This window comes from Streptomyces griseus, assembly GCF_001715295.1.
Classification (GTDB): Bacteria; Actinomycetota; Actinomycetes; order Streptomycetales; family Streptomycetaceae; genus Streptomyces; species Streptomyces griseus_G.
Window position 1 is genome coordinate 462,745 of sequence record NZ_MDKB01000005.1, and the last position, 211,156, is coordinate 673,900.

At 71.6% G+C, this 211,156-nt stretch carries 182 protein-coding genes, 2 pseudogenes and 2 riboswitches (1 of these 186 cut by a window edge); of the genes and pseudogenes, 96 read left to right on the forward strand and 88 right to left on the reverse strand.

The genetic code is table 11. The features are described 5' to 3' along the window. The 6 genes from BA175_RS26805 to BA175_RS26830 form a co-directional block, all read left to right on the forward strand. On the forward strand, positions 1 to 11,041 hold the 3' portion of the coding sequence (locus tag BA175_RS26805; protein ID WP_069174094.1) for a glycosyltransferase. 7,004 nt of this gene lie to the left of the window's left edge; only the last 11,041 of its 18,045 coding nucleotides appear in the window; its start codon lies off the left edge, out of view; the stop codon is at positions 11,039 to 11,041. Positions 11,042 to 11,314: 273 nt separating this feature from the next. Then, positions 11,315 to 11,539 (forward strand): hypothetical protein, encoded by a 225-nt coding sequence (locus BA175_RS26810; RefSeq protein ID WP_139131416.1) that lies wholly within the window; start codon positions 11,315 to 11,317, stop codon positions 11,537 to 11,539. A gap of 97 nt (positions 11,540 to 11,636) precedes the next feature. Continuing rightward, positions 11,637 to 13,325, forward strand: a complete 1,689-nt coding sequence (locus BA175_RS26815) for a hypothetical protein (RefSeq protein WP_069174096.1) — start codon at positions 11,637 to 11,639, stop codon at positions 13,323 to 13,325. A 350-nt stretch (positions 13,326 to 13,675) separates the two neighbouring features. Next, positions 13,676 to 14,296, forward strand: coding sequence for a DUF2975 domain-containing protein (locus tag BA175_RS26820; RefSeq protein WP_069174097.1), 621 nt, complete (start codon positions 13,676 to 13,678; stop codon positions 14,294 to 14,296). Beyond that, positions 14,296 to 14,520, forward strand: coding sequence for a helix-turn-helix domain-containing protein (locus BA175_RS26825; protein ID WP_069174098.1), 225 nt, complete (start codon positions 14,296 to 14,298; stop codon positions 14,518 to 14,520). Before BA175_RS26820 ends, BA175_RS26825 begins: the two co-directional genes overlap by 1 nt. Positions 14,521 to 15,283: 763 nt before the next feature. Then, positions 15,284 to 15,688 carry an FKBP-type peptidyl-prolyl cis-trans isomerase gene (locus tag BA175_RS26830; RefSeq protein ID WP_069174099.1) on the forward strand — a complete coding sequence of 135 codons (405 nt, stop codon included), beginning with the start codon at positions 15,284 to 15,286 and terminating at the stop codon, positions 15,686 to 15,688. 444 nt (positions 15,689 to 16,132) lie between these two features. On the opposite strand, the gene BA175_RS26835 is transcribed toward BA175_RS26830, so the two are convergent. Next, a complete protein-coding gene (locus tag BA175_RS26835) occupies positions 16,133 to 16,324 on the reverse strand; it encodes a DUF397 domain-containing protein (protein ID WP_069174100.1) in 192 nt (63 codons plus the stop codon). After that, positions 16,321 to 17,196, reverse strand: a complete 876-nt coding sequence (locus BA175_RS26840) for a helix-turn-helix domain-containing protein (RefSeq protein WP_069174101.1) — start codon at positions 17,194 to 17,196, stop codon at positions 16,321 to 16,323. Before BA175_RS26840 ends, BA175_RS26835 begins: the two co-directional genes overlap by 4 nt. Before the next feature lie 608 nt (positions 17,197 to 17,804). On the opposite strand from BA175_RS26840, the gene BA175_RS26845 reads away from it, so the two are divergent. Next, positions 17,805 to 18,428 (forward strand): hypothetical protein, encoded by a 624-nt coding sequence (locus BA175_RS26845; RefSeq protein ID WP_069174102.1) that lies wholly within the window; start codon positions 17,805 to 17,807, stop codon positions 18,426 to 18,428. A 109-nt stretch (positions 18,429 to 18,537) separates the two neighbouring features. Here the strand turns inward: BA175_RS26845 and BA175_RS26850 are convergent, their stop codons facing one another. Further along, the gene (locus BA175_RS26850) at positions 18,538 to 19,425 is read right to left on the reverse strand and encodes a LysR family transcriptional regulator (RefSeq protein WP_069174103.1); all 888 of its coding nucleotides are present in this window, start codon (positions 19,423 to 19,425) and stop codon (positions 18,538 to 18,540) included. Positions 19,426 to 19,568: 143 nt separating this feature from the next. On the opposite strand from BA175_RS26850, the gene BA175_RS26855 reads away from it, so the two are divergent. Both BA175_RS26855 and BA175_RS26860 read left to right on the forward strand, forming a co-directional pair. Continuing rightward, positions 19,569 to 19,940 carry a DUF4267 domain-containing protein gene (locus BA175_RS26855; protein ID WP_069174104.1) on the forward strand — a complete coding sequence of 124 codons (372 nt, stop codon included), beginning with the start codon at positions 19,569 to 19,571 and terminating at the stop codon, positions 19,938 to 19,940. A 297-nt stretch (positions 19,941 to 20,237) separates the two neighbouring features. Beyond that, entirely contained in the window at positions 20,238 to 20,756 is a 519-nt protein-coding gene (locus tag BA175_RS26860) for a proline dehydrogenase (RefSeq protein WP_069174105.1), read from the forward strand. A 36-nt stretch (positions 20,757 to 20,792) separates the two neighbouring features. Here BA175_RS26860 and BA175_RS26865 read toward each other — a convergent pair whose 3' ends face one another. The 3 genes from BA175_RS26865 to BA175_RS26875 all read right to left on the reverse strand — a co-directional run bounded on the left by BA175_RS26865 (position 20,793) and on the right by BA175_RS26875 (position 25,467). Then, a complete protein-coding gene (locus tag BA175_RS26865) occupies positions 20,793 to 22,037 on the reverse strand; it encodes an NAD(P)/FAD-dependent oxidoreductase (protein WP_069174106.1) in 1,245 nt (414 codons plus the stop codon). Between the two features lie 661 nt (positions 22,038 to 22,698). Further along, positions 22,699 to 24,162, reverse strand: coding sequence for a glycoside hydrolase family 76 protein (locus BA175_RS26870; RefSeq protein ID WP_069174107.1), 1,464 nt, complete (start codon positions 24,160 to 24,162; stop codon positions 22,699 to 22,701). Between the two features lie 399 nt (positions 24,163 to 24,561). Next, positions 24,562 to 25,467 (reverse strand): hypothetical protein, encoded by a 906-nt coding sequence (locus BA175_RS26875; protein ID WP_069174108.1) that lies wholly within the window; start codon positions 25,465 to 25,467, stop codon positions 24,562 to 24,564. Positions 25,468 to 25,563: 96 nt separating this feature from the next. On the opposite strand from BA175_RS26875, the gene BA175_RS26880 reads away from it, so the two are divergent. Together BA175_RS26880 and BA175_RS26885 are read left to right on the forward strand one after the other, a co-directional pair. Beyond that, positions 25,564 to 28,704, forward strand: coding sequence for a tetratricopeptide repeat protein (locus BA175_RS26880; RefSeq protein ID WP_139131417.1), 3,141 nt, complete (start codon positions 25,564 to 25,566; stop codon positions 28,702 to 28,704). 181 nt (positions 28,705 to 28,885) lie between these two features. Beyond that, positions 28,886 to 30,148 (forward strand): DUF6357 family protein, encoded by a 1,263-nt coding sequence (locus BA175_RS26885; RefSeq protein ID WP_069174110.1) that lies wholly within the window; start codon positions 28,886 to 28,888, stop codon positions 30,146 to 30,148. Positions 30,149 to 30,894: 746 nt separating this feature from the next. Here the strand turns inward: BA175_RS26885 and BA175_RS26890 are convergent. Both BA175_RS26890 and BA175_RS26895 read right to left on the reverse strand, forming a co-directional pair. After that, entirely contained in the window at positions 30,895 to 34,161 is a 3,267-nt protein-coding gene (locus tag BA175_RS26890) for a GH92 family glycosyl hydrolase (protein ID WP_079159821.1), read from the reverse strand. A gap of 418 nt (positions 34,162 to 34,579) precedes the next feature. Further along, positions 34,580 to 34,984: an SMI1/KNR4 family protein gene (locus tag BA175_RS26895; protein ID WP_254667997.1), complete on the reverse strand. Its 405-nt coding sequence runs from the start codon at positions 34,982 to 34,984 to the stop codon at positions 34,580 to 34,582. A gap of 428 nt (positions 34,985 to 35,412) precedes the next feature. On the opposite strand from BA175_RS26895, the gene BA175_RS26900 reads away from it, so the two are divergent. Next, entirely contained in the window at positions 35,413 to 35,931 is a 519-nt protein-coding gene (locus BA175_RS26900) for a hypothetical protein (protein WP_079159822.1), read from the forward strand. A gap of 55 nt (positions 35,932 to 35,986) precedes the next feature. Here the strand turns inward: BA175_RS26900 and BA175_RS26905 are convergent, their stop codons facing one another. Then, a complete protein-coding gene (locus BA175_RS26905; protein WP_069174113.1) occupies positions 35,987 to 36,172 on the reverse strand; it encodes a DUF397 domain-containing protein in 186 nt (61 codons plus the stop codon). Next, positions 36,163 to 37,050 (reverse strand): helix-turn-helix domain-containing protein, encoded by an 888-nt coding sequence (locus BA175_RS26910; protein WP_069174289.1) that lies wholly within the window; start codon positions 37,048 to 37,050, stop codon positions 36,163 to 36,165. Before BA175_RS26910 ends, BA175_RS26905 begins: the two co-directional genes overlap by 10 nt. Before the next feature lie 229 nt (positions 37,051 to 37,279). Between BA175_RS26910 and BA175_RS26915 the strand changes: the two genes are divergently transcribed. Beyond that, entirely contained in the window at positions 37,280 to 37,678 is a 399-nt protein-coding gene (locus BA175_RS26915; protein WP_069174114.1) for an ATP-binding protein, read from the forward strand. A gap of 321 nt (positions 37,679 to 37,999) precedes the next feature. On the opposite strand, the gene BA175_RS26920 is transcribed toward BA175_RS26915, so the two are convergent. Continuing rightward, entirely contained in the window at positions 38,000 to 39,040 is a 1,041-nt protein-coding gene (locus tag BA175_RS26920; RefSeq protein ID WP_069174115.1) for a M4 family metallopeptidase, read from the reverse strand. Positions 39,041 to 39,427: 387 nt separating this feature from the next. On the opposite strand from BA175_RS26920, the gene BA175_RS26925 reads away from it, so the two are divergent. Further along, complete coding sequence (locus BA175_RS26925; RefSeq protein WP_254668009.1) at positions 39,428 to 39,895, forward strand: DinB family protein; 468 nt, start codon at positions 39,428 to 39,430, stop codon at positions 39,893 to 39,895. A 441-nt stretch (positions 39,896 to 40,336) separates the two neighbouring features. On the opposite strand, the gene BA175_RS26930 is transcribed toward BA175_RS26925, so the two are convergent. Then, a complete protein-coding gene (locus BA175_RS26930; RefSeq protein ID WP_069174117.1) occupies positions 40,337 to 40,627 on the reverse strand; it encodes a hypothetical protein in 291 nt (96 codons plus the stop codon). A gap of 489 nt (positions 40,628 to 41,116) precedes the next feature. Between BA175_RS26930 and BA175_RS26935 the strand changes: the two genes are divergently transcribed. Next, a complete protein-coding gene (locus BA175_RS26935; RefSeq protein ID WP_069174118.1) occupies positions 41,117 to 41,650 on the forward strand; it encodes an EF-hand domain-containing protein in 534 nt (177 codons plus the stop codon). 147 nt (positions 41,651 to 41,797) lie between these two features. Here the strand turns inward: BA175_RS26935 and BA175_RS26940 are convergent, their stop codons facing one another. The 5 genes from BA175_RS26940 to BA175_RS26960 all read right to left on the reverse strand — a co-directional run bounded on the left by BA175_RS26940 (position 41,798) and on the right by BA175_RS26960 (position 46,939). Beyond that, on the reverse strand, positions 41,798 to 42,673 hold the full coding sequence (locus BA175_RS26940; protein WP_069174290.1) for a class I SAM-dependent methyltransferase: 876 nt from the start codon (positions 42,671 to 42,673) through the stop codon (positions 41,798 to 41,800). A gap of 116 nt (positions 42,674 to 42,789) precedes the next feature. Continuing rightward, on the reverse strand, positions 42,790 to 43,896 hold the full coding sequence (locus tag BA175_RS26945) for an NAD(P)-dependent alcohol dehydrogenase (RefSeq protein ID WP_069174119.1): 1,107 nt from the start codon (positions 43,894 to 43,896) through the stop codon (positions 42,790 to 42,792). Continuing rightward, positions 43,893 to 45,308 carry an aldehyde dehydrogenase family protein gene (locus BA175_RS26950; RefSeq protein WP_069174120.1) on the reverse strand — a complete coding sequence of 472 codons (1,416 nt, stop codon included), beginning with the start codon at positions 45,306 to 45,308 and terminating at the stop codon, positions 43,893 to 43,895. The genes BA175_RS26945 and BA175_RS26950 overlap by 4 nt, the downstream gene beginning before the upstream one ends. 8 nt (positions 45,309 to 45,316) lie before the next feature. After that, a complete protein-coding gene (locus BA175_RS26955) occupies positions 45,317 to 46,072 on the reverse strand; it encodes a (5-formylfuran-3-yl)methyl phosphate synthase (RefSeq protein WP_069174291.1) in 756 nt (251 codons plus the stop codon). A gap of 444 nt (positions 46,073 to 46,516) precedes the next feature. After that, complete coding sequence (locus BA175_RS26960) at positions 46,517 to 46,939, reverse strand: secondary thiamine-phosphate synthase enzyme YjbQ (protein ID WP_069174121.1); 423 nt, start codon at positions 46,937 to 46,939, stop codon at positions 46,517 to 46,519. A gap of 102 nt (positions 46,940 to 47,041) precedes the next feature. Here BA175_RS26960 and BA175_RS26965 point away from each other — a divergent pair, with 102 nt between their 5' ends. Beyond that, positions 47,042 to 48,103: an NAD(P)-binding domain-containing protein gene (locus BA175_RS26965; RefSeq protein ID WP_107407652.1), complete on the forward strand. Its 1,062-nt coding sequence runs from the start codon at positions 47,042 to 47,044 to the stop codon at positions 48,101 to 48,103. A 315-nt stretch (positions 48,104 to 48,418) separates the two neighbouring features. Here the strand turns inward: BA175_RS26965 and BA175_RS26970 are convergent, their stop codons facing one another. Beyond that, on the reverse strand, positions 48,419 to 50,224 hold the full coding sequence (locus BA175_RS26970; protein WP_069174123.1) for an ABC transporter ATP-binding protein: 1,806 nt from the start codon (positions 50,222 to 50,224) through the stop codon (positions 48,419 to 48,421). Positions 50,225 to 50,348: 124 nt separating this feature from the next. Between BA175_RS26970 and BA175_RS26975 the strand changes: the two genes are divergently transcribed. The 5 genes from BA175_RS26975 to BA175_RS26995 all read left to right on the forward strand — a co-directional run bounded on the left by BA175_RS26975 (position 50,349) and on the right by BA175_RS26995 (position 58,879). Next, positions 50,349 to 50,795, forward strand: a complete 447-nt coding sequence (locus BA175_RS26975) for a MarR family winged helix-turn-helix transcriptional regulator (RefSeq protein WP_069174124.1) — start codon at positions 50,349 to 50,351, stop codon at positions 50,793 to 50,795. Positions 50,796 to 51,289: 494 nt separating this feature from the next. Further along, entirely contained in the window at positions 51,290 to 52,780 is a 1,491-nt protein-coding gene (locus tag BA175_RS26980; protein WP_069174125.1) for a Gfo/Idh/MocA family protein, read from the forward strand. Positions 52,781 to 53,627: 847 nt separating this feature from the next. Then, positions 53,628 to 55,559: an ABC transporter transmembrane domain-containing protein gene (locus BA175_RS26985; protein WP_069174126.1), complete on the forward strand. Its 1,932-nt coding sequence runs from the start codon at positions 53,628 to 53,630 to the stop codon at positions 55,557 to 55,559. A 5-nt stretch (positions 55,560 to 55,564) separates the two neighbouring features. After that, positions 55,565 to 57,346, forward strand: a complete 1,782-nt coding sequence (locus tag BA175_RS26990) for an ABC transporter ATP-binding protein (protein ID WP_069174292.1) — start codon at positions 55,565 to 55,567, stop codon at positions 57,344 to 57,346. Between the two features lie 171 nt (positions 57,347 to 57,517). Beyond that, positions 57,518 to 58,879: an NAD(P)/FAD-dependent oxidoreductase gene (locus tag BA175_RS26995; protein WP_069174127.1), complete on the forward strand. Its 1,362-nt coding sequence runs from the start codon at positions 57,518 to 57,520 to the stop codon at positions 58,877 to 58,879. A 63-nt stretch (positions 58,880 to 58,942) separates the two neighbouring features. Here the strand turns inward: BA175_RS26995 and BA175_RS27000 are convergent, their stop codons facing one another. Both BA175_RS27000 and BA175_RS27005 read right to left on the reverse strand, forming a co-directional pair. Continuing rightward, positions 58,943 to 60,478: an ATP-dependent DNA ligase gene (locus tag BA175_RS27000; protein ID WP_069174128.1), complete on the reverse strand. Its 1,536-nt coding sequence runs from the start codon at positions 60,476 to 60,478 to the stop codon at positions 58,943 to 58,945. 71 nt (positions 60,479 to 60,549) lie between these two features. Continuing rightward, positions 60,550 to 61,341 (reverse strand): metal-dependent hydrolase, encoded by a 792-nt coding sequence (locus BA175_RS27005; protein ID WP_069174129.1) that lies wholly within the window; start codon positions 61,339 to 61,341, stop codon positions 60,550 to 60,552. A 155-nt stretch (positions 61,342 to 61,496) separates the two neighbouring features. On the opposite strand from BA175_RS27005, the gene BA175_RS27010 reads away from it, so the two are divergent. After that, positions 61,497 to 64,010 carry a DEAD/DEAH box helicase gene (locus tag BA175_RS27010; protein ID WP_069174130.1) on the forward strand — a complete coding sequence of 838 codons (2,514 nt, stop codon included), beginning with the start codon at positions 61,497 to 61,499 and terminating at the stop codon, positions 64,008 to 64,010. Between the two features lie 41 nt (positions 64,011 to 64,051). Continuing rightward, a complete protein-coding gene (locus BA175_RS27015) occupies positions 64,052 to 64,927 on the forward strand; it encodes an acyl-CoA thioesterase (protein ID WP_069174293.1) in 876 nt (291 codons plus the stop codon). 42 nt (positions 64,928 to 64,969) lie between these two features. Here BA175_RS27015 and BA175_RS27020 read toward each other — a convergent pair whose 3' ends face one another. After that, complete coding sequence (locus BA175_RS27020) at positions 64,970 to 65,200, reverse strand: DUF6011 domain-containing protein (RefSeq protein WP_069174131.1); 231 nt, start codon at positions 65,198 to 65,200, stop codon at positions 64,970 to 64,972. Positions 65,201 to 65,359: 159 nt separating this feature from the next. Here BA175_RS27020 and BA175_RS27025 point away from each other — a divergent pair, with 159 nt between their 5' ends. After that, positions 65,360 to 66,694, forward strand: a complete 1,335-nt coding sequence (locus BA175_RS27025; RefSeq protein WP_069174132.1) for a chloride channel protein — start codon at positions 65,360 to 65,362, stop codon at positions 66,692 to 66,694. On the opposite strand, the gene BA175_RS27030 is transcribed toward BA175_RS27025, so the two are convergent. Continuing rightward, entirely contained in the window at positions 66,651 to 67,085 is a 435-nt protein-coding gene (locus tag BA175_RS27030; protein WP_069174133.1) for a DUF7144 family membrane protein, read from the reverse strand. The genes BA175_RS27025 and BA175_RS27030 overlap by 44 nt on opposite strands. A 706-nt stretch (positions 67,086 to 67,791) precedes the next feature. Here BA175_RS27030 and BA175_RS27035 point away from each other — a divergent pair. After that, positions 67,792 to 68,334, forward strand: coding sequence for a GNAT family N-acetyltransferase (locus BA175_RS27035; protein ID WP_069174134.1), 543 nt, complete (start codon positions 67,792 to 67,794; stop codon positions 68,332 to 68,334). A gap of 32 nt (positions 68,335 to 68,366) precedes the next feature. Continuing rightward, positions 68,367 to 68,858, forward strand: coding sequence for a glutathione peroxidase (locus tag BA175_RS27040; protein WP_069174135.1), 492 nt, complete (start codon positions 68,367 to 68,369; stop codon positions 68,856 to 68,858). 55 nt (positions 68,859 to 68,913) lie between these two features. Here the strand turns inward: BA175_RS27040 and BA175_RS27045 are convergent, their stop codons facing one another. Then, positions 68,914 to 70,140 (reverse strand): acyl-CoA dehydrogenase family protein, encoded by a 1,227-nt coding sequence (locus BA175_RS27045; protein ID WP_069174136.1) that lies wholly within the window; start codon positions 70,138 to 70,140, stop codon positions 68,914 to 68,916. 175 nt (positions 70,141 to 70,315) lie between these two features. Here BA175_RS27045 and BA175_RS27050 point away from each other — a divergent pair, with 175 nt between their 5' ends. Continuing rightward, positions 70,316 to 70,966: a TetR family transcriptional regulator gene (locus BA175_RS27050; RefSeq protein WP_069174137.1), complete on the forward strand. Its 651-nt coding sequence runs from the start codon at positions 70,316 to 70,318 to the stop codon at positions 70,964 to 70,966. Positions 70,967 to 70,979: 13 nt separating this feature from the next. Here BA175_RS27050 and def read toward each other — a convergent pair whose 3' ends face one another. Beyond that, the gene (gene def / locus BA175_RS27055; RefSeq protein ID WP_069174294.1) at positions 70,980 to 71,525 is read right to left on the reverse strand and encodes a peptide deformylase; all 546 of its coding nucleotides are present in this window, start codon (positions 71,523 to 71,525) and stop codon (positions 70,980 to 70,982) included. Between the two features lie 114 nt (positions 71,526 to 71,639). Here def and BA175_RS27060 point away from each other — a divergent pair, with 114 nt between their 5' ends. From BA175_RS27060 to BA175_RS31325, 5 genes are all read left to right on the forward strand, one after another. Then, positions 71,640 to 72,878 (forward strand): MurT ligase domain-containing protein, encoded by a 1,239-nt coding sequence (locus BA175_RS27060; protein WP_069174138.1) that lies wholly within the window; start codon positions 71,640 to 71,642, stop codon positions 72,876 to 72,878. A gap of 34 nt (positions 72,879 to 72,912) precedes the next feature. Next, entirely contained in the window at positions 72,913 to 73,641 is a 729-nt protein-coding gene (locus tag BA175_RS27065; protein ID WP_069174139.1) for a type 1 glutamine amidotransferase, read from the forward strand. Between the two features lie 207 nt (positions 73,642 to 73,848). Continuing rightward, positions 73,849 to 74,874: a 6-phosphofructokinase gene (locus BA175_RS27070; RefSeq protein WP_069174140.1), complete on the forward strand. Its 1,026-nt coding sequence runs from the start codon at positions 73,849 to 73,851 to the stop codon at positions 74,872 to 74,874. Positions 74,875 to 74,985: 111 nt separating this feature from the next. Continuing rightward, the gene (locus BA175_RS27075; protein WP_069174141.1) at positions 74,986 to 75,933 is read left to right on the forward strand and encodes a cytochrome c oxidase assembly protein; all 948 of its coding nucleotides are present in this window, start codon (positions 74,986 to 74,988) and stop codon (positions 75,931 to 75,933) included. A gap of 66 nt (positions 75,934 to 75,999) precedes the next feature. Beyond that, a complete protein-coding gene (locus tag BA175_RS31325) occupies positions 76,000 to 76,158 on the forward strand; it encodes a hypothetical protein (protein ID WP_175420926.1) in 159 nt (52 codons plus the stop codon). A 306-nt stretch (positions 76,159 to 76,464) separates the two neighbouring features. Here BA175_RS31325 and BA175_RS27080 read toward each other — a convergent pair whose 3' ends face one another. Beyond that, entirely contained in the window at positions 76,465 to 76,755 is a 291-nt protein-coding gene (locus BA175_RS27080) for a DUF6343 family protein (RefSeq protein WP_107407653.1), read from the reverse strand. A gap of 803 nt (positions 76,756 to 77,558) precedes the next feature. Here BA175_RS27080 and BA175_RS27085 point away from each other — a divergent pair. Both BA175_RS27085 and BA175_RS27090 read left to right on the forward strand, forming a co-directional pair. Continuing rightward, a complete protein-coding gene (locus tag BA175_RS27085; protein WP_069174142.1) occupies positions 77,559 to 78,272 on the forward strand; it encodes a lysophospholipid acyltransferase family protein in 714 nt (237 codons plus the stop codon). Between the two features lie 66 nt (positions 78,273 to 78,338). Then, positions 78,339 to 79,403, forward strand: a complete 1,065-nt coding sequence (locus BA175_RS27090; protein WP_254667999.1) for an NAD-dependent epimerase/dehydratase family protein — start codon at positions 78,339 to 78,341, stop codon at positions 79,401 to 79,403. Positions 79,404 to 79,649: 246 nt separating this feature from the next. Here the strand turns inward: BA175_RS27090 and BA175_RS27095 are convergent, their stop codons facing one another. The 7 genes from BA175_RS27095 to BA175_RS27125 all read right to left on the reverse strand — a co-directional run bounded on the left by BA175_RS27095 (position 79,650) and on the right by BA175_RS27125 (position 86,351). Then, positions 79,650 to 81,227: an alpha/beta hydrolase gene (locus BA175_RS27095; RefSeq protein ID WP_175420927.1), complete on the reverse strand. Its 1,578-nt coding sequence runs from the start codon at positions 81,225 to 81,227 to the stop codon at positions 79,650 to 79,652. A gap of 611 nt (positions 81,228 to 81,838) precedes the next feature. Continuing rightward, positions 81,839 to 82,606 (reverse strand): urease accessory protein UreD, encoded by a 768-nt coding sequence (locus BA175_RS27100; protein ID WP_069174145.1) that lies wholly within the window; start codon positions 82,604 to 82,606, stop codon positions 81,839 to 81,841. Beyond that, positions 82,603 to 83,280: an urease accessory protein UreG gene (ureG, locus tag BA175_RS27105; RefSeq protein ID WP_069174146.1), complete on the reverse strand. Its 678-nt coding sequence runs from the start codon at positions 83,278 to 83,280 to the stop codon at positions 82,603 to 82,605. Before ureG ends, BA175_RS27100 begins: the two co-directional genes overlap by 4 nt. 49 nt (positions 83,281 to 83,329) lie before the next feature. Beyond that, positions 83,330 to 83,995 carry an urease accessory protein UreF gene (locus BA175_RS27110; RefSeq protein WP_069174147.1) on the reverse strand — a complete coding sequence of 222 codons (666 nt, stop codon included), beginning with the start codon at positions 83,993 to 83,995 and terminating at the stop codon, positions 83,330 to 83,332. Positions 83,996 to 84,009: 14 nt separating this feature from the next. Continuing rightward, the gene (locus BA175_RS27115; protein ID WP_069174148.1) at positions 84,010 to 85,731 is read right to left on the reverse strand and encodes an urease subunit alpha; all 1,722 of its coding nucleotides are present in this window, start codon (positions 85,729 to 85,731) and stop codon (positions 84,010 to 84,012) included. Then, positions 85,724 to 86,035, reverse strand: coding sequence for an urease subunit beta (locus BA175_RS27120; RefSeq protein WP_069174149.1), 312 nt, complete (start codon positions 86,033 to 86,035; stop codon positions 85,724 to 85,726). The genes BA175_RS27115 and BA175_RS27120 overlap by 8 nt, the downstream gene beginning before the upstream one ends. A 13-nt stretch (positions 86,036 to 86,048) precedes the next feature. Next, the gene (locus BA175_RS27125; protein WP_069174150.1) at positions 86,049 to 86,351 is read right to left on the reverse strand and encodes an urease subunit gamma; all 303 of its coding nucleotides are present in this window, start codon (positions 86,349 to 86,351) and stop codon (positions 86,049 to 86,051) included. Between the two features lie 1,004 nt (positions 86,352 to 87,355). Beyond that, positions 87,356 to 87,532, forward strand: a riboswitch (cyclic di-AMP (ydaO/yuaA leader). Positions 87,533 to 87,535: 3 nt separating this feature from the next. Here BA175_RS27125 and BA175_RS27130 point away from each other — a divergent pair. Beyond that, a complete protein-coding gene (locus tag BA175_RS27130; RefSeq protein ID WP_069174151.1) occupies positions 87,536 to 88,006 on the forward strand; it encodes a C40 family peptidase in 471 nt (156 codons plus the stop codon). Positions 88,007 to 88,204: 198 nt separating this feature from the next. Here BA175_RS27130 and BA175_RS31330 read toward each other — a convergent pair. The 3 genes and pseudogenes from BA175_RS31330 to BA175_RS27145 form a co-directional block, all read right to left on the reverse strand. Then, positions 88,205 to 88,483 (reverse strand): annotated as a pseudogene (locus tag BA175_RS31330) (LysE family translocator); the annotation flags it as partial. A gap of 377 nt (positions 88,484 to 88,860) precedes the next feature. Continuing rightward, positions 88,861 to 89,298 carry an ATP-binding protein gene (locus tag BA175_RS27140; protein ID WP_069174152.1) on the reverse strand — a complete coding sequence of 146 codons (438 nt, stop codon included), beginning with the start codon at positions 89,296 to 89,298 and terminating at the stop codon, positions 88,861 to 88,863. Between the two features lie 504 nt (positions 89,299 to 89,802). Beyond that, positions 89,803 to 90,990: an 8-amino-7-oxononanoate synthase gene (locus tag BA175_RS27145; protein ID WP_069174153.1), complete on the reverse strand. Its 1,188-nt coding sequence runs from the start codon at positions 90,988 to 90,990 to the stop codon at positions 89,803 to 89,805. 144 nt (positions 90,991 to 91,134) lie between these two features. Between BA175_RS27145 and bioB the strand changes: the two genes are divergently transcribed. The 17 genes from bioB (at position 91,135) to BA175_RS27230 (ending at position 105,236) form a co-directional block, all read left to right on the forward strand. Continuing rightward, on the forward strand, positions 91,135 to 92,322 hold the full coding sequence (gene bioB, locus BA175_RS27150; RefSeq protein ID WP_069174154.1) for a biotin synthase BioB: 1,188 nt from the start codon (positions 91,135 to 91,137) through the stop codon (positions 92,320 to 92,322). Next, complete coding sequence (locus BA175_RS27155; RefSeq protein WP_069174155.1) at positions 92,315 to 93,619, forward strand: adenosylmethionine--8-amino-7-oxononanoate transaminase; 1,305 nt, start codon at positions 92,315 to 92,317, stop codon at positions 93,617 to 93,619. Before bioB ends, BA175_RS27155 begins: the two co-directional genes overlap by 8 nt. 1 nt (position 93,620) lies before the next feature. Then, positions 93,621 to 94,328, forward strand: a complete 708-nt coding sequence (gene bioD / locus BA175_RS27160) for a dethiobiotin synthase (protein WP_069174156.1) — start codon at positions 93,621 to 93,623, stop codon at positions 94,326 to 94,328. Between the two features lie 60 nt (positions 94,329 to 94,388). Then, positions 94,389 to 95,063, forward strand: a complete 675-nt coding sequence (locus BA175_RS27165; RefSeq protein WP_069174157.1) for a class I SAM-dependent methyltransferase — start codon at positions 94,389 to 94,391, stop codon at positions 95,061 to 95,063. Between the two features lie 614 nt (positions 95,064 to 95,677). Beyond that, positions 95,678 to 97,015, forward strand: a complete 1,338-nt coding sequence (locus BA175_RS27170) for a hemolysin family protein (RefSeq protein WP_069174158.1) — start codon at positions 95,678 to 95,680, stop codon at positions 97,013 to 97,015. After that, positions 97,012 to 98,031 carry a hemolysin family protein gene (locus BA175_RS27175; RefSeq protein WP_069174159.1) on the forward strand — a complete coding sequence of 340 codons (1,020 nt, stop codon included), beginning with the start codon at positions 97,012 to 97,014 and terminating at the stop codon, positions 98,029 to 98,031. Before BA175_RS27170 ends, BA175_RS27175 begins: the two co-directional genes overlap by 4 nt. 239 nt (positions 98,032 to 98,270) lie before the next feature. Continuing rightward, positions 98,271 to 99,107, forward strand: coding sequence for an SGNH/GDSL hydrolase family protein (locus tag BA175_RS27180; protein ID WP_069174160.1), 837 nt, complete (start codon positions 98,271 to 98,273; stop codon positions 99,105 to 99,107). A 130-nt stretch (positions 99,108 to 99,237) separates the two neighbouring features. Further along, the gene (gene purB / locus BA175_RS27185) at positions 99,238 to 100,680 is read left to right on the forward strand and encodes an adenylosuccinate lyase (protein WP_069174161.1); all 1,443 of its coding nucleotides are present in this window, start codon (positions 99,238 to 99,240) and stop codon (positions 100,678 to 100,680) included. A 23-nt stretch (positions 100,681 to 100,703) separates the two neighbouring features. Continuing rightward, the gene (mug, locus tag BA175_RS27190) at positions 100,704 to 101,285 is read left to right on the forward strand and encodes a G/U mismatch-specific DNA glycosylase (protein ID WP_069174162.1); all 582 of its coding nucleotides are present in this window, start codon (positions 100,704 to 100,706) and stop codon (positions 101,283 to 101,285) included. 154 nt (positions 101,286 to 101,439) lie between these two features. Next, on the forward strand, positions 101,440 to 101,820 hold the full coding sequence (locus tag BA175_RS27195) for a gas vesicle protein (RefSeq protein WP_069174163.1): 381 nt from the start codon (positions 101,440 to 101,442) through the stop codon (positions 101,818 to 101,820). A 45-nt stretch (positions 101,821 to 101,865) separates the two neighbouring features. After that, on the forward strand, positions 101,866 to 102,300 hold the full coding sequence (gene gvpJ, locus BA175_RS27200) for a gas vesicle protein GvpJ (RefSeq protein WP_069174164.1): 435 nt from the start codon (positions 101,866 to 101,868) through the stop codon (positions 102,298 to 102,300). Between the two features lie 3 nt (positions 102,301 to 102,303). Further along, positions 102,304 to 103,017 carry a GvpL/GvpF family gas vesicle protein gene (locus BA175_RS27205; RefSeq protein WP_069174165.1) on the forward strand — a complete coding sequence of 238 codons (714 nt, stop codon included), beginning with the start codon at positions 102,304 to 102,306 and terminating at the stop codon, positions 103,015 to 103,017. A gap of 8 nt (positions 103,018 to 103,025) precedes the next feature. Beyond that, complete coding sequence (locus BA175_RS27210; protein WP_069174166.1) at positions 103,026 to 103,277, forward strand: gas vesicle protein GvpG; 252 nt, start codon at positions 103,026 to 103,028, stop codon at positions 103,275 to 103,277. 109 nt (positions 103,278 to 103,386) lie between these two features. Beyond that, entirely contained in the window at positions 103,387 to 103,803 is a 417-nt protein-coding gene (locus BA175_RS27215) for a gas vesicle protein (protein WP_069174296.1), read from the forward strand. Continuing rightward, on the forward strand, positions 103,800 to 104,609 hold the full coding sequence (locus BA175_RS27220; RefSeq protein WP_069174167.1) for a GvpL/GvpF family gas vesicle protein: 810 nt from the start codon (positions 103,800 to 103,802) through the stop codon (positions 104,607 to 104,609). Before BA175_RS27215 ends, BA175_RS27220 begins: the two co-directional genes overlap by 4 nt. Then, positions 104,606 to 104,854, forward strand: a complete 249-nt coding sequence (locus BA175_RS27225) for a gas vesicle protein (protein WP_069174168.1) — start codon at positions 104,606 to 104,608, stop codon at positions 104,852 to 104,854. The genes BA175_RS27220 and BA175_RS27225 overlap by 4 nt, the downstream gene beginning before the upstream one ends. Further along, entirely contained in the window at positions 104,844 to 105,236 is a 393-nt protein-coding gene (locus BA175_RS27230; RefSeq protein ID WP_069174169.1) for a gas vesicle protein K, read from the forward strand. The genes BA175_RS27225 and BA175_RS27230 overlap by 11 nt, the downstream gene beginning before the upstream one ends. Positions 105,237 to 105,345: 109 nt before the next feature. Here BA175_RS27230 and BA175_RS27235 read toward each other — a convergent pair whose 3' ends face one another. Further along, on the reverse strand, positions 105,346 to 105,813 hold the full coding sequence (locus BA175_RS27235; protein WP_069174170.1) for a hypothetical protein: 468 nt from the start codon (positions 105,811 to 105,813) through the stop codon (positions 105,346 to 105,348). A gap of 216 nt (positions 105,814 to 106,029) precedes the next feature. Between BA175_RS27235 and BA175_RS27240 the strand changes: the two genes are divergently transcribed. Further along, a complete protein-coding gene (locus BA175_RS27240) occupies positions 106,030 to 107,187 on the forward strand; it encodes an ROK family transcriptional regulator (RefSeq protein ID WP_069174171.1) in 1,158 nt (385 codons plus the stop codon). Between the two features lie 219 nt (positions 107,188 to 107,406). On the opposite strand, the gene BA175_RS27245 is transcribed toward BA175_RS27240, so the two are convergent. Both BA175_RS27245 and BA175_RS27250 read right to left on the reverse strand, forming a co-directional pair. Then, the gene (locus BA175_RS27245) at positions 107,407 to 108,174 is read right to left on the reverse strand and encodes a GntR family transcriptional regulator (protein ID WP_069174172.1); all 768 of its coding nucleotides are present in this window, start codon (positions 108,172 to 108,174) and stop codon (positions 107,407 to 107,409) included. Positions 108,175 to 108,529: 355 nt separating this feature from the next. Further along, the gene (locus BA175_RS27250) at positions 108,530 to 109,417 is read right to left on the reverse strand and encodes an RNA polymerase sigma-70 factor (protein ID WP_069174173.1); all 888 of its coding nucleotides are present in this window, start codon (positions 109,415 to 109,417) and stop codon (positions 108,530 to 108,532) included. A gap of 326 nt (positions 109,418 to 109,743) precedes the next feature. Between BA175_RS27250 and BA175_RS27255 the strand changes: the two genes are divergently transcribed. Further along, complete coding sequence (locus BA175_RS27255) at positions 109,744 to 111,147, forward strand: GNAT family N-acetyltransferase (protein ID WP_069174174.1); 1,404 nt, start codon at positions 109,744 to 109,746, stop codon at positions 111,145 to 111,147. On the opposite strand, the gene BA175_RS27260 is transcribed toward BA175_RS27255, so the two are convergent. Further along, positions 111,056 to 112,297, reverse strand: a complete 1,242-nt coding sequence (locus BA175_RS27260; protein WP_069174175.1) for a trans-sulfuration enzyme family protein — start codon at positions 112,295 to 112,297, stop codon at positions 111,056 to 111,058. The two genes, BA175_RS27255 and BA175_RS27260, sit on opposite strands and share 92 nt — an antisense overlap. A gap of 59 nt (positions 112,298 to 112,356) precedes the next feature. Here BA175_RS27260 and BA175_RS27265 point away from each other — a divergent pair, with 59 nt between their 5' ends. The 3 genes from BA175_RS27265 (at position 112,357) to BA175_RS27275 (ending at position 115,747) form a co-directional block, all read left to right on the forward strand. Next, positions 112,357 to 112,884, forward strand: coding sequence for an Lrp/AsnC family transcriptional regulator (locus BA175_RS27265; protein WP_069174176.1), 528 nt, complete (start codon positions 112,357 to 112,359; stop codon positions 112,882 to 112,884). Between the two features lie 168 nt (positions 112,885 to 113,052). Next, a complete protein-coding gene (locus BA175_RS27270) occupies positions 113,053 to 114,738 on the forward strand; it encodes a DUF885 domain-containing protein (protein WP_069174177.1) in 1,686 nt (561 codons plus the stop codon). A 136-nt stretch (positions 114,739 to 114,874) separates the two neighbouring features. Next, positions 114,875 to 115,747 (forward strand): ATP-grasp domain-containing protein, encoded by an 873-nt coding sequence (locus BA175_RS27275; protein ID WP_069174178.1) that lies wholly within the window; start codon positions 114,875 to 114,877, stop codon positions 115,745 to 115,747. Between the two features lie 167 nt (positions 115,748 to 115,914). On the opposite strand, the gene BA175_RS27280 is transcribed toward BA175_RS27275, so the two are convergent. The 3 genes from BA175_RS27280 to BA175_RS27290 all read right to left on the reverse strand — a co-directional run bounded on the left by BA175_RS27280 (position 115,915) and on the right by BA175_RS27290 (position 120,929). Further along, on the reverse strand, positions 115,915 to 118,995 hold the full coding sequence (locus BA175_RS27280) for an AAA family ATPase (RefSeq protein ID WP_069174179.1): 3,081 nt from the start codon (positions 118,993 to 118,995) through the stop codon (positions 115,915 to 115,917). After that, positions 118,992 to 120,158 carry an exonuclease SbcCD subunit D gene (locus tag BA175_RS27285; protein WP_069174180.1) on the reverse strand — a complete coding sequence of 389 codons (1,167 nt, stop codon included), beginning with the start codon at positions 120,156 to 120,158 and terminating at the stop codon, positions 118,992 to 118,994. Before BA175_RS27285 ends, BA175_RS27280 begins: the two co-directional genes overlap by 4 nt. Before the next feature lie 135 nt (positions 120,159 to 120,293). Then, positions 120,294 to 120,929 (reverse strand): YigZ family protein, encoded by a 636-nt coding sequence (locus BA175_RS27290; RefSeq protein WP_069174181.1) that lies wholly within the window; start codon positions 120,927 to 120,929, stop codon positions 120,294 to 120,296. A 117-nt stretch (positions 120,930 to 121,046) separates the two neighbouring features. Between BA175_RS27290 and BA175_RS27295 the strand changes: the two genes are divergently transcribed. Together BA175_RS27295 and BA175_RS27300 are read left to right on the forward strand one after the other, a co-directional pair. Beyond that, positions 121,047 to 121,463 carry a CoA-binding protein gene (locus BA175_RS27295; protein WP_069174182.1) on the forward strand — a complete coding sequence of 139 codons (417 nt, stop codon included), beginning with the start codon at positions 121,047 to 121,049 and terminating at the stop codon, positions 121,461 to 121,463. 36 nt (positions 121,464 to 121,499) lie between these two features. Next, positions 121,500 to 122,318: an aminoglycoside N(3)-acetyltransferase gene (locus BA175_RS27300; protein WP_069174183.1), complete on the forward strand. Its 819-nt coding sequence runs from the start codon at positions 121,500 to 121,502 to the stop codon at positions 122,316 to 122,318. A 102-nt stretch (positions 122,319 to 122,420) separates the two neighbouring features. Here BA175_RS27300 and BA175_RS27305 read toward each other — a convergent pair whose 3' ends face one another. After that, a complete protein-coding gene (locus BA175_RS27305; RefSeq protein ID WP_254668010.1) occupies positions 122,421 to 123,257 on the reverse strand; it encodes an acyltransferase in 837 nt (278 codons plus the stop codon). A gap of 207 nt (positions 123,258 to 123,464) precedes the next feature. Between BA175_RS27305 and BA175_RS27310 the strand changes: the two genes are divergently transcribed. Then, a complete protein-coding gene (locus BA175_RS27310) occupies positions 123,465 to 123,995 on the forward strand; it encodes a gamma carbonic anhydrase family protein (RefSeq protein WP_069174184.1) in 531 nt (176 codons plus the stop codon). A gap of 125 nt (positions 123,996 to 124,120) precedes the next feature. Here BA175_RS27310 and BA175_RS27315 read toward each other — a convergent pair whose 3' ends face one another. Beyond that, complete coding sequence (locus BA175_RS27315; RefSeq protein ID WP_069174185.1) at positions 124,121 to 124,786, reverse strand: DedA family protein; 666 nt, start codon at positions 124,784 to 124,786, stop codon at positions 124,121 to 124,123. Positions 124,787 to 124,864: 78 nt separating this feature from the next. Continuing rightward, complete coding sequence (locus BA175_RS27320) at positions 124,865 to 125,302, reverse strand: DUF4442 domain-containing protein (protein WP_069174186.1); 438 nt, start codon at positions 125,300 to 125,302, stop codon at positions 124,865 to 124,867. A 109-nt stretch (positions 125,303 to 125,411) separates the two neighbouring features. On the opposite strand from BA175_RS27320, the gene BA175_RS27325 reads away from it, so the two are divergent. Together BA175_RS27325 and BA175_RS27330 are read left to right on the forward strand one after the other, a co-directional pair. Further along, entirely contained in the window at positions 125,412 to 126,461 is a 1,050-nt protein-coding gene (locus tag BA175_RS27325; RefSeq protein WP_069174187.1) for a hypothetical protein, read from the forward strand. A 66-nt stretch (positions 126,462 to 126,527) separates the two neighbouring features. Then, positions 126,528 to 127,850: an MFS transporter gene (locus BA175_RS27330; RefSeq protein ID WP_069174188.1), complete on the forward strand. Its 1,323-nt coding sequence runs from the start codon at positions 126,528 to 126,530 to the stop codon at positions 127,848 to 127,850. Here BA175_RS27330 and BA175_RS27335 read toward each other — a convergent pair. From BA175_RS27335 to BA175_RS30245, 3 genes and pseudogenes are all read right to left on the reverse strand, one after another. Further along, the gene (locus BA175_RS27335; RefSeq protein WP_069174189.1) at positions 127,812 to 128,657 is read right to left on the reverse strand and encodes a spermidine synthase; all 846 of its coding nucleotides are present in this window, start codon (positions 128,655 to 128,657) and stop codon (positions 127,812 to 127,814) included. The two genes, BA175_RS27330 and BA175_RS27335, sit on opposite strands and share 39 nt — an antisense overlap. An 89-nt stretch (positions 128,658 to 128,746) precedes the next feature. Further along, a complete protein-coding gene (gene tuf, locus BA175_RS27340; protein ID WP_069174190.1) occupies positions 128,747 to 129,928 on the reverse strand; it encodes an elongation factor Tu in 1,182 nt (393 codons plus the stop codon). A 292-nt stretch (positions 129,929 to 130,220) separates the two neighbouring features. Continuing rightward, positions 130,221 to 130,933 (reverse strand): annotated as a pseudogene (locus BA175_RS30245) (DNA alkylation repair protein). Between the two features lie 49 nt (positions 130,934 to 130,982). On the opposite strand from BA175_RS30245, the gene BA175_RS27350 reads away from it, so the two are divergent. Continuing rightward, positions 130,983 to 131,705 carry a TVP38/TMEM64 family protein gene (locus BA175_RS27350; RefSeq protein ID WP_069174297.1) on the forward strand — a complete coding sequence of 241 codons (723 nt, stop codon included), beginning with the start codon at positions 130,983 to 130,985 and terminating at the stop codon, positions 131,703 to 131,705. Between the two features lie 39 nt (positions 131,706 to 131,744). On the opposite strand, the gene BA175_RS27355 is transcribed toward BA175_RS27350, so the two are convergent. Further along, entirely contained in the window at positions 131,745 to 132,710 is a 966-nt protein-coding gene (locus BA175_RS27355; protein WP_254668000.1) for a rubrerythrin family protein, read from the reverse strand. A 389-nt stretch (positions 132,711 to 133,099) separates the two neighbouring features. Between BA175_RS27355 and BA175_RS27360 the strand changes: the two genes are divergently transcribed. The 3 genes from BA175_RS27360 to lnt all read left to right on the forward strand — a co-directional run bounded on the left by BA175_RS27360 (position 133,100) and on the right by lnt (position 136,975). After that, complete coding sequence (locus tag BA175_RS27360; RefSeq protein ID WP_069174192.1) at positions 133,100 to 133,972, forward strand: undecaprenyl-diphosphate phosphatase; 873 nt, start codon at positions 133,100 to 133,102, stop codon at positions 133,970 to 133,972. A 229-nt stretch (positions 133,973 to 134,201) separates the two neighbouring features. Continuing rightward, entirely contained in the window at positions 134,202 to 135,065 is an 864-nt protein-coding gene (locus BA175_RS27365) for a universal stress protein (RefSeq protein ID WP_069174193.1), read from the forward strand. 263 nt (positions 135,066 to 135,328) lie between these two features. Beyond that, positions 135,329 to 136,975 carry an apolipoprotein N-acyltransferase gene (gene lnt / locus BA175_RS27370; RefSeq protein WP_069174194.1) on the forward strand — a complete coding sequence of 549 codons (1,647 nt, stop codon included), beginning with the start codon at positions 135,329 to 135,331 and terminating at the stop codon, positions 136,973 to 136,975. On the opposite strand, the gene BA175_RS27375 is transcribed toward lnt, so the two are convergent. From BA175_RS27375 to BA175_RS27410, 8 genes are all read right to left on the reverse strand, one after another. Further along, on the reverse strand, positions 136,899 to 137,804 hold the full coding sequence (locus tag BA175_RS27375; protein WP_069174195.1) for a Gfo/Idh/MocA family protein: 906 nt from the start codon (positions 137,802 to 137,804) through the stop codon (positions 136,899 to 136,901). The two genes, lnt and BA175_RS27375, sit on opposite strands and share 77 nt — an antisense overlap. A gap of 181 nt (positions 137,805 to 137,985) precedes the next feature. Then, positions 137,986 to 138,435 (reverse strand): hypothetical protein, encoded by a 450-nt coding sequence (locus BA175_RS27380; protein ID WP_175420941.1) that lies wholly within the window; start codon positions 138,433 to 138,435, stop codon positions 137,986 to 137,988. Between the two features lie 280 nt (positions 138,436 to 138,715). Beyond that, positions 138,716 to 139,399: a uracil-DNA glycosylase gene (locus tag BA175_RS27385; RefSeq protein ID WP_069174299.1), complete on the reverse strand. Its 684-nt coding sequence runs from the start codon at positions 139,397 to 139,399 to the stop codon at positions 138,716 to 138,718. A gap of 80 nt (positions 139,400 to 139,479) precedes the next feature. Beyond that, entirely contained in the window at positions 139,480 to 141,060 is a 1,581-nt protein-coding gene (locus BA175_RS27390) for an ABC transporter substrate-binding protein (RefSeq protein WP_069174197.1), read from the reverse strand. Positions 141,061 to 141,181: 121 nt separating this feature from the next. Beyond that, positions 141,182 to 141,937 (reverse strand): SDR family oxidoreductase, encoded by a 756-nt coding sequence (locus BA175_RS27395; RefSeq protein WP_069174198.1) that lies wholly within the window; start codon positions 141,935 to 141,937, stop codon positions 141,182 to 141,184. 22 nt (positions 141,938 to 141,959) lie between these two features. Beyond that, positions 141,960 to 142,721 (reverse strand): 3-oxoacyl-ACP reductase FabG, encoded by a 762-nt coding sequence (gene fabG, locus BA175_RS27400; protein ID WP_069174199.1) that lies wholly within the window; start codon positions 142,719 to 142,721, stop codon positions 141,960 to 141,962. Between the two features lie 200 nt (positions 142,722 to 142,921). Then, positions 142,922 to 143,305 (reverse strand): DUF3037 domain-containing protein, encoded by a 384-nt coding sequence (locus tag BA175_RS27405; protein ID WP_069174200.1) that lies wholly within the window; start codon positions 143,303 to 143,305, stop codon positions 142,922 to 142,924. Beyond that, complete coding sequence (locus BA175_RS27410; protein ID WP_107407654.1) at positions 143,302 to 144,186, reverse strand: HipA family kinase; 885 nt, start codon at positions 144,184 to 144,186, stop codon at positions 143,302 to 143,304. The genes BA175_RS27405 and BA175_RS27410 overlap by 4 nt, the downstream gene beginning before the upstream one ends. 369 nt (positions 144,187 to 144,555) lie before the next feature. Between BA175_RS27410 and BA175_RS27415 the strand changes: the two genes are divergently transcribed. Continuing rightward, positions 144,556 to 144,798: a hypothetical protein gene (locus BA175_RS27415; RefSeq protein WP_069174201.1), complete on the forward strand. Its 243-nt coding sequence runs from the start codon at positions 144,556 to 144,558 to the stop codon at positions 144,796 to 144,798. A 107-nt stretch (positions 144,799 to 144,905) separates the two neighbouring features. Here BA175_RS27415 and BA175_RS27420 read toward each other — a convergent pair whose 3' ends face one another. The 4 genes from BA175_RS27420 to BA175_RS27430 all read right to left on the reverse strand — a co-directional run bounded on the left by BA175_RS27420 (position 144,906) and on the right by BA175_RS27430 (position 147,107). Then, a complete protein-coding gene (locus BA175_RS27420) occupies positions 144,906 to 145,490 on the reverse strand; it encodes a TerD family protein (RefSeq protein ID WP_069174202.1) in 585 nt (194 codons plus the stop codon). A gap of 101 nt (positions 145,491 to 145,591) precedes the next feature. Then, on the reverse strand, positions 145,592 to 145,858 hold the full coding sequence (locus BA175_RS27425; RefSeq protein WP_069174203.1) for a GlsB/YeaQ/YmgE family stress response membrane protein: 267 nt from the start codon (positions 145,856 to 145,858) through the stop codon (positions 145,592 to 145,594). Next, on the reverse strand, positions 145,771 to 146,211 hold the full coding sequence (locus BA175_RS32265; RefSeq protein WP_079159825.1) for a TerD family protein: 441 nt from the start codon (positions 146,209 to 146,211) through the stop codon (positions 145,771 to 145,773). The genes BA175_RS27425 and BA175_RS32265 overlap by 88 nt, the downstream gene beginning before the upstream one ends. A gap of 320 nt (positions 146,212 to 146,531) precedes the next feature. Then, positions 146,532 to 147,107: a TerD family protein gene (locus BA175_RS27430; protein WP_069174204.1), complete on the reverse strand. Its 576-nt coding sequence runs from the start codon at positions 147,105 to 147,107 to the stop codon at positions 146,532 to 146,534. A gap of 226 nt (positions 147,108 to 147,333) precedes the next feature. Here BA175_RS27430 and BA175_RS27435 point away from each other — a divergent pair, with 226 nt between their 5' ends. Both BA175_RS27435 and BA175_RS27440 read left to right on the forward strand, forming a co-directional pair. After that, entirely contained in the window at positions 147,334 to 147,729 is a 396-nt protein-coding gene (locus BA175_RS27435; protein ID WP_175420929.1) for a preprotein translocase, read from the forward strand. Between the two features lie 164 nt (positions 147,730 to 147,893). Then, positions 147,894 to 148,055 (forward strand): hypothetical protein, encoded by a 162-nt coding sequence (locus BA175_RS27440; protein ID WP_254668001.1) that lies wholly within the window; start codon positions 147,894 to 147,896, stop codon positions 148,053 to 148,055. A 16-nt stretch (positions 148,056 to 148,071) separates the two neighbouring features. Here the strand turns inward: BA175_RS27440 and tatA are convergent, their stop codons facing one another. Continuing rightward, positions 148,072 to 148,290: a Sec-independent protein translocase subunit TatA gene (tatA, locus tag BA175_RS27445; RefSeq protein WP_069174206.1), complete on the reverse strand. Its 219-nt coding sequence runs from the start codon at positions 148,288 to 148,290 to the stop codon at positions 148,072 to 148,074. 146 nt (positions 148,291 to 148,436) lie between these two features. Between tatA and BA175_RS27450 the strand changes: the two genes are divergently transcribed. After that, positions 148,437 to 149,912 carry an LCP family protein gene (locus BA175_RS27450; protein WP_069174207.1) on the forward strand — a complete coding sequence of 492 codons (1,476 nt, stop codon included), beginning with the start codon at positions 148,437 to 148,439 and terminating at the stop codon, positions 149,910 to 149,912. Between the two features lie 46 nt (positions 149,913 to 149,958). Beyond that, positions 149,959 to 150,324, forward strand: a complete 366-nt coding sequence (locus BA175_RS27455) for a hypothetical protein (protein WP_069174208.1) — start codon at positions 149,959 to 149,961, stop codon at positions 150,322 to 150,324. 276 nt (positions 150,325 to 150,600) lie between these two features. On the opposite strand, the gene mgtA is transcribed toward BA175_RS27455, so the two are convergent. Together mgtA and BA175_RS27465 are read right to left on the reverse strand one after the other, a co-directional pair. Further along, positions 150,601 to 153,303, reverse strand: a complete 2,703-nt coding sequence (gene mgtA / locus BA175_RS27460) for a magnesium-translocating P-type ATPase (protein ID WP_079159826.1) — start codon at positions 153,301 to 153,303, stop codon at positions 150,601 to 150,603. Further along, positions 153,209 to 153,568 (reverse strand): ArsR/SmtB family transcription factor, encoded by a 360-nt coding sequence (locus BA175_RS27465; protein ID WP_069174210.1) that lies wholly within the window; start codon positions 153,566 to 153,568, stop codon positions 153,209 to 153,211. Before BA175_RS27465 ends, mgtA begins: the two co-directional genes overlap by 95 nt. Before the next feature lie 189 nt (positions 153,569 to 153,757). Here BA175_RS27465 and BA175_RS27470 point away from each other — a divergent pair, with 189 nt between their 5' ends. Next, positions 153,758 to 154,024 (forward strand): hypothetical protein, encoded by a 267-nt coding sequence (locus BA175_RS27470; RefSeq protein WP_079159827.1) that lies wholly within the window; start codon positions 153,758 to 153,760, stop codon positions 154,022 to 154,024. Here the strand turns inward: BA175_RS27470 and BA175_RS27475 are convergent. Further along, positions 153,963 to 155,876, reverse strand: a complete 1,914-nt coding sequence (locus BA175_RS27475) for a CASTOR/POLLUX-related putative ion channel (protein WP_079159828.1) — start codon at positions 155,874 to 155,876, stop codon at positions 153,963 to 153,965. The genes BA175_RS27470 and BA175_RS27475 overlap by 62 nt on opposite strands. A 512-nt stretch (positions 155,877 to 156,388) precedes the next feature. Here BA175_RS27475 and BA175_RS27480 point away from each other — a divergent pair. Beyond that, positions 156,389 to 156,679 (forward strand): hypothetical protein, encoded by a 291-nt coding sequence (locus BA175_RS27480; protein WP_069174211.1) that lies wholly within the window; start codon positions 156,389 to 156,391, stop codon positions 156,677 to 156,679. 98 nt (positions 156,680 to 156,777) lie between these two features. Here the strand turns inward: BA175_RS27480 and BA175_RS27485 are convergent, their stop codons facing one another. The 5 genes from BA175_RS27485 to BA175_RS27505 all read right to left on the reverse strand — a co-directional run bounded on the left by BA175_RS27485 (position 156,778) and on the right by BA175_RS27505 (position 166,497). Continuing rightward, entirely contained in the window at positions 156,778 to 158,175 is a 1,398-nt protein-coding gene (locus BA175_RS27485) for a N,N-dimethylformamidase beta subunit family domain-containing protein (protein ID WP_368073327.1), read from the reverse strand. 1,092 nt (positions 158,176 to 159,267) lie between these two features. Further along, positions 159,268 to 160,128 (reverse strand): DUF3592 domain-containing protein, encoded by an 861-nt coding sequence (locus BA175_RS27490; RefSeq protein ID WP_069174212.1) that lies wholly within the window; start codon positions 160,126 to 160,128, stop codon positions 159,268 to 159,270. 70 nt (positions 160,129 to 160,198) lie between these two features. Further along, positions 160,199 to 161,308: a hypothetical protein gene (locus BA175_RS27495; protein WP_069174213.1), complete on the reverse strand. Its 1,110-nt coding sequence runs from the start codon at positions 161,306 to 161,308 to the stop codon at positions 160,199 to 160,201. Positions 161,309 to 161,776: 468 nt separating this feature from the next. Next, positions 161,777 to 166,042 carry an nSTAND1 domain-containing NTPase gene (locus BA175_RS27500; protein WP_069174214.1) on the reverse strand — a complete coding sequence of 1,422 codons (4,266 nt, stop codon included), beginning with the start codon at positions 166,040 to 166,042 and terminating at the stop codon, positions 161,777 to 161,779. Between the two features lie 119 nt (positions 166,043 to 166,161). Further along, positions 166,162 to 166,497 carry a CU044_2847 family protein gene (locus tag BA175_RS27505; RefSeq protein WP_069174303.1) on the reverse strand — a complete coding sequence of 112 codons (336 nt, stop codon included), beginning with the start codon at positions 166,495 to 166,497 and terminating at the stop codon, positions 166,162 to 166,164. Positions 166,498 to 166,748: 251 nt separating this feature from the next. Here BA175_RS27505 and BA175_RS27510 point away from each other — a divergent pair, with 251 nt between their 5' ends. Further along, entirely contained in the window at positions 166,749 to 167,492 is a 744-nt protein-coding gene (locus tag BA175_RS27510; protein WP_069174215.1) for a GntR family transcriptional regulator, read from the forward strand. A 166-nt stretch (positions 167,493 to 167,658) separates the two neighbouring features. On the opposite strand, the gene BA175_RS27515 is transcribed toward BA175_RS27510, so the two are convergent. Next, positions 167,659 to 167,862, reverse strand: a complete 204-nt coding sequence (locus tag BA175_RS27515) for a cold-shock protein (protein WP_069174216.1) — start codon at positions 167,860 to 167,862, stop codon at positions 167,659 to 167,661. A 428-nt stretch (positions 167,863 to 168,290) separates the two neighbouring features. Here BA175_RS27515 and BA175_RS27520 point away from each other — a divergent pair, with 428 nt between their 5' ends. From BA175_RS27520 to BA175_RS27530, 3 genes are all read left to right on the forward strand, one after another. After that, positions 168,291 to 168,722 carry a DUF2267 domain-containing protein gene (locus tag BA175_RS27520; protein ID WP_069174217.1) on the forward strand — a complete coding sequence of 144 codons (432 nt, stop codon included), beginning with the start codon at positions 168,291 to 168,293 and terminating at the stop codon, positions 168,720 to 168,722. A 67-nt stretch (positions 168,723 to 168,789) separates the two neighbouring features. Further along, positions 168,790 to 170,550 carry a DNA polymerase/3'-5' exonuclease PolX gene (gene polX, locus BA175_RS27525; RefSeq protein WP_069174218.1) on the forward strand — a complete coding sequence of 587 codons (1,761 nt, stop codon included), beginning with the start codon at positions 168,790 to 168,792 and terminating at the stop codon, positions 170,548 to 170,550. Between the two features lie 726 nt (positions 170,551 to 171,276). Beyond that, the gene (locus BA175_RS27530) at positions 171,277 to 172,257 is read left to right on the forward strand and encodes a polysaccharide deacetylase family protein (RefSeq protein WP_069174219.1); all 981 of its coding nucleotides are present in this window, start codon (positions 171,277 to 171,279) and stop codon (positions 172,255 to 172,257) included. A gap of 384 nt (positions 172,258 to 172,641) precedes the next feature. On the opposite strand, the gene BA175_RS27535 is transcribed toward BA175_RS27530, so the two are convergent. Next, the gene (locus BA175_RS27535; RefSeq protein WP_069174220.1) at positions 172,642 to 173,565 is read right to left on the reverse strand and encodes a LysR family transcriptional regulator; all 924 of its coding nucleotides are present in this window, start codon (positions 173,563 to 173,565) and stop codon (positions 172,642 to 172,644) included. A 73-nt stretch (positions 173,566 to 173,638) separates the two neighbouring features. On the opposite strand from BA175_RS27535, the gene BA175_RS27540 reads away from it, so the two are divergent. Next, complete coding sequence (locus BA175_RS27540) at positions 173,639 to 174,643, forward strand: DMT family transporter (protein WP_107407655.1); 1,005 nt, start codon at positions 173,639 to 173,641, stop codon at positions 174,641 to 174,643. Here BA175_RS27540 and BA175_RS27545 read toward each other — a convergent pair. Then, entirely contained in the window at positions 174,630 to 175,961 is a 1,332-nt protein-coding gene (locus tag BA175_RS27545) for an aminotransferase class I/II-fold pyridoxal phosphate-dependent enzyme (RefSeq protein ID WP_217493245.1), read from the reverse strand. The two genes, BA175_RS27540 and BA175_RS27545, sit on opposite strands and share 14 nt — an antisense overlap. Positions 175,962 to 175,996: 35 nt before the next feature. On the opposite strand from BA175_RS27545, the gene BA175_RS27550 reads away from it, so the two are divergent. The 14 genes from BA175_RS27550 to BA175_RS27620 all read left to right on the forward strand — a co-directional run bounded on the left by BA175_RS27550 (position 175,997) and on the right by BA175_RS27620 (position 190,089). Then, the gene (locus tag BA175_RS27550) at positions 175,997 to 176,692 is read left to right on the forward strand and encodes a pyridoxamine 5'-phosphate oxidase family protein (protein WP_069174222.1); all 696 of its coding nucleotides are present in this window, start codon (positions 175,997 to 175,999) and stop codon (positions 176,690 to 176,692) included. A 149-nt stretch (positions 176,693 to 176,841) separates the two neighbouring features. Then, positions 176,842 to 177,210 carry a VOC family protein gene (locus BA175_RS27555; RefSeq protein WP_069174223.1) on the forward strand — a complete coding sequence of 123 codons (369 nt, stop codon included), beginning with the start codon at positions 176,842 to 176,844 and terminating at the stop codon, positions 177,208 to 177,210. A gap of 368 nt (positions 177,211 to 177,578) precedes the next feature. Beyond that, positions 177,579 to 178,334 (forward strand): hypothetical protein, encoded by a 756-nt coding sequence (locus BA175_RS27565; protein ID WP_175420930.1) that lies wholly within the window; start codon positions 177,579 to 177,581, stop codon positions 178,332 to 178,334. Positions 178,335 to 178,526: 192 nt separating this feature from the next. Then, positions 178,527 to 179,525 (forward strand): substrate-binding domain-containing protein, encoded by a 999-nt coding sequence (locus tag BA175_RS27570; RefSeq protein ID WP_069174226.1) that lies wholly within the window; start codon positions 178,527 to 178,529, stop codon positions 179,523 to 179,525. Between the two features lie 79 nt (positions 179,526 to 179,604). After that, positions 179,605 to 181,140: a sugar ABC transporter ATP-binding protein gene (locus BA175_RS27575; protein ID WP_079159830.1), complete on the forward strand. Its 1,536-nt coding sequence runs from the start codon at positions 179,605 to 179,607 to the stop codon at positions 181,138 to 181,140. Positions 181,141 to 181,151: 11 nt separating this feature from the next. Continuing rightward, the gene (locus tag BA175_RS27580) at positions 181,152 to 182,171 is read left to right on the forward strand and encodes an ABC transporter permease (protein ID WP_069174227.1); all 1,020 of its coding nucleotides are present in this window, start codon (positions 181,152 to 181,154) and stop codon (positions 182,169 to 182,171) included. 42 nt (positions 182,172 to 182,213) lie between these two features. Beyond that, complete coding sequence (locus BA175_RS27585) at positions 182,214 to 183,299, forward strand: zinc-dependent alcohol dehydrogenase family protein (protein ID WP_069174228.1); 1,086 nt, start codon at positions 182,214 to 182,216, stop codon at positions 183,297 to 183,299. 3 nt (positions 183,300 to 183,302) lie between these two features. Continuing rightward, a complete protein-coding gene (locus BA175_RS27590) occupies positions 183,303 to 184,586 on the forward strand; it encodes a DUF4380 domain-containing protein (protein ID WP_069174306.1) in 1,284 nt (427 codons plus the stop codon). Positions 184,587 to 184,644: 58 nt separating this feature from the next. Beyond that, positions 184,645 to 185,430: a FadR/GntR family transcriptional regulator gene (locus BA175_RS27595; RefSeq protein ID WP_069174229.1), complete on the forward strand. Its 786-nt coding sequence runs from the start codon at positions 184,645 to 184,647 to the stop codon at positions 185,428 to 185,430. Then, positions 185,427 to 186,575, forward strand: a complete 1,149-nt coding sequence (gene dgoD / locus BA175_RS27600) for a galactonate dehydratase (protein ID WP_069174230.1) — start codon at positions 185,427 to 185,429, stop codon at positions 186,573 to 186,575. The genes BA175_RS27595 and dgoD overlap by 4 nt, the downstream gene beginning before the upstream one ends. 71 nt (positions 186,576 to 186,646) lie before the next feature. Then, a complete protein-coding gene (locus BA175_RS27605; RefSeq protein WP_069174231.1) occupies positions 186,647 to 187,279 on the forward strand; it encodes a bifunctional 4-hydroxy-2-oxoglutarate aldolase/2-dehydro-3-deoxy-phosphogluconate aldolase in 633 nt (210 codons plus the stop codon). Then, positions 187,276 to 188,241 (forward strand): sugar kinase, encoded by a 966-nt coding sequence (locus BA175_RS27610; protein WP_079159831.1) that lies wholly within the window; start codon positions 187,276 to 187,278, stop codon positions 188,239 to 188,241. Before BA175_RS27605 ends, BA175_RS27610 begins: the two co-directional genes overlap by 4 nt. Positions 188,242 to 188,311: 70 nt before the next feature. After that, complete coding sequence (locus tag BA175_RS27615; RefSeq protein WP_079159847.1) at positions 188,312 to 189,313, forward strand: SMP-30/gluconolactonase/LRE family protein; 1,002 nt, start codon at positions 188,312 to 188,314, stop codon at positions 189,311 to 189,313. Continuing rightward, positions 189,310 to 190,089, forward strand: coding sequence for an SDR family NAD(P)-dependent oxidoreductase (locus BA175_RS27620; protein WP_069174233.1), 780 nt, complete (start codon positions 189,310 to 189,312; stop codon positions 190,087 to 190,089). Before BA175_RS27615 ends, BA175_RS27620 begins: the two co-directional genes overlap by 4 nt. A 171-nt stretch (positions 190,090 to 190,260) precedes the next feature. On the opposite strand, the gene BA175_RS27625 is transcribed toward BA175_RS27620, so the two are convergent. Further along, positions 190,261 to 191,415 carry an EamA family transporter gene (locus tag BA175_RS27625; protein WP_069174234.1) on the reverse strand — a complete coding sequence of 385 codons (1,155 nt, stop codon included), beginning with the start codon at positions 191,413 to 191,415 and terminating at the stop codon, positions 190,261 to 190,263. A gap of 76 nt (positions 191,416 to 191,491) precedes the next feature. After that, a complete protein-coding gene (locus tag BA175_RS27630; protein ID WP_069174235.1) occupies positions 191,492 to 192,034 on the reverse strand; it encodes a Clp protease N-terminal domain-containing protein in 543 nt (180 codons plus the stop codon). Positions 192,035 to 192,371: 337 nt separating this feature from the next. Here BA175_RS27630 and BA175_RS27635 point away from each other — a divergent pair, with 337 nt between their 5' ends. Then, the gene (locus BA175_RS27635) at positions 192,372 to 193,193 is read left to right on the forward strand and encodes a PhzF family phenazine biosynthesis protein (protein ID WP_069174308.1); all 822 of its coding nucleotides are present in this window, start codon (positions 192,372 to 192,374) and stop codon (positions 193,191 to 193,193) included. A gap of 23 nt (positions 193,194 to 193,216) precedes the next feature. Here the strand turns inward: BA175_RS27635 and BA175_RS27640 are convergent, their stop codons facing one another. Then, positions 193,217 to 193,996 (reverse strand): CPBP family intramembrane glutamic endopeptidase, encoded by a 780-nt coding sequence (locus tag BA175_RS27640; RefSeq protein ID WP_069174309.1) that lies wholly within the window; start codon positions 193,994 to 193,996, stop codon positions 193,217 to 193,219. Between the two features lie 157 nt (positions 193,997 to 194,153). Continuing rightward, positions 194,154 to 195,659 (reverse strand): glutamate-cysteine ligase family protein, encoded by a 1,506-nt coding sequence (locus BA175_RS27645; RefSeq protein WP_069174236.1) that lies wholly within the window; start codon positions 195,657 to 195,659, stop codon positions 194,154 to 194,156. Between the two features lie 489 nt (positions 195,660 to 196,148). On the opposite strand from BA175_RS27645, the gene BA175_RS27650 reads away from it, so the two are divergent. Further along, the gene (locus tag BA175_RS27650; protein WP_069174237.1) at positions 196,149 to 196,763 is read left to right on the forward strand and encodes a hypothetical protein; all 615 of its coding nucleotides are present in this window, start codon (positions 196,149 to 196,151) and stop codon (positions 196,761 to 196,763) included. A 289-nt stretch (positions 196,764 to 197,052) separates the two neighbouring features. Next, positions 197,053 to 197,259, forward strand: a complete 207-nt coding sequence (locus tag BA175_RS27655) for a DUF5999 family protein (protein WP_069174238.1) — start codon at positions 197,053 to 197,055, stop codon at positions 197,257 to 197,259. Between the two features lie 81 nt (positions 197,260 to 197,340). Here the strand turns inward: BA175_RS27655 and gcvP are convergent, their stop codons facing one another. Continuing rightward, a complete protein-coding gene (gene gcvP, locus BA175_RS27660; protein WP_069174239.1) occupies positions 197,341 to 200,226 on the reverse strand; it encodes an aminomethyl-transferring glycine dehydrogenase in 2,886 nt (961 codons plus the stop codon). Between the two features lie 191 nt (positions 200,227 to 200,417). Then, a riboswitch (glycine riboswitch) is annotated at positions 200,418 to 200,512 on the reverse strand. Positions 200,513 to 200,643: 131 nt separating this feature from the next. On the opposite strand from gcvP, the gene BA175_RS27665 reads away from it, so the two are divergent. Then, positions 200,644 to 201,015 carry a PRC-barrel domain-containing protein gene (locus tag BA175_RS27665; protein WP_069174310.1) on the forward strand — a complete coding sequence of 124 codons (372 nt, stop codon included), beginning with the start codon at positions 200,644 to 200,646 and terminating at the stop codon, positions 201,013 to 201,015. Here BA175_RS27665 and BA175_RS27670 read toward each other — a convergent pair. From BA175_RS27670 to BA175_RS27715, 10 genes are all read right to left on the reverse strand, one after another. Further along, complete coding sequence (locus BA175_RS27670; protein WP_079159833.1) at positions 200,937 to 202,415, reverse strand: DNA polymerase IV; 1,479 nt, start codon at positions 202,413 to 202,415, stop codon at positions 200,937 to 200,939. The genes BA175_RS27665 and BA175_RS27670 overlap by 79 nt on opposite strands. A gap of 66 nt (positions 202,416 to 202,481) precedes the next feature. After that, on the reverse strand, positions 202,482 to 203,102 hold the full coding sequence (locus BA175_RS27675) for a MerR family transcriptional regulator (RefSeq protein WP_069174240.1): 621 nt from the start codon (positions 203,100 to 203,102) through the stop codon (positions 202,482 to 202,484). Positions 203,103 to 203,270: 168 nt separating this feature from the next. Then, positions 203,271 to 203,744 carry a bifunctional nuclease family protein gene (locus BA175_RS27680; RefSeq protein ID WP_003970463.1) on the reverse strand — a complete coding sequence of 158 codons (474 nt, stop codon included), beginning with the start codon at positions 203,742 to 203,744 and terminating at the stop codon, positions 203,271 to 203,273. A 53-nt stretch (positions 203,745 to 203,797) separates the two neighbouring features. Next, a complete protein-coding gene (gene ftsR / locus BA175_RS27685; protein ID WP_069174241.1) occupies positions 203,798 to 204,541 on the reverse strand; it encodes a transcriptional regulator FtsR in 744 nt (247 codons plus the stop codon). Between the two features lie 42 nt (positions 204,542 to 204,583). After that, positions 204,584 to 205,375 (reverse strand): FHA domain-containing protein, encoded by a 792-nt coding sequence (locus tag BA175_RS27690; RefSeq protein WP_079159834.1) that lies wholly within the window; start codon positions 205,373 to 205,375, stop codon positions 204,584 to 204,586. Between the two features lie 190 nt (positions 205,376 to 205,565). Next, complete coding sequence (locus BA175_RS27695) at positions 205,566 to 206,381, reverse strand: DUF881 domain-containing protein (protein ID WP_069174243.1); 816 nt, start codon at positions 206,379 to 206,381, stop codon at positions 205,566 to 205,568. A 5-nt stretch (positions 206,382 to 206,386) separates the two neighbouring features. Beyond that, positions 206,387 to 206,719 (reverse strand): small basic family protein, encoded by a 333-nt coding sequence (locus BA175_RS27700; protein WP_003970459.1) that lies wholly within the window; start codon positions 206,717 to 206,719, stop codon positions 206,387 to 206,389. Next, positions 206,716 to 207,636, reverse strand: a complete 921-nt coding sequence (locus BA175_RS27705; protein WP_069174312.1) for a DUF881 domain-containing protein — start codon at positions 207,634 to 207,636, stop codon at positions 206,716 to 206,718. The genes BA175_RS27700 and BA175_RS27705 overlap by 4 nt, the downstream gene beginning before the upstream one ends. Before the next feature lie 96 nt (positions 207,637 to 207,732). Then, entirely contained in the window at positions 207,733 to 210,228 is a 2,496-nt protein-coding gene (locus tag BA175_RS27710) for a mannose-1-phosphate guanyltransferase (RefSeq protein WP_069174244.1), read from the reverse strand. A 110-nt stretch (positions 210,229 to 210,338) separates the two neighbouring features. Further along, on the reverse strand, positions 210,339 to 210,947 hold the full coding sequence (locus BA175_RS27715; RefSeq protein ID WP_069174245.1) for a CDP-alcohol phosphatidyltransferase family protein: 609 nt from the start codon (positions 210,945 to 210,947) through the stop codon (positions 210,339 to 210,341). Between the last annotated feature and the right edge of the window lie 209 nt (positions 210,948 to 211,156).

The window sequence follows — 211,156 nt, forward strand, 5'->3', positions numbered from 1 at the left end:
CCTCCAGGTCGCGGCATCGGCCGGTCTGACGACCCAGCGTGCGGAGAGCAGTTACAGCGGCAACACGGCCGAGTCCGTGCGGACCCTCAACAGCCGCGGCCACTCCGGGCTGTACGACATCCGCTTCCGTCTGGAGCTGCGCCGGCAGGGTGGCACCTGGGAGTCACCCGTACCGGTGGGACCGACCGGCCGGACGGGCGGGAACGACCCGGCCGGGGACGGCGCCTTCCTGACGGCCACCGTGCAGCTGCCGCGGGCCGACGCCCGCAGGCTGGCCGGGTGGGACGACGGCACCGCGCCCGTCCCGGACGCCGAAGCTCCCCCCGCTCCCGCGTACCTGTCACCGTCGAACCCGGCGACGTTCGGCCTGCACGCGGTCCTGGACCTGGCGGCGACCCGCGACCCCCTGTCGGGCCCGCCCCCGTCATCGCTGGCGGACGAACTGGCCGAGCGCATCCAGGCAGGCCTGCACCACGCCTACCGCGACCTGGTGCTGCCGCCCCGGCCGGAGACCGCGGTCACCGGTGAGCGTCCCCGTGGCAGCGACCGGATGTACGACAGAGCGGTGCGCAACACCCATCTGCTGCGCCAGGCGCTCTCGCGCACGGTGCTGGAGGGCTCGCTCGACCGCCTCACGAGCACCGGACTGCGCATCCAGCTGGAGCAGTTGGGCTCCGTCGACAAGCGGTACGTCGTGCTCACCGTGCGCGCGCAGGCGACGGACCGCCGGTTCGTGGGGACCCACCACGACCTGGGTCTGGCCAACAACGTCCTGTCGACCCGCCGCGCGGACAGCGCGACCACACGGACGCACGGCTGGTCGGTCGGCGTCGACGCGGGACTGACCGGCATCGAACGCTTCGGCGGCACCGGCAGCATCGGCTACCGGTACGGCAGGCAGACCGCCTACGGCATGACGTACGGTCCTACGCTGACCCCGGACGGCGGCATCACCAGTTCCGGGTCGCAGCACCTGTGGTCGTACGACCTCACCTTCACCGCGGAGGCCACCAGTTTCACCCGGCCGCGCCAGACCGCGAGGACCCTGACGGGCGAACTGCTCAGCACTCGCTGGTTCGTGAAGCAGGCAGCCGGGAGCGTCGACCTCCTGCGTGCCGGGCAGGCCGACGGAGCGGCCGGGCAGATCGGCGGAGCGGCCGCGCAGGCCCCCGTCACCGGTCGTGTCACCCTCGCCGTCCCCGCGTCGCTGTCCGTCCCGTCCGCCCTGCCCGTCAGCCGGCCCGGGACGGTCCCGGACTTCGTGCCGATGGACCGGGCCAGGGCGGAACTGCTCTCCTCCGGGAAGCCCGTCCCCCCGGACGGCTGGACGCCCCACGCCCTCTTCGGCGGCCTGCACTCCGTGCAGAGCGTCCACTCGCCCGAGATCGTGCAGCACCACCTCAAGGACCTGCTCGCCTCCGTCTCCGGCAACTCCTGGGTCTACGGAACCGACGGGACGCCCGCGTCCGGCGCTCTGGCGGAGGCGTTCGCCGTCGGCCGCAACGAGGCGGACTTCAGCGACGCGGCGCAGACGGGCAAGCACGTCAGCGACCTGTTCGGACGGACGGCCGTCACCGACATCACCGCCTCGGTCAGCGCCTGGCCGCAGGTGCTCCGGCCCCGCGTGGTCGCCGTCGTCGACTCCGGCGACCTGGCCCTCTCCCACATCGGCTCGGGAACCAGCGGGGCGGGGCACTCGGTCGCCCGTACCAGCAGCCATGCCGTCTCCCTCCTGGGCGCGTTCCGGGCCAAGCACACCGACGCGTTCCGGACCGCCGGCACCTACGGCCTCACCTGGTCGCCGTACCAGCGCACCAGCACCGCGACCGAGGCCGCGACCTTCTCCGCGAACCCGGCCCACACGGTTCAGTACACCGGACCGATGGCCCTGGTCAGCGCCGATGTGGCCTGGCACCTCGCGGCCCGCTCCCAGCCGTCGGGTCTGCTCCGGGCTCCCGCGGAGCTGGTCGCCGGGCGACCGCCGCAGGGCAGGGTCGTGGAGATCCCCGACGGCGTGCTCGTATGGATGCCCCTCGCGGAGGCGAGGCGGGCCGGGATCTTCGACGACGGCCTCACCCCTCCGCCGCCCTCCCCGCTCTTCACCGCCGCCGATGCGGCCGTCCACGGCACGCTCACGGTCGGCCGCATCGACATGGCCCCGGCGATCCGCGATTTCACGGATCTCCTGCTGGCAACTCTCCCCAAGCACAAGAGCTGGCTCGGGCCCAAGAGCCTGCTCGCCGACCAACTAGGCGGTCTGCAGCGGCAGATGACCGCACTGTCTCCGTCCGGTGTGCGCGCCCTCCAGACAGGTATGGAGAACGGCGGCCTCTCGCTGCGACTGGCCCGGAACAAGATCGGGCCGGCCAAGGACGCCAGTCTCACCGTGACGCTGAGGCGGTCCGGCTTCACCTCCGGCGCGCTGCGCCACGACGTCAAGCCCACGATCACCCGGCCCACGTCCACGGCGGAGACCGTCACGGAGAAGCTGGCGCGCGGGTACGAGGCCGGCTACCGGCTCGGCGAGATGCCCACCGTCCTGGACGCACCGGCCCTGCGCAACGGCGGCTTCACGCTCGACGACCGGGTCGGGTCCAGCCGTTCGTCCTCCCTCGCCCACGCGGTCACCGACGCTGTCAGCGCTCAAGTGGCCTTCGAGGGACCGGTGGTGACCGGCCGGACGGCGTTCCACGTCACCTTCACGCTGGAGCTGCCCGGCGGGAAGACGGTGACGGGCACCTATCCGGTCGGTGACGCCGAGGTGGTGCTGCCCCTGAGCCTCGCCCGCCCGGGCGGGACCGAAGAGCCGGGCACGGCACCGGTGACGGACACGGATCCGGTCGGTGACGCCGGAGCCGTACCGCCCCCGAGCCCCGTCCGCCCGGGCAGGACCGAACAGCCGGGCACGGCGGTGCGGACCGCCGGACCGACGGGGACGCCCGCTCCTCCGATGCTGCTTCCGCCGGACCGGCAGGCCATGGCGTTGCGGGAGCGCGGCACCGCGGGCAGGAGGTTGTTCGCCACCGGTCCGGAGAGCGTCGTCGTCATCACGGTCGGCGGCATCGCCACCCTCCGGGAGGCCGCTGCGTACGCCGTCGACGTCGCCGTCAGGGGACGCGGTGCGAGGAGCGACACGGCGACGGCCATGCCCACCGTCGAGGGCCGTTACGTGCGTACGACGGCGCTGACGCGGCCCGGCACCCCGGCCGGTGAAGTCCTCAAGGGTGCCCTCAGTACCGACGTACTGAGCGCCTACCTGCCGCAGTTGGTCCGCGACAACCTGAGCGTCACGCTGCACGACACCAGCTCGACGGTCGGCGGGACGGACGCGACCCTGCGGATCTCCGCGGACGTGGACCTGTCCCGGGCCCGCCTGCTGGCCGTGGACCCGCAGGCGGGACTCGGCGGCAGCCGGCGGACCATGGACAACGACACGTACACGGGTGACACCACCGATGCCCACATGCCCGCGATGACCGCGGGTCCGGGCTTCGAGTCGCAGCCCGTCGTCCAGACCACGGCCGCCGTGCCGGGCTGGGCGGACTCGGACGCGGCGGGCGGTGCCGCCGACCGCCGGACCTCCGCGCTGACCACGCTCAAGCCCTTCGCCGGCGGGGCCGTGCTGATCCAGGCGCCCGTGCACGTGGTCCAGACGGCGAAGGCCTCCCACCGCGTCGCGGACCTTCCGGGGGTCGCCTCGGTGCTCGGTCGCGGCACCCGGCCGCCTGTCACCGTGGAGCACACGGTCCAGGACGGGGTGACGATGTGGGTGTCGTTCGACGTCGCCCGGGAACACGGACTGCTGCCCCCCGAGGTCGAGGCCGCCGCGGACACCGTCAAGGCGCAGACCAAGAAGTACACCGAGGCGGCGAAGACGGTGGAGACGTCCGAACGGCGTCTGCGCACCCTCGGCAGCGAGGTCGCCTCCCTCCGGACGGAACTGCGGCACCTCCTGGAGGCACCGGCTCCCACCGGCGCGGACGTGGCCGCCGCGCGCGAACGGCTGGCCACGGCCCTCACCCGGTACGCCGCGTCCCAGCAGGACCTGGTCAACCACCGCCGGGACGTCACGACGGCCGAGCAGCACCTCGCCGGCGCGTCCGAGGCCGCCTGGCAGGCGGTCGAGCACTACGCGATCACCGGCACCCGCCCCTCCGGCACGCCGCCCGTCGCCTGGAAGGAGCCGACCGCGGCAGCGACCGCCGAAGAGGCTCCCGCGACGGTCACCGGCTATCCCCCGCTCGCCGACCTCCTCGAAGGCACGGGGCCTTACGCGGGCCCGGCCGCGGACCTGACCGGAGTGCCGCACCTCGTCACCCGGGAGGACGTTCTCGCCCGTACGGAGTTCTGGCTCGGCGACGCCGGGCCGCGGTCGGACACGGACGCCGTACGCCGCGAGGAGACCAAGGCGGCGGGCTGGGCGCAGCGCCTGCGGACGGCGGACGCCGCCTTCCGGTCGTCGCTGGAGGCAGTCCTGGACGCCCGGCACGCCATGGAGGCCGCCCGGCTGCGGGAGGCCCGGGCCGGCAAGACGCCGGATCGGCCGGACACCGCGGGCAGGCTGGAGGCGGCCGAGGCCGGTGTACGGACCACCCGGTCGGCGTACGACACGGCGGTCGCGCACCTGAGGGCCCACTACCGGGAACTCGGCCTCACGCAGACGAACTGGACGACGGTGGACGCGGCCACGCGCCGCCTCCTGGCGCCGCGGCCCGAAGGAAGCGACCCCCTCGTCGTCACACCCTGGCACCCCGTGCCGGAACCCGAGGGCTATGTCCGTCCCGCCGACGCGGCGTCCGTCCCCGAGCCGTACACCGCGCAGGGCAAGGACGCCGAGGGCCGGCCTGTCACCCTGAAGGCGCCGGACGGCCGTGTCCTCGAGCTCGTGGACCCCCCTTCCACGGGGCCCGCGCAGCTCGGAATCGGGACGAGTTTCCACCGGTCCCTCCTCGACGCGGTCGAGCGCGCCCATCCGGGGCTCCTCTCCGAACTGGGGCTCCGTGCGCGGGGCAGAGACCTCTCCGCCGACGATGTCCAGCACCTGAGGCAGCGCCTGGCCGACCGCCTGACGGCGGACCGCGACGAACTCACCGAGTTCCTCGCGATCGACCCGCAGGAGCGGTTCACCGCTCGGGAACTGGCCGACGCGGGCATCGTGCTCAGCCCGGCGGAAGCCGCCGAGCACACCGCCTCGCGCCACCGCCTCCCGGACGGCGTGGCCGCCCGGCTGTCCCCCGGCCAGCGCCTGGAACTGGCGCGTACGACTCTGCTGCGGTCGGGCGACGGGCAGATCGGCGACCGCAAGGACGCCGGCTGGAACCACTCCGCGGGTGACCTGGCCGCGCTGCTGGCGGCCCGGGTGCTCGGGGTCCCGGTGACCGTGGTCCTGTCGGACCTGAACCATCTGACGTTCGGCGCTCCCGGAACGGACCCGGGAGGCGACACCCGGTCCGGCGTGGTCCTGCACGTGGCGGACGACCTGTACCGGCCCGCCGTGCCTCTCGCGGCCGACGACCTGCTGCTCAACGCCGACTCGGAGATCACTCAGCAACCGGCCGGCCCGGCTTCGTCCCGGAGCACCGCGACCGCGCCGGCCGGCGATGCTCCTGCCGGTCCGGTCCACTACGTGGGCGCCGGTCTCGGTCCGTCGGCCGTGGTCCCCAGGGAACTCCATTTCGTCTGGCTGGGCGGCGAACTGACCGACGGCGCCCGCGCCAACCTCCGGACGTGGGCGGCCAAGGCGGAAGAAGCACAGTGGAAGCTGACGATCTGGGCGGATGAAGGCGGCCGGCGCACCAACAAGGAGTTCCTCAAGGGCCTGGCCGATTCCGGCACCGTTCATCAAGGCCGGGTCGAGGACCTGTTCAAGAAGGACAAGACCCCCGGCGGGGAGAAGCTGCCCTCCAAGGTGTCCAAGCTGTACGAGGCCGCGCGCAAGCAGAACAGCTTCGCGATGGCCTCCGACATCGCCAGGTACGCCCTCCTCCACAAGCACGGCGGGGTGTATCTCGATGTGGACCTGGGCCCCGGAGAGGTCGTACTGCGCCCCGAGGGCGTCACGATGCCCAGGGGCGACGACACCCTGCCGATGTTCGGTCCCATGCTCCGCGACCCCCACAGCGTCCGGAGGCTGCTCGGACTCGCGGAGAACGCACCCGTGACCGCGGACCACATCCACCAGGCCGCCGAAGTCGCCTACCGGGAAGGCCGCTTCGGGAACCAGTTCATCGTCACCCACGCCCGGAGCCGCTTCATGAAACAGGTTCTGGACCATCTGCCGGACATCAACAACAAGGACGCCTACGCCAGGGGTGTTCTTGAGCTGGCCATGAAGTCGAAGAACGTGGGCGCCAGTACCGGACCGATCTTCCTCCTGCGGCAGTTCAACGAGCACATCAAGTCCCTTGACACCACACAGTCCCCCAGCGCCAGATTCGGGCCGCCGGCCGAGTTCCGTGTCCGGGCAGCCGAGTGGACGGACTGGACCCGTCTGGACTGGCTGACCGACGAGAGCGAGAACCAGGAGGCCCCCCGGAGCACGTCCGCGCCCACCCGGAACAAGACGCTGGCCAAGCGCCTCGGCGACACCGTCAGGTCGATCAAGGGCTCCGTACGATGGGGCAGCGGCAGGTCCGGGTCGGGCACCGCACCGCTGCCGAACGACGGAACCCTGCTGAGCGGCCTCGACCCCGCACCGGAGCGGCTCGAGCGGGGCAGCGGGACGTCGAGGGACGAACTCGTCGGCAAGGACGGCCGGAAGGCCTCCTTCGAGCAGGCGCGCCAGAGCCTCCGGACGATCCGGGACGCCGCGGGCGAGGTCATCGGATACGCCTCGCACAGTGACCGGGACTGGGCTCCGCGCAAGGACTTCTACGCGCACTACCGCGCCGACGAGACGTCCTTCAAGGCCTACCGGACGACGGACGCCGGCACGTTCGTCCCCGTGGCCGAGGACCAGGCCTCGCCTCGCACGGTTCCGTGGCACACCGGCACGGACACCCCGGCCGGGCAGCGGGCACCCCGCCCGGTCTTCTTCGACGCGCACGGCTCGCAGGACGGCGTCAAGCTCCACATCGGCGAGGGTCTTCCGCTCGAGGTCGACGGCGCCCAGTTCGCGCGCTTCATGGAAACCCTGGCGGACCCCGACCGGCCTCCGGCTCCGGTGGTGCTGGTGGCCTGTGACACCGCGAACGTCCGCTCCACCGACGGTGGAAGCGTCCTGCGGGACGCGGCACGGGCGGTACCCGGACGCCGCTGGTACGCCCCCGATGTCGCGGTCGGCCACGTGGGACCGCGGGCCGGAGCCGCCGCGGGCGGGGCAACCGGGGTGCTGGCCCTTCTCCAGGACCGCACGACCGGGCGCCAGGGCCGGTGGGTGACCGCCGGCGGGCCCACCGAACCGGAGACCCCGCTCACACGGCAGGGAGGACGGACCGGCGAGATCGCCGACGGCAGGGCGGGACTCCTGGACGGTCCGCGCCTGCGCCACGACGCGGACGAGCTGTTGCCGAACTTCCCGCCCGCGGACACGTCGTCCGCCGCATCCGTCGGCCTGAGCCTGGGCGGCGGCACGGGCGAGCCGCGGGCGATCCCCAAGGAACTGAACTTCGTCTGGCTGGGCGGAGAGATGACGTCCGCCGCCCGTGCGAATCTTCGGAGCTGGGCGGCCAAAGCCGAAGAGGCCGGCTGGAACATGCGGATCTGGACGGACGAGGGCGGCGGCACCGCCAACCGGCAGTTCCTGGACGACCTCGCGGCGAGCGGCCCGGTGACGAATCGGCCGGTCACGTCCCTGTTCGAGAAGACGTGGACGAACCCGTTGTCCAACGACGTGCTGTCGAGGGCCCGGCGCCTGTACACGTCGGGCCAGGAGCGCCGGAGCTTCGCGATGGCCTCGGACGCCGCCCGGTACGCCCTCCTCTACAAGCAGGGTGGGGTGTACCTCGATGTGGACCTGGCACCTGGGGAGTTCGTCCTGCCGGCCGAAGGCGTTCAGATGCCGACGGGCGACAACCTCCCCATGTTCGGGCCCGGTCTGCGCGACGAGACCAGTGTGTTCGGACGGTCGGCCCGCGGTGAGGCACCGGATCCGGAGCAGGTACTCACCCCCGAGGTCATCCGCGCTGCGGCCGTGGACCGTTACCGGCGGGGCGAGTACGGCAATCAGCTGATCGCGGCCCATCAGCACAACCCGTTCCTGAAGCATCTGTTGCGGAACCTGGTCGACATGAAGTCCCTGACGCCCCTGGAGCGGGGGGCGAAGGAAGGGGAGATCAAGGCTCGGAACGTGGCAGGCATCTCGGGGCCCGGCTTCATCGACGCACAGATGAACGAGTACAACCGGCTGTGGGAGAGGGAGCATCCTGCCGAGAAGAAGGAGCAGCTGAGGGGAGCGGACCGGTTCAGGCCCTCGGACGCGGCCAGGGACGTCTGGATCGACCTGGCCTGGGTGACGCCGGAGAGCGCCAACCAGGAGACCGCGTCACTGACCGATGCGCGTGAACCGGCAACGGAGCCGGTCCCGCGTTCCGCCACCGTGCGGGAGAGGCTGAGGAAGTTCACCGGCACGTTCAGGAGCGGTCACCGGGACGGCGACGGCACCGGTTCGTTCTCCGGCTCCCAGGGGTTCCTCTCCAACAGCCGGACCGTGTCCTCGGCCGGCGACGGAATCGAACTGCCGCCCTCGGCCGGCCCCCTGTTCCCGCCCGCGCCCGGCAACCTGACACCGGACGCCGTGCTCACGGGCACGGACGGACGTCAGGTCTCCTTCGGCCAGGTCTACGAAGGCCTCGAGGTGATTCGTGACGTCGACGGCAGGTCGCTGGGCTACGCGTCGCACACCGTGCGGGACTGGGCCCCCCGGAAGGACTTCTACGCCACCTACCGCTCGGACGAGGTCCTGTTCGCCCACTACCGGCCCACGGAGGAAGGGGGGTTCGTACTCGGCACCGGCAGCGGCACGGAGTCACCGGCCGGCAAGGTGCCGTGGCAGGCCGACGCATCCGCGCGGGATGCGAAGGAGCCGGTCAGGCCGCTGTTCTTCGACGCGCACGGCACCGAGAACGGCATCGAACTCCATGTGGTGGGCAAGGAGCCGCTGGTCGTCGACGGTGCCCGGTTCGCGCGTTTCATGGAGACGCTCAGGGACCCGGCGCAGCCCCCGGCTCCGGTCGTACTGGTCGCGTGCGAGACGGCGAAGATCCGGAGTGGCGACGGCGGGAGCGTGGCGACGGACGCGGCCCGTACCCTACCCGGACGTCTCTGGTACGCGCCCGACACCGAGGTCGGCCACGCCGGACCGACGCACGACTCCGACCGCGTCACGGGGGTGCTGGGTCTGCTCGCGGATCCAGTCGCACAGCGCCGCGGTGCGTGGGTCGTGGCGGGAGAGTCACTCGAGACCGGTCCGGCTTTCGTCCCCGCCCCGCGGGAGGATCCGGTGCCGCCCACCCCCACGTTCTCGGACCTGATCTTCCACACCCTCAACGCCGCCCCGCGGGAGACCGTCGACCTCAGCACCGTCCTCCACGACCACCCCCTCACCGCCCCAGGCGAGAACCCCGCAGTCCAGCGCGACCACCGCTCCACCACCGGCCCGACTCCTGACCGCTCGCCCACGTCACGTGCACCCGGTAACTCCGCTGACGCTCCGACGACGACAACGCCGGGCGCGCGCACGGCCGATGGCCGCGGGGACAGCGAGATCATCGACAGTTGGCGGGCTCTGTCGACGGTGCCGCGGGCGCGGCGCTCCAACGCTCTGCAGCACATCGATACGGCTGTCCACGAGTGGGCGAACGGAGGCCGGCAGCTGCCTGGCGCCCATGACACCAACCAGCGTCAGCTGGAGGCCATCCTCGATGCCGTGGAAGCGTGGAGGGCAGGCAAGAAGGGCCCCAGCGACCGCGCCGGGGCGGTCGACCGCCTGACCGCACACGTCCGGTCCGAGTTGGACGATCTGCACCAGCGCATCGCCGAGCGGGCGCACCAGGCACAACTTGTCGACCGGTACGCCCGTATCCATCCTGAGGTGAGCGACTTCGCGGGCCGACGGTTGCCGGATCGGGTCGATCCGGCGAACAACCCCGCGCACAACATCTTCACCGGCGACCGCACCCACCACGGCGCATTGTCGGACGATGCGCTCGATGCTGCCGATGAGCTCTCGCGTCAGCAGTTGGCGGCCAAGCGGGATCAGGCAGCGGCTGGTGGCGTGACCGTCGACGCGGGTGTGTCCGCCGATCGCGTACGGGAGTTGATGGACAGCACCCGCAACGACCTGACCCACTCCACGCTCTACCCGGAACTCACCTCCTATCTCGACCGGGCCGACCAGGCCGAGGCTCTCGACACCGGTTCCCACCTCGGGAAGCTGACGCCCGTGCTCGAGGATGTCCACGGCACGCGGGTCACCGTCCACGGGGACCCCACGGACAGCCTCCGCGACGCTCGGATCGACAACTTCCGCAAGGCCGTGAGCGCGGTGCAGGAGGCCGGCTTCCACGTTCCCGATGTCGAACTGCACCTGCCCAAGTACGGCCGGTTCCTGGAAGTCCACAACGACCTTGTCGCCGAGCGGAGCGGGGGCCGGCTACAGCGCGCCGAGTACCTCGCACCCAACGCGGTGATCGCCTCGCCCGATGTCGTCGGCAATCCGTTGACCAACAAGCTCGCCGGCGATCGGTACCGCTACCTCTCGACCGAGCTCGACCCCTCCGGCGTCGGCACGATGGTGCATGAACTGGGACACTTCCTGCACTACGTCAACGCCCGCGCCCAGTACCACGATCTGGCCTTCACACAGTTCACCGGCCGCAGCGGGCAGGGCGGCGACGCCGTACCCCATCAGGCTCTCGCCCTTGGGGTGAGCGCCTACGCCGCCGGCAACCCCCGCGAGTTCGTGGCGGAGGTCTTCACCGGGCTGGTGTACGGGAAGCCGTTCCCGCCCGAGGTCATGCGGATGTACCACGGGCTCGGGGGCCCAGTACCAACTCCACGGACGGATGCCAGGTCGCCTTCGGCCGGCTCTGCGGAGGCCTGAAGGTGATGCGTGACACCGACGGCCGGACGCCGGGCCACGCGTCACAGGCGCAGATCCGCAATGACGACGGCCGGAACGTGGCGATGGACGCGCACATGCCCTACCCGGACGTCTCCGTTGCGCACCCGACACCGAGGTCGGCCACGCCGCACCCGTCGAACGGCTACGACGGTGCCACGGGTGTGCCGGGTCTGCTCGCGGTCCCCGTCGCACGGCACCGCGGTGCGTGGATCGTGGCTCGGGAGCCAACCGGAGATCATCGACACCATCGAAATGCTCGATACCCTGCGGGCCAGGAAGTTGTCGGGCCCGGCGTCCTCGGGGCCGAACCCCCTGCTCCGGGTGCTCACTGTCCCCCTGCGTGATGCGTTCGTGCTGATGAAGCACGTACGCGGCGGGTTCCCGCGGTTACGGCGCCAGGGAAGGCGCGTGCACGACGCCATGGACTGGCTGGCAGCCGAGGCCGAGGCCGAGAACCAGGGTTACAGGAGGATGTGACAGTCTGTCACATTGCCTGGCAGGGGCGGGTACCGAGTGCTCTCATCAGCAAGCAAGAGAATGAAGGGAATCAATGATGGGGAAAGAGGGGCGACCTGTGAAGCGAGAGCGGTCCAGCGAGGAGAGTGAGTCCGGCAACGGCCGGAGCGGGGCCTCGGGCGGAACGACTCCGGACAGTTCGCAGGGCGCGGTTCCGGGGAGCATCGGCGCCCCGTCGGCGCCTGGTCCCCGTACGGAGACCGAGGACGGGGACGCTGCGGTCCCCGGTGGCACGGTCGGCGGCCTCGCGCGGACGTCGACCTCGTCGGCGTCCGGTCCGGAGGAGACCGGGGAGTCGGAGGCCCAGGCACCGGCGGTGGCGCACACGGCCGGGATCTCCATCGGCAGGACCAGGTCAGGGCCGGAGGGGCATCCGGGCGGTGAGGAAGCGGCGGTCTCCCCCGAGGCGGCGGCGCCGGTGGCAGGTACGGCCTCGGCTGCCACCACCACAGTTGCCGGTGCGGCGGGCGTCGGTCCCACGGCCTCGGTGGGCGGCGGCGCGGAGGGCACCGCCGGGACGAGTACGTCCCCGTCGGCCGTGTCCGAGGAGACGGCTTCCGCGGAGGCGGGTTGCACAGCTACGGCTTCCGCGGGTACGGCTCCTGCGACTCCGGCTTCCGCAGAGGCCGTCGCGGAGGGGGCAGCCGACACCTCGACGTCCGGTGCCACCTCGGCCGCCACGGCCACCGTGGCCACCGCGTCGTCCACCCCTCCCGGCAGTGCCTCAGCCACGGAAGGCGGCGCTCCGGAACGCCCCGGCCGGGTGTCGCGCCCGATGGTGGTGGCGGCTGCCTTCGCCGGTGCGCTGCTTCTCGGCGCGCCGTTCGTCGTGGCGGGCGCCCAGAAGGACGAGGCCGAGCCCCAGCGCAGGGAAGCGGCGGCGGCGTGGAAAGAGGCCGATCAGGACGGCGGCTATGTGCCGGGCACCGACCCCGACTCTCCCCAGGGCGTACCGGCCGCCGGCGGCGACAAGCCGGGCGGCACGCCGGCCCGGGGTGACAAGGGCTCCGTCAACCACGTGCGCGCGGACGTCGGCGACGGGCCGGCGCCCGCGGACGTGAAGGTCGGACGGAAGCCCGCGAACGGGTCGGCCGAGGCGGGTGCCAAGGACGGCAAGGGCGCAGCCGAGGGAACCGGGGGCACCACGGAGAAGGGCGATGCCGTCGCCAGGACCCCGGTGGGCACGGGCCCGACCGCCCCCGCCGCGACCCCGTCGTCCGGCACGGTACCCAAGTCGACGACCACCGTCGTGTACAGCGGGGTGTCCGGACCTGACTGCCCCACGCAGCGTTTCCAGAGGTCGGCCTACTACAGCGACGGTGACGAGGGCTGGGGCACGCACAGCGGCGGCTTCGGCGGCTACGGCTGTGCGGGGAAGTACCTGTCCATGCCCATGTCCGGCTCTTCCTCCAAGGACTCAGACGGATCGGCGACCTGGCTGTTCGACCTACCCGACAGCGCCCGCAAGTGCAGCATCTCCGTACACGTGCCGGGTAGTTCCAACGTCGTGCGGGTCGGTGGCCACCCCAGCTACTACACCGTGTACGACCGCTTCCTGCCCAGGACCAGCAACCTGGTCGGCTCCTACTACGTCGACCAGCAGAAGCGGCGCGGCACGTGGTACAACGTGCCGGGCACCTTCCCCGTCGACGCCAAGAAGCTCTCCGTGCGACTGCACGACCGGGGTCAGGACGGCGACAACGAGCACCACGCGATCTCCGCGGTGAAGGTGACCTGCACGGGCTGAGTATCCGGTACGGACCCGACGGTGAGGTGGGCATCCCCTCCCCCACCGGTCTCTCCGCCGCGCCCACGGTGGGCGGGGAGACCGGCGGGGGACGGCGGAAGGACCGCCCCGGAACCGGCGAACCGGCCCGTGGCAGACGATCACCTGCTAATGATCACGTCCGAGACCAGCACGAGCGGGTCAACCTCCACGCCCGGCACGGCGACCATGCCCCTGCGGCCTGCTCGTCCTCACGGACGAGATCGCCAGGGTGGACAGGCTCCTGTGCAGTACATTCCCTTGACAAAGCGTATCGTTTACCGATGGTATTGCTAAACGATATGCACATTGCCGGTGGACAGGGGGAAAACATGGGTGGCAAGTCCTGGTGGAGCCGGACCGACAGCCGGTTGCTGGAGGCAGCTCTGGGCCTGGCTGTTCTGCTGGTCGGCGTCTTCGGAGCGCTACTTCCGGCCCTCGGGGTGGCCGGTCTGATGGATCCGATGGACACCCGCGAGGTTGAGGCCGAGACGGCGACCCGGGTACCGGGAACCGTGACCGACGCCGTGACGGGCCACGGCACGACCCTCACCGGCACACACCGGGCGGATCTCGTCTTCGCCGACCCCGACCTGGGTCAGCGCCTGCTGCTCGCCCTGCCGGAGATCGTCGGCAGCCTGCTCCTGCTCCTCATCCTGGCCCTCCTTTTCAGGATGGCCCGGACCCTGCGCAGCGGCGACGTCTTCGTGCCGGTGAACGCCCGACGCCTGAGCGTCGTAGGACTCGCGGTTCTGGTCCAGGCCCTCCTCGCCCCGGTACTGCCGGCACTCGCCACAGAAATACTGGTGAGCGATACCCCCATGGCCGAACAGGTCCCGTTCTCGGTCACCTTCACCGGCGAGTACGTACTGCTCGCCTTCCTCATCCTGGCGCTGGGAGAAGTCTTCCGGCGCGGAACGAAGCTGCGCGCCGATACCGAGGGGTTGGTCTGATGCCACCGGAAGAGGAGCACCGGGTCCAGGTCCACCTGGACCGACTGCTGGCCGAGCGCGGCATGACCCTGTCCGAACTGGCGACCAGGGTCGGGGTGACAGTGGTCAACCTCTCCATTCTCAAGAATGACCGGGCAAAGGCGATCCGCTTCTCCACCCTCACCGCGATCTGCCGCGAACTGGACTGCCAGCCCGGCGACCTGCTCAGCATCCGCAAAGCCTGACCCGCGACGGAAGACCTGAACGGCCGGGTCTCGATCCTTCGCGCACGCCGCCGGCCGGACCACGGAAGCCTCCCGGCCTCGTTGTCGGAGGATCACGATGCTCGGAAACCGCTCACGCCCCGCAGGAGAACCGGCCACCGCACTCACACCCTCCCCGCGATCAGCAACTTCAGGATGCATCGGGCTCATCGGTGCCGACCTGGCCGCCGGTTTCGCGGTCGTTGTATGGGGGACCGGCGTCTTCGCAGGAGGGCTGGACGGTCGGGAAACCTGCCGGCTCACCCATCACACCACCTACGACCAGGCGTGGCGTGACCGCACGGGTGCGGACGCCACATCGTTCTTCCTGTTGGCCAACGCATGCAACGAGCAGATCGGTCCGGTGCCCGCATGGGTGAGTCCCACCATCGTCGTTCTCGCTGCCTTCACCGTCAGCGCCCTTGCCAGCGTTCCGTTCCGGATCGCTTCTTGCCCCGTGGGACAACATCTCAGGGCTGTCCCGTAGTCCCTGGGGGATCAGCGCGCTGCGTCAGATGCAGTGCATCGCGAGGCGGAGGCGCGTCCGCATGCAGGATGCATGCGGACGTTCCGACCACGCAGCGAGGTGCCGTAGCTGTCGTCGTGCGCCCGCCAGGGAATACAGGACGCCCCTTGACCACGTTTGGTGGCCCAGCGGGTAGCGTGATCGCCTGCCGCATGGAACGTCCATGTGTCCGCCCCGGGCCTGCGCGGGGGGAGTCCGGCGGCGAACGAGGGAACAGTGATGAGCGAACTAACGAAGCCCACCATCGAGGTTCCGGAGGGTGACGCACCCACCGAGCTGACGATCCGGGACCTCGTGGTCGGGGACGGACCCGAGGCGCAACCGGGCAGGGTCGTCCAGGTCCACTACGTAGGGGTCACGTTCGCGTCCGGAAGGGAGTTCGACTCCTCCTGGGAGCGGGACCGGCCGTTCAAGTTCGCCGTGGGCGGCGGCAAGGTCATCAAGGGCTGGGACCGGGGAGTGAGGGGAATGAAGGTCGGCGGCCGGCGCGAGATCATCGTCCCCCCGCGTCTCGGTTACGGCAAGCAGTCACCCTCGCCGTTGATCCCGGCGGGCTCGACGCTGGTTTTCGTCGTGGACCTGATCACGGTCGCGGGCGGGCCCGCCGGAGCCGGCCCGGCTTGACCGGTTCGGCCTGGACCCGGCGCTCCTGAGGAGGCGGGGCACGCTGTCCCCCCACGTGAGGGCAGCTGATTCTTTGCTCAGGCAGGGGCGGACTGCTTCGTCCTGCTGTGGAACCGGAGCAGGCCGACTCCGCCGTGCCGCTGCCTCGTTACCGGTTGCCGGAACAGGCCGTTCCCACCGGTGAGGTCCACAGACCGGCAAGCCCACCACGGAGTCCGACGCCCGCAGTCGTTCGGTGTCGCAGGGCTGGAACAGGCAGTGGTTCCTCGGCCGACGGGACATCCGCCGAGCGAGCGATGAACGGAATGATCGCGGCAACAGATCCGGGCCATGACTCGGCCACTTACCCCCTGGTCCTCCCCGCCCCACCGGACCGCGCTGGAGTTCCTGGGTGCGGCGACCACGTGCCGCCCACCGCTCGGCCGACGGCACGCCCTATGTCGCTCAGCGCTCCGACGCGAACCGTACGAACTGTCCCCAGCCTTCCCGCCCCACCGCGAAGGCCGGACGGGTCACGTCCTTGGAGTCCCGTACGTGCACGGCCTGTTCGGCGACCGCGACCTCCACACAGCTGTCGCCCTCGCTCCCGCTGTAGCTGGACTTGGACCAGGCGAGTTCCGTCGTACCACTGTTCATAGCTCTCCTCGAAGTCGCTCCAGCAAGGCCCGGGTGTCGTTGGGGCTCAGGGCCTGCGAGCGCAGTGTGTCATAGCGCTGGTAGAGCACACTCACCTCTTTGCGGTCGGAGATCAGCCGCCCGTTCTTCTGCCCCTCCGAGTAACCCAACCGCCGCCCCTCCGGGGTCTCCAACACCTGCACCGGCCCGTCCAGACACGTATGCAACCCAGCCTCCACCGGCACCACCTGCAACGTCACATTGCGCGGCGCGCTGCGCTCCAGGACATGGTCGAAGGGCCCCCGCATCGCCTCCGCGTCACCGAACCGCCGCCGGAACACGTGCTCCTCGACGATGAAACTGAACGGCACGGTGGGCCGCTCCCGCATCATGGCCTGCCGTTCCATCCGTGCCGCGAGCTGCTCCTCCAGCTCGCCGTCCGTACGCAGCGGGATCGTGCCCTCGAACACTGCGCGCGCATACCTCTCCGACTGCAACAACCCCGGCACCAGCCGACATTCGTACGTGGACAGGCTCACCGCTTCCCGCTCCAGCCTCGCCCACCGCCGGAACCACGCCGCGAGTCCCGCCTCGCCCCGGGTGAGATGCCGGGCGGCCTTACGCAACGCCCCGGTGTTGCCGGTCGCCTCCTCCGCGTGCTCCACGAACACCTCGTCCGCCATCCGGCGACCCAACTCCACCGACTCCACCGTGTGTTTGGAGTACCGGACCCGCTCGCCGAACTCGGTCCGGCTGAGCCCCGCGTGTTCGCGTAGCGCCTGGACCACCGCGCCGAACGTACGCATACTGTCCGACGGATGGGGTTCCCGCTCCCCCACCGGAACCCCCTGAGCGCCTCCGCACCCGGCCGCCTCCCCCGCACCGCTGTCCATCCGCCCCGCCTCTCGCCGCACCGCACCGCGACGGCTCCTGACACCGCCCCGCGCTCACCACTCAGCGTGACGGGCCGGGCATCGTACTGTCCACTCTTCGTGACCGTACACCTACTCCGCGTACGGGGTGCGGTGCTCGACCTCAGGCGCTTCCGGCCGTCACTCTGACGCCGTGAACCACGCCCTGACCCACGTCGGCCGCCCGACCCGCACCTTCACCCAGCTCCTGTCCTCCACACGGCGCGGCGCCCGCCTGGCCAGGCTGCTCGCCGTGACCGAGCCGCGCACCTGGGGCGCCCCGCACGACCTCACGGAGCGTGCCGAACTCGTGGCCGCGGGGCTCGCCGCCAACGCCGTCCTGCACGGCGTCGTCTTACCGGTCGCTGCTTACGGCTCACGCTCGCCTTCGCCCCTGCGGCCGGACATCTCCGCATCGAGGTCACCGACGCCTGCGGGGAGGTGTACCCGCAGCCGCCTCCGGCGGACGCCGACCCCGAGGCGCTGCACCCCGGCGGACGCGCGGCCTGCTGCTCGTCGCCGCCCTCGCCGACCACTGTGAGACCCGGCCGCACGGAACCGGGCGCTCGGGGCCGCACGTCCCCCCTTACATGCTGACCGTTCTGGGGATACTCTTCGCCGTCGCGCCCACCGTCGTCTGGACGACGATCGCCCGCACCCGCCCTGTCGGCTTCGCGATCGGCGGCATGCTGCTCGCCGGAGCCGGTCTGCTGATCAGTGTCCAGCAGGGCTGGATCGACGCCCCCCGACCCGACGCCCATCTCGTGTTCACGGCCCTGGCGCCTCTGCTCATCGCCTGCGGTGCGGGACTGGAAAGCCGGCACGGGAACTCCCCTCCCCCGGAATGGATTCCCCGCCGCAACGGAGCGATCGGCTTCCTGGGGACGCAGTTCGCCCTCACCCTGGTGGTCGGCCTCCTGTACGCGCTGCTGATCAGCGAAGGCTCGGACGCCCCGCCGTCCAAGGCCCTCCCCTCGTTGCCGCCAGGCATCAGCATGGCTGACGAAGGCATCAGCTGCGGTTCCGGCGGCTGCTGGCGCGCTGCGACGGTCACCAGCGGGGACGGCCTGTCCCGCCCGGAGATCATCCGCAAGCTCGGCCTCCAGCAGGAGAGCTGCCGCCCAAGCGGCTGGCTGCTCGACTGGCGTGACGTGTGCGTCGGAGCAGAGGACAACGGCGAGAAAGTCACCGTCTACGCCAGCTGGGGATACTGAGCAGGCCTTCGACCCAGGCAGAGTGCCGAGGCTTCGTCCCCTTCCACCGGACAGGCCCCGGTCGCCGACCGTAAGCCAGGCCCGTCTCCTGCGTCGTTGGGGCGGCCCCTCATCCGAGTGGTCCCGTGTCCCGCGCTGCCCTTGCGAGTGCACGGACCAGTTCCGTCTCTCCGGCCGTCGGCCAGATCAGGGCCCAGCTCGCCATCGGAGCGTCGTGCGGATGGAGATAAAGCAGGCCGGGCCACTGGTAGTAGCGTGCGGCATCACCGTGGACGAGGCTGATCGCCTCGCCTGCCGCGACCACGGCGGCGAGCTCTTGGAACGAGGAGACCTTCGGGCCGCGCCGGATAGGCCGGCCGCCGGGGGTGTGGGTGGGGACGAGCGTCTGCAACCAGTAGTCGGGGACAGGTGTGGCGGAGTGAGGCAGGGGCCAGGCGGCCAGGTCCTCCATGCTGACGGTTTCCCGGCGGGTGAGGGGGTGGTCGGTGGCGACCATGAGAAGCAGGGGTTCGGTGATGACGATCGGGCCTACGGTGAGATCTGGTTCCCGGACGGGCAGCCAGGCGGTCGCCACGTCGACGGAGCCGTTCCTCAGGGGACCGAAGGGGTCCGTGAAGGTGATCTCCTGAATGCGGAGGTCGACCTCGGGGTGCCGACTCCGGAACAGGTCGAGTACGCGTACGTGGTCGTGTGCCTGGGGGCCGTGCAGCCCGAGGGTCAGTGTGCTGGTGGTGCCACGGGCGGCAGCGGTGGCCGTGCGGGTGCCTTCGAGTATCTGCTGGTAGCCCGCGCTGAGGTCTTGCCGCAGTTGTGTTCCGATGGCAGTGAGCTCGACCTGGCGGCTGTTGCGGGCGAAGAGGCGCGCGCCGATCTGCCGTTCCTGTTTGGCGATCGACTGGCTCACTCGCGCCTGTGACACGTGCAGCCGGTCCGCGGTCCGGCCGAAGTGCAGTTCCTCGGCCAGCGTCAGGAAGATCTCGATGTCCCGTAGTTCCATTGGCCCCCGCCTTCAGTGATAACTCCTGGGTTATCAGACCATGTGCAGCCAGGCATTGTTCGCGCGTTTTCCGCGCTGCATCCTGGGTCACGTCCTCTCCGAGGGCATCCCCTCGGTACTCGGCGCAGACGCAGGGAGATGACGTGCTCACACCGCTCGCGTACGGCTTGGCCGTGGTGCTCGACCTCCTGGTCGTCTTCATCGGGCTCCGGTTCTTCTTGCAGCCGCGGGCCGCTGCCGCCGGCTACGGTGTGCCGGCCAAGGAGAACGGCGATTCCGCGTACCTGACCGTCAAAGGTCTGCGTGACCTCGTCTCGGGCCTTCTCGGGCTCGCCCTGCTGGCCTTTTCGGACGCCGACGCGGCTGCCTGGTTCATGCTGGTGATCGCGCTGACTCCGCTGGGAGACACGGTGATCGTCCTGCGTAACGGCGGAACGAGGGCGGTGGCCTTCGGAATCCACCTGGCCACGGCAGTCGCAGTCCTTGTCTCGGCCGCACTTCTCTTCGCGGCCTGATCCCCACGTGACGCCGCCATTGCGCGCTCGAGGGAGTGGGCCCATGTCGCTGACCCACCCGCATGTCGGCCGGCCTCCCGTCATACGCGAGGCTGATGCCGAGGTCATCGGACGCGCCCCGACCACGATTCGCCTGCCGGCCGACAACCTTGTGCGGCAGCGACCGCCGTGGACACCGGCTCTTGGAAAGCCATCACCCAGGAGTGGGACGGCTGTAGCATGCCGACCCGCTCACCACGAAAAGCGGAACGAACCCCGATGGACTGAATGAACAGCGGGAGCGGCAGAGTGAGGCCCATGGACTCAGGGCTTGCCGCACTGCTGGGCGCCGCTGTCGGTTCCGCCACCACACTCGGGGCCGCGATCGTCAACGGCCGCGCTCAGGCACGGTCCCAGCACGCCCAATGGAACCGTCAGCGCCGCCGCGACGCCTACGCCGACTACCTCGGTGCGCTCCATGACCGCGACATCGCCATGGACGCCGTCCTGGACGCGCTGCGTTCGGACCATCCCGATCTCCCCGACATCGACGAGAAGATAGGCCGCTTCATCACCCTGGCTCGCGAGGTCCATCGCGCCTGCGAGGTCGTCATTCTCGAAGGGCCGGCACCGCTCACGGAAGTCGTGGAACGCGTCACCGACGCCTCGAAAGATCTCTCGCACGTCATGCGACGTCTGGCCCGGAACGCCCACGTGGGAGATACCACCCACAAGGCAGAAGACACTGCCCTCGCCGCCGAACGAGAGCGCATCCTCTACCGAGCAGTCAAGGACTTCCGCCTCGCCGCCCGCAGCGTGATCGACAAAACCGACTGACCGCACAGGGACTCCACTCGCGCCCAGAAGGCACCCCTACGGCCCCAGGTCGGCCAGCACCTCTCGCGCGGCGCGCGCGCCCGACGCCAGAGCGCCCTGCACGGAGCCGGTAGCCCGGTGGTCCCCGCACACGTACTTGCCCGGGTGGAGGCGGGTCGTACGGCTCAGCGGCCACGGAGGGAGCATCGCCGGCAGCGCACCCTCGACCGTGCGGGCGGCGACCTGCTGCCAGCCGGTCGTGTCGGTGCCGTACAGCTCGGCCAGACGCCGGAGCACCGCCTGTGCCCTGCCGGGGAGGTCGGCCCCCAGTACGGAGGTGGAGATCAGCGCGGTGCCGGGGGGCGCGTAGGTGGGAGCGACCTCGCTGAGTACGCAGGTGTTCAGGATCGCTCCGGTGCTGTCCACCATCAGGATCGGTTCCGCCCTCGGCGTGCCGTCCGTGGCGTGGTAGTAGGTGGTGACGGTGCGTGTGTCCGGCACGGTCAGGTCCGGCAGCAGGCGGGCGGCGGTCGCCGGGTCCGTCGCCACCACGACGGTCCGGGCCGGCACCTCGCTCCCGTCCTCCAGCAGCACCCCGGCGTCGGTGACCTCTGCGACGGGCGCGCCGAGCCGCAGGACGCCCTCGGGCAGGCCGTCGGCGAGCTGGGCCGGTACGGCGCCGATGCCCCGGGCCGGCAGACACAGGGACCCTCGGGCCATGCTCCGCCAGACCAGGTGGAAGAAGCGTGCGGAGGTCTCCAGCCGGTCCTCCAGGAAGACGCCCGACAGGAACGGTCGCAGGATGTCGTCGATCGCGGCGTCCGACACTCCCGCCCGCCTCAGGGCTGCTGAGGTGGAGCCGTCCCTGTGCCGTCTGGCGGCGGATGCCGGCAGAGCGGCGTCCCGTACGGTGAGTGCCGCCAGCGCGGCCAGGTCGCGCGCCGAGAAGACACGCCCCGGCAGCAGGGCTTTTGCCGCACCGGGCTCCCTCGTCGGGTCGGCGAGGCGGACCGGTCCGTTCGGCGTGTGGGCGACGACGCCCGCGATGAACGGTCGCAGTCGCAGGCTCCTCAGGTCCAGGCGCCGCTTCACCTGCGGATAGGAGGTGTTGAACACCTGGAACCCACGGTCCAGCAGGAATCCGTCGCGCCGGTCCGTACGCATGCGCCCGCCCACGCCGTCGGACGCCTCCAGCAGGACCACCCGCCGTCCGGCACGGCACAGGTCCAGCGCGCAGGCCAGGCCGGACAGGCCCCCTCCGACGACCACCACGTCGTGTGTCCGGCGATGTTCCATGCTCATGTCCACCCTCGATCAACGCCGTACCCCGTGTGGCACCCGGAAGCTCAGGCTCTCCGCTCGGCCTCTCCGCCTCGCCCGTACCCCGAATCAGCCGGCACAGACCCGTGCCGGAACGTGGCGCGAAAGTCGAGACCGCCCACCGGCGAACGACACGGTCGCGACCACGGGTCCAGCGGACCACGTCCCCCGGCCGATCCCCGGGCGCCACGACCGAGCGCCGTCGCACGACAACACGTCAGGAGGACGCCGGCGACTCCGGCGCGGCGACCGCCCCGGCGAAGCCCGACGAACGGCTGGGCGCCGCCTGTCCCGCACAGCCGGGCCCCGGGGGGGGGTGAAATCAGGGAGCGGCCCGGACCCATGACCCGCTGGCAGACGTAGGCCATCTCGGAAGCTGGCGGGGCGCCGACGTCGGCTTCGTTGCCCGGACGCCGGAAGCCGGCCGGTCCGACGTCGGCGAACTCGTAGGGATACACGGTTCCGGCGGTGGCGGACATCCCGTAGCCGGAGAAGGCGGGGCAGGAAAGCGTTACGTCTCCCAGGGCGGTGCCGAGCGCCCACAGCGGTGGAGGGCAGGCAGCGAGTGCTGTGTGGTGAGGCGATCCCTCCGGCCGGCGATCGGACGCACCCGTTTCGGTTTCCCGCTTGTTCCTCCGGCAACTCAGCTGCCGGCAGCCGCGTTGAGCAGATCGAGGGCGCTGTGCTGGCAGCCGTTGCCGCTCACGGTGAAGCGTCCGGCCCAATGGGGCCCGTACTGGTCGAGGGAGTTGCGGTCCTGGGTGTAGGCGGTGCCGGCCTGGCGGTCGAGATAGGCGCTGTAGGGGTGGTCGCCGAGTGCCTTGTTCAGGATGCCGAGGCCCCTGGCGTAGGCGCCCTTGAAGGAGTCGCCGTCGGAAGTGCAGCCGGTGCCGTCGGGTTCGTACGGCTCGCGCAGGGTGCCGCCGGGGTTGAGGTAGGTGGAGGAGGTGGATGCCTCGGCGAGGGTGCGTGCGCTGTCCAGAAGGCGGCTGTCGCCCGTGGCACGGTGCAGTTCGGCAAGTCCGGCGAGGATCACTCCCTGGTTGTAGGTCCAGGTGACGTCGCCGTTGTTGACACAGGCGCCGGTCAGTCCGTCGTTGATCAGGTTGCCCGAGTTGATCATCCCGCTGTTCCTGAACCAGGCCCACTCGTCGTTGGCCCGACGCAGATAGGTGGTGTCACCAGCGATCCTGTTGTGCAAGGCCGCGTTCAGGTGCAGGTAGAGCTCGTTCGTGATCGCGTTCTTGTACGGCTTGTCGGTCGCCCACTGGACGCCGCCGCCGCACGCCGAGGACCAGTAGGCGTGCATGTGGTCGGCGTCGACGCGGGCAGTGTCCAAGTACCGTTGCTCGCGTGTGAGATCGTAGGCGGCCACCCACGCCAGGCCCCACCAGCCGGTGTCGTCCAGGTAGTTGTTGGTGAAGTTGCCGCCCTCGGCGCCGCGGAGTCTGTCGTAGGTGTTGGAGATGGCGTACGTGTAGCTCGGCATGCCGCTGACCCGGATGTTGTCGATCAGCGAGGTCAGGGCGGTGGCCGAGGTCCACCAACCGTCGGCGAACCGGCCGGTCGCCTTGGTGTAGCCCATCATCAGCGCGGTCGCCGCTGCGGTGCTCCTGCTCCAGGCGTTCCAGTTCACGCGCGCCCAGCCGGTGCAGGCGATCTCCGCCCGGTCGCCCGCCTTGCCGCAGGCCCGCAGGGCACCGATGCCGGCGTTCGCCCAGTCGTCGACGTTGTACATCTGAGTGCGCCAGCCGCCGGCTCCCTGCGGAATCGTGGTGCGGCCGAGTTTGCTGCCCGAGGACCACGTCCTGCCGCCGTCGAAGGAGCGGTCGAGCCACACCTCGTCGCCGGAGCTTCCGTTGCCGATCGACGCCCAGCCCATCACATCGTTGTCGGAGAGGTGCAGAACGATCGCGCGGGAGTGGATCGACGCGGTCACGGGGCTGCGATCTCCCGTGGCGTACTGCGGGTCCCGGACGTCGCAGTACGTGTTGCACACCGGATCACCGGCTGCTTCCGCGGGGGTGGGGGCGAGCGGAGCCGCCAGGCAGGCGAGCAGGAGGGGCGCGATCACTGCCCGGCGCGAGCGGGGTAGGCGGAGGCGCATGGGGGGCTTCCTTCCATGGAGGACGCGACAGTGCGCATTCCAAGCAATGAACGCGTGCATGTCAAGCGTCGGGAAGGTGGGCACCGAACCACTTCGTCGGGGAGGGATACGAGGGCGCGGCTTCGTTCGGCGTCCTCTACCGCTCCGGGACGACGGCACACGGCCGGCGCATCGGCTCCCTGTTCACCGTCACCGGCACGGGCAGTGGTGTCGCGGCACCGGTCAAGCACTCGACCGGCAGCGTCGTCCGACCACCAGTGCCGGAATCCCCCGCCCCCGGCCCTGACACGGGCTCTGGCCCGGGCGGAGCCTTCCGGCGTCAGGTCCGGTGCGGGGCCACCACCGTTCTCCTGGATCAGGCCCTGAGGCTCCGGCCCTGTCGGACCGGCGCGCGACGGCTCAGAGCAGCTCGGCGAGTGGCTCCACCGTCTCCCAGCGGCTGAGGTACTCCGTCGCCGCGTGCGGGTCGAAGTCGCGGTTGCTGACCCGCCGGGTGCGTTCGAGCACGGCGTCGTCCTCGGGAAGGAGCTTCCGCAGCTTCAGCGTGGCGACGATGAAGTCGTCCCGGTCGGCGACGTTCACCCAGCGCTTGAGGTGGGCCGGCGAGCGCAGCGGCTGCGGGCGCAGCCGCCCGCGGATGATCGAGCGCAGCCCGAGCGGCGATCCGAAGGTGACGAGCAGCGGCAGCGGCCGGTCGAGCCGGTGCAGCGCCTCGTAGGCGACGACGGTGCCGAGCGAGTGGGCCAGGACCGCCTTGGTGTCGGGGGTCACTCGGGACAGCACGGCATCGATCGCGCCTTCCCGGACCCACTCGTCGTCCAGGTAGGCGGCCACCTGTCCGAGGTGGAACGCGCCGGTGCTGCTCAGCGCGGCGAATCCGGAGCGGGCGATGGGGCCGAGCCGTCCCATCATCGAGACGAACATGCGCAGCGGCTCCAACGGCCCCTGCTCCGGGCCGACCTCGTAGGTCAGTTCCTCCAGGGCCTCGGCGGCCTCTTCCCTGTCGTCGGGGTCGGAGGCGTGTCGGCGGATGTTGTCGATGATGTCCCGGGCGACCTCCCCGCCGGTGGCCGCGACAGGGGCGGGCAGCCGTACGTCGGAGTCACCGTGGGGCGCATAGCCCTGGTAGAGGTGGCGATAGTAGGCCATGTCGGCTGTCACCACCTCGCTCTCGATGCGGTCGGCCGCCTCGGCGTGGCCGTTGTCCCGCAGCGTGCGCGCGAGGGTCCTCGTCCAGGCCTCCCGCAGCAGCTGCTCGGTCTCGTACTCGGGTCCGATGCCGTGCACCATGACCAGCTCTGCCATGCCTCCCCCTGCCGCCCGCGCTGTCGTCGTTCGCCACCCCAACGCATGGGCCCTGAACGATGGTTCCCCGTGCACGCGCACATACATAATGCGCGCATGGCAGCTGAGCGCAGAACGCTGGTGATCGCCTCCCACTGGGACGTCCGCGAGAGGAAGGAGGAGGACCGGCTGGCCCGACTGGACTCCTACGCAAGCGAGTTGACGGCGTTATTACTGGACCCGAAGCGTGGTTCGTACGCGCCCGCGCACGGCGAAGGGCTGCTGATGAACCCACGAACGGTGTCCGAGGTGACCGACGCCGTGGAGGAGGCGTTCCGGGAGGCGCAGGCAGCGCGTGCCTCCCTGCTGCTCGGGTTCCTCGGCCACGGGTTTCACCCCGAGGGGGGCGAGTTCCTCTTTCCGATCAGCTCCACCCCGGCCGCGCCCGGCCCCGAGACGGCCTTCGACCTGCCCGGCGAGGTCGGCCGGATGACCCGGCGGTACGGGGGCGTGCCCGACCTGACCCTCCTGGTCGACGGGTGCTTCTCCGGCCACGCCCTCCTCGCCGCGGCCGAGGGCTGGCTCAGGTCCGCCATGCAGGCCGGCCGCACGGTGGAGGTGCTGACCTCCTCCGACGACCGGGTCTCCTACGACCTGCAGTTCTCGCGCCACCTCAACCGGCTCGTCCGCCACGGCGACATCCGCCTCGACTCGTTCCTGGAGACGAAGGCGGTACGCCTGCGGGTCCAGACACTGCTCCGGCGTCAGATTCCGCAAGCGGTCTCGTTCGACGGGGGCACGGGTCCGCGCAGAGCCCCGTCGCAGGCCTGGATCACCCGCAACGTGGCGCACGACCACAAGCTGAGCGTGCTGGCCGGTTCTCCCGACCGGCAGATCCTGGTGCCCGCCCTGCGTCACTTCCAGCCGCCCGCCGAACTGGCCCGGATCGCCCGGCACGTCCGCCTGCACCGGCTCGTGGCGGTGGTCGGCGCCATGGGCACGGGCAAGACGACGATCACGACCGCGCTCGCCCGTCCCGAGTTGCTGCCCGAGGACGAGGCGGACACCGCCGCGACGGTCTGCGCCGTCGTGCGGCTCAGCGACGCGGCGTGGGCGTCCGGGACGGCCGTCGAGCAGATGGCCCGTCAGTTGCGCACGTATCTGCCGGGTTTCGGCACCGCGCGTACGGCGTACCAGGCACGGGTTCCCGAGGCGAAGCGCACGCTGCTGCCGAGCATGGTCGCGGAGGTGGCAGGACCGCTCGGACTGATGGATGCGCGCGAGGCGGTGCGCGTCGTCGTGGACGGCCTCGACCAGGTGAAGGACCCCACGAGCCGCTCCGCGCTGCTCACGGAGCTCACGGCGCTGCGGGACGCGGCACCAAAATGGTTCGGCGTGGTGACCACCGTCCAGGAGTGGGTGGCACTGCCCCAGGACTGGCATCAGTTGCCGGTCCCGGCGCCCGACGAGCAAACCCTGCGCACCTATCTCGGGGCTCGGCGGGTACCGGAGGACGCCCGGCGGGTGATCCTCGCCCGGCGGGACGGGAACTGGCAGGTCACCAAGGTCCTTGCCGATTTCGAACCGTCCGAGGCAGCCGAGGTCGGTGAGGGACTGGCGGACGCCTACTTCCAGGCGCTGATCCCGCTGCGGAACGAGGCGTCCTCGTTCGGCGCCTCCGCCTGGCTCAACCCGGTCCTTCTCGTCGTCGCCGCATCCGGCCCCGGCATGACCCTGCCCCGGCCTCTGCTCGCCCGGGCGGCGGGGGAACTGGGCGGCCCGGCCGACGAGGAGGCGGTCGGACTGGTGCTCCGTCTCCTCGGTGGCCTCCTGGTCCGTTCGCCCGATCCGTCGGGCACCGAACTGCTCGGCGTGTACCACCCGTCCCTCCTCGAGTACGTGGCGGTGGAGCAGGACCTGGTGGAGGGGCATCGCGCGCTCTGCGACGCGCTGGAGATCATGGCTCCCATGGAACAGCACACACCTGACGAGTCTCTGCACCGCTATGCCGAACAGGCCGAGCCCGAGCACCTGTGGCAGGTGGCTCTCGCCACACCCGACGAGAACACCGCCGCGAAGCTGTACGAGCGGCTCCTGGCAAGCCTCGAACTGCGCGCCGCACCGGAGGCGACGGTGAACCGGACCCGCTGGGCGAGCTGGGCCGAGCGCCTCGGTGAACGCCTCGGCGCCGACGCGCCCGCGACCCTGCGCGCCCGGGCCCGCACGGCGTACTGGACGAGCAAGTCGGGGGCGTACGGGCGGGCCCGCGAGCTCTACCGGGAGCTGCTGCCGGACCAGCTCCGGGTGCTCGACGCGGACGATCCCGAGCTGCTCGAGACCCGCTCCCGCATCGCGTACGCGACCGGCGAGACGGGCGACTTCGCCGAGGCCGTGGCCCTGCACCGGGAGGTGCTCGCCGACCAGGAGCGCCTCCTCGGCCCCGACGACCCGCGCACCCTCGACACCCGGCACCACATCGCGTACTGGACGGGGCGCAGCGGCGCCCGGGAGGAGGCGCTGCGACTGCACGAGGAGCTGCTGCCCGACCTGGAACGCGTGCTGAGCCCGACGGACGCGGCCGTCCTGGAGGAACGTCACTACATCGCGTACTGGCACGGCATCCTGGGCCGCTACGAGCAGGCCCTGGAACTGCACGCCGAGCTCCTGCGGGACCGGATCGAGGCGTTCGGCGAGGAGCACGCGCAGGTGGTGTTCAGCCGGATGAACATCTGCAAGTTCCTGGGTGAGTCGGGGCGCCTCCAGGAGGCGCTGGACGGCTACAGGGAGCTGCTGCCGCTCGTCATCCGGGTCCGCGGTGCGTACCACCCGAACACCTTCCTGGTCCGGCTGAACACCGCGCGGTTCACGTGGGAGCTGGGTGACGCCGCGGGCGCGCTGCCGCTGCACGAGGAGGTGCTCCGCGACCAGCGGGAGGTGCTCGGCGACACCCACCCGGCCGTCATGATCACCCGCTACAACATCGCCATGCTCAGGGCCGAGCTCGGCGACCCGGTCACCGCGCTCGCCGAACTGGACGTCCTGCTGGAGCAGCGGCTGGCGCGCTACGCCGAGCCCGAGCACCCGGAGGTCATCACGACGAGGTTCGGTCGCGCCCTGACCCTGGCGCGCCTGGGGGAGGTCGACTCTGCGGTGGACCTGCTCCGCGAGGTCGTCGCCGACCGTGCGCGGGTCCTGGGCGAGGAACACCGGGACACGCGCAGGGCACGGAAAGAGATGGACGGGCTGCTGGGCGGCTGACCGGCCGGGCGCGCCCCGGGACAGCGGGCTGCGATCACCGTGCGCCGCATGAGGCCCTGGCCGCAGGGGCCGGGTGGAGGTGGCCCGGCTTCCCGGGCCGCGTGGGGTGTACCCGAAAGCAGCCGGTCAGCTCGGTGCGGGCAGGACTCGCTGGTCTCTTCCGATGGGGAAGACTGAACCCATGGCAGACATGATCTTCACGCGCGCGAGCGGCTGGATCCCGAACGTGATCGACGAGGCCGGTGAGCTGAAGCTGATGCTCGGCGCCGGGGCGGACGCCAACCATGAGCCCCGCACGTTCACGTTCCCGATCAAGGCCGCCCATCTTGCGGTGATCCGGGAGGACCTGGCCAGACACCTGTTGCTGTGGAGCGCGGTCCTTCCACTGTGCGCCGCGGCGGGGACGCGAGGACCGCTCGACGAGAACGCCGCCGCCGCGCTTCTGGACCCGATTCTCCTCTCAGCCCCCGCCGACGTCGACGCGCTCTTCCGGCGCATCCAGTGGGACAGGGGGCGGCTCATCGCCCATGGAGCTGACATCGATCTGCTCGAACACGGTCAGGTCTACGCGGCGATGCGCACGGCGACAGAGACGTCGAACGGAAAACGAGCTCAGGAATACCACGCGGACCGCCGTCGCGCCGAGCGCGGAACAGTACTCGGCCCCCTTGACACCGCGATACTGAGGTACACGGGCCAGTACCTGCACGGCGCGACGGTTCCGAGGCGGATTCCCGATGCCGTGGACCCAGAGCTGCTGCCCGAGGTGATGCGTGTGATCGCCACCGCGGAGCGGGCAAGCGCCGGGATGCGGATCGGTCGCGATCCGCGACGGGGAAAGCGCGCCACGGACAAACGTGACTGGGACCGGATGGCGATGACGGTCGACGGGGCCGTGCGCCGTGCACACCCTCAGCTCGTCGACGACGCGGTGCGGACCGTGAGCTTCCTCATGTGCTCGGAGGCCACGGACCGCACCAGGAGCGCACCCATGGAGGATGACGAGGAGCCTGCCGGCGACGGCGCCGGCTTCAGCGAGAACGCACCGAAGACGGCCCTGCTGTTCACCGACGACAAGGGCGTCGAGAAGAAGTGGTCGCAGGACGGTCCCCGCACCGCCTCTGCGGAGTTCTGGGAGTTCGTCGGCGACCGCTCCGCTGCGGACAACGACGTGTTCACCATCGAGGACGAGGAGAGGGGCGAAGGGATCCAGCTCCACTTCTACGCGGACTCCATCGCCCGGATCACGACGGCGCGCCGGGCCGAAGGCGGGTCGGATCCGGAGTACCGGGTCGAGTACAGCCTGGTCGACGGGATCGGCGGGTACCGGCACCTGGTGAGCGCCTTCGTCCGCGGCGGCTGCGCCGCACTCGAACCGTACGGCTCCTGGATGTCGGACAACGCCGAGTTCGAGCGTGCGCGCCGTCAGCGTGACACCGAGTAGCGTGCCGATGCTCGCTCGCACCCGCCGGTGCTGTCCGCCACCGGGAGCCGGGACGGAGCCGACGCCGGATGTCCGCCACCGCCGCCCGGCAGCCCCGGGCGCCGCAGGTGGCTCCGCCTGCCGGTCCGCTGGTCCGCTGGTCCGGTGTTCCGCTGGTCCGGTGTTCCGGTGTTCCGGCAGTCGGCGACGTTGCGGCCCCGCCGGTCCACGCGGCCGCGACGAGACCGTCGCATGGACCCCGCTCGTCGCGCAGCCAGGGGGCGTCGCTCCCGGCTGTCGGGCACACGCGACACTGGATCCTGAGCATCTGAGAGGCGACGGAGACCTGTTCACCGCGATCCGGCCACTGCTCTCCGACAAGATCGCCGCGACCACCCTCCGCGCCCGCGCCGGCGCCGAGCGGGTCTTCGGCCGTGAGGGGCGGCCCACCGCGCTCGACCGGCCGTGCCCGTACTGCCGGGGGCCGCTCACCGCGTTCACCCGGGCGGCTCCTGTCATGGTGAGGAGGACCGGAAGGTCGTCACGGTGTCCGTGGCCGCCGTCGTACCCGGACATGCCGACGGCACGGCAGCCGTGGCCGTCCCGTCCGGGTACGACGGCGGCCACGGTTGGACGGTGGGCCGGATGTCGGGGTGGGCGAGCACGCGAAGGGCCCCGGCGCTTTCGCGCCGGGGCCCTGACGAGAGGGGTGCGCCGATCCGGAACGGCACACCGCAGGCTGGGTTTCGGCGGTCCGCCGTCCCTCTCTAGACGAGCGTCATCGCGTAGATCTCGACGCGGGAGTCGTCCGGCAGCGAGACCGAACGGACCGTCCTGCCCCCGTCGAGCTCGGCGGCCGTACCGAAGAGCCGCACGGACGGCCCGTCGACACCGCTGCCCCGCTTGATGCGGTGCGGCATGTCGAGGACGACCGTGCCGCCGTCCGGCGCGGAGCCCGCCCAGTCGCCGAACGTCACCGACGTCTCCGTGCTGCTGCCGTCCGTGTAGTGCACGGTCAGTGGGGTGGTCACAGGACCGTTGTGCGCCGATCCGACCAGCCGCAGCGCACTGTGCTGTCCGGCGGGCAGCAGGAGGGCCTGCCCGCTCGCTTCCATGAAGTTGTTCGCCGTGCCGGTGGGGTCCGGCGCGTGGTACGTCACCCCGCCCCACGTGACCGGCCCCGCCTTGGGCAGCAGGTCGCCGTCATAGCTCCAGCCGTGCCCGTCGAAGTCGCCCTCGTCGGATTTCGCCACCGTAGCCGTGCCGTCGTGGTCGAGGTCCGCGCGCAGGTCCACTGCGCACTGCCCGTTCACCTCACTCGCGCAGGTCGTGGCGGCTCCCACCGCGACGGTGGCCTTGCGGGTGACCGAGTTCGCCCCTCGGCCCGCGACCTTCACCTCCACGGGGTAGGACCCGGCCGCGACGCCCGGCGGCACGGTGATGTCGAGCGACACCTTCTTCTGCACCGGAAGATGACCGGAATCGATCACCAGGGGCGAACGCTGTGCCGTCGTGGCCTTCCAGCCACTGGGCACCTTCGCCGTGACCGACACGTTCAGCTTGCCGGGTGCCTGCCCGAGGACGTCCAGCGTGAACGTCGCGATCTGTGCGGCGTCACCCGTGGGGACGACCGCCGAGGTGGGACGCAGCGACGCGTCGACGTGCTTGCGGCTGTCGGGGGACGCCTGGTTGACGGAGGGCGGCTGGGCGCCCTTGCCCGTGCCCCAGGAGGAGGGGGAGGTCCCGAGCCGGTGGGCAAGGGTTCCGCCGTGCGCGAGCTTGTTCCAGCTCAGCCAGGTCTGGGGTACGTCCCGGCCGTTCAGGGCCACGCTCTGCACGTACCGCTTCGTGTCGCTCGCTCCGGGGGCCTGGATCGTGAGCGTGCCGCCTTGGCCCTTGGTGCCGGACGCCTTGGGGTAGCCGCCGATCCGGACGGTCGCCGAGTCGAACTGCGGGCTGGACACGGCCAGGAAGTCGCCGCCGCTCATCGTCGGGTAGAGGCCGAGGGAGGAGAAGACGTACCAGGCCGACATGGTGCCCAGGTCGTCGTTGCCCGTCATCCCGTCCGGCCCGTCGGTGAACAGCGTCATCGCCGCACGCACCACGGTCGCGGTCTTCGCCGGTGCGCCGACCCAGTTGTACATGTACGGGGCGTGCAGGTCCGGCTCGTTGTTCGGGTTGTACGTCGGCTTGCCGTAGTAGTCGTACGGCTGCGAGATCCAGTCGTTCCGAGCGGTGCCCGCCGGGTCGGTGAGCAGCTTGTCGTGGACGAAGAAGGAGTCGAGCCGCTTCTCGGTGGCGCTCCGGCCGCCCATCAGGCTGACGAGACCAGCCGGGTCCTGCGGTACCAGCCACTGGTACTGGTACGCGCCGCCCTCGTGGAACTGGTGCGCCGCCTCGACCGGGTCGTACGGCGTGAGCCAGGTGCCGTCGGCCGTCCGCGGCCGGAACTGCTGGATCGAGGAGTCCCACAGGTTCCGGTACCACTGCCCGCGCGCGGCGAACATCCGGGCGTCCGACGTGTGTCCCAGCCGGTCGGCCATCAGCGCGAGCGACGCATCGGCGGCGGAGTACTCCATCGTCGCCGACGCCGGGTGCTTGCAGTCGTTGTCGCCGCCCTTGTCCGCGCAGTCCTTGCCGAGCTCGAGTCCTGACGGGATGTAGCCGCGCTCGGTGTAGTGGTCCGATCCCGAGCGTCCGTTGTACGGCGAGTCGGCGGGCGGGGTGCTGGTCGCGTTCTTCTTCAGCAACGCGTAGGTCTCCGCCTCGTGTCCGGCGAGCAGACCCTTCGACCAGGCCTCCACGAGGAAGGGGGTGACCGGGTCACCGGTCATGATGTTGGTCTCGCTGTTGGCGAGTGCCCAGCGGGGCAGCCAGCCGCCGTCCCGGCCGGCCGCGACGACCGACAGCGCGACGTCCCGGGCGACCTTCGGCTCCAGCATCTGCAGAAGCTGGTTCTGCGGCCGGTAGGTGTCCCAGAGCGAGAAGTTCTGGTACGGCGTGTAGTCCTTCGCCGTGTGCGTCTTGTTGTCGAACCCCTGGTACCTGCCGTCGACGTCACCGGCGAGGTTCGGGTGCAACTGGCTGTGGTAGAGCGCGGTGTAGAAGGCCTTCTGCCGGTCCGCCGCGCCTCCGCCGACCCGGACGGAATCCAGCTGCTTCTTCCAGGTGTCCTGCAGCGCCTTGCGCGTGCCGTCGAAGTCGAAGGACTCCTCGGTCTCCGCGGCGAGGTTCTTACGGGCGCCCTCCACACCGGTGTAGGACAGCCCCACCTTGAGGACGGCGTCCCGGTCGGTGGTCGCGTCGAAGGTCACCCAGGCGCCCTTACGGCCGCCTCCCTGCGCGTCGCGGGTGCCGGGCTCGGGGTCTGCGCCGTCCCACGTGCCGTAGGCCTTGAAGGGCCGGTCGAAGGTGGCGCTGAAGTACACCGTGTGCTCGTCGTGCCCGGCGCAGAAGCCCCCGGCGTGCACCCGGCCCTCCACGGTGCGGTCACCGACGACGTGCACCTCGGAGTCCAGCACGGACTGGTTGGCCTTGCCGGTGTTGAACAGGACGTTGGCCGAACCGGTGGAGGGGAAGGTGTAGCGCTGCCACCCGGTGCGCTCGGTGGCGGTGAGTTCCGCGTCGACGTCGTACTTCTTCAGCCCCACCCGGTAATAACCGGGACCGGCCTGCTCGTCGTCGTGGCTGTACGGGGAGCGGTAGGCGTTCGGGTCCACGGAGTCGACCGCGCCCGTGGTCGGCATGATGGGCAGCTCGCCCATGACGCCGCAGCCGACGCCGGACAGGTGCGTCTGGCTGAATCCGTAGATCGAGTCCTGCTTGTAGTCGTAGCCGCCCTGGCCGCCGGTGTCCGGACTGACCTGGACCATGCCGAACGGCGCGCTCGCCCCGGGGAAGGTGTTGCCGAAGTTCTGGGTTCCGACGAACGGATTGACCAGATCGATCGGTTCCGCGTCCGAGGCGGCGGCGGGCTGGGCGATACCGACCACTCCCCCACTCACGAGCACGGCGGCCATCAGACCGGCTGTCATACCGGAAGCACGGGGACGGAACGGTCTGAAAGCAAACCGCATGGGGTATTTCCCTTCGAGTCCTGACACACTGACAACGTTGTCACTCTGTTCGATGGCACCGTAACCCCCGATCGGCCCGGATGTCACCGGTTGAGCGGGGGCAACTTGCGCACATAGTTTGCGTCGGATCGTGGACCCGGTCTCACCCGCTGACCACACCGCTCAGGAGGGCTGGAGTACGACCATCGGCCCGAAGTCGTCAGTACATGCGCCGAGCGATGTGAACTGGCACCCCGTCATGCAGGTGTCCGACTACGCCGGGCCCGGCAGGCCCTGGTCGTCCGGCGACAGGTTTCCTAGCCGGACCGTTCGTGACGAGTGGAAGACTGCCGGACCCGAACCGCCTGGATCAGGACCGCCTTGTGGTCACGTGGACCTACTCCAGGATGTCGTCGTTGGATGCGAAGGAGTGCTCGTCAGCGGGAAGCTGCGGGAAGTATTCGGTTTCCGTCTGCCCGGTGAGGACTGCCGACAAGAAGGTCGAGCACTGGGTGTCGTGGTGTTCCCGAAGCGGCCCGCGGCCTTCGTTGAACATCACTGTCCACTCGTCGGGCTTCTGTTCGGGTTCGGCAAGCCAGTACAGGTAGGCACCGCTGCCCTCGATGGAGGCCCAGGGGATCACCCGGACACCACTGGTTCGAATCTGGTCGGGGACGGGCCCGGTCTCCCAGAGGGCGGCGAGGACCTCGGCGCGTTCCGCGGCCGCGGCGAGGAGGTTGTAGTCCTCGTCGGGACATGCGGGGTCGAGGAGCCGGACGGACTCGTCGAAGAGACCCTCCATACGTTTCGACGAGTTGTCGGTAATCGGTGGGCACGGGTGTCCCGAGCTCCTGCTCGACTGCCTGCCAGTCACGTGGGTGGCGAGGCTGGGACGAGGGGATCAGTTCGACGAGGCGCTCCACCGCTGGGTGCATGTCCGGGCTTCTTCCGCTGTTGGCCTGGATCCGTTTGGGGACGTGCAGGATAGTGACGAGGTTGGTGGTGCCACCGCCTTCGTAAGGGGTGAAGCTGAAACCCTTGTTGCCTCTGGCTACGATGGTGAGACGTCCCGGACCCTGGAAACCCCTCTCACCGAGGGCGAGTCCGGCACCTAACGGTCCACCCTCACCCCGCCTCCGGCCAGGGCCCCGCCACGGGTGACCTGCTCCTGGGTGGCCGCACCTGCGGTCACCCAGGCGTGCCCCTCGCTCATCCAAGGAACCAACGCACGTGGTACGCCTCAACCAGTCCAGCAACCCTCGTTCGGTCGTCGTCCAGACCTCGGGCACGGACTGGGGCGCCCGTGCCGCAGTGCAGCGGCGGAACAGCGGCGCCGAGTCCCCCATACCCAAGCGGCAGCCCGCGAAGATCAAGGCGTTGCAGCAGACCATCGGGGTGGCCGGCTCGGCCATCAAAAGGAAGCGCTGGCACGAGGCGCGCTACGCGCTCAGCCGGGCTCGGGCGCTCACCAACGCCCTCCCCACCAACGTGGCCGTCCAGGAACGCGAGAAGCTCTCGGCGCCCCGCAAGAAGTACGCGGCGCGCAACACACCGGCCGCGAAGAACGCCAGGCAGGCGAAGGCGGCGCCGACCAAGCGTGCGGGCGGGAAGAACCCCGCCCCGAAGAAGTCCACGGCGAAGAAGGCAGCGCAGAATCATAAGCCCGGGCCCGTCCGCGATCTCGGTGACCGTTTCATCGACCGTGCGGCCCTCGGTTACGCCCCCACGGGCAAGACAAAAGGACCCTGAGCACGGCGAAGGCGTGCCGCCTGCCGCTCCCGCAGTCGGCACGCCCTCAAGTTGCTCAGCACTCCGACGCGAACCGCACGAACCGTCCCCAGCCTTCGCGGTCCATCGCGAGGGCTGGACGGGTCACGTCCTTGGAGTCCCGTACGTGGATGGCCTGCTCGGTGACGGCGACCTCTACGCAGTCGTCGCCCGAGCTACCGCTGTAGCTCGACTTGAACCAGGCGAGTTCCGTCATGCCCATGTCTCTCCTCGCAGTCGCTCCAGCAAGGCCCGGGAGTCTTTGGGGTGCAGGGCCTGCGACCGCAGTGTGTCATAGCGCTGCTGGAGGACTCTCACCTCTTTCGAGTCACCAATCAGCCGCCCGCTTTCCTGGCCCTCGGAGTACGCGAGTCGACGCCCTTCCAGGGTCTCCAGCAGACGCAAGGGCCCATCCATGCACGAGTGGTACTCGGCTTCCAAGGGCATGATCTGCAACGCCACATTGCGAGGCAACGTGCGCTCCAGAACGTAGCTCAGCTGCTCCCGCCAAACCTCGGCCCCGCCCAGCCTGCGTCGCAGGACCGCTTCCTCAATGATGAAGTGGAACGGAACTGTCGGACGCTCGGACAGCATTCGCTGCCGCTCCATCCTCGCCGCGACCTGAGCCTCCAACTGCTCATCCGTCAGCAGCGGAATCCGGTTCTCGAAGAGTGCCCGCGCATAGCCCTCCGACTGCAACAACCCCGGCACCAGCCGGCACTCGTACGTGGACAGGCTCACCGCTTCCCGCTCCAGCCGTGCCCACCGCCGGAACCACGCCGCGAGTCCGGCCTCGCCCCGGGTGAGATGCCGGGCGGCCTTCCGCAGCGCCCCCGTGTTCCCGGTCGCCTCCTCCGCATGCTCCACGAACACCTCGTCCGCCATCCGGCGCCCCAACTCCACCGACTCCACCGTGTGTTTGGAGTACCGGACCCGCTCGCCGAACTCGGTCCGGCTGAGGCCGGCGTGTTCACGTAGCGCCTGGACCACCGCGCCGAACGTCCGCATGCTGTCCGACGGATGAGGCTCCCGCTCCCAGTCCCCCACCGAAACCCCCTGAGCGCCACCGCACCCGGCCGCCTCCCCCACACCGCTGTCCATCCGCGCCTGCCTCTCGCAGCACCGCACCGCGACGGCTCCTGACACCGCCCCGGGCTCACCACTCAGCGTGACGGGCCGGGCATCGTACCGTCCACTCTTCGTGCCCGTACGCTGACTCCGCGTACGGGGTGCGGCTCTCGCCCCCCAGGCGCTTCCGGCCGTCACTCTTGCGCGTGAACCACGCGCTGTCCCACCTCGGCCGACCCCCACCCGCACCTTCTCCCAGCTCCTGTCGTCCACGCGGCGCGGCGCACGGCTGGCCAGACTGCTCGCCGTGACCGAGCTGCGCACCTGGGGCGCCCCGCACGACCTCACGGAGCGCGCCGAACTCGTGGTCGCGGAGCTCGCCGCCAAGGCCGTCCTCCACGGCCTCGTACCGGGTCACTGCTTCCGGCTCACGCTCGCCTTCGACCCGGCGGCCGGACGTCTCCGCATCGAGGTCACCGACGCCCGCGGGGATGTGTACCCGCAGCCCTGCACGGCGGACACCGCACCCGAGGGGCTGCGCACCGGCGGACGAGGCCTGCTGCTCGTCGCCACCCTCGCCGACCACTGGACTACCGCCCCCCGCCCACCCGGCGGCAAGACCGTCCGCGCCGAGCTCCTCGACACCCGGACGGGCGTGTGAGCACGCTGCCGGGAAAGGGGTACAGACCCGTCAGGCGTTCCCGTCGTAATGGCGTGCCCCTGACAAGCACCCACTTGGGAGTGTCGGGCGCGGCGGCTCCGGACACAAGAGGCGGTGACCGGTCCGCCAACGGCCCTCCACGACTCCGGATACGGTCTTGAGGCGTCAAGTCGTTGCGATGCGCGTCGATTCCGGTCACCTCGAGGACGCTTCCCCGCAGGTTCGTGCGCAGCACCTCGAAGAGAGCGGATGGCGACAGCCGTCACGGAGCAGCCGCCGCCCCGCCGGGTCCAGGCCCCGGACCTGGCGGGGCGGAGAGCGTCAAACGCCGGGTATGCCCCGGGCAGCGAATGCCTGGCGGACCGCGTCGGCCTCATGGGCCCCGTACATGTCCTGGGCGGTAGCGATCGTCTTCAGCGCCGCGTCCTCGAAGCTGGTGTCCGGCGCGAAGCCGAACTGGGCGTTGACGATGATCCGGTCCGCGGTGCGCGCCCCCAGTGCCGTGCGGATGTCGAAGAGGGCGCGGGACCAGATCTCCCCGTCCGCGTGTACCTCACCCACCTTGTCCGCGTAGGTCTTGTCACCATCCACCCTGCGCAGACAGTGCGGCAGACTCGACGTGTAGCTGACGGAGTCCCAGTCGCCGACGCAGGCGAGATCGGTGTCGCGAGGCCAGCCGTACTTCGCGTCGGCGTGGTCGCCCACGGAGACTGCCAGGTAGTCACCGAACGCCTCCCCGATGGAGCCGGCCTCCTCGGACGTGCCGAAGCCGGGGACTTGGGCGTTGTGCACGGCGTGACCGTACTCGTGGACGATGACCTCGGCGTCCTCGGCGTCGTCCACACCGCCCTTGCCGAAGCGGATCTCGGCCTTCTTGTCGGTGAAGAAGGAGTTGTCCGCGCCCCACTGGTTGATGCGTACCGGCTGCTGCCGCGCGTTGGCGGCGGGCAGTTCGCTGCCGAAACCGAGGCTCTGCAGGTACTCCTGCGACTCGTTGACCCAGAAGTAGGCCATGACCTGCTCGAACTGGTCGCTGTGGCGGTCGTAGACGTACGCACCGTCGATCGGGCGCGCCGCTGAGCCGGTCTCCGACCGGACCGTCACCCAGGCGCCGCTGAGGGAGCCGCTGCCGTCGAGGTTGCGCAGCGCCGCAGTGGCGTAGGCCGACGCCGGCACGGCGGTGGCCGCGTCCTTGTCGTCGGTCAGGCCCTGGTCACCGGTAGCCTGAACCGGGTTGACCATGAAGACCCGGGCCGAGGGGTCCTGTGCGGCCGAGGCGGGAATCTGCGGTCCGAGAACGGCGGCCGCCGCCAGGACGCCGATCGAGGCCCTGAACAGCCGGCGGTTGATGGGATGGGGCATCGTTCCTCCAGAACCCGGGGGGAGTGGCGTCGCGCCGCGGCAGTCTCCCCCATCACATCCTGTTTGACCAGTGCGTGCCGGTGGGCCTTCGCCCGACGCTCGCGGGGCCGGTCCGCAGGGGGAAGCAGTCACCACGTCGGCGCGCCGCCTCAGTTCACCGTCCTCTCCGGCGCTTGGTCGATGCCCCTGACGGGGACCGCCTCAGTCGGACTTATCCGAAACCGGACAGTTGTCATCGAAGGTTGGTGACCGCTAGGTTTTCTCACCGAAGGGTTTAGTGATCGTTTACGGTTGTCTGCCCGCGAAGATGGTGGGGGAACCGGTACGCGCGTACGGCGATCCCCTGCTCAGCGCCCGTGATGGGAGACTCTGATGGGCTCGTTCGATGTGCCGTTGGATGACGAACGCACCCAGCTCGATGCGTTCGTCACGGAGTATCGGAGCGCCCTCGAGGTAACCCTCGACGGTCTCACCGAGGAGCAGGCCCGCCGCCGGCTCGTCCCGTCGGCGACAACATTGCTCGGACTGCTCAAGCACGTCACGTGGATGCAGCGGGTGTGGTTCGAGGAGTGCGTCGGCGGCACGTCCCGTCGAGAGCTCGGCTTGGTTCAGAGCCCGGACGAGTCCTTCCGGCTCGCCGACGACGACACCGTCGCCTCCGTCACGGCGGCCCACCGGGAGGCCTGCGCGACGGCCCGGGCGGTGGTCGCCGACCTGCCACTGGACACCGTCGTGACCGGCCACCGTGCCGGCCCACGCACGCTGCGCTGGGTGTACTTGCAGGTCCTCCGCGAGCTGGCCCACCACTGCGGGCACGCCGACATCCTGCGCGAGCAGCTACTGGCCGGCGACTGACTCCGCTGACAGCCCAGCGGGCCCCGGCAGGACGAGGTCCGGCCTTGTTCACGCGTTCCAGGAACGTCTGTTGCTCAGCGCGGGGATCGCCCGGTTCCCCGCGAGAGTGATGTCTTTGAGTTTCGGTTCTGGCCCGATTTCTGTAAAGCATCCACGCTCCGTGACCATTGGCCGCGACCGGCTGGGCCCGGTCCTCCGGCGGCAGACTCCACGGCCGGCCCTTGCGGACCGGCGTCCGCACCCTGGCCCGATTGACCCTCATCGGGTACGAAGCCATCATGACCCCACCCGCAGCCCTGGCTGCATAACCCCGATGACCTGCCCCACGTCCTGGCAGTCCCTTCTTTGCACGTCCACCTGGGCAGGGTGGCTCCTCGCCCTTGTGGCTGCCCGCACTCCCTGGCCGGTCCTGACGTGGGTCCCCGAGCGCGTCCAACTCGGTCAGAAGACGCCGCCGTACTGGGACTCCGCGAGAGCGGCGGCGCGCTGGTCGCGGAAGTTCGTCACATAGGCGTCGTGCATCTCGGGACCGGCGTACTTCAAGAGTGTCTCGTCGTTGGCGGTGAGCGCCAGGCCGGTGTAGGTGTGACTGCCCGTGAAGACCAGCTTCTGATCCCTCACGCCCTTGTACGAACCCTCGATCAGCAGGTACTTGGTGTGGGTGGTCGTACCGGTGAACCGAGCCCAGTGGCCCACGTCGCCTGCGAGCGACTCGAGGCGGTGGTTCGTCATCCGGGCGGGCCCTGCACGCCATGATCAACAGGCCGCACCAAGACCGCACATCGGCGCCAGAGCCGGGGGAGCGTGAGTACACGATGGGGCCGCGCACGACGGCCCCTGGCACTTGGTGCGGCCGGACAAGACCCGTACGGTCAGGCCTTGCCGACGCCACCCGAGAACGACAACCTGACCTGACGGTTGGTGTTGCTCCTGTCCGTGTCCACCGAACTCCGCTGAGGCGACCCAGGCTGTTCCGCCGCTGCGCACACCGGGCCCGTCTTCCAGGGCCCTCCTTCTCGGGATGGCAGGGTGTCACGCAGGATTACGCCTCGCCCGGATCCCGCAGGCCGGGCCTGACCGTACGAACTGGTGTCGGCGAACTCACTCCTTCTGGTAGCGGTCGTCTCCTCACCGTCGCGCCTCTCCCGCTACGTGGTTACGTAGGAGCACTCATTGAGCCGAGTCCGGGGATCGACGGACCGCACGAGACAGGTGACGGACATGCGAACCGAGGCCACCAAGAGGGTCGAGCTGATCTTCTCCCTCTTCGACGCCAACGGCAACGGGGTCCTCGACTCCGGCGACTTCGACCTCATGACGGGACGTGTTCTGGAAGCGGCGGTCGCATCGGACGACGGCGCCAAGGAGGCCATCCGGGCCGCGTTCCGCCGTTACTGGACCACGCTGGCCACGGAGCTGGACGCCAACGGCGACGGTGTGATCTCCGTCGACGAGTTCCGTCCGTTCGTGCTCGATCCCGAGCGATTCGGTCCCACGATCACCGAGTTCGCCGAGGCACTCGCCGTACTCGGCGACCCTGACGGGGACGGCCTGATCGAGCGCCCTCTCTTCGTATCGCTGATGACGGCGATCGGCTTCGCGGAGGCGAACATCCACGCGCTGTTCGACGCCTTCGGCCCGGACGCCGAGGACCGCATCACCGTGACCACGTGGGCCAGGGGCATCGTGGACTACTACGCCCCGGATCTGGGCGGGATTCCGGCTGACCAGCTGGTGACTGTCCGGGCCGTCTGACACGGCCCGGACCTGAGCGTTCCGGGGCGGCGAGAGCCGTCCCGGGACGCCGCCGGTCAGCACGCCCCGGGCCCCACGTGCGCGGGCGTCGGCCCCCGTGCGGTCACGGCGGTGCACGGCCCGTGCGGACGTCGTCGTGAGCGGACGTCAGGGCTGGGGCTTGTGCGCGAAGACCCACCGGTTCCCCTGCAGCGCGTCGTTCGGCTCGGGAAGGGGACCACGTCCCAGCAGGCGGGTGAATTCGAAGGGCGTGTGCATCGAGGTGGACCAACCCTTGGCCGCCAGATCGCCCGCGGAGTCGGGGCGCGGCCCCCTGTCGAAGAGGTCGAGCAGATCGATGCCGATGTGTTCCCGCGTCGCCGTGTAGATCGGGCTGTCGCGGTACGCCAGCAGGTCCTTCTCCAGCTTGGCCTCGAATGCGAGGGCGCTGCCCCCGGTGGTGAGCCGGTCCACCGTGTCGATGAGGTACGTCTCGGCGGGGCCGGGCAGGTAGAAGAGCAGGCCCTCTGCCAGCCAGACGCTCGGGGCGGCCGGGTCGAAGCCGACAGAGGTCAGCGCGGTGACCCAGTCGGCGCGCAGGTCGACCGGTACCGGGACCCGCTTCGTCTTCGGGGCGGCCGACAGGCCCGTGAGCACCTGTTGCTTGAAGGCCAGCACACCCTCCCTGTCGATCTCGAAGACGACGCAGTCGGCCGGCAGGTCCAGCCGGAAGGCGCGCGTGTCCAATCCCGCCCCGAGCAGGACCACTTGGCGGACTCCCGTACCGACCGACCGGTGGAGGAACTCGTCGAGGACTCTGGTCCGCAGACCGAAGTAGCGGGCGAACCTCCCCCACAACGGGTTGTCGTCCCCGTCCGGGACCTGTTGGATGCTCAGCGGCCAGTCCGTGCACGCGGGGGCAGCGCGCACGAAGTGCTCCGCGTAGACGTCCCGGGCCAGGCTGTCGTGGCGGTGGGTCTCGATCGCGCGCGCGGCGGCGACCAGGAGGGCGGTCAGTCCCACGCCCGCGTCCACGCCTTCCACGCCCTCCGCGCCGGTCCGCCGCGTCGCCGTCGTGATCGTCTCCCCTTCTGTGGGAGCGAAGAACATGGAAGGGTCGCCGGTGGGATGGCGGGGGTCTCCGGTGGTGGACGTTTCACTCATCGGTCTCTTCCTTCCGGCAGCAGGACGGGCTTGATCACGCGTCCGGCGTCACAGTCGCGTTCGGCCTTGTTGATGTCGGCCAAGGGGTAGGTGCGGATCAGTTGGTCGAAGGGGAAGCGTCCGGCCTGCCACAGACCGATCAGCCGGGGTATCAGTAGTCCGGGTACGGCGTCCCCCTCGCAGATGTGCCGGATGCTGCGGCCCCCGTCGAGCGTGCCGGGTTCGAGCGGCAGTGCGGTGTGAAGGCGTGCCACGAGGCCCAGGGTGCCGGTGGGGCGCAGCGCGCGGAGCGCGTCGTTGATGAGCGGGGCGGAGGCCGTGGTGTCCAACGCGTACTGCGCGCCGCCGCCGGTGTGCCGTCGGATGCGCTCGGCCAGTCCGGCCGTCACGGCGGGCAGCGGGAGCGCGCCGAACCGCTCGGCCAGGTCCAGACGCCCCGGATGCCGGTCGACGGCCACGGTCCGTACGCCGGCGGCGGTGGCCGCCATCACCGCGGCCAGCCCCACCGCTCCCGCGCCGAGTACGACGAGGGTGTCACCGGGACCGGCCCGGAAGGTGTTCAGCACGGCTCCGGCGCCGGTGAGGGCGCCGCAGCCGAGCGGACCGAGCAGTTCGAGCGGCAGGGCAGGGTCGACCCGAACGGCGTTGCGCGCCGGGACGAGGGCGTATTCGGCGAAGGAGGACTGGCCGAACCACCGGAAAGCCAGCGCTCCTCCGGCGGCGTCGGTGAGCCGGGAGGCGTCCTCCTCGCGTCCCCCGAAGAGGTTGAGTGAGGCGAAGGAGTCGCAGTAGGCGGGGGCGGCGCCGCGGCAGTTCCGGCAGTCTCCGCAGGAATCGAAGCTCAGCACGACGTGGTCACCGACGCCGACCGCGCTGTCCGGGCCATCGCCCGACGCCACCACGATCCCGGCCCCCTCGTGGCCGAGGACCGCCGGCAGCGGGGTGCGGCCGGCTGATCGCCGGACCGCGAGATCGGTCCGGCACATTCCGCATCCCGCGATCTCGACAAGGATCTCACCGGTGGCCGGACCGGTGCTCAGGGCGACTTCCTCTATCGCGAACGGGGTCTCGTACGAGCGCAGCACCGCGGCTCGGAACCTCATCGCTCTTCCTCCTGCGGCCGGTGCACGACGAACGGACGGAGGTTGGCGTAGAGACCCCACGGTCCACCCGCGACACCGACCCCGCTGTCCTTGACGCCTGCGAAGGGCTGGGCGAGGGAGAGTTCGGCGTGGTGGTTGATCCAGGCCGTGCCGCATTCGAGCCGGTCGGCTGTCGCCGCCGCCCGGTCGAGGTCGGTGCCCCATACGGAGCCGCCCAGCCCGAAGCCGGTGCCGTTGGCCGCTTCGACGGCTTCGTCGAGATTTCGGTACGGCAGCACCGGCAGGACCGGTCCGAACTGTTCCTCGGTCACCACCGGATCGTCGGGAGGGACGTCCGTGAGGATCGTGGGAGCGAAGAAGTAGCCCGGTCCGTTGAGCCGGTGACCGCCGGTCGCCGCCCGGGCTCCGGCCGCCAGGGCCCGTTGCGTGACCCGCTCGACCCGGGCCAGCTGGGGGGCGTTGTTGACCGGCCCGAGCCGGGTGTCCGGGTGCAGGCCGGGTCCGACGACGACGGACTTCGCGCGGTGTGCGAGGGCCTCGACCACCTCGGCGTGGAGCCGGGCCGGTGCGTAGACGCGTTTGACCGCCATGCAGACCTGCCCGCAGTTGCGGAAGGCGGCCCAGAACAGCCGGTCCGCGATCCGGTCCACATCGACGTCGTCCAGGAGGACGGCCGCGTCGTTGCCGCCCAGTTCCAGGGTGACCCGGGCGAGGGAGGCCGCCGCCGCTGCGGCGACGGCCCGCCCGGTCGGCACCGAGCCGGTGAAGGTGACGTGGCGGATACCCGGGTGGGAGACGAGGTGGGCGCCGAGGGGTTCCCGGCCGGTGATGACGGTCAAGACATCCTCGGGCAGGGCTGTGGCGAGGACGGCACCGAGCAGCCGGGTGGCGAGGGGGGTGTACGGGGAAGGTTTGAGGACCACGGTGTTGCCGGCCGCGAGTGCGGGCGCGAACTTCGCCGACGCCAGCTGGAGGGGGAAGTTCCACGGCACGACCGCGGCAACCGGTCCGAGAGGACGCCAGCGGATCTCGCTGTGTACGGGTCGCCCGTCGTCGATCCGGCGGGTGCGGGGAGCCAGATCGGCGAAGTACCGCAGCCGGGCCGCAGTACGGGCGACCTCGGCGTACGACTCGGCCAGGGGCTTGCCCTGTTCCCGGGTGAGCAACGGCGCGAGGTCGTCTCCGGCAGCCTCCACGGCGTCGGCGGCGGCGTTCAGCCCAGTAGTGCGGGCGGCCGGGTCGGCGCACCATCCGGTCCAGGCGCGCCGGGCCCGGTCGATCGCGTCGTCCAGTTCGTCCGGCTGCTGGTCGGGGGTCTCGTCGAAGGTCTCCCCGGTGGCCGGGTCGATGACAGTGAGGCATGGGGCGCGGTGTCGGTGTCCGGGGGCACGGCCGGCATCCGGTGTCGGCATCCCGGTCGTCAGTTCAGGGCCGGGACGTCGGCGGCGTACTCCCGGGCCTGCCGGTCCATCTCCGCCCGGAAGGCGGCCACCAGGTGCGGCTGGATCCGTCCGGCATTGCGGTCACCGCCCGAGCAGACCGCTCCCCGCACGCCCACGATGTCCGTGCCGATACGGGTCAGCGGACCGACGTCGGCCTGCTTGACGCTGCCCGCAAGGGCGGCGAGCAGACCGGAGGCGTGGGCGCGGCGGACGAAATCAGCGCAGACTTCCGGCGGAACGTGGTCGAACAGCCGCGTCCCGTCTTTGATCGCGGTGTCCAGCATCGCCGCGTCGGCACCTGCGCGGGCTGCGATGTCGGGCAGGGCGAGCGGATTGACGCAGCCGACGCGGTGGGCGTCGGCGTAGCCCGAGGCGACGACGAGCGCGTCCGGGCGGTGGTCCTTCACCGCCCGGACAACCGCCTGCATGACCTCGACGCCCTGCTCGGGAGTCGTGCATCCGTACAGGCCCACCTTGATGTACGTGGCACCGGAGACGGCCGCGCCGAGCGCGGCCTGCGCCACGCTGCCCGGCTTGTACGGCACGTCGCCCACGGTGGCGGACACCGGTTTGTCGGCCGGTACCGCGTCGCGTATCTCCCGGATGACCCAGGGGAAGTTGGCGCCGAGAGAGCCCTCATCGGGCTTCTTGACGTCGACGATGTCGAGGTGCTCCGCCGCCTTCGCGCAGGCGAGCGCTTCCTCGACGCCGTCCGGGGAGATGAGAAGCAACACCGTGAACTCCTTCCGCCGCGAGTCCGCCCGGCCGGGGCACGGGGAACCGCGGATCATCTGGTTCATGCGCGGTGTGCTCATCATTTCCATTGCTCGCGCGCACCGGTAGGGCGTGCGGAGTCCCCGGGCGGCGCGTGTGCGCACGCGTATGACTCCGTGCGCACCGGCGCGAAACAGAGCCTGGTGAGCCGTGCTGGAACCGACCGCACTCATGGGTGCGCCCCTGCGCGCTCAAGCGCTCCGTAGGACGTTCTTCCGCTGACGTTCAGGGGACGACGTCGCCAGCTTCACGGGCGACAGTCGCCTCACTCCGAGCAGGCATGTGCCGCATCCGTCATAGGGACGCCCGGTCGCACGTAGGTCCGAACCGCGCAAGTCTCTCCATTCGCCCACACATGGTAGGGAGAATCGACACCTCGCCCCTGGGAGCGGGAGCGATCGTGGTCAGCCCAGGAAGCTCAGACGGACGTGACGGTTCGCATTGTCGCGATTTGTGTCCACCAGGCACACCGACTGCCACGTCCCGAGTTCGAGTCGCCCCCCGATCACCGGCAACGTGGCATGCGGGGGTACGAGGGCGGGCAGCACGTGGTCGCGGCCGTGGCCCGGGGTGCCGTGGCGGTGGCGCCAGCGGTCGTCGGCGGGGAGCAGGGTCTGCAGGGTGGCGAGGAGGTCGTCGTCGCTGCCGGCTCCGGTCTCCAGCACGGCGATGCCGGCCGTGGCGTGGGGCACGAAGACGTTGAGCAGGCCGTCCCGGCCGTGGGCCGCGTCCGTGAGGAAGCGTTCGCAGTCGGCCGTCAGGTCGGTGACCGTCTCGGTCCGTCCCGTGGTGATGTCCAGGATGTGGGTGGCGAAGGAATCGGGCATGGCACCATTCTGACGCCGGTGGGACGGTCGACGCCGACGGGACGCGGCGCCGGGAAGATCCAGGACCCACCCAGAGTTGGTAGAAGCGTGAACGATTCTGGGGTGCGCGATCTGGATGTGGCCGTGATCGGTGCGGGCCAGGCGGGCCTGTCCGCCGCCTACCACCTACGGCGCGCCGGTCTCGCGCCGGACCGGGACTTCGTCGTGTTCGACCACGCCCCCGGGCCGGGGGGAGCCTGGCAGTTCCGCTGGCCCTCGCTGACGTACGGCAAGGTGCACGGCATGCACTCCCTGCCCGGCATGGAGCTCACGGGTGCCGACGACGACCGCCCGTCCTCCGAGGTGATCGGCGCCTACTTCGACGCGTACGAGAGCCGCTTCGGCCTGCGGGTGCACCGGCCGGTCGAGGTGAGCGCCGTACGCGGGGGTGAGGACGGCCGGCTGCTCGTCGAGACGTCCGAAGGCGGGTACGCGACGCGAACGCTGATCAACGCGACGGGCACCTGGGACCGGCCGTTCTGGCCACGTTACCCGGGCCAGGAGACGTTCCGCGGGCGGCAGTTGCACACCGCCGACTACCCGGGCCCGGCGGAGTTCGCCGGGCTGCGGGTGATCGTCGTCGGCGGTGGCGCCTCCGGTACCCAGCACCTGATGGAGATCGCCGAGGTGGCAGCGGCCACGCACTGGGTGACGCGGCGGCCCCCCGTGTTCCGCGAAGGGCCCTTCGGCGAGATGGAAGGGCGGGCGGCCGTGGCCATGGTGGAGGAACGCGTGCGGCGCGGTCTCCCCCCGCAGAGCGTGGTGAGTGTGACCGGGCTGCCGCTGAACGACGCCATCCGGCGCGCACGCGCGGAGGGCGTACTCGAGCGGCTCGCCATGTTCGACCGGATCACGCCCAGCGGCGTGGCCTGGGCCGACGGCCGTACCGTCGAGGCCGATGTGATCCTGTGGGCCACCGGCTTCCGGGCCGCCGTCGATCATCTGGCTCCGTTGCGGCTGCGGGAGCCGGGCGGGGGCATACGGGTCGAGGACACCCAGGCCGTGCGGGACCCCCGCGTCCATCTGGTCGGCTACGGCCCCTCCGCCAGCACGATCGGCGCCAACCGGGCCGGGCGGGCGGCGGTCCGCTCGATCACGCGGCTACTGGACCGTGTCCCGGCCTGACGTCGACGTACATCCGAACGGCCTGAGGCTCGGGGTCGAGGTTGGAACAGACGCACACGGGATCATGGGTTCACGCGAACGGTGATCGTTCTGCATTTCGTCGCCTCACCGCAGCACGAAGGCTGATGCCTGCATGTCTGATGCGTCTTCTCATGGGCGCAGTGCTCTCATGGGCGACGGTCACGCGGGCCGGAGGGGCCGACCGCCCCTGGTGCCTGCCGTCCCCGTGCACCTTGGGGCTCGGATGGTCGGCCGGGGGCGGAGGGTCCGCCCGGACGGGGCCAGGTCACCGTCGGGGTCAGGTCGCCGTCGGGGTCAGGTCGCCGTCGGGGTCAGACGGCTGTCTCGGCGGATCAGGGCGGCGTATCGGCCGTCCTGCCGGAGCAGTTCCTCGTGCGTACCGCGCTCGGCCGCGCGGCCGCCGTCCAGGACGACGATCTGGTCCGCGTCCCGGACGGTCGAGAGGCGGTGGGCGATGGTGAGAGTGGTGCGGCCCTTCGACAGGGCGTCGATCGCCTGCTGCACGGCGTGTTCCGTACGGGTGTCGAGGGCGCTGGTCGCCTCGTCGAGGATGAGCACGGGCGGGTCCCGGAGAATCGTGCGGGCGATCGCGAGGCGCTGCTTCTCACCGCCGGAGAAGCGGTAGCCCCGCTCACCGACGAGGGTGTCGTAGCCGTCGGGCAGGGAGGCGATGTGGTCGTGGATCTGGGCCGTGCGGGCCGCTGCCACGATCTCCTCCTCGGTGGCGTCGGGCTTGGCGAAGCGGAGGTTCTCGGCGACCGAGGCGTGGAAGAGGTACGTCTCCTGGGAGACGACGCCGACAGCCCGGGCGAGGGTGTCGAAGTCGAGGTCCCGCACGTCGACGCCGTCGATCGTGACCCTGCCGCCCGTCACGTCGTACAGTCGCGGCACCAGATAGCTGAGTGTCGATTTGCCTGAACCGGTCGGGCCGACGACGGCCAGACTCGTGCCGGCGGGCACCGTCACGTCGATGCCGCTCAGGGTCGGGCCGCTCTTCTCGTCGTAGCTGAAGGTGACGTCCTCGAAGGCGACCTCACCGCGGATCTTCTCCAGCCGGACGGGCTGCGCGGGCTCCGTGATGTCCACCTCGAGGTCGAGATACTCGAAGATCCGCTGGAAGAGCGCCAGGGACGTCTGCATCTGTACGCCGGTGGAGAGCAGGCTCACCGCGGGCCGGAACAGGCCCTGCTGGAGCGAGACGAAGGCGACGAGGGTGCCGAGGGAGACGGCGGTGGCACCCGCCTGGAGCGTGAGCCCGGCGGCCCAGTAGATCACCGCGGGCATGGCGGCCATCACGATGCCGATCGTGGACATCCGCCAGCGTCCGGCCATGTTGGAGCGCACTTCCAGGTCGACCAGGCGCTCCGACTCCTCGGCGAATCCCTGGGTGAGCGAGTCCGAGCGGCCCATGGTGCGGCCGAGCAGGATTCCGCTGACGGACAGCGACTCGGTGACCGTGGCCGCCATGGCGGCCATCTGCTTCTGGCGCTGCGTGGTGATCTTCTTGCGCTCCCGCCCGACCCTGCGGCTGATCCATACGAAGACCGGGAGCAGCAGCAACGAGACCACGGTGAGACGCCAGTCGAGCGCCAGCATGGCGACGACGGTGGCGATGACCGCGGTGAGGTTGGAGACCAGGGAGGTCGCGGTGGAGGTGACCGTCGCCTGCATACCGCCGATGTCGTTGGCGATGCGTGACTGGACCTCGCCCGTACGGGTGCGGGTGAAGAACGCGAGCGGCATCCGCTGCAGCTGTGTGTAGACGGCGGTGCGCAGGTCGTGCATGACGCGCTGGCCGACCGTCGTCGAGATCAGGGTCTGCAGGACGCCGAAGACGCTGTTCATCACGGCGGTCAGGATCATGCCCAGGGCGAGCAGGGTGAGCAGTCCCGTACGCCCCTGGGGGATCGCGGTGTCCAGGATCTCGCGGAGCAGGAACGGGGAGGCGACCGACACCAGCGACGAGGCACCGACCAGCAGCCCGACCACCGCGAGTCTGCCCCGATAGGGACGGAAGAGGCGGAAGATGCGGCCGAGCTCGGCGGGCTGCTGCCGTACGCCGCTGTCGGGAGGTGTCCACAGAGGTTCGTCGGGTTTCATGGGCTCCTTCGACGGCGTGAGGCCGGCAGGCGCGGGACTGCGGCGGCGATTGATGCGGGGCTTTGAGAGCTTAGCTAATTGTTACCTCTATTCACAATGAGCCGGGTCCTGATATTGTTCCCGCATGGACTCCCCCGACTCCGACGGCCTCCTGGCCGAACAGCTGCTTCGGCTCACGCGCCAGCTCCAGCGCATTCAGAGCCGCCAGCTGGAGCCGATAGGCATCACGCCCGCGCAGTTCCGCCTGCTGCGCACGGTCGCGCACTACGACGGCCCGCCACGGATGGCCGACCTGGCAGCGCGGCTGGACGTGGTGCCGAGGGCGGTGACCAGCCTGGTGGACGGCCTGGAGGCGAGCGGGCGGGTGCGCCGCGTGCCCGATCCGACCAATCGACGGGTGGTCCGTATCGAGATGACCGAGGAGGGGCGGGCCGTGCTCCGCTCGCTGCGCGACGCGCGCAAGGCGGCAGCGGAGGAGATCCTGGCTCCGCTGACGGCCGATCAGCGAGAAGTACTGAGCGGCCTGATGACCGCTCTCGTCAACGGGATGCCCGAGCGCCGCCGCTGTTGAGGTGGCCCATCGGGCCGACGCACCGTCCACCCTTCGGGCCGGGTCGCCCACCGACCGGCTGGATGGATGGCTGACTGGCTGACTGGCTGACTGGCGACCCTGCCGCCCCCCTCGATGCCCACAGCCCCTTCGCGGCCGCGCCGCACGGGTGCGCTCTCCGGGGCCGCTCCGACACGTCTCGGACGCCTCGGGGCTTCTTACCTCTCGGCTCGTTACCAGGTGCACACGCTGACGCGCTGACCGTTGCACGTGTGGACATCGGCCGTTGGCCAGTTGCCCGTCACCCGTGGTCCGTCGTCCTTGGAGCACTGCCCGCAGCCCGGCCTCCGCCTCCGCCTCCGGAAAGTCCATGGTTTGGGCACGAGAGTCCAATCGCATCCCTTGCACACCAGCAGTCCCCACGTCCAAGGTCCTTACCGAGGTTCGGGAACCGCCACGCCCTCGCGCATCCCGGACCGTACGCGCACCGTCGGATCCCCCTTCCAGGAGGCTCGATGAATGACGACGCTTCACAGGCCCAGGACCGCACCCATGCCCCGGACCAGGACCACCACACCCCGGACGACGGCTCGCTGAGCCGCCGTTCGGTGCTTCGCACCACGGCCGGAGCGGCCGGTGCGGCCGGGATCGCCGGAACCGGTCTCGGTCTCGGCGGACTCGGAAGCGGTACGGCGTCGGCGGCTGACCGCCGTCCGGCCGACGCCGTAGAGCCCGCCCCCGAATCAGCCCCCGCCCGCCAGGGCGCGACGATGGCCGGGGTGCCCTTCGACCGGCGCTCCACCGTTCGGGTCGGCATCGTCGGGCTCGGCAATCGCGGCGGCAGCATGATCGATCTGTTCCTCGCCGTTCCCGGCGTCCGGGTCGTGGCCGTCTGCGACCCCGTGAAGACCAAGGCCGAGCGGGCGGCCGCGAAGGTGACGGCGGCAGGGCAACCGGCGCCCGCCGTGTACACCAAGGGGGAGGACGACTACGAGAACCTGTGCAAGCGCGGGGACATCGACTTCGTCTACGTGGCGACGCCCTGGGACTTCCACTTCGAGATGGCGAAGACCGCCATGCTCAACGGCAAGCACGTCGGCGTCGAGTGCCCGATCGCCCTGCGGCTCGACCAGCTCTGGGAGCTGGTCGATCTTTCGGAGCGGACGCGGCGGCACTGCATGCAGTTGGAGAACTGCTGCTACGGCCGCAACGAGATGCGGGTGCTGCGCATGGCACACGCGGGTCTCTTCGGCGACCTGCTGCACGGCGCGGGCGCGTACAACCACGATCTACGCGGCCTGATGTTCGATCCCGACTATTACGAAGGCCCCTGGCGGCGGTTGTGGCACACCCGGCTGCGCGGGGATCTGTACCCCAACCACGGGTTCGGGCCGGTGGCCAACTACATGGACGTCAACCGGGGGGACCGAGCGGTGAGCATCACGAGCGTCGGCTCCCCCGCCCTCGGCCTGGCCGAGTACCGCCGGAAGCACATGCCGGCCGGGGACCCGAGCTGGAAGGAGACGTACATCGAGAGCGACCGGACGATCAGTCTCGTCCAGACGGCCAAGGGCCGGGTGATCCGCCTCGAACACGACGTGTCGACGCCTCACCCGTACTCACGCATCAACAGTCTCGGCGGTACGAAGGGCGTGTTCGAGGACTACCCGGCGCGGATCTACCTCGAGCCCGATCACACGAACGACCAGTGGGCGGACTTCTCCGCGTACGCGGACTGGGACCACTGGCTGTGGAAGGAGCACGCCAACCCGCCCGGTGGCCACGGCGGAATGGACTACATGCTGGTCTTCCGGCTCATGCAGTGCATACGCCTCGGGCTCGCGCCGGACTTCGACGTGTACGACGCGGCCACCTGGACCGCTCCGGTGCCGTTGAGCCACCTCTCCATCAAGGCCAAGGGCGCGCCGCAGCCGATCCCGGACTTCACCCGCGGCGAGTGGAGGAAGGCGCGCTCGGGCATGGACTCCGTCAAGCCCGCGGAGTAGGGCCGTGAGGTATCCGCAACCGGCGGCGCCCCCTAGGGCGTGTATCGAAAGTCCCGCCTGCCCGGCGGCGCCCGGCACGCACACTCGCCGCGTTGTCGGGATCGCCCCGATACATCCAGTATCGGGGCGACCCTCCGCCTTGCGATCGCACGCACCGGACACCGCCGAGCCTGCCCTGCGGGCAGACGGCGCTACTTTCGACACACGCCCTAGCGCCACCCGACGGCACCGCCGGTCGCCGTAGAAGCATCCGCGTCACCGACCCCGTGGAGCCCTCCCCACCATGACGGGCTCCACGGGGTCGATGGATGCCCGGTGACGGCAGCCCGAAGGATCGGCGGGGATGACGGGACCGTCGAATCGTCCAGAACGACCACGGGGACGGCGGAGACCGACCAAGACCACAAGGACGTCGGATAGGCCAGGGGACCACGGGGACGGCGGAGATCGGCCAGGACGACCAGGCGACGTCGGATCGGCCAAGGCCACGGGGCGACGGCCCCCGAAGGATCGGCGGGGATCACGGAGGCTTCCCCGAAGGACCACGGAGCCACGGAGATCGGCCAAGACGACGGGACCGTCGAATCGTCCAGAACGACCACGGGGACGGCGGAGATCGGCCCGGGCCACGGGCACGTCGGCCGCGCGAGGGCGACGGCTTCACGGATCGGCGCAAGGCTTCACGGAACGGCGCCGTTCGGCCTGCCCGCCGTCGGGGACCTCCGCCGCCCCGGCGCCGATTAATCACTTGCCCCGGACGGGTGCGGGACGCCAACCTTGCACGGTTTGCACCCCCTGTTCCACGAGGCCTGCCACAGACCTCCGCCCTTCCGATCCTTGGGACGTCATGCAGATTCGCGATCTTCCGTACTCGGATCCCGGCGACCCCGATGTCCGTTCAGGCCCGCGCTTCCTCCTCTGGCTCGGGCGTGGTCAGCTCACCGGCCAGCTCAAGTCCCTCTCCTGGGGACTGCTGCACCAGTGCTCGATCGCCGGCCTGCCGCTCGCCGTCGGCCTCGCGGTCCAGGCCGTCGTCGAACGCTCCGGCCGGGGCCTGGCCCTCGCCGGAGCGCTCATCGTGCTCCTGGGCATCCTCATCGCGGTGGGTGACACGATGCTCCACCGCACGGCGGTCACCAACTGGATCACCGCCGCGGCGCGTGTCCAGCAGTTGCTGGCCCGCAAGACCGCCGAGCTCGGCTCGGTACTGACCCGGCGCGTCGCGGCGGGCGAGGTCGTCGCCGTCTCCACGGGTGATGTCGAGAAGATCGGGTGGTTCGTCGAGGCGCTGTCGCGTTTCGTGGCCGCCGCCGCCGCGCTCGTCCTGATCTGCGTCGGGCTCGTCCTCTACCTGCCCTCGCTCGGGGTACTGGTGGCCATCGCCGTGCCCCTCCTCGCCCTGGCCGTCCTGCCGCTGCTCCCCCGGGCCACCCACCGTGCCGACCTGCAGCGCGAGAAGGCGGGCCGGGCCACCGAACTCGCGTCCGACACCGTCGCCGGGCTTCGGGTGCTGCGCGGCATCGGCGGGGAGGAACTGTTCCTGGGCCGCTACCGGCGTGCCTCCCAGGAGGTACGCGAGGCAGCCGTGCGCAGCGCGCGGATGTGGGCGCTCATCTCGGCGGTCCAGGTCTTCCTTCCCGGCGTCCTGCTGATCTCCCTGGTCTGGTACGGGGCGACGCTGGCCCGCGACGGCCGGATCGAGGTGGGCCAGCTGGTCACCGTGTACAGCGCGGCCACCCTGATGCTCTTCCCCTTGCGGCACTTCGAGGAGATCGCCATGGCGTACTCCTTCTCCCGGCCCTCCGCGCAGCGCGCGGTCCGGGTGCTGTCGCTGCGGCGCAGCGCCCGGCCCCCGACGATGGACGCGGCGCCCGAGGGTGATCTGTACGACCCGGTGACCGGGCTGATGGCTCCTCGGGGCCTGTTCACCGCCGTGGTCTGCGGTGACCCGGACGAGGCGGGACGGCTGGCCGAACGTCTCGGCGGGCACGCCGACACAGAGGACGGGCCCTCCACCGAGGCCGAGGCCCCGTCCCCCACCGAGGCCGAGAAAGCGGCACACGCCGGCCCGGAGCAGACCTCCGACGCCGGGGCGGGTGACGCGCCGCAGCCGGTCCCGTCGGTGCTGCTCGGCGGCGTACCGCTGGACGAGTTGCCGCTCGCGTCCGCGCGGGCCGCGGTGCTGGTCCAGGACAAGGACCCCGTGCTGCTCTCCGGCACGCTGCGGGAGCTGCTCGACGTACCGTCCTCCGGGGCGGTCACCGCCGAGGACGCGCTGGCCGCCGCCCGATGCGGGGACGTGCTGAGTGCGCTGGCCCAGGCGTCCGTCGACACGGACGGCGACCCCATGCGTACCCGGATCACCGAACGCGGCCGGTCCCTGTCCGGCGGGCAGCGCCAGCGGCTGGCGCTGGCCCGTTCCCTGGTCACCGACCCGGAGGCGCTGGTCCTGGACGAGCCGACGTCGGCCGTCGACTCGCACACGGAGGCCCAGGTCGCCGTCGGCATCAAGCAGCTGCGCACGGGGCGCACGACGGTGGCGTTCGCCTCGTCCCCGTTGCTGCTGGACTGCGCCGACCGTGTGGTGCTGGTCCACGGGGGAACGGTCGTGGCGGTCGGAACCCATCGCGAACTGCTGCGGCGGGAGCCGCGCTACCGGGCGGTGGTGACCCGGGAGACGGATGACGAGGCGGCGGCTCGCGCCGCGTCCGGGGATCTCGCCGGGATCGACGCGCTGCGGTCGGCCGAGGCGATCGAGGAAATCGAGGAGAGGGCATGATCGGCATGATCGGCGTCGCACGCCCCGAGTACGACCCGGCCGCGCCGCAGTCGGCGACGACCCTGCCGGTGGGCACACCGGCGACCGTGCGGACGTACGTCCGCTCCCTGCTGCGGCGTCACCGGAAGCCGTTCACGGTCCTCGTCTCCGTCAACGCGATCGCGGTGATCGCCTCGATCACCGGTCCGTATCTGCTGGGCGGGCTGGTGGAGGACCTGTCGAACGGGGTCACCGACCTCCATCTGGAGCGCACCGCGGCCGTGTTCGCGGTGGCGCTGGTCGTGCAGACCGTGTTCACGCGGACGATGCGGCTGCGTGGCGCGATGCTCGGCGAGGAGATGCTGGCCGATCTGCGCGAGGACTTCCTCGTGCGGTCGGTGGGGCTGCCGCCGGGTGTGCTGGAACGGGCGGGTACGGGGGACCTGCTGTCCAGGATCACGACGGACATCGACCGGCTGGCCAACGCGATGCGTGAGGCGGTGCCGCAGCTGGCGATCGGCGTGGTGTGGGTCGGGCTGCTGCTCGGCGCGCTCACGGTCACGGCCCCGCCCCTGGCCCTGGCGGTGCTGATCGCGCTGCCGGTGCTGATCATCGGCTGCCGCTGGTACTTCCGGCGGGCACCGTCCGCGTACCGCTCGGAGGCCGCCGGGTACGCGGCGGTGGCGGCGGTGCTGGCCGAGACCGTGGACGCCGGGCGGACGGTGGAGGCGCACCGGCTGGGTGCCCGCAGGATCGCGCTCTCGGACCGCAGGGTCAGGGAGTGGACGGCCTGGGAGCGGTACACCCTGTTCCTGCGCTCGGTGCTCTTCCCCGTCATCAACGCCACGTACGTGACGATCCTGGGCGCCGTGCTGCTCATCGGCGGCTGGTTCGTGCTGGAGGGCTGGCTGACGGTCGGGCAGCTGACGACGGGCGCGCTGCTGGCGCAGATGATGGTCGACCCGATCGGCCTGATCCTGCGCTGGTACGACGAGCTGCAGGTGGCCCAGGTGTCGCTGGCCAGGCTCGTCGGCGTGCGGGAGATCGAGCCGGACGCGGGTGACGACCTGGTGGGCCCCGAGGGCCGGCAGGTGCGGGCGGACGACGTGCGCTTCGGCTACCGCGCCGGTGTGGACGTCCTGCACGAGGTGTCGCTGGACGTCGCCCCGGGTACGCGCCTGGCGCTGGTCGGCCCGTCGGGCGCGGGCAAGTCCACCCTGGGACGGCTGCTGGCCGGGATCTACGCCCCCCGTACGGGTGAGGTCACGCTCGGCGGGGCCGAGCTGTCCCGGATGACGGCGGAGCGGGTGCGGACGCACGTGGCCCTGGTCAACCAGGAGCACCACGTGTTCGTCGGTTCGCTCCGGGACAATCTACTGCTGGCCCGTACGGGCGCCGGAGACGCGGAGCTGTGGGCGTCCCTCGCGGCGGTCGACGCCGACGGCTGGGCCAGGGCCTTCGCGGACGGTCTGGACACGGAGGTCGGATCGGGCGGGCAGACGCTCACCCCGGCGCAGGCACAGCAGATCGCTCTGGCCAGGCTGGTCCTGGCGGATCCTCACACGCTGGTCCTCGACGAGGCCACCTCGCTGCTCGACCCCCGGGCGGCCCGGCACCTGGAGCGCTCGCTGGCCCGGGTGCTCGACGGCCGTACGGTGATCGCGATCGCGCACCGGCTGCACACGGCGCACGACGCGGACGTGATCGCGGTCGTCGAGGACGGCAGGATCAGCGAGCTGGGCAGCCACGACGAGTTGGTCTCCGCGGACGGCGCGTACGCGGCCCTCTGGCGGTCCTGGCACGGATGAGCGCCCCCCGCACCGGCCCGGAGGATACCGCCGGGCCGGTGCGGGGACCGGGCACCGCCGCCGCCGTACAAGAGGCGAAGTCCACGCCCTCCGGTGAGGATGAGGAGTGACTGGCCCCGGATCCGGGGCAGGCGAGCGATGACCGCGTAAGCCCGAGAAGGGACGCACACCGTGGCACGACCCAGGATTCTCGTTGTCGGCGCCGGCTTTGCCGGGATCGAGTGCGTACGCCGGCTGGAACGCAGTCTCGCCCCCGGAGAGGCGGACATCACGCTCGTCACGCCGTTCTCGTACCAGCTCTACCTGCCGCTGCTCCCGCAGGTCGCCTCCGGCGTCCTGACCCCGCAGTCGGTCGCCGTCTCCCTGCGCCGGAGCCGTCGTCACCGCACCCGGATCGTGCCGGGCGGGGCCATCGGGGTGGACACCAAGGCGAAGGTCTGCGTCATCCGCAAGATCACCGACGAGATCGTGAACGAGCCGTACGACTACCTCGTGCTGGCCGCGGGCAGCGTCACACGGACGTTCGACATCCCCGGTCTCGTGGAGAACGCCCGTGGCATGAAGACGCTGGCCGAGGCGGCGTACATCCGCGACCACGTCATCTCCCAGCTCGACCTGGCGGATGCCAGTCACGACGAGGCCGAGCGGACCTCGCGGCTCCAGTTCGTCGTGGTCGGCGGCGGTTACGCGGGCACCGAGACGGCCGCGTGTCTGCAGCGGCTCACCACCAGCGCCGTCCGGCACTACCCGCGGCTGGATCCGAAGCTGATCAAGTGGCATCTGATCGACATCGCGCCCAAGCTCATGCCCGAGCTGGGCGACAAGCTCGGGCTCAGCGCACTGGAGATCCTGCGCAAGCGGGGCATCGAGGTGTCGCTGGGGGTCTCGGTCGCCGAGGCGGGGCCCGACAAGGTGACCTTCACGGACGGCCGGGTGCTGCCCTGCCGCACGCTGATCTGGACCGCGGGGGTGGCGGCCAGTCCGCTCGTCGCCACGCTCGACGCCGAGACGGTGCGCGGCCGGCTGGCGGTCACCCCCGAGATGTCGCTGCCCGGCGCGGACGGCGTGTTCGCGCTCGGCGACGCGGCGGCGGTCCCGGACCTGGCCAAGGGCGACGGAGCGATCTGCCCGCCCACCGCGCAGCACGCGATGCGCCAGGGGCGGGCGCTGGCCGGCAACATCATCGCCTCCCTGCGCGGCACGACGCTGCAGCCCTACGTCCACAAGGATCTGGGCCTCGTGGTGGACCTCGGTGGCAAGGACGCCGTCTCCAAGCCGCTGGGCATCGAGCTGAAGGGGCTGCCCGCGCAGGCCGTGGCGCGGGGCTACCACTGGTCGGCGCTCCGGACCAACGTGGCCAAGACCCGGGTGCTGACCAACTGGATGCTGAACGCGATCGCCGGGGACGACTTCGTGCGGACGGGCTTCCAGGCCCGGCAGCCCGCGACCCTGCGGGACTTCGAGTACACGGACGCCTACCTCACCGCGGAACAGATCCACGCGCGCACCGCGTCTGCGGGCGGGCACGGCTGAACCGGCCGGTCGTCCTCGGTCCGTGCCGCGGCTCCGGCCCCCGCCCCCGGGCGGGGGCCGCCGTCATGTCTGCCGTGACAGCACCGTCTCGACGGTGTCCGCCTCCTGCGACGGCTTGTCCTCGCGGTAGCTCAGCACCCGGGCGAAGCGCAGGGTGACCCCCGCCGGGTAGCGGGTGGAGCGCTGCAGCCCGTCGTAGGCGATCTCCACGACGAGTTCCGGACGCACGGTCACCACGTGCCCGTCGTCGCCGGTGGACAGCTCCTGGAGCCGTTCGGTCTGCCAGGCGAGCATGGTGTCCGTCAGCCCCTTGAAGGTCTTGCCGAGCATCACGAACGAGCCGTCCTCCCGCCGCGCCCCCAGGTGCAGGTTGGACAGTTTCCCGGTGCGCCTGCCGTGGCCCCACTCGGCGGCGAGTACCACGAGATCCAGGGTGTGCACGGGTTTCACCTTCAGCCAGGACGCACCGCGCCGGCCCGCGCTGTAGGGCGCGGACTCCCCCTTGACCACCACGCCCTCGTGTCCCCGGGCCAGGGTCTCCTGGAAGAACGCCACGGCGGCCTCGCGCGCCGCACCGTCCGAGGGGTCCGTCACGGTGACGCGCCGCACCCGCATCGGTGCGGGCACCAGCGCGGCCAGTTCGGCGTGCCGCTCGGCGGAGGGGAGGTCCAGGAGTTCGCGTCCGTCCACGGCGAGGACGTCGAAGAAGACGGGGCTGACGGGGATCGCCGCGGCGGCGGCCGCCACGTCGCGGCGCGACCCCACCCGCGAGGCGGTCTCCTGGAACGGGCGAGGTCTGCCGTCCTCGTCGAGAGCGAGGACCTCGCCGTCCAGGACGAAGCTGGCGGCGCGGAAACCGGCGGCCGTGGTGACCAGTTCGGGCAGCCGGTCGGTGATGTCGTCGAGCGTCCGGGTGTAGACCCGCACCCTGGGGCCGTCCCGGTGCACCTGCACCCGGACGCCGTCCAGCTTCTCCTCGACGGCGCAGGGACCCAGCTTGTCGAGGGCCTCGGTCACGGAGCGTGCGGTGTGCGCCAGCATCGGCAGGACCGGCCGGCCGACGGTGAGCCGGAAGGCGGCGAGCGCTCCCGGGCCGTCCGCGAGCAGCGCCCGGGCGACGGCCTGCAACGAGCCGCCCAGCATCACGGCGCGCCGCACGTCGGCGGGGAGCGCCCCGGTGGCGGCGGCCAGGGCGTCGACCGCCACGGCGTCCAGCGCTCCCTGGCGTACCTCGCCGGTGAGCAGGCTCCGGAGGAAGTGCTGTTCCTCCGCGGTGGCGGCCGCCAGGAGCCGCTGGAGGCGTTCCCTGCGGGCGGCCTGGGAGCCCGGTCCGGTGAGTGCCCCGATCGCCGAGAGTTCCGCGTCGGTCCCGGCCACGGTCAGCGAGGGCGTGTCCGCGGGTGCCACCGGATCGCCCAGGGCGCTCCACCCGATGCCGAGCCGCCCCTGGGGGAGGCGTCCGGCGAGGTAGGGGATGACGATCGGGACGTCGTCGGGCCCGGTCTCCCGGAAGAGCCCGGCCAGCAGACCGGTCTTCCGGGTCCGCGCCGACGCCGCGGCGACCTCCAGGGACACGTGGGCGAGCCGGGCGAGCAGCATGGGTCCATGGTGCTACACCGCGGCCGCTCGTGGCTGCGGGCGCACCGTGCGCCGGAGAGCCGAGCGGGCGGTCAGATGAGGTTGAGGGCCGCGGCCCCGCCCAATCCCCCGAGCACCATGAAAGCGGGCGTCAGCACCTTGATCTCCACCCAGCTCCCGGCCCGGAACCGCATGGCTTTCGGGGGGCCGACCGGGTACCAGCGCTTGCGGCCCAGCGGGATGGGCCACAGGATCGGGCAGCCGGAGACGGTCAGTGCGTCGCCGATGTCGTGGACGAGGGCGCCGAGGACGATCGGGAGCCCCAGCCAGAGGTACTCCTGGCCGGGCGCCTCGAACAGCCAGCCCGCACCGTTGCCCGGCTGGTCGAGCACGCCCGCGAGGATCCACGCGCTGGTCGCGCCCAGCAGCCACACGAGGACGTCGCTGGAGACCCTGGCCGCCCGCCACAGCAGTCCCTCGACGGCGAGCACGAGGTGGACGAAGAGGATGCCCAGGACCGCCCACCGGCCGCCGAAGACGGCGGCGGCGGAGGCTCCGGCGCCTATCAGCACCGCCCACAGCCAGGTGTGGGTGAGGGTGCGGTGGCCGCCGTTCCTGCGGGGGTCACCGGGGCCCCGCGTCGCCTTGTAGACGGCGTACGAGAGCTTGTCGACCACCTCGCACATGGTCTTGGAGACCGGTCCGAAGGCCCGCGAGATGGTGGCCGACTTGTGGTCCAGGTCCGGGGCGAGCGCGGCGCCGGCGCATATCAGCGCCCCCACGGCGAGGACGGGCCAGGGCATCGTGTGGCCCGCGGCGGCCGCCGCGGCGCCCACGCCCAGCCAGGCTGCCGCCCCTGACAGTGAGTGTGCCGGTCCCATCATGGCTGTTCCCGCCCCCATCGTGATCCGGCCCCGTGCGCGGCCGGGCCGCCACTGCCGGGGCAGGGCGGCCGAGTTGAGTGGGCAGCGTATCGTCCGTGATCATCGCGTCGTCCTCCGGTTCCCTCATCCGGACACCGGGCAGGCAAGATGGGGGTGTGACCCTTATCGATCAGCTGCCCCCGACCGCCGACCCGGACGCCCTCTTCGAGGCCTTCTCGTCATGGACCGAATCGCAGGGCATCACCCTCTATCCGGCTCAGGAGGAGGCGCTGATCGAGGTGGTCTCCGGCGCGAACCTGATCCTCTCCACCCCCACCGGCTCCGGGAAGAGCCTGGTGGCGGCGGGTGCCCACTTCACGGCGCTGGCCCAGGACAAGGTGACGTTCTACACCGCTCCGATCAAGGCGCTGGTCTCGGAGAAGTTCTTCGACCTCTGCAAGCTCTTCGGCACGGAGAACGTCGGCATGCTGACCGGTGACGCCTCGGTCAACGCCGACGCCCCGGTCATCTGCTGTACGGCGGAGGTGCTCGCCTCCATCGCGCTGCGTGACGGCAGGTACGCCGACATCGGCCAGGTGGTGATGGACGAGTTCCACTTCTACGCGGAGCCGGACCGGGGCTGGGCCTGGCAGATCCCGCTGCTGGAACTTCCGCAGGCGCAGTTCGTCCTCATGTCGGCGACGCTCGGCGACGTCTCGATGTTCGAGGAGGACCTGACCCGCCGTACCGGGCGGCCGACCTCCGTGGTGCGTTCGGCGACGCGGCCGGTGCCGCTGAGCTACGAGTACCGGCTGACCCCGATCACGGAGACGCTGACGGAGCTGCTGGACACCCGCCAGGCGCCCGTCTACATCGTGCACTTCACCCAGGCCGCGGCCGTGGAGCGGGCGCAGTCGCTGATGAGCATCAACATGTGCACGAAGGAGGAGAAGGAGAAGATCGCCGACCTGATCGGCAGTTTCCGCTTCACCACCAAGTTCGGCCAGAACCTCTCCCGCTACGTGCGCCACGGGATCGGCGTGCACCACGCGGGGATGCTCCCCAAGTACCGCCGACTCGTCGAGAAGCTGGCGCAGGCCGGCCTGCTGAAGGTGATCTGCGGTACGGACACCCTGGGCGTCGGTGTCAACGTGCCGATCCGCACGGTGCTGTTCACCGCCCTCACCAAGTACGACGGCACCCGGGTGCGCACGCTGCGGGCGCGGGAGTTCCACCAGATCGCCGGCCGTGCGGGCCGCGCGGGGTTCGACACGGCGGGTTTCGTCGTCGCGCAGGCGCCGGAGCACGTCATCGAGAACGAGAAGGCCGTCAAGAAGGCGGGGGACGATCCCAAGAAGAAGCGCAAGGTGGTCCGCAAGAAGGCCCCCGAGGGATTCGTCGCCTGGTCGGAGACCACCTTCGACAAGCTGATCCAGTCCGAGCCCGAGCCGCTGACCTCCCGTTTCCGGGTCACCCACACGATGCTGCTCTCGGTGATCGCCCGCCCGGGGAACGCCTTCGACGCGATGCGGCATCTGCTGGAGGACAACCACGAACCGCGCAGGGCGCAGCTGCGGCACATCCGGCGGGCCATCGCCATCTACCGGTCGCTGCTGGACGGCGGTGTGGTGGAGCAGCTCGCCACGCCGGACGCCGAGGGCCGGATCGTGCGGCTCACCGTCGATCTGCAGCAGGACTTCGCGCTCAACCAGCCGCTGTCCACGTTCGCGCTGGCCGCGTTCGACCTGCTGGACGCAGAATCCCCCTCGTACGCGCTGGACATGGTCTCCGTGGTCGAGTCGACCCTCGACGATCCGCGGCAGATCCTCGCCGCCCAGCAGAACAAGGCGCGGGGCGAGGCCGTCGGCCAGATGAAGGCCGACGGCGTCGAGTACGAGGAGCGGATGGAACGGCTCCAGGAGGTCACCTACCCCAAGCCGCTGAGCGAGCTGCTGTGGCACGCGTACGACGTGTACCGCACCAGCCACCCGTGGGTGAACGACCATCCGGTGTCGCCGAAGTCGGTCATCCGGGACATGTACGAACGTGCGATGACGTTCACGGAGTTCACCTCGAACTACGAGCTGGCCCGGACCGAGGGGATCGTGCTGCGCTATCTGGCGAGCGCGTACAAGGCCCTCGAGCACACCATTCCGGACGACCTCAAGTCGGAGGACCTGGAGGACCTGATCGCCTGGCTGGGCGAGATGGTGCGCCAGGTGGACTCCAGCCTGCTCGACGAGTGGGAGCAGCTGGCCAACCCGGAGGTGGAGACCGCCGAGCAGGCACAGGAGAGGGCGGACGAGGTCAAGCCCGTCACGGCCAACGCCCGCGCCTTCCGGGTCCTGGTGCGCAACGCGATGTTCCGCCGGGTGGAGCTGGCCGCGCTGGACCGGGTCCGCGACCTGGGCGAGCTGGACGCCGATTCGGGCTGGGACGAGGACGCCTGGGGCGAGGCGATGGACGGCTACTGGGACGCGCACGACGACCTCGGCACCGGCCCGGACGCCCGTGGACCGAAGCTGCTGAAGATCGACGAGGACCCGGAGCACGGTCTGTGGCGGGTGTGGCAGGCCTTCGCCGATCCGGCCGGTGACCACGACTGGGGCATCCGTGCGGAGGTCGATCTGGCGGCTTCCGACGAGGAGGGGCGGGCGGTCGTCCGGGTCACGGCCGTGGGTCAGCTGTGACCGCGCACCGGCCCGAAGGAGGAGAAATGGAGACACACCGCATGACGAACCCGGCCGAGCGCCTGGTCGATCTCCTCGACCTCGAACAGATCGAGGTCAACATCTTCCGCGGCCGCAGCCCCGAGGAGTCCCTGCAGCGGGTCTTCGGCGGGCAGGTCGCGGGACAGGCGCTGGTCGCGGCCGGCCGTACGACCGACGGGGACCGCCCCGTGCACTCGCTGCACGCCTACTTCCTTCGGCCCGGCCGTCCGGGCGTGCCGATCGTGTACGACGTCGAGCGGGTGCGGGACGGCCGGTCGTTCACCACGCGCCGGGTGACGGCCGTGCAGCAGGGACGGACGATCTTCGACCTCACGGCATCGTTCCACCGGCCGGAGGAGGCGGGCTTCGAGCACCAGTTGCCACCCGCCCGTACGGTCCCCGGTCCCGAGGAGCTGCCCACGGTCGCCGACGAGGTGCGCGAGCACCTGGGCACGCTGCCGGAGGCGCTGGAGCGCATGGCACGGCGGCAGCCCTTCGACATCCGCTACGTCGACCGGCTGCGCTGGACGCGGGAGGAGACCAGGGACGCCGATCCACGCAGCGCGGTGTGGATGCGCGCGGTCGGCCCGCTCGGGGACGACCCGCTGGTGCACACCTGTGCGCTGACGTACGCGAGCGACATGACGCTGCTGGACGCGGTCCGGATCCCGGTGGAGCCGCTGTGGGGACCGCGCGGCTTCGACATGGCCTCGCTGGACCACGCGATGTGGTTCCACCGGCCGTTCCGTGCCGACGAGTGGTTCCTGTACGACCAGGAGTCGCCGATCGCCACGGGCGGCCGGGGGCTGGCCCGGGGCCGCATCTACGACCGCGAGGGGCGGCTGCTGGTGTCCGTGGTGCAGGAGGGCCTGTTCCGGCGGCTCGACGGCGTGTAGGGCCCGGCCCGGGGTCAGGTGCCCGGGGTCAGGTGCCCGGGGTCAGGTGCCCGGGAGCGGGTCCTGCTCCACCTTGTGCCGGCGGGTGCGGATGTCCGGCCCGGCGGGGTGCAGTTTGGCGTCGCAGGCGGGTCCGAGGCCGGTGCGCCGTGATTGCGTGCCGGTGAGGGGGCGCCCGCACAGGGCGCAGCGCACCGGTCGGCGGGGGGCGGCCGGGCGCAGTTCGGGCGGTGGCTCGGGGAAGAGCCCGGGCAGTGGCGGGGACGACTCCATCCGCGGATCCTCTCAGCCTCCGTGGGTGCCCGCCGCACGCGGACTCGCCGCGCCTCCCCAGCGGGTACATCACGGACAGATCACCACATCGTGGTATCACCGTGGGGAGCCTGCGGGGCGCCGTGTTCCGGCGGGGCCGGACACTGAGGAGGCAGGGGCATGTCGGCTGAACCGGTCGGAACGCCGGCCACGGAACCCCCGGACCCCCTCGCGGTGGTCGGCACCCGGAACTACACGGTGCTGCTGGTCGTCGTGGCGGTGCTGGGAGTCCCCGTCTCGGCGGTGGCGTTCGGCTTTCTGGCGCTGGTCCACGAGCTCCAGTCCCTGACGTACAAGGACCTTCCCCGCGCACTCGGTTTCGACGGCACTCCGCCGTGGTGGCCGGTGCCGCTGGTCGCCGTGGCGGGTCTGCTGACCGGGCTGGCCATCCGTCACCTTCCCGGTACGGGCGGCCACAAGCCGGCCGAACGCACGGGAGTGCGCACGGGGCCGCCGACGGGTGCGGAGCTCCCCGGGATCGCGCTCGCCGCGCTCGCCTCCCTCGGCCTCGGTGCGGTCGTCGGGCCCGAGGCCCCCCTCATCGCCCTCGGCGGCGGGCTGGCCGCGTACGCGGTGCGCCGGCTCAGGCCGGGCATCGAGCCGAACGCGAGTGCCATGGTGGCGGCGTCGGGGAGCTTCGCCGCCGTCAGCGCCCTGCTCGGGTCGCCGCTGCTCGGCGCCTTCCTGCTGATGGAGGCCTCCGGTGTCGCGGGAGTGATGCTCCGTCTCGTGCTCGTGCCGGGGCTGCTCGCGTCAGGCATCGGGGCGCTCCTGTTCACCGGTCTCGGTTCATGGACCGGCCTGGGGACGTACTCCCTGACCCTCCCCCACGTGCCGCACGCCTCCCAGCCCACCGTCGCCGAGTTCGGCTGGGCCGTCGCCATCGGCGTCGCGGCGGCCCTCGCGGGCACCGGCATCAGGAAGCTCGCGCGGATCCTCCAGGAGCGGGTCGAACAGCGGCTGGTCCCCGCGACGGCGGCGATGGGCCTCACGGTCGGCGCACTCGCGCTCCTCTACGCGCAGAGCACGGGCAGGGACGCGTCCGAGGTGCTCTACTCGGGCCAGGAGGCTCTCGGCGGCCTGCTCAGCGAGGACGCCACCTATACGGCCGGAACGCTCCTCGTGCTGCTCGCCTGCAAAGCGCTCGCCTACTCCGCCTCGCTCAGCGCCTTCAGGGGCGGCCCCGTCTTCCCGTCGATGTCCCTGGGAGCGGCGGGTGGGCTGGTGCTGTCCCATCTGCCCGGCCTCGACACGACCTCGGGGTTCGCGATGGGCATCGGAGCGATGTGCGTGGCGGTGCTCGAACTTCCGATGACGTCGGTGCTGCTGGCCACGCTGCTCCTGGGTTCCGAGGGCATCACCGTCATGCCGCTCGTGATCGTCTCCGTGGCGGTGTCCTTCGTCCTCGCGCTCAGGCTCGACCGTACTGCCGCGGCGAGCACAGCGCCCAGATGACGAAGATGTTGATCGCGATGAGGACGAGGGACCAGAACGGGTAGTACGGGAGCCACAGGAAGTTGGCGACGACCAGGAGCCCGGCCAGGAGAACACCGACGGCGCGCGCCCAGAGGGCACCGGTGAAGAGCGCGCAGCCGGCCAGAAGAACGACGATCCCCAGGATGAGGTGGACCCAGCCCCAGCCCGTCAGGCTGAACTGGAACGCGTAGTTCTGCGTCTTGACGAACACGTCGTCCTTGGCGATGGCGGCGATCCCCTGGAGTATCGCCATGGCCCCGCCGAAGATCATCATCACGCCCGCGAAGACGGTCCAGCCGGAGGCGGCGAACGACGCCCGGCCTCCCTCGGCGTCACTGCCCCTTCGCGCCCCGGTCACACTTCCAGACATAACGGCCTCCTCGGTGCCGCAGCGCCCGTCTCGGACGCCGCAATATCCGATATGCGCATCTTGTACGCCTTACCAGACTGGCACGCCCTCACCTCATCGGCACACGGACCGCCACGCGCCCGGTCTCCCCGCAGGGATACGCTCCCGATCATGAGGGACGAGGGATTGCCGGAGGCCGGCGACGCGGCCGGGCCCGCTCCGCTCCGCACGCGGCTCGCCGCTCGACGGGCCGCCCGCCCGGGCCGGCCTGGGCCGGTCGGCCCTGCCCCCGGCCGGAGCACGGCGAGCCGCGTCCCAGGGCCGTCCCGCCCGGACGGCTGTGCACCGCGTACGGGCGGACGAGGTCGCGCTCGCCGACGCAGGTGGAGGCGGAGCCGCCCGGTCCGGTACGGGCCGGGCGGCAGCCGGTGCCGCGCGACGAGCGGTCCGGCTGCGTGCGCCGCCGAGATCCACCCGGCCCGCGTGCCCATCTCGTCTGCGGGAACGCCTCCGTGCCCGGCGCGGGCAGCACATCCGGGTACCGGAGGCCTCCGTGGATGCCACCGTGCACACCCCGCGCCCCGGCGGTTGCCCGCGCTACCGGCTCCGCGGCCCTCGCCCTTCCACTGCCCCGGCCCCGACCCGGCCCGCCACGCCCCGCTGATCGCCCTGCCATGACCCCGCCCTGCCGCGACCTCACCGGCCGTGCACACGAAAGGCCCGCTCCATGACCGAGATCGTCCCCGTTTCCGGCCCCGAACTGGTCACCTACTCGGACGAGTTGGCCGCCCTGCTGATCGAGACCGTCGAGGGGGGCTCCTCGGTGGGATTCCTCGCACCGCTCGACCGTGCCACCGCCGCCGCGTGGTGGCGGGAGCGTGCCGCCTCCGTGGAGGCGGGACGGCACCAGGTGTGGATCGCCCGGGACGGCGGACAGGTCGTCGGCACGATCGGACTGGTCAAACCCGCTCTGCCGAACGCCCGCCACCGGGCCGAGGTCGCCAAGCTGATGGTGCGGCCCGCGGCCCGCGGTCACGGCATCGGCCGGAGTCTGCTCTCGGCGGCCGAACGGTCGGCGGCCGAGGAGGGGCTGACCCTGCTGATCCTGGACACCGAGACGGGGAGCCCGGCCGAGAAGCTGTACCGCGCCGCAGGCTGGACGGAATGCGGGTCCGTCCCGGAGTACGCGGGCGACCCGGCGGGTGTCCTCAGGTCGACCACGTTCTACTACAAGGCCGTCGGTCCCGTGGCGCCCGAGCCGTCACAATGAACAGCGACGCCACGCCTACGAGGAGGACCTCCATGTCCCTGCACGACATCCCGCTCCGCACCCTCACCGGTGAGCCGACCACCCTGGGCGCCTACGAGGGTTCCGCGGTGCTGGTGGTCAACGTGGCCTCCCGGTGCGGTCTCACCCCTCAGTACGCGGGCCTGGAGCGGCTGCAGAAGGAATACGGGGACCGCGGCTTCACCGTGCTCGGGGTGCCCTGCAACCAGTTCGCGGGCCAGGAGCCCGGCACCGCCGAGGACATCCGGACCTTCTGCTCGACCACCTACGGGGTCAGCTTCCCGCTCCTGGAGAAGACCGACGTCAACGGCGAGGACCGGCACCCGCTGTACGCGGAGCTGACGAAGCTCGCGGACGCGGAGGGCACGGCCGGCGACGTCCAGTGGAACTTCGAGAAGTTCCTGATCTCCCCGGCCGGCGAGCCGGTCGCCCGGATCCGCCCGCGGACCGAGCCGGAGGCCCCCGAGGTCGTCGCGGCCGTCGAGGCGCATCTGCCGCAGCGGTGACGGGCGGGGAAGGACCGGACCGGCACGGCCCTTCCCCGTACCCGTGGCACGGCCCTCAGCGGATCGGCATCCCCGAAAGGGTGCGGGCGATCACCAGGCGCTGGATCTCGCTCGTGCCCTCGAAGATGGTGTAGATCGCCGCGTCCCGGTGCATGCGCTCCACGGGGTACTCCCGGGTGTAGCCGTTGCCGCCGAGGATCTGCACGGCCTGGGCGGTGACGGTCTTCGCCGTCTCGCTGGCGTAGAGCTTGGACATCGATCCCTCCGCCGCCGTGAAGGGCTTGCCGGCGCTCGCCATCCAGGACGCGCGCCACACCAGCAGCCGGGCCGCGTCGATCCGCGTACGCATGTCGGCCAGCTGGAAGGCGATCCCCTGGTTGTCGATGATGGGGCGGCCGAACTGGGTCCTGGTACTCGCGTAGTCGAGGGCGACCTCGTAGGCGGCGCGGGCGGTCCCGACGGCCATCGCGCCGACGGCCGGGCGGGAGGCCTCGAACGTCGCCATGGCCGCGTTCTTGACACGCTCGCCGCCGGCCCCGGCGCGCTCGCGGGCGCGGGCCAGGCGCTCGTCCAGCTTCTCCTTGCCGCCCAGCAGGCAGTGGCCGGGGACCCGGACGTCCTCGAGGACGACCTCGGCGGTGTGGGACGCGCGGATGCCGTGCTTCTTGAACTTCTGCCCCTGGGAGAGGCCCGGCGTGGCCGGCGGGACGATGAAGGAGGCGTGTCCCTTGGTCCCCAGCTCCGGATCGACGACCGCGACGACGACGTGCACGTTGGCGATACCGCCGTTGGTCGCCCATGTCTTGGTGCCGTTCAAAACCCACTCGTCCGTGGCGGCGTCGTACACCGCGCGGGTGCGCATCGAGCCGACGTCGGAGCCCGCGTCCGGCTCGGAGGAGCAGAAGGCTGCGACCTTCACGTCCTCGGCGTCTCCGTACATCTGCGGGATCCAGGTGCCGATCTGCTCCTCGGTGCCGTTGGCGAGGACGCCGACGGCGGCCAGACCCGTACCGACGATGGACAGGGCGATGCCGGCGTCACCCCAGAAGAGCTCTTCCATGGCCAGGGGGATGCCGAGCCCCGTAGGGTCGAAGAACTGCTGGGCGTAGAAGTCGAGGGAGTAGATGCCCACCTTGGCCGCCTCCTGGATGACGGGCCAGGGCGTTTCCTCACGCTCGTCCCACTCCGCGGCGGCCGGGCGGATCACGTCGGCGGCGAAGCCGTGGAGCCAGTCGCGGACCTGCTTCTGGTCATCGTTGAGTTCGAGCGTGAACTCGGCCATGTTCCCTCCATGCACTTCCGGATCAACCGTGCGTTACTGACGGTAACACCAGTCTGTTACCAGCAAGTAGACACTGTCAACCGGTCGCCCGCCGATCCGCGCACCGCCGGGCGGGGTGTTACGTTTCCCGGGCGTCAGGAGCGATCGCGGGACAGCCGGGGCGGGAGAACACACCATGGAGACCACACGAGGGGCGGAACGGCAGCGTACGGCGGCCGAGCGCCGGCGCCGGGAACTGCTCGAGGCCGCTGACCGGGTGGTACTGAGGGACGGCCCGCAGGCGTCCATGAACGCGATCGCCGCCGAGGCGGGGATCACCAAACCCATCCTCTACCGCCACTTCGGCGACAAGGGCGGCCTGTACCGCGCGCTCGCCGAGCGGCACACCGACGCCCTGCTCAGCGCCCTGCGTGCCGCGCTCGACGCCCCCGCGGAGCGACGCGAACGCGTGGAGGCGACCCTGGACACCTACCTCGCCGCGATCGAGACCCGTCCGCAGGTCTACCGCTTCCTGATGCACCCCTCGGACGACGCGGCCCCCGCCACCGAGCAGGGCTTCGACGTCGGCCGGCACTCCGCGCCCCTGCTGCGCCGCCTCGGAGAAGAACTCGGCAAGGTGATCGCCGAACGGGTCGACCTCGGCCCGGACAGCGAGCGGATGGCCCGCATCTGGGGCCACGGCATCGTCGGCATGATGCACGCGGCAGGCGACTGGTGGCTGGGCGACCGCCCGTGCACGCGCGCGGAGTTGGTGCGCAGTCTCGCCGACCTCCTCTGGGGCAGGCTGGCCGGGGCGGGCGACCTGCCGGGCGGTCCGGGTTTCTGAGGCGGGGCGGGTCTCAGCCGGTACGCGCCCACGGCGCCCGCCGGGCCGCGCGCAGCGCCCGGGAGCGGCGCAGCCCGGTGAGCCTGTCCGTGTAGACCCGGCCGTCGAGGTGGTCGCACTCGTGCTGGAGACAGCGGGCGAACCACCCCGTACCCGTGATCCGCACGGGCTCCCCCGTCACGGTCCTGCCCTCGACCACGGCACGGTCGAAGCGCGGGGTACCCGCTTCGAGGCCCGGAAGCGAGAGACACCCCTCCGGGCCGCGCACGGTGATCCCGTCCGCCTCCACGAGGACCGGGTTGACCACATGTCCCAGGTGTCTCACCTCGTCGTCGTCCGGACAGTCGTAGACGAACACCCTGAGCGGCACGCCGATCTGGTTGGCGGCGAGCCCGACACCCTGGGCGGCGTACATGGTGGCGTACATGTCCTCCACCAGCCGGACGAGCGGTGGACCGAAGTCGGTGACGTCCTCGCACGGGCTGTGGAGCACCGGGTCGCCGAACACGCTGACGGCGTGCACGAGTCCGGAACTGCCGGGGATCGGGCGGTTTCGCATGGGCAGAAGCGTACGTTCCACGTGACCTCCACGTTCCGCGCGGTGCCGCGGTGCGGCCGTCGTCCCGGACATCGATAGGCTGGGCGCGGACCGATGCAAGGAGGATCTAGGACGATGGCAGGCAACACGGAGCCGTTGTCGCCGCGGGCCAAGCTCGCCGTGACGGCGGGCAAGGCCGCGGCGGCGGTGTCGCGCGCTGCGGGGCGCGGCAGCGGATCGGTGATCGGCGGCCGGGTGGCGCTCAAGCTCGACCCCGACCTGCTGGGGCGGCTGGCGCAGCACTTGGACGTGATCCTCGTGTCCGCGACGAACGGGAAGACGACCACCACACGGTTGATCGCCGAGGCGCTCCGCGCCGCCGGCCCCGTCGTGTCGAACGCCCTCGGCGCCAACATGCCGGCGGGGATCACCTCCGCGCTGGCGGGCGGTTCGGACGCGAAGTACGGCGTGATAGAGGTGGACGAGAAGTACCTCGCCGGGGTGGCCCGGGACACCACGCCCAAGGTGATCGCGCTGCTCAACCTCTCCCGCGACCAGCTGGACCGCGCGGCCGAGACCCGGATGCTGGCCGAGCAGTGGCGTGAGGGCCTCTCCGGCTCGAAGGCCGTGATCGTGGCCAACGCGGACGATCCGCTGATCGTCTGGGCCGCTTCCTCCTCGCCCAACGTGGTGTGGGTCGCGGCGGGACAGGCGTGGAAGGACGACGCCTGGTCGTGCCCGTCGTGCGGCGGCGTGATGCAGCGCCCGGGCGACGACTGGTTCTGCGGCGAGTGCGGTTTCCGTCGCCCCGCCCCGAGCTGGGCGCTCAACGGCGACTACGTCCTGGACCCGCACGGTTCGGCGTGGCCGATCCACCTGCAGCTCCCGGGCCGGGCCAACAAGGCCAACGCGACCAGTTCGGCCGCCGTGGCCGCCGTCTTCGGCGTACCGCCGCAGGTCGCCCTGGAGCGCATGTATCAGGTGCAGGCCGTGGCGGGCCGCTACGACGTGGTCTCCTTCCTCAACCGCGAGCTGCGGCTGCTGCTGGCGAAGAACCCGGCGGGCTGGCTGGAGACGTTCTCCCTCATCGATCCGCCCCCGACCCCGGTGATCCTGTCGGTGAACGCCCGTGGCGCGGACGGCACGGACACCTCGTGGCTGTGGGACGTCGACTACACGCAGCTGTACGGGCACCCGATCTTCGTGCTGGGTGACCGCAAGCTGGACCTCGCGGTCCGGCTCGAGGTCGCGGGACTCGACTTCCGCGTCTGCGAGACCCTGGACGAAGCCGTCCAGATGGCCCCGCCCGGCCGCATCGAGGTCATCGCCAACTACACCGCCTTCCAGGATCTGCGCCGTCGTGTCGGCAACTGACCCCCGCGCGGGCCACCCCCGGAGAGGACGAAGCATGAGCAACAACGGCCTGCGGCTGGTGTGGGTCTATCCCGACCTCCTCAGCACCTACGGCGACCAGGGCAACGCCCTGGTGGTCGAGCGCCGGGCGCGGCAGCGCGGTCTCGACGTGGCGCGCGTGGACGTGCGCAGCGACCAGCCGATCCCGACGTCGGGCGACATCTACCTGATCGGCGGCGGCGAGGACCGGCCGCAGCGGCTGGCCGCGGAGCGACTGCGCCGCGACGGCGGGCTGAGCAGGGCCGCGTCCAACGGCGCGATCATCTTCTCGGTCTGCGCGGGCTACCAGATCCTCGGCCACGAGTTCATCAACGACCTCGGCGAGCGTGAGCCCGGCCTCGGACTGCTCGACGTGGTCTCCACACGCGGCGAGGGCGCGCGCTGCGTCGGGGACGTGCTCGGTGACATCGACCCGAACCTCGGGCTCCCGCCGCTGACGGGATTCGAGAACCATCAGGGCGTCACCCATCTCGGCCCGACCGCCAGGCCCTTCGCCCGCACGCGGATCGGCCGGGGCAACGGGACGGGCGACGGCACCGAAGGCGCGTACAACGACACGGTGTTCGGGACGTACATGCACGGTCCCGTGCTGGCGCGCAATCCGCTGATCGCGGACCACCTGCTGAAGCTGGCGCTCGACGTGAACGCGCTGCCGCCGGCCGACGACCGGTGGTACGAGGCGCTGCGCGCCGAGCGGATCGCCGCGGCGACGCAGCCCGCCTGACGGCGCCCGTGCACCGGCGGGGCCACCCACGGGCGGCCCCGCCGGTGCGCACGCCGTCCCTGCCCGGGAGGGTGCGTGGACGTCCGGTGGGCGTCCAGCAGTCGGACGGTGGGTTCGGCCCCGCCACCTCGCGCCGGTAGGGTGGCGGGGATCCAACCGGACGACGTGGTCCGGTCGTCGGCCCACGTTGCAAAGGTTCCCCGGGCAATGCGAATTGGTGTGCTCACCTCCGGCGGCGACTGCCCCGGCCTCAACGCCGTCATCCGTTCCGTCGTGCACCGCGCGGTGGTCGACCACGGCGACGAGGTCATCGGCTTCCACGACGGCTGGAAGGGCCTCCTCGAGTGCGACTACCGCAAGCTCGACCTCGACGCGGTCGGCGGCATCCTCGCCCGCGGCGGCACGATCCTCGGTTCCTCCCGGGTCCAGCCCGCTCACCTGCGTGACGGTGTGGAGCGGGCCCGCGGCCACGTCGCGGACCTCGGCCTCGACGCGATCATCCCCATCGGCGGCGAGGGCACGCTGAAGGCGGCCAATCTGCTCTCCGAGGCGGGGCTGCCCATAGTCGGCGTGCCCAAGACCATCGACAACGACATCGCCTCCACCGATGTGACGTTCGGCTTCGACACGGCCGTCGGGGTGGCCACCGACGCGCTCGACCGGCTGAAGACGACCGCCGAGTCGCACCAGCGGGTACTGATCGTCGAGGTCATGGGTCGGCACACCGGCTGGATCGCACTGCACTCGGGTATGGCGGCGGGCGCGCACGCCATCGTCGTCCCCGAGCGGCCCTTCGACATCGACGAGCTGACCTCGCTCGTGGGCCGGCGGTTCTCGGACGGCAAGAAGTTCGCGATCGTCGTCGTCGCGGAGGGCGCCAAGCCGAGGGAGGGCTCCATGGAGTTCGACCAGGGCAAGACGGACATCTACGGGCACGAGCGCTTCGCCGGCGTGGCGACCCAGCTCTCCGGCGCGCTGGAGCACCGTCTCGGCAAGGAGGCCCGCCCGGTGATCCTGGGGCACGTGCAGCGCGGCGGGACCCCGACCGCGTACGACCGGGTCCTCGCCACCCGGTTCGGCTGGCACGCGGTGGAGGCGGCGCACCGCGGCGAGTTCGGCATGATGACGGCGCTGCGCGGTACGGACATCACGATGGTCCCGCTCGCCGTGGCGGTGGAGACCCTGAAGACGGTACCGGCCGAGCGTTACGCCGAGGCGGAATGCGTGCTCTGACGGACACGGAGCCCCACGAACCGCCCCCGGCCGCGTCAGCGGCCGGGGGCGGTTCTACTCTGGACCGGACAACCGGCACGAAACGGGGACGTCCCCAGCGGGAGTGAACAGATGGATCACAGCGGGCACGGCATGAACATGGATCTGCCGCCGTTCACGCTGGGACGTGGGCTCGGATTCTCCGCGGACCCCTTTTTCCTGATCGGCTGCGTGGCCGCCCTGGCCCTGTACGGCTACGGGGTACTCCGCCTGCGCAGGCGGGGCGACGGGTGGCCGGTCAACCGGCTCGTGTTCTTCGTCGTCGGCGTGCTGTCCATCGCCCTGGTGATGTGCACCGGCCTGAACGACTACGGCATGGTCATGTTCAGCGTCCATATGGTGCAGCACATGATCATCAGCATGGTGTCGCCGATCCTGCTGCTCCTGGGCGCCCCGGTGACGCTGGCGCTGCGGGCGCTGCCGGTGGCGGGACGGGGCCGCACCGGTCCGCGCGAGCTGCTGCTCAAGCTGCTCCACAGCCGCTACATGAAGATCATCACGCATCCGGTGTTCACGATCCCGCTCTTCATCGCGAGCCTGTACGGCCTGTACTTCACCCCGCTCTTCGATTTCCTGATGGGCTCGAAGACCGGTCACGTCGTGATGATGGTGCACTTCCTCGCGGTGGGCCTGGTGTTCTTCTGGCCGATCATGGGCGTCGACCCCGGACCGCACCGGCCCGGGTACGTGATGAGGATGCTGGAGCTCTTCGCCGGTATGCCGTTCCACGCCTTCTTCGGAATCGCGCTGATGATGGCGAGCCAGCCGATGGTGAAGGCGTACGAGAATCCGCCGGCCTCCCTCGGGATCGACGCGCTGGGCGATCAGTCCGCCGCCGGGGGGATCGCCTGGGCCTTCAGCGAGATCCCGTCCGTGCTGGTGCTGATCGCCCTGGTCTTCCAGTGGTACCGCTCCGACCAGCGGACGGCCAAGCGTTCCGACCGTGCCGCGGACCGGGACGGCGACCAGGAACTGAACGCGTACAACGCGTATCTGGCCTCGCTGCAGGCCCGGCAGTAGCGGTGGAGGGCCCCGCCGGGTGACCATGGCTGCAACGGCCGTGCGGCCGGTGAGGAGCGTGCGCTCATGCCTGGATCCACGAAGACCATGGGAGTGCTCACCGTGGGCACGCTCGTCGCGGTGACGGCGTACACGGTGGCTCTGGGGAGCAACGGCTGGCTCTGGTTCGGCTGGGTGGTGCTGGGGCTGGCCACCGTGGGGATGCTCGCCAGCCGCGACGTCTGACCGCGTCCGAGGCTCACGCGCCGCGTCCGGCCGGGGCCGGGGCGCACCGAACGATCCGATCGGGGTCCGGGTGCGGAACAGCCTGGGGCCTCAGCGGGTGATCGTCCGGTCGTCCACGCCTTCCGGGGCGGAGAGCGGCGCGTGCCCCGTACGGACGGGAGGGCGGGGACTTCGCCGACCGCGCCCCGGCTCCGTGCCGCGCCGGCGCGGTCCGCCGCCGCCCGGGACGGGATGCCCCACTTCGACCCCGGTGTGCGTGAGCCGTCCACCTGTGTGAGGCGCCCGGCATGGCGAGCCGCTGCCGGGTCAGGGGCGCTCCTGAGAGCGTCTGCGCAGGACGACGACGAGATCCACGGCGGCGATCACCGCGAACAGGCCGCACAGCCCGGCGAGCACCGCCAGCGAGGTGGGGCCCGGCGAGTCCTTCGCTCCGGACGACGCGGACCAGAAGGCGAGCAGCACCGTGAGGGCGATGAACAGCGTCACTCCGCCGATGGACAGGATGAGGCGCAGGCCGAGGGCGCTGCGCGCGGTGAGTGGCTCCGTTCCCGACCTCCTGCGGTGGCGGCCGGGGGGCGGTGAGGGCAGGGACACGATTCCTCCTCGGTGTCACGGGGCGGCGCGGCGGCCCGTCGTGGCGTCGCACCCGGCCGTTGCGCCGTCGAGGCGGGTCACCGGCGGTGCGTGCGGCGCTCGGGGCCGAGGGTTCAGCTACTCGCCTGCCAGGCCTTCGACCGGTTCACCTCGCGCAGCGCTTCGAACCGTTCGGGTGGGTGCCCACGTCAGCAGCATCCTTCGGCTCCGGGCCGCTCGGCAGCGTCGTACAGATGTTGCCCGGAAGCCGGAAGCCGCCTCGTCGGCGCCTTCGCCGCTCCGTCCCGGCACCGGCCCACCTCTTCCTCCTGTATGCGTCATGATCGCCCGTACCCGTGCTCCTGGGAAGCGAGCCGGGAATGTCGACTTCAATTCTAAATGAACCAATAATTTCCTTTCGCGTGTTCCCGGCTCCGTTTCTCCGGTTCCCTTTCTCCCCTCCGTTTCCCCGCTGCGTTTCCGCGTTCCGTCGCCGGGCACGCGCAACCTGCCGGGCCGCCGGAGCACGGGCGGACTCGACCGGAGGGAGGAGGGGACCGCGCGTCGGACGTGCCCGCCGACACCGTCCTACCGAGGGAGGCCGGAGGTGCCGGTGAGGCATAACGCGTTCCCCGGTTACCCGGAACGAGGGTCGGCGTCGGAGTGGGGATCGTGGGCCGGCAGCAGGGTCGGCCCCGTGGCGTCCCGCGCCGGTCGGGGGCGGCGAGCGGGCGAGGTGCAACTCCCGGACCGTGTTCTTCCGGGATCGCCACCGACCTGGTAGGAACGCAGTCCTGGAGCCGATCAGGCAGAGCGAGGAGCCGCCCGTGTTCTACTACGTACTCAAGTACGTCCTGCTGGGCCCCCTGCTGCGGCTGCTGTTCCGGCCACGCATCGAAGGGATCGAGCACATCCCCGAGGACGGTGCGGCCATCGTCGCGGGCAATCACCTGTCGTTCTCCGACCACTTCCTGATGCCCGCGATCATCAAGCGCCGGATCACCTTTCTCGCCAAGGCGGAGTACTTCACCGGTCCGGGCATCAAGGGGCGGCTGACCGCTGCGTTCTTCCACAGCATCGGGCAGATTCCCGTGGACCGGTCGGGCAAGGAAGCGGGCAAGGCCGCCATCCGTGAGGGGCTGGGCGTGCTGCGCAGGGGTGAGCTGCTCGGCATCTACCCGGAGGGCACCCGTTCCCCTGACGGGCGGCTGTACAAGGGAAAGGTCGGGGTCGCCGTCATGGCGATCAAGGCGGGGGTCCCGGTCATTCCCTGTGCGATGGTCGGAACCTTCGAGATCCAGCCGCCGGGCCAGACCGTGCCCCGGATCAAGCGGGTCACCATCCGCTTCGGAGAGCCGCTGGACTTCTCCCGCTACGCCGGCCTCGAGGACCGGAAGGCAGCGATCCGGGCGGTCACGGACGAGATCATGTACGCGATCCTCGGACTCTCCGAGCAGGAGTACGTCGACGAGTACGCGGTCAAGGTGAAGGCGTCACAGACCGCCGAGCAGCCCAGGAAGTTCCCGCGCCGGCCGAGCTGAGCGGGGAATCTGCTCTCGGCCGATCGCTCTGGCCCTCCGGTACGCCGGGGCCGTAGCGTCCCCGTCATGAGCAGAGGACGGGCGTTCGTGCTGGGCGCCACCGGGCAGATCGGGCGGGCCGCGGTGCGGGCCCTGGCGCAGGACGGGTGGGAGGTGACAGCCGCCTCGCGTGAGGGCCGGCGTGACAGTGCCTGGGGCCCGGAGGTGCGCGACGTGGTGCTCGACCGCGAGGAGGACGGCGCGCTCGCGGCCGCGTTGGGCGACGGCTGCGACGTACTGGTCGACATGGTCGCTTTCGGCGAGGACCACGCAACCCAGCTGACGGATCTCTCGGACCGGATCGGTTCGGCGGTCGTCATATCCAGCGGCGCCGTGTACGCGGACGATCGTGGCCGCAGCTTCGACACGCAGGACGAGCCGGACGGGTTCCCGCGCTACCCGGTGCCGATCCCGGAGAGCTGCCCGACGGTCGCGCCCGGGCCACAGACCTACGGCACCCGCAAGATCGCGCTGGAGCGGGCTCTCCTGGCAGCGGCCCGCCGACTGCCGGTGACCGTCCTTCGTGCCGGCGCGGTCCACGGGCCGCACTGCCGTACCCCTCGCGAGCTGTACTTCGTCAAACGGGTGCTGGACGGCCGTCGTCGCCGGGTGCTCGCCCACGGCGGGAGAAGCAGGTTCGGCCCGGCGCACGTCTCCAACATCGCCGAGCTGGTGCGGCTCGCCGCCCTGCGCCCCGGTACCCGGATACTGAACGCTGCGGATCCCTACGCCCCGACCGTCGCCGAGATGGGCGAGGCGGTCGACGCGGTCATGGGGTGGCGGAGCGAGACGGTGCTGATGGAGACGGCCGCCCCGCAGGCAGCCCTGGGCCGCACGCCCTGGAGCGCGGAACACCCTGTCGTCTACGACATGACCGCAGCCGGGCGGGAGTTGGGATACGTACCGGTAACAGGCTACGCCGAGTCGCTACCGGCGACCGTCGAGTGGCTCACCGAGCGGCTGCAGCGGAGTGCCGGTGACTGGCGTGCCGCGTTCCCTTCGATGGCCGCGGCGTACGACCCGCACGGCGACCTCTTCGACTATGCGGCGGAGGACGCCTGGCTGGAGAGCGTCGAGGCCGGACCGCGCTGAGGAGGAGGGCGGAGGGAAAAGAATGTCAGGGAGGACGGAAGTCGCGGCAACAGAAGCCGCGGACACCGCGGTCGGGTGGACGGAGAGGCGAGGAGACGGGAGGGAGGGGGCGGGGCCGCCCGTCGGGTAACCGGAGGTGAGAGGCCCTCAGGTGGGCCGGACAAGCCGCCGACCCGTCGGCCCGGGTCAAGGACCGGGGAGGGCGGCCGGACCGGAGTCCGACCGCCCCTGGACAGCCGGTGCCGGTTACGGCTTCGGCGTGGCGTGCGGGGTGCACGTCACGTCGTACCGGTCGGTCTTCCCGGTGAGCAGGTAGGCATCCACCCGCTCGTTGATGCAGGGGTTGACCAGGCCGGTGACACCGTGGGAACCGGCGCCCTCCTCGGTGATGAGGCGGGAGCCCGCGAAGCGCTTGTGCAGCTCGACGGCGCCCTCGTACGGAGTGGCGGCGTCACGGGTGGACTGCACGATCAGCACCGGCGGCAGTCCCTTGCCGGTGCGGACGTCCAGCGGGGTCTGCTGCTTGGCCGGCCAGGTCGCACAGGGGAGGTTCATCCAGGCGTTGGCCCAGGTCATGAACGGGTTGTCCTGGTGCAGCCGGGTGTTGTCGCGGTCCCACTTCTGCCAGCTCGTGGGCCACTTGGCGTCAGCGCACTCCACCGCCGTGTACACGGCGTTGCCGTTCTCCGAGGACGCGTTGCCCGCGGTGTCCGAGAGGTCGGGTGCCGCCGCGTCGATCAGCGCCTGGGTGTCCCCGGCCAGGTAGGCGCTCCACGTCCGGGCGACGGGCGCCCAGGCCGAGTCGTAGTACGGCGCGCTCTGGAAGAAGCCGATGAGTTCGGCCGGTCCCACGAGGCCACCGATCGGGTTCTTCTTGGCGGCCGCGCGCAGCGTCAGCCACGCCTGCTCGACCTTCTCCGGGGTGTCGCCGATGTGGTACGTGGCGTCGTTCTTGGCGACCCACGCCTTCCAGTCGTCCCAGCGGGTCTGGAAGGCGATGTCCTGGTTGAGGTTGGCCTCGTACCAGATGTTGTCCTTCTCGGGGTTGACCACGCTGTCGACGACCATGCGACGCACGTGGCCCGGGAAGAGCGTTCCGTAGACCGCACCCAGGTAGGTGCCGTAGGAGACGCCCAGGAAGTTGAGCTTCTCCTCACCGAGCGCGGCACGGATGACGTCCAGGTCGCGAGCGCTGTTGGGCGTCGTCATGTGCGGCAGCATCTCGCCGCTGCGCTCGGCGCAGCCGTCCGCGTACTCGGCCGCGAGCTTGCGCTGCGCGCGCTTGTCGGCCTCGCTGTCGGGGACCGGGTCCGCCTTCGGCGCCTTGACGAACTCCTGCGGGTCGACGCAGGAGATCGGTGCCGAGTGGCCCACTCCGCGGGGGTCGAAGCCGACGAAGTCGTACGCCTTGGCCGCGTTCACCCACAGGGGGCTCTTGTTGAGGATGCGCTTCGGGAACGCCATGCCCGAGGCGCCGGGCCCGCCGGGGTTGTAGAGGAGCGCGCCCTGGTGTTCTGCCTTCGTGCCGGTGCTGACGTGACGGTCGACGGCGAGCTTGATCTGCTTGCCGTTCGGCTTCGCGTAGTCGAGCGGCACGGTGACCCACCCGCACTGGATGGGTGCGGAGATCGCCCAGTCCGCCGGGCAGGCCGCCCAGTCGACGCCGGCCTTCTCCGCCCGCTCCGCAGCGAGTTGGACGCCACGCGCCTCCGGGTTGCCGTGGTGCCGGCCGTCGGCGTTGGCTGCCGGTGCGGCTATCGCGCCCGCTATGAGCGTGCCCGCGATCAGAGTGCCGGCCGAGCCGAGCACTGCGGTGCGTCTCAAGTGGAACCTCCCCCTACGTGATGCGCCGCCCGTAGCGGCGCACTCGTTCGTGTGTCCAGCGGATCCTTTCGTCTGTGAGGTTGCTGAGAACAGGGCGTACACGTGTTTCTTTACCGAACCAATAACCGGTGCTACGGGTCCCGCTCAGCGGACCGGGGCAGGGTCGGTGGATCGAAATCAGGCCATTCGCGGCATCCTGCGTACTCGCGTACGCCGCAATGCCCCGACGCAACGCCCCGGATGCCAGGGACCGGATGCCACGCCTCGGATGCCGCGGACCGGCCGAGCCGAGCGAGACCCGCCCCGGGGCGGAGGCTGCTCCGCTCGGTGGAACGTGGTCGCGGTACGGTGCCCACCCGGTTCAGCCGTACGCGGTCTGCGTCGGCCGCGGACCGGGACCCGGTCCGCGGCCGACGACGCGATGCCGTGGTCCGCCGAGCGAGCGCCCCGGCTCCGTCCACGAGGGTGTGCCGCGCCCCTCGGCCGGCCGGGGGGCACGCCCTGGACGAGGTACCGCCCGGACTCCTCGCCCAGGACCGGAGGCCGTCCCCGGGTGCGGGCCGCCGTCGGCGCGCCGCGCCCACCCTGTTCGGTTGCCGTCCCCGGGCCGCTCAGGCTCCGTTCGGCAGCCCGCTCAGCGCCTCGTCCAGGATGCCTCGCAGGAGCCGGGCGTCCGCGGCGAGCGCGGTCACGAGCACCGCCGGACCTGCCAGCGGGGTGAGTACCGCGTCGGTACCGAGAAGCCTCGGCGCCGCCGGAGCGTCCTCGAACAAGGGATGGACGACGAGTAGTTGGCCGATGGCCCGGTGACCGCCGAGGACTGCCGCACCGTCCCAGCCGCCCGGCGCCGTCGGCCCGTACGCCACCTGCTGGTCCAGCAGCGGCCGGCCGGCCAGCCGGACGGTCAGCCGGGTGGAGAGACTGCCCGTCTGCTCACCGTGCCGGCCGAGGATCTGCTCCTCCCGCAGCACCAGGCGTGCGCCGGCTGCGAGTTCGACCTGCGTGACCATGTCCAGTTCGCTGCCGTAAGCGGAGACGAGCTGGTCGGGAAGCCAGCGCAGCACCGCCCCCTCCCCCACGCTCAGCCTGATGGTGTACGACGCTGCGCCCGCCTCCGGCCCCGCGCCCGGGAGTGCCACGGTGGCCGCGGCGGAGTCCACCGACAGCCGCGCCCCTGCCTCGGCCCGCGCCTCGATGGAGAGCCGGTCGCCGCCCAGGGGCGCGCTCATGGCACCGACCACGGTGACGCGCGCGCAACCGGCCTCCGGGGATCTGGTGCGGCGCACGGCGAGTGGCCCGTCGCTCTCCAGTACGGGCAGCAGGGTGGAGCCGCGGCCGTCGGCGACCGCCGTGATGCGTGCGGTGGCGCTGACGCTCATGCGGCCCAGGCGGCGAGTCGCTCCCGCACCCAGCCGGCCACGGGCGCGACGCCGTCCTCGGCGGTCAGCGAGGTGAACAGGACCGGGAGGTCGCCGCGCTGAGCGGCGGCGTCGAGGGCCATCCGCTCCAGGTCGGAGCCGACGTAGGGGGCGAGGTCGGTCTTGTTGATGACGAGGAGGTCGGCGGTGGTGACGCCGGGTCCGCCCTTGCGCGGGATGTCGTCGCCGCCCGCCACGTCGATCACGAAGATCTGGGCGTCGACCAGTCCTCTGGAGAAGGTGGCGGTGAGGTTGTCGCCCCCGGACTCGACGAGGATGAGGTCGAGCGGACCCACGGAGTCCTCGAGGTCCTCGACTGCTTCGAGGTTCGCGGAGATGTCGTCCCGGATGGCGGTGTGGGGGCAGGCGCCGGTCTCCACGGCCTGGATGCGTTCGGGGGGCAGTACCGCGTTGCGGAGCAGGAAGGCGGCGTCCTCCTGGGTGTAGATGTCGTTGGTGACCACGGCGATGGACAGCCGGTCGCGCAGGACACGGCAGAGGGCGGCCACGGTCGCGGTCTTCCCGGAACCGACGGGTCCTCCGAGGCCGATGCGCAGGGCGCGCCGGGTTCCGTCGGGGCGGGCGGCGTCGGCGCTGATGGCCGCAGGTCCGTCGTGGGCGGGGTCGCGGTGCATGGGTGCGGCTCCTGAGAGGGTCGGCGATCGGGAATCGGAAAGGGTGGAGTCAGGACGCGAAGAGCCGGACGGGCCGGGCCGCGTGCGCCTCGGCGGCGATGTCGAGGAGCGGGGCGGAGGCGGCGGGCAGCGCGTCGATGCCTTCCCGCGCGGCCGCGGCCGCCTGTTCGGCGACGCGGTCGAGCGCGGGCGCGAGGCGGGCGAGGACGGCGGTGGCCTCGAAGGGGTCCAGGGAGAGCAGCCGGACCACCGCGGTGGCCGGTCCGCTGACGGTTTCGTACGCGACGCAGTGTGCGGCGTCCTCGGGACCCAGGCCGGCCACGCGGGCGGTGAGGCCGAGGACGACGGGCTGGTGCGCACCGCGCGGCCGGGCCGTGGCGAGTGCGTCCAGCTCGGGGCCGGGCCAGGTGGCCCGCGCCGCCCGCATGAGCTGGCGGCCGAGCTTGCGTGCCACGGCCCGCAGCGCGGGCGACGGGGTCCGGGCGTCGGCTGCCTCGTCGAGGGCGAGCGGGTCGAGCCCGTGGGCCGCCGCGGCCGCGAGTGCCGCGGCGGTGAGGCCGGTGGTGTGCAGTCGGCCCAGGCAGAAGTCCGCGAGGCTCCGGGGGTCGCGGATGCGGCCCGCCGTGACGGCCGGCTCGGCTCCTCCCGAATGGGCGTGGCCTCCGGCGGGGAAGCGGCCGTCGGCGAGGACGAGGAGGGCCGCGCGTGTCGTCATGGGGTGCCGTCCGGTCAGAAGAGGAAGTAACGCTGGGCCATGGGCAGTTCAGCGGCCGGTGCGGGCTCGACCCGTTCCCCGTCGATGGTGACGGCGAAACTGTCGGGTTCCACGTGGACCTGGGGCAGGGCGTCGTTCTCCCGCATGTCCGCCTTCGTGACTCCCCGGGTGCTGCTGATCGGAACGAACCGCTTGCCGAGGGCAAGCCGTTCCGGCAGCCCGTCCGCCAGCGCCGCTTCGGCGACGAAGTTGACGGAGGTGGCGGCGGGCGCCCGGCCGACGGCACCGAACATCGGGCGAGGCAGAACCGGCTGGGGTGTGGGGATGGAGGCGTTGGCGTCTCCCATCTGCGCGTAGGCGATCTGGCCGCCCTTGATCACCGTCCGGGGCTTGACGCCGAAGAACGCCGGGTCCCACAGCACGAGGTCGGCGAGCTTGCCCGTCTCGACCGAGCCGATCTCCCGGTCGAGCCCCTGGGCGACGGCCGGATTGATCGTGTATTTGGCGACGTAGCGACGCGCCCGGTGGTTGTCGGCGGGGCCGTCGCCGGGCAGGGAGCCGCGCCGCCGTTTCATCACATGGGCCGTCTGCCAGGTCCTCAGGACCACTTCGCCGATGCGCCCCATCGCCTGGGAGTCCGAGGAGATGATCGAGATGGCGCCCAGGTCGTGGAGGATGTCCTCGGCCGCGACGGTCGAGGGCCGGATCCGGGACTCGGCGAAGGCGAGGTCCTCCGGGACCGCCGGGTTGAGGTGATGACAGACCATCAGCATGTCGAGGTGTTCCTCGATGGTGTTGACGGTGTGCGGACGCGTGGGGTTGGTGGAGCTGGGCAGGACGTACGGCTCCGAGACCACGGTGATGATGTCGGGTGCGTGCCCGCCTCCCGCGCCTTCGGTGTGGTACGAGTGAATGGTGCGCCCGGCGATGGCGGCCAGCGTGTCGGCGACGAAGCCGGCCTCGTTGAGCGTGTCCGTATGGATGGCGAGCTGGGCTCCGGTCTCCTCGCACACGCCCAGACAGGCGTCGATGACGGCGGGGGTCGCACCCCAGTCCTCATGGATCTTGAAGCCCAGTGCCCCGGCCCGGAGTTGGGAGTGCATGGCCTCACGGGACATGGTGTTGCCCTTGCCGAGCAGGCCGATGTTGACGGGGTACCCCTCCAGGGCCTCGAACATCCGGGCGAGGTGCCAGGGCCCAGGCGTGACGGTGGTGGCCTTGGTGCCCTCCGCCGGTCCGGTCCCACCCCCGACGAGGGTCGTGATGCCGGCGGAGAGCGCCTGGTCGACGAGGGTCGGCGAGATGAAGTGGACGTGTGCGTCGACGGCTCCCGCCGTGACGAACGTGCCGTTGCCCGCGATGATCTCCGTCTCCGGGCCGATGACGAGGTCGGGGTGGACCCCGTCCATGGTGTCCGGGTTGCCGGCCTTGCCGATGCCGGTGATCCGTCCGCCACGGATGCCGATGTCGGCCTTGACGACGCCCCAGTGGTCGATGATGACGGCACCGGTGACGACGGTGTCGGGTGCACCCTCGGCGCGGGTGGTGCGCGCCTGGCCCATGGACTCCCGGATCACCTTGCCACCGCCGAACACGGCTTCGTCACCGGCCCGTCCGGGCCCCCCGCAGCGGTCCTCCTCGATCTCGACGACGAGGTCGGTGTCGGCGAGCCGGATGCGGTCGCCGGTGGTGGGGCCGAACAGGTCCGCGTACACGGCACGGCTGAGTTCAGGCATCGAGGGAACCTCCGGTGTCGCCACGCAGTCCGGGAACGACGCGCAGACCTGCGAGCGGTACGAGTTCGACGTCGACCGGGATGCCGGGTTCGAAGCGCACGGCGGTCCCCGCCGCGATATCGAGGCGCAGTCCGTGGGCGGCGGGGCGGTCGAACTCCAGGCCCGGGTTGGCCTCGGCGAAGTGGTAGTGCGAGCCGACCTGGACGGGACGGTCCGCGGCGTTCAGCACGGTGAGGCGGGTGACGGGGCGCCCCTCGTTGATCGGCACCGGGCCGTCCGCGTAGAAGATCTCTCCGGGAATCATCGGAGTGCTCCCGTCAGACGATCGGTTCGTGGACGGTGACCAGCTTGGTGCCGTCCGGGAAGGTGGCCTCCACCTGGACGTCGGGGATCATCTCCGGGATGCCGTCCATGACGTCCTCCCGGGTGAGCACCTTCCTTCCCGAGGCCATCAGTTCGGCGACGGTCCGGCCGTCACGGGCCCCTTCGAGGAGGTGCGAGGTGATCAGGGCGACCGCCTCGGGATGATTCAGCCGCAGGCCCCGGGCCCTGCGCTTCTCGGCCACATCGGCCGCCACGTGGATGAGCAGGCGTTCCTGTTCGTGCGGAGTCAGTTGCACGGTTCCACCTCGTCGTCTTCCGCCCGGTACCGGCTCCGGGCGCAGCGGGACCCTATCGACCTTCAACAGTTTGTTTAAGATCGGAGAGCGCTTCGCGGCCAGGTATTGCACGTTAGGGCGGAAGTTTTTCCGGCGCGTTAACTGACCCTTTGCCGGCCCATGCACATCAGGGCCGCACGGCCCGCCCTCGGGCGTACCCACGCCCGGCCGTCCGTGCAACACCCCCACGCGGTGCGTGTCCCGTGCGGGGGAGGATCGCCCGGGTGGCGCCTCCACCGGGGCCGTCACTCCTCCAGGGTGGCGGCCGGCCGCCACCCGCGCGGGGCCGTACCCCAGGGTGCGCCCGGTCGCCCTACGCTTCCGCCCCGTCCGCCCCGAAGGCGCACGTGTCCACCGCTGCCCCGAGGAGCGCGACCAGGCCGGCCGGACCGATCCGGCGGCGCCGCGGTGATGCCTGCGGACCGTGCCGGGCGGCGCGGCGCCGGCCTCCCGTCGCCGACGCCCTGCGGGACGACTCCGGCGCTCATGCGTGAGCGGACGAGACGCCGATCCACGCGGGAGCACCGGCCCGCTCCCCGCACCTGCCGGGTGGGGACGGCCCGCCGGGCGGTCACCATGCGTCCGAATGCCACGAGTTGAGCCCCCGACCCGCCGACTACCGCCTCTTTTCCACCTCTCGGCGCACACGCCACGACACGCCCGGCGGCCCGGGGAATCTTCCTCCCCCGTTCGGCTCAGACAGCAGCCCTCAGGAGGGACGGTCCCACTTGCGCGTCGCTCGCGGACACTGAGCGAAACGCCCTGTTCCGCCACTGGTACGGAGCTGGCCAGGGAGGGCCTGCCGGGAGGGGCGCTCACCCTTCCCACCCGAACGGGTCAGCCGTGACGACTCTCACATAACGCCTTTTCAGCTCGGAAATCAGGCACCAGGTGAGTAAAGATCCGTGGGACGACAAGCCCCCGCCACCACGGCGGGGCGGTCCGGGCGGACGCCGAGTCCTGCCGCCGTCCGGATGCCTGGTCGACAGGAGTGGATCGGCAGGAGTGGAGGACCCGAGCACAACGGGCCGCCCGGACACCCGTCCGGACAGCCCTCGGGGTGAAGCCGCCGAGAGCGGCCGGGCAACTTCGCCAGCCCGAACCCGACAGGTCATCCTTCACAGGCGGCTGACGAAGGGTTGCGCATGACTGCGCAGGTTCATGTCCCGTCTCTGTTCGCCCGGGTCGGCACGGCCTCGGTCCTCACACTCGCGGTCGGCACCACCATGCTGGCGCCCGGCATCGTCGACGAGGCCGAGGCCGCGACCAACTCGACGAAAGCGCTGAAGGTGGCCGCCTCCAAGAAGGGGGCGCCCTACCGGTGGGGCGCCACGGGCCCTCACCGCTTCGACTGTTCGGGCCTCACGCTCTACGCCTTCAAGAAGGCGGGCAAGAAACTCCCCCGGACGGCCCAGCAGCAGTACAACACCACACGCCACATCACCAGGTCGCAGCGGCAACGCGGCGACCTGGTCTTCTTCCATACGGGCCGCAGCGTGTACCACGTGGGCATCTACGCCGGCGGAGGCAGGATCTGGCACTCGCCGAAGACCGGGGCAGTGGTCAGGCTGGAGAAGATCTGGTCGAAGAGTGTCTGGTACGGAAGGGTCCGCTGACGCCCGTACGCCCGTACGCCCGTACACCCGTACACCCGTACACCTGTACGCCTAGGCATCCTCCTGTTCCCCCATGGGCCGATACGTGGGCCGACACGCGCCGCCGCATGCGTTCACCCGCACCCGTGTACGCATGCACACCCGCGCAAGGCACTCGCGGACCGTCGCGGGCCCGGCCGCACCGTGGCCGGGTCGGAGCAGCCGGGACGCGGTGACCAGGACGAGCCCCGGCACGGTGAGCGCCGCGCCCCTGCCGCCCTCGACCGCGCGGGTGGTGCGCGGCCGGCGCCGCCACCGGCCGAGGCGGTCGACCAGCGGGGCCGCGGCCGGGAACCACACGGGCGGCAGGACGACCACGGCGGCCGGCAGCAGAGTCCTGGCAAGGGGCGGCTGCCCGTCGGGGACGAACTGCGGCAGCAGGCCGAGGAAGAGCGCAGGCGCCCTGGGGCGGGTCGTCCCCTGGTCGGCAGCGCGCCTCTGCATCCTCGACGGCGGGGGGAGCGGGCACCGGCCGAGGCGGGAGCCGCACCGGCCGTGGTGTGCGGGCCCCGGGGTACGCCCTGGTGTGCGCGCCGGTCAGCGCGGGGCCCGGCGTGGCGGTGGTGCCGGAGACGGTCGCGGCGACGTCTCCGGCGCCCTCGGCCGTACGGCGGCCGGACCGCGCGGAGGTCCGCCGGACGGTCTCCGTGGCGCACCGGAGGGAGCGGAACGCCGCCGCGGCGGCCACGCCGAGGACTCTGCTGCGCAGCGGTTCCGGATGCGCCGCCGCTCGCCGGGACCCGTCCGCACGACCGCCCGCCCGTCCGCACGGACGCCGGAATTCCGGTCCCCGGTCGCCGGCCCGTGACCTGCGGTCAGGCCACGGTCGGCGCGGAGGCGACCCAGGGAAGGGTGATATGGACGGTCTTGCCACCGTCCCGGGTCGGGCTGACGCCGATCCGGCCGCCGTACTCCTTGGCCAGGGAGCGGACGATGACCAAGCCCCGGCCGTTGTCCTGCTGGACGGCCGCGGGCAGTCGACGGGGCCTGCCGGGATGGCTGTCCGTCACTCCCAGGTACAGCTCGACGTCCCGGTCGAGGCGGAGGTCCACCGTGAAGAAGGGTGACTGTCCGAGCGTGTGCTGGACGGCGTTCGTGGCGAGTTCGGAGACGACCAGCCGGATGGCGTCGGCGGTCTCCGTGTCGTCCGGCAGACCCCATTCGGCAAGGACGCGGGCGACATACCGCCGGGCTGCGGAGACCGAACCCGGATCGCTCGGCAGAGTGACGGATGCTTCTTGCTGGTCTGCCATGGCGACGCCGCCCCTTTCCGCCCGGACCGACGCACGATCGGCCTGGATTGCGCTTCGCGCCAGACTGCCACCGATGGTGCCGCTCGTTACGAGGATCCACCAGGATATGCATGTATCTGTCGCCCGATCCGGTGAACTCTGCTTGTCCTGGCGGCTGTCCCGCAGTTCGCGCGGAGTGCGCGACGGCAGCTGAGGGCTGTCCCTGTACGTCCCGTGTGCGGACGTCCCTGCGCCGTGCGACGCACCACGTCCGACGCCGCACGCCGATCCACGGGGAATCGCGGAGCGGCCCCCAACGGCCGGCCACGGTCGCGACACCGGCCCTTTCGGCCTTCGAGCAGTCCCGCCGGTAGGACCGCTCCTCACACGGTCGGTGGATGACCGCGGAGCGGGACCGGTGGCTCCCGGGACGTGAGGAACGGCCGTGTCCTCGGCGTGCGTTGCTCAACTCTCGGGCACGCGGGCCCCGTCGGGCCCCGTGACCGGCGGCAGCCGCGTCGGCGCTCACTTGCCTGACGTGCTGTCCTCTCCCACTCCGTGCCCACTCCCGAACGGAGAGGGGGCGGTGCGCACCACCGTCGCCACGGCCGTCTCGATCTGTTGGGGCGTCAGGTCCGCCCGTGCCGTCAGCCGCAGGCGGGAGACCCCGTCCGGGACCGACGGCGGGCGGAAACACCCGACCGCGACTCCGGCCGCCCGGCAGTCGGCCGCCCAGCGCACCGCCGCGTGGGCGGACGGTGCGCGGACGGACACGACGGCGGCGTCGGGGCGGACGGCGGTCAGCCCGGCCGCGGTCAGCCGTCCGTACAGTTCGGCGGCGACGGCGCGCGCCCTGCCCGCCCGCTCCGGCTCGCGGCGAAGGAGCTCCAGGCCGCCCAGCGCCGCGCCGACCGCCGCAGGGGCGAGACCGGTGTCGAAGATGAACGTACGGGCGGTGTTGACCAGGTGGTCGATGACCCGGGCCGGTCCCAGGACGGCTCCGCCCTGACTGCCCAGGGACTTGGAGAGGGTGAGCGTGGCGACGATGCCGTCGCCCCCGGCGAGACCGGCGGCTGCCGGCGCTCCCCGGCCGCCGTCGCCCAGTACTCCCAGGCCGTGCGCGTCGTCCACGACGAGGGCCGCGCCCTCTTCCCGGCACACCTCGGCGAGCCTGCCCAGCGGGGCGGCGTTGCCGTCCACCGAGAACACCGAGTCGGTGACGGCCAGCGCCCGCTCGCGGTGCGCCCGAAGCGCCTTGCCCACCGCCTCCGGGTCCGCGTGGGGCACGACCTCGGTGTCGGCACGGGAGAGCCGGCAGCCGTCGACGATGGAGGCGTGGTTCCGCGCGTCGGACACGATCAATGAGCCGTGCCCGCCGAGCGCCGTCAGGGCGGCGAGATTGGCCGCGTAGCCGGAGGACAGCACGAGAGCGGCCTCGAAGCCGCAGAACTCCGCCAGTGCGCCTTCGAGTTCGGCGTGCAGGGCGGTGGTGCCCGTGACGAGCCGGGAGCCGGTGGCACCCCCGCCCCACGTACGGGCCGCCTCCGCGGCCCCCTCGGTGACCGCGGGATGGCGGGAGAGTCCGAGGTAGTCGTTGCTCGCGAGATCCAGCACAGCGGCGACGGCGGGCCGGGGACGGAGGGTCCGGACAAGGCCGGCGTCCGCGCGACGGCGCGCCTCGTCGTCGATCCAGGCGAACGGGGCGTAGGACATGGAGTCGGTCCCTTTTGTAGGCAGCTCACAGACCCTAGCGGGGTGCGCAGCGGGTCAGGGTGTGGCAATACACACACCCTCCACCACCTCTCCTGTCCGGTTCCTCCTTGGCCGATGCCGGTGCCGTGCGTCAGGATCAGGGCCATGGACCTCCTGAACACGCTGGTGGACAAGGGACTGCGGCGCGAACTGCCGACCCGTGACGAAGCGCTCGCCGTGCTGGCGACCTCTGACGACGACCTGCTCGATGTGGTGGCCGCGGCCGGAAAGGTGCGCCGCCAGTGGTTCGGCCGGCGCGTGAAGCTGAACTACCTGGTGAACCTCAAGTCCGGGCTCTGCCCGGAGGACTGTTCGTACTGCTCGCAGCGGCTGGGCTCCAAGGCGGACATCCTCAAGTACACCTGGCTGAAGCCGGAGGAGGCGACGAAGGCCGCCAAGGCGGGTGTGGCCGGCGGGGCCAAACGGGTGTGCCTGGTGGCGAGCGGGCGCGGGCCGACCGACCGGGACGTCGACCGGGTCTCCCGCACCATCGAGGCCATCAAGGAGCAGCACGAGGACGTCGAGGTGTGCGCCTGCCTCGGACTGCTCTCCCAGGGGCAGGCCGACCGCCTGAAGTCGGCGGGCGCCGACGCGTACAACCACAACCTCAACACCTCGGAGGGGACGTACGGAGAGATCACGACCACGCACACGTACGCCGACCGGGTGGACACGGTGCAGCAGGCCCAGGCCGCCGGGCTGTCCGCCTGCTCCGGTCTGATCGCAGGGATGGGCGAGACCGACGCCGACCTGGTGGACGTCGTTTTCTCCCTGCGCGAACTGGACCCCGACTCGGTTCCGGTGAACTTCCTGATTCCGATGGAGGGGACCCCGCTCGCCGAGGAGTGGCACCTCACACCGCAGCGGTGCCTGCGCATCCTGGCCATGGTCAGGTTCGTCTGCCCGGACGTCGAGGTGCGGCTCGCGGGCGGGCGCGAGGTCCACCTGCGCTCGATGCAGCCGCTCGCCCTGAGCCTGGTCAACTCGATCTTCCTGGGCGACTACCTGACCAGCGAGGGCCAGTCGGGGAAGACCGACCTCGACATGATCGCCGACGCCGGGTTCGAGGTCGAGGGGGCGGACACGACGACGCTGCCCGGACACCGCGCACAGGCCGGCGGGGGCTGCGGTTCCCACGAGGGCGGGTGCGCCCCGTGCGGGGACTCCCCGGTCTCCGCCACCGAGGACGACGCCCGGACACCGGACGCGACCGGGACCCCGTCGGGGGTGCGCACGGACCTCGTGTCGGTACGCCGGCGCGGTGCCGGGACGGACCTCGCGCCCAATGCCTGACCCCCTCGCGCCGGCGGATCTGCGTGCGCTGGACCGGGCACACGTCTGGCACCCCTACGGCCCGATGCCCGGCAGGCAGGAGCCGCTGGTCGTGGAGTCCGCCTCCGGAGTACGGCTGCGCCTGGCCGAACCCGCGCACGGACAGCGCGAGTTGGTGGACGGGATGTCGTCCTGGTGGTCGGCTGTGCACGGTTACAACCACCCGGTGCTCAACGAGGCGGCGCGGAGCCAGCTGGACCGGATGAGCCATGTGATGTTCGGCGGGCTCACGCACGAGCCCGCCGTCCGGCTGGCGGTCCGGCTGGTGGAGATCACTCCCGAGCCGCTCCAGCACGTCTTCCTCGCCGACTCGGGGTCGGTGTCGGTCGAGGTCGCGGTGAAGATGTGCCTGCAGTACTGGCGCTCGGCCGGGCGTCCGGGCAAACACCGGCTGCTGACCTGGCGGGGCGGCTACCACGGGGACACCTGGCAGCCCATGTCGGTGTGTGATCCCGAGGGCGGGATGCACGAGTTGTGGGCGGGTGCTCTTCCCCGCCAGGTCTTCGCGGACGCGCCGCCGGACGGCTTCGACGCGGAGCCCGACGAGGCGTACGTGCGCCACCTGAGGGAACTCGTCGCGGACCACGCCGACGAACTGGCCGCGGTCATCGTGGAACCGGTGGTGCAGGGTGCCGGCGGGATGCGGTTCCATTCCCCCGCCTATCTGCGGGTGCTGCGGGAGGCGTGCGACGCGAACGACGTGCTGCTCGTGTTCGACGAGATCGCGACGGGATTCGGCCGTACGGGGCAGTTGTTCGCGGCCGGTCACGCGGGGGTCTCCCCGGACGTCATGTGTGTGGGCAAGGCGCTGACCGGCGGGTACCTGACACTGGCCGCGACCCTGTGCACGTCACGCGTGGCGGAGGGCATCTCCGGCGGGGAGGTGCCGGTGCTGGCGCACGGACCCACGTTCATGGGCAATCCGCTGGCCACCGCGGTGGCCGGCGCGTCCGTGGACCTGCTGCTCGGCCAGGACTGGGAGCAGGAGGTGAAGCGGATCGGTACCGGGCTCCGGGAGGGGCTCGCCGAGGCCGCCGCGGTGCCGGGGGTGCGGGACGTACGGGTGCTGGGCGCCATCGGCGTCGTACAGCTCGGTCATGAGGTGGACATGGAGGCGGCGACGCGTGCCGCGGTACGCGAAGGGGTGTGGCTGCGGCCGTTCCGCGACCTCGTGTACACGATGCCGCCGTACGTGACGGGCGACGACGACGTGGCGCGGATCTGCCGGGCCGTGTGCGCGGCGGCGAGGGAAGGGTGAGATGACGATTCTGGTGGTGTCCGGCACGGGCACGGAGATCGGCAAGACGATCGTGACGGCGGCGGTGGCCGCGGCGTTCCGGGACCGGCGGGTGGCCGTGCTCAAGCCCGCCCAGACCGGCCTGGCGCCCGGGGTGCCGGGCGACGCGGCGGAGGTGGCCAGGCTGGCCGGCGGCCACGTGACGGCCGTCGAACTGGCGCGCTTCCCCGAGCCGTTGGCTCCCGGGACGGCCGCCCGCCGGGCCGGGCTCGCGCCCGTACGCCCGTACGAGGTCGCCGAAGCGGCGCAGAAGCTGGCGACGGACCACGAGCTGGTCCTGGTCGAGGGTGCGGGCGGGCTGCTCGTGCGCTTCGACGGCGAGGGCTCCACACTCGCCGACGCGGCCCGGCTGATGTCCTCCCCCGTGCTCGTCGTCGCCCCCGCCGGTCTGGGGACGCTCAACGCCACGGCACTGACGACGGAGGCCCTCCGCACGCGCGGCCTCGTATGCACCGGCGTGGTGGTGGGCAGCATGCCCGCCGCACCGGACCTGGCCGCCCGGTGCAACATCGACGACCTCCCGGTGGCGGCGGGCGCCCCGCTGCTGGGCGTGGTCCCGGCCGGGGCCGGTTCGCTGCCCCCCACCGAGTTCCGTACGCGGGCGACGAGTTGGCTGGCACCGGAACTCGGCGGGAACCGGCGGGAACCGGCAGGCCCGGCGAGCGGCTGAGCGGCTCCGGACGGGGGACAATCGAGGTAGCCGCACCTTGCCCGGCGAAGGAGGTTCGTCATGCGTCTGCGCAGCACGAAGATCCCGCCGGACACGGTGCACCACCCGATCTTCTCGCGGTTCTACGCCCGGATGAGCGTGACCGCCGACCTCAGGGGCGGGGTCGCCGCCTGTCGCGAGGAGCTCCTGTCCGGCCTCTCGGGCCGGGTCATCGAGATCGGCGCGGGCAACGGCCTCAACTTCGCTCACTACCCGGGGGCCGTCTCCGAGGTCGTCGCGATCGAGCCCGAGCGCGGTCTGCGGCGGCTCGCGGTCGGCGCGGGGCTGCGGGCCCCGGTGCCCGTCGACGTGGTCCCGGGGACGGCCGAGGCGCTGCCGGTCAAGAGTGAGGCCTTCGACGCGGCCGTCGCCTCGCTGGTCCTGTGCACCGTGCGGGATCTGCCGCGGGCACTCACCCAGATCAGGCGCGTGCTGAGACCGGGCGGCGAGCTGCGCTTCTTCGAGCACACGCTCGCTCCCGGTCGGGCGCTGGCCGCGGCTCAGCGAGTGGCCGACCGCACCGTCTGGCCCTTGCTCTTCGGGGGCTGCCACACGGCACGGGACACGGTCGGGGCGATCGAGGCGGCCGGCTTCGAACCGGTGACCTACCGCCGACTGCGGATTCCTGACAAGGGTGTGCAGTTGCCGACCACGCCGTGCGTGCTCGGGGTCGCCCACCGGCCCTTCGCGGACTGAGACTGTTCCGACGCGGGTAGTCGAGGGCACCGTGGCCGGCGGTTCGGTGGCGTGGCGTGCGGCGGCGCGCGGTCTCACGCGGCGGCGCGTGGCTTCACGCCGGTGCGCGGTGGTACGTGCCGTGCGCGCTTCCGGCTCCCCGGCCGAGGCACCGGAGCCGTGACGGGGTCAGTCACCGGGTCCACCGGCGCAGTGCGTCGGCGAGGGCCCTCCGGTCGGCCGTGCCTTCTCGCGACCGTGCCTTCCACGGGTGGGCCTTTTCACAGGAAGGTGCGGCCGAACCGCCGTCGACGGTGAGCAGGGCGCGGGGGCCCTGCCCTCGGAACCGCGCCGCGTATCCGGCGCCTCTTTCGCCCCTGCGCCCCACGGCCAGCGCCCGCTCACGCAGCGGCGGCACGGTGCGGTCCGCCCGTTGCTGAGACCATGGCTACGGGTGCCGCGGTGGAACCGCCCGGCACGTCACTCGCTTTGCCGATCCTTTACCATGGGTCGCCAACCGTCCGTTCCGTTGAAAGGTGTGAGCGTCCGCCCATGGGCGAGCCTCCCAGTAGTCGATACCACCGACGTCGAGCAAACCTCCGCACCCTGCCTGATCATGGGACGGAGGTGAACCGATGACCGAAGTGCTCCTGCTCGTCGTGGCGGTGCTGCTCTCCCTCGCCTGCGGTGCCTTCGTGGCGGCGGAATTCTCTCTGACCACGGTGGAGCGCGGCGATCTCGAACGCGCCGTCGAGAGGGGAGAGCGGGGTGCGGCGGGTGCGCTCAAGGCCGTACGCGGCCTCACCTTCCAGCTCTCCGGCGCGCAGCTCGGCATCACCGTCACCAACCTGGTGGTCGGCATGCTCTCCGAACCGTCCATCGCCAAACTGATCCGTGGGCCGGTGGAAGCGACCGGGCTGTCGCCCGGGGCTTCCTCGTCGCTGGCCCTCGTGATCGGCACCGCCCTGTCCACCGTGGTCCTGATGGTGGTCGGCGAGCTGGTCCCGAAGAACTGGGCCATTTCGTCGCCGCTGGCCGTGGCCAAGGCGGTCGCCACCCCGCAGCGCGTCTTCACGGCGGTCTTCCGGCCGTTCATCAGCCACCTCAACAACACCGCCAACCGGATCGTGCGCCGTTTCGGTCTCGAACCGGCCGAGGAGCTTGCCTCGGCGCGCAGCCCGCAGGAGCTGGTGGCCCTGGCACGCCACTCGGCGAAGGAGGGCGCGCTGGAGGCCGACACGGCCGAGCTGTTCGTGCGCACCCTCAACCTCTCCGAGCTGACGGCGGAGAACGTCATGACGCCGCGGGTCCAGGTCACCGCCCTCGACGTCCAGGCCACCGCCGAGGACGTGGCGAACGCCACGCGGGCCACCGGGCTCTCACGCTTCCCCGTGTACCGGGGCAACCTGGACTCGGTCGTCGGTGTGGCCCATATCAAGGACGTCCTGGCCGTTCCCGCCGAGCAGCGGCCCCGCAAGCGGATCGCCGACATGCTGCGCGAGCCGCTGCTCGTACCGGAGACCCTCACCGTGGACCGGTTGCTGGACCGGCTGTCCGGCAAGACGGCCATGGCCGTCGTCATCGACGAGTACGGCGGCACGGCAGGTGTCGTGACCCTGGAGGACATCGTGGAGGAGGTCGTCGGCGAGGTGCGCGACGAACACGATCCGCACGAGACGCCCGACCTGGCGCCCGCCGGCGAGGACGCCGACGGGCGCACCCTCTGGTCCGCCGACGGCGCGGCCCGCACCGATCAGCTCCGGACCATCGGACTGCGTGTACCGGACGGGCCCTACGAAACGCTGGCGGGTCTGCTGGCCACGCGCGTCGGCCGCATCCCGGTGGTCGGCGACACCGTCGAGCTGACCGGCTGGCGGATCGACGTGGTGGACGCCACGGGCCACCGTGCCGCCCGGGCGCTGCTGCATGCGCCGCTCCCCGGTACCGACGAGCCGGCGGAGGACGAACGATGACCGCGATCCAGCTCTTCATCGGCCTGCTGACCCTGGTCGTCAACGCCTTCTTCGTCGGCGCCGAATTCGCCCTGATCTCCGTACGGCGCAGCCAGATCGAACCGGCGGCCGAGGCCGGTGACCGGCGGGCGCGGAGCGTGATCTGGGGGCTCGAGCACGTCTCGGCCCTCCTCGCCGCAGCGCAGCTGGGCATCACGCTCTGCACACTGGTCCTGGGTATCGTCGCCGAACCCGCCATCGCCCATCTGCTGGAACCGGTCTTCGACGCGGTGGGCGTGCCGCACGGGCTGGTGCACCCGATCTCGTTCGTCATCGCCCTGTCCGTGGCGACGTACCTGCACATGCTGCTGGGCGAGATGGTGCCGAAGAACGTCGCGCTGGCCGAGCCCGCCCGTACGGCGCTGCTCCTCGGGCCGCCGCTGGTGACCCTCGCGCGGGCGCTGCGACCGGTGATCTTCACGATCAACGCCTTCGCCAACGCCCTGCTCACCCTCCTGAGGGTCGAGACCAAGGACGAGGTGTCCGCGACCTTCTCGGACGACGAGCTGGCGCGGCTCGTCCAGGACGCGGGGGACGCCGGACTGGTCGACGACCGCTCGGCGGAGCGGCTGCGCCACGCGCTCGAACTGGGCCGTCGCCCGGTCCAGGACGTGCTGCTGCCCGTCGACCGGGTGCTGTACACGAGGGTCGGGACGACTCCGGAGGAACTGGAGCGGCTCTCCTCCGAGTCGGGGTTCTCGCGCTTCCCCGTCATGGACAGCGAACAGCGGATCATCGGGTATCTGCACGTGAAGGACGCTCTGGACGCCGCGCCACGGGATCTTCCGTTCCCCGTGTCGGCGCTGCGGCCGATCGCCCGGGTACGGGCCGCGACCCCGCTCGACGACGTCCTCACCGCACTCCGCCGGAGCCGTACGCATCTGGCGGCGGTGCTGGACGAGGACGGCCGGCTGGCCGGAATGGTCACGATGGAGGACGTACTGCGTGAGCTGGTGGGCAGGGCCCAGGCCCGCTGACGCCGGCGACCGGTGACGTGAGGGAGGGGTGCGGCTGCCTGCGGCCGCACCCCTCCCTGCTGCGTGGACTACGGGGCCGCGGCCGGATGCACGGCCGGGTCGTCGCCTCTCTCCCGCGCCCTCGCGCCCGGCCTCCACCCGGGCCGTTCCCCGGGAGCCGACCGCGCGCCTGCGGCTGCCGGCTCCGGCTCACGAGGCCCGGCTGCCCGCCCGGCGTCGCGCGGTACGATCGCATCGCCATGGAACCGAATGCCCCTTACACCAGTCTCGTCGCCCTCGGCGACTCCTTCACCGAGGGCATGTCGGACCTGCTGCCCGACGGCTCGTACCGCGGCTGGGCCGACGTCCTCGCCGCCCGGCTCGCGGCCCGCACTCCGGGGTTCAGGTACGCCAACCTCGCCGTACGCGGCAAGCTCATCGGGCAGATCGTCGAGGAGCAGGTGCAGGTCGCCGCGGCCCTGCGGCCTGATGTGATCACCCTTGTCGGAGGGCTCAACGACACCCTGCGGCCGAAGTGCGACATGGGAATGGTCCGTGGCCGCCTGGAGGAGGCCGTGGAGCGCCTCGCACCGGCGTGCAGGGTGCTGGTGCTCATGCGCAGTCCCGGACGCAACGGTCCGGTGATGGAACGCTTCCGCCCGCGCATGGAAGAGCTGTTCTCCCTGGTCGACGAGCTCGCGGCACGCCACGGCGCACTGGTCACCGATCTGTACGGTGCTCCGTCGCTCGGTGATCCCCGGATGTGGGACGTCGACCGGCTGCACCTCACGGCCGAGGGACACCGCAGGGTCGCCGAAGCGGTCTGGCAGACGCTGGGACTCCCGGCGGAGAGCGACTGGAAGACGCCGATGCCGGTCTCTCCGCCGGTCCGCTGGGTCAGTCGGCGGGTCGACGACGTGCGGTTCGCCCGGCAGCATCTGATGCCGTGGATCGGCCGCCGGCTCACCGGGCGGTCGTCCGGGGACGGCCGGGCCGGCGCCCATTTCGACGCGGGAGTCGGGCAGGCCTTCTGGGTCACGCCCGGGGACGGCGCGGCGCCCGGCCAGGTCACGGGCTGGCGACGGCTGGACGGCTGACCGGCTCCTCCGGTTCCGTTGCCGGCGCGCGGGACGCGGCAGCGGCCCCTGCGGTGGGCACGCCTTCGTAGGAACGCACACACCGGCCCGCGGCTCCGGCCTGCAGAAACCGCCAGTAGAATCCGGACACGTGACTGCTGTGTCTGCGAAGCCTCGCATCCCCAATGTCCTGGCCGGCCGCTATGCCTCCACGGAGCTGGCCGTCCTCTGGTCCCCCGAGCAGAAGGTGAAGCTGGAACGTCAGCTGTGGCTGGCGGTGCTGCGCGCTCAGAAGGACCTCGGGGTCGAGGTCCCCGACGCGGCGCCGGCCGACTACGAGCGAGTGCTCGACCAGGTCGACCTCGCCTCGATCGCCGAGCGCGAGAAGATCACCCGCCACGACGTGAAGGCGCGGATCGAAGAGTTCAACGCCCTCGCCGGCCATGAGCAGATCCACAAGGGAATGACGTCCCGGGACCTCACCGAGAACGTCGAACAGCTGCAGATCCGGCTCTCGCTCGAGCTGATGCGCGACCGCACGGTCGCGGTTCTGGTCCGGCTCGGCAAGCTGGCGGCAGAACACCAGGAGCTGGTCATCGCGGGGCGCTCCCACAACGTCGCCGCTCAGGCGACGACGCTGGGCAAGCGCTTCGCGACCGCCGCCGACGAACTCCTGGTGGCGTACGGGCGGCTGGAGGACCTGCTGGGCCGGTACCCGCTGCGCGGCATCAAGGGGCCCGTGGGCACGGCCCAGGACATGCTGGACCTGCTGGGGGGTGACGCCGGCAAGCTCGCCGACCTGGAGCAGCGGATCGCGGGCCACCTCGGCTTCGCGCATGCCTTCACCTCGGTCGGCCAGGTCTACCCGCGGTCACTCGACTACGACGTGGTGACCGCGCTGGTACAGCTGGCCGCGGCCCCCTCCTCGCTGGCCAAGACCATTCGGCTGATGGCCGGGCACGAGCTGGTGACCGAGGGCTTCAAGCCGGGTCAGGTCGGTTCGTCCGCCATGCCGCACAAGATGAACACCCGCTCCTGTGAGCGCGTCAACGGGCTCATGGTGATCCTGCGGGGGTACGCGTCGATGACGGGTGAGCTCGCGGGCGACCAGTGGAACGAGGGCGATGTCTCCTGTTCCGTGGTGCGCCGGGTGGCCCTGCCGGACGCCTTCTTCGCGTTCGACGGTCTGCTGGAGACGTTCCTCACCGTGCTGGACGAGTTCGGCGCGTTCCCCGCCGTCGTGGCACGGGAACTGGACCGCTACCTGCCGTTCCTGGCCACCACCAAGGTGCTGATGGGCGCGGTACGGGCCGGGGTCGGCCGCGAGGTCGCCCACGAGGCCATCAAGGAGAACGCGGTGGCTTCGGCCCTGGCCATGCGCGAGCAGGGGGCCGAGCGCAACGAACTGCTGGCCAAGCTGGCCGCCGACGACCGCATTCCGCTGGACCGCGGGCAGCTCGACGCCCTGATGGCCGACAAGCTCTCCTTCACCGGCGCGGCGGGGGATCAGGTCAGCGCGCTGGTCTCCCGGATCGAGGAGATCGCCGCGCAGCACCCGGAGGCCGCGGGCTACGCTCCCGGCTCCATCCTCTGACGGCCGTCCGCGCCTGACGCCGGATGACTCCCGAGGAACGTCTCGCCGCCCGCGACCGCGTCGTACCCGACGTGGTCGCGGGCGGTCTTCTCGTGCTGTTCTGCGGGATCAACCCGAGCCTCACGTCGGCCGCCACCGGCCATCACTTCGCCCACCCGGGCAATCGGTTCTGGCCGGTGCTGCACCGGTCGGGCTTCACCCCGAGACAGCTGACCCCCTCGGAACAGGACGAACTGCCGCACTACGGGCTGGGCATCACCAACGTGGTGGCCCGGGCCACCGCCCGGGCGGACGAGCTGAGCACCGAGGAGTTCCGCGAGGGCGGGAAGCTGCTCGCGGGCAGAGTGGAGGAGTTGTCCCCGCGGTGGCTGGCCGTCGTCGGCGTCACCGCGTATCGCAAGGCCTTCGGCGAGCGCACGGCACGTACGGGCCCGCAGGAGCGGCTCGTCGGCGGGGCACGCGTCTGGGTCCTGCCCAACCCCAGCGGCCTCAACGCCCACTGGACCGTGAGGACGATGGCGGAGGAGTACGCCCGGCTGCGGGCATCCGCCATGCCCGGACCCAGCCGCAGGCAGCTCCCCGAAACCGGACGTTCCGAGTCCTGACCCACGGGCCCCCGAGGTGGGCGTGCAGAGCTGTGCGACTCGGCCACGCGCCCGGAAAAGCACGGGACAGCACTTTTCGGGCGTTTTATCATGTAATTGGCCTGCGCGAGTGTGGCGCGGGCGGTGAGTCGCCTCCGACGGCGGAGGAGGGAACATGGCCGCAGGCGAAGAAGACGCGACGGACCGGCCCCGGCGTCCGGCCGGGAGGACGACCGCGAAGAAGACGAGCGGCGGGCGCAGCGGAAGCGGCAGCGCGGACACGAAGCACTCGGCGCGCGGTGTCTCGGCGGCGCAAGCCATGCGGCACGCGGTCGAGCAGCTGAGAGAACTCCTGGGCCGGGCGCCCGAGGGCGTGTCGGCGGTCAGGCCGACCGACGACGGCTGGCAGGCGGATCTGGAGGTCGTGGAGCTGGAACGCGTCCCCAGCACCACGAGCGTGATGGCGAGCTACCGGGTGACGCTGGACGAGGTGGGCGAGATCGTGTCGTACGAGCGCACCCGCCGGTACACCCGGGGACAGACCGACCGACGCTGAGCCCGGGCACACCGGGGCCGGGATCGGTCACTGAAGGGAGGCACCATGACTGTGGTGCCGCAAGGCGGAGGAGCGGTCGCGACCGGCGGAGGAGGGTCCGGAAGCCTCTACGACGTCCTCGATCTGATTCTTGACCGCGGCTTGGTGATCGACGTCTTCGTCCGTGTGTCCTTGGTGGGCATCGAGATCCTCAAGATCGACGCCCGTGTCGTCGTGGCGAGCGTGGACACCTACCTGCGTTTCGCGGAGGCGTGCAACCGCCTCGACCTGGAGGAGGGCCGCAAGGCACCCTCCCAGCTGACCGACCTGGTGGGGGAAGTGACCGAGGGCGGCTCCCAGGGCAAGGCCAAGGGTGCGATCAGCGGGGCGGCCGAGGCGCTGACCGATGCGGTCACCGGAGGCCGGGAGGGCGACGAGGAAGTCGAGGAGAGGCGGGAGCGGCCGAAGCGCCGGCCTGCCGCGCGGCGCCGGAAGGAGTGAGCCATGGCCGTCTACGTCTACAGCATCGTCGCCAGAACGCATCCCCTGGAACTGGACGGCCTGGCCGGAGTCGGGGACCCGCCCACCGCACTGCGCGCGGTGCACGCGGCGGAACTGTCCGCTGTCGTGAGCGACGCCCCCGAGGGGCTACGGCCCAAACGCCGGGATCTCGGCGCCCACCAGGCCGTGCAGGAGAGCCTGATGGCGGACGGCACGATCCTTCCGTTGCAGTTCGGCTTCACCACCACGGACGACGACGCTGTACGCGCGGTGCTGGACGAGCGCACCGAGGAGTTCCTCGAACGGCTGCGGGCGCTCGACGGATGCGTCGAGTACAACCTGAAGGCCGCTCACGAGGAGAGTGCTCTCCTGCGTCAGATCCTCCGGGATTCCGAGGAGGCGAGACAGCTCAACGAGGAGATCAGGAGCGGCCGGGGCGGCCCGGAAGCACCGCTCGCGCTCGGAGAGCTCGTCTCCCGGGAAGTGCGGGTGCGGCAGGAGCGGATGGCCGACGCGGTCGCGGAACCCCTCACGGAGTTCGCACAGGAACAGCAGCGGTCGCAGCCGTCGGGAGACGACTTCCTGAACATCTCCTTCCTCGTGGACCGGGAGAAGCAGGAGGCCTTCCTCTCCGCCGAACACGGTCTGGCCGAGCGGCTGGGACCCGATTTCGACCTTCGGCTGTACGGGCCGCTCGCCCCGTACAGCTTCGTCTAGGAGACCCCATGGGACTGCTGACCCAGCTCGCCACCCTTCCGTTGGCGCCCGTACGCGGAGCGGCTTGGGTCGTCGAGCACGTCGTCGAGGCGGCGGAGAACGAGTACTACGACCCCGGCCCCATCCAGCAGGAACTCGCCGAGCTCGAACGGCGGCTGCTGGCCGGGGAGATCGACGAGGAGACCTTCGACCGGCGGGAGGACGAACTGCTGGACCGGCTGGACGAGATACGGGCCCACGCCCAGGGCGCCGACAGGTGATCGCGGTTCCCGCCGCACCGGCGGGAACGCGGTGAAGTCCTCCCGCCGGTGAAGCGGGAGACCAGGGAATCGAGGTGCAGTGGCCGTGACCGAACCCCCCGCCAGGAGGATGGGAGACCTTCCGTCCCGGGGCACCCCGTACGGACAGGGTTCCTCGGCCAATCTCGCGGACATATTGGAACGGGTCCTGGACAAGGGCATCGTCATCGCGGGCGACATCCAGATCAATCTTCTGGACATCGAACTTCTGACCATCAAGCTGCGTCTGCTGGTCGCGTCGGTGGACAAGGCGAAGGAGATGGGCATCGACTGGTGGGAGCACGACCCCTCGCTGTCCTCCCGCGCCGACGACGGTTACCGCTCACTCACCGACGAGAACAAGCGGCTGCGCGCCGAGGTCGAGGCGTTGCGGGAGGGCGGCGAGGCGCTCACGGCCGGGGACGAGGAGAGTGAGGTACCGGCTCCCAGGAGGACGTCACCTGCCCGCCGGAGCGCCCCGCGCGGCAGGAAGCGGGACGAGTCATGACCGGCTCCCTCACCTACGCGTACGCCGTCGCGCGTGACGACGGATCGCTGCGGGAAGTCGTGTCCGGACTCGTGGGAGTGGTGGGGGCCCCGGTCGGTCTGGTGCGGGCGGAGGCCTGCGAGGGCCTGGTGGCCGCCGTGAGTCAGGTTCCCGAGCAGGACTTCGACGAGGCGGCACTCCGTGTGCGTCTGGAGGACCTCGACTGGCTGGAGGCCACGGCCCGCGCCCATCACCGTGTGGTGGACGCGCTCGCCGCCCGCACCACCGTCCTGCCCCTGCGTCTGGTGACGATGTACCGCGACGAGGAGCGGGTGCGCGCCATGCTCGTGACCCGTTGCGGCGCATTCGTCTCCCGGCTCGAAGACCTGGCCGCGCAGGTCGAGTGGGGGGTCAAGATCTACGTCGAGGAGCCCGCGGCCGAGGCCACGCCCGCCCCGGACCCGGGTGCGGGTCTGAGCCCGGGGCGGGCGTATCTCAGTCATCGCCGGGCACAGCGACACGCTCGCGAGGCCTCCTACCGGCACGCCGACGAGGCGGCCGGGCGCGTCGAGTCCGCGGCGAGCGCCTACGCGGTCGACCGCGTCCGGCACCGGGCGCAGCAGGGCGGGCCGGCCTCCGAGCGGGGGGAGAACCTCGTCAACGACGCCTACCTCGTGCCGCTGCGGCACGCCGAGGACTTCCGGGCCGACGTCGCGCGGTCGGCGAACGGACTTCCCGGCGTGCGTGTCGAGGTCACCGGGCCGTGGGCCCCCTACTCCTTCGCCGCACCCGCAGCTCCGGAACCGCCGGGGAGGTCAGGGCCGTGACACCGCCGGACAGGGCACCGAGCGTGGCGGAGGAACCGCTTCCGGAACGCCAGGTGGCGTTGATCGACCTGCTGGACCGGCTGCTCAGCGGTGGGGTCGTGCTGACCGGTGACATCGTGCTGTCGATCGCCGATGTCGATCTCGTGCGCATATCCCTCCGCGCGCTGATCGTCTCCATCAGCGAACGGAATCCCTCCCCGTGGCAAGCGCCCCCGGCGTCCGTAGGAGACGGCCATGACAGATGAGGAACACCCGCCGGGCAACCGCCTGGACGAAGTCGCCGAAGCCGCCGCCCGCGCCTTCCGGCTGCTGCCGGCCCCACCCCGGGGGAACAGTGCGCCCCGGCCCCCGGCCCATCGGATCGCCACCGACCCCGACACGGTGGAACGGGATCTGATCAAGCTCGTCCTCACCCTGGTGGAACTGCTGCGACAGCTCATGGAACGCCAGGCGCTGCAGAGGGTCGACGCCGGGGACCTCACGGAAGAACAGGAGGAGCGTCTGGGAGCGGCGCTGATGATCCTGCACGACCGGATGACCGAGCTCTGCGCTCGCTACGACCTCTCCATGCGGGACCTGAATCTGGATCTCGGTCCGCTCGGAACTCTGCTGCCTCCCGCGGACTGACCTTGTGGGACGGTGGTCGCAAGCGGGTTGTGGCGAAGGCGGTCCGTGGCGGGATTGACCTCGCCCGTGCTTTCCCGCAGCTCCCCGGCGCTCGGCCGGAGGGTGAGGCTCACGGGGGATCTATCTCCGTCACCAGGACGCTCAGCTCACAGCCCGGCCCCTCGACCTGCTCGTGGAGGACCAGAGCCACCCACCGGTCCTGGACACGCCACAGTTGGAGATACTCACCACTCGCCACGGGGCCGGCCCAGGGCTCGGCCATCACCTCGCCCGCCGCCATCCGTTCCTGCGCGCTCCACAGGCTGACGGCCTGGGGTGGACCCCATCGCAGAGTGAGCAGGGTGAGGAGGGCGTCGTGTGCCGCCAGGCCCTGCGACCGGCGCCCTACCTCCTCCGCCGCATCGCCCTCTCCGTGTCCGAAACCCTCGTACTCTTCGCCCCCTTGCTCTTCCTCCGCGTACAAGTAGGCGGTGTGGAAGCCCGGCCCGCTGACTCCCGAACCCGATACGACGCGCTCCGCGGGGAATTCCCGGGCGCGCATTCCGTCGACGAGACGGAGATGGTGTGCGGTGGTCATGCCGTCAGTAAACCTGCCCGCACCGACACATGGCGTCCCGGGCCCCGCTCCGGGCTCACGGGCGGCGGGGCAGTCGTCACGGGCTGCCGGAGCCGACCCCGCCGGGGGCGGTGCGGCCCAGGTCACCTCTCGGTACCGACTCCGGGGACCGGTCGTCGCAGCCCGGACCACCGAGTACGATCCGGCAGACACGCGCACGACCTGGGAGGACACACCGTGGGCCGGCTGACTGGTGGAGACCCGTCTCTGCTGCGGCGGATCAACTCCGCGGTGGTACTGCACGCCCTGCGCGGGTCCGAATCACCGACACTCACGGACCTGACCCGCATCACGGGACTGTCCCGCCCCACGGTCGAAGGCGTCGTCGAGGGGCTCTTCGCGGCGGGGCTGGTCGTCGAGGAAGGGCCCGACGAGAGCGCGGCACGGCGGCAAGGCCGTCCTGCCAGGCGGTTCAGGTTCCGAGCCGAGGCCGGTTACCTGCTGGGCATCGAGATCGGCTCGCACCGGGTGTCCGCACTGCTCTCGGGCCTCGACGGACGCATCGTCGGCGCAGGTTCCCGCGAGGTCTCCGAGACGGCCTGCGCGGACGACAGGCTCGAACAGGTCCGCATCGTGATTGCAGAGGTCCTGCGGCGCACGGGGGTCGCTCGGAGCAGTCTGCGCGCGGTCGGTGTGGGCAGTCCCGGCATCGTCGAAGCCGATGGCACCGTGCGGCTGGGGACGGCGCTGCCGGACTGGACCGGCCTTGCGCTCGGTGAACGGCTGCGCCGCTCCTTCCGCTGCCCCGTGCTGGTGGAGAACGACGCCAACGCCGCTGCGGTGGCCGAACACTGGAAGGGAGCGGCGACCGAGTCCGACGACATCGTCTTCGTGCTGGCCGGTCTGAGCCCGGGCGCGGGTTCGCTGATCGGCGGAAGGCTGCACCGGGGGTTCGGCGGCGCGGCGGGCGAGATCGGGGCCCTGCACCTTCTGGGGCGCGATGTCACTCCGGAACACCTGCTGTCGACGACGGACACCCCGCTGGACCCGCTGGACGAGCGGGCCGTCGCCGCCGTGTTCGCCCAGGCCCGGCAAGGGGACACCGGAGCGCGGGCCGCTGTCGAGCGCTTCATCCAGCGGCTCGTCCACGACGTGGCGGCCCTGGTCCTGGCCCTCGATCCCGAACTCGTGGTGATCGGCGGCTGGGCAGCCGGACTCGACGGCGTACTGGGCCCGCTCCGTGACGAACTGGCCCGTTACTGCCTCCGCCCACCCCGGGTGGCCCTCTCCCTCCTGGGCGAGGCGGCCGTCGCCACCGGCGCTCTGCGGCTCGCTCTGGACCACGTCGAGGAGCAGCTCTTCGCGGTGGACGGGAGCGCGGCGGCCCGCCGTTGACCCACGAGGGGCTTCCGCTCCCCCAGGTGATCGGGAGGGCCGCACCGGCGGGATCCGTCTGCCGCTCGGACTCCGAGGCAGCGCACGCCCTTCTGCAGGGGGGATCGGCGGAAGCCGCACTGCGGAGCCCGTCCGCGGAAACGGGAACACGGGCACGCGCCACCGCGGGTGCCCTGTTGCGGCCCGGAGGAACGGCCGGACGGCCGGTACGCCGGAGCGTCAGGAGGCCTGCCGCTCCTGACGCTCGTGGCTGATCTCCACGGCTCCTGAGTCCCCGAAGGTCAGCCGGCACGTGTCGGCGCGGTACGTGGCCACGGAGACGGCCGCAGTCCCGGAGGCGGCGAAGTAGCGTGTCGTGACCACCAGCACCGGTGCGCCCGGGAGGCGGTCGAGCTCCTTCGCGTCGTCCGCGCGAGCCGACCCGAGCTCGACGGAGCGGTCCTGGCCGTCCAGGCCGAGGCGGTGCAGCTCGCGCAGGACACCCCGTGCCCGGGCCGGGCCGGACGGGGCGTCGATCGCCGAGAGGTCGGGCACGGACGACACGGGGACGTAGAGCAGCTCGGCCGCTACGGCCTGGCCGCGGCTGACGCGTATGCGGCGCACCACGTACACGGCTTCGTCGACATCGATGTCGAGCACGGATGCGACAGCGGCCGGGGCGGGCGCGGTGACGCAGGCGACGGGCTGCCACGCCTCGTCCGTCCCCCCGTCCGCCCAGTCGTGCTGCGCCGCGGCGACGGCCACGCCGACGCGCGGCGGGGCGACCGTGGTGCCCACCCCGCGGCGCCGCTGCAGCCTGCCTTCGAGCTCGAGCTGCTCCAGTGCCTGGCGGAGCGTTGCCCTGGCGACACCGAAACGCGCCGCCAGCTCCCGTTCGTTGGGCAGAACCTCTCCCACCGCGAAGTCCGAGTCGAGCGCCTCACTGAGCACGGTCTTGAGGTGCCAGTACTTCGGCTCCTGCACCGATTCCAGCTGCGTGGTCCCCACCCTGTCCTCCGCAATCGCCGAGCGGCTTTTCCGCGACGTTATTTATTAAAGGTTCTTGTCTTAACGCTCCGACCTTAGAACCGCGCACCCCCTTGGTCAAGACCAATCGTCTCGCGGTAACGGAGCGGAAGGGCGCCATGGCGTAGAGCGTTCACGCGACGTTCGCGCAGCCGCGGTCCAGGACAGCGAGAAGCCCCACGTCCGCGCGGGTCCGTGGGGCGAGTTGCACAGCGGATGACGCTTCGGGGCGTTCGGACCGGCTTCCTTCCGAACACCTCCTCGTGCGCCCAAGGGGTGTCCCGCAATTCCTGGTGGATCAGCGTGCGACGTGCGGGACAGCCCTCAGGCCACCCGGTCACCGCCGGCCGAGCAGTCCAGCCAGTTTGTCCGGATTGCGCATGACGTAGGCGTGCTGGATGCGTCCCTCCCTCACCTCCACCTGGAGGACGGTGTCCGGCTTCCCGTCGACGAGGGTCAGCAGAGCGGGACCGCCGTTGAGCTCGACGATCGAGAATTCCATACCCGCGGGCCTGGCCTGGGCCACGGCGTGGAGGAAGCGGCCGACCTTGTCGGCGGTCTCGATGATCCGGCGAGGCGCCTTCGCCTTGCCCCCGCTGTCGCTGACCAACCGCACATCGGGAGCCAGCAGGGCGAGAAGCGCGCCGAGGTCCCCGCCGGACGAAGCGGCCAGGAACCGTTCGGTGAGGTCGCGGCGCACGGCAGGGTCGACGTCGAACCGCGGTCTGCGCTCCTCCACGTGCCGCTTGGCCCGTCCCGAGAGCTGCCGTACCGCCGCCTCGGACCGGTCGAGGGTGGCGGCGATCTCCGCGTACGGGAAGCCGAAGGCCTCACGCAGCACGAAGACCGCCCGCTCCAGGGGAGAGAGGGATTCGAGGACGACCAGCACCGCGAGTGAGACGGAATCGGCGAGGAGTGCCTGTTCCGACGTGTCGGAGGCGGCGGGCCCGAACTCGGTGATCACGGGTTCGGGCAGCCAGGGGCCTACGTAGGTCTCTCGCCTGGACTGCAGATGGCGGATCCGGTCGATGGCCAGCCGGGTCGTGATCCGCACCAGGAACGCCCGGGGCTCACGCACGGCGTCACGGTCCGCTGAGGACCACCGCAGCCACGCCTCCTGCACCACGTCCTCGGCGTCGACGACGCGCCCGAGCATGCGATAGGCGACCCCGGTGAGGAGAGGCCGGTGCTCCTCGAAGAGATCCGTCACGGTGTCGGCAGTCACTTCCCCATCCCAGCCGACACACCGAGCGGTGTCCAGCGGAAATCGGCCATCCCCGGCGCCCTCACCCGGGCAGCCGGGACCGGCTGCTCCCGCGTCGGCAGGCCCGCGCGCCCGGCGAGTCGTCCGGCAGGCGCGTCCCGTACGCCTGCCCGGCTGAGCCGGCCGTCCTCCGCACCATGCCCCACCTGCGGTTCCCCGGCGCCAACGCCCCTGCCGGGTACGTACGGAGGGCACCGACGCCCCCCCTGGACTCACGCGTAACCCATCGGTCACAGTGCGTTCGTGGTCAGGCAACACCGGTCGGCCACAGTGGTGGCATGACTGATGTGACATCCGGGAAGAGTGCCCGCCGCCCGCACCACTGGCGGCGGGACCTGATCGAACTCGCCGCTCTCTTCACGGCGGTGGCGGTGGCCGACGCGATCGCCAACCTGATCGGGCACCAGCCGGGGGGCCCGTATCTGCTCATCGTCTCGGCCGTGGCCCTGGCCGCCACGGCCGCGTTCCACACGTGGTGGGCGCGGCGGCACAGTCACGCCCCGCCCCCGGCCACCGACGGGCACCCGGCGTCGCCCTCCGCCGGCACCGACAACGACACCGCGGAGACGGGCGAGACGGTGCTGTGGCGGATGCGGACCACGGTGCAGGACGCTCCCGGAACCCTGGCCGCGCTCTGCACCGCGCTCGCCCGCCACCGGATCGACATCCTCACCTTGCAGACCCACCCTCTCGCCCGGGGCACGGTGGACGAATTCCTGCTGCGCGCCCCGGCGGCGCTGCCGGCCCGGCATCTCGTCCGGGAGGTCTCCGCGGCAGGCGGCTCGTCCACCTGGATCGAGCGGGCGGACGCGCACGATCTGGTCGACACGCCCACCCGGGTCCTGGGCCTGGCCACCCGCACGGCCCTGGACGCGGCGGAACTGCCGCTCGCGCTGCGGCAGCTCCTCGGCCGGTGCACCATCCACTCGCTGCCCGCCCTGTCGGCCACCGGGCGCCCCACGGGGGAGAGCGCGCCCGTGGAGGGCGTGCTGGAGGAGACCGTGATGCGGCTGCGTGACCCGTCGGGCGGGGCGATCACCGTGGAGCGCCCGTACCTGCCCTTCACGCCGACCGAGTTCGCCCGCGCGCGTGCCCTGGTGGAGCTGGACGCCCGGCTGGGCCCGCGGGTACCGCGCAGCGAGGACGTCCTCACCCTTCCCGAGGGCGACGAGATCACCGTGCGCCGCGCGGACCGGAGCGACCTCGCCGCGGCCCGCGCGATGCACGACCGCTGCTCCGAGCACACCCTCGGTCTGCGCTACCACGGCCCGGTCGCAGACGCCGACCGTTACCTCGACCACCTGCTGAGCCCTCGTTTCGGCCGCACGCTGGCCGTGCAGACGGCTTCCGGCCGGCTGGTGGGGCTCGGCCATCTGCTCTGGGACGGTGACGAGACGGAGGTCGCCCTCCTCGTCGAGGACGCCTGGCAGCGCCGCGGGATCGGTTCCGAACTCCTCGCCCGGCTGGTGGCGCTGGCCGTCGAGGCCGGCTGCGAGAGCGTCTACGCCGTCACCCAGGCCCACAACACGGGCATGGTCGCGGCCATGCGCGCGCTCTCGCTGCCCCTCGACTACCAGATCGAGGAGGGCACCCTCGTGATCACCGCCCGGCTGACCGCGCCGGCTCCGTCTCCGGCACGTCCGTCCTCCCCGCACGAGTGGCCGGAGCAGCCGCCTCGGATCCGTCACTGAGCGCCTGACAGAGGTCGGCCCAGAGGTCCTCCACGTCCTCGAGCCCGACCGACATGCGCAGCAGCCGGTCGCCGACGCCCGCGGACTGCCGGTCTCCCTCGTCCACGATGCGGTGGCTGATGGAGGCCGGGTGCTGGATCAGGGTGTCCACGCTGCCGAGGCTCACGGCCGGAGTGATGAGCCGTACCCCCGCGATCACCCGGTGCGGATCGCCGTACACCTCGAACGACACCATGGCCCCGCCCAGCGCCGGGTAGTGCACCCGGGCGACGCGGGGGTCGGCGGAGAGCCTGCGGGCGAGTTCTGCGGCGCCCGCGGAGGCGGCGCGGACACGCACCGGCAGCGTGGACAGACCGCGCAGCAGCAGATAGCCGGCCAGCGGGTGCAGCACACCACCCGTGGCGAACCGGACCTGTCGCAGCGTCGCCGCGAACTCCTCGTCGCAGGCGACGACGCCGCCCATCACGTCCCCGTGGCCACCCAGGTACTTGGTGGCGCTGTGCAGCACGATCCGGGCTCCGTGCTCGACCGGCCGCTGCAGTACGGGAGTGGCGAAGGTGTTGTCGACGAGCAGCGGCACGGAACCGCAGGAATGGGCCACCGCCCGGATGTCGATCTCGGCGAGCGTCGGGTTGGCGGGGGTCTCGATCATGACCAGACCCGTGTCCGGGCGGATCGCGTCGGTGATACCCGCCGGATCGGTCCAGGTGACCTCGGTACCGAGCAGCCCCGCGCCCAGCAGGTGGTCGCTGCAGCCGTAGAGCGGGCGCACCGCGACGACGTGGCGCAGGCCCACGCTCGCGCGGGCCAGCAGCACGGCGGTCAGCGCCGCCATTCCGCTGGCGAACGCCACGGCGCTCTCGGCCCCCTCCAACCGGGCCAGCGCGGTCTCGAACCGGGCCGTCGTCGGGTTGTCCAGACGGGCGTAGACCGGCGGCCCGTCGGGCTGCGCCCCGGTGGCGGCGAAGGCGTCGATGCGCTCGGCCTCGCCCCGGGAGTCGTAGGAGGGGTAGGTGGTGGACAGATCGATGGGCGCGGCGTGCAGGCCGAGGGAGGCGAGATCGTCGCGTCCGGCGTGCACGGCTTCGGTGGCGAGCGCCCTGGACCGGAAGGTGGCCGGGGATGTCAGCGCGGAGGGTTCGGTGTCCATGGCGCCAATCTGAACAGAGGACGGCCACAGGGGGCGAAGTCCCGTGCTACGTTCGCCCGATGTCCGAATCCGTCGCTCTCGACCCGGTCGACCTCCACATTCTGCGACTCCTGCAGAACGATGCCCGGACGACGTACCGGGAACTGGCCGCCGAGGTCGGGGTGGCCCCGTCGACCTGCCTGGACCGGGTGGCCCGGCTTCGCCGCGCCGGGGTGATCCTCGGCCATCGACTGCGGCTGGACCCGGCGCGGCTCGGCCGGGGTCTGGAGGCGCTGCTCCTGGTGCAGGTCCGCCCGCACCGGCGTGAGCTCATCGGTCCGTTCGTCGAACGGATCCGGGCGCTCCCGGAGTCCCGCGCCCTGTTCCACCTGACGGGTCCCGACGACTACCTGGTCCATGTCGCCGTCGCCGGTACCGCGGATCTCCAGCGGCTGGTGCTGGACGAGTTCACCGCACGCCGGGAGGTGGCGCGGGTGGAGACCAGACTGATCTTCCAGCAGTGGGAGTGCGGCCCGCTGCTGCCGCCCGTGCGGGACGCGCGGACGGCGGCCGGTCCACCGCCACAACCGGATGCCCCGGGACCGTAGGCCGCTCCCCCACCGCCACGGGCATCTCCTCGGCGCCACCGGAAGAACGTCCGCAGGGGCCCTTCTGACAGGAACTTCGTGCGCGGACACCGGTGCGGCGTGCAGGTCCTTCCGGGCGGACGTCCTATCCACGTGACGCGAAGCCCTTCGCCGTACGAGGATGACCTCATGTCAGACACACCCGGCAGCGCGCTGCCCCGCCAGGTCGCCGACGCCTACGTCGACGCATTCATCGAACTCGACCCGATCACCGGTACCTATCTCGGGGTCGCGGAAAGCTCCCCCCGGCTACCCGACTTCTCGCCTGCGGGCCAGGAGGCCATGGCCGGGCTCATCCGCAGCACCCTGGCGGAGCTCGACGCGGCGGAGCGGGTCCCCGGCGCGGACACCGAGGCCGAGCGGCGCTGCGCCCGGCTGCTGCGCGAGCGGCTGACGGCCGAACTCGCCGTCCACGAGGCGGACGAGGGCCTGCGGGCCGTCTCCAACATCCAGTCACCCGCGCACAGCATCCGCGAGGTGTTCACCGCGACGCCGACCGCCACCGAGGAGGACTGGGCGGCCGTGGTGGAACGCCTGCGGGCGGTCCCCGGCGCGCTCGAGGGGTACCGCTCCTCACTGGCGCTCGGTCTGGAGCGCAAGCTGTACGCGGGTCCGCGTCCCACCGCCACCTTCATCGGTCAGCTGGGCGCCTGGGCCGGGGAGGACGGCCCGGGGTTCTTCCAGGACTTCGTGTCCGGAGGACCGGACTCGCTGCGGACGGAGCTGGACGAGGCCGCCGGGCAGGCCGCCGAGGGGCTCGTCGCGCTGCGCGACTGGATGCGCGAGGTGTACGCCCCCGCGATCGAGGGCGCCCCCGAGATTGTGGGCCGTGAGCGCTACGCCCGCTGGTCGCGCTACTTCAACGGCACGGATCTGGACCTGGACGAGGCGTACGCGTACGGCTGGTCCGAATATCACCGCCTGCTGGCCGAGATGAGGACCGAGGCCGACAGGATCCTGCCGGGCGCGGGCCCGTGGGAGGCGCTCGCGCATCTGGATGTGCACGGCAAGCACATCGAGGGTGTGGAGGAGGTCAGGGTCTGGCTGCAGAACCTCATGGACGAGGCGATCGAGGCCCTGGACGGTACCCACTTCGAACTCGCCGAGCGCGTACGTACGGTGGAGTCCCGGATCGCTCCGCCCGGAGGAGCGGCCGCGCCCTACTACTCCGGCCCGTCCGAGGACTTCTCCCGCCCGGGACGCACCTGGCTGCCCACCATGGGACAGACGCGCTTCCCGGTGTACGACCTGGTGTCCACCTGGTACCACGAGGGAGTGCCGGGCCACCATCTGCAGATCGCGCAGTGGACGCACGTCGCCGACAGCCTCTCGCGCTACCAGGCGTCCGTCGGTCTGGTCAGTGCGAACGCCGAGGGCTGGGCGCTGTACGCGGAGCGGCTGATGGACGAACTGGGCTTCCTGCCGGACGCGGAGCGCCGGCTCGGCTACCTGGACGCGCAGATGATGCGGTCCTGCCGGGTGATCGTGGACATCGGCATGCACCTGGAACTGGAGATCCCCGCGGACTCGCCGTTCCACCCGGGTGAGCGGTGGACACCGGACCTGGCGCAGGAGTTCTTCGGCAACCACAGCGGCCGTCCGGCCGACTTCGTGGAGAGCGAGCTGACCCGCTATCTGTCGATGCCGGGGCAGGCCATCGGTTACAAGCTGGGCGAGCGTGCCTGGCTGCTGGGACGCGAGAACGCCCGCAAGGCGCACGGCGACGCGTTCGATCTCAAGGCCTGGCACATGGCGGCCCTCTCGCAGGGTTCGCTGGGGCTGGACGACCTGGTGGACGAACTGTCCCAGCTCTGATCGCGGCGGTCGCGGGCCGGACCGGGGTGCGCACTCCGGTCCGGCCCGCGACCCGTCGCCCGCCCTTCCCTCCCTCCCGTCTCTCCCCCCCCCGGCTTCTCCCTGTCCGCGGGGCGGCTCGAGGAATGAGTCATCGATGGTGCCGCCCGCTTTCCTGTTCTGCCGTGACCCGTTGCGCCCGGGCCGTCCGGACCCGGCGTTCGCCCGGGAGGCGGCCGCGGTGCGCGGGACCGGCGCGCGGATCGTGCTGATCGATCACGACGCGCTGCTCTCCGGTGACCCGGAGGAGGCGCTGGGCCGGGCCGTACGGCCGGACTCGGGGGCCTACTGGTACCGGGGCTGGATGGTTCCGGCCGGCCGTTACGAGGAAATGGAGCAGGCGCTCGCCGCACGTGGCTGCACCCTCCTCACGTGCGCCTCCGCCTACCGCGCCGCCCACGAACTCCCGGGCTGGTACGACACGTTCGCGGAACTGACCCCCCGCAGCGTCTGGCGCGCCCTGCCCGAGGGCGCCACCCTGCCGGAACCGGCGGTCTGGTCCCGGCTCGCCGCGCGGCTGGGCTCCGGGCCCGGCGTGGTGAAGGACTTCGTGAAGTCCCGCAAGCACGAGTGGGAGGAGGCGTGCTTCGTGCCGGAGCTGTCGGACACGGACCGGCTCACCTCCGTCGTCGGCCGCTTCGTCGACCTGCAAGGCGCGTACCTGACCGGTGGAGTGGTGCTGCGGGCCTACGAACCGTTCCTGGCCGGCGGTGAGGCACGCGCGTGGTGGGTGGACGGCTCGCCGGTCCTGGTCACGGCCCACCCGGACACGCCCGGCCAGGTGCCGGCACCGGCCCTCGACGCGGTCGGCGAGGCGGTGCGCCGTCTCGGCTGCCGCTGGGTGACGACGGACCTGGCGTTGCGGAAGGACGGGGTGTGGCGGGTGGTGGAGGTCGGGGACGGACAGGTCAGCGGGCTGCCCGCCGGCGAGGACGGCGAGGACCTGTTCGCCGCCCTCCTCGGCGCCTGAGCCGGGCACCCCGCGGCACCGGAGCGAGGTGCCGTGCCTGCCGGTGTCCGGCGGCTCGGTGTCCGGCCGTTCCGTGTCCGGCTGTTCGCTGTCCGGCAGGGCTCGGCGCACGGCGTCCTCGGCGCGGTGACCTCCGGCGGCGGGCTCGGTCCTCGGCCCGCCGGCGATCAGCCGCCGGGCGCGCCGGACACCTGGTGGCGCACCGTCGACCCGTGCCGCTCCTTCACCACCTCGAGCTGGGCGGGGATCCGGCGGCGCAGGTCGGCCACATGGCTGACGATGCCGACGCTCCGGTCCCGTTCGCGCAAGGAGTCCAGGACGTCGAGCACCTCGTCCAGCGTCTGGTCGTCGAGGCTGCCGAATCCCTCGTCGATGAAGAGCGTGTCCAGCCGTACGCCGCCCGCCTCGTCGGTCACGACGTCGGCGAGGCCGAGAGCCAGGGCGAGTGAGGCGAAGAAGGTCTCGCCGCCTGACAGGGTGGCGGTGTCGCGCTCCCGGCCCGTCCACGCGTCCACGACGTGCAGGCCCAGACCGGCCCTGCGGCCACCGCTGCGCGCGTCGGAGTGGACCAGGGTGTAGCGGCCGGACGACATCCGGCGGAGGCGGGCCGTCGCCGCGGCGGCGACCTGTTCGAGGCGGGCCGCGAGGACGTACGACTCCAGCCGCATCCTGCGTTCGTTGTCGGCGGAGGTGCCCGCGGTGAGCCCCGCGAGACGGGCCACCCGTTCGTGCTCCCGGCGCAGCGGCCCCAGAGCGCGCACCTCCTGCGCCACGCGCGCCGAGAGCCGGTCGAGCTCGCCGCAGCGCTCCTCGGCGGCGGCGAGCCCGGCGGCGCTGTCGCGCAGCAGCCGTGCCGACGCGTCGTACTCCTTCCCGGCGGCGGCCGGGTCGGCGGGCGGCCGCCCGGCGGCCGCCCGTGCGTCCTCCTCGGCGAGCCGGTCGGCGACGCCTGCGGACTCCGCCTGCCAGGCGTCGACGCGGTGCTGCAGCTCCCGCTGGGCGGTCTCGCTCAGGACCTTCGCCGCGGCGGCCTGCGGGGTGTCGAATCCGGCGCGGAAGGCGGCGTCGGCGAGGCGCCCGTCCGCTTCCTTGCGTTGTTCGGCGGCCCGTTGTTCGGCGCGTAGTGCCTCGGTGGCCCCGGCGAGCAGCGCGACCTGCCGTTCGAGCACGGCCGCGTGCGCGGCGACGGAGTCCGAAGCGCCGCGGGCGTGCAGGAGTTCGGCCTCCAGGACCGAACGTTCCCGGTCGAGCACTTCGCGCCGTGAGGTTCGGGCCGCGGCACGCCGCTCGGCCCGCTGCCGGTCGTCCAGCCGTCCGAGGTGCTCACGCTCGGCAGCGGCCAGGGCCTCCCTGGCCGCGTGCGTGCCTGCGGCCAGGCGGTGTGCCTCCTCGTGTTCCCGGGTCAGTACGGCGACGGCCGCCTCGAGGACCGTCACGGAGGCGTCCGCGCCCGCCGCGTGGGGTGCGATCGCCTCGTCGGCGGGGCGCGTCCCGTCCGCGGCGTCCGCCCGTTCCGTCCCCACTTCCGCCCGAGCTGCGGCCAGGCGTTCCCGGAGCAGTTCCAGGTCGCGCTCCGCCTCCGCGCGGGCCCGGTCGGCGCGCCGGTGGTCCGCGAGAGCGGCTTCCTCCGTCGCCCGGTCCACGTGGCCGTCGCCCGGGCGGGCGGGCTCCGGGTGCTCGGCCGAGCCGCACACTCCGCAGGGCTCGCCGTCGACCAGGTGTGCGGCCAGCTCGGCCGCGATGCCCCGCAACCGCTGCTCGCGGAGCCCCAGCCAGGTCTCGTGCGCCGTCACCGCACGTTCACGGGCCGCCGTCAGGGCTTCCAGGGCCGGCGTCTCCCGCTCCGCGAGGGCGTCGCGCCGGCGTGCCGCGTCCAGTCTCCGGCGCGCCGGTGCCAGCAGGCCCGCCAGCCGTTCGGCCCGGGTGGCGGCCTCCTGGGCGGTCTGGACGCGTGCGGTCAGCTCCTGGCGGGTGGCTTCCCACCCGGCCGTCCAGTCGGCCGCTTCCTGGATCAGCTCGTCGTCGGCCCGGGACTGCCTGTCGAGGTCGGCCAGTTCGGCGTCGATCTCGCTGCTGCGCCGCTCGGCACGGCGGGCGGCGTCGAGGGCGCCCAGTTCCGCCCTGAGGCGGCGCTCGGTGCCGGCCAGTTGCTCGGCTCCCGCGTCGGCCAGTTCCGGGGGCAGTGCGGCACGGGACCGCTCCCGGGCCTCCTCGGCGATCCCGTGGGCCCGCTCGGCCTCGTCGCGGAGTTCGAGCGCCGGGGCGACCCGGTCCGCCCTGCGGGCGTGTGCCAGCTGTTCAGCACAGCGGTCGTGCTCCGCCCGGCGCTCCTCCAGTGCCGCGGAGCGGCGACGGGTCTCCTCGTACCGCTGCTGGAGACGGGCGAGTTCGCGCTCCGCCTCGAGCGCGAGGCGTGCGGTGGTGTTCCGGCTCTCCGCGCGGGACACGACGGACCGGGCGATGTCGAGCCGTTCACGCGCGCCGGTGCGTGCGATCGCGGCCCACTCCAGTACGCCTTCGGCGAGCCCGGGCTCGCCCGGTCCGGTCCCGGGCAGTGCCGTGTCGCCCGCCGCGGGCCCGGCCGCCTGGGCGATGCGCTGGGCGAGGGCAAGGATCTGCTCGTCGCCGGACCGGACCCGGGCCTCGGCGGCGCGGCGGAGCTCGGCCAGCCGCTCCTCCACGGCTGCGAACCTGCGGGTGTCGAAGAGTCTGCCGAGCAGCTTGCCACGGGCCTCCGCGTCCGCCCGCAGGAAGCGGGCGAAGTCGCCCTGCGGCAGCAGCACGACCTGGCAGAACTGGTCTCGGCTCATCCCGACGAGGCCGCCGATCTCCTCGCCGATCTCCTGGTGGGAACGGCTCAGCGCCTGCCAGCCCTTCTCGGGGTCGTACTCTCGCAGTCCGCTCTGCGCCTTCTCCGTCGTGAAGCCGCCGCCCCTCCTCTTGGGACGGAGCTGGGCGGGTGACCTGGTGACCTCCAGCCGGCGCCCTCCGACGGTCAGCTCCAGCCGGACCTCGGTGGGGAGGTCGACCGGGGCGTGGTCGCTGCGCAGGGAGGTGCCGGGGCTCTGCCGGGCGCCTGGCACGGCCCCGTAGAGCCCGTAGCAGACGGCGTCGAGCACCGATGTCTTGCCCGCACCCGTCGGGCCGTGCAGCAGGAAGAGGCCGGCCGACGCCAGGGCGTCGAAGTCGACCTCCTGGGTGGCGCCGAAAGGGCCGAAGGCCGTGAGGGTGAGCTTGTGGAGTCTCAACGCGCCACCTCGTTCACACCGTCGTGCACCCGTACGTCGTCGAGGACCCCCCGCAGCACCGCGCGTTCCGGCTCGCTGGGGCCGTCGCCGCCGCGCACATGGGCCACGAAGTCCTCCGTGATCTGCTGGTCGTCGCGTCCCTTGAGCCGTTGCGCGTACGAGGCGAGCGGGTCCCCGGCGGACCGCTCCGGTTCGAGGACGAGGCTGAGCGTGTGCGGGTAGCGCTCCAGGAGGCGGGCCATCGGCTCGTCCGGCCGCGTGGGGTCGGTGAGGGTGGCCTCCACCCACGACTCCTGGTGCCGTTCGAGTGCGGGATCGTCGAGCAGCGTGGACAGGCGCCCGCGCAGGCGCGCGAGCGGGCGCGGGACGGGGCAGTCGACGCGTTCGGCGGTGATCTCCCCGCCGGCCCCGATGTCGGTCAGCCACATCGTCTTGCGGTGGGTGTGTTCGGAGAAGGAGTACGGGAGCGGGGAGCCCGAGTAGCGGATCCGCTCCGTCACGGTCTGGCAGCCGTGCAGGTGCCCGAGCGCGACGTAGTCGACGCCGTCGAAGACACCTGCGGGGACGGCGGCGACTCCGCCGACGGTGATGTCGCGTTCGCTGTCACTCGGTTCGCCGCCCGCGACGAACGCGTGAGCGAGGACCACGGAGCGGGTGGTGTCCGGGCGGGCCGCGAGATCGGCGCGTACCTGGTCCATGGCGGCCGCGAGGACCGCTTCGTGTCCCGTCCTCGTGGCGCCCAGCGTGTCGCGGACCAGGGCGGGTTCCAGGTAGGGGAGGCCGTAGAACGCCACGTCGCCGTGCGCGTCGGGCAGCACGACGGGGGTGGCGCACGCGCCGGGGTCGGTGCGCAGGTGGATGCCCGCCCCGGCGATCAGCCCGGCACCCACGCCGAGCCTGCGGGCCGAGTCGTGGTTGCCGGAGATCATGATCGTCGGCACGCCGGCGGCGGCCAGCCGGTGGAGCACGTCGTCGAAGAGCTGAACGGCCGGGAGGGGGGGTACCGCCCGGTCGTAGATGTCGCCCGACACCACGACCACGTCGGCCTCACGGTCCCGTGCCGTCCGCACGAGGTGGTCGAGGAAGACGGCCTGGGCGTCGAGCATCGGGACGCGGTGGAACGACCGCCCCAGGTGCCAGTCCGAGGTGTGCAGGATCCTCATGCCGTCACTCCGAACCCGCTCCGACCCTCATGTGCCGTCTCCTCCGCCCCCTGGGCCGCTCCGGCCCGCCGTCCGGCCCGCGCGGATCTCCGCCGCGGACCCGGGCCACGCTAACGCCGTGCGGTCCCTTCCCTGTCATCCGGGTCGGACGTCCCCGTACGCCTCGCCACCCAGTTCGAGCGTGGCGGAGCCGGCCGTGACGTCGGCGAGCCAGGCCCGGAATCCCTCGATGTCGGCGTCGGGCAGCCCGACACCGATGGTCACCGCCTCCGCGTACCGCACGTCGTGCACGCTCCGGCCGGTGGCGCGGAGGTCGTTCTCCAGCTTGCCCGCCCGCTGGTGGTCGACGGTGACGGTGGCGAGCCGGTAGCGCCGCCGGGTGACCGTGCCCAGCGCGTCCAGCGCCTCCCCCACCGCCCCGCCGTAGGCCCGGATCAGCCCGCCGGCGCCGAGCTTCACACCGCCGTAGTAGCGGGTGACGACGGCGACGACGTAGCGCGTCTCGCGGCGCATGAGCATCTGGAGCATGGGTACGCCCGCGGTACCGCCGGGCTCCCCGTCGTCTGCGGCCTTCTGCACGGAGGCGTCGGCGCCGATCACGTACGCGAAGCAGTTGTGCGTCGCGGTGGGATGCTCCTTGCGGACGCGTGCGACGAACGCCTGCGCCTCCTCCTCCGTGGCGGCGGGGGCGAGCGCACAGAGGAAGCGCGACCGGTTCACCTCGGTCTCGTGGACGCCCGCGCGGGCGACGGTCCGGTACTGCTCCTGCATCAGGCCACCCTATGCGCCCGTTCGCCGGCGCCGTTAACCCTCCCGCGGGGGGCCGATCCGACAAGCCGTTCACCCGTTCGTGGGGAATGACCGGGCCGGACCGTCCGTTGTCGGGGCATGTACGCAGACGACGAGACGGTCAGCAGGATCCTTCAGGACTCGGGCGACACCTGGGCGGTGGTCGGCCTGTCGTCCAACCGCTCCCGGGCGGCCTACGGGGTGGCCGAGGTCCTCCAGCGCTTCGGCAAGAGAGTGGTCCCGGTGCATCCCAAGGCCGAGCCGGTCCACGGCGAGCAGGGCTACGCCTCGCTGGCGGACATCCCCTTCCCCGTCGATGTGGTGGACGTCTTCGTCAACAGCGACCTGGCCGGCGCGGTGGCCGACGAGGCGGTCACCGCGGGCGCGAAGGCGGTCTGGTTCCAGCTCGGCGTGATCGACGAGGAGGCGTACGCGCGCACGCGCGCCGCCGGCCTGGACATGGTGATGGACCGCTGCCCCGCCATCGAGATACCCCGCCTGGGCCGCCGCTCCTGACAGGCGGGGTGCCGGGCGCGGCCCGCGGCGGGGAGAATGCGTGCCGTGACACGGCATCCCCGGCATCCCGTCCCCGCCGACCGGATCGCGGCCCAGCTCCGGGCGCTCGGTGTGGAGCGGGGAGGCGTCCTGCTGGTGCACGCGTCCATGCGTGCCGCCGGAGGGGACGCCGGAGCGATGGCCAGGGCCCTTCGCGTGGCGCTGGGTCCGCGGGGCACCCTGGTGGTCCCTTCCTTCACCCCGGAGAACTCCGACACGTCCGCCCTCCACCTGGACCGCGTCCGCGGCCTGGGCCGGGAGGAGCGCGCGGCCGTGCTGGCGGAGATGCCGCCCTTCGACCGGGCCTCCTCACCCGCGCCCTCCATGGGGCGGCTGGCCGAGTCGGTGCGGCTGACGCGGGGGGCGGTCCGCAGCGCGCACCCGCAGACGTCGTTCGCCGCGGTCGGCCCGGAGGCGGCGAGGCTGCTCGGGCATCACCGCCCGGACTGTCATCTGGGCGAGGACTCCCCGCTCGCCCGGCTCTACGAGGCCGATGCCCGCGTCCTGCTGCTCGGGACGGAATTCGGCACCTGCACCGCCTTCCATCTCGCCGAGTACCGGCTCCCGGCGCCGCCCCGGCGCCTGTACCGCTGTGTCATCGCGTCGGACGGCGGTCGCCGGTGGTGGGAGTACGAGGACATCGAGCTGGACGACAGCGACTTCCCGTCCCTGGGCGCGGATTTCGAACAGTCGGTTGCCGCCGGGGAGGTGCGCCGCGGGAGGGTGGGTGCGGCGCCCAGCCGTCTCTTCCGGCTCCGCGCGGCGGTGGACTTCGCCACCGGCTGGCTGGAAGACCACCGCTCCCCCGGTGGATGAGTGGCCGCGGCCGGGCCGTACACCGAACGTCGCCCGACGGGAGGGCCCCCGCTCGGATCCCCCCGGGCGACGGTCCCCGTCGCGCCCGGTCCGGGCGTGGGATCACGCCCGGGGCCGCCGAGGTTCGGGCGCCGGCCCCCCGTCGGCGTCCGGAACCGGAGCGGGGGCCGACACGGGAGCGGGGGCCGACGCCGGAGCGGGGGCCGACGCCGGAGCGGGGGTGTCCGGTTCCGTGTCCTCCAGCAGCTCCGCCACGGCCTGCAGCTGCTCGGAGGTGACCCCCTCGGGAATCGGTACCGGTGCGGGCGTACGCAACGGCGGCTGCCAGCCCCTGTCGGGGTCCCAGCTGCGGACGACGCGGGCGGGGGCACCCGCCACCACCGCGTGGTCGGGGACCTCTCCGCGGACGACGGCGCCCGCCGCGACCACGACGTTGCGGCCGAGCCTGGACCCCGGAAGGATCACCGCTCCGGTGCCGATCCAGCAGCCCGGACCGATCACGACGGGCTCCATGCGCGGCCACTGCCTGCCCACCGGCTCGTCGGGATCGTCGTAACTGTGGTTGGTCGACGTGATGTAGACGTACGGACCGCAGTACGTGTCGGATCCGATGGACACGGTGGTGTCGGCGACGACATGGCTCCCCCGGCCCAGCACGACCCCGTTGCCCAGCGTCAGCACGGTCTCCGGCCCCAGGTCCAGATCGGGCATCAGTCCTGCCGTGAGCGTCACCTGTTCGGCGATGATGCAGTGGTCGCCGAGCTCGATCCACCGCTCGCCGAACACGGTGCCCTGCGGGAAGGCGAGCCGCGTCCCCGGACCGATGCGGCCGAACCTCAGCTTCCCCGGGTGCTCCGCGGTGACGGCGCCGGTCCGCTGCAGCCAGGCCCAGCCCCGGTGGACCGCACCGGCCAGGAGCCGACGTCGCCGGCGCGCCAGGGACGCGGCCGTACCTCTGCTCTTCGGCTCCCGCTCGCGGTTGTTCGCCACCCGCTCACGGTAGTCCGCCGGGGCGGTACCGATCCCGCCCCCGCCTGTGATGTTCACCCCACCCTCCGGGGGTGGCAGGGCCGTCGATTACGGTTCCCCCGGCGCGACGGGCGCACGAGCACGACCCGCACCACACCCGAGGCGGAGGAGCAGGCGATGGCAGAGCAGGCGTTGGTCACCGGTATCGGCGGCAAGGAGCCGCACGTCGACCCGGACGCCTTCGTGGCCCCGACATCCGTCGTGGTCGGCGAGGTCTCGCTGGCCCCGGGCTCCAGCGTCTGGTACCAGGCGGTGCTGCGGGCCGACTGTGGGCCGATCTCGCTCGGCCCGGACAGCAACATCCAGGACAACTGCAGCGTCCACACCGACCCGGGCTTCCCGCTGACCGTGGGTGCCAGGGTCTCCGTCGGCCACAACGCCGTCCTGCACGGCTGCGTCATCGAGGACGACGTACTGGTCGGCATGGGCGCCACCGTGCTCAACGGGGCGCACATCGGAGCGGGTTCGCTGGTGGCCGCGCAAGCCCTCGTACCGCAGGGGATGCGGGTACCCCCGGGCTCCCTCGTCGCCGGTGTACCCGCCAAGGTCAAGCGCCGGCTGACCGACGAGGAGCGGGAGGGCATCGCCCTCAACGCGGCCGGCTACGTGGAACTGGCGAAGGCCCACCGCCGGGCGCACGGAGGCTGACGTCGCACGGCGCCCCGCGGCAGCTGACGTCGCACGGCGCCCCGCGGCGCAGGAGCAGCACCGGGGCCGGCCGACCCGGACACGTCCTGCCCCGCCGGCCTCCACGGCCTCCGGCCGGAGCCGGGTCAGTCGGCGGCGGGCACGGAGCCGGGCTCGGAGGTGGCCACCGGCAGCCCCTCCGACCGCTCCGCGGCCTTCTTGGCCCGGTTCCTGAGGACCAGCATCGACGTCAGGCCCATCAGGACGGCGACGAGCAGGCCCAGCCAGGAGAAGCGCTTGAGCCACGCCTCGGCGACGACTCCCACCGAGTAGACGACAGCCGTCGTACCGCCTGCCCAGACGATGCCGCCGAGCACGTTGGCGACGAGGAACTTCCAGTACGGCATGCGCAGGACCCCGGCCAGCGGCCCGGCGAAGATCCGCAGCAGCGCGACGAAGCGGCCGAAGAAGACCGCCCACATGCCCCACTTCTCGAAGGACCGCTCCGCCATGGCGATCTGGGCCTCCCCGAAGTGCTTGGGGAATCTGCCGCCGAGCCACGCCAGCAGGGGCCGCCCGCCCTTGCGGCCGATGGCGTAGCCGATCGAGTCGCCGATGATCGCTCCGGCGGACGCACACACGCCGAGCACCACGGGATCGACCTCGCCGTGCTGGGAGGCGAGGAGCGCAGAGCTCACGAGGATGATCTCGCCGGGCAGCGGGATGCCCAGGCTCTCCAGCCCGATGACGACCCCCACCAGCAGGTAGATACTGACCGCGGGGATGGTCTCGAGCCATTCCTGGACGTGCAAAGCCGGTTCCTCCCGTAAAGAATCTGCCGCCGCGCACCACGGGTGGCGCACGGCGGGCAGCCTACCGGGCCGACGCGGTCAGCGGTTCGGGCGCAGCGTCCAGACCACGCTCATCTCGCTCGTCACGGCGCCGTCGGCCCGCCGGATCTCGACCTGTACGGGGAACTCGGGCCGCTTGCCCTCGTCGAGTTCGGCGACGACCTCGGCGGCCGGGCGGCCGAGCGTGGCGGTCGCGGTGAGCGCGCCCATGGCCACCTTCCTGAAGGCCATCTCCGTGGTCACGGGCAGCGGGACGGCGCGCGCCAGCTGGTCGCCGAACGCGGCGAGGACGACGGCCCCGCTCGCCGACTCGGCCAGCGTGAACATCGCTCCGGCGTGCGGTCCGCCGAGGTGGTTGTGGAACGCGGCCTGGTCCGGGAGCGAGAGGACAGCACGCTCGGCGGTGGTTTCCAGGTAGGCGAGGTTGAGGGTGCGGACCATCGGAACGCTCGCGGACAGCATGTCGCCGACCGTCATCTCTTCAGTGCTCATGACCGCGACGTTACTAGTGAGTAGCATCCCTTGACCATCCCCTCACAGGGGCGGCCGTGGCAGCCGGCGTCCGGTCCCTCTATGGTTACTGGCCATGTGGCCAGGACAGCAGCCGCCCGGGGGCGAGCAGAACCCGCAGGACCAGAACCAGAACCCGTACCAGCAGCCGGGGTACCACCAGCCGAATCCGTACCAGCAGCCGGGGTACCAGCAGACCGGGGCCCAGCAGCCGGGTTATCCGCAGGGGCAGCAGCCGGGTTACCCGCAGCCCAACCCGTACCAGCAGCCGACCGCGCCGCAGTACGCCGTGCCGGGCCCGCCCGGCGGGCCGCAGCCCGGTGACAGGAAGAAGACGACGGTCGTCGCCGTCCTCGCGGCCACCGCGGTCGTCGTGGCGGCGGTCGTCACCGGAGTCGTCGTCATGAACAAGGACGACGACAAGGGCGGCTCCGACGTCGCGGACGGCAAGAAGACCTCGCCCTCCGCGAAGGCCTCCGACGCCCCTTCCTCCCCGGTGCCGAACCCGCGCGGCGGGGAGGAGGCCGCGCCGTCCGTACCCGGCTGGAAGGTGGTGACCAACCCGAAGTGGGGGACGCAGTTCGACGTGCCCGGTGACTGGGAGGTCGCCGGTACGGGCGTGTTCTCCGGCTTCGAGGACGTGAAGGACCCGACCGGCCCGCCGGCCGCAGGCTTCACCGCCCCCGCCTACTACAAGAGCAAGTGGTGCGTCGACGACGTCGACAAGGACGGCCGCAAGGAGGACACCGGCCTGGCGGGCGTCGGCACCAAGGGGGCACAGGGCGCCAAGACCACGGACGAGGCGGCCACCAACGAGGCCGCCAACTGGGTGTGGGCCGCCTACGCCCAGGAGGACCCCAAGGAGAAGGTCAAGGTCGGCAAGGCCGCTCCGTACACCACGAAGTCGGGTCTCTCCGGCAGTGTCGTGTCGGCCACCGCCACGGGGCTGGCCAAGAAGAACAAGTGCGACACCGACGGCAAGTCGACGGCGTTCAGTTTCAAGAACGCCAAGGGCGAGTACGCGACCTGGGTCCTCTACGCCAACGCCGGTGTGGACGACGAGCTGCCCGACGCGACCGTCCAGAAGATCCTCAGCACGGTACGGCTCGCGGAGAGCGCGTCCTGATCCCCTGACGGTCCGTCCGGTCATATCCATTTGGCAGAGCGGGGTCCGGGCGGGGATAGTCCCCGGGTGACTTCCGCCGCCCCCACCCCGCCCGCCGCGTCCCGCACCCCTCGGGCCGGCCGCAACTACGGTCTGCTGACCGCCGCCGCGATCATCACGAGCCTGGGTACCCACGGCGCGCTGATCGCGGCGGCTTTCGCGGTTCTGGAGGCCGGCGGCGACGCGGGTGACGTGGGCCTGGTCGCCGCCGCACGCACCCTGCCGCTGGTGCTCTTCCTGCTGGTCGGCGGAGCGATCGCGGACCGGCTGCCGCGTCATCGGGTGATGGTGGCGGCGAACGCCCTCAACGGCGTCTCCCAGGCGGTCCTCGCCTGGCTGGTCCTGACGGGCGACGCCAGGCTCTGGCAGATGATGCTGCTCACCGCCCTGTGCGGTACCGGCCAGGCCTTCTTCAACCCGGCGGCCGAGGGCATGCTCCTGTCCAGCGTCAGCGGGGAACAGGCCGCCCGCGCCTTCGCCTTCTTCCGGATGGCCATGCACGGTGCCGCGATCGGCGGCGCGGCGCTGGGCGGTGCCATGATCGCGGCGATGGACCCGGGCTGGGTGCTCGCGGTCGACGCGGCGGCGTTCGCCGTCGCCGGTACGCTGCGCGCGTTCCTCGACGTCCGCCACATCCCCGAGCGCGCGCCGGGCGGCGGGCTGCTCGCCGACATGCGCGACGGCTGGCGGGAGGTCGTGGGCCGGCCCTGGCTGTGGGCCGTGGTCCTGCAGTTCTCGGTGGTCGTGGCCGTCGTCGGGGCCGCCGAGGCGGTGTACGGGCCGCTGGTGGCGAGGGACGAGCTGGGCGGGGCCCGCCCGTGGGGGTTCGCGCTCGCGGCCTTCGGGATCGGCACGCTGGGCGGGGCGCTCCTGATGATGCGCTGGAAACCGCGTCGGCTCCTGCTGGCAGGCACGCTCTGTGTCTTCCCCCTGGCCCTGCCGTCGGCAGGCCTGGCGATCCCCTTGCCGGTCGGCGCGCTCTGCGGCGTGATGTTCGTGACCGGGGTCGCCATCGAGGTGTTCGGTGTCTCCTGGATGACTGCGCTGCACCAGGAGATACCGGAGGAGAAGCTGTCCCGGGTCTCGGCGTACGACTGGTTCGGCTCCGTGGCGATGGTGCCGCTCGCCACGGCCGCGGCCGGCCCGGTGGAGTCGCTGGTCGGCCGCAGCCAGGCGCTGTGGGGCTGCGCCGCGCTGATCGTGCTGGTGACGGCGGGGGTGCTGTGCGTCCCGGACGTACGGAATCTGACCCGCCGCAGCACGGTCGTGAAGGGCGGGGGCACCGCCCTGCCCGGCCGGCCCGCCGGGGTGTCAGCCGATACCGAAAGCCCCGTCGGGGGGCTCGGGTGAGGCGACCGCCTCGCTGTCCGGTACGGGCCGGGCGGGACCGATGAGCCGGGCGAGCGCCGTACCGTGCTCCACCCGGGCGGGGAACGCGTCGGCGGCGCACCGCCTGGTCAGTGCCGCGATGTCCAGGGGCGCCCGCGAGGCCACGAGCACCACGTTGCCGAACCGCCGGCCCCGCAGGACCGCCGGTTCGGCGATCAGTGCCATCTCGCCGAAGACCGTGGCGAAGTTGGCCAGTTGCGGGCGCAGGAAGCTGAAGGGCGCGCTGTCGGCCAGGTTGGCGGCGTAGGTCCCCCCGGCACGCAGGACCCGTCCCGCGGCGTGCGCGTACTCGACGGACGTGAGGTGGGCGGGCACCCGGGCCCCGCCGAAGACGTCGGCGATCACGAGGTCCGCGGAGTCCGCCGGTGCCCGCTCCAGCCAGGTACGGGCGTCGGCGCCGTGCACCGTGATCCCGGCCCCTTCGGGCAGCGGGAGGTGCTCACCGACCAGGGCGGACAGCTCCCGGTCCGCCTCGGCGACGTGCTGACGTGAACCGGGGCGGGTCGCGGCGAGGTAGCGGGGCAGAGTGAGCGCCCCGCCGCCGAGGTGCACGGCGTCCAGGGGGGCGCCGGGGTCCGCCACCGCGTCCACGACGTGGGCGAGCCGCCGAACGTACTCGAACTCCAGGTGCTCCGGTGCGTCGAGGTCGACGTACGACTGAGGGGCCCCGTCGACCGTGAGCAGCCAGGCCCGTGCGCGGTCCACGTCGGGCATCAGCCGGGCGGTCCCGAAGTCGGTGGCGCGGAGGACGGGTATGGGCTCGTTCACTCCCCCATTGTTCCCCGTCACGGGCGTGCTCCGGACACGGAGCCCGTCCCCTCGGTGGGGAGGGGACGGGCTCCCGCCCGGTGCCGGTCTCAGAGGAGACCGGTGACCGTCCCGGCGCCGACGGTCCTGCCGCCCTCGCGGACGGCGAAGCCGAGACCGGGCTCCAGCGGGATGTCACGGCCCAGTTCGATCGTCATGGTGACGGTGTCACCCGGCCGTGCCACCGCGGCCTCCCCCAGATCGACGTCCCCGACGACGTCCGCCGTACGGATGTAGAACTGCGGCCGGTATCCGGTGGTGACCGGCGTGGCCCGGCCGCCCTCCCGCGCGGACAGGACGTACACCTGCGCGGTGAAGCGCCGGCGGGGTGTGACGCTGCCCGGCGCCGCGACCACATGGCCGCGGCGGACCCGGTCGCGCTCCACTCCGCGCAGCAGCAGCGCGACGTTGTCGCCGGCCTGCGCGGACTCCATCGGCTTCCCGAAGGTCTCCAGGCCGGTGACGACCGTCTCGACGTCCGCGCCGAGCACCGACACCCGGTCCCCGACGCGCACCGTGCCGCGCTCGACGGCGCCGGTGACGACGGTGCCGCGCCCCGTGATGGTGAGGACGTTCTCCACCGGCAGGAGGAACGGCGCGTCGGTGTAGCGCACCGGCATCGGTACGTACGTGTCGACGGCGTCCAGCAGTGCCTCGATGGAGGCCGTCCACTGCGGGTCGCCCTGGAGGGCCTTCAGTCCCGACACCCGGACGACGGGCACGGTGTCCCCGCCGTATCCGTGGGCGGAGAGCAGCTCGCGGACCTCCAGCTCGACCAGGTCGGTCAGCATCGAGTCCTCGCCGTCGTCGACGGCGTCGGCCTTGTTGAGGGCGACGACGATGTGGTCGACGCCGACCTGCCGGGCCAGCAGGACGTGTTCCGCGGTCTGCGGCATGATGCCGTCGAGCGCGGAGACGACCAGGATCGCCCCGTCGAGCTGTGCCGCTCCCGTCACCATGTTCTTGATGTAGTCGGCGTGTCCGGGCATGTCGATGTGGGCGTAGTGCCGGGTGTCGGTCTCGTACTCGACGTGCGAGATGTTGATGGTGATGCCGCGCTGCGCCTCCTCGGGCGCCCGGTCGATGCGGTCGAACGGCACGAAGGTGCCGCTGCCGCGGTCGCTGAGAACCTTGGTGATGGCCGCGGTCAGGGTGGTCTTGCCGTGGTCGACGTGGCCCATGGTGCCGATGTTGAGGTGTGGCTTGGTGCGCACGTATGCCGTCTTGGGCATGGCTCGTTCCTTGGTGTGCGAGCTGAGTGTGGAGAAGACCCCAGGGCCCTGCCGACCCTCCCCTTGCGGGGTCCGCCGGACTGTCGGGGGAGGGTCAGCTTCGGGCGCCGCCGAGGAACGCTGCGGCAGCGGTGCACGCCGCTGCGACTGCTGCTGCGACTGCCGTCGCAGGGCTCACGGCAGCCTTCGGCGTGTCCGCGACTGCGGACCGCGCTGCGAGGAAGGCGTGCCGGACCATGCCCCTGATCATGGCGGAGCGGCGGGACCGCGTCGAACGGATTTCGGGCGGGCCTCAGCCGATGTTCTTGAGGGCCTCACGTACGGAGAGCGGCGAGCGGCGGTCCCGGGCACCGTCGACGACGTCGCGGACGGCCTCGGTGTCCGTCCTGGCGTAGGCGCGCAGGCACCAGCCGATCGCCTTGCGGAGAGGTGGGATCGGCGCGGAGCAGGCAGTATCCGCACAGCGGGCCGGTGTCGGTCCGCTCCCGGTACCGGAGTTGGTGGATCAGCGCGGTGCGGACGATCCAGCGGTCGTCGTCCTCGGCCCACCGGCCCCTCGCGCGATTCAGCACCGGATCGGCCGCGACGAGCGGTCCGGCCCCATGGGCGGCGAGCACGTCGACGGTGTCCTACCGCGGGTCCGTGGTCACGGGACGGCGCAGGACGGGAAGGAAATCCGGCGAACGGCGGCCGTTGTGACGGCGCGGGTGGCCGGCGGCAACGTACCGGTACGCGCGCTCGGGCAACTCCCGGCGGCGCACGGCGGTCGCGGTGCAGTCCGCTTCGTCCGGTGGTGCGGTACCGCGAGTACGGTCCGGGACCGGGCCCGGCGCCGGAGGGGTGGCTGTCCCGAGGGAGGGCGTGACGTTCCTCATGTAAGCGGCTGTCCCCCACCGCCCGTTCGGAGTCGGCCGCCTCGGGAAACGCGCGGGTGAGACGGCGCACGACGATGTCGGCGAGCCCGCTGTCCGGTACGGCGGGGCCGCACCGCGCCGGGGAACTCATGGGGCGCGCAGTACGGCGGTCGCACACGCGTTTCGGTTACGCTCCCCAGATGTTCGCCCCCGTCCCCGCCGCCCGGCCCGCCGGCGGTCCCGCAGCGCGTTGTGCGAAGGTGCTGCTCTCCCCCTGGTCCCGTCTGTCCCTGCTGGTGGCGATGCTGCTGGCTGCCGCCACCGCCATGCTGCTGTTCGAGCCACAGCGGCTGCTGGCGTCCGGCTGGCCACCCCATCTCACGGGCTCGGCGGCGGCCATGGTGTTCGGCCTGGCGTACGGGGTGTGCACGGTGGCCTTCGTGCCCCGGCCGCTGCTCAACCTCGCCGCCGGTGCGCTCTTCGGTGCCCAGGCCGGGCTGGCGGCGGCGCTGGCCGGGACTGTGCTCGGCGCGGGTGTCTCCTTCCTGCTCGGCCGCGTGCTCGGGCAGGACGCCCTCCGTACGCTGCTGCGCGGGAAGTGGCTGAAGGCTGCAGACGGGCTGTTGAGCCGTCACGGCTTCCGCTCCATGCTGGCGATCCGGCTGTTCCCCGGCGTGCCGTTCGCCGCTGCCAACTACTGCGCGGCGACCTCCCGGATGGGGTATCCGCCGTTCCTGCTGGCCACCGGGCTCGGCTCGATCCCCAACACGGCGGCGTACGTCGTCGCGGGCAGCGAGGCGTCGTCCCCGACGTCCCCGGTCTTCCTCGCGGCGATGGGTTTCATCGTGCTCTCGGGTGTGGGTGCCGCGCTGGTCGCGTGGCGCAAACGCCACCGGCTGGGGACCGCGCGGCCCCCGGTCTGAGCCGCGGGCCGTTCCCGCGGCACCGGACCCCTCAGGCGGTCAGGACGCCGAGTTGCGAGCGGGGGCCTCCCCGGTCCGGGACTCGCCGAGGGCGCGGCGGAAGGCCGCGGCGTGGTCCCCTTCGTCGTCGGCGATCTCGGTGAACAACGCGGCTGCGCGCGTGTCACCCGCCTTCTCGGCTCGCCGGGCGAACGTGGGGTACATGACCTCGGACTCGTAGGTCTCGCCCGCGATGGAGGTGCGGAGGTTGGTGTCGGTGTCCGAGACCAGACCGTCCAGGCGTGCTTCGGCGGCGAAGTGCTCGTGCAGTTCCACATCCGCCAGTCCGTGGAACAGCTCCGCGAGCCTCTCCTGGCCGGTCCGTTCCGCGTGCCGTGCGAAGAGGGTGTAGGCGGCGTTGGCCTCCCCCTCTCCGTGCATGGCGTCCTCGAGGTTGGCGCGGGTGCGGGCGGAGGCGACCTGGGGCGGACCGGCGGGCACCTCGACCCGGTCGACCGGCGGGGGCGCGGGGACGGTGCCCTTCCCGAGGGTGAGCGCGCGCAGGGCCTGCGTCAGCAGGCGGCGGTGTTCGTCCTCGTCCGCGGCGATCTCCGTGAACCGCTCGGCGGCCTCGAAGTCCCCGTCCTGCCGGGCCTCCTCCGCGTACGTGGGGTACATCGAAGACGCCTCGTAACGCTCCCCCTCGATGGCGTGGCGGAGGTTGGCCTCGTCGCTGCCCACGAAGTTGATGAGAGCGGCTTCCTGGGTGAAGTGGTCGTTGAGCTCCACCCCGGCCACCCGGCGGAACAGTTCGGCGGTGGAGCGGCGCCCTTCGCGGTCGGCCTGGTCGGCGAAGAAGAGGTAGGAGGCGTGGGCGAAGCCCTCGCCCCGCATCGCGGCCCGCGTGTCCTGGACCGTGCTCAGCGCGAGGGCCTGCGCCACCGCGGCCTGCGATACGGACATGGACATGCCGGTGAGGGCCAGGGTGGCACCCGCGCACCGGATCAGACGCGTGAAGGTAGACATCGTGGAAGATCTTTCTTGCCGAGGTCGGTGAAGCCTCCCGGCGGAAGGCTCGACCAGACTGGCGGCGCCGGCGCCGTGTCGCGGCCGCGACGCCGGTTCCCGTGCCGAGCTCACCCGCGCGGTGGACAGCGCGCGCCCCGTACGGCCCAGCCGTTGCGGGGATATCGACCGCCCGGCGGGCGGTGGTCCTGATTCCCTGATAGTGGGCCGTTAGCCGGGGGCAGCCGGGGAGCTGTTCACCTCCAGGCGATACGCTGCGCGCGACCGACACAGGAGGTCCGGGGCAGTGACGCGCCGTCCCCTTCATCTCCTGACCACACCCGCTCGCGGCCGACGGCCCTCCAGGCCGTCGGCCGTCGCATGAACACCTCCGGGATGGCCTAAGCCCCATGAGCTGGTTCGAATCATTCGTCCTGGGACTCGTTCAGGGACTGACCGAGTTCCTGCCGATCTCCTCCAGCGCCCACCTGCGGCTGACCGCGGCCTTCGCGGGCTGGCACGACCCGGGTGCGGCGTTCACCGCGATCACGCAGATCGGCACGGAGGCGGCGGTCCTCATCTACTTCCGCAAGGACATCGCCCGGATCCTCTCGGCGTGGTTCCGGTCGCTCGTCAACCCGGCCATGCGCGGCGATCACGACGCGAAGATGGGCTGGCTGGTGATCGTCGGCTCGCTCCCCATCGGCGTGCTGGGGCTGGTGTTCAAGGACCAGATCGAGGGGCCGTTCCGCGATCTGCGCCTGATCGCCACCACGCTGATCGGTATGGGCATCATCCTCGGGATAGCGGACCGTCTCGCGGCGCGTGACGAGGCCGGCGGCAAGCACCGTGCGATCAGGGAGCGCAAGTCCCTGAAGGAGCTGGGTGTCAGGGACGGTCTGATCTTCGGCTTCTGCCAGGCGATGGCACTGGTCCCCGGCGTCTCGCGTTCGGGCGCCACGATCAGCGGCGGTCTGCTGATGGGCTACTCCCGTGAGGCCGCGGCACGCTATTCGTTCCTGCTGGCGGTTCCCGCGGTTCTGGCCTCCGGGGTGTTCGAGCTGAAGGACGCGGGCGAGGGGCACGTCTCCTGGGGGCCCACGATCTTCGCGACGATCATCGCTTTCGCCGTGGGCTACGCGGTCATCGCCTGGTTCATGAAGTTCATCACGACCAAGAGCTTCATGCCGTTCGTGATCTACCGCGTGCTCCTGGGCATCGCCCTGTTCGCCCTGGTGGCAGCCGGCGTGCTCAGCCCGCACGCGGGCGAGTCCGCCGGCTGAGCCGGGCACCCGGCCCGGCCTCGCGGCGGCTGCCGCGGCGGACGGGACGCCTCACCTGCGGGTGAGGCGTCCACCGTGCGCGCGCCCGGGCCTTACGGCGCTCCGAGGCGGGCCGCCGCGTTCCGGCCGGCCGGCCTCGGGCGATAATCGGGCGGAACGTGCCGGGCCCGGTACCGGAACGAGGGCCCGGCCGCCCCTCGAAGATCTCCCACCGCTCCCGGAGGAACTCATGACCGCCGACGACCGTCCCGTGATCGCCGCAGTCGACGGCTCCTCGCACGGCTGGGAGGCACTCGAATGGGCCACTCAGGAGGCCCTGCGCCACAGCTGGCCGCTGCTGATCGTGCACGTCCGTCCGCATACCCGGCGGGGCAGCGAGGAGGAGCAGGTACGGGAGGCCGAGGAACTCCTCGGACAGGCGCTGCGCCGCACCTCCCGGCTCGCGCCCGAGCTGCCGACGTCGACGCTGACCCCTCAGGACTTCCCCTCGGCCGCGCTGACGTCCCTGAGCGGTGACGCGTCGATGGTGGTGGTCGGCTCGCGCGGTCTCGGGGGGTTCCGCTCACTCATGATCGGCTCGAACAGTCTGGCCACCGCGTCGATGTCCCGGTGCCCGGTGGTCGTCGTCAACGGCGGGCACGCCGAGGAGGACGAGCAGGAGGCCGCCGGCCCCTTCCCGGACGTCGTCGCGGGGGTGGCCGCCGACGAGAGCAGCGAGGCGGTCCTGGAGTTCGCGTTCGAGGCCGCTGCGTCGAGGCCGGGGGCGCGGCTGCGGCTGGTGCACGGCTGGACGATGTTCTCGTCGATGCTGTCGGGCGGCCCCATCTTCGACCGCGAGGCCGCCGCTGAGGCGGCACAGCGCACCCTGGCCGAGCTCACCTCCGGCTGGATCGAGAAGTACCCGCAGGTGGACGTCGTGCGGGAGCCGGTGAGCGGCTCCGCGTCCCGGACGCTGGTCACGGCCTCGGCCACGGCGGCCCTGACCGTGGTGGGGCGGCGCAGGGGCGGGGAGTCCCTCGGCCTCGGGCTCTCTCCCGTGGCGCAGACGACGGTGACGCACGCCCTCGGTCCGGTGGCCGTCGTCCCCTGCTGACCCCGTGCGCGCCGGCGGGTGCGCGGCGGCGCCCTCGCCCTGTCCGTCGGGCGGTACGCCGTCACCCCGGTGCGTCCGGAACGGGGTCGGCGGATCCGTACCCCGCGGGGCGGAGGAAGTGCGGTGCGTACCCGGGTCCGGCGCCGTCGGCGGCTCGCGGACGGCACGGCGTGCGGGGCGCCGGCCACGGCACGCCCCCTGTGCGCTGCCGATCTTCTGCCCCACACTGGAAGCAGACGGAGGACCGGCGAGGAGGACACTGCATGCCGATGCGGGGAGCAGGTGTTCCGGCGGACCGGGCCGAGCGGGGGCCGGACGCCGACGGCGGCCGGCCGTACGGTCGTGTGCTCCGTTCGCGTACGGGGCGTGGGGCCGCCGCCGTGCTCGCCGGCGCCCTGCCGGCCCTGTCGTTCCCCGCCCCCTCGCTCTGGTGGTTCGCGTACGTCGCCCTGGTGCCGTGGATGCTGCTGATCCGCTCGGCGCGGACCGGGCGCCGAGCGGCCCTCGACGGCTGGCTCGGCGGGATCGGCTTCATGCTCGCCGTGCATCACTGGCTGATGCCGAGCCTGCACGTGTTCATCGTGGTCCTCGCCGCCCTGCTGGGCCTTCTGTGGGCGCCCTGGGGTCTGCTGGTGGCCCGGCTGCTCGGCGGGTCGCCGCCCCCGGGGCGGTCCGTGGCCGCCGTCGTCGTGGTGCCGTCCGGCTGGTTGATGATCGAACTGGTCCGCTCCTGGGAGGGGCTGGGAGGTCCGTGGGGCCTGCTGGGTGCCAGCCAGTGGGAGGTGGCCCCCGCGCTGCGGGTGGCCTCGGTCGGCGGCGTATGGCTGGTCAGCCTGCTCGTGGTCGCCGTGAACACGGCGGTCACGCTGCTGCTCGCCGTGCCGTCGGTTCGCACGGCCGCGGTCTCGTGCCTGGCGGTCTGCGCGCTGTCGGTGGGCGCCGCGGTGGCCTGGGCGCCGCAGCCCCGAAGCGCGGGTACGGCCAGGATCGCCGTGGTCCAGCCGGGCGTCGTCGAGGGCCCGGGCAGTGTCCAGCGCCGGTTCGCGCGCGGCGAGGAGCTGACCCGCGGCCTGGCGGGCCGCAACGTGGACCTGGTGGTGTGGGGCGAGAGCAGTGTCGGGGTGGACCTGGCGCGCAGTCCGGGCACGGCGTCGCGGCTCGCGGCGCTCTCGCGTCTCGTCGGGGCCGACGTGCTGGTCAACATGGACGCCAGGCGTGCGGACGGCGCAAGCCCTTCCGGGATCTACAAGTCCGCCGTCCTGGTGGGCCCGGACGGGCCGACCGGTGACCGGTACGACAAGATGCGGCTCGTGCCCTTCGGTGAGTACGTGCCGGCGCGCGCGGTGCTCGGCTGGGCCACCTCGGTGGGTAAGGCGGCCGGGGAGGACCGGCTGCGCGGCCGGGGCCCTGTGGTGATGCGTCTGCAGAACGCGGACGGGCTGCGGCTGGGGCCTCTGGTGTGCTTCGAGACCGCGTTCCCCGACATGAGCAGGAAGCTGGCGCAGGACGGTGCGCAGGTCCTCGTCGCCCAGTCCTCCACCTCGACGTTCCAGAACAGCTGGGCCCCCGAGCAGCACGCCTCGCTGGGGGCTCTGCGGGCCGCCGAGACGGGCCGCCCGATGGTGCACGCGACCCTGACGGGCGTGAGCGCGGTGTACGGTCCGCGGGGCGAGCGGGTGGGCTCCCCCCTCGGTACGGACGCGAGCAGGGCTGCCGTGTTCGACGTACCGCTCGCCCGGGGCACCACGCTCTTCGTGCGGCTGGGCGCCTGGCCCGTGTACGGCGCGCTGGCCGCGCTGGCCGTGTACCTGGGCGGGGCGGGGATCCGCAGGCTCAGGACGCCTGTTCCAGCGCGTCCTTCACCACCCGCTCACACAGCCGGTGGGTCTCCAACGCGTCCCGGGCACTGAGCACCTGTCCGTCCCGCACCGCGTCCAGGAACGAGAGCACGCTCTGCTCGATGCCCCGCTGACGGGCGACCGGCACCCAGTCGCCCCGTCGCCGCAGGGTGGGCTGACCTTTGTGGTCGATGACGTCCGAGAGGTTGAGAACCTGCCGTTTGCTGTCCTGGCCGGACACTTCGAGGATCTCCTCGGTGGATCCGTTGAGCCGGTTCATCATGCCGATGGCCGTGAATCCGTCACCGGACAGCTGCAGGACCACGTGGTGCATGAGGCCGTCGGCGATCCGGGCCCTCACGACGACGTTGCCGACCGGGCCGGGAGCGAGGAAGCGCAGGGTGTCCACGACGTGGATGAAGTCGTCGAGCACCATGGTGCGCGGGTCCTCGGGGAGTCCCGCACGGTTCTTCTGCAGGAGGATCAGCTCGCGCGGGTGCTCGGCGCACTGCGCGTACGAGGGGGCGAGTCTGCGGTTGAACCCGACGGCGAGTGCGGTGCCGCGCTCCTCGGCGAGGGTCACCAGCCGCTCGGAGTCCGCGAGTTCGTAGGCCAGCGGCTTGTCCACATACGTCGGGACGCCCGCCTCGATCAGCCGCCCGACGATCTCCGGGTGGGCCGGGGTCGGGGCGTGCACGAAGGCGGCGTCCAGGCCCTCGGCCAGGAGCGAGTCGAGATCCGTGTGGCACTGCCGGCCGGGGATGCGGTGGGTGGCCGCCACGGCTTCCAGGGTGGCCGGGGTGCGGGTCTGCAGATGCGGTACGACCCCGGGCACCGTCGTCAGTACCGGCAGGTACGCCTTCTGCGCGATGTCGCCGAGCCCGATGCAGCCGACCTTCACGGAGTTCTCCCTGTCGCCACGACCACGGCCTCACGGTCGCGTCCTCTGCCCGTCACTGGTTCCGGCAGCATACGTGCGCTGCGGGCGCTCCCGGTCGGCGATGCCGTCGAACGCGCGACGGACGAGCCCCGGAGAACGACGGCTCCGGCGTGGCTTCGGTCCGCTTGCCGCGCCCCGGGCGTCATGCGCCCGCCCCGCTCCCCCGCAGCCGCCGTTCCAGGCGCCCGAGGGCAGCGCGCACCCCCGCGCCGTACCCGTCGTCGCCGAGTGCGCCGAGGGCCTTCCACGCCCGGTCCAGATGGAGCCGGGCGGCCTCGAAGCGCTGCAGTTCCAGGTAGTCGGCCGCGAGGTTGAGGTGCAGGGAGGGGAAGAAGGCCCGCACCGCGGACGCGTCCCGGCGGTCCGCGGTCTCCTCGCCGGTCAGCCCCTCGGCTGCGGCCAGCGCCCTCAGGTCCCAGGCGAGTTCGTCCCCGGGATCGTCCTGGGTGTCGGCCATGTAGTGCGCGAGGGTGCAGCGGTGCAGGGCCTGGCCCCGCTCCCCGATCTCCGACCAGATGAGCCGGAACCTGTTCCGGGCCTCCTCCCGGTCCCCACCGTGCAGCAGCATGACCGCCTGGCCGATCCTGGTCATGACGGCGTCACCGGACGCTTCACGCTGCTCCACGACAGAGGTCTCCCTGATTACCGTCCGGCCTGTTCCTGCGGGTCCGACGCTAAGGGCTGTCCCGCACTTCCCGGTGGATCAGCGCGCGGCATCGGATGCGCCGCACCGTGAGGCGAAGGAACGTCCACATACCGGACACGGGGGACATCCCGACGCCGCTCGCCCGACGGGAAGCGCCGGGACAGCCCTCAGCCGCAGCCCGCGGCCATGCCGCTCGGGGCAGGCCGCTCCGCCGCCGGGTCGCCCGTCACCCCAGGTTCGGGATCCGCCAGTCGATGGGCTGGTGGCCCTGGGCGGCGACAGCCGCGTTGATCTGGGTGAAGGGGCGGGAGCCGAACCACTTCTTCGCGGAGAGCGGCGAGGGGTGGGCCCCCTTCACCACGACGTGACGCTCCTGGTCGATCAGCGGTATCTTCTTCTGCGCGTAATTGCCCCAGAGCACGAAGACCGCCGGATCAGGCCGGTCCGCCACCGCGCGGATCACCGCGTCCGTGACCTTCTCCCAGCCCTTGGCCTTGTGCGAGTTGGCTTCGCCGCCCCGGACGGTCAGCACCGCGTTGAGCAGCAGGACGCCCTGCTCGGCCCACGGCATCAGGTACCCGTTGTCGGGGACGGGCAGGCCGAGCTCGTCGTTCATCTCCTTGTAGACGTTGCGGAGCGACGGCGGTGTCCTGACACCGGGCCGGACCGAGAAGCAGAGCCCGTGGCCCTGGCCCTCGCCGTGGTACGGATCCTGGCCCAGGATGAGCACCTTCACCTGGTCGTAGGGCGTGGCCTCCAGGGCGGCGAAGACCTGCTCGCGCGGCGGATACACCGGCCCGCGGGCCCGCTCCTCCTCGACGAATTCGGTGAGCTCCTTGAAGTACGGCTTCTGAAGCTCTTCGCCGAGGACGCCGCGCCAGGACTCGGGCAGCAGGTCGGTGTCGGTCACGTCCACAACCTCCGGTAAGCAATCGGTTCTTGATCCCCGAACCTACCGGGCGGCACTGACAACGCCGCGCCGCCCGCCTCCTACCAGCTGGTCTTGCGGTACAGCTCCCCCATCTGCATGACCGTCTGCGGGTCCAGCGCGCGCTCGCCGCCACCGATGTCCTCGCCGGCCGCCACATAGAGTTTGCTTTGCCAGAGCGGCAGCAGCCGGACGTCCTCGACGAGGATCTCCTGAGCCCGTCTGAACTGCTTGGAGACGGCTCCGCGGTCGCTCTCCTCACGGGAGGACGGCAGCAGGTCCCGGGTGATCTCGTCGGCCGGGTACGGCGTCCCGGTGACGCTCTCCTCGCCGACGAACGGGGCGATGAAGTTGTCCGGGTCCGGGAAGTCGGGGAACCAGCCGCGGCCGAAGACCGGGTAGTCGCCCCTGGTGAAGCCCTCCTGGAAGGTCTTCCACGGCGCGCTCCTCAGCGTGATCCTGAACAGGCCGGACGCCTCGAGCTGGCGCTTGATCTCCGCGAACTCGGGAGCGGTCGACGAGCCGTAGCGGTCCGTGGTGTACCAGAAGGTCATCTCGACCGGCTCGTCGATCCCCGCCCGGGTGAGGATGCGTTTCGCCTCGGCCGGGTCCGGGTCGCCGAAGGCGTCGAAGAAGCTCGTCGTGTGGCCGGCGATACCCTTGGGCACCATGGAGTACAGCGGCTCCGCGGTGCCCCGGTAGACCTCGGCGACGAGGGCGTCACGGTCGACCAGCTGGGCGATGGCGCGCCGGACGGCGAGCTTGCCGGCGGCCGGGTCCTCGGGATCGAAGACCAGGAAGCGGATGTCGGCACCGACCGTCTCGACGAGCTGCAGACCGTTGTGGTCCTGCTGGTCGTCCTCGAGGCTGACGACCTCCTCGGCGGTCAGACCGCGGTACGTCGCGTCGATCTGCTTCTTCTTCAGGGCCGCCACCATGGGGGCGGAGTGGTCGAAGTAGCGGATGGTGACCGCGCTGTTCTTCCGGTCGGCGAATCCCTCGTAGTCGGGGTTCCTGGTGAGTTCGGCCCTCTTCCCGGGCTGGTAGACGTCCAGGACGTACGGCCCCGAACCGGTGACCTTGCCGCCGTCCCGGATCCTGTCCGCGGGGTACTCGCCGGGGGCCACGAGCGACATCGCGGGCGTCGCCAGGACGAAGGGGAAGGTCGCGTCCGCCTTGACCAGGTGGAAGAGGACCGTGTCCGTACCCTCGGTGTCCACCCGGTCGAGGGAGCCGAGAAGCCCGACGGGGCCGCCCTTCACCTTGATCTTCCTGATCCGGTCGACGGAGTACTTCACGGCCCGGGCGTCGACCTTCTCCCCGTTGGAGAACGTCAGGCCCTCACGCAGGGTGCAGCGGTAGACCGTGCTCGTGGCGTCGGTGAACCGGCAGGACCGTGCCGCGTCGGGCTCGGGGCTCGAGCTGCCCGCCGGGAAGCTCACCAGAGTCTGGAAGACGTTCCGCATCAGCTCCCAGGAACCGTCCCAGGCCGCCGCCGGATCCAGGGTGGAGGGCGAACTCGTCGTGCCCACCGTTATCCGCCGATTCGGCTGCGCACTGCTGTCGGGCAGGAGTCCGCAGCCGGCCAGCAGAGAAAGGGAAGCGAAGGCTGCAGCAGACTGCAGACCGGCCCGGTAGAACACGCGCACGCTCCTCGATCAGGCTCGGGGTCGGCAGACCGTACCGCAGCGCCCCGCCGGGTCAACCTCCGGTCCCGGCGGGGCACTTGAGCCAATCAGGACGCAACTGGTCCCAGTTTTTCCCTCAGGCCACGCCGGCATTCAGGAAGATCCCGCCGTCGACCACGAGTGTCTGCCCTGTGATCCAGTCCGATTGCTCGGATGTGAGGAACGCGGCCGCGCCGCCGATGTCCCGCGGAACACCGAGCCGCCCGAGCGGGTAGGCCGCAGCCGCCTCGGCCTCGCGGCCCTCGTACAGGGCCTCGGCGAATTTCGTCTTCACCACGGCCGGTGCGATCGCGTTGACCCGGACGCCCGGCGCGAACTCGTGCGCCAGCTGGAGGGTCAGGTTGACCATGGCCGCCTTGCTCATGCCGTAGGCCCCGATGAACGGCGACGCCGAGACCCCGGCGACGGAGGCGATGTTGACGATCGCCCCGCCGTTCTCCTTCTGCCAGGCCTTCCAGGTCTGCTGGGCGAATCCGAGCGCCGAGATCACGTTGGTCTCGTAGACCTTGCGCGCCACCCCCAGGTCGAGCTCCGCCATGGGCCCGAAGACGGGGTTCGTGCCTGCGTTGTTGACCAGGAAGTCGACCCGGCCGAAGGCCTCCATGGCGCGCTCCACGGCGACCGCCTGGTGCGCCTCGTCGTGCGCCTTGCCGACGACCCCGATCGCCCGGCCGGCACCGAGCCTCTCGACGGCCTCCTTGAGCGCTTCCTCGCCGCGGCCCGTGATGCACACCCGGTCGCCCCGGGCGACGAGCGCCTCCGCGATGCCGTAGCCGATACCGCGGCTCGCACCCGTGATGAGCGCGACCTTGCCGCTGTCCTGCACAGTCATGATGTCCGTCGCCCTTCCGGGATCAGTTGAGCGGTCCGCCGGCGACGTACATGACCTGTCCGGACACGAAGCCCGCGTCGTCCCCCGTGAAGAAGGCGATGGCGTTGGCGACGTCCTCGGGGCGGCCCACCCGCTGCACGGGGATCTGGGTGGCGGCCGCGGCCTGGAACTCCTCGAAGCCCATGCCGACCCGCGCCGCGGTCTGCGCGGTCATCTCGGTGACGATGAAGCCGGGCGCGACGGCGTTGGCGGTGACCCCGAACTTGCCCAGCTCCTTGGCCAGCGTCTTGGTGAAGCCCTGGAGGCCGGCCTTGACCGCGGAGTAGTTGGCCTGCCCGCGGTTGCCGAGCGCCGAGGAGGAGGACAGCGAGACGATACGGCCGAACTTGGCCTCGACCATGTGCGACTGGACGGCCTTCGCCATCAGGAACGCGCCCTTGAGGTGCACGTTCATGACCAGGTCCCAGTCCGCCTCGTCCATCTTGAAGAGCAGGTTGTCGCGGAGTACGCCCGCGTTGTTGACGAGGATCGTCGGGGCCCCCAGCTCGGCGGCCACGCGCGCGACGGCGGCCTCCACCTGGGCGCTGTCCGAGACGTCACACCCGACGGCGAGGGCGGAGCCCCCGGCGGCAGTGATCTTCTCGACGGTGTCCTTGCACGCCGCCTCGTCGAGGTCGAGTACGGCGACGGCGCGGCCCTCGGCCGCCAGGCGTACCGCGGTGGCGGCGCCGATGCCCCGCGCCGCTCCCGTCACGATGGCGACACGCTGCTCGGTGGTGGACATGCTTGGTTCTCCTCGCCCTTGGATCGCGGCTCAGCGGACGTCAGGAAGTTCCCGATAACTGAGCAACCGCTTAGTACCTTCAGCAGACGAGACGCTAGAAGCCCTGGCACCCAGTGTCAACGGCCCACGGGGCCACGGGCGCATGTCACACCGGACGGCGCCGCGGCCGTACGTCGCGGACGGCGGAGCCGGCTGCGCGATCAGCGCACCAGGAGGTCGAGCAGCCGCTCCACCTCGGCGGCCGGATCCGCGGTGAGCCCGCTGTGCACCGCGCCGGGCTGGACGACCGTGGAGCGCGGGGCGATCAGCCAGCGGAAGCGCCGCCCCGCGTCGTCGCCGGCCGCCTGACCGGCCCCGTCCCCACCGCCGCACACACCTTCGACCGCGCGCAGCGCCGCCCGCACGCCTGTCACGTCGGCGTTCGGGTCCAGTGCCATGAGCTTGCGCTCGTCGAGATGCGTCCGCGCCGCGACGAAGGATCTGGCCCGGCAGTACACCAGCACGCCCGCGTTGAAGCACTCGCCGCGCTCGACCCGCGGGACGACGCGCACCACCGCGTACTCGAAGACATCGCGCTGCGTCATCGGTCGTCGTCCTCGCTGTCGCGTGCGGTGCCGGCCTGGGAGGCACGGTCCTTCTCGGCGGCGTGCCGCCGCGGGGCCAGTCGGTCGGTCAGCCAGCCCGGCGCCTGGGACGGCCTCGCCCTCGTGGGTTCCCCCAGGAGGATTCGCTCCTGGATCGTCCCGGCACGGGCGAGGAGCGGTTCCACGTAGGCCCGTCGCAGCTGGTCCGTGGTGTCGAAGCCGGGCTCGCCGGCCAGCCACTCGTCCGGCACGGCGGCCGTGACCTCGGTGAGCAGCTCGTCGGTGACGAGCGGGGCGAGGTCGGCGGCGGCGGCCGCGATGTCCGGCGCGAAGGGGGCGAGCACATGGTCGGAGGCGTTGTACGGCTTGGCGGCCGAGGCCTGTGCGCCGGGCCAGTTGTGGTGCCAGATCATCGTGGCGCCGTGGTCGATCAGCCAGGTGTCACCGTGCCACACCAGCATGTTGGGGTTGCGCCAGGACCGGTCGACGTTGTTGATCAGCGCGTCGAACCACACGATCCGCCCGGCCTCCGCCGCGTCCACCTGGTAGGCGAGGGGGTCGAACCCGAGCGAGCCGGGCAGGTAGTCCATCCCGAGGTTGAGCCCCCCGCTCGCCTTGAGGAGTTCCTGCACCTCCTGATCCGGCTCCGCGAGCCCGATCACCGGGTCGAGCTGGATGGTCACCAGTTCGGGCACGCGTAGCCCGAGACTCCGGCCGAGCTCCCCGCAGATGACCTCCGCGACGAGGGTCTTGCGCCCTTGCCCCGCTCCGGTGAACTTCATGACGTACGTGCCCAGATCGTCGGCCTCGACGATCCCTGGCAGCGATCCACCCTCCCGCAGAGGCGTGACATAGCGGGTCGCTACTACTTCTTCCAGCACTTTCCCAGGCCACCCATCTTTTCACCCTTACAATCCACGGACGGCCTCTCCCGAGCGTGAAGCCAGGAGTCACCGGCCAACGGCGCCGGCGTGAATCTGGGGAGTTTCGGCCGGCAGGTCGGTCTCCCCCCGCCCCGAGCAGACCGTCGAGGGTGCCACGCCCCTTGCTACCAGCTTCCGGCATGAAGTGAGCATAGTAACCGAGGGTGATCGGCGGCGAGGACTTGGGTCCGCGATGCTGTGCGCACACATGCGCGGGACACCCCCGCGTCGGCGGGGAGGACGTCTACGCCGGCGGGTCCAGCGAAGTCAGCCGCACCGAGCAGGCCGGCACGGGCGGAGGCTGTTGGCCGGGATGTCACCGACCGCGTGCACCTGAACCGCCTTGCCCTGACCGGCACACCGGCCGTCACCGGGCACCTCGCGGTCACGTCCGGCGTCAGCGACGTCATCGCCCCGCAACTGCGCGCCGCCTTCTACCGCGCCGACGGCCGCCTGCTGGGCACCGGGACCTTCGAGTACGCGGAGGAACACCGAGCCGGAGCCGCGGCCACGATGAGCACCGGGCGACGGGAGCGGGCATCGACTTCACGATCCCCGGCACGAAGCTGAGCGGGACACCCGCCGCAGCCGCGGTCTCCGTCCCCGTACGTGTCGACGAGTAGCAGCCCCGGCCTGTCCCGCATCGCGCACGGGACTGCGGCCGGAAGGGTCTCGGGTCACTTGCTCGCAGCGAAGCGCATCAGGGCGTGCTCGTCGCCCTGCTTGATCTTGCCCGTCTGGTTGATCACTTCGAGCTTCCAGCTGTCGCCCGCGCGCATGGCCTTGGCCACGGCGCAGCCGTTGTCCGAGGTGAGCAGGCTGGGCCAGATGTCGGCGACCTGCTGGGAGCTGCCGCCGGTCGCGTCGTACACCTTGAAGCTGATGTTGCGTGCCTGCTGGAAGGAGCTGCCCTTCTTGTAGGCGGTGGCGATGAACACGATCGAGGTGACGTGGGCCGGGATCCGCGCGAACTCGACGGTGACGGTCTCGTCGTCGCCGTCGCCGTGCCCGGTCTGGTTGTCGCCGCTGTGGATCAGCGAACCGTTGCCCATGGGGTCCAGGGAGTCGAGGCCGGCCAGGCGCACCGGGTCCCCGTTGTGCATGGCGATGGCGATCAGGTCGAGGTCGGTGCCCTTCTTGCGGCGGAACTTGCCCATCACCCCGCCGCTGCTGCCGGCCGTGGGGTCCCAGGACACACCGATGGACATGTGGGTGACCCCGTCCAGGTCCGCCGGGCCGTCTTCCTTGGTGAGCGTGATCATGCGTGGAGCATCCTCTTCATGGTGGGATCGCGGGACGCGGAGTGCGCCCGGATCATGAGCCGTTCTTCTTCCCGTGCGGAGCGCTCCGCCGCCGGCCGGGTTCAGTCGCGCGAGTTGCCGAACACGAGCCGGTACCCGAGGAGCAGGACGAAGGAACCACCGATGGCCGCGCCCCATGTGGCCAGGTCGAAGAACTCGTTCGCCACCGGCCGGTCCAGGAAGCGGGCAGACAGCCAGCCGCCGACGAACGCTCCGGCGATACCGATCAGGGTGGTGATGATCAGGCCGCCCGGGTCCCGTCCGGGAAGCAGGAACTTGGCGAGGGCTCCGGCCACGAGCCCAAGGATGATCCAGCTGATGAAGCCCACGTCGTTGTCCTCTTCTCCTGCGCCGAGGGCGAGGCCGGGGTCGGTCTGGTCTCGGCGACCTTGCATTGCGCAGTTGCGCAACTGTAGTGCACAGCAAGAACGACGCCAACGGGCCGTGGACGGTTGCGTTCGTGGCCCAGCTGCTGGCCGGTGGCCTCGTCGTGAAACCGGAAGGAGACGCCCCGCACCGCTTCGAAGGTCCGGCCGGTGAAGGAGTTCGCAAAGAAGACGATCCGGTCTACGTGGCCAGGTACGGCCCGTAGGGCGACAGCGAACGTTTCGTCATCGCCCCGCCCGTAACCGCTGGTGTCGCCGACTGAGCCGTCGAGGCCGAGCTGGTTCCGAGGGAACACGACGTCGGCGAACTGGCGGCCCCGAGAAGAGCAGGGCGGACGCGCGCATCCCCAGGTCCCGGGCGGCGACCCGGCCGAGGAGCCCTGTGCGGGCGGCCCGCCGGCCCAGCCCGACGCGCACCACCGCGAGGGTGCCGTCCGCTGTGGCCAGGGTGATCCGACGGCCGTCGCTCATGTTCACGGACACGGCATGGCGGCTTGCTTCGGCTGGATGGAGAGGCCGGGCGGGGTGTCGCGCGGTGGATCGGACAGGCCCGCCGTCCGGACGCCCGGGAAGGGTGTGTGAGGGACTGCCGGACGGCGGGAGCTGGGGGATGCGGTCAGACGTTGACGCCGAAGTCCATCGCGATTCCGCGCAGCCCGGAGGCGTACCCCTGGCCGACGGCGCGGAACTTCCATTCGCCGGCGTGGCGGTAGAGCTCTCCGAAGACCATCGCGGTCTCGGTGGAGGCGTCCTCGGAGAGATCGTAGCGGGCGATCTCCCGACCGTCGGCCTGGTCGACGACCCGGATGAAGGCGTTGCGGACCTGGCCGAAGCTCTGGCCGCGGTTCTCGGCGTCGTGGATGGAGACCGGGAAGACGACCTTGTCGATGTCGACAGGTACGGCGGCGAGGTTCACCTTGATCGTCTCGTCGTCGCCCTCTCCCTCGCCGGTGAGGTTGTCGCCGGTGTGCTCGACGGAGCCGTCCGGGCTGGTGAGGTTGTTGTAGAAGACGAAGTGCCGGTCCGAGACGACTTTGCCCGACGCGTTGCAGAGCAGGGCGGACGCGTCCAGGTCGTAGGCGGCACCGCTGGTGGTCCGCACGTCCCAGCCCAGGCCCACCAGGACCGCTGTCAGCCCGGGGGCCTCCTTGCTCAGAGACACGTTGCCGCCCTTGGCCAGGGAAACTCCCACTGCTCTTCCTCCACTGTTCCGGTTCGCGCCGCGTCGGCGGCTTCTCGACTGGTGACAACGCCGAGGCTACCGTCCGAGTTCCCCACTTGCGCAACTCCTAAAGTATTTTCGGTGGGCAGCCGGGACGGCACCGAGCCGGACGGCGGCGTGTCGAGGGAGAAGTGAGTGAGGGAGGGGCGGATCCGGTGTTCAGTGACGTAGGCGTGATGGCGGGGTGGGGATCCTCATGCCGGGAATCATCGGCGTGCCGCTCTTCGGACCCGACAAGCTTCCCGAGGTGATCCAGGACGTGACGGGATTCCTGCGCAAGGTGCGTGCGTCCTCCGAGAACGCCACGCGGGAAATCCGTTCCGAGCTGGGTCCGGAGTTCGAGGACTTCGCGTTCGAGGACCCGCACCCGAAGACGTTCGTGCGCAAGCACATCCTGGACGGCGAAGGCGACGCCTTCGGGCTCACCGCGCTCCGTGACGCCCTGGATCCACGTCCAGGCACTGACGCGGATCGCCGACGCGGTCCGCGGGGCAGCCGATCCGCAGACCGAGAGTGCTTCACCGTCACCCCGCGTCGACCTGACCGAGCGCACCGCGGCCGCGCAGGCCGCATCCCGCTCGTACGACCCTGATGCGACGCGACGGTCGGCTTCCCGGCGGGCGGGGGGCGACGAGGCGTGACGCACCTCACGATACTTCAAAACTTGCGCAAGGTTTAAAGTTACGCCTGGGAACGAATGGCACGACGTCCCGGGAGAGCGCGCTGCTCGTCGGGGGGCCGGCGGACGGGCTGCGGGTGACAGTGACCGACCGGCCCGCAACACTCCGGGCGACGTACCCCTGCGTCGTCGGCGAGCCCGGCGGCGGGGTGAAGGTGGAGGCGCTCCACGTCCACCGGCCCGTCTCACCCGTCCAGGACGAACGGCTCCGGTACGGGTACGACCCGGCCGGCCCGTAGGGCAGCGAGCGCGCCCTCAGCCGGTGAAGTCGCGAGGCCCCGAGGCCGGAGGAGTCGAAGGGGTGTCGCGCTGCTGGACGCCTTCCGCCTTCATGGCTTCCGCCTCGCTCTTGAGGATCCTCATCGACGTGCCCAGCGCGCGGGCGGCGTCCGGAAGCTTCTTCGATCCGAACAGCAGGATGAAGGCAAGTGCCACGAGCAGCAGGTGCCAGGGGTGCAGGGCGTTCGCGAACACGGCCGCCGTCCTTCCGTCCACTCGTCGTCGCGGGATCACCAGTGGCGTCACGCGGCAACGATTATTGCTAGATTGCGCAACTGTACAACCTTCGGGTGGGGCCGTTCGTCCCCTGTGTACGAGCCGGGATGAAGGAGAGCAGGGGCATGGAAGGCAGACACCGCACCGCACGTGCGCACCGTGACGCTGCTCCCGGTCGGCGCCGCAAGCGGGGGCGCGGCGGGCGGCTGGTGGCGACAGCGGTGGCGCTGCTCGTGCTCGTGACGGCCGGAGTGGGCTGGCTCTATGTCGAGCTGAACGGCGACATCTCCACCTTCGGCGCGGACGGGCTCTCCGACAACCGGCCGGCCGCCAGCACGAAGGGGCAGAACGTCCTGGTCATCGGCTCGGATGCGCGGACCGGCGGGAACGAGGAGTTCGGCGGCGGGGACAAGCACGACATCGGGCGCTCCGACACCGCCTTCCTCTTCCACGTGTACGCGGACCAGCGCCACGCGGTGGCCGTGTCCTTTCCCCGCGACACCCTCGTGGACATTCCGCCTTGCCGGCTGCCCGACGGCACATGGACCAAGCCGCAGAGCAACGTCATGTTCAACTCGGCGTACACCGTGGGCCAGACCGCCGAGGGCAACCCGGCGTGCACACAGAACACCGTGGAGAAGCTCACCGGGCTGCGCGTCGACCACACCGTGGTCGTCGACTTCAAGGGCTTCGCCGCCCTGACGGACGTCGTGGACGGCGTACGGGTGTGCCTGCCCGACGACGTCTACCGGAAGGACCTCAACCCGAAGCGAGCGACCCGGGGCGAGCGCATCTTCGCCAAGGGTGAGCAGATCGTGTCCGGGCAGGAGGCCCTGGACTACGTGCGGCTGCGGCACGGCATCGGCGACGGTTCCGACATAGGCCGGATCAAGCGCCAGCAGGCGTTCGTGGCGAGCCTGCTCAAGAAGGTCAAGAGCGACGGACTCACCCCCACCAGGCTGCTGCCGCTCGCGAACGCCGCGACGAAGTCCCTGACCGTGGACCCCGGCCTCGGCTCCGCCGACAAGCTCATCTCCTTCGCGATGTCCCTGAAGGACATCGACCTGCACAACACCAAGTTCGTCACCATCCCCTGGCGCTACCAGGGCGCGCGCGTCGCGATCGTCGAACCCGAGGCCGACGCGCTGTGGGCCGCCCTCAAGGCCGACCGCACCCTCGACGGCAAGAACAACGACGCCACCGAGACGGCAGCCACCGCCACCCCCACGCCGGTCTCCGGACAGGGCATCGCCGTGGCCGTCTACAACGGGACCCGCACCACCGGCCTGGCCGCCCGCGCCGCCGAGACTTTGAAAGAAGCGGACTTCACCGTGACCGGCACGGCCACGGCCGCCACCCAGAACCACACGGCCACCGTGATCGAATACGGCCCGGGCCGGAAGGACCAGGCCGAGACGGTCGCCCGGCTCTTCGCCACCACGGACCTGCTCTCCGTATCCGCCGCCGGCATCAACGTGATCCTTGGGCAGTCCTACGCGGACCATCCCACCGCCACGCTCCCGAACACGCCCGCGGTGGCGCCCACCAAGGACACCCGCTCCGCGGACGATGACCCCTGCTCCAACCTCTCGTACGGCTGAGCGGTTGCCCTATCCTGATGAGCGATTACGGGGGAAGGGACAGTAAGTGGACTGGTTCTGGTGGGTTCTCATCCTGTTCTGGACGGGCGGCTTCGCGTGGGCGGCGGACACCATCCGCACCGCCCTGCGCCACCGCCACGAGCGCAGGATGGAAGTCCTGGAGGCACAGAAGCAGGCACGTCTGGCGCTGGAGGCGGCCCACAAGACGCCGGAGCCGGTGTGCGGCTGCACGCACCACCTGGCCAAGCACGACAAACAGGGCCGCTGCCACGAGCGAGTCGAGGTGCCGACGGCCTGGGACGAGAACAAGAAGCCCGTGCGGTACGAGGCGGGTCGGTGCAACTGCCAGCAGTACGTGGGCCCGCAGCCCCTGTGGCAGGTCTTCGCGGAGGAGCTGACAGACCGGGCCTGAGCGGGTCCTGGTGTCCAGGGCGCTGCCCGGACACCAGGACCGCGAGGCGAAGCGCGGCCCGAGGACACAGTCCTGGACACGCACCCGACCGCACGCCGAGTCGTCGACATCCGGCAAAGGTTCAAGTCGAGCGGCACGGCAAGGTCCTTCAGGGCAGGCGGAGGACAGTGCCGACCAGGCTTCCCGGCTCACCGGCCGAGGATCGTGGCGGTCGGTCGACTGCGGGGCTGCACTCGCCGGAATCCTGCCCTGTCACTGTGAGCCGCGCACCAGGCGTCAACGTTCCGCTTGCTGCCCGTCGTAACGGGACTTCGTCGCCCTGAGAGCTGTCGCGTAGAGGGCGAGGACGGTGGCGAGCAGCAGGTAGTACAGCGGGGGCAGCGGGCCCATGGCGAGCATCGGCCCGAGTGGGGTCAGGGGCAGCACGATGCCGATGGCGGCGAGAGCGGCGGCCGCGAACCGGACCGGGCCGGCAGCGCTGTTACCGGCTCCTTGCCGGGTGCCTCGCAGCAGGATCATCACCAGGGCCTGGGTGAGGAGGTTCTCGGTGAACCAGCCCGAGTGGAAGATGTCCTGGGCGTCGGCCGCTGCCCTCGTGGTGAGGAGGAGTACGGCGAAGGTGGCCACGTCGGCGGTGGCGTTGAGGAGCCCGAAGCCGGTGATCGAGCGCAGGAAACCGCTGGGCCGCAGCCGGGTGGGAGCGCGAAGTGCGTCCGTGGCGGGGCGGCTGTAGGCGAAGGCGAGCTGGGCGGCGTCGAAGCACAGGTTCTGCACCAGGACCTGTGCGGGCAGCATCGGCAGGAAGGGCAGCAGGAGCGCCGCGGCGAGCATGGCGATGACGTTGCCCAGGTTCGACGACAACGTGATGTGCAGATACGTGGCGATGTTGACGCCGCTGATCCGGCCGACGGTGATCGCGTGGTCGACCGCCGCGAGGTCCTTCTCCGCGAGGACGACGTCGACGGTCTCCCGGACGACATCGACCGCGCTCTTCGGACAGATGCCGACGTCGGCCGCGTGCAGGGCGGGCACGTCGTTGACGCCGTCGCCGAGGAAGCCGGTGACGCGGCCTGCGTCGCGGAGAGCTGTGACGAGGCGGGCCTTGTGTTCGGGCGCGCAGCGCGCGAAGACGGTGGTGCGGCGGGCGGCCTCGGCGAGTTCCGTGTCGTCGAGGCGGTCGATGTCCTCTGCGGTGAGCACGCGGCCGGGGTCGAGGCCGAGCTCGTGGCAGGTGTGGGCGGCGGTGCCCGGGTGGTCGCCCGTGAGGATTTTGACTGCGACACCGCGCTCGGCGAGCGTGCCGAGGGCCGCGGCCGCGGTGGGCGCGAGGGCGTCACGCAGGACGACGAATCCGCGGAAGTCGAGCCCGCGTTCGTCGGCCGGGGTGTAGTCCCGGTGGCGGGCGGGACGCTCGGCGAGGGCCACGGCCAGCAGCCGTGCACCCGTCTCCGCTTCGCGCGCGGCCAGGGCCAGGAGCCGTCCGTGCTCTGCGTCCTCCAGAGCACACCGTTCGAGTACGTTCTCCACGGCGCCCTTGACGACCAGGGTGTGCGTGCCGAGGCGGCCCGAGCAGCGTACGACGGCGGTCGCCAGGCGGCGTACCGGGTCGAAGGGCAGCGCGGCCACGCCGTCGCAGTCCAGGAGTTCGTCCTCGCCGGTGGCGTCGAGGATCGCCTCGTCCAGGGCGTCGGGCGTCGGCAGCTCGGCGAGCTGCAGGGTCCACCAGGCGTTGACACCGGCCCAGCGCAGCACCTCGGGATCGTTCTGGCCCTGTGCATCCACCGAGCGGGTGACCACGGGCCGGTCCTGGGTGAGGGTGCCGGTCTTGTCCAGGCACAGCACGTCGACGGCACCGAGGTCGTGCAGCGCCGGCAGTCGTTTGACGATCACCTTGTGGTCGCGGGCCAGCCGGGCGGCTCCCCGGGCCAGCACCGTCGTCACGACCACGGGCAGCATCTCGGGAGTCAGGCCGACCGCCACAGCGACGGCGAAGGGCAGCGTCTCCAGGCCGCGCCCGTGCAGCGCGGCCCCTGCCGTGAGCACCAGCGGCGGAGTCAGCAGCATGAACCGGATGAGCGTCCAGGAGATGCCATGGACCGCCTGGTCGAAAGCGCTGCCCTCGCGCCGGCCCGTCGTCCCGTGGACGGCGGCGAAGCGCGTGCGGGCGCCGGTGGCGACGACGACCGCGGTCGCGCTGCCGTACGCCACACTGCTGCCCAGGAAACACATGTGCGGCTGAGCGAAGGGGCCGACGTCCGTGCCGCTGGGGGTGTCGAGCGGGTACTTGCGCACCGGCGTCGACTCGCCGGTGAGAGCCGCCTCGTGGACGCGCAGACCACTGGCGCGAAGGAGCCGTACGTCGGCAGGCACCAGATCGCCGGGGCCGAGCCGGACGACATCGCCCGGAACGAGTTCCGTCGCCGGGATCTCCCGGGGCCGGGCCGCCGACTCTTCGGAACCGGCACGGCGCAGCACGGTCGCCGTGGTGGCCACCGACTCACGCAGCGCGGCCATCGCACGGTCGGCCCGGTGCTCCCCGGACGAGCGCAGGAGGCAGCTGACGGCGACCAGCGAGAGGATCACACCCCCGGTGCCCCAGGCGGCGACGATCACCGACACCAGGCCGAGGCACAGCAACACGGCGGTGAAAGGATCACGCAGACCGCGCAGAAAACGCCGGGGCCAGGAGACCGGCCGCCAGGCAGGCAGTACGTTCTCGCCGTGCCGGGCCAGTCGCAGCTCGGCCTCCGCGTCCGTCAGGCCACGTGGTCCGCTGTCGAGGCGCCGCAGTACCTGCAGCGCGGTGAGTGCGACCGGCGCCCTCTGACCGGTTGGCGCCGGCCTGTCACCGGCGTCCGGGACCCTCGGGTCCGGGGCCGCCGTCTCAGGCACCGAAGCCGCGACGGCGCGCGAGAGTCCGGGGCTCCTCGGCACGGGTGGAGAGCTGCCCGACCATCGCCCGGACCACCGCCACCACATCGGGGTCGCCGACGAAGTAGACCTGGCGCCGCCCTTCGCGCCGTGACCGCACCAATCCCGCGAGCTTCAGCTTGGTCAGGTGCTGGCTGACCGCCGGCAGCGCGCCACCCACCCGTTCCGCGAGCCCGGTCACGTCGCTTTCCCCCTGCGCGAGCGCCCACACGATGTGCAGCCGCGCGGGCGAGGAGAGCAGCCCAAAGGCAGCCGCGGCCTCCGCGAGAACCCCGGCAGGAGGATCCGCGAACTCGCCCGCGTCTGCCGCCACCGCTGTTCTCCCGTCCCGAGTACGCCGAAGACCCCAGTCTAGAGCCGTTCCCGAAGCGGTCCCCCGCTCCCCGCGACGTACCCCGTTGCCAGGGTTTCCGCCATGGTTGACACAGGGGAGACGACTCAGGCATGACCGGAGAACCGAGCGGCATCCGTCGGCGTCGGCGCCGCCCTGTTCGCGGTCATCGTGGCCAGCGGCAGCCTCTGGGCATCCGCGGCCAGCTTCTACGTACCCCTCACGCTCGGCTGGTTCGCGCTGGTCGAACTCTCGTGTCCGACCGCGATCGTCGCCGGACACACGGCCCGTCGCCGCGCCGGACGCCGGGGACTGCCGGGGTGGGCGCCGGCCGCGATCGTCACCAGCCGGCTGTGTGCCCTGTACGCCTTGCTCGTCATGGGCGCGGCCGTCGGCCTGGTCGTGGGACCGGCCGTACTGTCCGACCACATGAAGTGAGCTGCGGAGGGACATCCGCGCGCCCGGCCTCTCCCTCGGCAAGGACGACGACCGAGTCCTGCGGTTCGAGAAGCAGCGGGGCGGTTTTCGACGGGTTGAGGAAAATTCCGTACGTGGGCGGCTCCTCGCTGTGCCGGGCGAGCCGGTAACCGATCGCCGTCTCGCCCACGCGTCGTGCCGCCTCGACCACGGTGGCGAAGTTGGCCTCCGCGCCGGGGACGACGTAGTCGGACGTCGGCTTGAGGTAGATCTCGGAGCCCTCCGGGTTGAAAAGGTCGGTGAAGACGTCGTACAGGGCGCGGTTCTCGGTCAGCTGGGTGAGCAGCAGGCTGATCACCTTGGTGCTGACGATGAAGTCGTCGGCCTTGGTGACCTGGGCGACCTCGCGGTTGGCGTCGTCGTTCATCTCCGTGACGATGGAGTACGGGTCGCCGAGCGTGTCCTCGATGTCGCGCAGGTGCAGCAGCGTCACGAGCGTCCGGTCGTCGGCCGGTCCGGGGGCGACCGTGTCGTCGGAGAGGACGACGATGTGCTGATAGCTGCCCAGGTCCAGGGCTTCCAGCGACGACCGCCGGGTCGGCTCGCAGTATGTGTAGCCCACCGTCAGGTTCGCCACTTCCCGGTCGAGCGCGGTTTCCGGCCGGCGCGGCGCCGCTATGTCGAGCGTGGAGCCGGGCTGCACGAAGCTGTCGAGCAAGGTGACGAGCTTGGCCGTGCGGGAGTTCTCGCCGATGAGCAGCGTGCGGTCGAGGGTGGGCGGCTGGGCGGGCGTCGAGGTGATGGCCTCCTCGACGACCTGGGGGCGGGTGCGGGCGGGACGGATCAGCAGGTCGTCCTCGGCGATCACGAGGAGCTGGTCGCCGGCGTGGACGACGGTGTCCATGGCCGGATTGACCAGCACCTCCCCGTCGCTCCGGCGCAGCCCGGCCGGTGCCCCGGCCTCGAAGGCGTGCAGGGCCTCCCCGTACGTCCGGCCGACGAGGGCGGGTTCTTCGCGGAGGTAGAACTCGTTGCCGACGAAGCTGAGCAGCTCGTTGAAGACGCCGGACAGGCCGGTCTGCCGGTGGGCCTGGGCGATGAGGCGCACGGCGATGTCCTCGGCGTCGATGACGAGCGCGCCCTCGCCCGCGGCGAGCCGGGCCGCCGCGAGGTTCTCCGAGTCGTGCACGGCGGCCACGATGTGCGGGCGGGCGCCCCGCCACGCACGGCTGTGCAGGAGCAGCAGGACCTTTATCACGTCGACGTCACGATCCTGGCCCACCGGGGGCAGCACCATGATCGCCTTCGCACTGTCCGGGCTGACCAGATCCAGGTCGGGCCGCACGAGGGGACTTCCGGACCGGCAGATGACGCGGGTGCTGCCGGTGTCGGGCACCCGGGCGCGGATCGCGTCCTCCATGGCGACCTTGTCGCGGTCGGCGAGGATCACCACACACAAGCGCCGCTCACTCTGGTTCGCCTCGACGAGCTCGGCGATCACCGTGAAGACCTGGTCCGACCAGCCGAGAACGATGGTGTGCCCGTGCTCGATCAACTGCGTGCGGCCCTTACGCAGTTCGTGGATCTTCTGGTTGAGGCCGGTCGTGAGCACACCGATCAGGGCGCTGACGATGAAGATCCCGCCGATCGTCACCGTCAGCATCAGCCCGAGGAAGGCCGGTCCGCCGGTGTCTCCGCCCATGGTGCCGGGGTCGAGGGTGCGCAGCAGACTCATCCACGCCACCCCGAGCCAGCCGCCGTTGTCCTCGGAGTCGGTGTCCGTGAACAGCACCACCAAGGTCGAGGCCAGCGCGATGAGCAGCACCGACGCCAGCGCCAGCCAGATGATCAGGGCCGGCGTCCCCCGGTCCATCGTCCCGTCGAACCAATATCGAAACCGAGTCCGCAGCCTCGCGCGCGCCACCGATGCCTCCCTACCTGCGACTCCCGACCTGCCAGTTGATCATTCTCCCAGGGGGTGGAGGAGGCGGCTGCTCATGATCAGGCCAGACATGTCCTGCATCACGGCGCTCGGTCATGGGCTGTGATCGCTGTGGCGTAGAGATCACCACGCCAGCGCTTCCCACGCGCCGTGCCTCGCCTCCGCAATGTTGTACGTGCCGCGCACGCGCAGCGGACCGCACAACCCGAGGCCGGCTGCCACCCGGCTATGGAGAACCGTCGAGGGGCCGTCACACTGCGCCTAGTCCGGCCCGACCGCGGATGTGGCATTCGCTTTCGCGCGCGGTCACTCACCTGAGTGAACTACCGCTCAACCACCTTCGGGTACCGCCTGTCTCATTCTCCCCTCGCCTCGTGGAGGCAACCGGCATCCTCAAAGCCCCGTAGCGGCTGACGAAGCGAGGGGAGGCTGTCTCATGAGACATGCGGAGCGCGGTGAAGTCCTTGCGGCAGATCCTGTGCGACCCGGCCCTTCAGGGCCGGATGCGGGCGGTCAGCACCACCGTGACCTCCGGAAGCCGCCCCCTGGCCGCCGCGACCGCCGGTGCACTCGCACTCGTCCCCGACGTGCCGACCGTCCTCGCCGTCGGCGCTCTCCTCCAGGGCGTGCCGGTCCTCCTGCTGCCGGCCTCCCCCGTACGCGCTCTGCGAACCATGCCCGTCCTGCCCGCCCTGGCCAACGGCCTCAAACCCGGCGGGCGGCGGCAGAACTGAAACAGCAGCGGGAGCACACATGAACAAGGGCTCCCACTCGGCCTGCGGGGAAGGCCGCCGCAGCAGGTCCACGGCCTCGCACGGGAGCGGTTCGGGAACTATGTCGTCGTCTTCGACGCTGCATGCGACCAGGTCCCGGTATTCACCGCCGGGCCGTAAACCTCCCGAACGTTGTCCTTGGGCGCGGACCTAGTCTTCACTGCCGGTCCCTCGGCAAAGGCACGGAGCAGGTTCTCGGTCGTCCGGGTCACGAATGCTCCGGTACGTGCGTCCATGCCATGGTCAGTCCCGTTGTCGCCGGACCCGGCCATCAGCGCTTCGACCCACCGCATAGTCCCCGAAGCGAACACCCCAGCACCGCTGGACACGGCGTAGTACGCCGAATCGGAGTAACTCTCCTTGCCGTTGCACGTGAGTGGGGAGTGGGCGACGATCTCGATCGGCGCCCGCGGGAGCGCTTCCGGGACGACTCGGTCGTACTCCACGCCGACCAGGTGAGGAAAGGAGTCGCCCCGCTTGACGCCGGTACCCGCGAAGAGCCAGTGCTCTGCGTTGTGGACGACGTAGGGGGCATCCGTGGGATAGCCCTCGTAGAGGACCCCGGTCACGAGGGATTCGGGCGCGGCGGCGGGGGCGCTGCGGAAATCGGTGGTCACCAGTGCGGGACGACGAGGGTAGAGGGGATCGTCCTGATAGTCGGACTTGTAGCAAACCACCGTGCGCCCCTCTCCCCCGGGGCCGCTCTCCAGTCTGATACGGCGGAAACAGGTGTTGGCGCCGAGGAAGGCGAGATTCGTTCCGGCGTCACGGGCCCGGGACAGGTACTGCCGCTGCTCCGGCGTCCAGTACTCGTCGTGACCGAGAGATACGGCCGCTGTGGCGCCCTCCAGCACCGAGGGGTCGGAGTGGATGTCGAGACCGGTGGTGTACGCCAGGGGGATGCCCAACCGTTCGGCCAGGACCACCGCGGCTCGCTCGTACACCAGGAACTTCTCGGCGCCGTCACCGTCGTAGGGCCGGTCGAAGGAGACTGCGAGCGCACGCGTCGCATACTGGCCGTCGGCACCCGCGTAAAGGCTGTATCCGCCCCAGAGGTTGTACGCCTGCCACGTGGCCGGCGCGTGGATCAGCAAGGTCTTCCCTGCGGCGCTGCGGGAACGGACGATCAGGGGAATGTAGCGCTGCGGGCCGGCCGATGCGTCCAGCCGCAGCAGGTAGGCGCCCTCCGGCCACCCGTCCGTGCGCACTTCGACCGTTCGCTCCCATCCGGCTCGCACCGTGCGCGTCGCGGGAATCAGGTGCGACGGTCCCTGGACCCGGCCGTCCAGCGTTCCGGAGCGCCAGACCAGCCTGGCCTGTGCACCGCCGTACCAGCCGACCCGGTAGGCCGAAACGCGGAATCCGGGTGAGGTGGTGGAGACGTACAGCCCGAATCTCTCCCCCGGCAGGACACTCGACTTGTCGGTGTAGCCGACGACGCTCCCGGGCCGGCCCATCGCACGCAGACGCCAGTCGGAATCGCCTTCCCGAGCACGCTCGGACGGCTCGGTCGAAGGTCCAGGTTCTCCGCCCGCTGGTGCCGCGCAGCCGCTCAGGGCCGTACCGGTGGCGCCGGCACCTGCCACGGTGACGGCTCCCAGGAAACGTCTGCGACTCAGCCCGGTCCCGGGGCTGTCGGTTGCGCTCTCGATGTGGTCCGCATCTCCGTCCATTCCACCCATTCCGTCCGTGCACCGTTCGAAGAGACGTACACAGCCCCGCCCTGCGTACGTGATGCGGGCTGTGCTCTTGTCGCCATCGTTGACGAGTCCACGGTCTTCGGCATATCCACGCACCCGAAAGCTGCCGGGAAGTCCGGCGTCGCCCGTCGACCATCACCTCGCCAGTCCCGTGCGCTGCCAGGCGGCGCAAAGCCGCAGGTTCTGTCTGTAGAGCATCCCGGAGAATCCGTGATCACGAATGACCGGCAGAAAGCACCACTCATCGCCGCTCGGCCGCACCCAACGGGCCGACGCCGAGGCCGAGGCCGACGCGAGGAGGCCCAGGGGAAAGAGACAGAGGACGTACGCCCACGGAACGGTCCGCGACCTCCGGGAGCCGGGACCGCTCACACACGCCGACTGTTCTTCTTCTCCCACTGCGGAATCCGTCCTCGATCGGCCGCCGACGATCAGGAGATCCCCCGAGGCTGCCCATTTCCGTCGTGTCCGCAGTACCTCAGGGGGTCGACGGACGGGAGTTCGCGCGCGAGATACGTTTCCGACGCAACGCGAACGGCCTACCCCGGTGCGCTCTTCCGGCGCACTCGGGTGTCCGCCCGGCCCGATGGTCGGTGGAAGCGTCGGGCGTTGTGGAGCATCTACTGCGTACACGCGTGCCGCTGCTCTGCCCCGCCCTCGCAGGCACTCGACGCCTCCTCGGCAGCGAATCCGCCGGCGTGGCCTTCCGAGCCACCATGTCCGCGGCAACGGTACTTCCTGGGGAGGAGTGCCCGAGCCACCAAGCCGAATCCATGACAGGCTCTCCGGCTTCCGGCACGACGATGCATGAGGGAAAAGCCCAGGGTGTGTGCCCTCGCCTGTGGGGGGTCACAGCAGCACCACCCCGGCGACGGTCGCGGCCGCTCCGAGGAGCAGCGCCACGGTGCCGCAGGTGAGGTCGAACAGGCGGGAACGGTCCTGGGCCGCGAGGTCCGGGGTGAAGAGGGCGGGGTCGTCGGGGTCGTAGTGGATCATGACGTCGCGGCCGTGGGAGTGGGCGGGGTCAGGCAGGTCCTCCGTGCAGTAGGCGGTGACGGCCGTCCCCGTGTGCGTGGTGAAGGCGATGACAGGCATGTGGCTGAGGAAGGTGACGCCCTCGCTGTCGGTGCTCGTGTCCGTGAGTACGGCGACGACACGGCCGGGGACAGGGGGCTGGGAGGTCAGGGCGGCGATGCGGCGCCGTACCGCGCGTGCGTTCTGGGGTACGTACCACAGGCCGGACAGGGTCCAGGGCAGGCCGAAGCCGACCAGGGCCCACGGCCAGCCCCGGTCGATCGCCGCGAAGACCACCAGTCCGACGTAGATCAGGAAGACCGCGAAGTTCGGCCACCCGAGTCCGCGCGGTGCTGCCTCCAGGTCGCCGGTGAACCGGTAGGCGTGCGGTCGTCCGGGCGGGTAGTGGACCCCTATGTCCCGGCCCGTCCAGGCCACGGCGATCCTTTCCCCGTGGTCCCGGTCGTTCGTCACGGTGAACTCCTCACCGGTGGAGGGATCCTGGAAGGAGACGACCACGGGTATCCCGTCGCGCTGCGAGCTCCCGTGCCGGGGCTCGCGGACCCGCTCGATCCGCCCCGGCACCCTCACCGCACGCTGCGCCGCGGTCACTCCGGCCAGCGACCGGACGTAGCCGACCAGCGCGACGGTGCCGAACAGCGCGCACCACAGCGCCAGATATCCCCGCAGGCCCATGGCTTCCCCTTCCTCGCTCTTCCTCGATGAGATCGCCCGACGCGGTGGGACGCGTCCGGTGCGGCGCCCCTCAGTGCGCCGGGGTGCGCCGGACCACCGTGCCGTCCCCGTCCGCCTCCAGCGAGGCGGTTCCCCCCGCCCCCGTCACACCGACCCTGACGGTGAGTGAGCCGGTGAGGCGTTCGACGGTGAGCTGCCAGGTCTGCGGGGCACCGACGCCCAGACTGCGCTTCGCCTCCCCGACGAGGGAGGGGAAGCGTTCGTAGGGCAGGGAGTCGGGGTCGAACGCCGGGGCCTGCGAGACGGTGGGCGCGTACACGACCGACAGCAGCCGGTCCTGTACGACGACGGTGAGCGCCGCGCGCGCGTCCGTGCCGGTGGAGAGTGAGGCGACGGCTCTGCGCAGCGCGGCCTTGTCGAGGAAGGACTGGTGCGGGCCGAGGGTGACCGTGCCGGAGGCCGCCGACACCACCGTGGTCGACGAGGAGGATGAGGAGGAGACCGACGGCCGGGTGGGGGACGGCGGCTGTGCCGTGGCGCCCTCGTCGAACAGGTCGGCGCGGAACAGCAGGACCACACCGGCCGCGGCGAGCAGCAGGGCGAGCAGCCTGACGTAGCCGACGGCACCGGTCTCGTCGGGTTCGCTCTCCAGGACCGGCCCGGGCGCCGCGTCGAGGTGGGCACCGGCCGCCCGTTCCTCCCACCGAGGCGTCGGCCTCTTCACGATCCTCACCCGCCACGGTCTGTCCGGCGGGTACTGGACCACCACGACGCCGCCCGGCCGGTGGTCGGGCAGGTCCGCGGGGTGGACGGGCTGGGTGAACGCGACGCGGTACGCCGGTGCGGTGTCCGGCGCGACCGTCGACACGAACCGCACCGCCACGTCGCCGGCCGCCTCGTCCCCGAGGAGCTCCCGGCTCTCGATCACCGCAAGTGCCGTACAGGGGGCGGTCGCCGCTTCCCGGGCACGTCCCGGCGCGCCGGAGAGGAAGAGGAGCAGGCCGTAGATAGCGGGTAAAGCCACTCCGGTGACGAACAGCGGCACGCTCTCGATGACGGCTCCGACGACGAGCATGGTCGGCGACGCCCCGATCACACCGCCGGTCAGGAGCCCCCGGGCGAGAGCGAGGGGCGTGTTCCGCGCGGGAGGCGCGGCGCCGGCGCCTGTGGTGGCCGTCATGGAGGTGATTGTGTCGGGTTCGGCGGACGGCCGGTAGACCCCGGTGTATCCGCTTCCGGGGCTGCCGGGAAGGACCCGGAGCGGGGAGCGGCCGGCCCCGGCGCCGGTGTCCGGAGTCGACCTGTTCGTGGCGTTCGTCGGCGAGCACCGGGGCCGCTTCGGCGTGTCGAGCCGATCTGCCCGTGCTCACCGAGCACGACTGCACGACGCCCCCTCCGCCCTTCTGCAGGGCGAAGAAGCGCGCCGCCCGACCGGGTGCGCGCTACTCCCCTCGCGGTGCTGGTCATCCGGTCCACGAGGCCGGCTTCCGGGTCCAGGTCGCCAGGTGTGCGCGGCTCCCGCCGGGCTTCGGGGTACCGCCGGGCGCGCCGAAGTGTTCCGGACCGGCCTCCGTGGTCTCCTCCCGTGTACGGGGAGGAGACCGCTGCTCAGGGCCGTCGCAGGTGACCGGGCGGGTGTCTCGGGCAATCAGTCGGCGGTCGGTGCGGTGGGCCAGGGGTCCGCGTTCCTGCACGGGGGACCGGGGGGAGTGCCGACGGGCACGAAGCGCTCGCGCTCCTCCTCGGTGTAGTCACGCCCGGCCGACGAGCAGAGGCGGGGGAACCAGTTCGCGCGAAGAAGGTCGTAGGTCTGCCGCCAGCCCTTGGCGTAGGCGACCAAGCGGTCCTCGTGGACGATCGCTGTCCGCCTGGTGTCGAGCACGGTGGGGATGGCGCCGATATGCCGGCCTGTGTCGGTTGCCCACAGGTCGTAGCCGTCGGAGGATTCCGTGATCGCCGTGCCGTCCGAGGTCAGAGAGACCAGGTCGTCCAGGCGGTCCACGGCCATGGGGTGCCCCGCGGTCTCCCGCCGGTCCACCGTCCACCGGCGGACGGTACCGTCCGCGCTCTGCACCAGCAGACTTCGCCCGTCGGCGGAGAAGGCGAGGCGGCATTGCATGAAGTCGTCGAAGACGGGGCCGATCCGGTCACCCGACAGGACCCCGATCCGTCGGCCGGCGAGGAGGTCCCAGAGCTGGATGGTGCCCCGGGAAACACCCGCCCTGGTGACGACCGCGACCTGGTGCGGGTGGTCCGGTCGTGGCACCAGCTGTCCGGTCGAGCGGAGGGACGAGACGAGCGCACCGTCCGTGCGCTCGACCGACACGGGGAGTCCCACCTGCCGGCCGGTGACCGAGTCCACCCGCAGGAGCGTGCCTCCCACCGTCAGAACAGCAATGTCGCCGCCCTCCAGAGGCGCGACCCGGTCCAACGCGCCGAGCGGATTTCCGGAATCCGTGCCGACGTCGAGTTCCACGGCCTTCCAGCGCTCCAGGTCGCCGGCTTCGTGGACGAGCAGCCCTGTGCCGTTCGACTGCCACACCACGAGTCGGCTGTTCTCCGGCGTCCACGCCACCCGCCATCGCGGGCTGCCGGAACCGATCGCGGGGAGTTCGACGGAGTCGCCCCGGCCGTCGACGGTGTCGCGGACGTGCAACCGCAGGTCGGTCGCCCAGGCGACGGCCCGCCCGTCGGGGGACAGCGCGTCCGGCACACTGCTGGGGTTGAACTCCTCCTCCGCCGACGGAGCCCCGGGCTCCGTCGCCAGCGTCATCAGCGTGCCCCCGACGGTGGCCAGCACGGTCACCGGGTCGCCTTCCTTCTGCACAGCGGCGATCGCGGCGGTCACGGTGTCCTCGTCCTCGATGCGCGGTACCCGGGTCCTGAAGGTCTCCCCGGTGGGCAGCCGGGTGAGGGCGACCTCCGCGAACGCACCGGCTTCCGCGTCCTGCATGACGTATCCGCCCGTGTCGTCCGGCAGCAGCGCGCTGCCGGGCAGGGGCCGGGACGCGCCGGTGGTGGTGTCGTGCACGTATACGCGGGATCGGAGGTCCGTACCGCGCTGCTCGACGGCGTAGTCACCGCCTCCGTGGAGCCGTAGATTGCCCCGCGGGACACCGGTGACGATCCGCCGCACGATGCGACCGGACCCCAGCTGCCGCAGCTCCACCACACTCGACAGGTCTTTGCGCGTCCAGAGGAGTACCACGGTGTCGGGGTCCTCACCGAACGCGGCCTCGTTCGGCTCCACCCCTCTCGGAACGAGATCCTCGGCCACCGGCAGGGAAGCGCCGTCGGCCACGTCCCAGGCCTCGACGAACCCCTGCCGGTCCTGATCCCGCGGGAGGATTTCCGTGCCGCCCAGCAGCCGAAGAAGGCGCGTCCCGTCTTCGCTGAAGTCGAGATCGGCTGCGTACACGACTCGATCGGCCGTGTCGGCGGCCTTCAGGCGCAGGGGATCGCGCGGTTCTCCGTCGAGCCGCCACAGGAACACCCGGCCGTCGGGTGTCGCCGCCGCGTAGTGCCGGCCGTCGGGGCTGATCTCGGAGCTGACGTCGCCGGCGGGCGCCCCGCGCAGCGCGTAGGACCGGGGAGAGCCGCCCAGCGCCCCTGTCACCACGGAGACCACCACGGGAGCGGCGCCCGCCGGCTTGGACCACACCACCAGGGTGCGGCCGTCCGGTGTGGTGTCGAGACGCGTCGCCCGCCCGGGCCAGAGGCCGACATGACTGCCGCGCAGGTACTCCCCGGTGACATGGCTGCGCAGCAGCGCCTCCTGTGCCTGCGGTGTGTCATCCGCGTTCCAGGCCGCCAGCGCCAGCTGGATCGAGCTCCCGGGATCACGGGTGGCCCTCTCGCTCGCCTCGTCGGCGAGCGCGCGGGACGCGAGGGTGCGCAGCTGCCGTTCGGCCTTCCGGCTGCTGTCGCGAGCCATGTCGGCGAGCACGCCGGCGCCCACCAGGAGGGCCAGAAGCGTTGCTACCAGCGCCTGCCAGCGCCGGAGTGCCCGCCGTGCGAACTTCCGGCTCGCACCGATGTACGCGCGCTCGAGTGCGGTGATCTCTGCCGGCCGGAGGGCGGCGTGCTCGACGGCCACCTCGAGCACGCTGCCGTGCAGCAGGGCTCCCGTCTCCCTGCCCGTCTGTTCCCAGCGCGTCAGGTCCCGGCGCAGCTCCTCCTGCCAGGTCCGGAATGCGCGGCTGTCGTCCAGCCAGTCCCCCAGCCGCTGCCAGTGGCGGGTCAGGGCCTCGTGCGCGAGGTCCACGATCTCCGTGCCCTCGTCGGTGTGGCCGAAAACGATCAGCTTGCCGGGTGCGAGACGGCGCGCGAGCGCCGACGTGGCGGGGTCCATGTCGGCGACCGGGGTGGGACGACGGGTGTAGCCGCCGTGGTCCGCCGGTCGTGCCAGCTGGACGAAGAGTGCTTGGGCGAGGGGGAGTTCGGCGTCCCGGACCACGGCACGGAAGGAGTCCTCCGCGTACCCGGCGAGAGCGCCGGCGATTCCGCCGAGGTCCTCGTACACCGCGTGGGTCAGCATCGACCGCTCGCGCCGGTCCCACAGACGGGTCAGCGCGAACTCCACGAGCGGCATGCGTCCCGGCTCGTCGGCCGCGTCACGCACGATCCGGTCGGCGAGCCCCGGCTCCAGCCACAGTCCGGGCACCCCGTCGACGGGCCGGGTGATCGCGTCCCTCAGACCGTCGGGGCCGAGCGGGGCGAGGAGCATCACCGCGTCGCTGAGCGCCGACGACGTCTCGGCCGTCATCAGGGCTTCGATGGAGTCCGGGCGCGCCGTGACCACGGCCCGGGGGGCGTGGTCGGCCTCCCCGCCGACGGCGCCGCACAGGTGGAACAGCAGATGGAGCAGTCTGCGCGCGGCGTCCGGTGCGGCACCCGCGTACTCCTCCAACTGGTCGACGACGAGGAGGTGGCCTGCCCGGCCGCCCTGTCTGCGTAACGCGGCACGCAGGCCGGAGGCAGCCTCTGCCGTCGCGGGGCCGTCCGGGGCCTCGCTCAGTGACGCGGTCAGCTCCGCCGCCCGGCGCAGCCGGCCCGTCTCCCCTTCGTCCGGTTCCAGCACGGCCACCAGCGCCTGGGCCAGCACGGCCTCCGGCCGAAGTCCCGCGACGGGACGCATCAGGGAGACGGTCAGGCCGTCCGCCCGCACCCCGGGCAGCAGTCCGGCCCGGATCAACGACGATTTGCCACACCCGGAAGGCCCCGCCACCACGGTGACCGGACGGCTCCGGACCGCACGGCGAAGCCGTTCGACGTCCGCTTCGCGGCCGTGGAAGAACGCGGCGTCGTCCTCGTCGAACGCTGCCAGCCCACGGAAGGGGCACTGCGGCGCCACGACGTCCTCGTCCACCAGGTCACGGGACGGAACCAAGTACGCGGTGCCGTTCAGCCCGCCGCGTCCGGCGGCCACCGTCATACCGATGACACCGCCCTGCGCGTCGTCCCAGACGGCCGATCCGCTGAAGCCCGGCTGGATCGGCACTCCCCCCGGGCCCGCGTCCATCTGGAGCCAGCCCGACCCCTGCACGCCACGCAGTGAGCCGGAGGCCCATGCCCCGTGGTCGCCGCCGGCGGGGAAGCCGTACGCCCGGAACTCGTGACCCCAGACGGCAGTTCCGTCGACCAGCGGCACCGGACGCGCGCCTGCGACCGGCTGGTGGAGCCGCAGCAGCGCCACGTCTCCGCTGTCGTCCTCCTCGCGGGTGGGCTGCCAGGAGACGACCGTCGCGCCGACCGCCGGAATGCGACCTTCGTCGTCGCGGAGCAGCGGGAACTCGACGCGCACCACGTCCTCCGGGGCGTTCCCGGTATCCCGGGGCAGGCCGAGAGCGTCGGCCACCACATGCGCGCAGGTGCAGACGACGTCCGGGGCGACAAGGAAGCCTGCCCCGGCCACCGGGCCGTCGGCCGGTGAACTCGACGGTCCGTCCGCCGACGGGTGCGCAGACGGTGCTGCCCGTAAGCGCACCAGGCCGGATTCGACCGCCCCCGCTCCGCGCGCACGCGAGGCACCCTTCATGCGGAACGATCGCGATTCCACTCCAGGGTCACCGCGAAGTTCGCCTCGCCCGCCGTCCTGGCCACCACCACTCCGGCCTCGGCGGAAAGCTTGATCCCGAACTCGACGCTCACCGTGTCGGGAGGCTGGACCATGTCCCGCACACTGCGCGCGACCGCCTCGACGGCGGGGCGCACGTGGGCCAGAGCTTCCTGAAGGGTCTCGGCGGACGCCCGCGCCAACTCGGAGCCGCGGCCCACCCTGCCGATCCCGCTCTCCTCGGTTCCCGGTCCGTCCACCTCGACCCGGACTGCTGTGCCGTCCCCGAGCTGCATGTCCCCGATCTGTGCCATGGTGCCCCCCGTTGCCCATGCCTGACGAACCGTCGGCAACTTTAGGTCCGGTCCGAGAAGGAGATCAAGGGTGGTACCGGCCCGGAGCGCACCTGCCGATGTCCCCTCGTGACGGACCACCGCTTCGAGGAAGGTGGACGCCCTTCCCCGCTCCGTCACACGGGGCGTTTGTCCTGACATACATATGTACAGAGCTGGTGGTGGGCGGTACGGCATACTGAACGCCCGGTTCCACGCTTCGAGGAGTCCCCATGGAGTCGATCACCGAGCTGATAAGCATCGACCGCAGCAGCCCGGTCCCGCTGTACTTCCAGGTCGCCCAGCAGCTCCAGCAGCTGATCGAGTCGGGCAGATTGGCGCCCGGCACCCGGCTGGAGAACGAGATCGCCCTGGCGGACAAGTTCGGGCTCTCCCGGCCGACGATGCGACAGGCCATGCAGCACCTCGTCGACAAGGGACTGCTCGCGCGCAAGCGCGGCGTGGGCACCCAGGTCGTCACCGACAAGGTGCGCAGGCAGATAGAACTGACCAGCCTCTTCGAGGACCTCAAGCGGGAGGGCCGCCGGCCTCGCACCGAGGTGCTGTCCCTGGAGACCGTGCCCGCCGCGGGCGGCATCGCGGTCGCCCTTGCACTCGAACCCGGGACGCCCACCGTGGCGCTGCGCAGGCTCCGTTACGCGGATGACGAGCCCATCGCCGTCATGGAGAACCACGTGCCGGCGAGTCTGCTGTCGCCGACCGAGGACGATCTCACCAGGCACGGGCTCTACGAACTGCTCGAGCGGGCAGGTGTATCCCTGCGCACCGCCCGTCAGACGATCGGGGCGCGCCGGGCCACGGCGCCGGAGGCCCGGCTGCTGGGCGAAGGCCGCAGCAGCACCCTGCTCACCATGCAGCGCACGGTCCATGGCGACGCGGGCTGCCCGGTGGAGTTCGGATCGCATCTCTACCGCGCTTCCCGCTACTCCTTCGAGATGACGCTGACCGCCCGGTGAAACGGCGGGCGGGGGCGGAACCCGCCGTCACCGGGCAGGCCGGGCCCCCGGCGGGGCGGCGGGCCGGGCCGCACCCCTGCCCGGAACGGCTCCGGTGCCGCCGGTGGGCGGCGGGCGGGCCAGGCCCGCCGCCGCAGCGGCCTGCGGGTGCGGGCGACGGCCGGCGTCAGCCGGGTGTGACGTTCTCGGCCTGGGGCCCCTTCGGCCCCTGCGTGACGTCGAACTGGACCTTCTGCCCCTCGAAGAGCTCGCGGAATCCGGTACTGGCGATGGCCGAGTAGTGCACGAACACGTCGGGGCCGCCGCCGTCCTGCTCGATGAATCCGAAGCCCTTCTCCGGGTTGAACCACTTCACGGTGCCGGTGGCCATGGTGCTCTCCTTACACACGGGAACGACTCCCCGCGCGGCGCGCGGGTGCGAGGAGATCGTCTTCGCATCACGCGCGGAACGGGCGCAGACACGCCCACGTCATGACACGAACGAGACCGGGACACGGCTCCCGACACCTCCGCGGGCACCGCACCCGACGGTCGACGCCCGAGCACTGCCGACGGCTCCGGCCGCTGTGGAGACTGCGGCTGCCGACCTGCGCCGCCCGCCCTAGCATGGAGCCCAGGGCAGGTGAGAACGAGCGGCCGCGGCGGAGCCACCGGCTCCGTGCGGGACGCCACCGGGCCCCTGCCCCCGCGCACATCGGCCTCACGCATGCGGACGGGGTCGCTACTCGGCGCAGTACGTGGAAGGCACATGGATACGCCGACCGTCGTGAAGACGCGCACAGTCGGAAGGGAAGGCCCATGCCCGCAACACACCCGATCGATTTCGAGCACGCCATCCACACCGCGAACATCTGGCTGAAAGGGGTGGCGGAAGCTCTGGACACCCCGGACCGCCATTTCGCCCACCGGGTGCTGCGCACCTGGCTGCACACGTTCCGCGACCGGCTCACCGTGGATGTCGCCGCCCACTTCGCGGCGCAGCTGCCGGAGCTGCTGCGGGGCGTCTACTACGACGGATGGGACCCCAGTGTCGTACCCGTGCGGTACGACCGCGAGGGGTATGTCGGCCGGTTCGTCCAGCAGGCGAAGGTCGACGCCGGCGACGTTCCCCGGATCGCCGCCGCGGTCACTGTCGTCGTACGCGACCACGTCTCGCCCGGACACCTGGAGGCGGCGCTGGAACAGCTCCCGCACGACATCCGCGACCTTCTGCTCCAGCCGGCCGGCTGACGGGCCGGCCGGACCAGCCGAAGCCCGGAAGGAGGTGTGACGGGGGCGTGAGCGCCCACCCGACACCATGGTCCGGTCCAACGACGACGTCGCGGCGCTCCTGCAGGAGTACGCGGATCTGATCTCGATCACCGGAGGAGACGCGTACAGAGCACGCGTCTACGAGAAGGCCGCCCGTGCCACCGGTGGTTACCACGCCGACGTGTCCACGCTCGACGCCAAGGGGTTGCGGGACATCCCGGGGGTCGGCAGGTCCATCGCCGAGAAGATCTCCGAGTACTTCCGTACCGGCAGCGTGGCCGCGGTGGAGGAGCTGCGCGCGAGGATCCCGGACGGGGTCCGGCGGCTGACGGCCGTTCCCGGGCTGGGCCCCAGGAAGGCACTGGTCCTCTACGAGGAACTGGGCGTCGCCTCGATCGACGATCTGGTCGCCGCGATCCGTGCCGAGCGGCTGCGCGACCTGAAGGGCTTCGGCCCCAGGACCGAGCAGAACATCCTCCACGGCGTGGATCTCCTGCGCTCCTCGGCCGGCCGCTTCCAGCTCGACCTGGCGACGGACCTCGCCGACGACATCGTCGAGGCTCTGTCCCAGGTGACGGGCTGCCTCCGCTGCACGTACGCCGGATCGCTGCGCCGCGTGCGGGAGACGATCGGCGACATCGACGTCCTCGCCGCGGCCGAGGAGTCGGCGCCGCTCATGGACGCGTTCGTCGCGCTGCCGGACGTCACCGAAGTCGTCGCGCAGGGTGCGTCGAAGACCTCGGTACGGACCCGCAGGGGCGTGGCCGTCGATCTGCGGGTGGTACCGCCGGACTCCTGGGGTGCGGCGCTGCAGTACTTCACCGGGTCGAAGGCGCACAACATCCGCACCCGGGAACGGGCCGTGCACCAGAAGCTGAAGTTGTCCGAGTACGGCCTGTTCGACGCGGAGAGCGGCGAGAAGATCGTGTCCGGGACGGAGGAGGAGGTGTACGCGCGGCTCGGCCTGCCCTGGATCCCCCCGACGCTCCGCGAGGACCGGGGCGAGATCGAGGCGGGCCTCCGCGGCGAACTCCCGGATCCGGTCACGGAGTCGGACCTGCGGGGCGACCTGCACACGCACACCGACCTGACCGACGGCCTCGCGCCGGCGGAGGAGATGGCGGAGGCGGCCGCCGAGCGCGGCTACGCCTACTACGCGATCACCGATCACGGACCGGACCTGTACATGCAGCAGATGACCGAGGAGCGGATCCTGGCCCAGCGCGAGCGGCTGCGGGAGATGGACGGCACGTACGGCAGGCGGGGCGGGCGGGACGGCATGCGGATCCTGCACGGGGTGGAACTCAACATCGGCCCGGACGGGGAGGTCGACTGGCCCGGGGAGTTCCTGGCGGGCTTCGACCTGTGCGTGGCCTCGGTGCACTCACACTTCACGCAGGGGCGAGAGGAGATGACGCGGCGGATCCTGCGTGCCTGCGAGAACCCGTACGTCAACATCATCGGCCATCCCACCGCCCGTCGCATCGGCCGGCGACCGCCCGTCGACGCCGACCTCGACGAGATCTTCGCCGCCTGTGCGCGGACCGGCACGGCTCTGGAGATCAACAGCCACCCCGACCGGCTGGACCTGCGCGACGAGGACATCCTGCGGGCCCGTCGGCACGGAGTGAGGTTCGCCGTCGACAGCGACGCCCATTCCGTGCTCCACCTGGCCAACATGCGCTACGGCGTGGGGACGGCCCAGCGCGGCTGGCTCACCAAGGACGAGGTGATCAACACCTGGCCGGAGACCCGCCTGCGGCGCTTCCTGCGCAAGGGGCGGACCGGTCATGGGCCGGGCGCCTGACCGGAGGCCGGGGCAGGCCCCGCACGGCGCCCGTGGACCGGCGCCCGCGTACCGCCACGGATGCCTGGAGCAACCCCCCGCCGGTGAGCGGCCGATGAACCTCGACAGCGCCGAACTGCCGCGCGGCGCCATGCTGTTCCCGTGCGGTCCGCTGCCGTTCGTGCGCTTCGTCCGCACCCGGCAGCCGGGCGCCGGGGTCCCGGCACCTCGCGACCCTGCGAGGTCCTCTCCCGACGCCCCACCCGCCACGCCGCCCCTCGAGTGGGCCGGGTCCGCGCGCTCCGGCGCCGGACCCCGCGAAGCCGTAAGCGACCTCGAGAGTGCTCGAAAGTTTCGGAGCATGCGTCTTCGATCTCCGCGCGGACGAAGGGGATGCCGGGAGGGGCGGGGCGGATCCCGGCCGCACGGAACGGCGCTCTTATTGTGACAAAAGCTCCTATCTCACCGGCGACATGACGCCGACTCTTTCGTGACCGATGCCGAAACCATTGACAGGCGACGGGCCCGGTTCAACACTGTTCGCCGTCGACAGGCCTCGGCCACTGTCGATCCGGGCCCCACCCTGACCCGGTCACTCCAGCCGGTCGCCGAGCGCACGGCGACCGCTCCTCCGGCCGGGTGCGCGCCACCGAGGCGCAGGGCGGCGGCCGTCCGCAACCGCCGCTCCCCCACTCCGCCCCCTCCGTGACCACCGTCGTCCCACCAGCACGAGGAGGACCCACCCGCATGCGAACCAAGCCCTCTCCGGCGCTACGCTCCCTGCTCACGGGGCTCGCCGCCGCCGCACTGGCCGTGGCCGGCACCGTCGGCCTGCACGACACCGCCGCCCAGGCCGCCACCTGCAACGGGTACGTCGGGCTCACCTTCGACGACGGCCCCTCCGGCAACACACCGGCCCTGCTCAGCGCGCTCAAGCAGAACGGCCTGCGCGCCACGATGTTCAACGAGGGCCAGAAGGCCGCTGCCAACCCGTCGCTGGTACGTGCACAGGTCGACGCGGGCATGTGGGTCGGTAACCACAGCTACACCCACCCGCACCTGATCCAGCAGAGCCAGTCGCAGATGGACTCGGAACTCTCCCGCACCCAGCAGGCCATCGCCGGCGCGGGCGGCGGCACACCCAGGCTGTTCCGCCCTCCGTACGGCGAGTCCAACGCCACGCTGCAGGCGGTGGCGGCGAAGTACGGTCTCACCCAGATCATCTGGGACGTCGACTCCCAGGACTGGAACGGCGCCGGCGCCGACGCCATCGTGCAGGCCAATGCCAGGCTCACCGACGGCCAGATCATCCTCATGCACGACGGTCCGGCCAACACGCTCGCCGCGATTCCGCGCATCGCCCAGGGGCTGGCGGCCCGTGGGCTGTGCGCGGGGATGATCTCTCCGCAGACGGGCCGCGCCGTGGCCCCCGGCGGAGGCGGCGGTGACGGTGGTGGTACGGGTGGCTGCACGGCGACCCTGTCCGCCGGTCAGAAGTGGGGGGACCGCTACAACCTCGACGTGGCCGTCTCCGGCACCGGCAACTGGACCGTCACCATGAACGTCCCCTCCCCCGCCAGGATCCTCTCCACCTGGAACACCACCGCCACCTACCCCAGCTCCCAGGTCATGACCGCCAAACCCAACGGCAACGGAAACACCTTCGGCGTCACCATCCAGACCAACGGCAACTGGACCTGGCCCACCGTCTCCTGCTCCACCGCCTGACGCCCGGTCCCCCGCACGGCACCCGGCTCCGCCGGCCTCGGGCGAGGCCGGCGGAGCCGGGAGGCGCGTCACCGGCCGTCGACCGCATGCGGGGCTCAGGCCGAATCCCCTTCGGCGTCCCGTCCTCCGGCGAGGGGAAGGCCGACACCGAGACCGGGCCGGCCGTCCGGGCCTGTCGGCCACGGGGTTGTCGGCCTTGAGCAGGTGCGTACGGCGATCGGCCCGGATGCCACGCACACGGTCGGGGTCGCCGGTGAGGGTGCCGCCGCCCGGCCGCCCCGGCCCGTCGACCCGTGCGGCGCCGGGGTGTCAGCTCCCCTGCGGCGCCGGGGTGTCAGCTCCCCTGCGGCGCCGGGGTGTCAGCTCCCCTGCGGCGCCGGGGTGTCAGCTCCCCTGCGGCAGCGGAGCATCCAGCGCCCGCCCCGCCTCACGCAGCGCCCCGACGGCCGCTCTGATCGACGGCCTGCGATCCGCGTCCGTGCGCCAGACGGCGTGGATGTGCCGTCGCATCAACGGCCGTACCGGCACGAGCCGCACACCCTCCGGCACCGGCCCCCGCCCGAGGCGCGGAGCTACACAGACCCCGAACCCGGCTGCGATGAGGGCGAGTTGCGTGTGGTGTTCGGCCGCGAGGTGGGCGATGCGGGGCTCGATACCCTCGGACCTGAGGGTGGAGGTAAGCCATTCGTGGCAGAACTCTCCGGCCGGCCAGGACACCCAGTCGTCGTCGGCGAAGTCCGCGAGGTCGACCTCCGCCCGGTCCGCGAGGGGGTGGCCGGCGGGCATGGCGATGTCCGGTACGTCGTCGAGGAGTCCGGCCCTGGCGAGACCGGCCGGGACGGGCAGCCGCTTGTTGCTCCAGTCGAGAACCACCGCGAGGTCGGCGTCGCCGCGCAGCACCGCTCGCATCCCGGCCTCCGGCTCCAGCTCCGTGGTCCGCACCACGAGGTCGGGGTGGCCCGCGCGCAGTGCGGCGAGGGCAGTGGGGAACAGTCCGCGGGCGGCGGTCGGGAAAGCGGCGAGGCGTACCTCGCCCACCACCTGGCCGCGCTGCGCCTCGATGTCGGACTGCGCCATCTCCACCTGCGACAGGATGCGGGCCGCGTGGTCGGCGAGGAGCCGTCCGGCGTCGGTGAGCCGAACACCCCGCCCGTTCTTGGCGAGGAGCTGTTGGCCCACTTCTCGCTCCAGCTTGGCCAGTTGCTGGGAGACCGCCGACGTCGTGACGTGCAGACCGTCGGCGGCACCGCTCACCGACCCGTGCCGGGCGAGGGCGTCCAGCGTGCGGAGGCGCTCCAGATTCAACATGTAAGCGATGCTACGCGAAAGGGGCGAGGAAATCTCGCTTGTTCTAAGCAGTGGGGACGGCCATGGTTGACCCATGAGCGTCCCCTCCGCACCGATAACCCTCACTCCGGCCGGCACACCTCCGGCACCGGGCTCCGTTCCCGCCCCGCGCCGCTCCGTGGACTGGCGCCTCCGCTTCGTGGCGCTGTCGCTCATCTGGGGGTTCAGCTTCCTTCTCATCAAGGTCGGCACCGAGGGGTACGCCCCGTTCCAGGTGACCTTCGGACGGTTGCTGTCCGGCACGGCGGTCCTGGCCGTCGCCATGGCCGTACGCCGTGAGCGGCTGCCGCGCTCCGGCCGGACGTGGGGGCACCTCTTCGTCGCCGCGTTCTTCCTCAACGCGCTGCCGTTCTCGCTGTTCGCCTACGCCGAACTGACCGTCCCGTCCACGCTGGCGGGGATCTGCAACGCGACCTCTCCCCTATGGGGGATGGCCCTCTCACTCGTCGCGCTCTCCGAGGACCGGCCGACCCGCCGCCGTGTCGCCGGCCTCGGGCTGGGATTCATCGGTGTCCTGACCGTGCTGGGCGCCTGGCAGGGCTTCTCCGGGCTGGACCTCACCGGGACCTCGATGGCGCTGCTGGCCTCGCTCAGCTATCCCGTCGGCTGGATCTACGTCCGCCGCACACTGGCGGGATCGGGTTCCTCCACTCTGGCGCTGACGGGTAGCCAGCTTTTCGTCGCGACGATCCAACTGGCCGTCGTCACGCCTATTTTCACCTCGGCCCCCGACCGTTTCCCGCTGACCCCGACACTCGCCGTATGCGCCCTCGGGGCGCTCGGAACCGGGCTCGCCGTCCTCCTCCAGTACGGTCTCGTCGACGAGGTCGGCCCGACGACGGCGCAGATGGTCACCTACTTCATCCCCGTCATCGCCACGGCCGCGGGAGTGGCCGTGCTCGGCGAGCAACTGAGCTGGAACACCCCGGTCGGCGCCCTGGTGGTCCTGGCAGGGGCCGCCCTCACCCAGAGCAGGGCAGGCACCGCGGCCGGCCCGTCCCGCCGGGTGGCCGGCCGCGGCCCGCTCACCCGTGGCTGACAGGGCGCACCGGCCCGGCCGCCTCCGCCACCGCGTCCGCCAGCGGCGCGATGTCGGTGGCGTCCAGCGGTGACACGGTCAGGCGCACGCCCGGCGGCGAGGCCATCCGGAAGCGCGCCCCGGGCGCGACCGCCCAGCCCGCCCGCAGCAGCCTGGCCACCGCTCCCGTCTCGTCACCCACCGGGACCCACACGTTCATCCCGCTGCGCCCGTGGGCCGTCACCCCCCGTTCGGCCAGTGCGCGCACGAGCGCGTCCCGGCGCTCCCCGTAGGAACGGGCGATCGCCGACGTGTCGACGGCCCCCGTCGTCCACAGGTGGACGACGGCCCGCTGGAGGACACCGCTGACCCAGCCGGGCCCCAGCTGCTGCCGCCCCGTCACCCGGTCCACGGTCAGCTGGTCGCCGGTGAGAACGGCGAGCCGCAGGTCGGGCCCGTACGCCTTGGCCACCGAGCGCACGAAGGCCCAGCGATCCGTGCTGCCGGCGAGGGGGTGAAGGGGAAGATCGACGATGGCGTGACCGTGGTCGTCCTCGATCAGGAGGACGCCGGGGTGACCGGCGAGCACGGAACGCAACTCCCGCGCCCGGCCGCTCCCCACGACGGCACCGGTCGGGTTCTGCGCCCGGCCGGTGACCACCACGGCCCGGGCCCCCGCCCGCAGCGCCCGGTCCACGTCGCCGGGCAGCGGGCCGTCCTCGTCCATCGCCACCGGCACCGCGCGCAGCCCCAGCGCGGGAATCAGATCCAGGAGCCCACCCCATCCCGGATCCTCGAGGGCGACCGCGTCTCCGGGCCTGAGGTGGGCCGACAGCACCCGCTCGATCGCGTCGAGGGACCCGGAGGCGACCGCCAACGGCCCGGCGGGCACACCGTCGGCATCCATGGCGGTCCGGGCGTACGCCGCCAGCTCGGGGAGCACCGCGGCGTCCCCGTACAGGCCCGGACGTCGGGCGTACGCGGCCGCGGCCGCCGACAGCGCCTCGCGGAGGTCGGGGAGCAGCGCCGGATCAGGGTTGCCGGAGCCGAGGTCCCGGCCGCCCGGGGGCGGCTCGATGCGCAGCGAGTTGCGCGCCGTGCTGGCCGGACGCGACCGCACCCTGCTCCCCCTGCGTCCCGCCGTCTCGATCACCCCTCGCTCCCGCAGGGTCCGGTACGCGGCCGCCACGGTGTTCGGGTTGACCCCCAGCCGCGCCGCCAACTCCCGCATGGGAGGCAGCGGATGCCCCGGCGGGAACTCGCCGGCACCGACTCCGTACTCCACGCTCGCGGCGATCTCCGATGCGCGGCGCCCACTGATCCGATACTCTCCTAGCACAAACATCATTATGCACTAGTGCAATTGAGGACGCAATGCCGGACACCGCAACCCCGGACAGCACCGGCCCGGACAGCCTCGATCCTTACGAGCCCACCGGCCGCACGGTCCCGAGCAGGTCCAGGGATCGGGCGTCGTACGACCGCGAGGTGGTCCACGCGATCCTCGACGAGGCGTACCTCTGCCATCTCGGATTCGTTCGCGACGGCGCGCCGGTCGTCCTGCCCACGCTCTTCGGCAGGGTCGGCGAGCGACTGTACGTACACGGCTCGACCGGGTCGCGCCCGCTGCGCACTGCGGGACAGGCGGACCCGGGTATAGCCGTCTGCCTGACGGTCACGCACGTCGACGGCCTCGTTCTGGCCCGCTCAGCCTTCCACCATTCGATGAACTACCGCTCCGTCGTCGTCCACGGCACAGCCCGGACGGTGACCGACCCGGAGGAGCGCCGCATCGCGCTGGACGCCATCGTCGACCAGGTCGTCCCCGGCCGTTCCACGGACTCGCGGCCGGCCGACGCGAAGGAGCTCGCCGCGACGGCGGTCGTGCGGCTGGACCTCGACGAGGTCTCCGCCAAGATCCGCACCGGCGGTCCGCACGACGAGCCGGAGGACCTGGCCCTGCCGTACTGGGCGGGCGTGGTGCCACTGGCCCCCCGGTACGCCGCGCCGGTGCCGTCCGGGGACCTCGACCCCGCCGTCCCGGTGCCGGACTACCTGTCCGCGCTCTGACCCGTCGAAATGGCCCGGCCCGATGGAGAACCGCCCGGGCCGTACGGATCGGCTGCGGCGCCGGGCTGCCCCGGGGCAGGGTCCTGCCGATGAGTTCACCGTCCACGCACGGTCTACCCGGCGACACGACCGTTCTCGACAGGAGTGCCATGTCCACCATCCAGCCAGTGATCATCACGGCCGATCAGGACGTCCTGCTCGGCTTCTACACGAAACTGTTCGGCGCCGAGGAGGTCTCCCGCGTACCGGCGGAAGGCCCGGCCTTCTACGTCGGCTTGCGCATCGGCGACAGCGACCTCGGGCTGGTGGCCGACGAGAACGCGGGGAACCGGGAGTCACCGCGGATCCTGCTCAGCATCGATGTCGACGACGTCGACGAGACGCTCGGCCGGGTGGTGGCGCTGGGCGGCTCGGTCCGCGGCGGCCCCGACGACATGCCGTGGGGACAGCGCGTCGCCCACATCCAGGACCCCGACGGCAATCCGGTGAACCTCACCCAGCCGGTCCCGGCCCGGTGAGGCCGTTCCGGGGGCGGGATCGCCCCCGGAGTCGTCACGGCCGGCCAGTCCCTCGAGACCGGCGGCGCGCGGGTGGGCCGGGACGGAGTCGCGGCGGGTGGCGGGGATGCCGTGAGTGCGGCCGGGCCGTACGGCCGGCATCCGGGCCGGAGAGCACCGCTCGTCGGCCGGGCAAGCGCCCGCAGGCCATGGCAGCGGTGCGTGCGGGAGTGGTGGGGCGATGCGCGGGCATGGCCGCTCAGGGTCCACCGCAAGCTCCCGGGGTCACCTGAAGGGGCTTCGTCAGGCCTGCCGTCGCTGTTACACCCCGTACGCGTCGAGCAGGGTCCGTGCGGTGGCGACGGCGAGGGAGATCCTGTTCCTGGACCATGGCCCGGGCGCTCGCCCCGCCGGAAGCGCTGCGGGCAGGTCGGATTGACGCCCTCTCACCTCAGCGGCTCTTCCCGGAAGTATGCGGTGAGCGCATCCTCGTGACGCCGGGCGACGCGACGCACCGGGTGGCCGGGGCACCGGAGTTCCACGGCGGCGGCCACGAACGGGCAGCCGCGGAAGTCGGAGACGGCCGACCGTTCCTCCGGGGGCCGGACGACGTGCAGGACGCGCTCGCAGGGGCGCCCGGCCGCGACCACCGCGGCATCCTGCCGGACACGGCGGGGGTGGACGCGAGGCAGCTCGTGGCCGGCGCCACCGGCGGTTCCGTCCAGGCCGTGCCCCCACCGGCCGCGCCGCGCGGTGCCACCGTGATGGCGACGGCCGGACCGGACGCGGCGTCCGTCACCACGGACATGGGTGCCGCCCAGCTCGACCGCCGTGCGGCCCCGGTCACCGACCGGCTGCGACAGACACACCCGAGCGGGGTGTGTGCCCTGGCCGGCCTGGTCACGCCGACCGGTCGCACCGCCACCCTCGCCGCCCTTCTCGTGTCCGGCGGCGTCGTCCCCTCCGCCGTGCGGGCGGTCGACACGGGCGCCCCTTCGCCTCCCCACCAACTCCCGGCCCGCGCGGGCCCGTACGCATCCGCGGTGTCCGGATGCGTGACGCCGAGGTCGAGTGCGCGGTGGATCGCACCGGTCCCGCGTCCCGAGGTGAGCGCCTCGCTCTCCCGGCGGTGCGCCGCCGCGTGACGCCTGCGGATCGCTTCTTGCGGCAGCGTGTCACCCGGGGGAAACGTGAGCGGCGGACCCGATCAAATCATTAATTAGCAATTAATCTTGACCGTTCTCGGGTGTGCCTCCCATACTCGGAGGACGCCGCAGCGGCGATCCGCACCTTCATGCGGTCGTACGCAGCTTTTGTACGTGATTCGGAGTGATGTCATGAGGAACGGCAGGAAGCGGCATCGCACCGCGTTCGCCGTGTGCCTCGGTCTTGCGCTGACCATGGTCACGCTCACCGGGTGTATACCGCGGGCCGGGGACGGGGGCCGGGTCGGGCTGGTCTACATGGACGCCCAGGGCTACTACGCCGGTGTCCGAAAGGGCATGCAGGACTCGGTCGGCCGCCTCGGGGACGGGGTGCAGTTGCTCGAGCTGAACGCCCAGGGCGACGCCTCCAAGGAGAGCACCTTCGTCGACACCGTGAGCGCCGCGGGCGTGGAGGCTCTGGTGCTCTCGCCCGTCTCCACCACGGCCTCCATCCCGGCCGTCCGTCTGGCGCACGAGAGCGGCGTCAAGGTCGTCTGTTACAACACCTGCCTGACCGAGGAGGCGACGCGGGAGTACGTGAGCGCCTGGGTACTGGGCGATCCGGTGAAGTTCGGGGAGCTGGCCGGGGCGGAGGCGGCGAAGTACTTCAAGTCGGAGGGCATCGAAGACCCCCGGATCGCCGTGCTCAACTGCGAGACGGTCGAGGTGTGCATCCAGCGCCGGGTGGGCTTCGAGAAGGCGCTGTTCGCCGAACTCCCCAAGGCGAGGACGGTCAGCAACCAGCAGGGCACCACGATCGACCAGGCCGTCGAGGTGGCCGATCGCATCCTGAGCGCGCAGCCTCGGGTCGACGCCTTCTACGGCGAGTCGGGCGGCGCGACGATGGGCGCGGTGCGCGCCGTGCGCCAGCGCGGCTTCGTCGGCCGGACGGTGGTCTTCGGCAGCGACATGACGGCCGACCTGGCACGCGAGCTGGCCGACCACCGGGTCCTCAAGGCCGATGTGGACATCTCCGGCATCGAGGTCGGTGAGCTGGCCACCCGCACCACCGCCCGGGTCATCGCCGGCGAGAAGCTGGACGATCCCGTCGTGCCCGCCCCGGTGAGGCTCTACTCGACGCCCGAACAGGCCCGCGACTGGCTGCGCGCCCACCCCGACGGCCTGCCGTGACGGCCGCCCGGTCCGCGGCCGGCGCCGTCAGGGCCCTTCCCGACCCCTTTCCCGTCCCTCCGGTTCCCCTGGAGCGAGTATGACGACCTCCCCACCGCCGCCCGACCGGTCCGGCCCCGTGCCGGCCGCGGAGGCAAGCGGCCTGAACAAGCAGTACCCGGGTGTCCGCGCGCTGGTCGACGTCGACTTCCGGATCGAGCCGGGCGAAGTCCGCGCCCTCCTCGGACGCAATGGAGCGGGCAAGTCCACGCTGATCCGGATGCTGTCCGGTGTCGAGGTCCCCGACAGCGGCGAGGTCCGCATCGGCGGCGAGACCCTCGGTGACGGCGGCGTGCGACGGGCTGCCGAGCTGGGTGCGGCCACGGTCCACCAGGAACTGAGCCTGGTACCCGAGATGACGGTCGCCGAGAACCTCTTCCTCGGCGAGTGGCCCCGCCGCGGCGCATCCGGGGTGGACTTCCCGCGGATGCGCCGGGAGGCCGCCGAGGTGCTGGCCGAACTCGACGTACGGGTCGATCCGGAGGACACGGTCGGCTCCCTGCCGCTGGCCGAGCAGCAGCTCGTCGAGATCGCCCGCGCGGTACGCCGTCGGCCTCGGCTGCTGATCCTCGACGAGCCGACGAGCGCGCTGGCCGCCGGTGAGGCGCGTACCGTCCTGGAGGCGGTCGGCCGTATCTCCGCCACCGGCGTCGCGGTGATCTACGTGAGCCACCGGCTGGACGAGATCCGGCAGGTGGCGCGCAGCGTGACCGTCGTCCGTGACGGCAACGTGGTGGACACGGTGGACGTGCGGGAGGCGACGACCGCGCAGATCGTCGCCCTCATGCTCGGTCAGGCGGCCCGCGAGCAGGAACCGTTCGCGCCGCGGGCCGTGGACCGCTCCGGCACCCCGCTGCTGTCCGTGCGGAACCTGACGCTGGCGCCGAAGCTGGAGGACGCCGGCTTCGACCTGTACGCCGGTGAGGTGCTGGGCATCGGCGGGCTGCTGGGCTCGGGGCGCAGCGAACTCCTCCGAGCGGTCGCCGGGTTCGAGCCCGCCGCCGAGCGCACGGTCACCTTCGAGGGGCGGCCGGTTCCCCGCCCCACCGCGGCGGCGATGAAGCGGCTCGGAGTGGGCATGACCCCCGAGGACCGCAAGGGCGAGGGGATCGTCCCGCTGCTGGGCGTCGGCGAGAACATGACGATGTCCTGGTTCGCCGGGATCAGCGGCCGGACCGGACTCTCCCCCCGCCGGGCCGGGGAGGCCGGCGAGGACCTGGTGCGCCGCCTCGCGGTCAAGACTCCGGGCCTGGACACCCCCATCGTCAACCTCAGCGGCGGCAACCAGCAGAAGGCCGTCATCGGCCGCTGGCTGCACGCCCGCAGCCGGGTTCTGCTCCTGGACGAACCCACCCGGGGTGTGGACGTCGAGGCCAAGCAGCAGATCTACCGCCTGATCCGGTCCCTGGCCGACGAAGGTGCCGCCGTGGTCTTCGTCTCCGGCGAGCTGGAGGAGCTGCCGCTCGTCTGCGACCGGGTCCTGACACTGCAGAACGGCCGGTTCACCCGCGAGTTCCTCGCTCCCGACATCACTCTCGACGACATCATGGCCGCCACCATGGCGGTGGAAGTGTGAGGCAGACAACCATGTCCTCGACCCTCGTGGCCGGCAAGACGTCCGGCCCCCCGTCTCCGTCCCCCGGCACCGTCCGCGTCCGCCGGCTGCGCCACCTCAACGAAATGGGGCTGCTGGCCGCGGTGGTGGTGCTGTACATCGCGCTCGGCGTCACCGCCGGCGGATTCCTCAGCACCGACAATCAGCTCGGCATCCTGCGGGACGCCGCGACCGTCGGCATCCCCGCCCTCGGCGTCACCCTGGTGATCATCGCCGGGGAGATCGACATCAGCATCGGCCCGGCCGTGGCGTTCGCCTCGGTGCTCTTCGCCAAGGGCGCCACCGAATGGGACCTGGGGCTGCCCCTCGCACTGCTGCTCACCCTGGTGGCCGGTGCGCTCTGGGGATCGGCGGCCGGCTGGCTGCGCGCCCGGTTCGGGGTGCCGTCCTTCATCGCGACGCTCGGTCTCTGGAGCGCGCTGGGCGGCCTCGCCCTCTACACCACCAACGCGCTGCCCGTGGCCACCCCCGGCGGCGGTTTCATGGACGCGCTCGGCGGCAAGGTCCTCGGTATCCCGACCCCCGCGATCGTCCTGGTGCTGCTGTTCCTGGTGTTCTGGTACGTCGCCCGCCGGACGGCCTACGGGCGGTCGGTCTACGCGGTGGGCGGCAACGCGGCGGCCGCGCAGCTGGCGGGCATCCCCATCAGCCGTGTGCGCGTCGTGCTCTTCGCCACCACGGGACTGCTCTCCGCCCTCACCGGCATCCTGATGGCGGCCCGACTGGGCTCGGGCAACGGCGGCGCGGCCGCGGGCCTGGAGTTCGACGTGATCGCCGCCGTCGTCATCGGCGGCACCGCGCTGGCCGGAGGCCGCGGAAGCCTGGTCGGGACGATGCTGGGCGTGGTGTTCATCTCGGTGATCGCCAACGGGCTGGTCCTGCTGGGGGTCAACTCCTTCCTCCAGGACGTCGTGCGCGGCCTGATCATCGTCGGGGCCGTACTCATCAACGTCGTCATCTCCCGCAAGAGCCTCACGACGCGCACCACGTGACCCGTCCGCCACGACCCGCCCGACCCGCACGAAGGACACCCCATGAGCGAGACCACCACCCCGCTGCCCGCCACCATGCGCGGCGTGTACCTGCCGGGGAACAGCACCGCCGAGACACGGGAGCTACCCGTTCCGGAGCCCGGCCCGGGACAGGTACTCCTGCGCGTGGGCGCGGCCGGTATCTGCGGCAGTGACATCGGCTACATCTACCGCGAGCACAAGACCCACCGCGGGGTGGACGGCCCCGCCTACCGGGGCGTCGTCGCCGGCCACGAGCCGAGTGGCACCGTGGTGGCGACGGGCCCCGGGGTGCGGCGCCACCGGCCGGGCGACCGGGTGGTGGTCTACCACATCGCCGGATGCGGACTCTGCGACAACTGCGCCCGCGGCTACCAGATCAGCTGCGCCGCCCCCTCCCGCGCGGCCTACGGCTGGCAGCGCGACGGCGGAGCGGCCGACTACCTGCTCGCCGACGAGCACACCCTGGTGCCGCTGCCCGACGAGCTGAGCTTCGTCGACGGGGCGCTCGTCGCCTGTGGCTTCGGTACGGCGTACGAGGGCATCCGGCGGATCGGCGTGAACGGCGACGACGACCTGCTCGTGGTCGGGCTGGGCCCGGTGGGCCTGGCCGCGGCGATGACCGGCCGGGGCCGTGGCGCGCGGCGGGTGATCGGGGTGGAGGTCTCACCGGAGCGCCGCGCGTGGGCCGACGGGCTCGACGTCTTCGACGCGACGGTCACCCCTGAGGAGGCGGCCGACACCGTGGCGGCGCTCACCGGCGGGCGCGGGGCCTCCACCGCGATCGACTGTTCGGGCACCCGCCCCGGCAGGTCCACCGCCATCGCGCACATCGCCGAGTGGGGACGGATCTCCCTGGTGGGCGAGGGCGGGACTCTGGAGACCGAGGTCTCCGACGCCCTCCTGCACAAGCAGGTCACCCTGTACGCCTCCTGGGTCACCTCGGTGCCGGTGATGGCGGAGCTGGCCCGCAATCTCGTGCGTTGGGGCGTCCGGCCCGAGCGGATCGTCAGCGACCGCTTCGGTCTCGCGCGGGCGGACGAGGCGTTCGCGCTCGCCGCGGGCGCGGCCCGGGGCAAGGTCGTGCTGGAACCCGGTCTGGACGGCTGAGTGGTGACCGAGACGAACGACGCGGTGCGGGTGCGCCGCACACCGGCCGCGCACGGAGAGCTGATCACGCTGGACGCCGGCGCCCTGACGGTCACCGCCGCGCCCGGGCTGGGCGGCCGGCTGCTCTCGGTGACGCTGGACGGCGCGGAGTTCCTGTACCGCAACCCGCGCCTCCTGGGCGACGACCTCGCACCGCTGCCGGGCGTGCGGCCCGGCCCGCACGACGGTTCGATGGCCGACTGGCTGAACTGGGGCGGTGACAAGACCTGGCCCGCGCCGCAGGGCTGGGACGGCCCCGGCCGGTGGGCGGGTCCACCGGACCCGGTGCTGGACTCGGGCCCCTACACCGCGCGGGTCGAACAGCGAAACGGGACAGTGGCACTCGTGCTGACCAGTGGTGACGACCCGCGCACCGGCCTGCGGCTGGAGCGCCGGATCGCGCTTCGCCCGCGCAGCACGGCCTTCGGCCTGCATCTGAGGATGACCAATACCAGTGCCACGGAACGCCGTTGGGCCCTGTGGAACGTCACCCAGATCGCAGGGGCTCCGTCGGCGGGTCCGGCGGGCGCCGAGGGCGTCTATCTCGGCCGCGCCGGGTCCGGGCGACCGGCCACCGTACCGCTGGTCGCCGGCACGGGCCGGCCGCGGGTGCGGGAGGCCGCTCCGGGCGTCCTGCACGTACCGCACCAGGACGTCGTCGGGAAGGTGGGCTTTCCCGACTCCGCGGGATGGCTGGCGCACGTCGGGCCGGAACGCACCCTGACGCAGCGCTTCACCGTCCAGGAGGTCCCCTACCCCGACGAGGGGTCGCGTGCCGAGGTGTGGTTGGAGTATCCGCTCGCGGAGGGGCTGCCTCACCTGGGCGGTCTGCGGCCGCTCGACCACGTCGTCGAATGTGAGGCGCTGGGACCGCTGACGACACTCGCGCCGGGGGCGTCGGCCCTGCTGGAGGTGGAGTTCGGGGTCGGCCCCTCCGTCGGACCGGTCGAGGCCGTGACCCCGGCCGGTTACTGGGCGGGACCGCCCCCCGGCGGGGCGGACGGACGGCTGGAGGGCATCTTCGTCCCCTACGCCGCAGGTCGGCTGGAGGCCCGCGGCCCGGCCTGGGCACAGCCGCTCGTGCTGGGCGCGCTGGAGCCGGGCCGGGCGTGCCGTGTGCGGCTGCCGAGCGATCAGAACCGGTCGCCCGTACTGGAGTTGACGGCCGCACTGGCCGACGGCGGCACGGCCCGGGTGGCCCTTGTCACTGCGGAGGAGGACGGAAAACGCCCCACTTTTAATTCATAAATAATATAGGGTGGATGCGTGTGCCGCGCACGGCGCACAGGCGGAGGAGGAACGACACATGGCCGAGTACGTGGGCAGGGGCCTGCACGGGCAGATCGTGGAGACGGTCGGCACGCGCATCGTGCAGGGGCGCCTGCGGGTGGGCGAGACCTTGGACATGTCCTCCCTCATCGACGAGCTCGGCATAAGCCAGACGGTGCTGCGGGAGGCCGTCAAGGTCCTCACCGCCAAGGGCCTGGTCGACGCGCGGCAGAAACGCGGCACGTTCGTCCGCCCCCGCGAGGACTGGAACCTGCTCGACGCCGACGTCATCCGCTGGCAGTTCGCCGCGGACGTTCCGGAGCTGGTCCTGCGGGACCTCGCCGAGGTCCGCCTCGTCGTCGAACCCGCCGCCGCCCGTCTGGCCGCCGAACGGCGCACCGAGGAAGACCTGACCGCGCTGGAGGCCGCCCTCGCCCGCATGGGTGAGACCTCCGGCGATCCGGCCGAGGCCGCCGAGGCCGACCTCGCCTGGCACCGTGCCCTGCTCCGGGCCACCCACAACGAACTGCTCCAGCGCATGGACGTCTTCATCGGACCGGCTCTGGCCGAACGCGACCGCCTCGTCCACTCCGCCGAGGCCGACAACCCCGTCCCCGCCCACGAACCCGTCCTGCGCGCCGTGCGCGACGCGGACCCGTCCGCCGCCGAGCAGGCCATGCGCGCGCTGCTCGCCCGCGCGGACGCCGATCTCGCCCGCACCGCGGACCCCTCCCGTACCCCCACCGAGGCCGGCGCGGACGACGACCGCGCCGGCCGGAACAGCGGGCACGGCACCGAACCGGAGGACCGAGAAGCCCCATGAAGATCACCCGCATCGAGACCTTCCGGGTACCGCCCCGCTGGCTCTTCTGCCGTGTCGAGACGGACGAGGGGATCGTCGGCTGGGGAGAGCCCGTGGTCGAGGGCCGCGCCGACACCGTCCGTACGGCCGTCGGCGAACTGGCCGAGTACCTCGTCGGGCTGGACCCCCGGAACATCGAGGACCACTGGCAGGTGATGACCCGCGGCACCTTCTACCGCGGCGGACCGGTGTTCTCCAGCGCCGTCGCAGGCATCGACCAGGCCCTGTGGGACATCCGGGGCCAGGCGCTCGGCGTCCCCGTGCACGATCTGCTCGGCGGTGCCGTCCGCGACCGCGCCCGCGTCTACTGCTGGGTCGGCGGCGACGAACCGGCCGAGATCGCGGACGCCGTCAGCGCCCAGGTCGAGGCCGGGTTCACCGCCGTCAAGATGAACGCCACCGGGCTCACCGGACGCCTGGGCGACGCGGCCGGGATCGCCGCCGCACACGCCCGCGTGGCCACCGCGCGTGAGGTGCTCGGCCCCGGCCGGGACGTCGCGGTGGACCTGCACGGCCGCCTCGGGCCCGCCGGCGCGCGACGTCTGCTCGCGGCGCTGGAGGAACTGCACCCGCTGTTCGCCGAGGAGCCCGTCACCCCGGAGCACACCCGGCTGCTGGAGCCGCTCGTCCGCTCCACCACCGTGCCCATCGCCACCGGCGAACGCCTCTACTCGCGCTGGGACTTCCTGCCCGCGCTGACCGCCGGGATCGCCGTCGCCCAGCCCGACCCCTCGCACGCCGGGGGCATCTCCGAACTGCGCCGGATCGCCGCCCTCGCCGAGACCTTCGATGCCCAGCTTGCACCGCACTGCCCCCTGGGGCCGATCGCGCTCGCCGCCTCGCTCCAGGTCGTCTTCGCCACACCGAACTTCCTGATCCAGGAACAGAGCATCGGCATCCACTACAACGACGGTGCCGAACTCCTCGACTACGTCGTCGACCCGGAGGTCTTCCGCTTCACCGACGGCCACGTCGCCCGTCCCACGGGGCCGGGGCTGGGCATCACCGTCGACGAGGACGCGGTCCGCCGGGCCGATGCCGCGGCGGGCGCTCCCTGGCGCAGCCCGCTGTGGCGTCATCCCGACGGCTCGTTCGCCGAGTGGTGACGCCGGCCGCGCCGGCTCCCTCCGTGGCCCCGACCCCGCATCCGTACCGCAGCCCCGAGGACTGACCCAGTATGAGCTTCACCGACCGACTCCGCCGTGAACGCGTGATCGCCATCGTCCGCGGCACCGACCCGAAGGCCTCCGAGCAGACCGTGCACACCCTCCGGGAGGAGGGCGTCGCGCTGATCGAGGTGTCGCTGACGACCCCTGACGCGGCCGGGATCATCGCGCGCTGCGCCCGGGAGGCCGGTGACGCCCTCATCGGCGCCGGCACCGTGCTCACCGGCGAGGACGCCCGTGCCGTCCAGCAGGCCGGAGCCGCCTTCGTCGTCACGCCCGCGCTCTCCGAGGGGAGTGTCACCGCGCACGCCCTCGGACTCCCCGTCGTCGCCGGCGCGCTGACCCCGACCGAGATCGTCCGGGCGGTCGGCGAGGGCGCCACCGCCGTCAAGCTCTTCCCCGCCTCCGTCGGCGGTCCGGCCTACCTGCGCTCCCTGCGCGATCCGCTGCCCGAGGTCCCGTTCGTGCCCACCGGGGGCGTGGACGCCGAGGCCGCCCGCGCCTACCTGGAGGCGGGCGCCCTTGCGGTCGGCGTCGGATCACCCATCGTGGGGGACGCCCCGCACGGCGGTGACCTGGACGCGCTGCGGGAGCGGTGCCGCATCTTCCTCGCCGCCCTCCACGGTCACCGGGAGGGGCCGTGAGCACCGGGACCACCCCCGACGTCGTCACTCTGGGGGAGACGATGGCCGTCCTGCGGGCATCCGGCCCGCTCCGGATGGGCGGCGACCTGCGGCTCTCGGTGGCCGGAGCCGAGTCCAACGTGGCCATCGGCCTGACCCGGCTCGGACACCGCGCGCGCTGGATCGGCCGCGTCGGTGACGACGAACTGGGCACTCTGGTCCTGCGCACGCTGCGTGCCGAGTCCGTGGACACCACGGGGGCCCGTACCGACCACGACGCCCCGACCGGGCTGCTGCTGTCCGAACCGCGGATCGCCGACCTCACACGCATCCAGTACTACCGGGCGGGCTCGGCGGGCTCCCGGCTGGGCCCCGAGGACGTGCCGCCCGCCCTGCTCGACGGCGCCCGGATCCTGCACGTCTCCGGCATCACCTGCGCCTTGGGGCCGCGGCCGCTGGCCGCCGTGCGCGCAGCGGTCCAGGCCGCCCGGGCGGCCGGACTCCTGGTCAGCCTGGACGTGAACCACCGCCCCCGGCTCTGGAGCACGTCCGAGGCCGCCGACGTACTGCGCCCGCTGGCCCGCGACGCCGACCTCGTCATCGCCTCGGACGACGAACTCGCCCTGGCCGCCGACCCCTCGGCCCGCACCACCCCCGACCGCGTCCGGTCCCTGCTGTCAGGCGGCCACACCCGGGAGGTGGCCGTCAAGCTCGGCGGCGACGGCGCTGAACTGCACACGGCGGAGGGCCGGGAACACGCGCCCGCCCGCCGCGTCCGCGTCCGCGACACCGTGGGCGCCGGAGACGCCTTCACCGCCGGCCTGCTGTCGGGTCTGCTCGACGGCCTCGGCACGCGTGACCGCCTCGAGCGCGCCAACACCGTGGGCGCTTTCGCCGTCGGCTCCGTGGGCGACTGGCAGGGGCTGCCCGAACGCCGTGAACTCGCCCTGCTGGACCAGGAGGACGGCGCCACGCTGCGCTGACCGTCCCGCCGTGCCCCACCCCACCGTCCCGGACTTCCTGAAGGTGCGGTGGACCGGAAGGAGAGAGACCGTGACCCGCCACCCGCGACGGGCGACCGACCCACCGGCGTTCCGCCCCTGGACCACCCACCGGCGCAACCTCGGCGAGGGCCTGCGTCACACCGGAGACCACCTGGTGACCGTCGACATCCTCGACGGCACCCTCACCGCCCTCGCCCCCGCCACGCCGGGCGACGGGACGGTCCTGCTGCGCCTGGACGTCCCGCTGGGGGCCGTGGGCCCGCTCGCCGGCCTGCCCGGACACTGGCTGGCGGCGGCCGGTACCGGCGCCGTCGTCCTGGCCCCCGACGGCAGCGTCACCCCGCTGGCCCGCCCCGAGGCCGGTGCTCCCGTACCCGGCCGCGTCAACGACGGATGCTGCGACCCGTCGGGACGCTTCTGGTTCGGCACCATGCCCTACGGGCCCGAGCGCGGCCTCGGCCGGCTCCACCGGGTGGACCACGACGGATCACTCACCACCGTGCTCGACGGTCTCACCATTCCCAACGGTCCGGCTTTCACGGCCGACGGGACGGTGATGTACCTCGCCGACAGCGGTGAGGGCCGCATCGACCGCTTCCGGGTGGATCCCGCCGACGGGCGGCTGCTCGACCGGACCACCCATGTGGTGTTCGCCCCGGACACCGGCAGTCCGGACGGCATGACCGTGGACGACGACGGTCACCTGTGGGTAGCGGTCTGGGGTGCCGGCGCGGTCCACCGCTACGCACCCGACGGCACCCTCACCGCGCTCCTGCCGCTCCCCGCCGTCCAGCCCACCAGCCCCGCGCTCGTGGACGGCACCCTGTTCGTGGCCACCGCGGCGATCGGTCTCCCTCCTCCGCCGGGCGCCGTCTCCGACGGGACGCGGCCCGGCAGCGGGTCCCCGCACGACGGGCGAGTGCTGGCCGCCGACGTCGGAGCAACGGCACCACCCGCCTACCCGGCCGTCCTGCACCCCGGAGTCCCCGGGGTCCCGTCCAACGCCGCCGCCGCACGTCCGTGCGGCGGCGCCCCCAGGGAGGCACCGTGAACCCGTACCCGTTCCAGGACCGCACCGCCGTCGTCACCGGCGGTGCGCAGGGCATCGGCGAGGCCGTCGTCGACGTCCTGCTGGCGTCAGGTGCCGCCGTCGCCGTGCTCGACCGCGACGAGAACGCACTCGGACGCGCCGCCGACCGCCGCGCCGCCCAGGCGGACCGGTTGCTGCCGCTGGCCGTCGACATCACCGACGAGGCAGGTGTCGCCGCAGCCACCGCATCCGTCGCCGAACGGTTCGGCCCGGCGACACTCCTGGTCAACAACGCCGGGATCAACGCGTACTTCGATCCCGCGTCGATGACCTCCGACGAATGGGACCGCGTCTTCGCGGTCGACCTCAAAGGCGCCTGGCTCGTCGCCAAACAGCTCATCCCCGCCATGCGCGAGGGTGGGGCGGGCTCGATCGTCAACGTCGCGTCCCTGCATGCCCGCCTCACCTCCGCCGGGTACTTCCCCTACGCGGCGGCCAAGTCCGGTCTGCTGGGACTGACCCGCAGCCTGGCCCTCGAACTCGCGCCGCACGGGGTGAGGGTCAACGCGGTCAGCCCGGGCTGGACCCGAACAGCCCTGGTCCGCGACTACTTCGCCGCCCAGCCCGATCCCGCGGCAGCCGAGGCCGAGGTGGTGAACGTGCACCCGATGGGGCGGATGTGCGAACCGCGGGACGTGGCCGAGGTCGTCGCCTTCCTGCTCGGACCGGGCGCCCGCGGCATCACCGGCGCCGAGATCCCGGTCGACGGGGGCCTCGGGGCGCGCTTCGCGGGGTGAACCCGCTCGACCGGCACGCGCATCGGTGTCAGGAGCGGGTGGCGTGGCCGAGAGGCGCTGTCCTGGTCACCCGCGTCGCCCGCCGCGCGCGGTGTCGGCCGCATCCGGACCGACCCGGGCGCGCTTCGCCGCCCCGGCGTCGCCGGGCGGACGGGACTGTCGAAACACCGTCTAAGGGGCCGCCGGACGCCCGGACAACTCACCTTCCGCCTCTGCGGACCCGCGGGCGCCTGCCGGTTCCGGCCCGCCCGCCCCGGTCGCGACCGGCCCCGACGGCGGTCTCGGGGCGGTCGACTGGGCGATGAGGGCCCCGATCAGCACCACGCCTCCTCCCACGAGCTGGGGTGCCGAGAGGTGTTCGCCCAGGAGCACCCAGGCGAGCACGGTCGCGATGACCGCCTCCAGGCACGCGACGACGCCCGCCACCGCCGGTGAGAGCAGCCGCACCGACACCACCCCGGTGACGTAGGCGAGCACGGTCGCGAGGAGGACGATCCAGCCGAGCAGCAGCCACGCGGGCACCTCGTGCCCGTTCATGCCGGCGCTCCCGGCGAGAACCGACCGGTCCATGCCCCACGGCCTGGCCACCACGGTGAGGACGGCCGCACCCACCAGCAGTCCGTACGCGATCACCCCGAACGGATGCGGAGGATCGGCCTCCGCCGGGCCGGCTCCGCCCGGTCCCCCCGTCCCCCCGGAGGAGGTGACCCGCGGCGTCCGGAGCTCACCGTCGGCAGGCGGCGCGTCGCCCTCGTGCCGGACGTCCGCGGACGGCTCGGGCGTGGCGGTGCTCCCCGTGTCCCCGCTGCCCTGGTCGGACAGGACGAAGTAGCCCACCTGGCAGCACGCCGCCCCGAAGGCCAGCAGCAGCCCCACGGCGTCGAACGACAGACCGGCCCACACCTCGACGACGCAGGCGAGCCCGCAGACCGCCAGGACGACGCCGAGCGCGGCGGCCCGGGTCACGGGCCTGCGCTGGACGAACCGCACCCAGCCGAGAACCAGGGCGGGCGCCAGATACTCGACGAGGAGAGCGACCCCGACGGGGATGCGCGAGAGGGCGGCGAAGTAACAGGCCTGCACACCCGCCACGGCGAAGAGCCCGAAGCCGGCCAGCAGCGCGGGCCGTTCCCTGACCAGGCGCCGGTGCCGCCAGGCGACCGGCAGCATGACGAGGGCAGCCCCGGTCACCCGCAGCCAGACCACGTGCAGCGGGTCGAGCCCGGCCTCGATCAGCGGCTTGGCCGCCACCCCTGAACCACCGAATGCGAAGGCCGAGACGAGGGCGAGGCCCAGGCCCGTACTTCTGCCGTGAGACGCGTGCATCGGCACATCATGACAGCCGCCGTCAGCAGCGCCACCCCTGTCACGCCTGTCATGAATCTCGGGGAAGCGCCCGTGATCACGTCCGCGAACCGGCCCCGGCCTGCCGGCCGGTCGCCCGCTCCGCGAGCCGTGCCGCGTCGACGCCCGCCTGCTCCAGCACCTCGACGGCTCGGCACCGCGGGTCGGCGACCAGCGCGGAAAGGAGATCGAGCCCTCCGGCGTGCGCGTCGCCCCGCAGGGCGGCGCTCCGGGCGGCGCGGCCGACCGCGGCCGCTGCCGAGGGCGACCATCCTGCGGTCCCCGCCCCGCGCACCGCGCGGAAGGTTCCCGAGTCCTCCTGCTTTCCCTGCCAGCGAAGGCCGTATCCGATGCTGCGCTGCACGAGATAGCCCAGCACCCTGGCAAGCTGCGGGCCGCCGTCGAAGGTCTCCCGCACGGCGGGGTCGGCCTCGATCAGGGAGTGCAGGAGGTGGGCCGTATCGATGTGGCGGTCCCCGCCACGCACGGCGCGCCGCCGCGCGCCGGTGGCCACCGCGGTCATCTCGGCGGTGAGCCCGAAGCCGGTTCCGGGGGGTGTCGGCGAGGTCTGTTCGGATATCCCTGCTGTCCGGTTGTGCACACGTCTCACCCCATCACTCCCGAGACGCGCAGACATCCCCGGTACGGCCCATCCACACATCCCACCGAAGGCGTGCACCGCCGGAGTCCCTCATCCCTGCGGAGGAGAGGGGCGTGGAGGCACCGCGGCCTCCGCCCGCACCGGCGCGGGTGGTCGACCCGCCCGTGCTGTTCGGCCGGCGCTCCCGGCACAGGTCATCCCGACGGCCCGGCCCGGCCGTGCGGAGCAGGCCACTCGCGCTGACCGCGTCCGGTCCCGGCAAGCGGGAGGCTCCGAAAGGGCCACCGACCCGCGATCGGCCGTGGACCGTGCGGCATCCGCCGCCTACGGTCGCCGCATGAAGATCCGCATCGTCGACGCGTTCACCGACCGGCCCTTCGCCGGCAACCCCGCCGGAGTGGTGCTCCTGGACTCGGGGCCCTTCCCCGAGGCGGCGCTGCTCCAGCGGATCGCTTCGGAGGTCAACCTCTCCGAGACAGCCTTCGCCCACCCGCTGCCGCCCGGCGGCGGCGCGGACTGGGCCCTGCGCTGGTTCACCCCGGCCACCGAGGTGGACCTCTGCGGGCACGCCACACTCGCCGTCGCACACGTCCTGCACACCACGGGAACCGCGAGCGGCCCGGTGCGCTTCTCGACGCGTGCCGGAATCCTGGGCACGACCGCGCACCCGGACGGCACCCTGACCCTGGACTTCCCGACGGCGCCCCTGACACCCACCACGGCACCGCCCGGCCTGGCGGAGGCGCTCGGCGCGGACCCGCTCTCCGTCCATGACACGGGTGAACACCTCGGAGACCTGCTGGTGGAACTGGCGGACGAGGCGACCGTCCGGGCGCTCCGGCCGGACTTCGCCCGCCTCACCGCCTGCTCCCCGCGCGGCGTCATCGCGACGGCGGCCGCCGGGAAACCCGGGTCCGGCTACGACTTCGTGTCGCGCGGCTTCTTCCCCGGCGTGGGGATCGACGAGGACCCTGTGACCGGCAGCGCTCACACCGCCCTGGCCCCCTTCTGGTCGGCCCGGCGGGGCCGGACGGACCTCACGGGCCTGCAGGCCTCAGCCCGTTCGGGGCTGGTCCGCACCGCGCTGCGCGGTGACCGGACCCTGCTGACCGGCAGCGCCGTCACCGTCATCGAGGGGGAACTGCTGCCCGCCGTCTGAGACGGCCGGAACCCCTCGCCGCCTCATGGCGTGGGCAGCCAGCCCACCTCGCCCGCGAGCAGCGCGTATCCGACGAAGGCTCCGATGTCGAGCAGGGCGTGCGCGACGATCAGAGGCCCGACGCGCCCCCAGCGCCGGTACAGCAGCACGAAGACGACCCCCATGACCACGTTCCCGATGAAGCCGCCGATCCCCTGGTACAGGTGGTAGGAGCCGCGGAGCACGGAGCTCGCCACCAGGGCCGCCATGGGCGTCCATCCCAGCTGGCCCAGCCGGCGCAACAGGTAGCCGACGACGATGACTTCCTCGAGGACGGAGTTCTGGATCGCGGAGAGGATCAGTACCGGGAACTTCCACCACACCTCGGGGAGGGACTCCGGCACCACCGTCAGGTTGAAGCCCCCTGCCCGCGCGGCCAGGTAGAACGCCAGCCCCGCGCTCCCGATCACGGCCGCGAGCAGGGTCCCCCGGCCGAGGTCGGGCCACGGCTTGGTCCGGTCGGCCCCGAGGGCCCGCAGACCAGCCCCTTCCCGGACGAGCAGGTGGGCCACGAGCGCCACCGGCACGAGCGCCGTGGCGATGCCGAACAGCTGCCAGGCGAGGTCCAGCCACGGCCGGCCGGGGGCGTACGAACCGTTCAGCGTCGCCGCCTGGTCCTTGAGACCGCCCGGTTTGGTCAGCGAGCCGATGAAACTGATGAGGGCGGACACCCCGCTGGCCCCCAGCGAGAGGGCCAGCACGAGGAGTGTCTCCGAGCGGAGGATCCGCGGGGACACCTCCTCATGAGGAATGGATTCAGCCACGCGTCCCGCCTCCACCTGTACTCCTGCCTCCAGCCGTGCGTCTTAGCTTGCCCGACGGCACCGGGGCACGGGCACACCGGCTCGGCTACGGGTGCGGTGCGGGGAGGGGTGACAGGGGAGGGAGTGGCTGCGGCCCGAGCGGGCCGCAGCCACTCCCTCAGGGCGCGGGGAAGCCGACCGGCCAGGTGTGCACCGGCTCGCCCTCCTGCATCAGTTCGCCGTAACGCCGGGTGGTGGCGGCCAGCGCCCCCTTCCGGTCCAGGCCTGCCTCCTGGGCGCGGTGGTAGGTGTCGACCTGCCAGGAGGCACCGTTCACCCGGAGCCGGCAGCGCTCCTCGATGACACCGAGGTACAGGTCCCGGTCGGCGGGCTCGATGTTCCAGGCGTCGAGCCCGGCCGCGGCGAGCGGCAGCAGCTCGTCCCGTACGAGCTTCGTGGCGGGCACCTTCGCCACGCCTCCCGACCGGCCCGGCCGCGGCCAGAGCAGCTCGGCCTCGATTCCGTGGCGGCAGGCGGCGTCGAAGTTCTCGGCGGCCGCCTCGAAGGGGAGCCTGGTCCAGACGGGCCGGGACTCGTCGGCCAGCGCGCGCACCAGGCCGTAGTAGAACGCCGCGTTCGCGATCACGTCCACGACCGTGGGCCCGGCGGGCAGCACCCGGTTCTCGACCCTGAGGTGGGGAACGCCGTCGGCCAGCCCGTACACCGGCCGGTTCCACCGGTAGACCGTGCCGTTGTGCAGGACGAGTTCGGCCAGTGCGGGCACTCCGCCCTCGTCGAGCACCTCCAGCGGTTCCTCGTCGTCGCAGATCGGCAGGAGGGGCGGGAAGTAGCGCAGGTTCTCCTCGAAGAGCTCGTACGCGGACCCGACCCAGCGCTCCCCGAACCACGTCCTGGGCCGTACGCCCTGGTTCCTCAGTTCCGGCGGGCGTACGTCGGTGGCCTGCTGGAACAGTGGGGGCCGCGACTCGCGCCACAGCTCCTTGCCGAACAGGAAGGGGGAGTTGGCGCCCAGCGCGATCTGCACCGGCGCGATGGCCTGCGCCGCGTTCCACACGTCCGCGAAGCGGGCAGGCGTCACCTGAAGGTGCAGTTGCACCGAGGTGCAGGCCGATTCCGGCGCGATGGAGGCAGAAGTACGGACCAGGCGCTCGACGCCTTCGATATCGAGGCGGAAATCCTCACCCCGTGCCGCTGCCATTTGGTCGTTGAGCAACGTGTACCGCTCCACGTCCGACAGGTTCGCCGAGACGACGTCATCACCGCCGAGCGTCGGCAGGATACCGATCATCACGATGCCCGCGTCCACTTCCGCGGCCTTGCGGTGCGCGTAGGCGAGCCCCGTCCTGAGCTCCTCGGCGAGCTGATCGAATACCCGCCCGCTGAGCCGGTGCGGAAGAATATTGACTTCCAGGTTGAACATCCCCAGTTCGGTCTGGAAATCCCGGCTGGCGATGCGCTGGAGCACCTCCGCATTCCGCATCCTCGGCATGCCGTCCGCGCCCGCGAGATTCAGCTCGATCTCCAGGCCCATGAGGTTACGTGGCCGGTCGAACCTCCCCTCCGCCAGGAGCCTCTCCAGTCCCGTCAGGCACCGGGTGAGCTTTTCGCGGTATGTCTGCCGATCGGACAGGTCAAAGGTACCTGCCACGACCTTCTCGCCCATCGAAGGGTCCCTCCTCGAGTGGGCGGCCCGCGGCACAGGCCGCTCGTATCACGATCGATAATGCCCCGGGGAGGAGATCCGTAACTCCCCCCACGGGCCCCGTCTACCCAGTATTCTGTCGTTGAACGCCGGAGGCACATTCCTACGGCATGCAGACGGCGCAGTACCGTCGGCGAGGTCCGGCTGAATGATCGACGGGTTTCAGCCTACCGTTACGCCGGGGAAATACCTGGCGGAGGGCGTGCGGGGCGGTCCGAACCAACAGAAACTCCACAATATGCGGACCGGAATCCGCCTTGCGCGCAATACGCGGAACAGGTAGCCGAAACATCGTGTGAACATGTGTCGTATAAACTCTGCGCACGGGGCAGAGAGTTGACGCACCGGCCCGCCCGCCCGTCACCGGCCTTCCTCTTGCCCCGCATGCCGACAGCGCTGTCTGCACCCGCCCACGCATCACCGTGTCTCCGAAGTGAGAGGCGACCCACTATGCCGCTGCATGTCTCCCCGGCCCCCGCGCCCGCACTGCGCAGCGTTCTCGCGGCACTCGGTTCTCCCACCGCAGTCCGCAAGGGCCACACCCCAGCTCTCCGGTCCGTCCAGGGACCGCTGAGCCCCGAACTACCGCTGCCCGTCCACGTACTGGACCGGATCGTGCCCGACGAGGCCGCGCCGCGCACCCGCCTCGCGGGCTGGCGCTTCCTCGTCCGCAGCGGCGACCGCGCCGTCGCCGCCGCCGACACCATGGTCACCCCGGACGGCTGGTCCTTCTCGCACTTCTTCGAGGGCCCGTACCTCGTCTCCACCGAACGCGCCGTACGGCAGGCTGAGTCGGCGGCCGGACACTACCAGCCGCGGCTGCTCTCGGTACCGGAGCTGTACATGCTCACACTCTGGCTGCACAACGACACGGAGGCCGACGCCGGCGCCGGCCCGCTCGATCCGGCGGATCTGCTGGTTCCCCTGGCGCCGGCGCCTCCCGGCATCACCCCGTACCTCCCGCACCGGGTCGCCGACCTGCTTCCGGTCATGACACTGCGTGTCACCCCGGCCCCCGCACCGGAGCTCCCCGGCCTGCCGGGACTCCTCGGGTCGCCCGCCTGACCACCCGGCCCCACGCGCCCCCGCCGCACTCCCGGCGGGGGCGCCTCTGCGTACCCGTCCGGACTAGTCCGGACGGGCCACCCCGAACCACCCGAAGAGGCAGTGCAGTTGGATCGAACCGCCCGGCCGGGTGATGCGTCGTGCAAGGAGAACGTGAGCTCTCGCGAAATCCCTGCGGACCGACGCCCGTGGGGCAACACTGGGAGCGGACCGACTTGACACGGGGGCGGCCATGAACACATCGTCACGCCGCAGGACACTCGACTCACCGCAGCGAAAGAACCCATCCATGTGCCAGCACCAGCCACCCTGCCCGACCGCGGACTCCAACGACCGGGAAGCCGCGCGCCTGACGGCGCACCACCCGGAACAGGGCTGGAGCCTGCTGTGCAACGGCGTCCTGCTCTTCGAGGACACCGGTGAGCTGCTCCCGGACGGGCAGATCATCGCCCCGCACCGTCCCCTGCGTACGGGTCACGTGATGAAAGCCGCCTGACCCGGCGGGACGGAGCAGCAGGGGCCGGCCCGGAGTGGTCTCCGCACCGGCCCCGAAGCGTGGCGCGCCTCGCTCCGCTTCCTACTGGTCGTACGCGTCCAGCGGCGGGCAGGAGCAGACCAGGTTGCGGTCACCGAACGCGCCGTCGATCCGGCGCACCGGCGGCCAGTACTTGTCCGAGGGCGCGACGCCCGCCGGGAAGACGGCCTCCTCGCGACTGTAGGCGTGGGTCCACTCCCCGCCGAGCGCGGCCGCGGTGTGCGGTGCGTTGCGCAGCGGGTTGTCGTCCGCGCTCCAGGCACCCGACGCGACCTTCTCGATCTCGCCGCGAATGGCGATCATCGTGTCGCAGAACCGGTCCAGCTCCGCGAGGTCCTCGCTCTCGGTCGGCTCGATCATGAGCGTCCCGGCCACCGGGAACGACATCGTCGGCGAGTGGAAGCCGTAGTCGATCAGCCGCTTGGCGATGTCGTCGATGCTGACGCCGGTCGCCTTGGAGATCGGCCGCAGGTCGACGATGCACTCATGGGCGACCAGTCCCGCCGGGCCGTTGTACAGGATCGGGAAGTGCGGCTCCAGGCGCTTGGCGATGTAGTTGGCCGCCAGCACCGCCACCTGGGTGGCGCGCTTGAGTCCCTCGCCTCCCATGAGGCGGACGTACGCCCAGGAGATGGGCAGGATGCCCGCCGAACCCCACGGGGCTGCCGAGATCGGGCCGACGCCCGTCTCGGGGCCCGCGGCGGACTGCAGCGGGTGGTTCGGGAGGTACGGCGCGAGGTGGGCTCGCACACCGACCGGGCCGACGCCCGGGCCGCCGCCACCGTGCGGGATGCAGAAGGTCTTGTGCAGGTTGAGGTGGGAGACGTCGCCGCCGAACTTGCCGGGCTTGGCGAGACCGACCAGCGCGTTGAGGTTGGCACCGTCCACGTACACCTGGCCGCCCGCGTCGTGCACCTCGCCGCAGATGTCGGCGACGTGCTCCTCGAAGACACCGTGCGTGGAGGGATAGGTGATCATGAGCACGGCGAGCTCGTCACGGTGCTTCTCGATCTTCGCGCGCAGGTCCTCTATGTCCACCTCGCCGTCGTCGGCGGTCTTCACCACCACCACCTTCATGCCGGCCATGACGGCGCTGGCGGCGTTGGTGCCGTGCGCGGAGGACGGGATGAGGCAGACGGTGCGCTGGTCGTCACCGTTGGCCCGGTGGTAGGCGCGCACCGCCAGCAGACCGGCGAACTCACCCTGCGAGCCGGCGTTGGGCTGGAGGGAGACGGCGTCGTAACCGGTGACCTCGGCGAGCCGCTCCTCGAGTTCGCGGATGAGGGTCAGGAAGCCCTGGGCCTGCTCGGCCGGCGCGAAGGGGTGCAGCGCGCCGAACTCGGGCCAGGTGATCGACTCCATCTCGGCGGTCGCGTTGAGCTTCATGGTGCAGGAGCCGAGCGGGATCATGCCCCGGTCCAGCGCGTAGTCGCGGTCGGCGAGCCGGCGCAGGTAGCGCAGCATCGCCGTCTCGGAGCGGTGCTGGTGGAAGACCGGGTGGGTGAGGACGTCGTCGGTGCGCAGCAGGTTCCCGGGCAGCGCGTCCGCGGTCTCGGCATCCAGTGCCTCGACGTCGCCGTCGGTGCCGAAGGCCGCCCAGACGGCGGCGATGCGGGTCCGGGTGGTCGTCTCGTCGCAGGCGACGGAGACCCGGTCGGCGTCCACGAGCCGCAGGTTGACCCCGCGTTCCCGGGCGCCCGCGACCACGGCGGCCGCACCGCCCGGTACACGGACGGTGAGGGTGTCGAAGTAGGAGTCGTGCACGACCTCGACCCCGGCGGCGCGCAGGCCCTGGGCGAGGATCGCGGCGAACCGGTGGGTGCGCCGGGCGATCGTCCGCAGCCCCTCGGGCCCGTGGTAGACGGCGTACATGCCGGCCATGACGGCGAGCAGTACCTGCGCGGTGCAGATGTTGCTGGTGGCCTTCTCACGGCGGATGTGCTGCTCCCGGGTCTGCAGGGCGAGGCGGTAGGCCTTGTCGCCGTCCGCGTCGACCGAGACGCCGACGAGGCGGCCGGGCAGGCTGCGGGCGAACTTCTCCCGTACGGCCATGTAGCCGGCGTGCGGCCCGCCGAAGCCCATCGGGACGCCGAAGCGCTGGGTGGTACCGACGGCGATGTCCGCGCCCAGCTCACCGGGCGAGGTGAGCAGGGTCAGCGCCAGCAGATCGGCGGCGACGGTCACGATCGCACCGAGCTCGTGGGCCCGGTCGATCACCGGACCGAGGTCACGCACGGCTCCGGAGGCGCCGGGGTACTGCAGCAGCACGCCGAAGACACCGCGCTCCGCGACGTCGGCGGGAATGCCCTCGCTCAGGTCGGCGACGACCACCTCCACGCCGGTCGGTTCGGCGCGGGTCCGGATCACCGCGACGGTCTGCGGCAGGGTGTCCGCGTCGACCAGGAAGACACCGTCCCTGACCTTGCCCACGCGCCGGGCCAGGGCCATGGCCTCGGCGGCCGCCGTTCCCTCGTCGAGGAGGGAGGCGCCGGAGGTGGGCAGGCCGGTCAGGTCGGCCACCATCGTCTGGAAGTTCAGCAGGGCTTCGAGCCGCCCCTGCGAGATCTCCGGCTGGTACGGGGTGTACGCCGTGTACCAGGCGGGGTTCTCCATGACGTTCCGCAGGATCACCGGCGGGGTGAACGTGCCGTAGTAACCCAGCCCGATCATCGGGGCGAGCACCTGGTTGCGGTCGGCCAGACGGCGCAGCTCGTCGAGGACCTCTGCCTCGGTGCGGGCGGCCGGGAGGTTCAGCGCCTCGGCACTCCTGATCACGTCGAGGACCGCGGCGGCGGTGAGCTCGTCGAGGGAGCCGTATCCGACCTGGGCGAGCATTTTGGCCTGTGCCCCGGCGTCAGGGCCGATGTGGCGCTGCTCGAAAGGAATGCCCTGCTCCAGCTGGGAGAGCGGAGTGCGGCGGGTGGTCATGATGGAGGCCTCCTGGTCTGTCACGACCTGCGAGGGGCACCACGGCGTGGCGGCCCGAACGGCCTCCCCCTCTGTCATCTCGACCTGAGAGCTTCACCGGCGGCACGGGGCGCACCGGCTTTCACCGTCGGTGAGGGCGGGCCCCTCCCGGCCTGAAGCCGTGCGGGTACCGTCCTGCTTTCCAGAGTGACCTCGTCCGTGCGGTACGGGTGCCTGAGAGATTCCGGGGAGGAGTTGCTCCTTCGGCGCCTCCGAGGGTTCCGGAGGACTCTCCCGCACGGGGTCGGCAGCCGCTTCCAGCCTACCAGCGGGCCGGCACCGGCCGTCTCGAGTGGCCGGAGTTCCGGATGTGGCCTTTCGTAGGGGTGTGGTGCAGTCGCGACCACCCTGACGCAGTGGCGAGCAGTGGGAGGCACCGTGCAGACCGACATCGATCCGCGCAGCCTGATCGGCCGCAAGGCCTTCGACCGTAAGGGCACCAAGATCGGGACGGTGGACGAGGTCTATCTCGACGACGCCACCGGTGTGCCCGAATGGGCGGCCGTCCGTACGGGGCTCTTCACCCGGGACGCGTTCGTCCCCCTGGAGCCGAGCGAGTTCGTCGACGGCTCGCTGCACATCCCCTTCGACCGGTCCCTGATCAAGGACGCGCCCGACTTCGGTGTCGGCCGCCACCTCTCGCCGGAGCAGGAACTGCAGCTCTACCGTCACTACGGCCTCGACGCCGCCCCGTCCGGCGGCGTGGGCCCCGACAGGGACTTCGGGAGGCTGGCCGGCCACGAGGAGTAGTCCACCGGGTCCCGGACCAGGGGCAGCGGATCGGCCGCGTGCAGCTCCGGGTCGTCGACGCGGAACGTACGCACCCGGCCGGGAGGCGCCCCGGGCTCCTCGAAGCGCACCGTGACGCGGCCCACGCCACTGCCCTGCACCCAGCCGTGTCCGTACGTCCCGTGCCGTACGTCGTGGCCCGCGGGCCACTGCCGGGCGGACGCCTGCACGGCGTCGTACCGCGCCTGCTCCTCGGCCGCGGTGCCGGGCTCGCCCGGCGGCTCCTCCGTATCCGCCTCCTCCGGCGCACCCCCCGGCACGTGGCCCCCGGAGGCCGCCTGCCGGGCGTCCGCGGCCTGCGCGAACAGATCCTCCTGGGTGAAGTCGGCGAGGCCGGTGACCCCGACGCCGAGGAGCCGTACGCCGCCCGTGGTGTCGACGGACTCCAGAAGCCGCGCGGCGGCCTCCCTGACCACCGTGGGGTCGTCGGTGGGACCGCGCAGGGTCTCGGACCGGGTCAGCGTGGAGAAGTCGTAGCGCCGCACCTTGAGGACGACGGTCCGTCCGGACCTCCCCGCGCCGCGCAGCCGCCGGACACACCGGTCCGCCAGACGCTCCACCTCCGTGCGCACCCGCACCCGGTCGTGCAGGTCCACGTCGAACGTGTCCTCGACCGACACGGACTTCGCGTCCCGTTCCGCGACGACGGGCCGGTCGTCGTGGCCCAGGGCCATGCGGTGCAGGGCGACACCGTGCGCCTTGCCCAGCAGCCTCACCAGCTCCGCCTCCCCCGCCTCCGCCAGGTCCCGCACCACCGTCATGCCGGCGCGGCGCAGATGGTCACCGGTGGCCGGCCCCACCCCCGGAAGGATCCGTACAGGCATCGGTGCCAGGAGTTCGCGTTCGGTGCCGGGCTCGATCAGCATGAGGCCGTCCGGCTTGGCCTCCTCGGAAGCGATCTTCGCCAGCATCTTGGAGCCCGCCAGGCCCACGGAACCGCTGAGCCCGGTGACGCCCCTGATGACCGTCCGCAACTGCTCACCGATCAGGCGGGCGGACGCCGAGTCGTCGGCGACTCCCCCGGCCTCGAGATCGACGAACGCCTCGTCCAGGCTGAGTGGCTCCACGAGCGGGGAGAGCCGCCCCAGGAGCTCCATCACCTGGTCGCTCACGGCGCGGTAGAGCGCGAAGCGTGGCACCAGATAGGCGGCGTTCGGAGCCAGCCGCCGGGCCTGCGCCATCGGCATCGCCGAATGCACCCCGAAGCGACGAGCCTCGTACGAAGCGGTGGCGACCACCCCCCGCATCCCCAGCCCGCCCACCACGACCGGCTTGCCGCGCAGGCTGGGCTTGGCCGCCTGCTCCGCGGAGGCGTAGAAAGCATCCATGTCCAGATGCAGGATGGTGGGCGCGGCTCTCACACCACCGATGCTGCCCTACGCCACTGACAACCGGCTCGTCCGGCCCGCATGCGGCCCCGGGCGTCCTCAGCCCGCGCGGTTGCGGCGGCGGGCCAGTTCGTCGGTGGGGTTGTTGCCGACGAGGGTCTCGCCCGTGTCGACCCGCTCTCCGTGCAGTTGCGACAGAGCCGCGTCCACGTCCCGCCAGACCACCCCCACGGCGATGCCGAAGACGCCCTGGCCACCCTGCAGCAGATTCACGACCTCGTCCGGCGAGGAGCACTCGTAGACCGTGGCGCCGTCGCTCATGAGCGTCATGCGCTCGAGATCGGTGAACCCGCGGGCTCGCAGGTGCTGGACCGTGGAGCGGATGTTCTGGAGCGCGACCCCCGTGTCCAGGAATCTCTTGACGATCTTGAGGAGGACCACGTCCCGGAAACTGTAGAGGCGCTGCGTCCCCGACCCGTAGGCCGGACGGACACTCGGCTCCACCAGTCCCGTACGCGCCCAGTAGTCGAGCTGCCGGTAGGTGATCCCGGCCGCCGCGCATGCCGTGGGCCCCCGATAGCCGATGTCGTCTCCCACTGCCACACCGTCCGCCGCCATCATCGCCGGCCGTACGGCCGGCTGTCTGATGGTCTGGTCGGCCGCACTGCCGTGCTGCCGGTACGGCCCACCCGCAGCCGTACCGTCGCCGCTGCTTCTCACGCCGACCTCCGTCCTTGACCTGCCCTCTCGAAGGTAGGCAGTCACCAGGGGTGCGTCAACGATCGCCACACTCGGCACGCCGAGTGATAATCACCCTGAGGGTGGTTTCCCGTGACCGGAACACGGGAACGGCTTCTCGGATGCGCTGACGGAGCCCCTACCGGACGGTCATTGGCTGTTGGTCCCGAAGTCCTCCGGAGAGATCTGGTCGAGGAACTCGCGGAACTTCTCCACCTCGTCCTCCTGCTCGTCCGGGATGGCGATCCCCGCGTCGTCGAGCACCCCGTCACTGCCGTAGATCGGCGTGCCGGTGCGCAGGGCGAGCGCTATGGCGTCGGACGGCCGCGCGCTCACCTCGACACCGCTGGCGAAGACCAGCTCCGCGTAGAAGACCCCTTCCCGCAGGTCCGTGATCCGGACCTCGGTGAGCTCCTGGCCGAGGGCCTCGAGCACATCCTTGAAGAGATCATGGGTCAGCGGCCTGGCCGGAGCCATGCCCTGCTGGGCGAAGGCGATCGCGGTCGCTTCCCCAGGGCCGATCCAGATAGGGAGGTACCGGTCGCCTCCCACTTCACGCAGGAGCACGATCGGTTGGTTGGAGGGCATTTCCACCCGGACACCCACAACGTCGAGCTCGTTCACACAGCAACCCTAGGACGTGCCCGGCATGTTTGGATAGTCGGGCTCCTGCGCAGTCAGTGGAAACGCACGTTCAGGGCACTCTGCACGAGTGTCGCGTGGAGCCGGACCGACAGCTCCGCCAGCTCTCTGGCCGTGGTCTCCGCATGCGCCCTGGTCTGCGGGTTCCGGTGCCGGCGCAGGGGGGCCACCACCTGTTCGACCAGTCCCGCCTCACGCTCCGCGGCCGCTCTCACGGCCCTCAGATGCCGCGGTTCCAGACCGAATCGCCCCAGATCCGCCACCAGTCGCGCCACGGTGACGGCCTCGGCCTCGTAGCTCCCCTCCGGCGTGGGCACGATCAGGCCGTACGACTCCCAGTCGTCGAGCTGCTCCTCGGTGGCCTCGGTGGCGGCCAGGAGCTCCTGGCGCCCGATACGGGTCGCCGTCACCTGCCCCGCGTCCTGCTGCGGGCCGCCGTCCGGAAGCTCGCCCTGTTCCGCGCCAGGAGGCAGGGTGACCCTCTCACCACGGGCGAGGGCGTCCAGATGCTCACGGATGACCTTGAGCGGCAGGTAGTGGTCCCGCTGCATGCGCAGCACCTGGGCCAGCCGCTCGACGTCGGACCGGCGGAACTTCCGGTATCCGGAAGGGGTGCGCTGCGGCTCGACGAGTCCTTCCGCCTCCAGGAAGCGGATCTTGGAGATCGTGACGTCGGGGAACTCGTCACGTAGCCGCAGGAGCACCGTACCGATGCTCATGGGGCGCTCGTCCGGGGAGGCGGTGCCGTGACCGGCACCGCCTGTCGTTGTTCGCAGCATGGACCTTCCTGGTGGTCCCCCGGACAGGGTCCGGGGGACGGGTCACACGCCCCGCTGGCTCGGGTAGAAGACCAGACGGTACTTCCCGATCTGGACTTCGTCACCGTTGGTCAGCGCGACGGAATCGATGCGCTCGCGATTGACGTAGGTGCCGTTGAGACTGCCGACGTCACCCACGGTGAAACTACCGTCCGGATTCCGGTGGAACTCCACATGACGCCGCGACACGGTCACGTCGTCGAGGAAGATGTCACTCTGCGGGTGACGTCCGGCCGTCGTCAGATCGCCGTCGAGAAGGAAACGGCTGCCGGAGTTGGGGCCGCGGCGCACCACCAGGAGCGCGGAACCGGCGGGGAGGGCGTCGACGGCGGCCTGGGCCTCCGGCGACAGGGAAGGGAGGGCTGTCTGCCCCGTGACCTCCGCCTCGTACGCCTCGATGCCGGAGATCGAGATGGTGGAGGTCGTCTCCGAGGCACGCTCGGGCACTCCGCCCCTCAGCGGCGCGCCGCAGTTGGAGCAGAAACGGCTGGCCTCGGCGTTTCGGTGCCCGCACCTGGAACACACCGGCATGGACGAACCCTCCGGGGCGGGGGGAAACCCTCCACCCGTACTCGAGGTCGACGATTCCCCGAAACCTATGCGTCCGGCACCGGCGGGGTCAACGGACGACACACCGGCGCCGCCCCCCGGCCGGTCCGGCCGCTCGTCGCGGAAGAGGGGGCGCTCCGCGCCCTGCTCCTCGGCACCCTGGCCCTGACGCGGAGCACGGTGCCGGGCGGCGCTGTTGCCGTCCTCGCGTGCACTCTTTCCGAACCACTTCGCAAACAACTTCACGGGCGTTTCCCCTTGACCGAAATAGACCCGCCCGTGGGGCAGGACGAACCTCGAACGAACACACCTGCCGACCCGGACATCTTCACAACGTCCGTATCCACCCGACAGTTTCCACCACACGCCACCGATCCGATGCGCCGACCCCCCGCAACCTCGTCCCCGTGTCCTCCGAGCCCCGCACGCCGCGGCCTCACGGGGAGGACGACCGAGCGTAGTCAGGCTGCTTCGCCGGTCGCAAGGCGTCGACGACGATGTCCTCGGAGCGCGCCACTTCCGCCGTGGCCTGCTCCTTCTCGAGCGTCTGCACCACTCCGCCTGGGATGTTGAGCGCCGGCTCGAGGTCCTGCGGCCTGCCGATGACCTTGAACTCGTAGGGAGCCCTGATCGTACGGCCGTCGACCTTCAGATCTCCCGCGTCGCCGGAGAAGTAGGTGTTGGCGACCACCCGCACACCGTTGACCTCGATGGCCTCGGCGCCGGCGGCGCGCAGCTCCTGGATGGCGTCCAGGAGCATGTCGGGCTCGACCGCGCCGCCGGGGTCGCTGATGGTCAGGGTGATCCCGGGGCCGTGAGCCGCGACGGTGCCTGCGAGGACGCCCAGCTGCCGTTCCTTCTCGAGGGTCTGCTTGCGGGCCTCCTCCGCCTGGTCGGAGCTGTTCTCCAGTTCCGTGCGCTGGTCGTCGAGGCGCTGCTTCTCGTCCTCGAGGCGCTGGGTCCTGTTGTCGAGCTCGTCCAGGATGCGGACCAGGTCCTCCTGCCGGGCGCCGCGCAGGGCGCTGTTGTCACTGTTCGACCTGACCTGGATGGCCAGGCCCAGGCCGAGGACGAACAGGAGGAGGGCCACGATCAGTTGGGCCCGGCTCACCCTCGGTGGCCAGAGTCCGGCCAGCAGCCGCTGACGTCCGGAGCTCTCCTCGGGCGCCGTGCCGGGGGCCGGTACGGGAGCGGGTACCTCGGGCGGCAGTGCGCGGGGGTCCCTGCGGTGCTGGTGCTTGTCGTCGGTCATCGGCCTCATGCCCGGAAGACGTGCCGGCGGATCGCCGCGGCGTTGGAGAAGATGCGGATGCCGAGCACGACGACCACACCGGTGGAGAGCTGGGCCCCGACGCCCAGTTTGTCGCCGAGGAACACGATCAGGGCGGCCACCACGACGTTCGACAGGAACGACACGACGAAGACCTTGTCCACGAAGATCCCGTCGAGCATGGCCCGCAGTCCTCCGAAGACCGCGTCGAGCGCCGCCACCACGGCGATGGGCAGGTAGGGCTCGACCACCGCCGGCACTTCGGGCCGGACCAACAGTCCGACCACGACTCCCACGACGAGGCCCAGTACGGCGATCACGATGTGCCCTTCCCTGTGTCTGCCGCCCCACGGCCCGTCTTCGCGGTCTGGGGCACTGCTGTGCGTACGATCAGGCTCGGCGCGGCCGGCAGGCGCACCTTCTCCTGCTCGGAGATGCCGGTACGGATGTCGAAGCTCTCGTGCAGCGCCTGGAGGTACTGGCCGTCCGCGCTGTCCCGGAACGCCGCGGCGAGCTTCGGCCCGTCGCCCACCGCGAGCACCGTGTAGGGCGGTACGAGCGGCCTGTTGTCGACCAGTATGGCGTCGCCCGCGGCACGGATGGCCGACAGGGCGGTCAGCCGCTGACCGTTGATGGCCACGGCCTCGGCCCCGGACTGCCACAGACCGTTGACGACCCGCTGCAGGTCGCGGTCGCGTACCCGGCCGGTGTCGGAGAAACCTGTCGACTCCCGGGGGCCGCCGCCGCCCTGGTCGGTGTCCTTCGCGTCGTCGACGACCAACCTGACTCCCGGGCCCTGGACCGGAGTTGCCCCGGAAAGCAGCGCGACAAGGCCGCCCTGGTCACCGCCGTGGCGTTCCAGCGCCTTGCGCTGCCGCTCACCGACGTCCTTGCGTAGTTCCTCGACGTCGGCCCCGAGGGCGTCCGCGGTCGCGGTCTCGGCGTTGACCCGGTCGATGAGCTCCTCGCGCTCCTTGGCCACGACCGGCGCCGCCACCCGCGCCTCGGCGGCACCCAGGGTCACCACGAGTGCGGCCAGCACGAGGCAGGCCGCCAGACCCAGCTTCGCGGTGAGGGTGCGGGGCAGCCCGGCGGTCCCGTCGGCCCGGCGGCGTGCCGAGGCCTCGGCGTACCCCTCGTCCAGGCTGTGCTCCATCACCGTGGTCAGCAGCGACATGGACGCGTCGGGGCGTGGAGGCGGCTGAGCGCTACTCCGATCGGGGGGCGGCTGCGACATGCCGCACATCGTCGCACGTCATGCCGACTGCCGCCGAACGGCCCCACCGTGACCCGGAAGCCGGGGGGCGTGGCTTCCGGGTCACGGGGGCTCGGCTCAGTCCCCGGTGCTCTCCACGATCGCCGCCCACTCGTCCAGGAGGGCCTGAGCGGAGGCGTCGTCGGGGCCTTCGGCCCACAGGTGGGTCACGGCCTCGGCCGGGTCGGGCAGCACCATCACCCAGCGCCCGTCCGCCTCGACCACCCGGACGCCGTCGGTGGTGTCCACGCTGCGCTCCCCGGCGGCTTCCACGACCCGTCGCATGACGAGTCCCTTGACCGCCCAGGGGGTGGCGAGATCGCGGCGCAGTACGTGGGCGCGCGGGATGCGGGCGTCGATCTGGCTCAGGGTGAGCTGCGTCCGGGCGACCAGCCCGATCAGCCTCACGAAGGCCGCCGCTCCGTCGAAGACACTGCTGAACTCGGGGACGATGAATCCGCCGCGGCCGTCGCCGCCGAAGATGGTGGTGTCCTCCCGTCCGACCCGTGTCAGGTCGTCGGGCGATGTGGTCGTCCACTCCACCTGCGTGCCGTGGTAGGCCGCCACCTGCTCGGCCACGCGTGTCGTCGTCACCGGCAGGGCGACCCGGCCGCTCCGCCTCTCCGCCGCCACGAGGTCGAGCATGACCAGCAGCGCCCGGTCGTCCTCGATGATCCGCCCACGCTCGTCGACGAGCGAGAGCCGTTCACCGACCGGGTCGAACCGCACGCCGAAGGCGGCGCGGGCCGACGACACGATCTCGCCGAGGCGCACCAGTCCGGCCCGGCGGGTCTCGGCGGACTCGGTGGGCCGCGACTCGTCGAGTCCGGGGTTGATGGTCAGGGCGTCGACGCCGAGCCGTCCGAGGAGGCTGGGCAGCACGAGGCCGGCGCTGCCGTTGGACGCGTCGACGACGACCTTGAGGCCGGCGTCCGCGATGCCGGTGGTGTCGACGTTGCGCAACAGGGAGCCCGTGTACGAGTCGAAGACGCTCGACGGGAAGTGCAGGTCACCGATCTCGCCGGGGAAGGCCCTGCGGTACTCCTGGCGGGCGTAGACGCGGTCCAGTTTGCGCTGGCTCGCCTGGGAGAGGTCGGCTCCCCGCTCGTCGAAGAACATGATGTCGACCGAGTCCGGAACGCCCGGAGAGGTCCGGATCATGATGCCGCCCGCGCTGCCGCGAGCGGTCTGCTGCCGGGCCACCGGCAGCGGGACGTTCTCCAGGTCGCGGACGTCGATGGCACTGGCCTGCAGGGCCGAGATGACCGCTCTCTTCAGGGCGCGGGCGCCGCGGGAGTGGTCACGGGCGGTGGTGACCGTCGCGCCCTTCTTCAGGGTCGTCGCGTAGGCGCCGGCGAGCCGGACCGCGAGTTCGGGGGTGATCTCCACGTTCAGGATCCCGGAGACGCCCCGGGCTCCGAAGAGGTGCGCCTGTCCGCGCGACTCCCAGATCACCGAGGTGTTGACGAAGGCACCGGCTTCGATGGTCTTGAAGGGATAGACCCGGACGTTGCCCTGAATGATCGATTCTTCACCGACCAGGCATTCGTCGCCGATGACGGCGCCGTCCTCGATGCGGGCGGCCCTCATGATGTCGGTGTTCTTGCCGATCACACAGCCACGCAGGTTGCTGTGCTGACCGATGTACACGTTGTCGTGCACGACCGCGCGGTGCAGGAACGCGCCGGACTTCACGACGACGTTCGACCCCACGACGGTGTGCTCGCGAATCTCGGCACCGGCTTCGATCTTCGCGTAGTCCCCGATGTACAGCGGCCCGCGGAGTACGGCGTCGGGGTGGACCTCCGCGCCCTCTGCCACCCAGACTCCGGGCGAGATCTCGAAGCCGTCCACCTCGACGTCGACCTTGCGTTCGAGGACGTCGGCCTGGGCCTTGACATAGCTCTCGTGGGTGCCCACGTCTTCCCAGTAGCCCTCGGCGATGTAGCCGTAGATCGGCTTGCCGTCCTTCATGAGCTGCGGGAACACGTCCCCCGACCAGTCCACGGAGGTATCGGCCTGGACGTAGTCGAATACCTCGGGCTCCATGACGTAGATACCCGTGTTGACCGTGTCGGAGAAGACCTGGCCCCATGTCGGCTTCTCCAGGAAGCGCTCCACCTTGCCTTCTTCGTCGACAATCGTGATCCCGAATTCCAGGGGGTTCGGGACCCGGGTCAGACAGACCGTGACGAGGGCGCCCTTCTCCTTGTGGAAGGCGATGAGATCCGTGAGGTCGAAGTCGGTGAGGGCGTCACCGGAGATCACCAGGAAGGTGTCGTCCTTCAAAGCCTCTTCGGCGTTCTTGACGCTTCCCGCTGTACCGAGCGGCTTCTCCTCGTTGGCATAGCTGAGATCCATTCCGAGTTCTTCGCCGTCGCCGAAGTAATTCTTGACGAGGGACGCGAGGAACTGAACGGTCACGACGGTCTCATTGAGCCCATGCCGTTTGAGCAGCCGCAGCACATGCTCCATGATGGGGCGGTTGGCCACGGGGAGAAGTGGCTTGGGCATGCTCGAGGTCATGGGGCGAAGGCGGGTGCCTTCACCGCCTGCCATCACAACGGCCTTCATGTCGGAAACGTCCTCCTTGAGAGACGACGGTCTAGCCGACTTCACCCGTCGGGGCGACTGAACAGCATCCGCTGCGGACCGGCGACTCTGCACGGCACCGCATCAACGGGCTAATCGGCTACTACATCCGCCTTGACGAGTCGGCGGACTTGGACCACGTAGAGGATCCCTGCCCACCAATAGAGGGTTGTACCCCACCCAGCGAACGCCCATCCGAAAATGGCGCCCAACGAAGCAAGCCAACCACTTCCGTCGCTGAGCAGCAACAAGGGGAAGGCGTACATCAGGTTGAACGTTGCAGCTTTCCCGAGGAAGTTGACCTGCGGGGGCGGGTATCCGTGCCGGCGCAGGATTCCGACCATGACGAGGAGCATCAGTTCACGGGCGAGCAGGGCCGCGGTGAGCCAGAGGGGGAGGATCTCCCGCCAGGTGAGTCCGACGAGCGTGGAGAGGATGTAGAGGCGGTCGGCAGCGGGGTCCAGGAGCCGGCCGAGGCTGCTGATCTGGTTCCACCGGCGGGCCAGCTTGCCGTCGAGGTAGTCGCTGACACCGCTCAGCATCAGGACCAGCAGGGCCCAGCCGTCACTGTTGGGCCCACCGAACACGGGGCGGAGGATCAGCCACAGGAAGAGCGGCACACCGACGAGGCGAGCCATGCTGAGGATGTTGGGGATGGTGAGTACTCGGTCCGTCTGAACTCGAGTCTCCTGGACCTCCACCCGGGGGCCTCCTGTGAAGAATGTGCCGATGATGCCCCCCGACCTTACCCGCAGCCACCGGGGCCAGGTGCACGGGGGTAGGGCGGAGGCGGGGGCCGGCTGTCAGGGGCTTTCGGGTACCGATCGGGCCGTGAACGCAGGAAAGCCCCGTGCCAACGGCACGGGGCTTTCCCGGAAAAATTGTTCGGCGGCGTCCTACTCTCCCACAG

What these genes read in the sequence shown, in the direction of transcription:
- BA175_RS26975 (WP_069174124.1), top strand. Translation starts at nt 50,349, where the DNA reads ATGGACTCCCCCGACTCCGACGGCCTCCTGGCCGAACAGCTGCTTCGG.
- BA175_RS27065 (WP_069174139.1), top strand. Translation starts at nt 72,913, where the DNA reads ATGAGCAACAACGGCCTGCGGCTGGTGTGGGTCTATCCCGACCTCCTC.
- BA175_RS27365 (WP_069174193.1), top strand. Translation starts at nt 134,202, where the DNA reads ATGACCGCCGACGACCGTCCCGTGATCGCCGCAGTCGACGGCTCCTCG.
- dgoD (WP_069174230.1), top strand. Translation starts at nt 185,427, where the DNA reads ATGAAGATCACCCGCATCGAGACCTTCCGGGTACCGCCCCGCTGGCTC.
- BA175_RS26910 (WP_069174289.1), bottom strand. Translation starts at nt 37,050, where the DNA reads ATGGACAGCGGTGTGGGGGAGGCGGCCGGGTGCGGTGGCGCTCAGGGG.
- BA175_RS27530 (WP_069174219.1), top strand. Translation starts at nt 171,277, where the DNA reads ATGCGAACCAAGCCCTCTCCGGCGCTACGCTCCCTGCTCACGGGGCTC.
- BA175_RS27115 (WP_069174148.1), bottom strand. Translation starts at nt 85,731, where the DNA reads ATGCCTGAACTCAGCCGTGCCGTGTACGCGGACCTGTTCGGCCCCACC.
- BA175_RS27035 (WP_069174134.1), top strand. Translation starts at nt 67,792, where the DNA reads ATGACCGAGATCGTCCCCGTTTCCGGCCCCGAACTGGTCACCTACTCG.
- BA175_RS27510 (WP_069174215.1), top strand. Translation starts at nt 166,749, where the DNA reads ATGGAGTCGATCACCGAGCTGATAAGCATCGACCGCAGCAGCCCGGTC.
- BA175_RS26865 (WP_069174106.1), bottom strand. Translation starts at nt 22,037, where the DNA reads ATGAGCATGGAACATCGCCGGACACACGACGTGGTGGTCGTCGGAGGG.
- BA175_RS27110 (WP_069174147.1), bottom strand. Translation starts at nt 83,995, where the DNA reads ATGACGACACGCGCGGCCCTCCTCGTCCTCGCCGACGGCCGCTTCCCC.
- BA175_RS27645 (WP_069174236.1), bottom strand. Translation starts at nt 195,659, where the DNA reads ATGGGCGAGAAGGTCGTGGCAGGTACCTTTGACCTGTCCGATCGGCAG.
- BA175_RS27000 (WP_069174128.1), bottom strand. Translation starts at nt 60,478, where the DNA reads ATGCTGCTCGCCCGGCTCGCCCACGTGTCCCTGGAGGTCGCCGCGGCG.
- BA175_RS27395 (WP_069174198.1), bottom strand. Translation starts at nt 141,937, where the DNA reads ATGACTGTGCAGGACAGCGGCAAGGTCGCGCTCATCACGGGTGCGAGC.
- BA175_RS27515 (WP_069174216.1), bottom strand. Translation starts at nt 167,862, where the DNA reads ATGGCCACCGGCACCGTGAAGTGGTTCAACCCGGAGAAGGGCTTCGGA.
- BA175_RS27070 (WP_069174140.1), top strand. Translation starts at nt 73,849, where the DNA reads ATGCGAATTGGTGTGCTCACCTCCGGCGGCGACTGCCCCGGCCTCAAC.
- BA175_RS27215 (WP_069174296.1), top strand. Translation starts at nt 103,387, where the DNA reads ATGGGAGACCTTCCGTCCCGGGGCACCCCGTACGGACAGGGTTCCTCG.
- BA175_RS27195 (WP_069174163.1), top strand. Translation starts at nt 101,440, where the DNA reads ATGGCCGCAGGCGAAGAAGACGCGACGGACCGGCCCCGGCGTCCGGCC.
- BA175_RS27565 (WP_175420930.1), top strand. Translation starts at nt 177,579, where the DNA reads ATGGCCCGGGCGCTCGCCCCGCCGGAAGCGCTGCGGGCAGGTCGGATT.
- BA175_RS27290 (WP_069174181.1), bottom strand. Translation starts at nt 120,929, where the DNA reads ATGCAGGAGCAGTACCGGACCGTCGCCCGCGCGGGCGTCCACGAGACC.
- BA175_RS31325 (WP_175420926.1), top strand. Translation starts at nt 76,000, where the DNA reads ATGCCTGGATCCACGAAGACCATGGGAGTGCTCACCGTGGGCACGCTC.
- BA175_RS27005 (WP_069174129.1), bottom strand. Translation starts at nt 61,341, where the DNA reads ATGATGGGACCGGCACACTCACTGTCAGGGGCGGCAGCCTGGCTGGGC.
- BA175_RS27350 (WP_069174297.1), top strand. Translation starts at nt 130,983, where the DNA reads ATGTTCGCCCCCGTCCCCGCCGCCCGGCCCGCCGGCGGTCCCGCAGCG.
- BA175_RS27490 (WP_069174212.1), bottom strand. Translation starts at nt 160,128, where the DNA reads ATGGGCCTGCGGGGATATCTGGCGCTGTGGTGCGCGCTGTTCGGCACC.
- BA175_RS27325 (WP_069174187.1), top strand. Translation starts at nt 125,412, where the DNA reads ATGTGGCCAGGACAGCAGCCGCCCGGGGGCGAGCAGAACCCGCAGGAC.
- BA175_RS26945 (WP_069174119.1), bottom strand. Translation starts at nt 43,896, where the DNA reads ATGAGGTTCCGAGCCGCGGTGCTGCGCTCGTACGAGACCCCGTTCGCG.
- BA175_RS27575 (WP_079159830.1), top strand. Translation starts at nt 179,605, where the DNA reads ATGACGACCTCCCCACCGCCGCCCGACCGGTCCGGCCCCGTGCCGGCC.
- BA175_RS26825 (WP_069174098.1), top strand. Translation starts at nt 14,296, where the DNA reads ATGCCACCGGAAGAGGAGCACCGGGTCCAGGTCCACCTGGACCGACTG.
- BA175_RS27210 (WP_069174166.1), top strand. Translation starts at nt 103,026, where the DNA reads ATGGGACTGCTGACCCAGCTCGCCACCCTTCCGTTGGCGCCCGTACGC.
- BA175_RS27625 (WP_069174234.1), bottom strand. Translation starts at nt 191,415, where the DNA reads ATGCACGCGTCTCACGGCAGAAGTACGGGCCTGGGCCTCGCCCTCGTC.
- BA175_RS26985 (WP_069174126.1), top strand. Translation starts at nt 53,628, where the DNA reads ATGCAGATTCGCGATCTTCCGTACTCGGATCCCGGCGACCCCGATGTC.
- BA175_RS27235 (WP_069174170.1), bottom strand. Translation starts at nt 105,813, where the DNA reads ATGACCACCGCACACCATCTCCGTCTCGTCGACGGAATGCGCGCCCGG.
- BA175_RS26890 (WP_079159821.1), bottom strand. Translation starts at nt 34,161, where the DNA reads ATGACAGCCGGTCTGATGGCCGCCGTGCTCGTGAGTGGGGGAGTGGTC.
- BA175_RS27205 (WP_069174165.1), top strand. Translation starts at nt 102,304, where the DNA reads ATGGCCGTCTACGTCTACAGCATCGTCGCCAGAACGCATCCCCTGGAA.
- BA175_RS27495 (WP_069174213.1), bottom strand. Translation starts at nt 161,308, where the DNA reads ATGACGGCCACCACAGGCGCCGGCGCCGCGCCTCCCGCGCGGAACACG.
- BA175_RS27710 (WP_069174244.1), bottom strand. Translation starts at nt 210,228, where the DNA reads ATGAAGGCCGTTGTGATGGCAGGCGGTGAAGGCACCCGCCTTCGCCCC.
- BA175_RS27230 (WP_069174169.1), top strand. Translation starts at nt 104,844, where the DNA reads ATGACAGATGAGGAACACCCGCCGGGCAACCGCCTGGACGAAGTCGCC.
- BA175_RS27050 (WP_069174137.1), top strand. Translation starts at nt 70,316, where the DNA reads ATGGAGACCACACGAGGGGCGGAACGGCAGCGTACGGCGGCCGAGCGC.
- BA175_RS27260 (WP_069174175.1), bottom strand. Translation starts at nt 112,297, where the DNA reads ATGGACACCGAACCCTCCGCGCTGACATCCCCGGCCACCTTCCGGTCC.
- BA175_RS27355 (WP_254668000.1), bottom strand. Translation starts at nt 132,710, where the DNA reads ATGTCTACCTTCACGCGTCTGATCCGGTGCGCGGGTGCCACCCTGGCC.
- BA175_RS26880 (WP_139131417.1), top strand. Translation starts at nt 25,564, where the DNA reads ATGGCAGCTGAGCGCAGAACGCTGGTGATCGCCTCCCACTGGGACGTC.
- BA175_RS27555 (WP_069174223.1), top strand. Translation starts at nt 176,842, where the DNA reads ATGTCCACCATCCAGCCAGTGATCATCACGGCCGATCAGGACGTCCTG.
- BA175_RS27650 (WP_069174237.1), top strand. Translation starts at nt 196,149, where the DNA reads ATGCCGCTGCATGTCTCCCCGGCCCCCGCGCCCGCACTGCGCAGCGTT.
- BA175_RS27405 (WP_069174200.1), bottom strand. Translation starts at nt 143,305, where the DNA reads ATGACGCAGCGCGATGTCTTCGAGTACGCGGTGGTGCGCGTCGTCCCG.
- BA175_RS27420 (WP_069174202.1), bottom strand. Translation starts at nt 145,490, where the DNA reads ATGATCACGCTCACCAAGGAAGACGGCCCGGCGGACCTGGACGGGGTC.
- BA175_RS27380 (WP_175420941.1), bottom strand. Translation starts at nt 138,435, where the DNA reads ATGACCAGGATCGGCCAGGCGGTCATGCTGCTGCACGGTGGGGACCGG.
- BA175_RS26820 (WP_069174097.1), top strand. Translation starts at nt 13,676, where the DNA reads ATGGGTGGCAAGTCCTGGTGGAGCCGGACCGACAGCCGGTTGCTGGAG.
- BA175_RS27295 (WP_069174182.1), top strand. Translation starts at nt 121,047, where the DNA reads ATGTACGCAGACGACGAGACGGTCAGCAGGATCCTTCAGGACTCGGGC.
- BA175_RS26930 (WP_069174117.1), bottom strand. Translation starts at nt 40,627, where the DNA reads ATGACGAACCACCGCCTCGAGTCGCTCGCAGGCGACGTGGGCCACTGG.
- BA175_RS27145 (WP_069174153.1), bottom strand. Translation starts at nt 90,990, where the DNA reads ATGTCCTACGCCCCGTTCGCCTGGATCGACGACGAGGCGCGCCGTCGC.
- BA175_RS26810 (WP_139131416.1), top strand. Translation starts at nt 11,315, where the DNA reads ATGCTCGATACCCTGCGGGCCAGGAAGTTGTCGGGCCCGGCGTCCTCG.
- def (WP_069174294.1), bottom strand. Translation starts at nt 71,525, where the DNA reads ATGCGAAACCGCCCGATCCCCGGCAGTTCCGGACTCGTGCACGCCGTC.
- BA175_RS27300 (WP_069174183.1), top strand. Translation starts at nt 121,500, where the DNA reads ATGCGTGCCGTGACACGGCATCCCCGGCATCCCGTCCCCGCCGACCGG.
- BA175_RS27155 (WP_069174155.1), top strand. Translation starts at nt 92,315, where the DNA reads ATGCCTGACCCCCTCGCGCCGGCGGATCTGCGTGCGCTGGACCGGGCA.
- BA175_RS27485 (WP_368073327.1), bottom strand. Translation starts at nt 158,175, where the DNA reads ATGGGCCGGCCCGGGAGCGTCGTCGGCTACACCGACAAGTCGAGTGTC.
- BA175_RS26875 (WP_069174108.1), bottom strand. Translation starts at nt 25,467, where the DNA reads ATGGCAGAGCTGGTCATGGTGCACGGCATCGGACCCGAGTACGAGACC.
- tuf (WP_069174190.1), bottom strand. Translation starts at nt 129,928, where the DNA reads ATGCCCAAGACGGCATACGTGCGCACCAAGCCACACCTCAACATCGGC.
- BA175_RS27180 (WP_069174160.1), top strand. Translation starts at nt 98,271, where the DNA reads ATGGAACCGAATGCCCCTTACACCAGTCTCGTCGCCCTCGGCGACTCC.
- BA175_RS27520 (WP_069174217.1), top strand. Translation starts at nt 168,291, where the DNA reads ATGCCCGCAACACACCCGATCGATTTCGAGCACGCCATCCACACCGCG.
- BA175_RS27020 (WP_069174131.1), bottom strand. Translation starts at nt 65,200, where the DNA reads ATGGAGTCGTCCCCGCCACTGCCCGGGCTCTTCCCCGAGCCACCGCCC.
- BA175_RS27535 (WP_069174220.1), bottom strand. Translation starts at nt 173,565, where the DNA reads ATGTTGAATCTGGAGCGCCTCCGCACGCTGGACGCCCTCGCCCGGCAC.
- BA175_RS27605 (WP_069174231.1), top strand. Translation starts at nt 186,647, where the DNA reads ATGAGCTTCACCGACCGACTCCGCCGTGAACGCGTGATCGCCATCGTC.
- BA175_RS27275 (WP_069174178.1), top strand. Translation starts at nt 114,875, where the DNA reads ATGGTGCCGCCCGCTTTCCTGTTCTGCCGTGACCCGTTGCGCCCGGGC.
- BA175_RS26885 (WP_069174110.1), top strand. Translation starts at nt 28,886, where the DNA reads ATGGCAGACATGATCTTCACGCGCGCGAGCGGCTGGATCCCGAACGTG.
- BA175_RS27165 (WP_069174157.1), top strand. Translation starts at nt 94,389, where the DNA reads ATGCGTCTGCGCAGCACGAAGATCCCGCCGGACACGGTGCACCACCCG.
- mgtA (WP_079159826.1), bottom strand. Translation starts at nt 153,303, where the DNA reads ATGTGGTGGCGGTGGTCCGGGCGATGGTCGGGCAGCTCTCCACCCGTG.
- ureG (WP_069174146.1), bottom strand. Translation starts at nt 83,280, where the DNA reads ATGCACCGCGACCCCGCCCACGACGGACCTGCGGCCATCAGCGCCGAC.
- BA175_RS26850 (WP_069174103.1), bottom strand. Translation starts at nt 19,425, where the DNA reads ATGGAACTACGGGACATCGAGATCTTCCTGACGCTGGCCGAGGAACTG.
- BA175_RS27140 (WP_069174152.1), bottom strand. Translation starts at nt 89,298, where the DNA reads ATGGCAGACCAGCAAGAAGCATCCGTCACTCTGCCGAGCGATCCGGGT.
- BA175_RS26845 (WP_069174102.1), top strand. Translation starts at nt 17,805, where the DNA reads ATGCTGACCGTTCTGGGGATACTCTTCGCCGTCGCGCCCACCGTCGTC.
- BA175_RS27170 (WP_069174158.1), top strand. Translation starts at nt 95,678, where the DNA reads ATGACCGAAGTGCTCCTGCTCGTCGTGGCGGTGCTGCTCTCCCTCGCC.
- BA175_RS26970 (WP_069174123.1), bottom strand. Translation starts at nt 50,224, where the DNA reads ATGAAACCCGACGAACCTCTGTGGACACCTCCCGACAGCGGCGTACGG.
- BA175_RS27450 (WP_069174207.1), top strand. Translation starts at nt 148,437, where the DNA reads ATGGAAGGCAGACACCGCACCGCACGTGCGCACCGTGACGCTGCTCCC.
- BA175_RS26895 (WP_254667997.1), bottom strand. Translation starts at nt 34,984, where the DNA reads ATGGAGGGTCTCTTCGACGAGTCCGTCCGGCTCCTCGACCCCGCATGT.
- BA175_RS27705 (WP_069174312.1), bottom strand. Translation starts at nt 207,636, where the DNA reads ATGTCGCAGCCGCCCCCCGATCGGAGTAGCGCTCAGCCGCCTCCACGC.
- BA175_RS27505 (WP_069174303.1), bottom strand. Translation starts at nt 166,497, where the DNA reads ATGGCACAGATCGGGGACATGCAGCTCGGGGACGGCACAGCAGTCCGG.
- BA175_RS27175 (WP_069174159.1), top strand. Translation starts at nt 97,012, where the DNA reads ATGACCGCGATCCAGCTCTTCATCGGCCTGCTGACCCTGGTCGTCAAC.
- BA175_RS27120 (WP_069174149.1), bottom strand. Translation starts at nt 86,035, where the DNA reads ATGATTCCCGGAGAGATCTTCTACGCGGACGGCCCGGTGCCGATCAAC.
- bioB (WP_069174154.1), top strand. Translation starts at nt 91,135, where the DNA reads ATGGACCTCCTGAACACGCTGGTGGACAAGGGACTGCGGCGCGAACTG.
- BA175_RS27550 (WP_069174222.1), top strand. Translation starts at nt 175,997, where the DNA reads ATGCCGGACACCGCAACCCCGGACAGCACCGGCCCGGACAGCCTCGAT.
- BA175_RS27045 (WP_069174136.1), bottom strand. Translation starts at nt 70,140, where the DNA reads ATGGCCGAGTTCACGCTCGAACTCAACGATGACCAGAAGCAGGTCCGC.
- BA175_RS26905 (WP_069174113.1), bottom strand. Translation starts at nt 36,172, where the DNA reads ATGGGCATGACGGAACTCGCCTGGTTCAAGTCGAGCTACAGCGGTAGC.
- polX (WP_069174218.1), top strand. Translation starts at nt 168,790, where the DNA reads ATGGTCCGGTCCAACGACGACGTCGCGGCGCTCCTGCAGGAGTACGCG.
- BA175_RS27015 (WP_069174293.1), top strand. Translation starts at nt 64,052, where the DNA reads ATGACGAACCCGGCCGAGCGCCTGGTCGATCTCCTCGACCTCGAACAG.
- lnt (WP_069174194.1), top strand. Translation starts at nt 135,329, where the DNA reads ATGCCGATGCGGGGAGCAGGTGTTCCGGCGGACCGGGCCGAGCGGGGG.
- BA175_RS26830 (WP_069174099.1), top strand. Translation starts at nt 15,284, where the DNA reads ATGAGCGAACTAACGAAGCCCACCATCGAGGTTCCGGAGGGTGACGCA.
- BA175_RS26840 (WP_069174101.1), bottom strand. Translation starts at nt 17,196, where the DNA reads ATGGACAGCGGTGCGGGGGAGGCGGCCGGGTGCGGAGGCGCTCAGGGG.
- BA175_RS27570 (WP_069174226.1), top strand. Translation starts at nt 178,527, where the DNA reads ATGAGGAACGGCAGGAAGCGGCATCGCACCGCGTTCGCCGTGTGCCTC.
- BA175_RS27580 (WP_069174227.1), top strand. Translation starts at nt 181,152, where the DNA reads ATGTCCTCGACCCTCGTGGCCGGCAAGACGTCCGGCCCCCCGTCTCCG.
- BA175_RS27030 (WP_069174133.1), bottom strand. Translation starts at nt 67,085, where the DNA reads ATGTCTGGAAGTGTGACCGGGGCGCGAAGGGGCAGTGACGCCGAGGGA.
- BA175_RS26935 (WP_069174118.1), top strand. Translation starts at nt 41,117, where the DNA reads ATGCGAACCGAGGCCACCAAGAGGGTCGAGCTGATCTTCTCCCTCTTC.
- gvpJ (WP_069174164.1), top strand. Translation starts at nt 101,866, where the DNA reads ATGACTGTGGTGCCGCAAGGCGGAGGAGCGGTCGCGACCGGCGGAGGA.
- BA175_RS27265 (WP_069174176.1), top strand. Translation starts at nt 112,357, where the DNA reads ATGTCCGAATCCGTCGCTCTCGACCCGGTCGACCTCCACATTCTGCGA.
- ftsR (WP_069174241.1), bottom strand. Translation starts at nt 204,541, where the DNA reads ATGCTGCGAACAACGACAGGCGGTGCCGGTCACGGCACCGCCTCCCCG.
- BA175_RS27285 (WP_069174180.1), bottom strand. Translation starts at nt 120,158, where the DNA reads ATGAGGATCCTGCACACCTCGGACTGGCACCTGGGGCGGTCGTTCCAC.
- BA175_RS27480 (WP_069174211.1), top strand. Translation starts at nt 156,389, where the DNA reads ATGCGGAGCGCGGTGAAGTCCTTGCGGCAGATCCTGTGCGACCCGGCC.
- BA175_RS27595 (WP_069174229.1), top strand. Translation starts at nt 184,645, where the DNA reads ATGGCCGAGTACGTGGGCAGGGGCCTGCACGGGCAGATCGTGGAGACG.
- gcvP (WP_069174239.1), bottom strand. Translation starts at nt 200,226, where the DNA reads ATGACCACCCGCCGCACTCCGCTCTCCCAGCTGGAGCAGGGCATTCCT.
- BA175_RS27100 (WP_069174145.1), bottom strand. Translation starts at nt 82,606, where the DNA reads ATGAGCGTCAGCGCCACCGCACGCATCACGGCGGTCGCCGACGGCCGC.
- mug (WP_069174162.1), top strand. Translation starts at nt 100,704, where the DNA reads ATGACTCCCGAGGAACGTCTCGCCGCCCGCGACCGCGTCGTACCCGAC.
- BA175_RS26860 (WP_069174105.1), top strand. Translation starts at nt 20,238, where the DNA reads ATGGACTCAGGGCTTGCCGCACTGCTGGGCGCCGCTGTCGGTTCCGCC.
- BA175_RS27540 (WP_107407655.1), top strand. Translation starts at nt 173,639, where the DNA reads ATGAGCGTCCCCTCCGCACCGATAACCCTCACTCCGGCCGGCACACCT.
- BA175_RS27025 (WP_069174132.1), top strand. Translation starts at nt 65,360, where the DNA reads ATGTCGGCTGAACCGGTCGGAACGCCGGCCACGGAACCCCCGGACCCC.
- BA175_RS27130 (WP_069174151.1), top strand. Translation starts at nt 87,536, where the DNA reads ATGACTGCGCAGGTTCATGTCCCGTCTCTGTTCGCCCGGGTCGGCACG.
- BA175_RS26920 (WP_069174115.1), bottom strand. Translation starts at nt 39,040, where the DNA reads ATGCCCCATCCCATCAACCGCCGGCTGTTCAGGGCCTCGATCGGCGTC.
- BA175_RS27635 (WP_069174308.1), top strand. Translation starts at nt 192,372, where the DNA reads ATGAAGATCCGCATCGTCGACGCGTTCACCGACCGGCCCTTCGCCGGC.
- BA175_RS27320 (WP_069174186.1), bottom strand. Translation starts at nt 125,302, where the DNA reads ATGACGGTCGGCGACATGCTGTCCGCGAGCGTTCCGATGGTCCGCACC.
- BA175_RS27040 (WP_069174135.1), top strand. Translation starts at nt 68,367, where the DNA reads ATGTCCCTGCACGACATCCCGCTCCGCACCCTCACCGGTGAGCCGACC.
- BA175_RS26980 (WP_069174125.1), top strand. Translation starts at nt 51,290, where the DNA reads ATGAATGACGACGCTTCACAGGCCCAGGACCGCACCCATGCCCCGGAC.
- fabG (WP_069174199.1), bottom strand. Translation starts at nt 142,721, where the DNA reads ATGTCCACCACCGAGCAGCGTGTCGCCATCGTGACGGGAGCGGCGCGG.
- BA175_RS27090 (WP_254667999.1), top strand. Translation starts at nt 78,339, where the DNA reads ATGAGCAGAGGACGGGCGTTCGTGCTGGGCGCCACCGGGCAGATCGGG.
- BA175_RS27695 (WP_069174243.1), bottom strand. Translation starts at nt 206,381, where the DNA reads ATGACCGACGACAAGCACCAGCACCGCAGGGACCCCCGCGCACTGCCG.
- BA175_RS27075 (WP_069174141.1), top strand. Translation starts at nt 74,986, where the DNA reads ATGGATCACAGCGGGCACGGCATGAACATGGATCTGCCGCCGTTCACG.
- BA175_RS27060 (WP_069174138.1), top strand. Translation starts at nt 71,640, where the DNA reads ATGGCAGGCAACACGGAGCCGTTGTCGCCGCGGGCCAAGCTCGCCGTG.
- BA175_RS26950 (WP_069174120.1), bottom strand. Translation starts at nt 45,308, where the DNA reads ATGCCGACACCGGATGCCGGCCGTGCCCCCGGACACCGACACCGCGCC.
- BA175_RS27220 (WP_069174167.1), top strand. Translation starts at nt 103,800, where the DNA reads ATGACCGGCTCCCTCACCTACGCGTACGCCGTCGCGCGTGACGACGGA.
- BA175_RS26990 (WP_069174292.1), top strand. Translation starts at nt 55,565, where the DNA reads ATGATCGGCGTCGCACGCCCCGAGTACGACCCGGCCGCGCCGCAGTCG.
- bioD (WP_069174156.1), top strand. Translation starts at nt 93,621, where the DNA reads ATGACGATTCTGGTGGTGTCCGGCACGGGCACGGAGATCGGCAAGACG.
- BA175_RS27655 (WP_069174238.1), top strand. Translation starts at nt 197,053, where the DNA reads ATGTGCCAGCACCAGCCACCCTGCCCGACCGCGGACTCCAACGACCGG.
- BA175_RS27435 (WP_175420929.1), top strand. Translation starts at nt 147,334, where the DNA reads ATGCCGGGAATCATCGGCGTGCCGCTCTTCGGACCCGACAAGCTTCCC.
- BA175_RS27585 (WP_069174228.1), top strand. Translation starts at nt 182,214, where the DNA reads ATGAGCGAGACCACCACCCCGCTGCCCGCCACCATGCGCGGCGTGTAC.
- BA175_RS27310 (WP_069174184.1), top strand. Translation starts at nt 123,465, where the DNA reads ATGGCAGAGCAGGCGTTGGTCACCGGTATCGGCGGCAAGGAGCCGCAC.
- BA175_RS27475 (WP_079159828.1), bottom strand. Translation starts at nt 155,876, where the DNA reads ATGGACCGGGGGACGCCGGCCCTGATCATCTGGCTGGCGCTGGCGTCG.
- BA175_RS27360 (WP_069174192.1), top strand. Translation starts at nt 133,100, where the DNA reads ATGAGCTGGTTCGAATCATTCGTCCTGGGACTCGTTCAGGGACTGACC.
- BA175_RS26960 (WP_069174121.1), bottom strand. Translation starts at nt 46,939, where the DNA reads ATGCCCGATTCCTTCGCCACCCACATCCTGGACATCACCACGGGACGG.
- BA175_RS26835 (WP_069174100.1), bottom strand. Translation starts at nt 16,324, where the DNA reads ATGAACAGTGGTACGACGGAACTCGCCTGGTCCAAGTCCAGCTACAGC.
- BA175_RS27270 (WP_069174177.1), top strand. Translation starts at nt 113,053, where the DNA reads ATGTCAGACACACCCGGCAGCGCGCTGCCCCGCCAGGTCGCCGACGCC.
- BA175_RS26870 (WP_069174107.1), bottom strand. Translation starts at nt 24,162, where the DNA reads ATGCGCCTCCGCCTACCCCGCTCGCGCCGGGCAGTGATCGCGCCCCTC.